214 protein-coding genes, 4 pseudogenes and 2 riboswitches (2 of these 220 only partly in view) are annotated in these 227598 nt (G+C 63.1%); of the genes and pseudogenes, 119 read left to right on the top strand and 99 right to left on the bottom strand.

The window, feature by feature from the left end; translation table 11 throughout:
- The 4 genes from ACZYHG_RS30450 to pcaQ all read right to left on the bottom strand — a co-directional run.
- Window positions 1-38, bottom strand: the start of a protein-coding gene (locus ACZYHG_RS30450) for an ABC transporter ATP-binding protein (RefSeq protein ID WP_464611734.1). It extends 691 nt beyond the left edge of the window; only the first 38 of its 729 coding nucleotides appear in the window; its start codon is at window positions 36-38; its stop codon lies off the left edge, out of view.
- Entirely contained in the window at window positions 35-778 is a 744-nt protein-coding gene (locus ACZYHG_RS30445) for an ABC transporter ATP-binding protein (RefSeq protein WP_464614824.1), read from the bottom strand. Before ACZYHG_RS30445 ends, ACZYHG_RS30450 begins: the two co-directional genes overlap by 4 nt.
- Window positions 779-799: 21 nt before the next feature.
- Window positions 800-2116 (bottom strand): ABC transporter substrate-binding protein, encoded by a 1317-nt coding sequence (locus tag ACZYHG_RS30440; protein ID WP_464611733.1) that lies wholly within the window; start codon window positions 2114-2116, stop codon window positions 800-802.
- Between the two features lie 142 nt (window positions 2117-2258).
- Window positions 2259-3176: a pca operon transcription factor PcaQ gene (gene pcaQ / locus ACZYHG_RS30435; RefSeq protein ID WP_464611732.1), complete on the bottom strand. Its 918-nt coding sequence runs from the start codon at window positions 3174-3176 to the stop codon at window positions 2259-2261.
- Between the two features lie 93 nt (window positions 3177-3269).
- On the opposite strand from pcaQ, the gene pcaD reads away from it, so the two are divergent.
- The 7 genes from pcaD to ACZYHG_RS30400 all read left to right on the top strand — a co-directional run bounded on the left by pcaD (window position 3270) and on the right by ACZYHG_RS30400 (window position 9425).
- Window positions 3270-4079, top strand: coding sequence for a 3-oxoadipate enol-lactonase (pcaD, locus tag ACZYHG_RS30430; protein WP_464611731.1), 810 nt, complete (start codon window positions 3270-3272; stop codon window positions 4077-4079).
- The gene (gene pcaC, locus ACZYHG_RS30425) at window positions 4072-4479 is read left to right on the top strand and encodes a 4-carboxymuconolactone decarboxylase (protein WP_027034028.1); all 408 of its coding nucleotides are present in this window, start codon (window positions 4072-4074) and stop codon (window positions 4477-4479) included. The genes pcaD and pcaC overlap by 8 nt, the downstream gene beginning before the upstream one ends.
- A complete protein-coding gene (pcaH, locus tag ACZYHG_RS30420; protein WP_464611730.1) occupies window positions 4469-5224 on the top strand; it encodes a protocatechuate 3,4-dioxygenase subunit beta in 756 nt (251 codons plus the stop codon). Before pcaC ends, pcaH begins: the two co-directional genes overlap by 11 nt.
- Window positions 5224-5838 carry a protocatechuate 3,4-dioxygenase subunit alpha gene (pcaG, locus tag ACZYHG_RS30415; RefSeq protein WP_464611729.1) on the top strand — a complete coding sequence of 205 codons (615 nt, stop codon included), beginning with the start codon at window positions 5224-5226 and terminating at the stop codon, window positions 5836-5838. Before pcaH ends, pcaG begins: the two co-directional genes overlap by 1 nt.
- A gap of 19 nt (window positions 5839-5857) precedes the next feature.
- Complete coding sequence (locus tag ACZYHG_RS30410; RefSeq protein WP_464611728.1) at window positions 5858-6910, top strand: 3-carboxy-cis,cis-muconate cycloisomerase; 1053 nt, start codon at window positions 5858-5860, stop codon at window positions 6908-6910.
- The gene (gene pobA, locus ACZYHG_RS30405; protein ID WP_464611727.1) at window positions 6910-8082 is read left to right on the top strand and encodes a 4-hydroxybenzoate 3-monooxygenase; all 1173 of its coding nucleotides are present in this window, start codon (window positions 6910-6912) and stop codon (window positions 8080-8082) included. The genes ACZYHG_RS30410 and pobA overlap by 1 nt, the downstream gene beginning before the upstream one ends.
- A 308-nt stretch (window positions 8083-8390) precedes the next feature.
- Window positions 8391-9425, top strand: coding sequence for a LacI family DNA-binding transcriptional regulator (locus ACZYHG_RS30400; RefSeq protein ID WP_464611726.1), 1035 nt, complete (start codon window positions 8391-8393; stop codon window positions 9423-9425).
- Here the strand turns inward: ACZYHG_RS30400 and ACZYHG_RS30395 are convergent.
- The 3 genes from ACZYHG_RS30395 to ACZYHG_RS30385 all read right to left on the bottom strand — a co-directional run bounded on the left by ACZYHG_RS30395 (window position 9413) and on the right by ACZYHG_RS30385 (window position 12677).
- Entirely contained in the window at window positions 9413-10363 is a 951-nt protein-coding gene (locus ACZYHG_RS30395) for an alpha/beta hydrolase (RefSeq protein ID WP_464611725.1), read from the bottom strand. The two genes, ACZYHG_RS30400 and ACZYHG_RS30395, sit on opposite strands and share 13 nt — an antisense overlap.
- 23 nt (window positions 10364-10386) lie before the next feature.
- On the bottom strand, window positions 10387-11535 hold the full coding sequence (locus ACZYHG_RS30390; RefSeq protein ID WP_464611724.1) for a Gfo/Idh/MocA family protein: 1149 nt from the start codon (window positions 11533-11535) through the stop codon (window positions 10387-10389).
- 380 nt (window positions 11536-11915) lie between these two features.
- Window positions 11916-12677, bottom strand: coding sequence for a DeoR/GlpR family DNA-binding transcription regulator (locus tag ACZYHG_RS30385; protein WP_127319228.1), 762 nt, complete (start codon window positions 12675-12677; stop codon window positions 11916-11918).
- 162 nt (window positions 12678-12839) lie between these two features.
- Between ACZYHG_RS30385 and ACZYHG_RS30380 the strand changes: the two genes are divergently transcribed.
- From ACZYHG_RS30380 to ACZYHG_RS30325, 12 genes are all read left to right on the top strand, one after another.
- Window positions 12840-13640, top strand: a complete 801-nt coding sequence (locus ACZYHG_RS30380) for an aldolase (protein ID WP_464611723.1) — start codon at window positions 12840-12842, stop codon at window positions 13638-13640.
- A gap of 3 nt (window positions 13641-13643) precedes the next feature.
- Window positions 13644-14594, top strand: a complete 951-nt coding sequence (locus ACZYHG_RS30375) for a PfkB family carbohydrate kinase (RefSeq protein ID WP_464611722.1) — start codon at window positions 13644-13646, stop codon at window positions 14592-14594.
- A 90-nt stretch (window positions 14595-14684) separates the two neighbouring features.
- Window positions 14685-15830, top strand: a complete 1146-nt coding sequence (locus tag ACZYHG_RS30370) for an ABC transporter ATP-binding protein (protein ID WP_464611721.1) — start codon at window positions 14685-14687, stop codon at window positions 15828-15830.
- A gap of 120 nt (window positions 15831-15950) precedes the next feature.
- Complete coding sequence (locus tag ACZYHG_RS30365) at window positions 15951-17198, top strand: ABC transporter substrate-binding protein (RefSeq protein WP_464611720.1); 1248 nt, start codon at window positions 15951-15953, stop codon at window positions 17196-17198.
- 133 nt (window positions 17199-17331) lie between these two features.
- Window positions 17332-18228 carry a carbohydrate ABC transporter permease gene (locus tag ACZYHG_RS30360; protein WP_464611719.1) on the top strand — a complete coding sequence of 299 codons (897 nt, stop codon included), beginning with the start codon at window positions 17332-17334 and terminating at the stop codon, window positions 18226-18228.
- Window positions 18229-18232: 4 nt separating this feature from the next.
- A complete protein-coding gene (locus tag ACZYHG_RS30355) occupies window positions 18233-19075 on the top strand; it encodes a carbohydrate ABC transporter permease (RefSeq protein WP_464611718.1) in 843 nt (280 codons plus the stop codon).
- Window positions 19076-19138: 63 nt separating this feature from the next.
- Window positions 19139-19960 (top strand): sugar phosphate isomerase/epimerase family protein, encoded by an 822-nt coding sequence (locus ACZYHG_RS30350; protein ID WP_464611717.1) that lies wholly within the window; start codon window positions 19139-19141, stop codon window positions 19958-19960.
- Window positions 19961-19971: 11 nt separating this feature from the next.
- Entirely contained in the window at window positions 19972-21048 is a 1077-nt protein-coding gene (locus ACZYHG_RS30345; protein WP_464611716.1) for a Gfo/Idh/MocA family protein, read from the top strand.
- Entirely contained in the window at window positions 21048-21866 is an 819-nt protein-coding gene (locus tag ACZYHG_RS30340; protein WP_464611715.1) for a sugar phosphate isomerase/epimerase family protein, read from the top strand. Before ACZYHG_RS30345 ends, ACZYHG_RS30340 begins: the two co-directional genes overlap by 1 nt.
- A complete protein-coding gene (locus ACZYHG_RS30335; protein ID WP_464611714.1) occupies window positions 21866-22699 on the top strand; it encodes an alpha/beta fold hydrolase in 834 nt (277 codons plus the stop codon). The genes ACZYHG_RS30340 and ACZYHG_RS30335 overlap by 1 nt, the downstream gene beginning before the upstream one ends.
- Window positions 22696-23418 (top strand): ribulose-phosphate 3-epimerase, encoded by a 723-nt coding sequence (locus ACZYHG_RS30330; protein WP_464611713.1) that lies wholly within the window; start codon window positions 22696-22698, stop codon window positions 23416-23418. Before ACZYHG_RS30335 ends, ACZYHG_RS30330 begins: the two co-directional genes overlap by 4 nt.
- Window positions 23415-24434: an ROK family protein gene (locus ACZYHG_RS30325; RefSeq protein WP_464611712.1), complete on the top strand. Its 1020-nt coding sequence runs from the start codon at window positions 23415-23417 to the stop codon at window positions 24432-24434. Before ACZYHG_RS30330 ends, ACZYHG_RS30325 begins: the two co-directional genes overlap by 4 nt.
- A 72-nt stretch (window positions 24435-24506) precedes the next feature.
- Here ACZYHG_RS30325 and ACZYHG_RS30320 read toward each other — a convergent pair whose 3' ends face one another.
- The gene (locus ACZYHG_RS30320; RefSeq protein WP_464611711.1) at window positions 24507-25835 is read right to left on the bottom strand and encodes a dicarboxylate/amino acid:cation symporter; all 1329 of its coding nucleotides are present in this window, start codon (window positions 25833-25835) and stop codon (window positions 24507-24509) included.
- Between the two features lie 344 nt (window positions 25836-26179).
- Here ACZYHG_RS30320 and ACZYHG_RS30315 point away from each other — a divergent pair, with 344 nt between their 5' ends.
- From ACZYHG_RS30315 to ACZYHG_RS30305, 3 genes are all read left to right on the top strand, one after another.
- Window positions 26180-28000: a sensor histidine kinase gene (locus ACZYHG_RS30315; protein ID WP_464611710.1), complete on the top strand. Its 1821-nt coding sequence runs from the start codon at window positions 26180-26182 to the stop codon at window positions 27998-28000.
- A complete protein-coding gene (locus ACZYHG_RS30310; RefSeq protein ID WP_464611709.1) occupies window positions 27997-29382 on the top strand; it encodes a sigma-54-dependent transcriptional regulator in 1386 nt (461 codons plus the stop codon). The genes ACZYHG_RS30315 and ACZYHG_RS30310 overlap by 4 nt, the downstream gene beginning before the upstream one ends.
- Before the next feature lie 67 nt (window positions 29383-29449).
- Window positions 29450-29878, top strand: coding sequence for a GNAT family N-acetyltransferase (locus ACZYHG_RS30305; protein ID WP_464611708.1), 429 nt, complete (start codon window positions 29450-29452; stop codon window positions 29876-29878).
- Here the strand turns inward: ACZYHG_RS30305 and ACZYHG_RS30300 are convergent.
- The 7 genes from ACZYHG_RS30300 to ACZYHG_RS30270 all read right to left on the bottom strand — a co-directional run bounded on the left by ACZYHG_RS30300 (window position 29875) and on the right by ACZYHG_RS30270 (window position 39707).
- Window positions 29875-30990, bottom strand: coding sequence for an anhydro-N-acetylmuramic acid kinase (locus tag ACZYHG_RS30300; protein ID WP_464614823.1), 1116 nt, complete (start codon window positions 30988-30990; stop codon window positions 29875-29877). The two genes, ACZYHG_RS30305 and ACZYHG_RS30300, sit on opposite strands and share 4 nt — an antisense overlap.
- A gap of 184 nt (window positions 30991-31174) precedes the next feature.
- Entirely contained in the window at window positions 31175-33181 is a 2007-nt protein-coding gene (fhuB, locus tag ACZYHG_RS30295) for a Fe(3+)-hydroxamate ABC transporter permease FhuB (protein WP_464611707.1), read from the bottom strand.
- The gene (locus tag ACZYHG_RS30290) at window positions 33174-34046 is read right to left on the bottom strand and encodes an iron-siderophore ABC transporter substrate-binding protein (RefSeq protein WP_464614822.1); all 873 of its coding nucleotides are present in this window, start codon (window positions 34044-34046) and stop codon (window positions 33174-33176) included. The genes fhuB and ACZYHG_RS30290 overlap by 8 nt, the downstream gene beginning before the upstream one ends.
- 25 nt (window positions 34047-34071) lie before the next feature.
- The gene (locus tag ACZYHG_RS30285; RefSeq protein WP_464611706.1) at window positions 34072-36282 is read right to left on the bottom strand and encodes a TonB-dependent siderophore receptor; all 2211 of its coding nucleotides are present in this window, start codon (window positions 36280-36282) and stop codon (window positions 34072-34074) included.
- 136 nt (window positions 36283-36418) lie between these two features.
- Window positions 36419-37303, bottom strand: a complete 885-nt coding sequence (locus ACZYHG_RS30280) for a helix-turn-helix domain-containing protein (RefSeq protein WP_464611705.1) — start codon at window positions 37301-37303, stop codon at window positions 36419-36421.
- 128 nt (window positions 37304-37431) lie between these two features.
- Entirely contained in the window at window positions 37432-38787 is a 1356-nt protein-coding gene (locus ACZYHG_RS30275) for a glutamine synthetase family protein (RefSeq protein ID WP_464611704.1), read from the bottom strand.
- A 221-nt stretch (window positions 38788-39008) separates the two neighbouring features.
- Window positions 39009-39707, bottom strand: coding sequence for a GntR family transcriptional regulator (locus tag ACZYHG_RS30270; protein WP_464611703.1), 699 nt, complete (start codon window positions 39705-39707; stop codon window positions 39009-39011).
- A gap of 382 nt (window positions 39708-40089) precedes the next feature.
- Here ACZYHG_RS30270 and ftsZ point away from each other — a divergent pair, with 382 nt between their 5' ends.
- The 18 genes from ftsZ (at window position 40090) to ACZYHG_RS30180 (ending at window position 61786) form a co-directional block, all read left to right on the top strand.
- Window positions 40090-41127, top strand: a complete 1038-nt coding sequence (gene ftsZ / locus ACZYHG_RS30265) for a cell division protein FtsZ (RefSeq protein WP_464611702.1) — start codon at window positions 40090-40092, stop codon at window positions 41125-41127.
- Window positions 41128-41268: 141 nt separating this feature from the next.
- Complete coding sequence (locus ACZYHG_RS30260; RefSeq protein ID WP_464611701.1) at window positions 41269-41571, top strand: SWIM zinc finger family protein; 303 nt, start codon at window positions 41269-41271, stop codon at window positions 41569-41571.
- The gene (locus ACZYHG_RS30255; RefSeq protein ID WP_464611700.1) at window positions 41564-42655 is read left to right on the top strand and encodes an SWIM zinc finger family protein; all 1092 of its coding nucleotides are present in this window, start codon (window positions 41564-41566) and stop codon (window positions 42653-42655) included. The genes ACZYHG_RS30260 and ACZYHG_RS30255 overlap by 8 nt, the downstream gene beginning before the upstream one ends.
- A complete protein-coding gene (locus ACZYHG_RS30250) occupies window positions 42652-44079 on the top strand; it encodes a DUF5691 domain-containing protein (protein WP_464611699.1) in 1428 nt (475 codons plus the stop codon). The genes ACZYHG_RS30255 and ACZYHG_RS30250 overlap by 4 nt, the downstream gene beginning before the upstream one ends.
- A 31-nt stretch (window positions 44080-44110) precedes the next feature.
- Complete coding sequence (locus ACZYHG_RS30245; RefSeq protein WP_464611698.1) at window positions 44111-45190, top strand: ATP-binding protein; 1080 nt, start codon at window positions 44111-44113, stop codon at window positions 45188-45190.
- A gap of 4 nt (window positions 45191-45194) precedes the next feature.
- Complete coding sequence (locus ACZYHG_RS30240) at window positions 45195-47438, top strand: DUF5682 family protein (protein ID WP_464611697.1); 2244 nt, start codon at window positions 45195-45197, stop codon at window positions 47436-47438.
- A complete protein-coding gene (locus ACZYHG_RS30235; protein ID WP_464611696.1) occupies window positions 47431-48666 on the top strand; it encodes a VWA domain-containing protein in 1236 nt (411 codons plus the stop codon). The genes ACZYHG_RS30240 and ACZYHG_RS30235 overlap by 8 nt, the downstream gene beginning before the upstream one ends.
- Before the next feature lie 246 nt (window positions 48667-48912).
- On the top strand, window positions 48913-49887 hold the full coding sequence (locus ACZYHG_RS30230) for a sugar-binding transcriptional regulator (protein ID WP_027034064.1): 975 nt from the start codon (window positions 48913-48915) through the stop codon (window positions 49885-49887).
- A gap of 45 nt (window positions 49888-49932) precedes the next feature.
- Window positions 49933-51378, top strand: a complete 1446-nt coding sequence (locus ACZYHG_RS30225) for an ABC transporter substrate-binding protein (protein ID WP_464611695.1) — start codon at window positions 49933-49935, stop codon at window positions 51376-51378.
- 159 nt (window positions 51379-51537) lie between these two features.
- Window positions 51538-52461, top strand: a complete 924-nt coding sequence (locus ACZYHG_RS30220) for a carbohydrate ABC transporter permease (RefSeq protein WP_023777019.1) — start codon at window positions 51538-51540, stop codon at window positions 52459-52461.
- A gap of 9 nt (window positions 52462-52470) precedes the next feature.
- Window positions 52471-53328: a carbohydrate ABC transporter permease gene (locus tag ACZYHG_RS30215; protein WP_027034066.1), complete on the top strand. Its 858-nt coding sequence runs from the start codon at window positions 52471-52473 to the stop codon at window positions 53326-53328.
- Window positions 53329-53330: 2 nt separating this feature from the next.
- Window positions 53331-54449: an ABC transporter ATP-binding protein gene (locus ACZYHG_RS30210; protein WP_464611694.1), complete on the top strand. Its 1119-nt coding sequence runs from the start codon at window positions 53331-53333 to the stop codon at window positions 54447-54449.
- The gene (locus tag ACZYHG_RS30205; RefSeq protein WP_464611693.1) at window positions 54446-55570 is read left to right on the top strand and encodes an ABC transporter ATP-binding protein; all 1125 of its coding nucleotides are present in this window, start codon (window positions 54446-54448) and stop codon (window positions 55568-55570) included. Before ACZYHG_RS30210 ends, ACZYHG_RS30205 begins: the two co-directional genes overlap by 4 nt.
- Window positions 55570-57123 carry an FGGY family carbohydrate kinase gene (locus ACZYHG_RS30200; protein ID WP_464611692.1) on the top strand — a complete coding sequence of 518 codons (1554 nt, stop codon included), beginning with the start codon at window positions 55570-55572 and terminating at the stop codon, window positions 57121-57123. Before ACZYHG_RS30205 ends, ACZYHG_RS30200 begins: the two co-directional genes overlap by 1 nt.
- Window positions 57124-57133: 10 nt before the next feature.
- Entirely contained in the window at window positions 57134-58174 is a 1041-nt protein-coding gene (locus ACZYHG_RS30195) for a 2-hydroxyacid dehydrogenase (protein WP_464611691.1), read from the top strand.
- 45 nt (window positions 58175-58219) lie between these two features.
- Window positions 58220-59737 carry a glycerol-3-phosphate dehydrogenase gene (locus ACZYHG_RS30190; protein ID WP_464611690.1) on the top strand — a complete coding sequence of 506 codons (1518 nt, stop codon included), beginning with the start codon at window positions 58220-58222 and terminating at the stop codon, window positions 59735-59737.
- On the top strand, window positions 59737-60795 hold the full coding sequence (locus ACZYHG_RS30185; RefSeq protein WP_464611689.1) for a class II aldolase/adducin family protein: 1059 nt from the start codon (window positions 59737-59739) through the stop codon (window positions 60793-60795). Before ACZYHG_RS30190 ends, ACZYHG_RS30185 begins: the two co-directional genes overlap by 1 nt.
- Before the next feature lie 49 nt (window positions 60796-60844).
- A complete protein-coding gene (locus ACZYHG_RS30180) occupies window positions 60845-61786 on the top strand; it encodes a sugar phosphate isomerase/epimerase family protein (protein WP_464611688.1) in 942 nt (313 codons plus the stop codon).
- Window positions 61787-61949: 163 nt separating this feature from the next.
- Here ACZYHG_RS30180 and fba read toward each other — a convergent pair whose 3' ends face one another.
- Window positions 61950-63014, bottom strand: a complete 1065-nt coding sequence (fba, locus tag ACZYHG_RS30175; protein ID WP_027034074.1) for a class II fructose-bisphosphate aldolase — start codon at window positions 63012-63014, stop codon at window positions 61950-61952.
- 274 nt (window positions 63015-63288) lie between these two features.
- Here fba and ACZYHG_RS30170 point away from each other — a divergent pair, with 274 nt between their 5' ends.
- From ACZYHG_RS30170 to derI, 3 genes are read left to right on the top strand one after another with little or no spacing between them, the layout of a single operon-like run.
- Window positions 63289-64053, top strand: a complete 765-nt coding sequence (locus ACZYHG_RS30170; RefSeq protein WP_464611687.1) for a DeoR/GlpR family DNA-binding transcription regulator — start codon at window positions 63289-63291, stop codon at window positions 64051-64053.
- A gap of 26 nt (window positions 64054-64079) precedes the next feature.
- Window positions 64080-64838, top strand: a complete 759-nt coding sequence (locus ACZYHG_RS30165) for a triose-phosphate isomerase (RefSeq protein WP_464611686.1) — start codon at window positions 64080-64082, stop codon at window positions 64836-64838.
- A gap of 27 nt (window positions 64839-64865) precedes the next feature.
- A complete protein-coding gene (gene derI / locus ACZYHG_RS30160) occupies window positions 64866-65306 on the top strand; it encodes a D-erythrulose-4-phosphate isomerase (RefSeq protein WP_464611685.1) in 441 nt (146 codons plus the stop codon).
- Here the strand turns inward: derI and dhaL are convergent.
- From dhaL to ACZYHG_RS30140, 4 genes are all read right to left on the bottom strand, one after another.
- Window positions 65303-65938, bottom strand: a complete 636-nt coding sequence (gene dhaL / locus ACZYHG_RS30155; RefSeq protein ID WP_464611684.1) for a dihydroxyacetone kinase subunit DhaL — start codon at window positions 65936-65938, stop codon at window positions 65303-65305. The genes derI and dhaL overlap by 4 nt on opposite strands.
- Before the next feature lie 15 nt (window positions 65939-65953).
- On the bottom strand, window positions 65954-66967 hold the full coding sequence (locus ACZYHG_RS30150) for a dihydroxyacetone kinase subunit DhaK (RefSeq protein WP_464611683.1): 1014 nt from the start codon (window positions 66965-66967) through the stop codon (window positions 65954-65956).
- Window positions 66968-67029: 62 nt separating this feature from the next.
- A complete protein-coding gene (locus tag ACZYHG_RS30145) occupies window positions 67030-67503 on the bottom strand; it encodes a 6,7-dimethyl-8-ribityllumazine synthase (RefSeq protein ID WP_464611682.1) in 474 nt (157 codons plus the stop codon).
- 77 nt (window positions 67504-67580) lie between these two features.
- Window positions 67581-67727: riboswitch (FMN riboswitch) on the bottom strand.
- Window positions 67728-67811: 84 nt separating this feature from the next.
- Window positions 67812-69005, bottom strand: coding sequence for an MFS transporter (locus tag ACZYHG_RS30140; protein ID WP_464611681.1), 1194 nt, complete (start codon window positions 69003-69005; stop codon window positions 67812-67814).
- 48 nt (window positions 69006-69053) lie between these two features.
- Here ACZYHG_RS30140 and ACZYHG_RS30135 point away from each other — a divergent pair, with 48 nt between their 5' ends.
- On the top strand, window positions 69054-69593 hold the full coding sequence (locus tag ACZYHG_RS30135; protein WP_464611680.1) for an Lrp/AsnC family transcriptional regulator: 540 nt from the start codon (window positions 69054-69056) through the stop codon (window positions 69591-69593).
- Between the two features lie 35 nt (window positions 69594-69628).
- On the opposite strand, the gene mtnA is transcribed toward ACZYHG_RS30135, so the two are convergent.
- Both mtnA and mtnK read right to left on the bottom strand, forming a co-directional pair.
- Complete coding sequence (mtnA, locus tag ACZYHG_RS30130; protein ID WP_464611679.1) at window positions 69629-70723, bottom strand: S-methyl-5-thioribose-1-phosphate isomerase; 1095 nt, start codon at window positions 70721-70723, stop codon at window positions 69629-69631.
- On the bottom strand, window positions 70720-71994 hold the full coding sequence (mtnK, locus tag ACZYHG_RS30125; RefSeq protein WP_464614821.1) for an S-methyl-5-thioribose kinase: 1275 nt from the start codon (window positions 71992-71994) through the stop codon (window positions 70720-70722). The genes mtnA and mtnK overlap by 4 nt, the downstream gene beginning before the upstream one ends.
- Before the next feature lie 136 nt (window positions 71995-72130).
- On the opposite strand from mtnK, the gene ACZYHG_RS30120 reads away from it, so the two are divergent.
- The 3 genes from ACZYHG_RS30120 (at window position 72131) to ACZYHG_RS30110 (ending at window position 75820) form a co-directional block, all read left to right on the top strand.
- Entirely contained in the window at window positions 72131-73642 is a 1512-nt protein-coding gene (locus ACZYHG_RS30120; protein WP_464611678.1) for a sugar ABC transporter ATP-binding protein, read from the top strand.
- A gap of 81 nt (window positions 73643-73723) precedes the next feature.
- Complete coding sequence (locus tag ACZYHG_RS30115) at window positions 73724-74719, top strand: ABC transporter permease (protein ID WP_464611677.1); 996 nt, start codon at window positions 73724-73726, stop codon at window positions 74717-74719.
- A 48-nt stretch (window positions 74720-74767) separates the two neighbouring features.
- Window positions 74768-75820 carry a substrate-binding domain-containing protein gene (locus tag ACZYHG_RS30110; protein WP_464611676.1) on the top strand — a complete coding sequence of 351 codons (1053 nt, stop codon included), beginning with the start codon at window positions 74768-74770 and terminating at the stop codon, window positions 75818-75820.
- A gap of 67 nt (window positions 75821-75887) precedes the next feature.
- Here the strand turns inward: ACZYHG_RS30110 and ACZYHG_RS30105 are convergent, their stop codons facing one another.
- Complete coding sequence (locus tag ACZYHG_RS30105) at window positions 75888-77942, bottom strand: bifunctional aldolase/short-chain dehydrogenase (RefSeq protein ID WP_464611675.1); 2055 nt, start codon at window positions 77940-77942, stop codon at window positions 75888-75890.
- Between the two features lie 86 nt (window positions 77943-78028).
- The gene (locus tag ACZYHG_RS30100; RefSeq protein ID WP_464611674.1) at window positions 78029-78994 is read right to left on the bottom strand and encodes a sugar-binding transcriptional regulator; all 966 of its coding nucleotides are present in this window, start codon (window positions 78992-78994) and stop codon (window positions 78029-78031) included.
- 196 nt (window positions 78995-79190) lie between these two features.
- On the opposite strand from ACZYHG_RS30100, the gene ACZYHG_RS30095 reads away from it, so the two are divergent.
- From ACZYHG_RS30095 to ACZYHG_RS30075, 5 genes are all read left to right on the top strand, one after another.
- Window positions 79191-80828, top strand: coding sequence for an acyl-CoA synthetase (locus tag ACZYHG_RS30095; protein WP_464611673.1), 1638 nt, complete (start codon window positions 79191-79193; stop codon window positions 80826-80828).
- 156 nt (window positions 80829-80984) lie between these two features.
- A complete protein-coding gene (locus ACZYHG_RS30090; protein WP_464611672.1) occupies window positions 80985-81590 on the top strand; it encodes a TetR/AcrR family transcriptional regulator in 606 nt (201 codons plus the stop codon).
- A gap of 48 nt (window positions 81591-81638) precedes the next feature.
- On the top strand, window positions 81639-82781 hold the full coding sequence (locus ACZYHG_RS30085; RefSeq protein WP_464611671.1) for an efflux RND transporter periplasmic adaptor subunit: 1143 nt from the start codon (window positions 81639-81641) through the stop codon (window positions 82779-82781).
- A 243-nt stretch (window positions 82782-83024) separates the two neighbouring features.
- Complete coding sequence (locus ACZYHG_RS30080; protein ID WP_464611670.1) at window positions 83025-86165, top strand: efflux RND transporter permease subunit; 3141 nt, start codon at window positions 83025-83027, stop codon at window positions 86163-86165.
- Between the two features lie 155 nt (window positions 86166-86320).
- Window positions 86321-87676 (top strand): LLM class flavin-dependent oxidoreductase, encoded by a 1356-nt coding sequence (locus ACZYHG_RS30075; protein ID WP_464611669.1) that lies wholly within the window; start codon window positions 86321-86323, stop codon window positions 87674-87676.
- A gap of 72 nt (window positions 87677-87748) precedes the next feature.
- Here the strand turns inward: ACZYHG_RS30075 and ACZYHG_RS30070 are convergent, their stop codons facing one another.
- The 16 genes from ACZYHG_RS30070 to ACZYHG_RS29995 form a co-directional block, all read right to left on the bottom strand.
- Window positions 87749-89458 carry an APC family permease gene (locus ACZYHG_RS30070; RefSeq protein ID WP_464611668.1) on the bottom strand — a complete coding sequence of 570 codons (1710 nt, stop codon included), beginning with the start codon at window positions 89456-89458 and terminating at the stop codon, window positions 87749-87751.
- 251 nt (window positions 89459-89709) lie between these two features.
- The gene (locus tag ACZYHG_RS30065; protein WP_464611667.1) at window positions 89710-92079 is read right to left on the bottom strand and encodes a DUF1989 domain-containing protein; all 2370 of its coding nucleotides are present in this window, start codon (window positions 92077-92079) and stop codon (window positions 89710-89712) included.
- Window positions 92080-92345: 266 nt separating this feature from the next.
- Window positions 92346-92969 carry a sarcosine oxidase subunit gamma gene (locus ACZYHG_RS30060; protein ID WP_464611666.1) on the bottom strand — a complete coding sequence of 208 codons (624 nt, stop codon included), beginning with the start codon at window positions 92967-92969 and terminating at the stop codon, window positions 92346-92348.
- Window positions 92962-95940, bottom strand: a complete 2979-nt coding sequence (locus tag ACZYHG_RS30055) for a sarcosine oxidase subunit alpha (RefSeq protein ID WP_464611665.1) — start codon at window positions 95938-95940, stop codon at window positions 92962-92964. Before ACZYHG_RS30055 ends, ACZYHG_RS30060 begins: the two co-directional genes overlap by 8 nt.
- Window positions 95940-96215: a sarcosine oxidase subunit delta gene (locus tag ACZYHG_RS30050; RefSeq protein ID WP_027034099.1), complete on the bottom strand. Its 276-nt coding sequence runs from the start codon at window positions 96213-96215 to the stop codon at window positions 95940-95942. Before ACZYHG_RS30050 ends, ACZYHG_RS30055 begins: the two co-directional genes overlap by 1 nt.
- Window positions 96216-96225: 10 nt before the next feature.
- Window positions 96226-97479 carry a sarcosine oxidase subunit beta family protein gene (locus tag ACZYHG_RS30045; protein WP_464611664.1) on the bottom strand — a complete coding sequence of 418 codons (1254 nt, stop codon included), beginning with the start codon at window positions 97477-97479 and terminating at the stop codon, window positions 96226-96228.
- A gap of 35 nt (window positions 97480-97514) precedes the next feature.
- The gene (gene glnT, locus ACZYHG_RS30040) at window positions 97515-98822 is read right to left on the bottom strand and encodes a type III glutamate--ammonia ligase (RefSeq protein ID WP_027058314.1); all 1308 of its coding nucleotides are present in this window, start codon (window positions 98820-98822) and stop codon (window positions 97515-97517) included.
- Between the two features lie 34 nt (window positions 98823-98856).
- On the bottom strand, window positions 98857-100185 hold the full coding sequence (locus ACZYHG_RS30035; protein WP_027058313.1) for an FMN-binding glutamate synthase family protein: 1329 nt from the start codon (window positions 100183-100185) through the stop codon (window positions 98857-98859).
- 6 nt (window positions 100186-100191) lie between these two features.
- The gene (locus ACZYHG_RS30030; RefSeq protein WP_464611663.1) at window positions 100192-100923 is read right to left on the bottom strand and encodes a GltB/FmdC/FwdC-like GXGXG domain-containing protein; all 732 of its coding nucleotides are present in this window, start codon (window positions 100921-100923) and stop codon (window positions 100192-100194) included.
- Between the two features lie 4 nt (window positions 100924-100927).
- On the bottom strand, window positions 100928-101824 hold the full coding sequence (locus ACZYHG_RS30025; RefSeq protein ID WP_464611662.1) for a class II glutamine amidotransferase: 897 nt from the start codon (window positions 101822-101824) through the stop codon (window positions 100928-100930).
- A gap of 85 nt (window positions 101825-101909) precedes the next feature.
- Complete coding sequence (locus ACZYHG_RS30020) at window positions 101910-102239, bottom strand: hypothetical protein (protein ID WP_464611661.1); 330 nt, start codon at window positions 102237-102239, stop codon at window positions 101910-101912.
- Entirely contained in the window at window positions 102236-102925 is a 690-nt protein-coding gene (locus ACZYHG_RS30015) for a hypothetical protein (protein WP_464611660.1), read from the bottom strand. Before ACZYHG_RS30015 ends, ACZYHG_RS30020 begins: the two co-directional genes overlap by 4 nt.
- A 45-nt stretch (window positions 102926-102970) precedes the next feature.
- Entirely contained in the window at window positions 102971-104365 is a 1395-nt protein-coding gene (locus ACZYHG_RS30010) for an APC family permease (RefSeq protein ID WP_464611659.1), read from the bottom strand.
- 14 nt (window positions 104366-104379) lie between these two features.
- Window positions 104380-104541, bottom strand: a complete 162-nt coding sequence (locus ACZYHG_RS30005; protein ID WP_464611658.1) for a hypothetical protein — start codon at window positions 104539-104541, stop codon at window positions 104380-104382.
- A gap of 15 nt (window positions 104542-104556) precedes the next feature.
- Window positions 104557-104934: a hypothetical protein gene (locus ACZYHG_RS30000; protein ID WP_464611657.1), complete on the bottom strand. Its 378-nt coding sequence runs from the start codon at window positions 104932-104934 to the stop codon at window positions 104557-104559.
- A gap of 12 nt (window positions 104935-104946) precedes the next feature.
- On the bottom strand, window positions 104947-105234 hold the full coding sequence (locus tag ACZYHG_RS29995) for a hypothetical protein (protein ID WP_464611656.1): 288 nt from the start codon (window positions 105232-105234) through the stop codon (window positions 104947-104949).
- Window positions 105235-105521: 287 nt separating this feature from the next.
- Between ACZYHG_RS29995 and ACZYHG_RS29990 the strand changes: the two genes are divergently transcribed.
- The 4 genes from ACZYHG_RS29990 (at window position 105522) to ACZYHG_RS29975 (ending at window position 109385) form a co-directional block, all read left to right on the top strand.
- Window positions 105522-106655, top strand: coding sequence for an aminomethyltransferase family protein (locus tag ACZYHG_RS29990; RefSeq protein WP_464611655.1), 1134 nt, complete (start codon window positions 105522-105524; stop codon window positions 106653-106655).
- A 40-nt stretch (window positions 106656-106695) separates the two neighbouring features.
- Entirely contained in the window at window positions 106696-107292 is a 597-nt protein-coding gene (locus tag ACZYHG_RS29985; RefSeq protein ID WP_464611654.1) for a dimethylamine monooxygenase subunit DmmA family protein, read from the top strand.
- Complete coding sequence (locus ACZYHG_RS29980; RefSeq protein WP_464611653.1) at window positions 107289-108254, top strand: PDR/VanB family oxidoreductase; 966 nt, start codon at window positions 107289-107291, stop codon at window positions 108252-108254. The genes ACZYHG_RS29985 and ACZYHG_RS29980 overlap by 4 nt, the downstream gene beginning before the upstream one ends.
- A gap of 90 nt (window positions 108255-108344) precedes the next feature.
- Window positions 108345-109385, top strand: a complete 1041-nt coding sequence (locus ACZYHG_RS29975; protein WP_464611652.1) for a heme-dependent oxidative N-demethylase family protein — start codon at window positions 108345-108347, stop codon at window positions 109383-109385.
- A gap of 206 nt (window positions 109386-109591) precedes the next feature.
- On the opposite strand, the gene ACZYHG_RS29970 is transcribed toward ACZYHG_RS29975, so the two are convergent.
- Window positions 109592-110302, bottom strand: a complete 711-nt coding sequence (locus ACZYHG_RS29970; protein ID WP_464611651.1) for a helix-turn-helix domain-containing protein — start codon at window positions 110300-110302, stop codon at window positions 109592-109594.
- A 263-nt stretch (window positions 110303-110565) separates the two neighbouring features.
- Here ACZYHG_RS29970 and ACZYHG_RS29965 point away from each other — a divergent pair, with 263 nt between their 5' ends.
- Window positions 110566-111924 carry an NAD(P)-binding domain-containing protein gene (locus tag ACZYHG_RS29965; RefSeq protein ID WP_464611650.1) on the top strand — a complete coding sequence of 453 codons (1359 nt, stop codon included), beginning with the start codon at window positions 110566-110568 and terminating at the stop codon, window positions 111922-111924.
- Between the two features lie 108 nt (window positions 111925-112032).
- On the opposite strand, the gene ACZYHG_RS29960 is transcribed toward ACZYHG_RS29965, so the two are convergent.
- From ACZYHG_RS29960 to ACZYHG_RS29925, 8 genes are all read right to left on the bottom strand, one after another.
- Window positions 112033-112833: a hypothetical protein gene (locus tag ACZYHG_RS29960; protein ID WP_464611649.1), complete on the bottom strand. Its 801-nt coding sequence runs from the start codon at window positions 112831-112833 to the stop codon at window positions 112033-112035.
- A gap of 7 nt (window positions 112834-112840) precedes the next feature.
- The gene (locus ACZYHG_RS29955) at window positions 112841-114820 is read right to left on the bottom strand and encodes an ABC transporter permease (RefSeq protein WP_464611648.1); all 1980 of its coding nucleotides are present in this window, start codon (window positions 114818-114820) and stop codon (window positions 112841-112843) included.
- Window positions 114817-115890, bottom strand: a complete 1074-nt coding sequence (locus ACZYHG_RS29950) for a quaternary amine ABC transporter ATP-binding protein (RefSeq protein ID WP_464611647.1) — start codon at window positions 115888-115890, stop codon at window positions 114817-114819. Before ACZYHG_RS29950 ends, ACZYHG_RS29955 begins: the two co-directional genes overlap by 4 nt.
- Before the next feature lie 77 nt (window positions 115891-115967).
- Window positions 115968-116942 (bottom strand): ABC transporter substrate-binding protein, encoded by a 975-nt coding sequence (locus ACZYHG_RS29945; RefSeq protein ID WP_027034119.1) that lies wholly within the window; start codon window positions 116940-116942, stop codon window positions 115968-115970.
- A 421-nt stretch (window positions 116943-117363) separates the two neighbouring features.
- Window positions 117364-118128: an SDR family oxidoreductase gene (locus ACZYHG_RS29940; protein ID WP_464611646.1), complete on the bottom strand. Its 765-nt coding sequence runs from the start codon at window positions 118126-118128 to the stop codon at window positions 117364-117366.
- Between the two features lie 56 nt (window positions 118129-118184).
- Complete coding sequence (locus ACZYHG_RS29935; protein ID WP_464611645.1) at window positions 118185-118772, bottom strand: hypothetical protein; 588 nt, start codon at window positions 118770-118772, stop codon at window positions 118185-118187.
- A 97-nt stretch (window positions 118773-118869) separates the two neighbouring features.
- Window positions 118870-119667: a DUF427 domain-containing protein gene (locus ACZYHG_RS29930; RefSeq protein ID WP_464611644.1), complete on the bottom strand. Its 798-nt coding sequence runs from the start codon at window positions 119665-119667 to the stop codon at window positions 118870-118872.
- A 92-nt stretch (window positions 119668-119759) separates the two neighbouring features.
- The gene (locus ACZYHG_RS29925) at window positions 119760-121415 is read right to left on the bottom strand and encodes an ABC transporter substrate-binding protein (protein WP_464611643.1); all 1656 of its coding nucleotides are present in this window, start codon (window positions 121413-121415) and stop codon (window positions 119760-119762) included.
- Window positions 121416-121530: 115 nt separating this feature from the next.
- Here ACZYHG_RS29925 and ACZYHG_RS29920 point away from each other — a divergent pair, with 115 nt between their 5' ends.
- Window positions 121531-122433 carry a LysR family transcriptional regulator gene (locus tag ACZYHG_RS29920; protein WP_464611642.1) on the top strand — a complete coding sequence of 301 codons (903 nt, stop codon included), beginning with the start codon at window positions 121531-121533 and terminating at the stop codon, window positions 122431-122433.
- Window positions 122434-122453: 20 nt separating this feature from the next.
- On the opposite strand, the gene ACZYHG_RS29915 is transcribed toward ACZYHG_RS29920, so the two are convergent.
- The 5 genes from ACZYHG_RS29915 to ACZYHG_RS29895 form a co-directional block, all read right to left on the bottom strand.
- Window positions 122454-124511: an ABC transporter ATP-binding protein gene (locus tag ACZYHG_RS29915; protein ID WP_464611641.1), complete on the bottom strand. Its 2058-nt coding sequence runs from the start codon at window positions 124509-124511 to the stop codon at window positions 122454-122456.
- Entirely contained in the window at window positions 124504-125382 is an 879-nt protein-coding gene (locus tag ACZYHG_RS29910; protein WP_027034126.1) for an ABC transporter permease, read from the bottom strand. The genes ACZYHG_RS29915 and ACZYHG_RS29910 overlap by 8 nt, the downstream gene beginning before the upstream one ends.
- Window positions 125382-126332, bottom strand: a complete 951-nt coding sequence (locus tag ACZYHG_RS29905; protein WP_080680974.1) for an ABC transporter permease — start codon at window positions 126330-126332, stop codon at window positions 125382-125384. Before ACZYHG_RS29905 ends, ACZYHG_RS29910 begins: the two co-directional genes overlap by 1 nt.
- A gap of 132 nt (window positions 126333-126464) precedes the next feature.
- The gene (locus ACZYHG_RS29900; RefSeq protein ID WP_464611640.1) at window positions 126465-128126 is read right to left on the bottom strand and encodes an ABC transporter substrate-binding protein; all 1662 of its coding nucleotides are present in this window, start codon (window positions 128124-128126) and stop codon (window positions 126465-126467) included.
- A gap of 244 nt (window positions 128127-128370) precedes the next feature.
- Complete coding sequence (locus tag ACZYHG_RS29895; protein ID WP_464611639.1) at window positions 128371-128979, bottom strand: enolase C-terminal domain-like protein; 609 nt, start codon at window positions 128977-128979, stop codon at window positions 128371-128373.
- On the opposite strand from ACZYHG_RS29895, the gene ACZYHG_RS29890 reads away from it, so the two are divergent.
- Window positions 128978-130003, top strand: a complete 1026-nt coding sequence (locus tag ACZYHG_RS29890; protein WP_464611638.1) for an IS110 family RNA-guided transposase — start codon at window positions 128978-128980, stop codon at window positions 130001-130003. The genes ACZYHG_RS29895 and ACZYHG_RS29890 overlap by 2 nt on opposite strands.
- 217 nt (window positions 130004-130220) lie before the next feature.
- Here ACZYHG_RS29890 and ACZYHG_RS29885 read toward each other — a convergent pair whose 3' ends face one another.
- The 4 genes from ACZYHG_RS29885 to ACZYHG_RS29870 form a co-directional block, all read right to left on the bottom strand.
- The gene (locus ACZYHG_RS29885) at window positions 130221-130931 is read right to left on the bottom strand and encodes a mandelate racemase/muconate lactonizing enzyme family protein (protein WP_464611637.1); all 711 of its coding nucleotides are present in this window, start codon (window positions 130929-130931) and stop codon (window positions 130221-130223) included.
- A gap of 1 nt (window position 130932) precedes the next feature.
- On the bottom strand, window positions 130933-132039 hold the full coding sequence (locus ACZYHG_RS29880; RefSeq protein ID WP_464611636.1) for a mandelate racemase/muconate lactonizing enzyme family protein: 1107 nt from the start codon (window positions 132037-132039) through the stop codon (window positions 130933-130935).
- Window positions 132040-132095: 56 nt separating this feature from the next.
- The gene (locus tag ACZYHG_RS29875) at window positions 132096-132821 is read right to left on the bottom strand and encodes a GntR family transcriptional regulator (protein ID WP_464611635.1); all 726 of its coding nucleotides are present in this window, start codon (window positions 132819-132821) and stop codon (window positions 132096-132098) included.
- A gap of 118 nt (window positions 132822-132939) precedes the next feature.
- Window positions 132940-133728, bottom strand: a complete 789-nt coding sequence (locus ACZYHG_RS29870; protein ID WP_464611634.1) for a HalD/BesD family halogenase — start codon at window positions 133726-133728, stop codon at window positions 132940-132942.
- A 102-nt stretch (window positions 133729-133830) separates the two neighbouring features.
- Here ACZYHG_RS29870 and ACZYHG_RS29865 point away from each other — a divergent pair, with 102 nt between their 5' ends.
- Window positions 133831-134739 (top strand): LysR substrate-binding domain-containing protein, encoded by a 909-nt coding sequence (locus tag ACZYHG_RS29865; protein WP_464611633.1) that lies wholly within the window; start codon window positions 133831-133833, stop codon window positions 134737-134739.
- A 43-nt stretch (window positions 134740-134782) separates the two neighbouring features.
- On the opposite strand, the gene ACZYHG_RS29860 is transcribed toward ACZYHG_RS29865, so the two are convergent.
- From ACZYHG_RS29860 to ACZYHG_RS29850, 3 genes are read right to left on the bottom strand one after another with little or no spacing between them, the layout of a single operon-like run.
- On the bottom strand, window positions 134783-135937 hold the full coding sequence (locus tag ACZYHG_RS29860; RefSeq protein ID WP_464611632.1) for an efflux RND transporter periplasmic adaptor subunit: 1155 nt from the start codon (window positions 135935-135937) through the stop codon (window positions 134783-134785).
- A gap of 14 nt (window positions 135938-135951) precedes the next feature.
- Window positions 135952-139137, bottom strand: coding sequence for an efflux RND transporter permease subunit (locus ACZYHG_RS29855; protein ID WP_464611631.1), 3186 nt, complete (start codon window positions 139135-139137; stop codon window positions 135952-135954).
- Window positions 139122-139460, bottom strand: coding sequence for a hypothetical protein (locus ACZYHG_RS29850; RefSeq protein ID WP_464611630.1), 339 nt, complete (start codon window positions 139458-139460; stop codon window positions 139122-139124). The genes ACZYHG_RS29855 and ACZYHG_RS29850 overlap by 16 nt, the downstream gene beginning before the upstream one ends.
- A 146-nt stretch (window positions 139461-139606) precedes the next feature.
- Between ACZYHG_RS29850 and ACZYHG_RS29845 the strand changes: the two genes are divergently transcribed.
- Entirely contained in the window at window positions 139607-140197 is a 591-nt protein-coding gene (locus ACZYHG_RS29845; protein ID WP_464614820.1) for a TetR/AcrR family transcriptional regulator, read from the top strand.
- A gap of 325 nt (window positions 140198-140522) precedes the next feature.
- Here ACZYHG_RS29845 and ACZYHG_RS29840 read toward each other — a convergent pair whose 3' ends face one another.
- The 7 genes from ACZYHG_RS29840 to ACZYHG_RS29810 form a co-directional block, all read right to left on the bottom strand.
- Entirely contained in the window at window positions 140523-141545 is a 1023-nt protein-coding gene (locus ACZYHG_RS29840; protein WP_464611629.1) for a LacI family DNA-binding transcriptional regulator, read from the bottom strand.
- Window positions 141546-141692: 147 nt separating this feature from the next.
- A complete protein-coding gene (locus ACZYHG_RS29835; protein ID WP_464611628.1) occupies window positions 141693-142484 on the bottom strand; it encodes an ATP-binding cassette domain-containing protein in 792 nt (263 codons plus the stop codon).
- Window positions 142485-142487: 3 nt separating this feature from the next.
- On the bottom strand, window positions 142488-143474 hold the full coding sequence (locus ACZYHG_RS29830) for an ABC transporter permease (protein WP_464611627.1): 987 nt from the start codon (window positions 143472-143474) through the stop codon (window positions 142488-142490).
- 117 nt (window positions 143475-143591) lie between these two features.
- Window positions 143592-144527, bottom strand: coding sequence for a substrate-binding domain-containing protein (locus tag ACZYHG_RS29825; protein WP_464611626.1), 936 nt, complete (start codon window positions 144525-144527; stop codon window positions 143592-143594).
- Window positions 144528-144753: 226 nt separating this feature from the next.
- Complete coding sequence (locus ACZYHG_RS29820; RefSeq protein ID WP_464611625.1) at window positions 144754-145782, bottom strand: ABC transporter permease; 1029 nt, start codon at window positions 145780-145782, stop codon at window positions 144754-144756.
- Complete coding sequence (locus ACZYHG_RS29815; protein ID WP_464611624.1) at window positions 145779-147308, bottom strand: sugar ABC transporter ATP-binding protein; 1530 nt, start codon at window positions 147306-147308, stop codon at window positions 145779-145781. Before ACZYHG_RS29815 ends, ACZYHG_RS29820 begins: the two co-directional genes overlap by 4 nt.
- 118 nt (window positions 147309-147426) lie before the next feature.
- The gene (locus tag ACZYHG_RS29810) at window positions 147427-148578 is read right to left on the bottom strand and encodes a fumarylacetoacetate hydrolase family protein (protein ID WP_464611623.1); all 1152 of its coding nucleotides are present in this window, start codon (window positions 148576-148578) and stop codon (window positions 147427-147429) included.
- On the opposite strand from ACZYHG_RS29810, the gene ACZYHG_RS29805 reads away from it, so the two are divergent.
- From ACZYHG_RS29805 to ACZYHG_RS29775, 7 genes and pseudogenes are all read left to right on the top strand, one after another.
- Complete coding sequence (locus tag ACZYHG_RS29805; protein ID WP_464611622.1) at window positions 148577-148774, top strand: hypothetical protein; 198 nt, start codon at window positions 148577-148579, stop codon at window positions 148772-148774. The genes ACZYHG_RS29810 and ACZYHG_RS29805 overlap by 2 nt on opposite strands.
- Window positions 148775-148933: 159 nt before the next feature.
- Window positions 148934-149818, top strand: coding sequence for an ABC transporter permease (locus tag ACZYHG_RS29800; protein ID WP_464611621.1), 885 nt, complete (start codon window positions 148934-148936; stop codon window positions 149816-149818).
- On the top strand, window positions 149815-150636 hold the full coding sequence (locus tag ACZYHG_RS29795; protein WP_464611620.1) for an ABC transporter permease: 822 nt from the start codon (window positions 149815-149817) through the stop codon (window positions 150634-150636). Before ACZYHG_RS29800 ends, ACZYHG_RS29795 begins: the two co-directional genes overlap by 4 nt.
- A 26-nt stretch (window positions 150637-150662) precedes the next feature.
- Entirely contained in the window at window positions 150663-151730 is a 1068-nt protein-coding gene (locus ACZYHG_RS29790; RefSeq protein WP_464611619.1) for an ABC transporter substrate-binding protein, read from the top strand.
- Window positions 151731-151934: 204 nt separating this feature from the next.
- Window positions 151935-152543, top strand: coding sequence for a cupin domain-containing protein (locus ACZYHG_RS29785; RefSeq protein WP_464611618.1), 609 nt, complete (start codon window positions 151935-151937; stop codon window positions 152541-152543).
- Window positions 152533-153618, top strand: coding sequence for an ABC transporter ATP-binding protein (locus tag ACZYHG_RS29780; protein ID WP_464611617.1), 1086 nt, complete (start codon window positions 152533-152535; stop codon window positions 153616-153618). Before ACZYHG_RS29785 ends, ACZYHG_RS29780 begins: the two co-directional genes overlap by 11 nt.
- 39 nt (window positions 153619-153657) lie before the next feature.
- Window positions 153658-153852, top strand: a pseudogene (locus tag ACZYHG_RS29775) (aldehyde dehydrogenase family protein); the annotation flags it as partial.
- A gap of 13 nt (window positions 153853-153865) precedes the next feature.
- On the opposite strand, the gene ACZYHG_RS29770 reads toward ACZYHG_RS29775, so the two are convergent.
- Complete coding sequence (locus ACZYHG_RS29770; protein ID WP_464611616.1) at window positions 153866-154570, bottom strand: SOS response-associated peptidase; 705 nt, start codon at window positions 154568-154570, stop codon at window positions 153866-153868.
- Between the two features lie 167 nt (window positions 154571-154737).
- On the opposite strand from ACZYHG_RS29770, the gene ACZYHG_RS29765 reads away from it, so the two are divergent.
- A complete protein-coding gene (locus tag ACZYHG_RS29765) occupies window positions 154738-155091 on the top strand; it encodes a SnoaL-like domain-containing protein (protein ID WP_464611615.1) in 354 nt (117 codons plus the stop codon).
- Between the two features lie 205 nt (window positions 155092-155296).
- Entirely contained in the window at window positions 155297-155647 is a 351-nt protein-coding gene (locus ACZYHG_RS29760; protein ID WP_464611614.1) for an ArsC family reductase, read from the top strand.
- A 186-nt stretch (window positions 155648-155833) separates the two neighbouring features.
- Here ACZYHG_RS29760 and ACZYHG_RS29755 read toward each other — a convergent pair whose 3' ends face one another.
- From ACZYHG_RS29755 to ACZYHG_RS29745, 3 genes are all read right to left on the bottom strand, one after another.
- Window positions 155834-156187: a DUF488 domain-containing protein gene (locus ACZYHG_RS29755; RefSeq protein WP_464611613.1), complete on the bottom strand. Its 354-nt coding sequence runs from the start codon at window positions 156185-156187 to the stop codon at window positions 155834-155836.
- A 21-nt stretch (window positions 156188-156208) separates the two neighbouring features.
- A complete protein-coding gene (locus ACZYHG_RS29750; RefSeq protein WP_464611612.1) occupies window positions 156209-157465 on the bottom strand; it encodes an aminopeptidase in 1257 nt (418 codons plus the stop codon).
- 187 nt (window positions 157466-157652) lie between these two features.
- The gene (locus ACZYHG_RS29745; RefSeq protein ID WP_464611611.1) at window positions 157653-158567 is read right to left on the bottom strand and encodes a LysR substrate-binding domain-containing protein; all 915 of its coding nucleotides are present in this window, start codon (window positions 158565-158567) and stop codon (window positions 157653-157655) included.
- A gap of 95 nt (window positions 158568-158662) precedes the next feature.
- On the opposite strand from ACZYHG_RS29745, the gene ACZYHG_RS29740 reads away from it, so the two are divergent.
- The 3 genes and pseudogenes from ACZYHG_RS29740 to sbmA all read left to right on the top strand — a co-directional run bounded on the left by ACZYHG_RS29740 (window position 158663) and on the right by sbmA (window position 161538).
- Window positions 158663-158887 (top strand): hypothetical protein, encoded by a 225-nt coding sequence (locus tag ACZYHG_RS29740; RefSeq protein WP_464611610.1) that lies wholly within the window; start codon window positions 158663-158665, stop codon window positions 158885-158887.
- 117 nt (window positions 158888-159004) lie between these two features.
- Window positions 159005-160165, top strand: a complete 1161-nt coding sequence (locus ACZYHG_RS29735; protein ID WP_464611609.1) for a YbfB/YjiJ family MFS transporter — start codon at window positions 159005-159007, stop codon at window positions 160163-160165.
- A 114-nt stretch (window positions 160166-160279) separates the two neighbouring features.
- Window positions 160280-161538, top strand: a pseudogene (gene sbmA, locus ACZYHG_RS29730) (peptide antibiotic transporter SbmA).
- A 30-nt stretch (window positions 161539-161568) separates the two neighbouring features.
- Here sbmA and ACZYHG_RS29725 read toward each other — a convergent pair.
- Entirely contained in the window at window positions 161569-162576 is a 1008-nt protein-coding gene (locus ACZYHG_RS29725; protein WP_464611608.1) for a polysaccharide deacetylase family protein, read from the bottom strand.
- A gap of 216 nt (window positions 162577-162792) precedes the next feature.
- Between ACZYHG_RS29725 and ACZYHG_RS29720 the strand changes: the two genes are divergently transcribed.
- On the top strand, window positions 162793-163458 hold the full coding sequence (locus ACZYHG_RS29720) for a tetratricopeptide repeat protein (protein ID WP_464611607.1): 666 nt from the start codon (window positions 162793-162795) through the stop codon (window positions 163456-163458).
- On the top strand, window positions 163455-164894 hold the full coding sequence (der, locus tag ACZYHG_RS29715; protein ID WP_464611606.1) for a ribosome biogenesis GTPase Der: 1440 nt from the start codon (window positions 163455-163457) through the stop codon (window positions 164892-164894). The genes ACZYHG_RS29720 and der overlap by 4 nt, the downstream gene beginning before the upstream one ends.
- A gap of 18 nt (window positions 164895-164912) precedes the next feature.
- Here der and ACZYHG_RS29710 read toward each other — a convergent pair whose 3' ends face one another.
- Complete coding sequence (locus tag ACZYHG_RS29710; protein WP_464611605.1) at window positions 164913-165833, bottom strand: LysR substrate-binding domain-containing protein; 921 nt, start codon at window positions 165831-165833, stop codon at window positions 164913-164915.
- 118 nt (window positions 165834-165951) lie between these two features.
- On the opposite strand from ACZYHG_RS29710, the gene ACZYHG_RS29705 reads away from it, so the two are divergent.
- Window positions 165952-167259 carry an MFS transporter gene (locus ACZYHG_RS29705; protein ID WP_464611604.1) on the top strand — a complete coding sequence of 436 codons (1308 nt, stop codon included), beginning with the start codon at window positions 165952-165954 and terminating at the stop codon, window positions 167257-167259.
- A 6-nt stretch (window positions 167260-167265) separates the two neighbouring features.
- Here ACZYHG_RS29705 and ACZYHG_RS29700 read toward each other — a convergent pair whose 3' ends face one another.
- On the bottom strand, window positions 167266-168459 hold the full coding sequence (locus ACZYHG_RS29700) for an acyltransferase family protein (RefSeq protein ID WP_464611603.1): 1194 nt from the start codon (window positions 168457-168459) through the stop codon (window positions 167266-167268).
- Window positions 168460-168723: 264 nt separating this feature from the next.
- Here ACZYHG_RS29700 and ACZYHG_RS29695 point away from each other — a divergent pair, with 264 nt between their 5' ends.
- The 6 genes from ACZYHG_RS29695 to ACZYHG_RS29670 all read left to right on the top strand — a co-directional run bounded on the left by ACZYHG_RS29695 (window position 168724) and on the right by ACZYHG_RS29670 (window position 172864).
- Window positions 168724-169908, top strand: coding sequence for a cell wall hydrolase (locus ACZYHG_RS29695; protein ID WP_464611602.1), 1185 nt, complete (start codon window positions 168724-168726; stop codon window positions 169906-169908).
- A 256-nt stretch (window positions 169909-170164) separates the two neighbouring features.
- Window positions 170165-170572 (top strand): AtpZ/AtpI family protein, encoded by a 408-nt coding sequence (locus ACZYHG_RS29690; protein WP_464611601.1) that lies wholly within the window; start codon window positions 170165-170167, stop codon window positions 170570-170572.
- 56 nt (window positions 170573-170628) lie between these two features.
- Entirely contained in the window at window positions 170629-171387 is a 759-nt protein-coding gene (locus ACZYHG_RS29685; RefSeq protein WP_464611600.1) for a F0F1 ATP synthase subunit A, read from the top strand.
- Between the two features lie 84 nt (window positions 171388-171471).
- A complete protein-coding gene (locus tag ACZYHG_RS29680) occupies window positions 171472-171696 on the top strand; it encodes a F0F1 ATP synthase subunit C (RefSeq protein ID WP_013896722.1) in 225 nt (74 codons plus the stop codon).
- Between the two features lie 63 nt (window positions 171697-171759).
- Window positions 171760-172362 (top strand): F0F1 ATP synthase subunit B, encoded by a 603-nt coding sequence (locus ACZYHG_RS29675; RefSeq protein ID WP_464611599.1) that lies wholly within the window; start codon window positions 171760-171762, stop codon window positions 172360-172362.
- Between the two features lie 10 nt (window positions 172363-172372).
- Entirely contained in the window at window positions 172373-172864 is a 492-nt protein-coding gene (locus ACZYHG_RS29670) for a F0F1 ATP synthase subunit B (RefSeq protein WP_464611598.1), read from the top strand.
- A 139-nt stretch (window positions 172865-173003) separates the two neighbouring features.
- Here the strand turns inward: ACZYHG_RS29670 and ACZYHG_RS29665 are convergent, their stop codons facing one another.
- Together ACZYHG_RS29665 and ACZYHG_RS29660 are read right to left on the bottom strand one after the other, a co-directional pair.
- Window positions 173004-173699: a ribonuclease HII gene (locus ACZYHG_RS29665; protein WP_464611597.1), complete on the bottom strand. Its 696-nt coding sequence runs from the start codon at window positions 173697-173699 to the stop codon at window positions 173004-173006.
- A gap of 151 nt (window positions 173700-173850) precedes the next feature.
- A complete protein-coding gene (locus ACZYHG_RS29660; protein WP_464614819.1) occupies window positions 173851-175005 on the bottom strand; it encodes a PA0069 family radical SAM protein in 1155 nt (384 codons plus the stop codon).
- Between the two features lie 150 nt (window positions 175006-175155).
- On the opposite strand from ACZYHG_RS29660, the gene ACZYHG_RS29655 reads away from it, so the two are divergent.
- Both ACZYHG_RS29655 and ACZYHG_RS29650 read left to right on the top strand, forming a co-directional pair.
- On the top strand, window positions 175156-175683 hold the full coding sequence (locus tag ACZYHG_RS29655) for a glycosyltransferase (protein WP_464611596.1): 528 nt from the start codon (window positions 175156-175158) through the stop codon (window positions 175681-175683).
- A 145-nt stretch (window positions 175684-175828) separates the two neighbouring features.
- The gene (locus ACZYHG_RS29650) at window positions 175829-176803 is read left to right on the top strand and encodes a hypothetical protein (RefSeq protein ID WP_464611595.1); all 975 of its coding nucleotides are present in this window, start codon (window positions 175829-175831) and stop codon (window positions 176801-176803) included.
- Window positions 176804-176806: 3 nt separating this feature from the next.
- On the opposite strand, the gene moaB is transcribed toward ACZYHG_RS29650, so the two are convergent.
- From moaB to ACZYHG_RS29620, 6 genes are all read right to left on the bottom strand, one after another.
- Entirely contained in the window at window positions 176807-177352 is a 546-nt protein-coding gene (gene moaB / locus ACZYHG_RS29645; protein WP_464611594.1) for a molybdenum cofactor biosynthesis protein B, read from the bottom strand.
- Window position 177353: 1 nt separating this feature from the next.
- Window positions 177354-178241, bottom strand: a complete 888-nt coding sequence (locus ACZYHG_RS29640) for a 4-(cytidine 5'-diphospho)-2-C-methyl-D-erythritol kinase (protein WP_464611593.1) — start codon at window positions 178239-178241, stop codon at window positions 177354-177356.
- Between the two features lie 26 nt (window positions 178242-178267).
- Window positions 178268-178453, bottom strand: a complete 186-nt coding sequence (locus ACZYHG_RS29635; protein ID WP_013896713.1) for a membrane protein — start codon at window positions 178451-178453, stop codon at window positions 178268-178270.
- 83 nt (window positions 178454-178536) lie between these two features.
- The gene (locus ACZYHG_RS29630) at window positions 178537-179391 is read right to left on the bottom strand and encodes a S49 family peptidase (RefSeq protein WP_464611592.1); all 855 of its coding nucleotides are present in this window, start codon (window positions 179389-179391) and stop codon (window positions 178537-178539) included.
- 79 nt (window positions 179392-179470) lie between these two features.
- Complete coding sequence (locus ACZYHG_RS29625; RefSeq protein ID WP_464611591.1) at window positions 179471-180271, bottom strand: tRNA1(Val) (adenine(37)-N6)-methyltransferase; 801 nt, start codon at window positions 180269-180271, stop codon at window positions 179471-179473.
- Window positions 180264-180494: a putative signal transducing protein gene (locus ACZYHG_RS29620; RefSeq protein ID WP_464611590.1), complete on the bottom strand. Its 231-nt coding sequence runs from the start codon at window positions 180492-180494 to the stop codon at window positions 180264-180266. Before ACZYHG_RS29620 ends, ACZYHG_RS29625 begins: the two co-directional genes overlap by 8 nt.
- Window positions 180495-180702: 208 nt before the next feature.
- Between ACZYHG_RS29620 and ACZYHG_RS29615 the strand changes: the two genes are divergently transcribed.
- The 5 genes from ACZYHG_RS29615 (at window position 180703) to ACZYHG_RS29595 (ending at window position 185677) form a co-directional block, all read left to right on the top strand.
- Window positions 180703-181719 (top strand): polyprenyl synthetase family protein, encoded by a 1017-nt coding sequence (locus ACZYHG_RS29615; RefSeq protein WP_464611589.1) that lies wholly within the window; start codon window positions 180703-180705, stop codon window positions 181717-181719.
- A gap of 111 nt (window positions 181720-181830) precedes the next feature.
- Complete coding sequence (locus tag ACZYHG_RS29610; RefSeq protein ID WP_464611588.1) at window positions 181831-182499, top strand: GntR family transcriptional regulator; 669 nt, start codon at window positions 181831-181833, stop codon at window positions 182497-182499.
- 191 nt (window positions 182500-182690) lie between these two features.
- Window positions 182691-183284 (top strand): biotin transporter BioY, encoded by a 594-nt coding sequence (locus ACZYHG_RS29605; protein WP_464611587.1) that lies wholly within the window; start codon window positions 182691-182693, stop codon window positions 183282-183284.
- A complete protein-coding gene (locus ACZYHG_RS29600) occupies window positions 183281-183718 on the top strand; it encodes a DUF1284 domain-containing protein (protein WP_464611586.1) in 438 nt (145 codons plus the stop codon). The genes ACZYHG_RS29605 and ACZYHG_RS29600 overlap by 4 nt, the downstream gene beginning before the upstream one ends.
- 183 nt (window positions 183719-183901) lie before the next feature.
- The gene (locus ACZYHG_RS29595) at window positions 183902-185677 is read left to right on the top strand and encodes a tetratricopeptide repeat protein (RefSeq protein ID WP_464611585.1); all 1776 of its coding nucleotides are present in this window, start codon (window positions 183902-183904) and stop codon (window positions 185675-185677) included.
- Between the two features lie 69 nt (window positions 185678-185746).
- Here ACZYHG_RS29595 and ACZYHG_RS29590 read toward each other — a convergent pair whose 3' ends face one another.
- Window positions 185747-186208, bottom strand: coding sequence for an N-acetyltransferase family protein (locus tag ACZYHG_RS29590; protein ID WP_464611584.1), 462 nt, complete (start codon window positions 186206-186208; stop codon window positions 185747-185749).
- A gap of 295 nt (window positions 186209-186503) precedes the next feature.
- Here ACZYHG_RS29590 and ACZYHG_RS29585 point away from each other — a divergent pair, with 295 nt between their 5' ends.
- Window positions 186504-187424 (top strand): glycine--tRNA ligase subunit alpha, encoded by a 921-nt coding sequence (locus ACZYHG_RS29585; protein ID WP_171878178.1) that lies wholly within the window; start codon window positions 186504-186506, stop codon window positions 187422-187424.
- A gap of 65 nt (window positions 187425-187489) precedes the next feature.
- Here the strand turns inward: ACZYHG_RS29585 and ACZYHG_RS29580 are convergent, their stop codons facing one another.
- Window positions 187490-187666 carry a hypothetical protein gene (locus tag ACZYHG_RS29580; protein WP_464611583.1) on the bottom strand — a complete coding sequence of 59 codons (177 nt, stop codon included), beginning with the start codon at window positions 187664-187666 and terminating at the stop codon, window positions 187490-187492.
- Window positions 187667-187855: 189 nt separating this feature from the next.
- Between ACZYHG_RS29580 and ACZYHG_RS29575 the strand changes: the two genes are divergently transcribed.
- From ACZYHG_RS29575 to ACZYHG_RS29565, 3 genes are all read left to right on the top strand, one after another.
- The gene (locus ACZYHG_RS29575) at window positions 187856-188086 is read left to right on the top strand and encodes a hypothetical protein (RefSeq protein ID WP_464614868.1); all 231 of its coding nucleotides are present in this window, start codon (window positions 187856-187858) and stop codon (window positions 188084-188086) included.
- Window positions 188086-190464 (top strand): glycine--tRNA ligase subunit beta, encoded by a 2379-nt coding sequence (gene glyS, locus ACZYHG_RS29570; RefSeq protein ID WP_464611582.1) that lies wholly within the window; start codon window positions 188086-188088, stop codon window positions 190462-190464. Before ACZYHG_RS29575 ends, glyS begins: the two co-directional genes overlap by 1 nt.
- 110 nt (window positions 190465-190574) lie before the next feature.
- Window positions 190575-190838, top strand: coding sequence for an ATPase (locus tag ACZYHG_RS29565; protein WP_464611581.1), 264 nt, complete (start codon window positions 190575-190577; stop codon window positions 190836-190838).
- An 83-nt stretch (window positions 190839-190921) separates the two neighbouring features.
- Here the strand turns inward: ACZYHG_RS29565 and ACZYHG_RS29560 are convergent, their stop codons facing one another.
- Together ACZYHG_RS29560 and ACZYHG_RS29555 are read right to left on the bottom strand one after the other, a co-directional pair.
- Window positions 190922-191311 (bottom strand): hypothetical protein, encoded by a 390-nt coding sequence (locus tag ACZYHG_RS29560; RefSeq protein ID WP_464611580.1) that lies wholly within the window; start codon window positions 191309-191311, stop codon window positions 190922-190924.
- Window positions 191312-191471: 160 nt separating this feature from the next.
- Complete coding sequence (locus ACZYHG_RS29555; protein ID WP_464611579.1) at window positions 191472-191918, bottom strand: hypothetical protein; 447 nt, start codon at window positions 191916-191918, stop codon at window positions 191472-191474.
- A 171-nt stretch (window positions 191919-192089) separates the two neighbouring features.
- Between ACZYHG_RS29555 and ACZYHG_RS29550 the strand changes: the two genes are divergently transcribed.
- From ACZYHG_RS29550 to ACZYHG_RS29540, 3 genes are all read left to right on the top strand, one after another.
- A complete protein-coding gene (locus ACZYHG_RS29550) occupies window positions 192090-193064 on the top strand; it encodes an L-threonylcarbamoyladenylate synthase (protein ID WP_464611578.1) in 975 nt (324 codons plus the stop codon).
- A gap of 9 nt (window positions 193065-193073) precedes the next feature.
- Window positions 193074-194504 (top strand): FAD-binding oxidoreductase, encoded by a 1431-nt coding sequence (locus ACZYHG_RS29545; RefSeq protein WP_464611577.1) that lies wholly within the window; start codon window positions 193074-193076, stop codon window positions 194502-194504.
- Window positions 194505-194689: 185 nt separating this feature from the next.
- Complete coding sequence (locus ACZYHG_RS29540) at window positions 194690-195256, top strand: DUF6101 family protein (protein WP_027034193.1); 567 nt, start codon at window positions 194690-194692, stop codon at window positions 195254-195256.
- Window positions 195257-195354: 98 nt separating this feature from the next.
- Here ACZYHG_RS29540 and ubiA read toward each other — a convergent pair whose 3' ends face one another.
- Together ubiA and ACZYHG_RS29530 are read right to left on the bottom strand one after the other, a co-directional pair.
- Entirely contained in the window at window positions 195355-196338 is a 984-nt protein-coding gene (gene ubiA, locus ACZYHG_RS29535; RefSeq protein WP_464614818.1) for a 4-hydroxybenzoate octaprenyltransferase, read from the bottom strand.
- Between the two features lie 68 nt (window positions 196339-196406).
- Window positions 196407-197318: a LysR substrate-binding domain-containing protein gene (locus ACZYHG_RS29530; protein WP_464611576.1), complete on the bottom strand. Its 912-nt coding sequence runs from the start codon at window positions 197316-197318 to the stop codon at window positions 196407-196409.
- Between the two features lie 89 nt (window positions 197319-197407).
- On the opposite strand from ACZYHG_RS29530, the gene ACZYHG_RS29525 reads away from it, so the two are divergent.
- Both ACZYHG_RS29525 and purD read left to right on the top strand, forming a co-directional pair.
- Window positions 197408-198229 carry a phytanoyl-CoA dioxygenase family protein gene (locus ACZYHG_RS29525; RefSeq protein ID WP_464611575.1) on the top strand — a complete coding sequence of 274 codons (822 nt, stop codon included), beginning with the start codon at window positions 197408-197410 and terminating at the stop codon, window positions 198227-198229.
- 159 nt (window positions 198230-198388) lie between these two features.
- Window positions 198389-199666 carry a phosphoribosylamine--glycine ligase gene (gene purD / locus ACZYHG_RS29520; protein WP_464611574.1) on the top strand — a complete coding sequence of 426 codons (1278 nt, stop codon included), beginning with the start codon at window positions 198389-198391 and terminating at the stop codon, window positions 199664-199666.
- Window positions 199667-199681: 15 nt separating this feature from the next.
- Here purD and ACZYHG_RS29515 read toward each other — a convergent pair whose 3' ends face one another.
- Window positions 199682-200848 carry a glycoside hydrolase family 25 protein gene (locus ACZYHG_RS29515; RefSeq protein WP_464611573.1) on the bottom strand — a complete coding sequence of 389 codons (1167 nt, stop codon included), beginning with the start codon at window positions 200846-200848 and terminating at the stop codon, window positions 199682-199684.
- 82 nt (window positions 200849-200930) lie between these two features.
- Entirely contained in the window at window positions 200931-201167 is a 237-nt protein-coding gene (locus ACZYHG_RS29510; RefSeq protein ID WP_464611572.1) for a hypothetical protein, read from the bottom strand.
- Window positions 201168-201377: 210 nt separating this feature from the next.
- Between ACZYHG_RS29510 and ACZYHG_RS29505 the strand changes: the two genes are divergently transcribed.
- Both ACZYHG_RS29505 and ACZYHG_RS29500 read left to right on the top strand, forming a co-directional pair.
- Complete coding sequence (locus ACZYHG_RS29505) at window positions 201378-203144, top strand: acyl-CoA dehydrogenase (protein WP_464611571.1); 1767 nt, start codon at window positions 201378-201380, stop codon at window positions 203142-203144.
- Window positions 203145-203162: 18 nt separating this feature from the next.
- Window positions 203163-203915, top strand: coding sequence for a crotonase/enoyl-CoA hydratase family protein (locus ACZYHG_RS29500; RefSeq protein WP_464611570.1), 753 nt, complete (start codon window positions 203163-203165; stop codon window positions 203913-203915).
- Window positions 203916-203921: 6 nt separating this feature from the next.
- On the opposite strand, the gene pdxH is transcribed toward ACZYHG_RS29500, so the two are convergent.
- Window positions 203922-204539: a pyridoxamine 5'-phosphate oxidase gene (gene pdxH / locus ACZYHG_RS29495; protein ID WP_464611569.1), complete on the bottom strand. Its 618-nt coding sequence runs from the start codon at window positions 204537-204539 to the stop codon at window positions 203922-203924.
- 40 nt (window positions 204540-204579) lie between these two features.
- Here pdxH and ACZYHG_RS29490 point away from each other — a divergent pair, with 40 nt between their 5' ends.
- The 4 genes and pseudogenes from ACZYHG_RS29490 (at window position 204580) to ACZYHG_RS29475 (ending at window position 207635) form a co-directional block, all read left to right on the top strand.
- Window positions 204580-205041, top strand: coding sequence for an RT0821/Lpp0805 family surface protein (locus ACZYHG_RS29490; protein ID WP_464611568.1), 462 nt, complete (start codon window positions 204580-204582; stop codon window positions 205039-205041).
- Window positions 205042-205141: 100 nt separating this feature from the next.
- Window positions 205142-206074 (top strand): DnaJ C-terminal domain-containing protein, encoded by a 933-nt coding sequence (locus tag ACZYHG_RS29485; RefSeq protein WP_464611567.1) that lies wholly within the window; start codon window positions 205142-205144, stop codon window positions 206072-206074.
- A gap of 101 nt (window positions 206075-206175) precedes the next feature.
- Window positions 206176-206996: pseudogene (fabI, locus tag ACZYHG_RS29480) on the top strand (enoyl-ACP reductase FabI).
- A gap of 51 nt (window positions 206997-207047) precedes the next feature.
- Window positions 207048-207635: a histidine phosphatase family protein gene (locus tag ACZYHG_RS29475; protein WP_464611566.1), complete on the top strand. Its 588-nt coding sequence runs from the start codon at window positions 207048-207050 to the stop codon at window positions 207633-207635.
- Between the two features lie 91 nt (window positions 207636-207726).
- Here ACZYHG_RS29475 and ACZYHG_RS29470 read toward each other — a convergent pair whose 3' ends face one another.
- Complete coding sequence (locus tag ACZYHG_RS29470; RefSeq protein ID WP_464611565.1) at window positions 207727-207987, bottom strand: DUF1344 domain-containing protein; 261 nt, start codon at window positions 207985-207987, stop codon at window positions 207727-207729.
- Between the two features lie 184 nt (window positions 207988-208171).
- Between ACZYHG_RS29470 and aroC the strand changes: the two genes are divergently transcribed.
- The 3 genes from aroC to ACZYHG_RS29455 all read left to right on the top strand — a co-directional run bounded on the left by aroC (window position 208172) and on the right by ACZYHG_RS29455 (window position 211066).
- Window positions 208172-209278 (top strand): chorismate synthase, encoded by a 1107-nt coding sequence (aroC, locus tag ACZYHG_RS29465; RefSeq protein ID WP_464611564.1) that lies wholly within the window; start codon window positions 208172-208174, stop codon window positions 209276-209278.
- 109 nt (window positions 209279-209387) lie between these two features.
- Window positions 209388-210488, top strand: coding sequence for a 3,4-dihydroxy-2-butanone-4-phosphate synthase (ribB, locus tag ACZYHG_RS29460; RefSeq protein ID WP_464611563.1), 1101 nt, complete (start codon window positions 209388-209390; stop codon window positions 210486-210488).
- A 35-nt stretch (window positions 210489-210523) separates the two neighbouring features.
- Window positions 210524-211066 carry a GNAT family N-acetyltransferase gene (locus ACZYHG_RS29455; protein WP_464611562.1) on the top strand — a complete coding sequence of 181 codons (543 nt, stop codon included), beginning with the start codon at window positions 210524-210526 and terminating at the stop codon, window positions 211064-211066.
- Window positions 211067-211101: 35 nt separating this feature from the next.
- Here the strand turns inward: ACZYHG_RS29455 and ACZYHG_RS29450 are convergent, their stop codons facing one another.
- On the bottom strand, window positions 211102-212325 hold the full coding sequence (locus tag ACZYHG_RS29450) for an MFS transporter (RefSeq protein ID WP_464611561.1): 1224 nt from the start codon (window positions 212323-212325) through the stop codon (window positions 211102-211104).
- Window positions 212326-212443: 118 nt separating this feature from the next.
- Here ACZYHG_RS29450 and ACZYHG_RS29445 point away from each other — a divergent pair, with 118 nt between their 5' ends.
- Window positions 212444-213052, top strand: coding sequence for a TetR/AcrR family transcriptional regulator (locus tag ACZYHG_RS29445; protein WP_464611560.1), 609 nt, complete (start codon window positions 212444-212446; stop codon window positions 213050-213052).
- A gap of 102 nt (window positions 213053-213154) precedes the next feature.
- Window positions 213155-214138 carry a hypothetical protein gene (locus ACZYHG_RS29440; protein ID WP_027034212.1) on the top strand — a complete coding sequence of 328 codons (984 nt, stop codon included), beginning with the start codon at window positions 213155-213157 and terminating at the stop codon, window positions 214136-214138.
- Between the two features lie 164 nt (window positions 214139-214302).
- On the opposite strand, the pseudogene bluB reads toward ACZYHG_RS29440, so the two are convergent.
- Window positions 214303-214812 (bottom strand): annotated as a pseudogene (bluB, locus tag ACZYHG_RS29435) (5,6-dimethylbenzimidazole synthase); the annotation flags it as partial.
- 173 nt (window positions 214813-214985) lie between these two features.
- Window positions 214986-215167, bottom strand: a riboswitch (cobalamin riboswitch).
- A 177-nt stretch (window positions 215168-215344) separates the two neighbouring features.
- Here bluB and ACZYHG_RS29430 point away from each other — a divergent pair.
- The 6 genes from ACZYHG_RS29430 to ACZYHG_RS29405 all read left to right on the top strand — a co-directional run bounded on the left by ACZYHG_RS29430 (window position 215345) and on the right by ACZYHG_RS29405 (window position 220392).
- Window positions 215345-216271: a histone deacetylase family protein gene (locus tag ACZYHG_RS29430; protein WP_464611559.1), complete on the top strand. Its 927-nt coding sequence runs from the start codon at window positions 215345-215347 to the stop codon at window positions 216269-216271.
- Window positions 216272-216274: 3 nt separating this feature from the next.
- Complete coding sequence (locus tag ACZYHG_RS29425) at window positions 216275-216526, top strand: exodeoxyribonuclease VII small subunit (protein ID WP_027034215.1); 252 nt, start codon at window positions 216275-216277, stop codon at window positions 216524-216526.
- 99 nt (window positions 216527-216625) lie between these two features.
- The gene (locus tag ACZYHG_RS29420; protein ID WP_464611558.1) at window positions 216626-216892 is read left to right on the top strand and encodes a DUF2277 domain-containing protein; all 267 of its coding nucleotides are present in this window, start codon (window positions 216626-216628) and stop codon (window positions 216890-216892) included.
- 39 nt (window positions 216893-216931) lie between these two features.
- A complete protein-coding gene (locus ACZYHG_RS29415; protein WP_464611557.1) occupies window positions 216932-217852 on the top strand; it encodes a pirin family protein in 921 nt (306 codons plus the stop codon).
- A gap of 184 nt (window positions 217853-218036) precedes the next feature.
- Window positions 218037-219950, top strand: a complete 1914-nt coding sequence (gene dxs, locus ACZYHG_RS29410; RefSeq protein ID WP_464611556.1) for a 1-deoxy-D-xylulose-5-phosphate synthase — start codon at window positions 218037-218039, stop codon at window positions 219948-219950.
- 148 nt (window positions 219951-220098) lie between these two features.
- Entirely contained in the window at window positions 220099-220392 is a 294-nt protein-coding gene (locus ACZYHG_RS29405; RefSeq protein ID WP_464611555.1) for a hypothetical protein, read from the top strand.
- 97 nt (window positions 220393-220489) lie between these two features.
- Here the strand turns inward: ACZYHG_RS29405 and ACZYHG_RS29400 are convergent, their stop codons facing one another.
- A complete protein-coding gene (locus ACZYHG_RS29400; RefSeq protein WP_464611554.1) occupies window positions 220490-220891 on the bottom strand; it encodes a GFA family protein in 402 nt (133 codons plus the stop codon).
- A 159-nt stretch (window positions 220892-221050) separates the two neighbouring features.
- Here ACZYHG_RS29400 and ACZYHG_RS29395 point away from each other — a divergent pair, with 159 nt between their 5' ends.
- The 4 genes from ACZYHG_RS29395 (at window position 221051) to ACZYHG_RS29380 (ending at window position 225895) form a co-directional block, all read left to right on the top strand.
- On the top strand, window positions 221051-221815 hold the full coding sequence (locus tag ACZYHG_RS29395) for a TlyA family RNA methyltransferase (protein ID WP_464611553.1): 765 nt from the start codon (window positions 221051-221053) through the stop codon (window positions 221813-221815).
- Window positions 221812-223050 (top strand): class I SAM-dependent RNA methyltransferase, encoded by a 1239-nt coding sequence (locus tag ACZYHG_RS29390; RefSeq protein ID WP_464611552.1) that lies wholly within the window; start codon window positions 221812-221814, stop codon window positions 223048-223050. Before ACZYHG_RS29395 ends, ACZYHG_RS29390 begins: the two co-directional genes overlap by 4 nt.
- Before the next feature lie 133 nt (window positions 223051-223183).
- Window positions 223184-225478: a caspase family protein gene (locus ACZYHG_RS29385; RefSeq protein WP_464611551.1), complete on the top strand. Its 2295-nt coding sequence runs from the start codon at window positions 223184-223186 to the stop codon at window positions 225476-225478.
- A gap of 144 nt (window positions 225479-225622) precedes the next feature.
- On the top strand, window positions 225623-225895 hold the full coding sequence (locus ACZYHG_RS29380; RefSeq protein ID WP_464611550.1) for a PsiF family protein: 273 nt from the start codon (window positions 225623-225625) through the stop codon (window positions 225893-225895).
- A 198-nt stretch (window positions 225896-226093) separates the two neighbouring features.
- On the opposite strand, the gene ACZYHG_RS29375 is transcribed toward ACZYHG_RS29380, so the two are convergent.
- From ACZYHG_RS29375 to ACZYHG_RS29365, 3 genes are all read right to left on the bottom strand, one after another.
- A complete protein-coding gene (locus ACZYHG_RS29375; protein WP_464611549.1) occupies window positions 226094-226777 on the bottom strand; it encodes a transglutaminase-like cysteine peptidase in 684 nt (227 codons plus the stop codon).
- Between the two features lie 196 nt (window positions 226778-226973).
- Window positions 226974-227363, bottom strand: a complete 390-nt coding sequence (locus ACZYHG_RS29370) for a type II toxin-antitoxin system VapC family toxin (RefSeq protein WP_464614817.1) — start codon at window positions 227361-227363, stop codon at window positions 226974-226976.
- Window positions 227350-227598 carry the 3' portion of an AbrB/MazE/SpoVT family DNA-binding domain-containing protein gene (locus tag ACZYHG_RS29365; protein WP_464611548.1) on the bottom strand. The gene runs 27 nt beyond the window's last position, so 249 of the gene's 276 nt are visible here — the last part of the coding sequence; its start codon lies off the right edge, out of view; it ends in the stop codon at window positions 227350-227352. Before ACZYHG_RS29365 ends, ACZYHG_RS29370 begins: the two co-directional genes overlap by 14 nt.

Here is a 227598-nt window from a genome sequence, read left to right as displayed (position 1 = left end):
TGCCGGACAACCAGGTTCTCGACCGACAGCAGGCTCATTTCGGGCCTCCGCCGAGATAGGCGCGCACGACCTCGGGATCAGCCATGACCGCCTGCGGCTCGCCGTCGGCGATGATTTTTCCCGCATCCATGCAGATCAGCCGCTCGGCCACCTGCAGCAGGATGTGGACGATGTGCTCGATCCAGACGATGCCGATCTTGCGCCGGCGCAATTCCTTGATCGTATCGACAAGTTCGCTGGCTTCGCCGTCGGTCAGGCCGCCGCCGATCTCGTCCAGCAAAAGCAGTGTCGGCCTGGCTGCAAGCGCGCGTGCCAGTTCCAGCCGCTTGCGGTCGAGCAGGCCGAGCGTCTCGGCGCGGCGGTTGGCAACGCCGAGCATGCCGCACAGTTTCAGCGAACCGAGCGCTTCTTCATAGGCCTCGTCGCGCCCCAGTCCGGCACCATGCGAGGCGGCGACGAAGACATTCTCGAAGGTGGTCATGCCGCTGAACGGTTTTGGCACCTGGTGGGTGCGCACCAGGCCGAGCCGGCAACGCTGCGTCGCTGGTAGCGCCGTCACGTCGCCGCCTTTGAAGCGGACCGTGCCCGAGCTTGGCGGGAATGCGCCAGCGAGCACGCTGAGCAGCGTCGTCTTGCCGGCGCCGTTCGGGCCGACAATGCCGACCGCCTCGTCGGCTGCCATGGTGAAGTCGACGGCATCCAGCACCACAAGCGCGCCGAAGCGCTTGTGGATGCCGGCAGCAGTGAGAACAGCCTGTTGTTGCGGATGGGTCACCAGGCGATCCTCGTCAGCGGTCCATCAGCCGTTGTAAGGCAGAAGCTTGGCTTCGACAGGCACTTTCGGGTCCGTGGCGTTCTCGGTGACGACATAGTCCAGCGGAAATTTGCTGCCTTCCTTGGCGGCCACCCACTGCGTGCCGATGATCGGGCCGGGCGACACATTGGCCACCGGGCCGCTGGTGAAATCGACCTTGCCGATCATGGTCTCGGTCTTCAGCGTGCTCAGCGCCTTGGCCACCGCTGCCTTGTCCTTGGCGTCGGTGCTGGCCTTCAGGGCTTCAAAGCCGGCGTCGAGCAGCGACATTGAGGCGCCGAGCTGCTGTGTCCACTGCTTGCCGCTCGCGGTTTCATAGCCATCGGCCAGTTCGGTACCCGAAACACCGGTCAGCGGCGACTTGTAGGGGAAGGCCTTGTGCCAGTAGGCGGCGCTCGAAATCTTGTTGCCGAGATCGCCAAGCGCCTCGATATCGGACGGGAACAGACCGGTCTTTGCGACCTGGCAGATCTTGATCTGCTTGATCAGGCCCTGCTGTGCCGCCTGGCGCCAGAACGCCGCGAAATCGGGCGGGATCGGGAACGAGTTGAAGATCTCGACGCCTTCCTGCTTGAACAGCGCGATCTGCGAGGAATAGTCTGTGGTGCCGGTCTCATAGGCGCCCGGATCGACAATGGTGAACCCCTGCTTGGCCAGCAGCGGTGCCAGATTGGCGCGGATGGCGTTGCCATCGGCGTCGTTTGGATACATGACGCCGACCTTCTTGTTGGTCTCGATCAGGTTCCATTGCGCGATGTAGGTCTTGAAGAACTCGCCAACGCCGAAGCCGAAATGATAGGTCCATTTGAACGGCGAGGGCGCGCCCGGCTTGGCGCCACGGCCGAAATACCAGGCTTCCCAGGGCATGACCGTCGACAGGCACGGCACTCCGGCGGCCTCGCAGGCATCGGCCACGGGATTGATCACCTCCGGCGTCGAAACCGCCAGCATCAGGTCGATGGCCTGGTTGTTGATCAGGTCCTTGGCGAGCTGGCCCGCGCGCGACGGATCCGATTGCGTGTCCTGGTCGAGGATTTCCACGCTGTATTTCTTGCCGCCGATCTCAAGACCGCCGGCCAGCGCCTTGCGCGCCAGATCGAGCACATAGCCGTCGGTCTGGCCAAAACCGGCCAGCGGTCCGGTGCGCGGACTGACGAAGCCGACCTTGAGTGTGTCGCCGGCTTGCGCGAAGGCCTTGCGGCCGCCAAGCGTGAGCGCCGCGCCGCCGGCAATCGAGGTGGCGATGAACTGGCGCCGCGAAATGCCGCGAATACCGGATGTGCTGCCGATAGAATAGGTCATACGTTCCTCCCTCTGTGGCTCCTCCAGAGGCACAGTGCACCAGCGTTTTGGTTCGGTAAAATGATATTTTGCGGTGTTTCATTAACCCCAGGGTTAGGCGATTTTCGGCGAAGACAGAGCCCGGACCAAATGGTGCAGCGCCTCAGACACCCGGCCGTGCCGCCTCGCGAATGGTCTGCAACAGGATGGTAAAGGCCGGCGAGGGAGCGGTGTCGGTTCGCATCGTCAGACCAACCGGTCCCTTGGTTTCCTCGGTGTCGACCGGCAAGGCGACGAAGCTGCCGTTGGCGATTTCGTTGGCGACCACGCCGGCCGAAATGATCCACACCGCATTGCTCTGCCGCAGGAAAGCGCGGCCAAAGGAATCCGAGACGGTTTCGATCTCGGTGGCCGGCGCGGTCATGCCATTGGTGATGAACAGGCGATCGACAAACGGGCGGATGACGGATTCCCGGGTCGGCATCAGCGCCGGGAATTCGTCGAGCCTCGCGAAGATGTCCGTCCCCGGCTCGAGCAGCGGATGTCCGGCCCGCACCACGAACAGCACCTGTTCGGAGTAGAGGTGCTCGAAGAAGAAGCCGGTCATGTTTTCAGGTGCCGCCAGCCGACCGACGACGAGATCGAGCGCGCCGGTGCGCAATTGCTCGAGCAGCACGGCGTTCTCGCCGGTGACGATCTTGATCGCCGCCCCGGTATTTTCCCTGAGAAACAGGCTCATGGCCTGCGGCATGACCTTCGCCGACACTGTCGGCAGCGCGCCGATGCGGATCGGGTGGCGATTGATGGCGCCGTCCTGGCGAACGGAATCGACGCCGCGCTTCAACGCCGTAATCGCCGAGCCGGCATGGCTGAGGAAGATCTCGCCAAGCCTTGTGACCCGGATGCCGCGCCCGTCGCGTTCGACAACCGCGACACCCAGCGCCTCCTCCAGTTCACGCAGGGTCTTGGTCACCGCCGGCGCGCTGACATGCAGGAAGTCGGCGGCGCGCGCCACGCTGCCCTGCCGCGCGACTTCCAGGAATGCCTGCAGATGACGGAACCGGATGCGGCTCTCGGACATGGTTTTGATAACCCCTGAGTTAATGAAACGGCGCAAAATATCATTTTACCGAACCAAATGCCTTGTGCAATGTGGAGATGGAGGATCGAAATCGTGCCATTCGTCACCATCGGCGGCATCACGCTGCATCATCGCCACGTCAAGGCGACCGGCAATGCGCGCGCGATGATATTCATCAATTCGCTGGGCACTGACTTCCGGATCTGGGACGAGATTGTCTCGGCGCTTGATGGCGAGATGCCCTTGCTGGTCTACGACAAGCGCGGCCACGGGCTGTCCGACATCGGCGACATTAGGTCGATCGACGATCATGTCGACGATCTCTCGGCGCTCATCGATCATTTCGGGTTGGAGAAGGTCGTGCTCTGCGGCCTGTCGGTCGGCGGCATGATCGCGCAAGGGTTCTATGCCAGGCACCCCGGGATTGTCGAGGCCATGATCCTGTGCGACACGGCCCACAAGATCGGCACGACAGAGAGCTGGAATGCGCGCATTGCGACGGTCAAAAGCAAGGGCATCCCAGCCATTGCCGATGGCGTGCTCAAAGTGTGGTTCACTCCCGTCTTCCACACGACGCGGGTGGCCGAGCTGGACGGCTACTGGAACATGATGACCCGGCAAGCTGTCGCCGGTTATATCGGCACTTGCGCGGCGGTTCGCGACGCGGATTTCACTGAGGCCGCCCGCCGCATTGCAGTGCCGACGCTTTGCCTCGCCGGCGACCAGGACGGCTCGACCCCGCCCGATCTGGTTCGCTCGCTGGCGGCTCTGATCCCCGGTGCGCGTTTCGAGATCATCCGCGACGCCGGACACATTCCTTGCGTCGAACAACCCAAGGCGCTGGTCGCCCTGATCCGCGACTTTATCGCATCGCTTGCCCCTGGAGCAGAAACCCATGGATGAAGTCCCCGGCAACGCAGCCAGATATCGCACCGGCCTCGCGGTGCGACGCTCCGTGCTTGGCGATCGCCATGTCGACCGGGCGGAGGTCACAGCCACCGATTTCGATCAGCCCTTCCAGGAGCTGATCACCGAGGCCGCCTGGGGAACCGTGTGGGCGCGGCCGGGCTTCAGCAAGCGCGAACGCTCGATCGTCACGCTGGCGCTGCTGGCGGCACTCGGTCATGATGAGGAGGTCGCCCTGCATGTGCGCGCCACCGCCAACACCGGCGCAACGCGCGACGATATCTGCGAAGCGTTCCTGCATGTCGCCATCTATGCCGGCGTGCCGGCCGCCAACCGTGCCTTCAGAATAGCCAAGGACGTGTTTTCAGAAATGGACGGAGCCGACAATGCCAGCTGAGTCCGGCTCGAACCGGAAGCCCGAAACCGGCGCCTTCTTCCAGCGCGACCGGACATGGCATCCGCCCGCACTGACGCCGGGCTACAAGAGTTCGGTGCTGCGCTCGCCGCAGAAGGCGCTTTTGTCCTTCGACAACACGCTGTCGGAAATAGCAGGACCGGTCTTCGGTCACGCCATGCTGGGTGAGCTCGACGCCGACCTCATCCACAATTTCGCCAGGCCGGGCGAGAGCGCCATCGGCGAGCGCATCATCGTCCATGGACGGGTGCTCGATGAGCGCGGCGTTGGGGTTCCCGGCGTGCTGCTCGAATTCTGGCAGGCCAATGCTGGCGGCCGCTACCGCCACAAGAAGGACGGCTATCTCGCCCCGCTCGACCCGAATTTTGGCGGCTGCGGCCGCACCATATCAGGCGAGGACGGCGGCTACGCCTTTCGCACCGTGAAGCCCGGTCCCTATCCCTGGCCGAACGGGCCGAATGACTGGCGCCCGGCGCACATCCATTTCTCGATCTTCGGCCATGGCTTCGCCCAACGCCTGATCACGCAGATGTATTTCGAGGGTGATCCGCTGATCTGGAAATGCCCAATCGTGCGCGGCATCGCCGACAAGGCGGCCATCGAGGCGCTGACGGCCATCCTCGACATGCAAGCGACTATCCCGATGAATGCGCTAGCCTACAAGTTCGACGTCGTGCTGCGTGGGCGCCGTTCGTCGCTGTTCGAAAACCGGCTGGAGGGCAATTGATGGCCCAGTCGCTCGACCGGCTGAAGGAGAGCCCTTCGCAGACCGCGGGACCTTATGTCCATATCGGGCTGACGCCGAATTTCTGCGGCATCGGCGGCGTCTATGCGGCCGACCTCGGCGCTACCATGGTCAACGACAAGACCAAGGGCGAGCGAATCGGTCTCAAGATCCGGGTGCTCGACGGCACCGGCACGCCGCTCAAGGATGCGTTGATCGAGATCTGGCAGGCGGATGCGGACGGGCTCTACAATTCGCCGGCCGAATTGCGCGGCGCCGCCGATCCGAACTTTGTCGGCTGGGGCCGTTGCCCGACCGATATGGACACCGGCCTGTGCACGTTCGAGACGATCAAGCCGGGTCGTGTGCCTCTCGCCGATGGCCGCCCGATGGCGCCGCACATCACGCTCTGGATCGTCGCGCGCGGCATCAATCTCGGCCTGCACACGCGGCTCTATTTTTCCGACGAGGAAAAGGCCAATTCCGAGGATCCGATCCTGGCGCGCATCGAGCACCGCGTCCGCGTGCCGACGCTGATCGCCGAGCGCCAGGGCGACACCTACATCTTCGACGTCCATCTCCAGGGGGAGAAGGAAACGGTCTTCTTCGACAGTTGATGGTCAGGAAGAGCAGGACATGACCGTATCGCCCTTCGACCATCCATTGCTTTCCGCTCTCATTGGCGATGAGGAAGCATCGAGGCACTTTTCCGTTGAGGCGGAAATCGAGGCAATGCTCGAATTTGAGAGCGTGCTGGCGGAGGCGGAGGCCCAGAACGGGGTCATCAGCAAGGATGCCGCGGCAGCGATCGTGACGTCTCTGGCCTCGTTCCGGCCGGACACCGCCTTGCTCAGGGCAGGCGTCGCCAAGGACGGGGTCCTGGTTCCGGAACTGGTGCGCCAGATCAGGGTTGCCGTCGGCGAACCGCATGGCGATAAGGTGCATTTCGGCGCGACCAGCCAGGATGTCATCGACACCGGCCTGATGCTTCGGCTGAAATCAGTAGTCGAGCATCTCAGCCTGCTCCTGACCGAGACCGTTTTGCGCCTCGCTTCACTGGAGGAGCGCTTCGGGGGCAGGGCGCTGACCGGCATGACCCGCATGCAGCCAGCGATCCCTATTCAAGTGGCGGATCGCGTGAACGCCTGGCTCGCACCACTGCAGCGGCATCAGGAAGGACTGTCGGAACAGTCGAGACGCCAGCTTATAGTGCAATTTGGCGGTGCTGCTGGCACGCTGGACAAGCTTGGCGACAACGGACCAGCGGTGCGTGCGGCGCTTGCCGAAAAACTTGGCCTTGCCGACTCGCCGCAATGGCAGAGCCAGCGCGATGCACTCGCCGAGTTCGCCGGCTGGCTGTCACTGGTGACGGGCAGCCTCGGCAAGTTCGGCCAGGACATTGCGCTGATGGCGCAGGGTGGAACCGAAATCGCCCTTTCCGGCGGCGGTGGTTCGTCGGCTATGCCGCACAAGCAGAACCCGGTGAAGGCCGAGGCGCTGGTGGCGCTCGCCCGTTTCAACGCCACGCAGCTTTCCGGCATGCATCAGGCGCTGGTGCATGAGCAGGAGCGCTCGGGCGCTGCCTGGACACTGGAATGGTTACTGCTGCCGCAGATGGCCGTCGCCACCGCCGCGTCGCTGCGCCTCGCCGCCGAACTGGCCGGACAGATTGAAAGCCTGGGCCACTGATGCGCACCCAAATCGCCATTATCGGGTCCGGACCCTCCGGCCTGCTGCTTGGGCAGCTTCTGGCCGGCATCGGTGTCGAGACCGTCATTCTGGAACGCTCGAGCCGCGACCATGTGCTCGGCCGCGTGCGGGCAGGGGTGCTCGAACAGGGCACGGTCGAATTGCTGGAAGAAGCCGGCGCCGCCGCGAGACTACATGCCGAAGGCCTACCGCATTCCGGCATTTCGCTGGCTTTCGACGGCCGCTTGCACCGCATCGATCTCGCGGCGCTCACAGGCGGCAAGCATGTCACCGTCTACGGCCAGACCGAGGTGACGCATGATTTGATGGACAAGCGCAAGGCGGCAGGGCTCGTCACCGTCTACGAGGCCGCCAATGTCGCACTGCACGATTTCGACGGCGCCGCACCCTTCGTCACCTACGACAAGGAAGGCATTAGTCATCGCATCGACTGCGACTTCATTGCCGGCTGTGACGGCTATCATGGTGTCAGCCGCAAATCGGTGCCGCAGCGTGCGCTGAAAACCTTCGAGCGTCAGTATCCGTTCGGCTGGCTCGGCGTGCTGGCCGAAGTGCCGCCGGCCGATCACGAACTGGTCTATGCCAATCACGAGAGGGGCTTTGCGCTGTGCTCGATGCGCTCGACGCACCGCAGCCGCTACTATGTGCAGTGCCCTCAGGACGATCGTGTCGAGGCGTGGTCCGACGACCGCTTCTGGGACGAGTTGCGCCGCCGCTTGCCCGACCAGACGGCAGCAAGCGTCACCACCGGACCATCCTTCGAGAAGTCGATCGCGCCATTGCGCTCCTTCGTTGCCGAACCGATGCGCTTCGGCCGGCTGTTCCTGGTCGGCGATGCCGCCCACATCGTGCCGCCGACCGGCGCCAAGGGCCTCAACCTCGCCGCCAGTGATGTTCGCTATCTCTTTGCCGGTTTGCGCGATTTCTATGCCGAGAAATCAAGTGCCGGCATTGATGCCTATTCAGGCAAGGCACTGGCGCGGGTCTGGAAGGCGGTGCGCTTTTCCTGGTGGATGACGACCATGCTACATCGCTTCCCCGACACTGGCGATTTTGGCCAGCGCATCCAGGAAGCCGAACTCGACTATCTTATGCAGTCGCGGGCCGCATCGACAGCTCTTGCAGAGAACTATGTCGGCCTGCCTTATTGACCGGCGGCAAGCAATCCGGCTGCTACCGTCCCAGCAGATTGCGCTCGACGGTTCTCAGATGCGCCAGCATGGCTTGGCTGGCGCTTTCGGGGTCGCGGCGTAGCAGCGCGTCGAATCCGTTTTGCCGTCCGCGTCCGGTTTCATGGCGTCAATAAATAATTTGACGCGCGCAACTCTTTTGCGTTGTACTGGAAACGCTGAAATTTGACTGAACAAATTCGGTCAAGCAATGCTGCCTCTCGGCAACGGTCGTAAGACTGATTCTGGCTGGAAGGCTGGCAGCGAGGGCAAAGGGGCCTGAAATATCGATGGCGGAGAAAACCCACCGCACGATGGATGATTTCGCCAGGGCGTCCGGCGTGTCACGTCCGACCCTTTCGAAGTATTTCGACGATCCGGCCAGCGTGAAGCCGGCGACGCGGGGGCGCATCGAGGCGGCACTGCGATCCTCGGACTATCAGCCCAACGTTTTCGCGCGCAATCTCAACCGCAAGCGCACCCGCAATGTCGGCATCGTCGTGCCGGCGCTCACCGATCCGTTCTATGCCGAAATGGTCAGCCGTATCGAACTGCGCTGCCGCGACGAGGGATTCTGGCCGATCGTCATCTCCTCGCACGGTTCGCCGAAGCTGGAGGCGGAATTGGTCAGGACGCTGATGTCGCTGAAAGTCGCCGGCGCCATCGTCGCTCCGCTGGGATCGGTCTCCGAACCCGGCGTCTTCGAGCGTATGAGCGAAGAGATTCCGATCGTCTATTTCGACACCTACATCGAAGGCGACACGCCTTTCGTCGGCAACGACAACCACCAGAGCACATCGACCATCGTCGACTATCTCTGCCGGTCGGGCGAGCCGCCGGTCTATGTCGACATTCCGCACGTCAACCACAATTCGGGCGAACGCCTGCAGAGCTATATCGAGACGATGCGAGCCGCCGGCCTGGAACCTGTCGTTCTCGAAGCGGCGGGCGGCTACAACTGGGATTTCGAGCGCATCGGCCATGAATGGATGGAGAGGACGCTGGAAAAAGGCGGCCTTCCGGCGCGCACATTGCTGTGCGCCAATGACCGTCTCGCTTTCGGCGTCATGGCGGCGGCTTTTTCACGCGGGCTGAAGATCGGCCGCCGAGCCGATTGCGACTTCCGTGTCGCCGCCCATGACGATCATCCGCTGAGCCGCTACACCTGTCCGGCGCTGACCACCATGGCGCAGGATTTCGCCGCCATGGCCGGCCGCAGCGTCGAGATGTTGCTGGCCTTGCTGGACGAGGCCGACCCACCCGGCCAAGGTCTGGCGCGCAACGTCAAGCTCGGCGCGACGCTGGTGATGCGTCAGTCGGCCTGAGCGGGCGTCTGCTGTTTGAGCCAGGCCGCCGCTTCGCTCACCGCTTGCCGCGCAGCCGGGATCTGGCGGCCCATCGAGACGAAGCCGTGGATCTGACCTGGCCAGTGCCGCAGGATCAGCGGCACCCCTTCGGCCCGCAGGCGCTCGGCATAGGCCGTGCCTTCGTCGGCAAGGATGTCATGGCCGGCGATCACGACAAACGCAGGTGCGGCGCCGGCGAGGCTTGACGCAAGCAGCGGCGAGACACGCCAGTCCATGATGTCGTCCGGCGTCCGCAGATAATGGTCGCGGAACCAGGCCATGGTGGCGGCGGTCAGCCCGAAGCCGTCGCCAAAGCGCCGATAGCTGGCCGCCATCTGGCGGGCATCGGTATTGGGATAGATCAGGATCTGGGCGGCAAGCTGGGGTGCCAGCCCGTCACGGGAAAGCAACGCCAGGACGGCCGCAAGGTTACCGCCAGCGCTGTCGCCGGCAACGCTGATGCCGGCCGGGGCGATGCACAGTTCGGCGGCGTTTTCCGCCATGAAGCGGAGCGTTGCTGTACAATCGTCGAGCCCTGCCGGAAACTTGTGCTCGGGCGCCAGCCGATAATCGGGGCAGACGACGACCGCATTGCCGAGATTGGCCAGCCAGCGGCAGATCTCGTCGTGCGAGTCGAGATTGCCGATGACCCAGCCGCCGCCATGCAGATAGAGCACGGCGCGCGCTCCGCTTCGCGGCGCGCCGATGCCGCGATGGATGCGGAGCGTGACCGGGCCGTTCGGTCCGTCGATTTGCCGCTGCGCGGTTGCTGCCACCGGCTCGTGCTCGCCCTGCTGCGTTGGCAACGAAGCAACGTAGGCGGCCCGCGCCGCCGCCACGGAGCCGTTTTCGAACGGCTCACCGCCGGCCGCACGGCCGATTTCGAGGACGCGCAGCGCATCCGGATCGAGCGTCATTACCACCTCCGCCGTCACTGCGCCTAGGCGAGCAGACTGCTTGCCTCGTCTTCGGTAAGCAGTGCCGGCTGGACGACATCGCCGGCAATGGCGATCGAGCTCTTTGTTTCGCCCGAGCGCAGGATCGCTTCCATGATCTCCAGCACATGCAGCGCCAGATTGCCGGACGCGCGAGGTGCTGCACCAGTCTTCAGCGAGCGCACCAGATCGGCGACGCCGAGCATGCGGTAGTTGGCGCGGTTGGGCGCGGCATAGGGCCAGTTGCGGGCACCATAGAGCTCGCCTTCGCTGGCAAAATCCTTCCAGTCCGCGCCGCGCTCCGACAGCGAGACGGTGCCGCCGAACGTGTCGGGGTCGGGCAGGCGCAGCGAGCCTTCCGTGCCGTGCAATTCGATCGGGTGGTTGGAATGCTTGAAGACGTCCCACGAGGCACCGAAGGTGACGGTGGCGCCGGAGCGGAATTCGAGCAGCGACAGCACGTTGGTCGGCGTGCCGACCTTGAATTTGGTATTCTTGAAGGGCCCCTCGGCAGTGATCAAGCGCTCCTCTTGGCCCCGCGTCGCCATCGCCATGACGCGCGCGACCGGACCAAGCAGGTTGACCAGCATGGTCAGATAATAGGGACCCATGTCGAACACCGGGCCGCCGCCCGGCTGGTAGTAGAATTGCGGGTTCGGGTGCCAGTGCTCCATGCCGCGCCCCATCATGAAGGCGGTGCCGGTGACCGGGCGGCCGATGGCGCCATCGTCCATCAGGCGGCGCGCCCGGCGGCCGGCAGCACCGAGGAACGTATCAGGCGCCGAGCCGAGCAGCCGGCCGCGCTTTGCCGCCTCGGCTACCAGGCGACGCCCGTCGCTGGCCGATGTGGCCAGCGGCTTCTCCGTGAAGACGTGTTTTCCCGCCGAAAGCGCAGAAAACGAAATGTCGAAATGCGCTGCTGGAATGGTGAGGTTGAGCACGAGATCGATCTCGGGGTCGGCGAGCAGCGCATCCACGCCGAGCGCCCGGATGCCATATTCCTTTGCCCGCAGCGCCGACATCTCGGACGAAATATCGGCGCAGGCGCGCAGCTCAATTCCACCGAAAAGCGCGGCATTGCGCAGGTAGGTCATTGAGATGTTGCCGCATCCGATGACGCCGATTCCGAGCTTCGCCTTTGATTTTCCCTGCATTTCTGGCCGTACCTCCCAACTTCGTCATGCTCCGCCGGATCCGCTGCGCCGGCAACGGATCACCCTCGAAAGCGCTATACAACATTTTAAATATTGACGCGCGTAAAATTTTTATAGAACATGCGAAAATGCTGGCGTGACTTCGGGAGGCTGCCAGCCCTAGAGCCGGATGATTTCAGGTCGTTTCAACCTGAAATCTGAATCCGCCTCTAAATCAAATAGTTAGAGCACGATGTCGTCCGAAGATCGCTTCGCACTCTTCGGCGTCATGCTCTGGGAGGAGAAGATGGCAGACATGAAAAACCGGCCAACAGCCGGTCCTAAGCTCATGGGTCATGCGCGCATTGGATATTTCCGTCGCGGGCAGGGACCGAGACCGGTCAGGCATAGATGACCTTGGCCCCGGTCCTATCAAGCTGGCTGCGTATCGGGTCGGACAGGCCATCGTCGGTGATCACAACATCGACACTCGACAGCGAAAATGCCTTGGAGGTTCCGCTGACACCCCATTTGCTCGAATCCGCAAGCAGTACAACGCGCCGGGCCATGCGCACGAGGTTTCGCTTCGTCCGCGCCATGTCTTCGTTCACGTCGACCACATCCAGTGACGAGTCAATCGCATGCGCTCCAACAAAGACCTGATGCGCCACCAAGCCGCCGAGAGCCGTGTCGGCATCGGTGATCAGCGTGCTCACCGTGTCTGGATAGACCCGGCCACCGATCATGTGAACGTCGAGCCCAGGCCGATGCATCAGATGCTGTACGATATTCATCGCCGTGGCCGCGACCACGACATTGCTGAGCGGCGGTAACAGCATGGCAACCTGCATCAATGTCGACCCGCCGTCGAAGATGACCGATTGGTTGTCCTCGAACAGTTCTACCGCGGCCCGGGCGATGCGTTTCTTTGCATCGAGGTTGGTTTGCATCCGCCGGGCGAACGCGGCTGTGGTCGAATCCGTGGTCCGGGTCACCGCCCCTCCACGGGTCTTGGTCAGCAGTCCCTTGCGGTCGAGTATCTCGAGGTCGGAGCGCACCGTGACTTCCGACACGCCAAAATCGTCTGACAGGTCCTTGATGCGAACCTGTCCGCTGCGTTGCACTTCACCCAGGATCGATTGGCGTCTCTGCTCTGACAACATTGCCCTGTCCTTGCCTCCATCCGCCAAGCGATCGACCTGGCCTCGGTTCACTTTACCAAAAATATGCGAATTCGAAAGATTTCGAAAGATTGCATTTATTCTTTCTTTCGAAAACACTGGGTCCAGGATTTTGAAGTCAATCAATTGGAGAGTTTTGGACTCATGAGCCTCGGAACCAAGGTGCGCCTGGCGCGCCTCTTCTCACATCCATCGGGAAATCTTTTTGGCGGCGCGGTCGACCACTTTGTCGGCTATGGCGACGTACGCAAAGGAGGCCTTGCCGACCTGCCGGGCGCGCTGGCACGCGTCATGGTGGGCAAACCCGACTACGTCAGCATCCAGCCTGGCACCGCGCGCCATCTGTGGCCGCAATACGCGGGCAAGGCTGCCCTGGTGATCCAGGCCGGCTGCTTCACCCCGGACGATCGCATCAGTGAACTGATTGCAACGCCCGAGGATGCGGTGCGTGCTGGCGCCGATGCGTTGGCCGTGGCCATTCCGGTGCGCGGCGCGACCGAGGGCAAATACATACGCTGGCTGACCGATTCGGTGAATGCCGCGGCCCGTTACGGCATGCCGGTGGTGGCGCATATCTACCCTCGCGATTTTACCGACGGGGCAAAAATCGTCTTCACCCCCGATGAGATCGCCTATGCGGCACGCATCGGCTACGAGTCCGGCGTCGACGTGATCAAGATCGGTTATACGGGCGATTTCGAGTCGTTCCGGGAGACCGTTCGGACCTGCCCGGTGCCGGTTGTGATCGCCGGTGGTCCGAAGACCGACACGCTGCTCGGCGCCCTTCAGCAGACGGCGGACGCCATCCGTGCCGGCGCGCGCGGTGCGGTGGTGGGCCGCAATCTCTGGGGGCATGGCGATCCGGAAAAGGCGGCGATTGCCTTTCGGGGCGTCATCCATGACGGCCTGTCGGCGCAAGACGCCTTGGCGAAGGCGGGTGCCTGAACGATGCCCGCCGTCCCTTCAATCCTCGGCTTCGGAGCTATTGCGATCGACGACATCGTCTATGTCGATCAGCCGTTGTCGGCGGGCAAGGGGAAGGTTCTGCAAAGTGCCCGAGCTTTCGGGGGAAATGTCGCGACGGCGCTTGCCGCCGTCGCGCGGCTCGGCGGAACCGCCGGGTTCGTCGGATGGCTGGGAAGTGCCGCCGACGACGCCGTGTTGTGCGATCTCGTTGCGAGCGGCGTTGAAACCGCGTTCGCGCCGCGCCACCCGGACGCGCGCCCGGTGCGCTCGCGGATCACCGTCGGTTCGGATGGGGAGCGGTTCATCGCGTATGACGACGAAGCGATGCTGGGCACCGCGCCGGACTTTCCGGACGAGGTTCTCAGCCGCGCGACCGTTCTGATCGTCGATAGTTACGGGATCGGGTCGCTGGATGTCGTGGCTCGGGCTCGCGATCTCGGCCTTGCGATCCTCGGCGATATCGAATGGAGCGGCGGCCCAGCCACGGAGCGGCTGATCGCGCTCTGCGACCATCTCATTCTTCCACTCGGCTTTGCGCGGACTGCCACGGGTTGCCGATCGCCCGCCGAAATACTCGATGCATTGTGGTTGCCGTCGCGGTCCGCCGTGGTTCTGACGGATGGCGGCAGGGGCGTGTTCTATCGCGGACGCGACGAGAGAGGGCTCTGGCACCTGCCTCCGCACCGGGTTGTCGTCGTCGACTCGACCGGCGCCGGGGACTGCTTTCATGGCGCCTATGCCCATGCATTGACGCGCGGTGCCGACACCGCGGGCCGGGTGGCATTCGCGGCCGCGGCGGCGGCCATTTCGATAACGGGGCGGGGCGGGCGCGAGGCGCTTCCGACCGATGACCAGGTCACGGAACTCCTGGCATCGACGAATGCGCCGTCGGCAGTCGAACTGAAACATGCGCAACTCGATACCGGAACATAGCCTGAGACTATCCGAGGAAACATTTTCGCAAGTGAAAATCAGCCAATAAAAACAACAAAATCAGTGGCTTGAACTTGTGGAGGGAGGAATATGGCAGAAGTCGTTCTTGAGAATATCTGCAAGACATACGGAAACAATTTTCACGCAATCGACCAATTGAACCTGTCGGTCGAGGACGGCGAGTTTTTGATTCTCGTCGGGCCGTCCGGCTGTGGCAAATCCACCGCGTTGCGGATGATCGCGGGATTGGAGGACATCACCAGCGGCAGCCTTCGGATCGGCGGTGTCGACGTCGTCGACATGCCGCCCAAGGACCGCGACATCGCGATGGTCTTCCAGAGCTACGCGCTGTACCCGCATATGACGGTGTTCGAAAACATCGCCTTTTCGATGCGGCTGGCAGGCAAGCCGAAGGCCGAGCGCAAGAAACGCGTCGACGAGATCGCCAAGACCCTTCAACTGACGTCTTTGCTGGACAGCAAACCCGCCAACCTTTCCGGCGGACAGCGTCAAAGGGTTGCAATGGGCCGCGCCATGGTGCGCGAGCCGGCAGCCTTTCTGATGGACGAACCCCTTTCCAATCTGGACGCGAAACTGCGCGTGCAAATGCGCGCCGAAATCACCCGCCTGCAAAAGCAGCTCGGCGTGACGACCATATACGTGACCCACGATCAGACCGAAGCGATGACGATGGGGGACAGGGTCGCCGTGCTGAAGGGCGGCGTGCTGCAGCAGGTCGACACGCCCAAGAGGCTCTACGAATCGCCGGTGAACGCCTTTGTTGCCGGCTTTATCGGTTCTCCCTCGATGAACCTTTTCGAGGCGACAATGACGGGCGGCGAACTGATGTCCGGCGCCTTTGCCATCCGGCTGCAGGATGCAGCCTTCGTGCGCAGGCCGGGTTTGAAGTCGTATGCAGGGCGCAAGGTCGTGTTCGGGATCCGACCGGAGGACCTCTATGACAGCAGCCTCGAATCCGGCCGCAAGTATCAGACGATACCGGCAAAGGTGACCTCGATCGAAGAACTCGGATCGGAACATATCGTCCATCTGAACATCGATGGGGTTCGGGTGGACTCTGGCGACCCCGACGCGGTGCAGGATTTCGGCCTGACGTCGAATGCGGTGGCGAGATTCGAACCGGAGAGCACAGTTCGCTCCGGTTCGGAAATCCGGTTGGCCCTGGATGATACCAAGCTCCATTTCTTCGATCCAGAGACACATCTGGCGATCTGAAGATCTGTGGCAGAGCCTACAGGCGAGGGTGAGGCGCCTGCGAAGTACTCGTAAGAAGACTTCTGAATGAAGCAGACGATCGGCTGCATTGTGCGGTCGATCCCAGAGAAGGAGGAGAAAATGATGTTTCGGATAAAACCCGCGATGCTGAAAATAGCCGCGGCAGCCTGGTTGCTCGGCGCAACCGCCGCCATGGCGGACACGACGCTGGAATTCACCCAATGGTGGGAGCCTGAACTGCCCGCAGGCTCTTTGCGGAAAATCATGGACGATTTCGAGGCCGCGAATCCCGGCATCAAGGTGACGCTGGTCAGCGGCCCCTACGCGACCACGCGAGACCAGATCTCGGTTGGTGCTGCAACTGGAACGCTCAGCGACGTCGTCGGTCTCGACGGTGCCTGGGTGAACAATCTGAACGCGCAGGGTGCGCTCGCCGACATGAACCCGATGATGGATGCGAGCAAGTTCGACAAAGCCCAAGTCGCGGATATCATCAAGGTGGACGGCAAGGCGGTGATGTTTCCCGTGGCTTCGTTCGTTTATCCGGTCTTCGTGAATTTGGACCTCGCCGCCCAGGCCGGCGTGACCAAGCTGCCGTCGACCCGTGCTGAGTTTCTCGAAGCCGCCAAGAAGATGACGCACGCCGACAAGAACCAGTATGGCTGGGTGCTGCCCCTGTCGCTGCAAACGCCGTCCGGCGTCCAGAACGATATGATGTCGTGGGTCTGGGCATCGGGTCAGTCGATGATGGCTAACGGCAAGCCCGCTCTCGAGGGCAAGCCCGTGGTGGACATGCTCACCTTCGTCAAATCGCTCAACGACGCCGGCACCATCTCGCCTGGCATCGCCACCAAGACCGAACAGGAAAAGGTCGAGGAATTCGTCAACGACCGCGTCGGGATGATGATCGACTCGCTCGCGCATGTGAACCTCATCCGCAAACGCAATCCCAAGCTGAACTTCGACCTCATCCCGGTCCCGGTCGTGGAGGGCTATACGGGCAAGCGTGGCCTTCCCTATGCCTCCTGGGGCATCGGCATCTCCGCTGCCTCGAAACATCAGGAAGAGGCCTGGAAACTCGTCCAATATCTGATGAGCGAAAAGGTGAACGCCAAGCTCGTGTCGCTGGCAAACGCCTTCCCGGGCAACGTCAACGCCAAGCCCGATTTCGTGACCTCGGACAAGGCTTTCGCCAAGGCTTTTGAAATCTTCAAGACCGGTTATCTCGCCAATGAGTTCACGGGCTTGCCGGCGGCTGAAGACCTGATGACCCAGTTCGACGTGCAAGCCCAGAAGATGCTCGCCGGCGAGCAGTCTCCGGAAGAAGCCGCCGCCGCCGCTCAGAAGGGCTGGATGGCGAAATTCTGATCGGCCTGTTCCCGTTTCTTCGACCGGGTGGCCTGACTTCGGGCAGGCCACCCGGCAACAACGGATCGGCAATTTGAGATGGACCCGTTTTTGAAGCTTACCTTCTCTTGAAGGCGTATCCCAAGGTTGGCACATGACCCGGCAAAAGCGCTCCCACCACAAGCTGAAACGAGCGGTCGCACCCTATCTCTATCTGTCGCCATCGCTGCTCATAATCGGGCTTCTGATGCTGCTTCCGATGGTAACGGTGATTGCCTACTCGTTCCAGAACAGCGCGGTGCTGCGTCGTGACCCATCCTTTGCCGGACTGAAACACTACCAGGCAATCTTCGACGATCCCGTGTTCTGGGCTTCACTGTGGCACACGCTCTACTTCACATGCATGAGTGTCATTTTCCACATGACCATCGGCATGGCCTTCGCGCTCATGCTGAACAGCGACCGCATCAATCCGACGCTGCGCAATATTCTGCGCGTGCTCTACATACTGCCCTGGCTGTTCACCGCGGTGATCATCGCCGTGATCTGGCGCCTGCTGCTCGAGCCGAACGGCGTCGTGAACAGCATTCTCCTGCAATTGGGCATCATCGGTTCCAAGGTCGAATGGTTTTCCTCGCCTCAGACCGCACTGCACGCCGTCACCTTCGCCAATATCTGGGCGGGCTATCCGCTCTTCATGGTCAGCCTGCTCGCGGGTTTGCAGGGAATTCCTAAGGATTTCTACGAGGCCGCCGATATCGACGGGGCGAAGGCCTACCAGAAGCTGATTTTCATCACCATCCCGCAGCTGATGCCGATCATCATCAGCATCTCGCTGCTCGACTTCATCTGGACCATGCAGGTCTTCCCGTTGATCTGGATAACGACGGGCGGTGGCCCGATCTACTCGACGGAGGTCCTCAGCACCTACACGTACAAGCTGGCGTTTTCGAGCTACAACCTGTCGCAGGCTTCGGCGAGTGCCGTGGTGATCTTGTTCATCTCTCTCGGCCTGACGCTGTTCTACATCCGCTATCAAAAGGCTCGGTAGTACCATGAGGAAAAGGCATACGCCGAAAGACAGGCTGATCACCGTCGCGCTCCATGTCGCGCTTGCAGCGGGGCTTTTTTTCGCGGCATTCCCGATCTACTGGATGCTGAGCAGTTCGTTCAAATCGAATACCGAAATCTTTGCCCTGCCACCAACCATCCTGCCAAAGGCCTTCACGCTGGAAGCGTATGCAGCCATCCTTGGCGATCCGGTAAAGCTGCGCTTCTTCTTCAACAGCTATTTCGTGGCGGGAGCGGTGACCGTGCTGACGGTGCTGATCGCCTTGTTGGCGGCCTATGGGTTCAGCCGCTTCAACTTTCGCGGCAAGGGCAGCCTGAACACACTCATCATCAGCACGCAGACGATCCCACCGATCACGCTTTTGATCCCCTTCTTCGGGCTTGTCGTCTCATACGGTATCTTCGATACCTACATCGCGCTGATCCTGACTTATCTGGTATTTACGCTGCCGTATGCGATCCTGCTGATGACGGGATATCTGAACACTTTGCCCCGCGATCTCGATGAAGCCGTGGCTGTCGATGGTGGCACCAGTTGGACAGCGCTTTGGCGGGTGGTCGTCCCGATTTCACTGCCTGGTATCGTGGCGACGTCGGTCTACACCTTCCTGTTGTGCTGGAACGAATTTCTCTTTGCACTGACGCTGACCAAGTCAACGTCTATGCGTACCGTCCCGATCGGCATCCAGCTGTTGATGGGGCAGCACGCCTTCGAATGGAACCAGATGATGGCGATGAGCGTGCTCGGCTCGCTACCGCTCTTGTTCATCTACCTCGTTGCCCAGAGGTACTTCCTCGCCGGCATGACCGCGGGCTCGGTCAAATAGGATGTGCATCCCACGGCGACGCAGAGTGGCATCAAGCAATAAGCGGTATCAAGGATTGAAAGGATGAACGTGAAAGACCTCAAAGTCGGCTGCCAGACCTTCACTTGGGAAATGCTCGGCGACCGTTTTACCGGCGGCCCCGACGATCTATTGAAGGCGATCGCCGATGGCGGCTACTCCGGCATCGAGATCACCGACACCATGATCGGCCGCTACGCCGACCGGCCGTCGGAATTCGCCGCCGCGCTGAGATCGTCCGGCCTGACGCTCGTTTCCTTCGCCTTCGGCTCGGACAGCGGTTTTACGCTCAAGGAGGAGATCGGCGCTGACCTCGAGGCGGCGCAGCGCTGGATCGACTTCGTCTCCGCCTTTCCCGGCGCGCTGGTCTCGATGGGTTCGGCAACCGTGGTGTCCGACGGGCCGCGCGATAACAAGTTCGCCATCGCCGCGGAGGTCTACAACAAGGCCGGCGAACTCGGGCGCGATGCTGGTGTCCAGGTAGCGGTGCATCCAAGTTCGCACCACAACACGTTGCTGTTTGACCGTGCCGACTATGACAAGATCTTTGCCTTGCTCGATCCCGAACTGGTTGGTTGGGTTCCGGATACCGGCCACATTCTGCGCGGCCACAAGGACATGTCCGACACGCTGCGCACCTATCGCGACCGCATCCGCTACATCCATTTGAAGGACGTCGATGCCAACGGCACCTGGGCGATGCTGGGCAAGGGCGTCTGCGACACGCCAGCGGTTATCGAGATCGCGAACACAGCACCGCGCTTCAACGGCTGGCTGGTACTTGAAGAGGAATCCGACACGGCCGCCGCCGACCCCGCCGGCGCGGTCAAGACCAACCGACAGACAATGCGCAGCTACGGCGCCTGAAGAACGAGACGATGATCAAGAAACAAGACAGACGCCTGAGAGTCGGTGTGCTCGGTTGCGGCCCCATCGCGCAGTTCGCGCATCTGCAATCCTGCACGAAGGCCGCCAATGCCGATCTCTACGCCATCTGCGACGCGGCGCCCGATCTGCTCGCCCGCATGGGCGCCACCTATGAGCCGCAGAAGATGTATGCCGACTATGACGCGATGCTCGCCGATCCGGAACTGGAAGCGGTGATCGTCGCCACCTCGGACGCCTATCACGTGCCGATGTCGATCAAGGCGCTCGACGCCGGCAAGCATGTTCTCTGCGAAAAGCCGATCGGCACTTCGGTCGAGGAAGGCGAGGCACTCGCCGCGGCGGCCAAGCGCTCCGGCAAGGTGCTGCAGGTCGGCCACATGAAGCGCTTCGACCCTGCGCTGGAGGCGGCCCGCGACTTCGTCCGCGACGAGATGGGCGAGGTGCTGGCGCTGAAGGCCTGGTATTGCGATTCCACTCACCGTTACACCAACACCGACGCCATCCAGCCGCTGCCGGTCACCAGCAAGCTGGCGAGGAAGCCGGCGGGTAATCCCAAGGCTGATCTGCGGCAATATTTCATGCTGGCGCACGGCTCGCATCTCGTCGACACGGCGCGCTTCCTCTGCGGTGACATCAGGGCGGTCCGTGCCCGTCTCAATGAACGCTTCGGCGCCTATTGCTGGTTCGTCGAGACCGAGTTCGCCAGTGGCGCGCTCGGCCATCTCGATCTTACGGTGGCCGTGCGTATGGACTGGCACGAAGGGTTCCAGCTCTATGGCGAGAACGGTTCGGTGATAGCAAAAACCTTCAACCCCTGGTACTTCCGCGCCAGTGAAGTCGATATCTTCCATGAGAAGGACGCGACCTCGCGCAAGCCGCTCGGCGCCGACGGCCATTTCTTCCGCCGCCAGTTGGAAGGCCTTGCCGACACAGTGCTCAACGGCACGCCGATGCGCGGCGCCAATGTCGAGGACGGCATCGCCTCGATCCGCGCCATGGTGGCGATTGCCCGTTCGGTCGTATCAGGCGAACGGGTGGAGCTCGCCTCGGTTTCGGGTGCGGTCTGATGCGTCTGGGCATCTTCGCCAAGACTTTTTCGGGCACCGAACCGCCCGCCGTGCTGACGGCCGTGCGGCAAGCGGGCTATGAGACGACGCAGTTCAACCTCGCTTGCGCCGGCCTGCCGTCGATGCCGGATGCCGTGCCGGAGAATGCCGTTGTAGCGATCCGCGCTGCCGCGCAATCATCAGGCGTTTCACTCGCCGCGCTATCGGGCACCTACAACATGGCGCATCCCGACAAGGCGGTGCGCGACGATGGCCTTCGCCGTCTCGCCGTCGTCATCGAGACGGCAGCAGCCCTCGGCATCCCGCTGGTCACCCTCTGCACCGGCTCGCGCAATGCCGCCGATCAATGGGCGTTTCATCCCGACAATGCCACACCAGCCGCTTGGTCCGACATGGCCGTTGAGATGGCGAAGGCGTTGGCACTGGCGGAAGACGCCGGCGTCGATCTCGGTATCGAGCCCGAGCAGGCCAACATCGTCACCTCGGCCACGGACGCGACGCGCCTGATCGCCGACATGGGCTCGAAGCACCTCAAGATCGTGCTCGATCCGGCAAACCTGTTCGAGCACGCGACGCCGGATGAGGCGCGCGCCATCGTCGCCGCCGCGATCGATGAAGCAGCCGGAAACATCGCCATGGCGCACGCCAAGGACCGGTACGGCGACGGCCGCTTTGCTACAGCAGGGCAAGGCATCGTCGACTTCCCGGATTTCGTCGCACGGCTCGAGGCCGTGGGTTTCGACGGGGCGCTGGTCACGCACGGGCTGTCGGCCGATGAGGCGCCTGATGTTGCAGCCTTCCTGCGAGGGCTGCTCTGATGAGTGCGTCGCCAACGATCCTGCTGCGCGAGGATGCCGCCCTTCATGTCTTCGACACGGGGCAGGGCGGGCTTCCCGTTGTCTTCCAGCATGGCCTTGGCGGTGATGCAGCCCAGGTGGCGCAGAATTTTCCCGACAACCCGTCACGCCGCCGGCTGACCGTCGAATGCCGCGTGCAAGGTGGCTCCGGTGCCGGCAGCAGGCGTCCGTTTTCGATCGCGATGTTCGCCGATGACGTGCTGGCTGCCGCCGATGCGGCTGGGCTCGACCGCTTCGTCGCGGGCGGCATCTCGATGGGGGCGGCGATTGCGCTGCACCTGGCTGCTCGCCACCCGGACCGTGTGCTTGGCTTGGTGCTGGTGCGTCCTGCCTGGGCCTTCGACGCGGCACCGCAAAACATGCGCCCTTACATCGAAGTGGCGGAGCTCATCCGCGATCATCCGCTGGATGACGCGCGGGACGCCTTTGCGGCCTCCGCCACTGCGGCCCGCTTTCGCAGCGAAGCACCAGACAATCTTGCGTCCTTGCTCGGTTTCTTCGCCCGCGAAAACGCGGTTGTCTTTGCCGAGGTGATGCAGGCGATCGCCAATGACGGGCCTGGCGTGGCGCGGGCGGACGCCACTGGTCTCGCAATACCCACGCTGGTCATCGGCAGCGGCATCGATCTCGTCCATCCCCTGGCGACCGCGCGCGAGCTTGCTGGGACCATCCCCAATGCAGCCTTCGCCGAGGTGATGCCGAAAGCCGCCGACAAGGATCGGCATTTCGCCGAAATCCGCGCCGCCATCGGCGGCTTTCTCGACAGACATTTCAACAATCAGGACCAATCATGACTTCAAAGCCCCTGTCAGGCCCCGCCGCCATCGCCGCACTGCCGCGCGATCGGTTGATCGCCGAATTCTCGCTCTGGTCGGCCAATCTCGCCAATTTCGAGAGCGACCTGAAACGGATCGAACCTCATGTCGATCTGCATCACATCGATGTCGCGGACGGCCATTTCGCGCCGTCCTTCCTGTTCTTCCCCGATCTCGTCGCCCGCATCGCCGGGCTGACGGCCAAACCCATCCACGTTCACCTGATGGTCGATGACGCAATCGTCGAGGCTCAGACGCGCCAGTTCATCGAGGCCGGCGCCGACATGATCAGCGTCCATGCCGAAAACGGTGAAGCCGGATTGCGCGCCGTGCGGCTGGCCCGCGAACTCGGCGCCGAAGCTGGCGTCGTGCTGAGGCTGGAGACGCCGGTCGAGGCGGTGACGCCTTTCGTCTCCGAGGTCGCCTTCGTCACGCTTCTGGGCACCGCGATCGGCGTCAAGGGCCAGAGCCTGTCGGAAAAAGCCTGTGACCGGCTGGGTGCCGCCCGCGCCATCCTTCGAGAGGCCGGCCGCGAGGCTGCCGTCGTGCTTGCCGCCGACGGCGGCATCCGCCACGAGACCGTGCCGTTGCTGCGTGCTGCCGGGGCCGAGACTGTGGTCTTGGGTTCGCTCGCATTCGGCGACAAGGACCTGGCCGGCCGCATCGGCTGGCTGCATGGGCTGAAGGTCGCGGCATGACCACAGAAGCGGCCCTCGCGATCGATCTTGGTGGCACCGAGCTTCGTGCCGCCTTGGTCGACCGTGACGGCAAGATACTGGCCTTCGCCGCGGTGCCGACGCAAGCACAGGCCGGACCCGACGTGGTGATCGGCCAGATCGAGGCGCTGGCCGCGACCGTTCATGCCGAGGCGCCGGGCCTCGCCATTGTCGGCGTCGGCGTCGGCGCGCCGGGACCGCTCGATCCGCTGGCCGGCATTGCCGTCGGGCCGCCGACGCTTGCCGGCTGGCAGGATGTGCCGCTGGCCGACATCCTCGAGCGTCGGCTCGGCCTGCCGGTGCGGCTGGAGAACGACGCCAACGCGGCAGCACTCGGCGAATGGCGCTTCGGCGCCGGCCATGGCGCCCGCTCGCTGGTCTTCGTCACGGTCTCCACCGGCATTGGCGGCGGTGTCGTTGCCGACGGGCGCATCTTGCATGGCCGCCGCGGGCTGGCCGCCGAGATCGGCCATATGACCATCACCAATGAAGGCGAGCGCTGCGTCTGCGGCGTCGTCGGCTGTTTCGAGGCCATTGCCTCGGGCACGGCACTTGGCCGCCGCGCCAACGCCGCGACGTCAGCCTTCGATGGCTCGACGCTGCGTCGTCTCTCGGCCAATGCCGAGGTCACCGGTCGCCACGTGGTCGAGGCGGCGCGGTTGCAGGACGATCTCGCCATGGCCCTGCTCGAGGAGGAAGCGCGCTGGCTGGGCGTCGGCTTCACCAATTTGCTGCATCTCTACTCGCCCGATGTGCTGGTCGTCGGTGGCGGCATCGCCAATGGCCTCGACCTGATGCATCCGGTCATCGAGGCGACCATCCGGCAACGCGCCATGCGCGCCTATCGCGACGTGCCTGTCGTCCAGGCGCAGCTTGGCCGCCACGCCGGGCTGGTCGGCGCCGCCAGCCTTGTGCTGTTCGACGATGGCAGCCTGGCGGCCCGCATGCCGGTCGGTCCAAGCACGTTCCCGGAAGCGCGGAGGGATTTCAATGGCTGACACGTCAAGGTAAAAAAGTGGCCGGAGGCATCGCTGCTTCCGGCCGTTTGCATGGTGATGTGGCTGGGCGGATTACTCGGCGGGAACGATGTCCGCCGGTAGGCTGTCGTCAGCTGTTCCAGCCAATGCTCTCGCCAGCTTTGCCTCGTCGAGCTCGCCTTCCCAGCGGGCGACAACAAGCGTGGCGACGGCGTTGCCGATGAAGTTTGTCAGCGCCCGGCATTCCGACATGAAGCGGTCGACACCGAGGATCAGTGCCATGCCTGCGACCGGCACCGATGGCACGACCGAAAGCGTCGCGGCGAGCGTGATGAAGCCGGCCCCGGTGATGCCCGCGGCACCCTTGGAGGAAAGCATCGCCACCAGCAGCAGCAGGATCTGGTCGCCGATCGACAGATGAATGTTCGTCGCCTGCGCGATGAACAGCGCCGCAAGAGTCATGTAGATGTTGGTGCCGTCGAGGTTGAAGGAATAGCCGGTCGGGATGACAAGGCCGACCACCGAGCGCTTGGCACCGGCCTTCTCCATCTTCTCCATCAGCGAGGGCAGGGCGGCTTCCGAAGAGGAGGTGCCCAGCACCAAAAGCAGCTCTTCCTTGATGTAGCGGATCAGGGACAGGATGGAGAAGCCGTTGTAGCGGCAGACGGCACCCAGCACGACGAACACGAACAGAAACGAGGTCGCGTAGAAGGTGCCGACCAGCATGGCGAGGTTGATGACCGAGCCGATGCCGTATTTGCCGATGGTGAAGGCCATGGCGCCGAAAGCGCCGATGGGGGCTGCCTTCATCAGCACGCTGACCAGCTTGAACATCGGCGCCATCAGCGCCTGCAGGAAGTTGAGCACCGGTGCGCCCTTGTCGCCGACCAGCGCCAGTGCGATGCCGAACAGCACCGAGAAGAACAGCACCTGCAATATGTCGCCATCGGCGAAGGCGCCGACAATCGTGCCGGGGATGATGTTCATCAGGAAGCCGGTGACCGACTGGTCATGCGCCTTGGCGGCGTAGGTGTTGACGGTCGAGGCGTCGAGCGTTGTCGGGTCGATGTTGAAGCCGGCGCCGGGCTGCACGACATTGGCGACGATAAGGCCGATGATCAGCGCCAGCGTCGAGAAAGTTAGGAAGTAGAGCATCGCCTTGCCGGCCACGCGGCCGACCTTTTGCAGGTCGCTCATGCCAGCGATCCCGGTCGCGACTGTCAGGAAGATGACCGGGGCGATGATCATCTTGACCAGCTTGATGAAGGCGTCGCCGAGCGGCTTCATGCTCTCGCCGATCGACGGATAGTAGTGGCCGAGCAGGATGCCGACGGTGATTGCCACCAGCACCTGCACATAGAGTTGGGCGTAGAGGGGTTTGCGTTGCGCGGCGGGCGCGCCGGATTGGTCTGCGATCTGCATCGAACTCTCCCTGGCCGGATGGACGGAACCCGCCCTGCGTGACTTCTCCCATCGCGGCGTTCCGGTTGCCCGCCGCTAGCAAGGAGTTTTGCAAGCGCTGTGCCAGATCGGAGAAAGGCCGGAATCCACACATTTCGGCCCTTTTGCGAGGTCCGGGGCTAAATGCGTGTGCGGATTTCCGCACGCGAAACGTTTGCCTGGGCGGAATTTCGCATTAGAGTGGCGGCGAGGCCGCTAAAGCAATTCCAGGAAAAGTGTGAGCGGTTTTCCGTCCGGAATTGCGCCAGAGAAAAGGGAGAGGGCAGACGACGCAAGCTGGCACCGATAGCGGGTCCGGTCGCGACTTGCTGCGCGAGGCGGTTGGCCGGCTGCGCGATGGCCGCTGGGTTGTCGTCCTCATCGCGCTTGCGATCCTGGCTGGCGCCATCGTCATTGCCGGGCGTATCGCCTCCGGCCAGGCGGCCGACGATCTGCGCGACACGGCGCTTGCCGCCCTGCCGCTGGCGGCGGGAACCCTGACCGGCGAAATCGAAAAGCAGCGCCTGGTTCCATTGGTGCTGGCCCGCGACGATGCCGTGCGCGGGGCGCTGCGCCGGGCCGGAACGATGCAGGAAGCGGCCCTTAACGACAAGCTCAAGGCGATTGCGGGCGACGCCTCGGCGTCCGCCATCTATGTCATCGATACGGCGGGCATCGCGATATCAGCCAGCAATGCCGGTGAGCCGACGAGCTTTGTCGGCATCGACTATAATTTTCGTCACTATTTCAACGAGGCGATGGCGAAGGGCTCTGCCAGCCAGTATGGCCTCGGCACGATCAGCGGCCGGCCGGGACTCTATCTTTCGAGCCGTGTCGACGACAACGGCAAGCCGCTGGGCGTCGCGGTGTTGAAGGTCGAACTCGACGGCGTCGAAGCCAATTGGCGCTCCAGCGGGTTCCTCGTTTTCGTCACCGACGAACGCGGCGTCGTGCTGGCCACCAGCCAGCCTGAATGGCGGTTTCACGCGCTCGCACCGCTCTCCGCCGAAGACGCCGCCGCAGCCCATGAGCAGCTGCAACTGACCGACGCTGCCTTCGAACCCTTGCCGATACGACGCGGTGCTGGCGACGGCCTGGCGACGATCGACAGCTCGGGAAAACCGCGCCAGTTCGTCGAGGTGGTGCAGGACCTGCCAGGTGCCGTCCCTGGCTGGCGTCTTTGGCTGCTAACGCCTGCGGATGCCACTCTTTCGTCCGCCGCCAACACGGCACGGCTGACGACGCTGCTCGGGCTGCTGTTGACCGGCTTGCTTGCCTACGTGCTCACCCGTCGCCGCCGTACACGCCGGCTGCGGCAGGAAGCGCTGGCGCGTATGAACGTTGAACTCGAAAGCCGGGTATCGACGCGAACGGCGGAGCTGACACGCTCCAACACAGCTCTTGCCGGCGAAATCGCCGAGCGTGAAAGCGCCGAGGCCAAGGTGCGCCGATTGCGCGACGATCTCGCCCAGGCCAACCGGCTGTCCATCCTCGGCCAGATCGCTGCCGGCGTGGCGCATGAGATCAACCAGCCGGTCGCCGCGATCCGCAGCTATGCCGAGAATGCCGGCCGTTTTCTCGACAGCGGCAGGACCGAACCGGCGAGTGGCAATCTGACCTCGATCGTCTCGATGACCGAGCGCATCGGCGCCATCACCAACACCTTGCGCACCTTTGCCCGCCGCCCTGGCGTCGCCGCTTCGCCACTGCCGGTGCGCGAGGCGATCGACGGCGCGCTGTCGTTGCTCTCCGGCCGCATCCGCGATTCCGGCGTCACCATCGTCAAGCCGCGCGGCAGCGCCTCGCCGATGGTGATGGCGAGCCGCATCCGGCTGGAGCAGATCCTCGTCAACCTGTTGCAGAACGCACTGGATGCCATGAAGGACCAGCCCGATCCCCGCATCGAGATTGGACTCGCTGAGCGCGATGATCGGGTGCTGATTTCGGTGCGCGACAATGGTCCCGGCCTTGGACCGGAGGCGGCCGGCAACCTGTTCATGCCGTTCCAGACCACCAAGGAGAAGGGGCTCGGCCTCGGGCTGGTGATCTCGCAGGAGATCGCCCAGGAATTGGGCGGCACCTTGCAGCTCGATCCCGACAGTGCCGAAGGCGCGTCCTTCACCATCGATTTGAGGCGAATTGAATGACGCAGGGATCAGGGCTGGTGGCGCTCGTCGATGACGATGCCGACCTTTTGCACGCCACCACGCAATTGCTCGAACTTGCCGGCTTTACGGTGGTCGCGCGCAATGCCGCCGAGGCAGCCCTTGCCGTCGTCGACAGGAATTTCGATGGCGTCGTCGTCAGCGACATCCGCATGCCGGGCATGAACGGGCTGCAGCTCTTCGACCGCATCAAGGCAATCGACCCCGACATACCGGTGATCCTGGTCACTGGGCACGGCGATGTCGATCTCGCGGTCGCAGCGCTCAAGGACGGCGTCTACGATTTCATCCCGAAACCCTATGCCGGCGATCGCCTTGTCGAGGCACTGAAGCGGGCGAGCGAGAAGCGGCGGCTGGTGATGGAGAACCGGCGACTGCGCGAAGCCGCCGCACTGGCCGCCGACGGCCTGCCGCTGATCGGCGAGGCGCCTGCCATCCACCGGCTGCGCGAAACCTTGCGCCAGATCGCCGACATGGATGTCGACGTGCTCGTGGAAGGCGAGACGGGAACCGGCAAGGAAGTGGTGGCGGACCTTTTGCACAGGTGGGGCCGGCGCCGGGCCAAACCCTTCGTGGCGTTGAACTGCGGCGCCTTGCCGGAGACCGTCATCGAAAGCGAACTGTTCGGCCATGAGGCCGGCGCGTTCACCGGCGCGCAACGGCGACGCATCGGCCGCATCGAGCATTCCAGCGGCGGCACTCTGTTCCTCGACGAGATCGAATCCATGCCGCCGGCCCTCCAGGTCAAGCTGCTGCGGGTGCTGGAGACACGCAGCCTTACCCCGCTTGGCTCCAATGACGTCAGGCACATCGATCTGAGGGTCGTCGCGGCGACCAAGGTCGATCTCGGCCGGCCGGACCAGCGCGGCGATTTTCGCGAGGACCTCTATTTTCGCCTCAACGTGGTGACGCTGCACATACCGCCCTTGCGCGAGCGGCGCGGCGATATCCCGATGCTGTTCGGCCATTTCCTCGGCAAGGCCGCCGAGCGGTTCGGGCGTCCGGTCGCCAAGGTGAACACCGCGGTGAGCGACCACCTCCAGGCGCATGCCTGGCCGGGCAATGTACGCGAGCTCGCGCATTTCGCCGATCGCGTCGCGCTCGGTCTTGGCCCGGACGACGAGACGAAGGCGGTCTCACCGCAATCGCCGGAGCCTGCAGGCTCGCTGCCGGAGCGCGTGGGCCACTACGAGGCGCAACTCATCCGCGACGCGCTGCGCGACCATGGCGGCGATGTGCGCGGCGCCATCGACGCCCTCGGCGTGCCGCGCAAGACGTTTTACGACAAGCTCAAGCGCTACGGCATTGCCGCATCCGAATTCCGCAACAGCGGCGATCCGAACCTTATTCGAGAGCAGACATAGAAATTGCGCGAGAGCCCTACGGTTCGTATCGCCTCATCCCATCCAGCTGAGCTTTCCGGAAAGAGCCATGAACACGACCCTCGAAACAACGGCAAATCCCTTGCCGGAAGACCTCGCCTTTCTCAGCGAACAGCTGACGGCCTTCAACGACGGCGATGTCGGCGCGTCCGAAAGAAAGGCGCTGGCGGTGTTCGTGCGCGATGAGGAAGGCGCGGTCGTTGCCGGCATCTCGGGCTATACCGCCTGGGGCTGGCTCTACGTGCAATGGCTGTGGGTCGATGAGCGGTTGCGCGGCCAGCATATGGCCGGCAAGATGCTGAACGCAGCCGAGCAGGAAGCCGTGGCGCGCGGCTGCCAAAACGCCTGGATCGACACCTTCAATCCAAACGCTGCCAAGGTCTATCAGCGCCAAGGCTATCAGCCCTTCGGCGCGCTGGCCGATTTCCCGGTCGGCCGCAGCCGCATTTTCCTGCAGAAGAAACTGTCGCTGGTCTAACCGGCGAGCTTTCCGCCACGCATCGGCTGCGGCGCGCCGGTGGTGCTTGGAAAACTGATCGGCAGGCCGCGCAGCACGCGCACAGCAAGGAAGGCAAAACACTCGGCCTCGACAGCGTCGCCGCTCCAGCCGAGGCTTTCGGACTGCACCACCTCGACGCCGGCGCGGCTGGCGAGCATTGCCATCATTGTCGGGTTATGTCGGCCGCCGCCGCTGACCACCAGCTTTTTCGGCCGGTGTGGCAAGAGGTCGAGTGCCTTGCCGACCGCTGAGGCGGTGAAGGCGGTGAGCAAGGCCGCACCGTCCTCGGTGTTGAGGCCGTCAGCCATGGCGGCGCCGAAGTCGAACCGGTCCAGCGATTTGGGGTAGGGCTTGCTGAGATAGGGGTGTTGCAGCAGCTTGGCGAGCCGGGCCTCGTCGACCGTTCCCGCGCGGCCAAGCGCGCCGTCGCGATCCATTTCGCCGAGCCCCTTCGACTTGATGAAATCGTTGAGGGGCGCGTTGGCGGGGCCGGTGTCGAAGGCGACGACATTGTCGGCACCGTCCCACCAGGTGACGTTGGCGACGCCGCCGAGATTGAGCACAGCCACTTCGCCGCTGGCGCCGGCGCTGCGCATCAGCGCGGTGTGATAAACCGCGGCCAAAGGCGCGCCCTGTCCGCCGGCGCGAACGTCGGCGGAGCGGAAGTCGTAGGCGACCTTGGTGCCCAATAGGGCGTGCATCAGCTCGCCGTCACCCAACTGGCGGGTCTGGCCAATCCGCCCAGGTTGCGGCGCGCGATGCAGCACTGTCTGGCCGTGGAAGCCGACCACGCCGATGTCGGCCATCGTCATGCCGTAGCCTTCGACCAGTTCCCTGACCGCTGCCGACTGCGCGCGCGTCAGCGCTTCCTCGGCCTCAGCGAAGATTGCCGGTTCCGGCCCGACAAAGTTCCAGTCCCGGGCCTGCTTCAACGTCTCTTCCAGCAGGGAGCGGATCGACGGGGGATAAGGCATCAGCCGGTAGGTGCCGAAATCCTCGATCCGCTCGCCATCGGTCTTGATCAGCGCGACGTCGATATTGCCGTCAAGCACGGTGCCGGTCATCAGCCCGACGGCCCAGATTGGTTCCATCATTGAACTCCATCCATCAGATCGCCCGGCCGCTGGAGCGGGGTGATTCCGTTGTTACATGAGGTGTCGGACGGATTTGGCCGGTGGGCAAGGTCTGCCGCTGTTTGATACGGAACTCGATCCACAGTCTCGCGGCGGCTTTCGGCTCGCAAGCTTGTCTCGGAGGCACGCTGCAACAGGTTTGTCAGCCCTGGCGCGGCACGCCCTTGGCCAGCAGGTAGACGAGATACGGCCCGCCGAGCAGCGAGGCGAACAGGCCGGCGGGCAGTTCGTAGGGAAAGGCCGCCATGCGCGACAGCCAGTCCGAGACGATCATCAGCAAGGCGCCCAGAAGCATCGCGCCTGCCAGATGAACGCGTGCGCGGGAGAACCCGGCGAGTCGGGCAAGATGCGGCGCGATCAGGCCGACGAAGCTCAAGGGCCCGACGACCATGGCGGACAGCGCGGTCAGCAGCGCTGCGACAACAATCAGCACCAGCCGCCCGCCGGCGACCGGTATGCCCAGGCCACGCGCGCTGTCGGACCCAAGCGGCAGGATGTCGAGCCAGCGGGCCGCAAGAAACAGCGGCAACGTCAGCGGCAACAGGCAGGCTAGCGCAACCGATGCCTCCAGAGCGGTTGCCTGGCCGGTCGAACCGCTCAGCCAGCGCACCAGGACATAGGACTGCGCATTGCCCATCGCGATCGTCGCGCTGATCACGGCACTGCACAGCGCGCTCATCGCGATGCCGGCAAGAAGCAGGCGCTCGGCACCGAATTTCGCTCGCGCGGCGATGGCCAGCATGGCGATCAATGCCGCCAGCGAGCCCAGGGCCGAGCCGGCCAGCTGCCAGCCGAGGCCGGCCGTGGCGCTGACCATCAGCACGGCGGTCAGGCCGGCGCCAGCGCCAGTGCCGACGCCAAGCACTTCGGGACTTGCCAGCGGATTGCCGGTGACCCGCTGGATGACAATGCCGGCAGCCGCCAGCATGGCGCCGGCGGCAGCCGCCACGCCGATGCGTGGCGCGCGCCAGGCGGCGAGATCGGTCAGCAAATCACCGCTGGCGAATGACCAGCCTGTGGGGCCGCGGCCGACGATCAGCGCCACCGCGACGGCGACAAGGGTGAGCACTGCCAAGAGCAGGACGATGAGCCATGGTCGATCGGCCTTGCGCGGTGCATCCCCGTTCGAGCCGAGATGCGGCCACTCGAACATGCGCAGCCGTGGCAATAGCCACAGCAGCAGCGGGCCACCGAGAAGCGCTGTGCCCGCACCGGTCGGAATGCGCTCACCGCCAGGGCCGGCGGCGAGTTGCACCAACCCATCCGTCAGCCACAGCAGCACGGCGCCGACCAGCGGCGCGGCGATCAGTTTTTGGCGTAAGGTGCGTGCGCCCGAAAGCGCGGCCAGCGCTGGCGCGGCAAGGCCGATAAAACCAATGACGCCGACCTCCGCCGCGACGCTCGTCGCCATCCACACCGCCAGCGCGATGATGAGAACGCGGCTGGGATGACGGGCAACGCCAAGGCCACGCGCCGAGGCATCGTCAAGGCCGAGAATGGTCAGCGGCCGCAGCAACATCAGCGCGGCAACGGCGCCGGCCGCCAGCCTGACCGCCAGCGCGACGGCCGGCCCCCAATCCTGCTGGACCAGCGATCCGCCACCCCAGATGAACAGCGAGAACAGATACTCGCCATTGGCGAGGATCATCGCCGCACTAATCGAGCTGGCGGTCAGCGCCACCATCATGCCGGCGAGCACGACGGAGACCGGTTCGAGCCCACGCCGCCAGGTCAGGGCCAGCACCAGAAGCACCGCGGCAGTGCCGCCGGCAAAGGCGACCAGGCCTTGCGACCGCTCCATCAGCAGCGGCGCGTAGAGCGAGGCTGTCGTCATCGCCAGTTGCGCGCCGGCCGAAATGCCGAGCGTTGACGGCTCGGCCAGCTTGTTGCGCAACACATGCTGCAACAGCAGGCCGGAGAGACCGAGCACGGCGCCCGCCAGAACGGCCACCGCGGCGCGCGGCAGCGTGCTGTAGAACAGGATGACATGGTCGAGATCGACGCCGTCGCCCGGCGGCGCCGCCGGCCACTGCATTCCCGCGCGCCACACGAACAGAAGCGCCGCCACCGCCGCCAGCAAGCTCCATAGGGTGATCGGCGACAGACCGGTGCCCATCGCAGCGCGATGATCGGTTGCGCGCTCAGCCATGGGCGGCAAGCGCTGCCGCCGCCAGGCGTGCAAAACGGCGTGCCGATGGCAGGCAGCCGAAATGGTTGATTGCTTCGAGCACCGCGACGCGATTCTGGCGCACGGCGGGCAGCGCGTTCCACAAGGCATTGGACGGGAGCGAGCGGCCGACATCCGCCGGCAGTGGCGGGACGATCAGGATCGACGCCTCGGGCACGCGTGCTAGCGCCTCCAGTCCGACTGGTGCTGCCGCGCTGTAGCTTGTCTCGTCGGTCCAGGCATTGGCCAGGCCAAGACGTGTGAGCACATCGCCGAACATGGCGTCCCGACCGAAGGCGCGAAAATGCCTGCTGTCGCCAAGGCTGATGACGAAGACCGGTCGTCCGGACGATGGTGGCAAGGTGGCGCGAAGTCTGGCGATTTCATCAGACGTATCGTCGACGTAACGCTCTGCTTCCGCCTGTCGGCCAAGCTTCTCGCCCAGGGCCAGCGTGGCTGCCTCGGCCAGTGCGTAGGGCGGCACACCGGCCTGGTAGACCGTTTGCGCGAACACCGGCGCGATGCGTTCGAGCATCGGGCGCTGATATTCGTAGAAATTGGAGATGACGATCAGGTCCGGCGCGATGATGCGCAGCAGCTCGTAGTTGGGCGCGCCGCGCAGTCCGAGATCGGTCATGGCTTGGGGAACGGCCGGCTCGAACGCGATCTTGCGGAACTGGATCAGCTCGGTCGCCGCCACCGGTTCGATGCCGAGCGCCAGCAACGCCTCCAGCATGCCCCAGTCGATCGCGGCAATGCGCATCGCCGCGGCCCGGGCGGCAATCGGCGGCAGAAAGGAAGCTGCCGCCAGCGCAAGCATCTGCCGCCTGTTGGGCAGATGGATCATCACTGGCTTGTCTGGCAAGCTGTGGCTACCAAGTCGTGTGCACCTTCAGCTTGAACGAGCGGCCTTCGCCGTAGGAGCAGGTCAGCGTCGTCTGGCAACTGGCGACATAGGTCTTGTTGAACAGATTGGTGACGTTAAGATCGACGCCCCAATTCTCCTTCTCGTAGCCGAGCTTCAGGTCGGCCAAGGTCACGGCCGGCACCTTCGCCGTGTTCGCATTGTCGGCCCATGACGAGCCGAGGTAGCGCAGTCCGCCGCCGATCGAGATGCCGTCATACCAGTCGCCGCGGAACGTGTAGTCGACCGATGCGGACGCCATGACTTCCGGCGCGATGAAGGGCGTCTTGCCGATGAGCGCCGGGTTGGCATCCCTGGTGATTTCGAGATTGTAGGCCGTGAATGCGCCTGTGACCCGGAAGTCGTCAGTAATGTTTACCTTGCCCTCGAGTTCGACGCCGCGCGAACGCACCTCGCCGGTCTGGGTCTGGAGAAAAGGATTGGCGAGGGTTGCGACTGCCACGTTCTGGCGGGTGAGATCGAAGACCGAGAGTGTGAACAGGCCATCGATGAAAGTCGGTACGTATTTGATGCCCGCTTCATATTGCTGGCCTGTTTCCGGAACGAACAGGTTGCCATTAGCGTCGGTGCCGATCAGCGGATTGAAGAAGGTGGCGACGCTGACATAGGGGATGAAACCGTTGGCGAACTCATAGGCGAGGCCGGCGCGGCCGGAGAAATCGCCGACGGTTTGGCTCTGCGTGCTGGAGCTTGCCGAGTAGAAGGTTGGGCGGTTGTCCGCTCCGAGCCAGCCACGGTCATAGCGGCCGTTCAGCGTCATCAGCCAGCCATCGCCGAAGCGCAACTGGTCCTGCGCATAGAAACCGAGCTGCTGTTGGGTCAGGTTCTGGCTGAGATAGCTGACGCGAGGCGTCAGCGTCGAGCCGTAGACCGGGTTGAAAGCATCGATGGGATTGGAATTTAGGGGATCGTAGAGGCCCGACGACTGCACCTGGTCGATGTTGTAATATTTGTAGTCGAGACCGGCCAGCAGCGTGTGTTCGACGGAACCGGTCTCGACCTTGCCCTCCAGCTGCAGATCCGACAGGAACGACTTGACGTCAGTGTCGTGGCCGAAGTTGATACGATTGAGCGCAGTGGGGCTGGCGTCGGGATGATCGGCATCTCTCGCCCAACCATTGGGGTAGACGTTGACCTCATCGATATCGGCAGCACTAAATCGTGTGTTGGAGCGGACCGTCCAGTCATTGTCGAACGTATGCTCGAACTCGTACCCGATCGAACCTTGTTCGCGCTTGTAGAGGTCGATGCTCGGTTCGGTGAAGTTTGCATCCGGGTCGATGCGGCCATAGTTCACGCCGTCGACAACATGGTCCGTCACTGTACCATCATAGGGTAGGAAGCTGCCGCCATTGTGGTTCTCGTCGATATGGCTGTAATTGGCCAGGATGGTCAGCGTGGTTGCTTCATCCGGCTTCCAGGTGATGCTGGGTGAGATGAAGCCGCGCCAGCCATTCTGCAGGTCGCTGTAGGTGTCGCCGCCGGCGACCTTGCCATTGATGCGGTAGCTGACCGTGTCATTGTTGGCGACGTCACCAATGTCGAAGCCGAGATAGACATTGCCGGCATCGTTGACGCCGGTCTCGATGTAGCGCTTGCGTTCGAATTCCGGCAGCTTGCTGACATAGTTGACCATGCCACCAGGATTGCTGCCGCCATAGAGCACCGAGGCCGGGCCCTTCAGCACCTCGATGCGCTCGAGCCCGAAACTGTCGACATAGAAGCCACCGAAGCCATAGCTGAACAGCTGCAGGCCATCCATGTACGTGCCGGTGGCGGTCGCCTGGAAACCACGGATGAACAGCCAGTTGGTGTCGCTGTCGGGACCGAACGGCTGGGCGAAGACGCCGGCGGTGTAACGCAAGGCCTCGTCCGCCTTCTGCGCGCCCTGATCATCGATCTCCTGCCGGCCGACAACCGAGACCGATTGCGGGATCCCCTTGATGTCAGTCGCCGTCTTGGAGCCGATCCTGGTCTTCTTGGCGACGACACCTTCGACCGGTCCGGTGGCACTGTCTCCGGCCTCACCCTCGACTACGACGGGTTCAAGCTGGGTGCTGGTTTGCGCCGTCTGCGCGAACGCGGCCATTGGCGGGATCATCGCGGCCGCGGCGAGGCTGGCCGCCAGAAGCGCCTTCATCCGGTAAAGTCTGCTCATCAGGTAGGTCCCCGCCTGTGGTCGTTGAGATACTTGATCATTTATCTCAACTTATCTGCGGGTCATTGGATGGATTTGGGCGGCTTGTCCGTTCTTGTCCAAACGGGTGACATCGCGGCTTCATGTTGCGGAAATGTCACGGGCTTCCGGCGCTCTTCATCCAAGCGCCGGGCGTCACGCCGACCACCGCCTTGAACACCCGCGTCAGATGCGCCTGGTCGAAGAAGCCGGTCGCTTCGGCGATGTCGCCCAGCGAGGCGGCCTGACGCACCATCATCGTCTTCGCCCTGTCGATCCGCGCCTGCATCTGCCAGCGGTGCGGCGGCACGCCTGTTGCCGCCTTGAAGGCATGGCTCATCGCGGTTTCGGAGAGGCCGGTCAGCGCGGCGAGTTCGGCAAGCCGGATCCGGTCCAGGCAATGCGCTTCTATGTAGTCGGTAACGAGGCGCAGCTTGCGGCGCGACAGCGGCGATCGACGCCTGGCGGCACCTGGCTGATCGATCTGGAAAAGGCTGGCGAACAAGGCGTTGAGCAGGCCCTCGCCATAGAGATCATGCAGCGGCTCGTCGCTGCCGCATTCGGCTGCGATCAGGCCAGCCAGCATGGCGACCCGGTCGTCGCGAAACTGGAGGCGCGACATCTGCAAGGCTTCGCGATCGAGGCTGCGGCAGAAGCGGCGCGTCAGCGTCGCGACATCGAAATGCAGGTCGAGATGCCGGATCCGGCGCAGTCTCTCGACCTGGCCACGGATCGGCACCCCGGCCGGAATGTAGGCCATCGAAAGAGCCCTGTCGTGGCGGGATACTTCGCCCTTGGCGCCTTCAACGAAGAAGGCGCCGTCGCCATCCACATCAAGCGCGACGAACAGCCGGGGATCGGGAGAGACGTAGTAGCCTTCGGCCCTGTCACCACATGAGACATCCCAGAGGTCGGCAACCACGCCGTCCCACTGGTGCCATTTCAGGTGGCCGATGACCGAAAAGCCCTCGATCCGACTTTCCATGCGCGCAACGAAGGTCAAGTCTTGTCTGTCTCCGGGTATAATACATGACAAAAGTTATCATGTTTATGCTCGGTTCGGGATCGCACCGCAAGTCCCTGGTTTACAGCTGGAAAGCCGTCCGCGCCGACGTCAATGGTCCGGAAACCCTAAACGCTTTCGAGATAGGTCTCGATCTCGAAGTCGCTGACATTGAGGGCGAACGTATTCAGTTCCTGGCGTTTGCAGGCAACGAAGGAGTCGCGCAGGATCGCCGGGAAGATCTCCGCCACATGCGTCCCGCTTTCAAAGGTGGCGATCGCCGACGCCCAGTCCGGCGGCAGCTTGGCCGGCACGACGCCTTGGCCATCGTTCCCGATCGGATCGCCGGGCGACATCTGCCTTTCGATGCCGATCAGCGCCGCGCCCAGTATGGCGGCCAGTACCAGATAGGGATTGGCGTCCGCTCCCGACACGCGATGCTCGATGCGGCGTGCGCCGGTCGGGCCGCCGGGAATGCGGATCGCGACCATGCGGTTCTCGTAGCCCCAGGCAACCGCGGTCGGTGCGTAGGACCGCGGGCGAAGCCTGCGATACGAGTTGAAGTGCGGTGCGAACACCAGCGTGCTCTCGGCCATCGCGGCAAGCAGGCCGCCGACCGCGTGCCGCATGATTTCAGAGCCCTGATCGGTGCCGTCGTCGAACACGTTGCGGCCTTGGGCATCGACCAGGCTGAAATGGACATGGAAGCCGTTGCCGGCCCGGTCTCCATAGGGTTTTGCCATGAAGCAGGCGGCAAAGCCGTGCTTGCGGGCAATGCCCTTGACCGTGCGCTTGAAGAGCACGGCATCGTCGGCCGCCCGCAAGGCATCGGCGACATGGTTCAGATTGATCTCGAACTGGCCGACGCCATTTTCGGCGATCGCCGTATCGACGGGAATGCCTTGCGCCCGGCAGGCCTCGTAGACGTCATGGATGAAGGATTCGAAATCGTCGATCTCGTCGATCGACAGCGCCGCATCGGAATCGAGACGCCGTCCGGTGACCGGCGAGACAGGCCCGACCGGCCGCTGCGACTGTGGATCGACCAGATAGAATTCGAGTTCGGTCGCCGCGACCGGGGTCAGGCCGAGCGCCTTGTAGCGGTCGAGGATGCGGGCCAGCGCCCGCCGGGGATCGCCGAGATAGGGCGCACCATTTTCGTCGGCAAGCCAGAGCGGGACGAGCGCCGTCGGATGCGCCGTCCATTCCACCGGCAGAATGCCGCGTCCGGTCCATTGGCAAAGCCCGTCGGCATCGCCGGTCGAGAAGACCAGTGTGTTGCCTTCGATATCCTCGCCCCAGATGTCGAGCCCGATCAGCGAATAAGGCATGCGCAGCTTGCCTTCCAGCGCCTTGCGGGCCTGCTCGACGGGAATGCGTTTTCCCCGCATGACGCCGTTGAGGTCGCACACCGCCGCCCTCAGGCTCTGGATGTCGTTTCTGCTTTCAAGCCAGCTCAGGACGTCCGCAATTGCATCGCTCAATTTTAAAACCTCTGGTTTTCGAAGGTGCCTCAGCCTGATCGGCTGCACTGTTCCTGGTAAAAAATGCTTGTGAGTTTTCGGGAAGCCTATCCGGCCGCAGCCAGATATTTTTCCTTATTTTTTCAAGTCACTAACCGGGATATCGGGAGGCATTTCAAAACCAATTGCGCGATCTGCGATCGCAACATAGAGGCAAGAGGATGGAAAGCCAAGGGGCATTTCTAAGGCCTTGCTTCCGGAAATCTGGCCTGCCGCAGGATATGGGCGGCGCCTTCGTCGATGTCGCGCACGATGGCTGCGCGGGCCCGCGCCCCGTCCTGGGCCTCGATCGCCGCGACGACTTCCTCGTGATAGTCGATGTCGAGGATGGAGGAGAGGTCGTCCTCGAAGCCCATGGCGAGATTCCTGAGGAAGGGACCAACCTGCATCCAGACCGTCTCGATCAGGAAGATCATCTGCTCGTTGCCGCAATGGCGATAGATCGAGAATTTGAAGGCGTAATTCTTTCTGAGGTAGTCGTCGATATCGCCCTTGCGCGCCGCCAGGGTCAATTCAGTGCTGTGGCGCCGGATCGCCCGCAGATTGTTGCCGTTGACGAGCTTTGTCGCGAGCTCCGTCGCCGAGCCTTCGAGGATCGTGCGCACCGCGGTCAATTGCGAAAACCGGTCGGCCGAAATGACAGGCACCTCAACGCTGCCGTTCGGCATCGGGCTCAGCGCCCGCAGCGCCTGCAGCCGCATGAAGGCGCTGCGTACCGGCATGTCGCTGGTGCCGAGTTCCTTGGCGAGCTTGCGCGAGGTCAGCTTCTGGCCGGGCGTGAACTGGCCGGACATCAGGGCCCGCACAAGCTCCAGATAGACCTTCTCATGCAGGGGAACGGTGTCGACGGCGGTCAACCCGAATTGTGTTCTGTCGGCCATTGGCGGTGCGCTGCTTCGTTCTGAAATCTGGCCTGACGACCACGGACAATCGCGATCGGGCCGAGCATGGCGGGAGGCCGAAGCCTGCGATCTGTAGGGCCATGATAGACGCTTCAATCCTTGTACGGCAAGACTTGGCCCGTTGCCCGGATTGCTAGGTTTTCGGCCTGGCTTGCGGGCGCGCGGCATGTCCGTTGCGGTCTGCAATATCGCCATCACAAATCTTGACCTTGCGCGCACTTGCACGTCCGGCCGCTCTCTGGCTTTTTGGGTCACCCATCCGAACGGACTGATTCGCGTCATGCCGCTCGATTGCAATGCCTTCTAGGCAATCTGCTTGTGGGTCGTGAAGCGCGCGCAAATTGGCGAAGGAGAAGCAGGCATGGCCGAGTTCAAGAAGCCGGAAATCTCCGAGATGAGACCCAAGATCACCGTTATCGGCGTCGGCGGTGGTGGCGGCAACGCCATCAACAACATGATCGTGGAACAGCTTCAGGGAACCGAATTCATTGCCGCCAACACCGACGCGCAGGCGCTGACCATGTCGAAGGCGACACGGCTGATCCAGCTTGGCGCACACGTCACGGAAGGATTGGGCGCCGGCTCGCTGCCGGAGATCGGCCGTGCCGCGGCCGAGGAATCGCTCGACGAGATCATGGATCATCTGGCCGGCACGCATATGTGCTTCGTCACCGCCGGCATGGGCGGCGGCACCGGCACCGGCGCCGCCCCGATCATTGCGCAAGCGGCGCGCAAGGCCGGCATCCTGACGGTCGGCGTCGTCACCAAGCCCTTCACCTTCGAGGGTCGGCGCCGCATGCAGATGGCCGAAGAGGGCATCGAACGGCTGCGCGAAAGCGCCGATACGGTGATCGTCATCCCGAACCAGAACCTGTTCCGGATCGCCGATGCAAAGACCACCTTCGCCGACGCCTTCGTCATTGCCGACCGGGTGCTTTACTCCGGCGTCAGCTGCATCACCGATCTCATCGTCAAGGAAGGCCTGATCAATCTCGATTTCGCCGACGTCAAATCGATCATGCGCGGCATGGGCCGCGCCATGATGGGAACCGGCGAGGCGTCGGGCGATGGGCGAGCGATGAAGGCGGCGGAGGCCGCGATCGCCAACCCGTTGCTGGACGAAATGTCGATGAAGGGCGCCAAGGGCGTGCTGGTCTCGATATCGGGCGGCAGGGACATGACCCTGTTCGAGGTCGACGAGGCCGCTACCCGCATCCGCGAGGAGGTCTATGAGGATGCCGACATCATCGTCGGCGCGATCTTCGACAAGAGCATGGAAGGCCGCTTCAGGGTCTCGGTGGTGGCGACCGGTCTCGACCGCGCGCTTGGCGCGGAGGATGCCGGTGTCGGCGCGGCGCATGACCGCGCCGGCCAGTCGCCATTGCGGACGCTCCAGTAGCCTTAGACTGGCCGGCGCAACGATCGCGGTCCGCTGTATCGATCTCTGTGCCGCTGCTGCTACAAGAAACCGTCATATCAGGCCCTCTATACTGGCACCCTGTATCGTTCGAGCGACGAGAGGCGCGGCTTGGAATTTGACTTGAAGACCATCGAAGCGCTCGCGCCCGACCAGGCGTCATTGAGCGCGGCGTCCAGGTTGACCAAGCAATCGAACTGGCCCCGGCTCGAAAAGAGCGAACAGCTGGGGCTCATCTGGGGAGAATGCCAGGGCTCCGGCTCCAACCCCTATCGCGTGGTCGTCGACACCGGCGACCACGGCTACAAATGCACCTGCCCGTCACGAAAATTCCCCTGCAAGCACACTTTGGCGCTGATGTGGATCGCAGCCACCACGCCAGCCAGTTTTGTTGCAGCCGAACTCGACGCCGGAATGGGTGAATGACTGGCTCGGCCGTCGTCGGAAGACGACGTCGCAGCCGGCTGCACCGTTGCCCGGCGCGGGCGGCAAGAGCATTGGCGAGGCCTTGCGCGACGACGAAAGCGCTGCTGTCGAGGACGCAGCCGCGATCGAACGCCGCGAGGCTGCGCAGCGCAAGCGCGCCCAGGATACGCGTTCCGCGGTTTCGGCGGCACTGGACGAGCTCGACCAATGGATATCGGATCAGCTGCGGCTCGGCCTTGCCGGTTTTGTCGACAACAGCAGCGATCGTTGCCGCCGCATTGCGGCGCGGCTGGTCGACATGAAGGCGACAGCGCTTGCCGGCCGCATCGACGAGATTCCATCCTGGCTGATGGGGTTGCGCAGCGAAGAGCGCCCGGACGCCGCGATCCGAGAACTTGGCAAGCTCGTGCTGCTGGCCAAGGCCTGGCGATCGACACCTGATGACGCTGAGCTGAAGCGGCTGGTATCGACTTCGGAAAGCCGCGAGCAGGTTCTGGCCAATTCCGACGCGATCCAGGTCGACAGCGTCTGGGAGGTGCTCGGCGAAAAGATCGAGACGCGCCGCGACGGTCTTGTCAGCCATTCGACCTGGCTGCTCGATCTGAACAGCGCCAGTCCGCGATTCGCCCTGCTGCTCGACTATTTCCCGGCCTCCGCCGGACGCCGGTCCAACGCGTTCACGCCAGGCGATCGCTTCGATGCGCGGCTGGTCTTTTATCCGGCACGCCAGCCATTGCGGGCGCTGGTGGTGGAGCGCAAGGGAGATGTCTCGTCAGGGCAATGGCCGGCATTCGGCTTTGATGCGGCCGATCCGCTCGCGTCCCATGTCGCTCACCAGGACACGGCCCCGTGGCTCACCGACTGTCCTATCATGCTGCCGCCCGGCGCGATCCTGCTGGACGATCGTGGCGATGCTTGGTGGCAGTCAGCTGACAATCCGCATGGCATCGCCTTGCCGATCGCCGATACCGTCAGCCCAACGCTGCTTGGGCTGGACCTCGCGGCGACGGCAGCCCTATGGAGCGGTAGCAGGCTTCACCTGTTGGCGGCGCAGAGCGCGTTCGGGAGGCTTGATCTGTCGTGAACGAGATCGAGCAGACTTGTCTCGCGACCATGCGCGATAGCTGGATCACCGGCGGAACCAGCTATGACCTCGCTCCGGCCGCGTGGAAAGAGATCGCTGGCGGTGCCAACCCCGACGAGCGTGAGCGTCGGCTGCTGGCGATCGCCGCGCAAGCCCTTGAGATCGCCTTGCGACCGGCCGCGCCGAAAACGCTGAAGCGTCGCCCGCCGCTGCCCGAACTCGCCTTGCCCATGCTGCCGGATCGGCTGCGGCCGCTTTTGCGAGCGGCGCTGAAACAGGCAGCCGACGCAAGGGGCAAGTCGCGTGTGGTGGCCCTTGTCGCCAGCCGCGGCTTCGTGCTGCATCCGATGGACTGGATGCCGGCCGCGTCGGATCAGACCAGCCCGGATGTCTATGCACCCTGGATCGACTGGCAGGCGGGCGTGAATGGCGAAAAACACGCAGACCGGGAGCAGCTGACCGCGGAGAACTGGGATGATTTCTATCCCGCCGCTCGCCGCAGTGCGCTCTCCGATATGCGCCGCACCGCACCGGCTGTGGCCCGGCACCTGATCGAGACCAAGGGATCAAGCGAGCCGGCGGAGGTCAGGCTTACGCTCATCGCACTCATGCATTTCGGCCTGGGGGCCGATGACGTGCCCTTCCTGAAAAGCCTGTCCGCCGATCGCTCGGGCAAGGTGCGCGAACTGGCCGGCCGGCTGCTGGCGCGGTTGGGGCAGCACGGCCAGCCAGGCGACAGCGGGCCGGAAAATCCGATAGCGGAACTCGCCGCCTTCATCACGGAAGGCAAATCTGGCTTCATCCGCCGCCGCACCACCTACGCGCCGGCGAAGCTGAAATCGCCGGCGCAGGAACGACGCCGCTCCGAATTGTTCGAGACCTGCAACCTGGTTGATCTTGCCGCGCGTTTCGGCGTTGCCGAAGCAGACTTCATCGGCGCGTGGCAGTTCGGCGCCGACAACAGTGTCGACATCCTTGTCGCCCGCATGGTCGCCGCGTCCGGCAGTGACGCGGCGGTCACGCACATGGCCGACACACTTGTGGCTGAGGGCGGCAGGCCAGCGCTTTTCGTCCTGCATCTGATGCCGCGTCTGGACAGTCGCAGGCAACGTGTCCTGATCAGGCTGATCCTGAAGGACACGCAGTATCTTGGTGCGCTCAGCCTGGCCGAGAGCCTCGAAGCAGGATGGCTGGACTGGGCCGACCTGACGAACGGCAAGACGCTGCCGGCGCTGCGCGCCGCCATCGCCGGAAACGATGATGCCGTGAAGCGCGGCGCCGACCAGCTTCTGGAAACGCTGGGCTTTCTCGTCACCGCGGCGGCGGCGGAAAAATTGATTGGCGATGTCGTCGCGGCCGGCATGGCGCCGGCAGCACCGTCGCTTGGTCTTCTTCGCCTCAACGCATCCCTGGCCGGGCCTTGAACCAAAACATGATCAATCCGGAGAACAGCAAATGAATGCAGCCATCCGTCTTCCGGTCGAGCAGGCCTACGCCGCCGAGTTGCAGGCGCTCGCGCGCAATGACGACCGGCAAAAGCCCGCCGGCTGGAGCCTGTCGCCAAAGGCGGTGCTGACCTATCTGCTCGGCGGAAAGGCTGACAACGGCACGCTGATAACGCCCAAATATGTCGGACGCCGCCGGCTGATGGAGACCGCCGTGGCGACGCTCGCCACCGACCGCGCACTGTTGCTGCTCGGTGTTCCCGGCACCGCCAAATCCTGGGTGTCGGAGCATCTCGCCGCCGCCATCATGGGCAACTCGACGCTGATCGTGCAGTGCACGGCCGGCACCGACGAGAACCAGATCCGCTACGGCTGGAATTACGCGCAGCTTCTGGCCAAAGGCCCCAGCCAGGAAGCGCTGGTGCCGACGCCGCTCTACCGCGCCATGCAGGACGGCAAGCTCTGTCGCCTGGAGGAACTGACGCGCATGGGCTCGGACGTGCAGGACACGCTGATCACCGTGCTGTCCGAAAAGATGATGCCGATTCCCGAACTCAACACCTCGGTCTACGCGCAGCGCGGCTTCAACATCATTGCCACCGCCAACAACCGCGACAAGGGCGTCAACGAATTGTCCTCGGCGCTGAAGCGCCGCTTCAATGTCGTCGTGCTGCCTTTGCCCGAAGACATGGCGGAAGAAGTGGCGATCGTCTCCAAGCGCGTCGGCGAGATGGCCGGCGGTCTCGACCTGCCGGTGCCGAAGAATGTCGGCGAGGAGATCGCCCGCGTGCTGACCATTTTCCGCGAGTTGCGCTCCGGCGCGACATCAGATGGCAAGGTCACTTTGAAGACGCCCTCCGGGTCACTGTCCACGGCCGAAGCGATCGCCACCATGGTCGGCGGCCTCAGCCAGGCGGCCTGGTTCGACGGCGGCAAGCTCGGCGCCGAAGGCCTCGCCGCCAGCCTCGTTGGCGCGATCGTGAGAGATCCGGTGCAGGACAAGTTGGTGCTGGAGGAATATCTGGAGACCGTGCTCAAGAAGCGGCCGGACTATGCCGGCTACTACGCCGCTTTGAACGCAGCGATCTGACGCCATGGCATCAGGCGACGTTTCCTATTTCGGCATACGCCATCACGGGCCCGGCTCCGCCGCCAGCCTGGTGCAGGCGTTGCAGGAGTTGAAACCGGTCGCCGTACTGATCGAAGGGCCGGCCGATGCATCGGCGCTGCTGCCATTGCTCGCCCGCCCCGAAATGCAGCCGCCGGTGGCGCTGCTGTGCTATCCGGAAGACGATCCGGCTTCGACGAGTTTCTGGCCTTTCGCCGAGTTCTCGCCGGAGTATCAGGCGACGCTGTGGGCCGTCGCCAACAACGCGACAGTGCGCTTCATCGACCTGCCATCTTCGGCCCGGGTCGCACCGGCTGAGGCTGCGGAAAAGACCGACGGGACGGAAGTCACCGCCGAGGCTGAGTTGGCGCCACATCTTCGTGACCCGATCGGCACGTTGGCTCAGGCTGCCGGCTACGAGGATGGCGAGAGCTGGTGGGCCGACATCATTGAGCAGAACCCCGAGCCCGGTCCGATCTTCGCGGCCATAGCCGATGCGATGACGACGCTGCGCGAGGGCGAAGGCCCGCTTGCCGAATTCGAGGCAAAGCGCGAAGCGCATATGCGGCTGGAGATCGCCGCCGCACGCAAGGAATTCGACGGGCCGATCGCTATCGTCTGCGGCGCCTTCCATGTGCCGGCACTGCAGGCGCCGCGCCCGCTCAGGGATGACCAGGCCATCCTGAAGGGGCTTGCCCGACGCAAGAGCACGATGACCTGGGCGCCGTGGACCGGGCCGCGCCTGGCGCTCGGCTTCGGCTATGGCGCCGGCGTCGTCGCGCCCGGCTGGTGCAAGCATCTGTGGCGCACCCGTGGCCGGCACGATGCGGCAACCTTGTGGCTCGCCATGATCGCGGCGGTGCTACGGGCGAAGGGGCACATGGTCTCGACCGCCTCGCTGATCGAAGCCGAACGGCTGGCCCGGACGCTTGCTGTGATCCGCGAGCGGCCAAAGCCCGGCTTCGAGGAATTGCGCGACGCAGCGATCGCCGCCTTGTTCAACGGCGAAGCTATATTGTGGGCACTCGTCGAAGCCGAACTGCTGCTCGGCGCCGATGTCGGTGAAATTCCACCCGATACCCCGCTGGCGCCGCTGATCGGGGATCTGCAGCGCAACCAGAAGGCGGCGCGGTTGAAGCCGGAGGCGCTGGAGCGCGAATTGTCGGTCGACCTGCGCAGCGAAAGCGGACTGTTCCGCTCGACCTTGCTGCATCGGCTGAACGTGCTTGGCGTGCATTGGGGCAGGCTGACCGACAGCGGGCGCAGCCGCGGCACGTTTCGCGAGCGCTGGACGCTGGCGTGGGAGCCGGAATATGCCGTTCGCCTGGTCGAGAACCTGGTCCACGGGCCAACCATCGAAAAGGCCGCCAATGGCCGGCTGATCCAGATGATCGGCACCGCGACCTCTCTCGATGCGCTGGCGGCACTGGTCCAGGGCGCGATCACGGCCAATTTGTCGGAGGCCTCGACCGCCGGGCTGGCGATGCTGGAGGAACGCGCGGCGCGCAGCAGCGAATGCCTGGAAATCCTGGCATCGGTGCCGCCACTCGCCGAAATCATCCGCTATGGCGAAGCCCGCAAGACCGAAACGACGCGTCTTTCCGGCCTGCTGGAGCGGCTGATCGTCGAAGGCGGCATCGCGCTCCCTTACGCGGCGCGCGATCTCGACGCCCAGGCTTCGACGGCGCTGGTCGGGGCGATGCGCAAGGCCGATGAGGCGATCAAGCTGGTCGAGCCTGAACAGGACGTTCTGGATGCCTGGCGTAATGGACTGGCGGCCGTGCTCGACGGATCGCGACCGACCGCATTGGTGGCAGGCTGTGCCGCCCATCTGCTTTACGAGGCCGGCCATTTTTCCGCCGACGCCGCGGCAGGCCTGATCGAACGGCGCCTGTCGCCGGGCACCCCGGTCGCCGAGGCCGCTGGCTTCTTCGAGGGTTTCTTCAGCACCGCCGGTCAGCGGCTGATCTATGACGAAGGCTTGCGCGGCGCGGTCGATGCCTGGCTCAAATCGCTGGACGAAGACGCTTTCATTGCCCATTTGCCGCTGCTGCGCCGGGTTTTTTCGCATCTGGACTCGATGGAGCGGCGGCGGCTGATCGAAGCCGTCCTCGGCCGCGCCAGGCGCCTGCCAGTCGGGCTGACGCCGACGCCCGGCGGTGACGAGGCCTGGCGTCGGCATCTGGAACGGCTTCGGCCTTTGCTGATGAGCGAGAACGGCAATGGATGACGAGGTCGACATCAACGAGACCGAGCAGGCTGGCGATGGGCAGGAGCGCCGCTGGCGCCTGGCGATCGGCGCCGATGACGAAACCTCGTCAGCGCTGTCCGACACCGACAAGCGGCTGTCGGCGGCACTTGATGCACTCTACGGCGACGGAACCGGCGATGCCGCCGCCGATCCGCGCAAGCGGCGCGGCGGCCTTGGTCGCTCGGCGCCGAAGGTGGCGCAGTGGATGGGTGATATCAGATCGTTCTTTCCCGCGCAGGTCGTCCAGATCGTCCAGAAGGATGCCTTCGAGCGGCTGAACCTGAAGCAGATGCTGATGGAGCCGGAATTCCTCAAGGCAATCGAGGCCGACGTCAATCTCGTCGCCGACCTGATCTCGCTGCGCTCGGTCATGCCGGCCAAGACCAAGGATATCGCTCGTACGATCATCGCCGACATCGTTGCCAAGCTGATGCAGCGGCTGGAGCAGAAGACCGCGGAGGCGATCCGCGGCGCGCTGGACCGGTCGCAGCGCACCAACCGTCCCCGGCAGCGTGACATTGACTGGCCGCGGACCATTTCGGCCAACCTTCGCCATTACCAGCCCGAGCACAAAACCATCGTCCCGGAAAAACTGGTCGGCTTCATGCGCAAGCAGCGCAGGCTTGTCGATCTGGACGAAGTGGTGCTGTGCGTCGACCAGTCGGGCTCGATGGCAAGCTCGGTGATCTACGCTTCGATCTTCGCCGCCGTAATGGCCTCCTTGCCGGTGGTGCGCACCAAGCTTGTCTGCTTCGACACGGCGATCGTCGACCTGACCGAGGAGCTCAGCGATCCGGTCGAGGTCCTGTTCGGCGTGCAGCTTGGCGGCGGCACCGACATCAACCAGGCCGTCGCCTATTGCGCCGATCGCATCGAGCGGCCGACCAAGTCGCATATGGTGCTGATCACCGACCTTTATGAAGGCGGCAACGGCCAGGAATTGCTGCAGCGGCTGGCGGCACTCGTTCGCTCCGGCGTCAATGTCGTGGTGCTGCTGGCGCTGACCGATCAGGGCAGGCCGGGCTATGACCCGAAGATGGCAGGATCTGTGGCAGCACTCGGCATCCCGGTCTTCGCCTGCACGCCGGATCTGTTTCCCGACATGATGGCGGCGGCCTTGCGACGGGAAGATCTCGGTGCGTGGGCGGCAGGCGCCGATATCAAGCTTGTTCGCGCCGAGGACGAAAGTCCGGCGGCCGGCGCGTAAGGCGCGCTCACCCTCACGCGTCTGGCGTGATCAAAAAGCGGCAATCCAAAAAGCAAGGCTGAAACCCGGCGATGCTGACATGCACGCGGGAAGGGCCCCTCGCATCACCATTCACTGAACGTCGCCAGACGGTCGGTCGAAGTCCGTTCGGCCGTCATGTCGTGATTTGCGCCAAACGGTCGCTTGACTCTGATCAAGCCTTGTGAAAAATTTTGCAGTAACTGATAAAAATATCAAAGGGTGGAAATGGTAGGGTTCGGCAACGGCCTCCTGCGCGACGATGAAACCAGCATGGCAACACGTGCCGCGTGGCTTCACTATGCCGGTGGCCTTACCCAGTCCGAGGTCGCCAAGCGGCTGGGACTGACCAGCCTCAAGGCGCACCGCCTCATCACCAAGGCCAACCAGGAAGGGCTGGTGAAGGTTTATATCGACGGCGAAGTGTCGGAATGCGTCGAGCTTGAAGACGAACTGTCCCGCCGCTACGGCCTCGACTATTGCGAGGTGGTCCCGGACTTCGATTCCGAGGATTTGCCGCTCAAGGCGCTCGGCATTGCCGGCGCGCAGTTCTTGAAACGCGAGATCGAACGCGGCGAAGAGGCGCTGATCGGTGTCGGCCATGGCCGCACGCTCGCCGCTTGCGTCGAATATCTGCCGCGCACCTCGACAGACAAGATCCGCTTCGTCTCGCTGCTTGGCGGCCTGACGCGGAAGTTCTCGGCCAACCCGCACGATGTCATTCACCGCCTAGCCGAACGCACCGGCGCCGAAGCCTATGTCATGCCGGTGCCGATGTTCGCCAACACGGCGGAGGACCGAACCGTGCTGCTCGGCCAGAAGGGCATCCGCGAGGTCTTCGATCTCGCACGTTCCGCCGACCTGTTGTTTGCCGGCATCGGCACCGCCGAACGTGAAGCGTCGCTGGTTGCCACCGGCATGATCGAAAAGGGCGAGATGGAGGAGATCCGCCGCAATGGCGGCGTCGGCGAATTGCTCGGCCATTTCTTCGACGAAGCCGGCAAGGCGGTGGCGACGACCGTTTCCAACCGGGCGATGGCGCTGACGCGCGAGGACATTGCCAGCCGCCGGATCGTCGCCGTCGCCGGCGGCAAGATCAAGGTTCGTGCCATCAAGGCCGTGCTGGAAGGGCGCTATCTCAAGGGCCTGATAACCGATGAGCGGACGGCGCGGTCGCTCGTGGAAGAGACGCCGGTCGGGTAGCCGGCAACAGTTCAGTTGAAACTACCCTGTGGAGGAGAAGACGAAATGCATGAGAAAGAGAAAGACCTCATTGACGCCTTCCTGCGCGGACAAGTCGACCGTCGCGGGCTGATCAAGGGCCTGGGTGCGATGGGCCTTGCCGCCGGCACCGCCGGCACGCTGCTCAATCTGGGGCAGACCCGCGCGCTGGCCGCGGATTTCGACTGGCAGGCGCACAAGGGCAAGACCATCAAGCTCCTGCTCAACAAGCATCCCTATGCCGATGCGATGATTGCCGACCTCGAGAACTTCAAGAAACTGACCGGCATGGAAGTCGTCTACGACGTGTTCCCTGAAGACGTCTATTTCGACAAGGTGACGGCAGCGCTTTCGGCAAGCTCGCCCGAATACGATGCCTTCATGACCGGCGCCTACATGACCTGGACCTATGGCCCCGCCGGCTGGATCACCGACCTCAACGAATGGATCAAGGATCCGGCCAAGACCAACCCGAACTATGCCTGGGACGACATCCTGCCGGGTGTGAAGTCGTCCTGCGCCTGGAACGGCAAGCCGGGCGGCGCGCTGGGCTCCGAAGATGCCAAGCAGTGGTGCATTCCGTGGGCTTTCGAGCAGAACAACATCACCTACAACAAGGGCATGTTCGACAAGGCCGGCGTCGGCGTTCCCGGCAATATGGACGAGATGATCGCCACCGCTGCCAAGCTGCAGAAGGACATTGGCGGTGGCGTCTACGGCATCGGCGTTCGCGGCTCGCGTTCCTGGGCGACGATCCATCCGGGCTTCCTGTCGGCCTACTCGAACTTCAACGAGAAGGACTTGACGGTTTCCGCCGACGGCAAGCTGGCGGCGGCGATGAACACTGCGGGCTCGAAGGCGTTCCATGCCAAATGGGTGCAGATGATCCAGGAGAGCGGCCCGAAGGACTGGTCGACCTACACCTGGTACCAGGTCGGCACCGATCTGGGCGCCGGCGCCTCGGCGATGATCTTCGACGCCGATTGCCTCGGCTACTTCATGAATGGCGGCGACAATAAGATGGCCGGCAAGCTCGCCTATGCCGCCTTCACCGCCAACCCTGAGGCCAAGGCCTCGACGCCCAACATCTGGATCTGGTCGCTGGCGATGTCCAACTTCTCGAAGGACAAGGATGCGACCTGGTATTTCCTGCAATGGGCCTCGGGACCGGAGCATGGTTTGTTCGGCGCCACGAAGATGGATTTCGTCGATCCGGTCCGCAAGTCGGTCTGGAAGGACGAGATGTTCCGCGAAAAGCTGAACAAGAGCTATCCGGGCTATGTCGAAATGTTCGACGCCTCGGCGGCCGGTGCCTCGATCAAGTTCACGGCGCAGCCGCTGTTCTTTGACCTCACCACAGAATGGGCGGCGACGCTGCAGAAGATGGTGGCCAAGGAAGTGCCGGTCGACGAGGGTCTCGACAAGCTGGCCGAAAGCATCAACGGCCAGCTCAAGGAAGCCGGCCTCGGTTAAGTCGCAACGAGGGCCGGCCTGCTTGGCGGACCGGCCCTCATCACACCTTTTGACGTTTGCGATGCGGTGCCGGAAGGTGGCCGCTATTTCGCCCGACCGGTCGCCTTGCTCCCTTGGGCGGCCGGCAGGGCGAAGCGACAGCAACAACGGAGCAGCTCGATGACTGCGGTAGTATCGCAAAGGCCCAAGCCATCCGGCTTCAGGATCAGCAAGCGGGTGCTGCCCTATGTGCTCAGCCTGCCGGCCTTGCTGGTCTGCATCGGCATTCTGATCCCGTTCCTGACCTCGGTGGTCTATTCCTTCCAGCGCTACCGGCTGAGCCAGCCCTGGGCGCGGCAGTTCAACTGGGGCGACAACTACATCTCCTTCTTCACCGATCCGAAGTTCTGGAACACGCTGAAGGTGTCGCTGCTCTATGCCGGCACCACCGTCGTGCTGGAACTGCTTCTCGGCCTCGCCATCGCCTTGCTGCTGCAGAAGCGCTCGACGCTGAACAACTTCATCTCGATCATGCTGTTGATGCCGCTGATGACCGCCCCGGCGCTGGCAGCACTGATGTGGAAGCTGATGACCAATCCCGGCTTCGGTGTGCTGAGCTATCTCGCCAGCCTGATCGGGCTGCAGGATTTCCGCTGGGCCTCGTCACCGTCGACGGCGCTGTTCACGGTGGTTTTGGTAGACATCTGGGTCTACACGCCCTTCATCATGATCCTGCTGCTCGCCGGCCTGCGCAGCCTGCCGACGCAACCTTTCGAGGCCGCCGCCCTCGATGGCGTGCCGAGAAGCTTCGTGTTCTTCCGCATCACTTTGCCGATGTTGACGCCCTACATCCTGACGGCAACGCTGTTTCGCCTGCTCGATTCCATCCAGCAGTTCGACATCATCTACGCCATGACCCAGGGCGGGCCGGGCGATACGCTGACCGTCTTCCAGGTCGAGGCTTACCTCAACTTCTTCCAGTCCACCAATGTCGGCCGCTCGGCGGCGCTGATGATCATCCTGTGGGCGATCACCTATTTCCTCTCCAACATCTTCATCAAGAACTGGCTGCGGCTGCGCGAACGCGCCCGTGGCCAGGCATAGGAGGCCGGGATGGAACACACATCCTTGCTCGAACGCATCCTGCGTGGCGTGGCGCTGACGCTGGTCGTGATCTTCTTCATGTTCCCGATCGTCTGGATCTTCATGATGTCGTTCCAGACCAACGAGACCATCCTGCGCATTCCGCCGCAGCTGATCTTCGAGCCGACGCTCGCCAACTACACGGCGCTGATCACCGGCAAGCTGATCACCGCCGCCGGCACGCTCGACATCGCCTTCATGCGGAACCTCTGGAATTCGGTGTTCCTGTCGACCACCTCGGTCGCGGTCTCGCTGCTGCTCGGGGTTCCAGCCGCCTACGCCTTCGCACGGCACAAGTTCCGCGGCTCGGAGGACATCGCCTTCACGCTGCTGTCGTTCAAGTTCGCGCCGGCGCTCTTGGTGTTGTTGCCGCTCACCCTCTATTTCCAGAAGCTCGGGCTGGCCAACACCTATATCGGGCTGATCTGGGTCTACCAGCTGATCTGCCTGCCGCTGATCCTGTGGATCGTGCGCGGCTATTTCGAGGATATTCCGGCCGACATCGAATATGCCTACCGCATCGGCGGCCATTCCTGGTTCGCCACCTTCCGCAAGATCGCTCTGCCGCTCGCTGGCCCGGGCATCGCCGCCGCCGGCCTGCTCGCCTTCATCTTCGCCTGGAACAATTTCGTCTTCGCGCTGGTGCTGGCCTCGGCCGACAAGCAGCCGGTGACGGTCGGCGCGCTCGCCTTCATCACCTCCTCGGGCATCCAGTACGGCCAGATTTCGGCGGCCATCGTGCTCTCGATCACGCCGACGCTGGCGCTCGCCCTTTATGCGCAGCGCTATCTCGTCGAAGGCCTGTCGCTCGGCGCGGTGAAAGGATAGACATGGCCAGCCTCGAACTCAGAAACATCGTCAAGCGCTACAAGAGCCAGACCGTCCTCGACAATCTGTCGTTGACCGTGGCCGACGGCGAAACCCTTGTGCTGTTCGGACCCTCTGGCGCCGGCAAGACGGTGCTGCTACGGCTCGTTGCCGGCGTTATCGATCCTGATGAAGGAAAGATATTCATTGGCGGCGACGACATGACCGATGTCGATGCGGAGTTCCGCGGCATCGGCATGGCGTTCCAGAATTTCGCGCTGTTTCCGCATATGACCGCCTTCGACAACATCGCCACGCCGCTGGAGGCCAAGCGGTCCTCGCAGGGCGCGATCAAGGCCGGCGTCGAGAGCGTGGCCAAGCTGTTGAAGATCGCCCATGTGCTTTCCCACAAGCCGCGCGCGCTCTCCAACGGCCAGAAGCAGCGCACCGCACTGGCCCGCGCGCTGGTCGGCTCGCCGCCGCTTCTGCTGCTCGACGATCCCTTGCGCAATGTCGACGCCAAGCTGCGCTTCGAGATGCGGCTCGAACTGCCGCGCCTGCTCGCCGATCGCGGCGCCACCGTCGTCTACGTCACCCAGGACTACAAGGAAGCCATGGCGCTCGGCGACCGCATCGCTGTCATGTCGCAAGGCGTCATCAGGCAGCTCGGCACGCCCGAGCAGATCTACCGCGAGCCGGCCAACATCGAGATCGCGCGGCTGTTCGGCGACCCCACCATCAACCTGCTCGACGTCAAGCCTGCGCGCGATGCCAGGGGCATCTGTGTCGGCCTGTCCAATGTCCAGGTCCATCTGGCCGGCGCCTACGACACGGCGGTCGGCCGCGACTGTGTGATCGGCCTGCGGCCGGAAGCGTTGAGCTTCGTCGAGGAAACCACGCCCGGCGCCATTCCGGTGACGGTCGAGGCGGAGACGCCGCTCAACGAAAAGATCGTCACGCTGGTGCGCACCGTGCGCGGCCGCGAGATCCTGGTTTCGCGCCCGGCCGGAACGCCGGGGCGCAGCGAGGGCAAGGCCCATATTGCCGTCGACGGCAAGAGCGCCTTGCTGTTCGATCACGCCAGCGGCGAGCGCATCGGTTCAAAGAACGTCGTTGCTTTGCGCAATGGAGAAGCGGCATGAGCCAGAGCGCACTGACCATTTCCGGCGTCGATAAATTCTACGGTCCGATCGACAGGGGCGTGCACGCCGTCAAGAACCTGACCATGGAAATCGCCAAGGGTGAGATCGTGGCGCTGCTCGGTTCGTCGGGCTGCGGCAAGACCTCGACGCTGCGCATGATCGCCGGTTTTGAAGAGGTCTCGCGCGGCACGATTTCGGTTGCTGGTCGCCAGGTGCACACCCTGCCGCCGGTCAAGCGCAATGTGGCGATGGCCTTCGAAGGTTATTCGCTCTACCCGCCGCTGACCGTACGCGAGAACATGGCCTTTGCGCTCAAGGCGGCGAGGCTGCCGAAGAGCGAGGTCGACGCCAAGGTTGCCAGCATCGCCAAGCTGCTCGAGATCGAGGACATATTGGAGCGCTATCCCAGCTCCATCTCCGGCGGCCAGCAGCAGCGCGCCAGCCTCGGCCGCGCGCTGATCCGCGAGGCCGACCTGCATCTCCTGGACGAGCCGATGGGGCAGCTCGAACCACAGCTGCGCGCTGTGCTGCGCGGCCGCATCAAGCACTTCATCAAGGAGCGCGGGCTGACCGCGATCCTGGTCACCCACGACCAGACCGAGGCCAATGCGCTGGCCGATCGTATCGCCGTGATGGAAGGCGGCGTGCTGCAGCAGTTCGATACGCCGGACCGGATCAAGGAGCGCCCGGCGAACCTGTTCACCGGGACCTTTGTCGGCGAACCGCCGATGAACGTCTTCGAGGCCTATGTCGCAACCGCCGGCGGCCGCATCAATCTCAGGCTGCCCGACGGCCTGTCGCTCGACTATGACAAGGATGCCTTCAGCGCTCCGGTCCGCGACCAACTGCTCAGCCGCGAACGGGTCGTCATCGGCATCAGGCCTTACGCGGTCCGACGCTCGAAGGAGGGGGTTCCCGCCAGGGTTTCGGCCAATCAGTGGCTCGGCGACCAGACCCATATCGCCGCCGACTTCGCCGGCGGTTCTCTGGTCCTGGTCGAGCACGACCGCACGCGTCTCGATCTGGGCGCACCGATCAATGTCAGCATCGATCCGAAGAACCTGCACGTCTTCGACCAGGCGAGCGGCGAGGCGATCTCGCACGGCATGGAGCTTGCGTGATGCGTGACGTCCTGATCGGCATCGATGCCGGCACCTCCGTCATCAAGTCCATCGCCTTCGACACGGCGGGCAAGCAGATCGCTGCCGCCGCGCTGCCGAACCACTATGAAACGCTGCCGGGCGGCGGCGCCGAACAGGATTTGGCGCGGACGTGGAGCGATGCCGCCACAACCCTGCGCCAACTGGCCGACAAGGTGCCCAATCTCGCCAACCGGACGGTGGCGATCGCAGTGACCGGGCAAGGCGACGGCACCTGGCTGATCGACGGCAAGGGCGAGCCGGTGGCCAAGGGCTGGCTCTGGCTCGACGCGCGGGCCGCCGCCGTCGTCGAAGAAATCCGTGCACGGCCCGAGGACCGGCTTCGCTTCGAGAAGACCGGCAGCGGTCTCGCCGCCTGCCAACAAGGTTCGCAATTCGTCTTCATGAAACGCACCATGCCGGAAATGCTTGGCAAGGCGGCGACCGCGTTCCACTGCAAGGACTGGCTCTATTTCAGGCTGACCGGCGAACGTGCCACCGATCCGTCCGAGGGCACCTTCACCTTCGGCGATTTCCACACCCGCGACTATAGCGACGAGGTGCTCGACGTGCTCGGCGTCGCCGATCTCAGACATTTGCTGCCGCCGATCGTCGACGGCACCAGGCACAGCACTGCGCTGTCGCAGGCCGCGGCCGATGCCACCGGCATGCTGGCCGGAACCCCGGTCGTGCTTGGTTATGTCGACGTCGTTTGCACCGCGCTTGGCGCCGGCCTGCTCGACCGCGAGCGCAAGCCCGGCTGCTCGATCATCGGCTCCACTGGCATGCATATGCGGTTGGCCGAGACCCCTGACGATGTGCAGCTCAACGAAGCGGCGACGGGCTACACAATGGCGATGCCGGCGCCCGGCGTGTTCGCGCAGATGCAGTCGAACATGGCGGCGACGCTCAACATCGACTGGGTGCTTGGGCTCGCCTCCGGCATTCTCGCCTCGCAAGGCATTTCGCGCAGCAATGGTGAGATGATTGCGCTGGTCGACACCTGGATCGCGGCCGCGCAGCCGGCCTCGCTGCTCTATCAGCCCTACGTGTCGGAGGCAGGTGAGCGGGGGCCGTTCGTCGATGCCAATGCGCGGGCAGGGTTCGTCGGCATTTCCTCGCGGCACGGCTATGCTGACCTCGTCCGCGCCGTCTTCGAGGGCTTGGCCTTCGCAGCGCGGGATTGCTACGCCGCCATGGGGCCGCTGCCGCGCGAAGTCCGCCTGACCGGCGGCGCCGCCAGAAGCCCGGCGCTGCGCAAGATCCTGGGTGCCGCGGTGGGTGCAGACATTCGCACCAGCGCGCGCGAGGAAGCGGGCGCGGCAGGAGCGGCCATGATCGCCGCGGTCTGCGTCGGTCTGTACCCGTCCATGGATGCGTGCGTCGGCGAATGGGTGACGCCGCTGCTTGGCGAAGCCGAGCCGCACGACCGCAGCCTCGCCGCGATCTACGACAAGATGACCCCGTCCTACATGTTGGCGCACCAGGCGTTGCGGCCGGTCTGGCGCGCGATGGCTTCAGTGCAGGCAAATTGAGAAGTCGAGTATGCCCAGGAAAATAGCGATCATTGGCGACAACTTCATGCTGCCGGAGGTGTTTCGCGCCAAAATCGAGAAGGTCGCGAGCGGCGACCTCGACATCAGGACGTTACAGACGGCCTGGCCCGACGAACCGATGGAGTTCGGCAATCCGGCGCTCGGCCTCGACAAGGTCAAGGAGTATTTCGGCCACCCCGACGAGGTGGTCGACTTCATCGGCGATGCCGAGATCCTCGTCACCCAGCTGGCTCCCCTGTCGGAGGGCATGATGCGGCGCCTGCCTGATCTCAAGCTGGTCGCGGTTTCGCGCGGCGGCCCGATCAACATCGACATGGCTGCTGCCAGGGCGCACGGCATAACTGTGGTCAATGTGCCTGGCCGCAACGCGACGGCCGTGGCCGAGTTCACCCTCGGCGCCATCCTGGCCGAGACGCGTCTGATCCGGGTCGGCCACGAGGCCTTGCGCAAGGGCGAGTGGCGCGGCGATCTTTACCGCGCCGACCGCACCGGCCGCGAGCTCAACGAAATGACCGTCGGTGTCATCGGCTACGGCAATATCGGCACCAAGGTCGTGCGCCTGCTGCGCGCCTTCGGTTGCCATGTCCTCGTTTGCGACCCTTATGTTCAATTGAGTGCCGACGACCGCAATGCCGGCGTCGAACTCGTCGCACTGGACGATCTGCTGTCGCGCTCCGATGTCGTCACGCTGCATCCCCGGGTGACCGAGGAGACGCGCGGCATGATCGGCACGGACACTATTGCGCGGATGAAGCCGGGCGTGATTCTCATCAACACCGCGCGCGGGCCTCTGGTCGACTATGACGCGCTCTACGAGGCGCTGGTGTCAGGCCAGATCGCCAGCGCCATGCTGGAGACCTTCGCCGTCGAGCCGGTGCCTGCCAACTGGCCCTTGCTGCAGCTTCCCAACGTGACGCTGACGCCGCATATCGCCGGCGCCTCGGTGCGAACCGTCACCTATGCCGCCGAACAGGCCGCCGAAGAGGTACGCCGCTATCTCGCCAGCCTGCCTCCGGTCAATCCGTGCTGAGGCAGCCGCCATGACGCATCATATAGGCATCGAGGCCACGGCGACATGAACGGCGGTCCTGAAATCGTAGACCTCTTCGTCATCGGCGGCGGCGTCAATGGCGCCGGCATCGCGCGCGATGCCGCCGGCCGTGGTCTTTCGGTCATCCTGTGCGAAAAGGACGATCTCGCCGAAGGCACCAGCTCGCGCTCGGGCAAACTCGTCCACGGCGGCCTGCGCTATCTCGAATATTACGAATTCCGTCTGGTGCGCGAGGCGCTGATCGAGCGCGAGGTGCTGCTGGAATCGGCGCCGCACATCATCTGGCCGATGCGCTTCGTGCTGCCGCACAGCCCGGACGACCGGCCGGCATGGCTGGTGCGGCTCGGCCTGTTCCTCTACGACCATCTCGGCGGTCGCAAGCGGCTGCCGGCGACCCGCACGCTCAACCTGCGCACCGCGCCAGAGGGTGCGCCGATCAAGGACGCTTTCCGGCGTGGCTTCGAATATTCCGACTGCTGGGTCGACGATGCCCGCCTCGTCGTCATCAACGCACTCGATGCCGCCGAGCGCGGCGCCAGGGTTTTCACCCGCACCGCCTGCACCGCCGCCCGCCGCGAGAACGGCCTGTGGGTTGTCGAGATGCAGGATGGCAGGACGGGCATCAGGACGGTGGTTCGGGCACGTGCACTGATCAATGCCGCCGGCCCCTGGGTCAACGACATCGTCAACCGCGTTGCCGGCCAGAACTCCAGGCGCAATGTGCGCCTGGTCAAGGGCAGCCATATCGTCGTGCCGAAATTCTGGGAGGGAAGGCAGGCCTACCTCATCCAGAACAGCGACAAGCGCGTCATCTTCATCAACCCTTATCAGAACGATCTCGCGCTGATCGGCACCACCGACATTCCGTATGACGGGCGGCCCGAGGATGTGGCGGCGGAGGAGAGCGAGATCGATTACCTGATCAAGGTGGTCAACCGCTATTTCAAGCGCGGCCTTGCACGCAGCGATGTCATCTATTCGTTCTCCGGCGTCCGGCCGCTCTATGACGACAATGCCGACAACCCCAGTGCGGTGACCCGCGACTATATTTTCGAGCTCGACGCACCGGACGCGCAGGCGCCCCTGCTCTCCGTCTTCGGCGGCAAGATCACCACCTTCCGTAAATTGGCCGAGCATGCGCTGGACAGGATCGCTCCGTTTTTCCCCGGCATGGGCAAGCCCTGGACAGCCAAGGCGCATCTGCCCGGCGGCGACATCGCCAACGCCGATTTCGAACAGTTTCTCGGCGACCTCGGACGCGAATATCCGTGGATGCCGGCGTCGCTGCTCAAGCATTATGGCCGGCTATACGGCACCAGGACGCGTCTTCTGGTCGGTACTGCCGGATCGCTCGTCGGGTTGGGGCGTTGCTTCGGCAAGGATTTCTTCGAGCGCGAAGCCAACTATCTCTTCGACCGGGAATGGGCGGTGACATCAGCCGATATCCTGGAGCGGCGCACCAAGCATGGCCTGCATCTGTCCGCCGAGGAGAGGGCGGCCTTCGAGCATTGGTGCGCGAACCGGCTGGCGAGGGCGGGCTGATGGTCCATAAAGGCGACAACCACTCCAGCGAATTCTGCATGCTGCGTTCCTTGTCGGCCAGCGTCGGCGCCGACCCGCTGCTAGTGCAGGGGGCAGGCGGCAACACTTCCATCAAGCAGGCCGGCGTGCTGTGGATCAAAGCCTCGGGCACCTGGCTGAAGAATGCGCGCGACGATGAGATCATGGTGCCGGTCGCGCTGGCGCCGTTGCTTGATGCCGTGGCGCATCGCAGCCCTGCGGCCGAGACGGCCGGGCAGTTCACGTTGGCGGACCTCAACCCTCGCCAGCTGCGGCCCTCCATCGAGACGACGGTGCATGCGTTGCTGCCCCAGAAGATCGTCGTCCACGTCCATTGTGTCGAGACGATCTCGATTGCCGTGCAGGCCAACGCCGAAGCTCTGCTGGAGGAACGCCTGCGCGGCCTCGACTGGGCTTTCGTGCCGTATCGCCGGCCTGGCCTGCCGCTGGCGCAGGCGATCGCCGAGCGGCTGAGACCTGCGACCAACGTGCTGGTGCTCGGCAATCACGGGCTGGTGGTTGCAGCCGACACGGTTGCCGAAGCAGCCTTGCTGCTGCAACGGGTGACCGGACTGCTTGCGCGGTCGCCGCGACCGGCCCCGCTGCCCGATCTCGACGCGCTGCTGAGGCTCGCCACCGGCAGCGACTACCGGTTGCCGGCCTCGGCGGCCGCGCATGTTGTCGCAACCGATCTTGCCAGTTGCCGCATTGCCGCTTCCGGCAGCCTCTATCCGGATCATGTCATCTTCCTCGGCGTCGGCTCGGTGATCGCCGGCCCCGCCGAGAACGCGGCGGCGGTTGTCGCCCGCACCGCGGCCGCGCCGACATCCATCCTCTTTCCCGGCAAGGGTGTGCTGATGCGCCGGGATGCCAATGCCGGCGCCGAAGCGATGGCGCGCTGCCTGGCCGATGTTGCCGCGCGCGTCGATGGCGCGGCGCGCGTCAACTATCTCAGCCCAACGGAGAATGCCGAGCTGCTGAACTGGGATGCTGAAAAATACCGCCAGCAACTCAACCGCGAGGGGGCGACGCTGCAATGACGGCATTCTTTGCCACTAGCCTGCGCCAGTATTGAGAGGGATCGCCGCCTTGGCCTTCACGCTCTCTCTCAACACCAATCCGCTGGTCAATCGCTTCGCCGATCCGGATGACTTGATCGACACGATCGCTTACGAAATCGGCATCCGGGACGTGCAGCTCACGCATGAATTCGTCAATCCGGGCTGGCCGGCGGCGACGATCGTCAAATTCGTCCGCCTGTTCCGCAGCGCACTCGACCGTACCGGTGTGCGCGTCACCTCGGGCATGACCGGCCCTTACGGTCGGCTCAATCATTTCGGCCATCCCGATGCCGACGTGCGCCGCTACTATGTCGACTGGTTCAAGACCTTTGCCGACATTTCGGCCGAGCTTGGCGCCAGCGGCATGGGCACGCAATTCGCCATCTTCACCCATCGCGACTTTGACGACCCCGAGCGTCGCGCGCGGCTGTTCGACATCGCGCTGGACTGCTGGCGCGAGGTTGCCGAGCATGCCAGGGCGGCAGGCCTGACCTATCTGTTCTGGGAGCCGATGTCGGTCGGCCGCGAGTTCGGTCATACCATCGAGAGCTGCCGGGGGCTGCAGGATGCGATCGACGCGGCCGGGATGGACATTCCGTTGGAAATGATGGTCGACATCGACCATGGGGACGTCACCTCCAGCAACCCGGCCGACATCGATCCCTATGCGTGGGCGGAAGCCTTTCCCAGGAAATCGCCGATCATCCACATCAAGCAATCGTCGATGAACAAGGGTGGCCACTGGCCGTTCACCGCGGCTTACAACCGGGACGGCCGCATCACGCCTGAAAGACTGTTGGAGACGGTGCGGCGCGGCGGCGGCACCGACAACGAGATCTGCCTCGAACTGTCGTTCCGTGAGCGCGAGCCGGTCGACCATCAGGTCGTCGCCATGATCCGCGAGTCCGTCGACTATTGGGCGCCGTTCATCGACGCCGGCAGGTCCGGTCTTCTGCCAAAGGCCGAATAGAAATCGGGCAGGAGCCGATGCGGCTCCTGCCCGATAAAAGCAGATTTGAAATCGGCTGAACCTAGAGCAATTCCAGGAAAAGTGTGAAGCGGTTTTCCGTCCGGAATTGCGTCAAAACAAAGAAATAGAGTGGTTCGCCGGTTCCATGAAACGGTGAACCGCGCTATCCGAATTTCGGATCGAGGCTGCCCGACTTGTAGCGCTTGGCCATCTCCGAGACCGGCAGCGGCTTGATCTTCGGCGCGTTGCCGGCGGTGCCGAACTGCTCGAAGCGCTCCTTGCAGAGCTTGCGCATGGCCGCCATTGCCGGCGTCAGATATTTGCGCGGATCGAACTCGCTCGGGTTTTCCGTCAGCACCTTGCGAATAGCACCGGTCAGCGCCATGCGGTTGTCGGTGTCGATGTTGATCTTGCGCACGCCGTGCTTGATGCCGCGCTGGATCTCTTCCACCGGCACGCCCCAGGTCGGCTTCATCTGGCCGCCATATTTGTTGATGATCTCCTGCAGATCCTCCGGCACCGAAGATGAGCCATGCATCACCAGATGCATGTTGGGCAAACGGCGATGGATCTCCTCGATGACGTTCATGGCCAGCACCGCACCGTCCGGCTTGCGCGAGAATTTGTAGGCACCGTGGCTGGTGCCCATGGCAACCGCCAGCGCGTCGACATGCGTGTCCTTGACGAACTGCACCGCTTGTTCCGGATCGGTCAGCAACTGGTCGTGACTGATCGCGCCTTCGACGCCATGGCCGTCTTCCTGCTCGCCACCGCCGCTCTCCAGCGATCCCAGAACGCCGATTTCGCCTTCGACCGAGACGCCACCCCAATGCGCCATGTCGACGACGCGCTTGGTGATGCCCGAATTGTAGGTGTAGTCGGCCGGCGACTTGCCGTCTTCCTTGAGCGAGCCATCCATCATCACCGAGGTGAAGCCGTACTGGATCGCGGTGACGCAGGTGGCTTCGTTGTTGCCATGGTCGAGATGCATGCAGACCGGGATGTCGGGGTGGATTTCGACCAGCGCATCGATCAGCTTGGCCAGCACCACGTCATTGGCATAGGCGCGCGCACCGCGGCTTGCCTGCAGGATGACAGGCGACTTGGTCTCTTCCGCCGCCTCCATGATGGCGAGGCCCTGTTCCATGTTGTTCATGTTGAAGGCCGGCACGCCATAGCCGTATTCGGCGGCGTGATCGAGCAATTGTCTCAATGTGATGCGAGCCAACGAATAGTCTCCCGTATCTGGTTTCAAACCTGTGGTTGCGGACTGTCCGCGCATCGTCCAGCCCACCGATGCTTCTGGCCGGATTTCGGCGCAACCGCAACCGTCACAGCCCGTCCCGGCAGCAATTCTTGTTACAGCGCATTGACGAGAGCAAGTTGAATATCCCAACAAATCATCCCATTATCACAAAATTTCTGATACTTTTGCGACGACAGCTGCTATTATGTCTCCGCTTGATCAAGGAACCACGCTGCGGCGTTGGCGGTCGGCTGCAATGAAGAGCGACATCAGACGGCAAGGCATCATGGACTTTCTGATGGACGCCGGTCAGGCCAGCGTCGACGATCTCGCTTTGCGCTTTGGTATCTCGAAAATGACCGTGCACCGCGACCTCGACGAACTCGAGGAAAGTGGTTTCCTGCGCAAGGTGCGAGGCGGCGCCTCGATCCAGCCGAGCAGTCTGTTCGAAAGCGATTTCCGCTACCGGCAGAAGCAGGCGACCGAGGAAAAGCAGCGCCTCGCGGCAGCTGCCGTGGCCATGATCGAGCCTGGCCAGACGGTGATCATCGACGACGGCTCGACGGCGGGCGGCATCGCGCGCCATCTCGCCGATTTGCGGCCGCTAACGGTGATCTCCAACAATCTGGCCGTCATCCAGGAGCTGGCCGGCGCCGGAGGCATCAACCTGATCGCGCTTGGCGGGCAATACAGCAAGAAATTCCACGGCTTCTTCGGCCTGCTCGCCGAGGACATGCTCAAATCGCTGCGCGCCGACGTCGCCTTCCTGTCCTCATCCGCCATCCATGGCGCCTCCGCCTTCCATCAGGACCAGGAGGTCGTGCAGGCCAAGCGGCTGATGATGGCGGCGGCAACCCGTAAATATCTGCTGGTCGATCACGGCAAGTTCGGCCGCACGGCGCTGCATTTTCTCACCGACCTCAAGGCGTTCGACACGGTCTTCACCGGACGTGAGCTCGAGCCGGGGTTGTCCGAGGCGCTGGATGCCGCCGGTGTCTCGATGGCCCTGGTCGGCAGCTGAGTCCGGCAACTGAGCAAGGAGTATGCGTGGTGTATTGGGTTGGTACAAGCTGGAAGATGAACAAGACGCTCGCCGAGGCGCTGGCTTTCGCAGAGCGCCTAGCCGGCTTCAATCCCGGTTTCGATGACCGCATCCAGCCTTTCGTCATCCCGCCTTTCACAGCGGTGCGCGAGGTCAAGCGGGCGCTGTCATCGACGCGCATCAAGGTCGGCGCCCAGAACATGCATTGGGCCGATGCCGGCGCCTGGACCGGCGAGATCTCACCACTGATGCTGAGCGATTGCGGGCTTGACCTGGTCGAACTCGGACACAGCGAACGTCGCGAACATTTCGGCGAGACCGACGACACCGTCGGCCTGAAGACGGCGGCGGCTGTGAAGCACGGCTTGATCCCGTTGATCTGCGTCGGTGAGACGCTGGCGGAGCGGGAAGGCGGTAAGGCTGATGCCGTGCTGAGCGCTCAGGTCGAGGGCGCGCTGCAATTCCTCGAAGGCGAGGCAAAGAGCGCAAAAATCCTGTTCGCCTACGAGCCTGTCTGGGCGATCGGCGACAAGGGTATTCCGGCCAGCTCCGACTATGCAGACAAACAGCAGGCACTGATCAAGCGGGTGGCCGGCGGCCTGCTGCCGTCCGTGCCGCCGGTGCTCTATGGCGGCAGCGTCAATCCCGGCAACGCCGCCGAGCTGATCGGCCAGCCCAATATTGACGGCCTCTTCATCGGCCGCTCCGCCTGGCAGGCGGATGGCTACATCGACATTCTCGGCCGCGCTTCGGCGGCGATCTGAAATCATCCAAACACGAAAGGGAAAACCATGAAAATAGCCATAGGAGCCGACAGCGCCGGCAAGCCGCTGCTCGATGTCATCGCTGCCCATCTGGCCACCAAATCCGACCTGACTGTGAGCGATCTCAGCCAGGCAGGCTACTATGCCGACCTCTCGCAAAAACTCGCCCAGACGATCGTCGACGGCGAGAATGATCGCGGCATCCTGTTCTGCGGCACCGGCATCGGTGTCTCGATCTCGGCCAACAAAGTGCCGGGCATCCGCGCGGCACTCACCCACGACACCTATTCGGCCGAGCGCGCGGCGAAATCCAACAACGCCCAGATCATCACCATGGGTGCCCGCGTGATCGGCCCGGAACTGGCCAAGGCGATCGTCGATACATGGCTCGCTTCCGAGTTCGACGAGAAAGGCCCTTCGGCCGGCAATGTCCAGGCGATCGACAGGCTCGACGCGGCGAAGGCCTAAGACAGGCTCTTCTTCATCGCCGTGATGACCGTCACGGCCGAGGCGGCGCCCGGATCCATGTGCCCGAGCGATCGCTCGCCGAGCCGCGAGGAGCGGCCCTTGGCGGCGATCATGTCTTTGGTCGCTTTCGCACCGCGCTCGGCGGCGGCAAGGGCTGCCTGAAGGCTCTCGGCAAGGGTCTTGCCGGCGATAGTGGCTGCGGCGGCCGCTTCGGCCGCCGGCTGCCAGGCATCGACCATCGTCTTTTCGCCAGGTTCCGCCTTGCCGCGATCCTTGATGCCTTGCGCCATGGCCTGGAACAAAGCGATGAAGTCCGCGTCCACCAGCGTCGCCTTGCCCTTGACGGCGGCGGCGCCGCGCATGAAGGCCGTTGCATAGAGCGGGCCTGACGAGGCGCCAACGGCATTGAGGAACGATTTCGCCGCGATGTTGAGCAGCGCCGTCGGATCGGTAGTCGCCAGATCGAGCGGCGCCAGCGCATCCCGCACGGCATTGAAGCCGAGCTCCATCGCAATGCCGTGGTCGGCGTCGCCAATGACACCGTCGAGCTGGCAGAGCCGGTCCCTGTCGGCCTCGATCGCCACCGCGATCGCATCGAACATTCGTTTCAGGCCAGCGGCATTGATGGTCACAGGATCGCTCTTTCGTCAGCCGACGCGGAACATGGCACAGTCGCAAGGGTGGTCCAGCATCGTCTGCAACTCCTCGTCGAGATGCATCAGCGTCACCGAGGCGCCGGCCATTTCGAGCGACGTGCAGTAATTGCCGACCCAGGTCGCGTGAATGGAAACGCCGATGTCGTCGAGCTTCTGCTTGACCCGCCGGTTCATGATGTAGAGTTCCATCAGCGGCGTCGAGCCGAGCGAGTTGACCAGCACCGCGACCTTGTCGCCGCGCGACGGCGCCATCTCGGCGAAAATCTTGTCCAGCATCTCGTCGGTGATCTCGTCGGCGGTTCCGAGCTTGCCGCGCGCGATGCCGGGTTCGCCATGGATGCCCATGCCGATCTCCATCTCGTCGGCGCCGATCTCGAAATTCGGCCGCCTTGTCTGCGGCAGCGAGCAGGGCGACAGCGCCACGCCCATGGTGAAGGTGTGGTCATTGGCCTTGCGCGCGATGCGCTCGACCTCGTCCAGGGAGAGCATGAGGTCGCAGGCTGCACCGGCCGCCTTGAAGATGAAGAAATTGCCGGCGACGCCGCGGCGCTTCTGGCGCTGGTTGCGCGGTGCCGAGGCGACGTCGTCTGTGGTCAGCACGGTGCGCACCTCTATGTCGTCCATCGCGGCCATCTCGGCCGCCATGTCGAAATTCATCACGTCGCCGGCATAGTTGCCGTACATGAACAGGACGCCGGCGCCGCCGCTCACCGCTTTGGCGCATTCCAGGATCGGATCTGGCGGTGGCGAGGCAAAGACATTGCCGATGGCCGCCGCGTCCGCCAGCCCCTTGCCGACAAAGCCGAGAAAGGTCGGCTCATGGCCCGAACCACCGCCGATGACCAGCCCGACCTTGCCGGGCCGCGGCCCGTCACGGGCGATGATCGAGCGCGGGCTGCCGTCCGCGCTCCTGAGATGGCGAGGATGCGCGGCCAGGATCCCTTCGAGCATCTCGTCGACGGCGCGGTTGCCATCATTAATGATCTTCTTGGTCTGCACCGGCATCCTCCCGACTTTTCGCAAATACTACCGGGTGTTATCGCGATTTCCACCCGGCCGGGAACATTTCATGCCGCGATCTTTTCCCGTGCGGCGAGAATTTCCACGCAGGCCTTGGCCGCTTCCTTGCCCTTGACGGTGAAGTGCTCGAAGAAGAAGCGGTGGTGCTCGGCGCTGTCGTGGTAATTCAGTGGCGTGAGTACCGCCGAAAGCACCGGCACGCCAGTCGACAGCTGCACATTCATCATGCCGTCGATGACGGCACTGGCGACGAACTCATGCCGGTAGATGCCGCCATTGACGACGAAGGCCGTGCCGAGGATCGCCGCGTAGCGGCCGGTCTGGGCCAGGGTCTTGGCATGCAGCGGGATTTCGTAGGCGCCGGGCATGTCGAAAACATCGACGGCGAAGCGCTCACCGCCGATGTCGGCCAGTTCCGCCTCGAAGGCGTGCACGCATTGATCGACGATATCGGCATGCCAGCGCGCGCGGATAACGGCGATGCGAACAGTTTCATAGTCTTTGTGGGAATGCTGATTCATGGGTCCATCCTTCCGTTTCGAACCAGAATCAGGACGCACGATACGGAAACCGGCCCGCCAGGGCGGTCCGTTTGCCGTTTCGTTCTCTTTCATCCGGACTATACCGTCGGCTCCGGAATCACACCGGATCTGCTGACCTTTCCGATTGTGTCGGAAAGCGCTCGCGGGCTTGGGTCGGGACCCTTACCGCCGGTGGGGACTTTCACCCCGCCCTGAGAACATTAACGGGCTTTGTATGGAAGGGCAGGGGTGCCGCTGTCAACCGGGCGGCAGGCCGGTGGCCAGTCACGTTCTGTCGACTGGAGCAATCACGTGAAAGAACCACCTTGTTGCGTGCGCCATGCCGCTGCCGATGCGGCCACCAGCATGAGCAGCGCCGCAACCGTCGCACAGACGGCAAAACCGAAGTTCGAATAAAGCGGGCCGAAGCCGGTGGTGCCGATAAAGACTGCCAGATAGGTGACCGCACTGTTCAGGCCCATGATCGTGCCGCGTCGCGAGGGATCGAGTGCGGACAGGCAAGTGACCAGGACGTTCAGTCCGAAATGGTTGGTAAGTCCCCAGATCGCGACCATGGCCAGCGTCAGGCCGAAATTGTCGCTGGTCGCGGCAATAGCGATGTAGACGGCAGCCACAAGCAGATAGGCGAATGGCATGACGCGTCGCGCACCAAGCCGATCGATGGCGCCGTCTAGAAATGCTGCCATGCCGAAACCGATGCCATAGGCGAGTGCGGCAAGCCCATTGGCGCTGACCGGCTCACCCAGCCCGACATGAAGATGGTCTCCGAGATAGCCATAGACGCCGTAGAAGGCGGTCATGAAGGCGGCGCAGGCGACCAGAAGTGGCAGAATGCCAGGAATGTTGAGCGCCTCGAGCGGGGCGGGCGCCGGGCCGGCCCTCCTGACGTCGCTGAGCGACGTCATTGTCAGCCCAACCCAAGCAAGGGCCGCAAGAACCGCGACCAACGCGAAGACGGCGCGCCAATGCACGAGATCGGCAAGCACGGCTGACAACGAAACGCCGGCCACCATGCTCAAGGTCCATCCGGTCAGCACGACGCCGATCGTCCCGCTTTCACGGCCAGGCGGCGCGATCGCGGCGGCGCTGGCATAGATCGCCGGCATGGCGACGCCAGCGGCGATGCCGGCGACCAGTTGAGCCGCGACCAGCATAACCACCGTCGGCGCCAGCGCACTCGCAACAAGTGCTAGCGCCAGCAACAGCAATGCCCCCTGTAGCATCCGGCGGGCGCCGAGCCGGTCGATGTAGCGGGCCAGGAACAGGGCACTTGCCGAGGTGCCGAGGCCGAATGCGGCCGCCGCGATCATGACGACCGGCACGCTTGTTCCAAATGAGGAGGCGACGGCCGGGGCGATCGGCCCCAGGACCAGCGAATTCGAGCCGATCACGGCGATACAGCCGGTCAGCAGATAGGCGAGGGCCGGGATCGGCTGTCTGGCGCCGGCTGTCAGGACTGTGGCTTGATCGCTATTCGACATATAGCCATAATGGCCGTATTAAATTCTGTCGCAATCGGGATTATCGCTATGGATGAAGAAACAGATGGTATTCCGCTGAACAGGCCGGCGCCCCGTGACGTCGATGCAATTGACCGAAAGATATTAGGCGTTCTCGTCGACGACGCCACGATCAGCTACGCCGAACTGGGTGATCGGGTTGGCCTTTCACCGCCAGCCGCCCATGAACGGGTCAAGCGGCTTCGGCGCAGCGGCGCCATTCGCGGCACCGCTGTCATCATCGACCCCAAGGCGGTGAAGAAGCCGCTGCTTGCTTTCGTGCATATCGACACCAGGGGCTGGGGCAAGACGCCGGAGCTGATGGCGGTTTCGCAATATCCGGAAGTCGAGGAGATCCACACGGTCGCCGGAGATACCTGCATGTTGCTGAAGGTCCGCACCGAAGATACGAGAGCGCTCGAAGGCCTGCTCGCTCGCCTCTACGAAACGCCTGGCGTTACCTCGACGCGCAGCTACGTGGTGTTGTCGACTTATCTTGAGCGACCGGTGCAGCCCGGCGTCACCAAGAAATGGCCAACGCCCAAGCACATGGCCGAGCCGCTGTACTAGATTCCGCGCGGTAGCTGGTCAGCCGGGTGCTAACGCTATGCCCGTTCGGGGAACATCGCCTTCAGGCCTTCGCGCGAGGCCTTGGCGATGCCGCGTTCGGTGATAAGGCCAGTCACCAGCCGCGCCGGGGTCACATCGAAGGCCGGGTTCGCCGCAGGCGTCGCTTCGGGCGAGATGCGCACCTGCGCGATCTCGCCGCTGGCGGTCTTGCCCCACACCAGCGACACCTCGTCAGCCGAGCGTTGCTCGATCGGGATCTCTTTCAGCCCGTCATGCACCGTCCAGTCGATGGTCGGCGACGGCAGCGCGACATAGAACGGCACGTCATTGTCGGCGGCGGCGAGCGCCTTGAGATAGGTGCCGATCTTGTTGCAGACATCGCCATCGGCTGTGGTGCGGTCGGTGCCGACGATCACCATGTCGATTTCGCCGCGCTGCATCAGGTGGCCGCCGGCATTGTCGACGATCAGCGTGTGCGGCACGCCGTGCCCGGCCATCTCCCAGGCCGTCAACTGGGCGCCCTGGTTGCGCGGCCGCGTTTCATCCACATAGACGTGGACGGGAATGCCCGCTTCGGTTGCCAGATAGATCGGTGCGGTGGCGGTGCCGTAGTCGACTGTCGCTAGCCAGCCGGCATTGCAGTGGGTCAGGATATTGACCGGCTCGCCCGGCTGTTTGCGCGCGGCGATCGCCTTGATGATGGCAAGGCCGTTTTCGCCGATGGCGCGGTTCAGCCCGACATCCTCGTCGGCGATCTCACTGGCACGCCGATAGGCGGCTGCGGCGCGCTCCTGCGGTGCGAGCGGCTTGAGGAAGCGCCGCATTTCGTCAAGCGCCCAGCGCAAATTGATCGCCGTCGGACGCGTCTCGTGCAGCGTCTCCCAGACCGCATCGAGCGCTGCGTCGGACGGATCGTCCGCCATCTGCATGGCGACGCCATAGGCCGCGGTGACGCCGATCAGCGGCGCGCCGCGCACCCACATGTCGCGGATGGCCGTGGCGATGCCGCCGACGGTGCCGATTGTCTCGATGCGGAAATCATGCGGCAGCCAGCGCTGGTCGATGATCTCGACCGAACGTCCGTCGTCGCTCAGCCAGATGGTGCGATAGTGGCGGTCGCCGACGTTCAAATGCTGTTCTCCTGTTCGATCAGCGTGGCCAGGGTGTTGACCTCGTCGATGCTGTGTATCTGTCGCCGGTTGACGGCGATGTGACGGCCGAATTTCAGCGCCTTGGCCTCGCAAGAGGCGCGCAGATCCTCGTCGGCAATGGTCTCGAAATCGGCATTGTGGGCGAGGCCGAGGATGCGCCGGTGCACCTCGATGCCGGCAAAGCCGAGCAGATCGGTCCAGATCTGATGCAGCACATGATCGAGCGCCTGCTCGGCACCCAGCCTGTCGCCCTGATCCTCGAACAGGCTTTTTTGATAGAGCATCCCTGTCCGCTCAGTGCGCCACATCAGCGAGAACTCGGCGCGAAACACCGACCATGTCTCGTTCGTCACCTCGAGCAGATAGGCGCGCATGGTGTCGCGCTTGCCGTTCTCCTCGTGGCCACGCTGCGAGAAGAAGGACATCCAGAAATTGGCGAGCAGCATGCCGACATCGAAGGCCATCGGACCGTAGAAGGCGAACTCCGGATCGATCATCCGGGTCTCCGTGTCTGTGACCATGATCGAGCCGGAATGCAAATCGCCATGCAGCAGCGTTTCGGCATTGGCGGCGAAGATGTGCTTCAGCCGTTGGGCCTCGACCTTGAGATCGCGATCGGCGCGCAGTTCGGCAACCAGGACGTCGAGCTGCGGCGACGTATGCCGGTTCAGCTTGGCGTCGAAATAGGGGTCGGAAAACACCAGATCCTCGGTGATGCCGCAGAGGTCGACATTGTCGGCGAACAGCGCCAGATCGGCCTTTCGGTCCTTGGTCGGCATGGAGAGATCGGAGCCGCGAAACAGCGTTCGAGCCATGAACAGGCCGATATCCCTGGCAATGTTGGGCAACTGGCGCCCGTCGATCAGGGCGCGCCTGAGAATGATGTGTGGCGGCGCCAGATACTCCATGATTATCAGCGCCTGGCCTTCATCGAAATAATAGATCGCCGGCACGGAGCCTGGTGCACGCGCCTCTTGCCTGGTCAGCGCGTGATATTCGAAGAAGGAGCGTTTTAGGGGCAATGGCCAGCTGTCGCCGACCAGTCGGACATAGGGCAGGGCCTGCTTGACCACGGCCGCACCGCTGGCGCCCTCGACGATGAACACCAGATTGAGATTGCCATCGCCGACCTCACGGACCTTCCAGGCGCTGGTGTCCTTGCCGATCCTGGCGCACAGCGCCTCGTTGGCGCCGAGGCGCGTTGCAAGCGTCTCCACCGACAGTGCTTCAAACGGCAATTTCTGAGTCATCATCATCCTCTCGCATATGCACTCCGAACATAACGGAGGCATGGCGGCGTGGCCAAGCTAGGAAGCGATCTGGCAATTGTCAATCGTGTTGACAATTGCCGACATTGACCATAGCGTCACGGTCAGGGAGGAATGCATGGTCGGCAATGCCGTGTTCCGCGTACAGGGACTGAGGAAATCCTTTGGCCGCAACGAGGTGCTTGGCGGCGTCTCGCTGGACCTCCATGCCGGCGAAGTGACCGTGCTGATGGGCGCCAACGGCGCCGGCAAATCCACCCTCGTCAAGATCATCAGCGGCGTCTACGAACGCGGCGGCGGCACCATGACGCTGGCCGGCCAGGATTTCGCGCCGAACACACCGGCGGAAGCGATCCGCGCGGGCGTCGTCACCGTGCACCAGAACATCAATGACGGGGTCGTCGCCGACCTCGACGTCGCCACCAATCTGACCTTGGACAGGTTGAGCGGCAAGGGCGCACCGACCCTGTTCAATCCAGTCCGCGTGCGCCGTGAGGCCAAGGCGGTTGCCGACCGCATGGTGCTGACCATCGATCTGAAGGCCCGCGTCAGCGATCTGTCGCTCGCCGATCGCCAGATGGTAGCGATCGCGCGCGCGCTGGCGCACCAGCCGCAAGTGCTGATCCTCGACGAGCCGACCTCCTCGCTCTCCAGCGCCGAGGCCGACCGGTTGTTTGCGCTGGTTGACAGGCTGCGCGAGCAGGGCGTGGCGATCCTCTATATCTCGCATCGCATGTCGGATATCAGGCGGCTTGCCGACCGCATCGTCTCGATGCGCGACGGCGTCATTTCGGGCGTCTTCGACACCAAGCCGCTCGACTATGAAGGTGCGGTCAACGCCATGCTCGGCCGCAAGATCCATCTTGACCAGATCGTTGCCAGGGACTCCGTCAAGGCGGTCCTGACCGTGGAAGGCCTGCGCATCGCGCACGGTGCCAAGCCGATCTCGCTGACACTCGGCGATGGCGAGGTTGTTGCCATCACCGGTCTCGTCGGCGTCGGCAAGACAGCACTTGCCGAGACGCTGTTTGGCGTCCGCAAGCCGCTCGCCGGCTCCATGACGATGAACGGCAAGCCCTATATGCCGCGCTCGGCCGGCGATGCGATCGCGGCGGGCGTGTTCCTCGTCGCCAAGGACCGCGCCACCAGCGGCATCGTCGGCGACTTCAACATCGAGCGCAATGTCAGCTTGCCGTTCCTCAAGCGGATGTCGAATCTGAGCGTGCTCAAGCGCCGCCTCGAACGCGCCACCGCGCGCCGGCAGATCGAGGAGCTCAGCATCGTCTGCCGCTCCGAGAAGGACGAAATGTCGGCATTGTCCGGTGGCAACCAGCAGAAAGTGATGGTCGCCCGCTGGATGGCGCAGGATGCCGCGCTGTTCATCCTCGACGAGCCGTTTCAGGGCGTCGACATCTCGGCCAGGCGCGACATCGCCGCCAAGCTCAGGGCAAGCGCCCATGGCCGCGCGACGCTCCTGTTCGTCACCGAACTCGACGAGGCGCTGGAGACGGCCGACCGCATCCTGGTCATGTCGGAGCACACAATCGTCGGTGAACACCGCAATGCCGATGTCGATCTCGACCGCCTGCTGGCCGAGGTTGCCGGTGGGCCGTTGCATAGCGCGGCCTGAGCGTGGCGGCGGGTAGAATTGGAATGGAGTGAGCATGGGTTCGAGTTGGGTAAAGTGGGCAGCGGCGCCGGGGTGCGCTGAATGACGCTGCGCGACCACGCCATCCGCTATGGCTTCATCGTCCTGTTGTTCGGGCTGGTCGCCTATTTCGCGATTGCCGCGGACGGTTTCGTCTCGCCGCAAAGTGCCATCTTCATCTTCCAGTCGGTCGCCATCACCGGCGTGCTGGCGCTCGGCGTCACCGCCACGCTGGTCGTCGGCGGCTTTGACCTGTCGATCGGCTCGGTCGCCACATCGGCCATGATGGCGGCTTCCTATGTCATGGTGGTGCTGGAACAGAACGCGGTCGTCGCGGTCGTTGCCTGTCTGCTCATCGGCGCCATTGTCGGCCTTATCAATGGCTGGCTGATCGTTTACATGCGCGTGCCAGATCTGCTGGCGACGCTGGGCATGATGTTCCTGCTCGTCGGCCTGCAGCGCATCCCGACCGAAGGCCGTTCGATCGCCACCGGCATGACCATGCCCGACGGCTCGGTCGCCAACGGCAAATTCTCCGATGCCTTCCTGGCGCTCGGCCGCCACCGCTTCGACTTCTTCATCCCGAACCTCATCCCGGTGTCGGTGGTCGTGCTGCTCGTTCTGGCCGTGCTGATCTGGTTCTTCCTCGAATACACCCGCTTCGGCCGCATGATGTACGCCGTCGGCTCCAACGAGCGCGCCGCCGAACTCGCCGGTGCGCCGGTCAAGGCATACAAGATCTGGGCCTACGTCATTTCAGGCGTCTTTGCCTCGATCGGCGGCATTTTGCTCGCCGCACGGCTTGGGCGCGGCGACATCGCTTCGGGCAACAATCTACTGCTCGATGCTGTTGCCGCAGCACTCATCGGCTACGCGGTGCTGGGCGCCGCCAAGCCGAACGCCTTTGGCACCGCCATAGGCGCGCTGTTCGTCGGCATCTTGCTGCAAGGCCTGACGATGATGAACGCACCTTACTACACGCAGGATTTCGTCAAGGGCGTGGTTCTGGTCGTCGCCCTTGTCTTCACCTTTGCCCTTTCGGGCAGGGGCAAGAGATAGTTTCGACCGGACAGGATTTTCGAGTTCAACAAGAGTGGAGGAAACAAAGTGACGATTACAAGAAGACTTCTGGGGAAGGTCGCGCTCGGATTGGCCGGCGCAACCATGCTGATGCAGTTCCCGGCGTTGGCTGCCGACAAACCGGCCCCGTTCGACAAGCCCGGCGTCAAGATCGCGCTGGTACGCTATCTCTCGACCGGCGACTTCTTCCAGGCCTATCTCTCAGGCGTCGAGGCGCAATCCAAGGCACTCGGCATCGACCTGCGCGTGCTCGATAGCCGTCAGGACGCCGCCCTTCAGTCCGACATGGTCGATCAGGCCATCGCGCTTGGCGTGCAAGGCATCATCATCCAGCACGGCCTGACGGAATCGATGAAGGACGCCGCTCAGCGCGCGGTCGATGCCGGCATCAAGGTGGTGGCCTTCGACGTCAATGTCGAAAACCCCAAGATCCCGCAGATCGAACAGTCGGACAAAGACCTTGCGCGTCTGGCGCTCGAGCAGGCGGTCAAGGACAATGGCGAGACCTGGAATGCCGGCTATGTCTACGTCGCCGGCATCGCGCCGCTCGACCGCCGCAACGAGACCTGGATCGACGTGAAGAAGAAGTATGCCGGCATCAAGGAGGTCGCGATGTTCGGCACGCTCGACAATCCGATCGCCAACTCGGTCGCCAACCAGGCGCGTTCGGTGTTGACTGCCCACCCCGACATCAACGTTATGTTCGCCCCCTATGACGAATTCGCCAAGGGCGTGAAGATCGCCGTCGACGAGGCCAGCCTGAACAAGAAGATCAAGATCTACTCGGCCGACATCTCGACATCCGACATCGCCGCGATGCGTGAGCCCGACAGCGCCTGGGCTGCCACCGCTGCAACCAACCCGGCCGTCGTCGGCCAGGTCTCGGTGCGCGCGCTGGCGCAACTGCTGGCTGGTGAAGACCCCGGCCACAACGTCATCGTGCCGCCGACGCTGATCACGCAGAAAGAGCTGATCGACAAGGACATCAAGAACATGGAAGACCTGTCGGCCAAGCTGCCGCAGTTCGCCCATGCCGATGTCGCCATGCCGGCCTGGATGCCGAACCCCAACGCGAAGTAAAGTTCGTTACGACACAAACGAAAAGGGCGGCCCACGAGCCGCCCTTTTTGTTGTCAGCTGGAAATGCTTACCGCAGCGCGGCTGCGATGTTGCCGCCGTCGACCGTCGTCACGTCGGCGGTCGTCCGTTCGGCCAGCGCGTGATGCAGGAAGGCCTGCGCCACGTCCTGCGCCGTTACTTCCTGACCGAGCAGATTGCCGGACATGTATTCCTTCTCCGACACGCCGCGCGCGCCGGAGCGGCTGGCGATCATGGCATCGGTCAAAATACCCGAGCGGATGCGGTCGGCGTTGACGGCGTTCGAGCGGATGCCGTGGGCGCCATAGTCGAGCGCGTATTGCCTGGACAGGAACAGGGTTGCCGCCTTCGGCACGCCATAGGCGCCGAATTTCGGGCCCGGATTGACCGCCTGCTTGGAGGTGTTGAACAGCAGCACGCCGCCGGTGCCCTGTTCGAGCATGATGCGCACGGCGTTCTGCGCCACCGACTGGTGGGCGAAGAAATTGAGCTCGAAACTCCTGCGCAGCAGCGCATCGTCGAGTTCGCCGATCCGGCCTTCCCAGGCCGCGCCGGCATTGGAGACGAGAATGTCGACGCCGCCGAACACGGCCACAGCTTTGTCAAAGGCGGCGCGCACTTGTGCCGGGTCGGTGATGTCGGCGCCGACGCCGATCGAATTGTTGCCGGCTTTCTTGGCGGCCTCGGCAGCCTTCTCGGCGTCGAGATCGACAACGACCGCATGCGCGCCATTGTCGGCGAAAAGCTTGGCGGTCGCAGCACCGATCGCGCCGGCGCCGCCGGTGATGAGCACCACCTGGCCGGTCAGCGGCTTCGGCTTGTTGGAGGCGAGCTTGGCCTGTTCCAGCGACCAGTATTCGAGCGGGAACAAATCGGCCTTGGACAGCGGATGGAAATGGCCGACCGCCTCGGCGCCCCGCACCGCCTCGATCCACATCTCGCCAACGTCGGAAGCGATCCTGGCATCCTTGAGCGTACGGCCGTGGCCAAACATGCCGAGGCCTGGCACCAGCGTCAGCCGCGGCATCGGGTCGAGCATGGTGCGCTTGACATCATCGAGTGCGTCATTGGTTTCGAAATAGGCGCGATAATCCCCGACAAAGGCGTCGACATGGCTCTTGATCACGGCCTTGTACTCGCCGACCTTATCAGCATCGGGTGCCGGCACCGCCATCGGTCCGGTCTTGATGCGGATCGACAGGTCAGGCGTCGAAACACCGCGTCCGGCGTAGTCGGCAATTTTGGACGAGTTGATGAAATCGACGATTGCATCCGAGGTGCGGAAATCGCTGATCATGCGATCGAAGCGGCCCTCGCCGCGTGCCACCGCAACGGCACCGCGCAGCATTGGCGCGATGGACGCCGGTGTCGCGAGCCTTGCCGGCAGCGCGGCCTTCGCCGCCTGAGGCTTGGCGTTCTTGGCGACGTACTCCTCGGCGACGTTCACATAGTGGATCATCCGGTCGTAGGCCTGTTTGGCGTCGTCGCCGAAGGTGAAGATGCCGTGCTTGTCAAGGATCAGGCCCTCGACTGTCGGGTCGGCATCAAACACGTCGGCCGCCGCCTTGGCGAGGTCGAAGCCCGGCATGATGTAGGGCACGTAGCCCATCTTGCTCCCGAACACCGCCTTTACCAGCGGCTTCGAGTCTTCCTGGTCGACGATGGCCAGAATGGCGGTCGAATGGGTGTGGTCGACGAATTTGTGCGGCAGGAAGGCGTGCAGCAGCGTTTCCACCGAAGGGTTGGGCGAGGACGGGTCGATCAGGTTCGCCCGCTGCAGCGCCACCATGTCCTCGTCAGCGAGCTTGTCCAGCGCACGCGCCTTGAGCAGGGCGCCCATCTTGACCGCCGGCAGGCCCTGCGGCTCGATGACAGCCATGTCCCAGCCGCTGCCCTTGACGCACAGCACGTCCCATTCGTCACCGACGAGGTCGGTCGCCTTGATCTTGCAGGAGGTGTTGCCGCCGCCATGCAGAACCAGCTGCGGCACGCCACCCAGCAGCCGCGTCGTGTAAACGCGCAGCGCGAGGTCGCGGCCGACGCCCTTCTTCGCATAATCGGCAACGAGTTTCTCGGCCGCGTCGTCGTTCCACAAATTCTTCATGTTCGCTTCGTCCAGTTGCTGTCTTGGGTGGTGAAACAGGAATGCCGCGACGCCTTGATGACAATGCGCCGGCGAAGGGTTGCTTTTCAGGATGCTTTTTGTGGCGCCGCCCCGGCATGATCGAGCAGCCGTTGCGCCATGTGCGCGCCGACCACCAGATGCGTGCAAAGTCCCCCAGTGAGTGCGGCGAGCAGCGGTTCGAACTTGCTGTCCTCCTGCACCACCATCAGGCGCCTGGCGATGGCGCGCAGCGAGGCAAGTTCGGCGGAGATCACCCGCCTGTTGTAGCCGCAGTCGAGCACCTTGCCTTCGGCATCGATGATCTGACCGGCAATGACGCCGGCAGCACCTCGGCTGCGCAGCTCCGCCATTTCTCCTGATGTCAGCGCGCCGCATTTGACCAGATGGCTGTCGGCGTCGACCGCTCCAACCGAATAGAGCGCCAGATCGCAGTCCTTGATTCCCGACAGCTGCTCGCGGATCACTGGTTCGGCGCGCAGCGCGCGTGCCAGCTCTTCCGTAGATAGCACCAGCGGCGCGTAGAAATTGAGGCCCTTGGCGTTGAGCCGGCGCGCGATTTCCATCGTGCACTGGTCGGGCCGGTAGGAATAAGGCGCGCCGAGATTGCCGCAGAGCTGCACCACCGTGACATCCTGCAGGTCGGCATAGGACATGATGTCGGCGATGGTGTAGACGGTGCGGCCCCAGGCGACACCGATGCGATCGCCCTTCTTGACCAGTTCGAGAAAGACGCTCGCCGCCAGCACGGCAATGTCGGTCGAAGGGTCCGGGATATGGCCGTTCTCGGGCGCGATCCAGACCGCGTCGAGGCCCAGCGCGTCCTCGAGCTTGCGCGCCATCACGTCGTCGGTGAACAACTGGGTCGAGGTTGAGATGTTGACGATGCCGGTCTCGCGCGCCTTGCGCAGATACATGGCCACCGAGGCGCGGGAAATGTTAAGCTGGCTAGCCACCTGGTCCTGCCGCAGGCCGTGCGCATAATAGAGCCAGGCGGCCTTGTGGATGATTTGTTCTGCCGGTCGGATCGCCATGCCGTCTCCTCGGCTGACATTATTCACGGCTCTCGACAAAAGTCAAATTGAGCGGGACAGTGCAAACATCTTTCACTTGTTGATCGGGATCAAGGCGAAGCCGGCTGTGGTATCGACAGGCTTCCCATAGAAGAATGGTGACGTGGCCAGGAGCCTGTGATTAGAAGTCTCCGACCAGGAAGCAAGGGGAGGCGGGATGGGCAATCCATACGAACAGGATCTCGACAGGAACGCGGCCAATTACCAGCCGCTGACGCCGCTCACCTATCTGGAGCGTGCGGCAAGGACCTATCCCAGCCATATCGCCATTATCCACGGCAACCAGCGTATCTCCTATCGCGATTTCTGGCGCCGCTCGTTGAAGCTTGCCTCGGCACTACAAAAGCGCGGCATCGCCAAGGGCGACACGGTCACCGTCATGCTGTCCAACACCCCGCCAATGCTGGAAGCGCATTTCGGCGTGCCGATGACCAAGGCCGTGCTGCACTCGCTCAACACCCGCCTCGACGCCGCGGTCATTGCCTTCCAGCTCGATCATGCCGAGACCAAGGTGCTGATCGTCGACCGCGAATTCTCCGGCGTCGTCCAGCAAGCTCTGGAACTGGCCAAGGTCAAGCCGTTAGTCATCGATTATGACGATCCCGACTATGCGGCCGACGCGCCCTATCGGAAGGGCGAGCGCATCGGCGCAGTCGACTACGAGGATTTTGTCGCCAGTGGTGATGCGGATTTCGCCTGGTCGATGCCAGACGACGAATGGGACGCCATTTCGCTCAACTACACCTCCGGCACCACGGGCAATCCGAAGGGCGTCGTCTACCATCATCGCGGTGCTGCCCTGATGGCCTACACCAACACAATCCATGCCGGCATGGCCAAGCATGCCGTCTATCTCTGGACGCTGCCGATGTTCCACTGCAACGGCTGGTGCTTCCCCTGGACGCTCGCCGTCCAGGCCGGCACCCATGTCTGCCTGCGCTGGGTGCGGCCAAAGCCGATCTACGATGCAATCGCCGATCACGGCGTCACCCATCTCTGTGGCGCGCCGGTCGTCATGTCGGTGCTGATCAACGCGAAGGACGAAGACAAGCGCACGTTCGCGCAGACCGTGACCTTCAACACCGCGGCCGCGCCGCCGCCCGAAGCCGTGCTGTCGGGCATGGCCGATGCCGGCTTTGCCGTCACCCATCTCTATGGCCTGACCGAGACTTATGGCCCGGCCGTGGTCAACGAATGGCACGGCGAATGGGACGGTCTCGAAAAAGGCGAACGCAGCGCCAAGAAGGCGAGGCAAGGCGTGCGCTACGCCGCGCTCGAAGGGCTTACCGTGATGGACCCCGAGACAATGATCGAAACGCCTGCCGACGGCGAAACCATCGGCGAGGTCATGTTTCGCGGCAACATCGTCATGAAAGGCTATTTGAAGAACCGCAAGGCGAGCGACGAAGCCTTCGCTGGCGGCTGGTTCCATTCCGGCGATCTCGGCGTCATGCATCCCGACGGCTACATCCAGCTCAAGGACCGCTCCAAGGACATCATCATCTCGGGTGGCGAGAACATTTCCTCGATCGAGGTCGAGGATGCGCTCTACAAGCACCCATCCGTTTCCTCTTGTGGCGTGGTGGCGCGCCACGACGACAAATGGGGCGAGGTGCCCGTAGCCTATGTTGAGCTGAAGCCCGGCAAGACCGCGACCGAGGCCGAAATCATCGAACACTGCCGCGCGCTGCTGGCCCGCTTCAAAGTACCGAAGGCGGTGATTTTCGAGGAAATACCGAAGACGTCGACGGGCAAGATCCAGAAGTTCCGGCTGCGGGAAATGGCGAACTCATAGGGCCGGCCGCCAATCGTGGGCGTCTGTCGCACTCGTCGATCACTGTCAGCATCTGTCACCAATTATACGCGTACGTCGATTTCGCGTTGACATCCCGCTCTCTTCAATTTACGACTGACGAAAATTGAAATTCGTCACTTGTCAAACGAAAGAGCCATGTCCGAAGCCGCCAACATAGTCGCCGAGGCCGCCAGGCAAGAGAATGTGACGCGCATTCTCGATTGCGCAGAGCGCCTGTTCCGGCACTATGGCTACGGCAAGACCAATGTCGCCGACATCGCCCGCGAACTCGGCATGTCGCCGGCCAACATCTACCGTTTCTTCGCCTCCAAGGTCGAAATCCACCAGGCCGTCTGCGGCCGGATGCTCGGCGCCAGCTACAAGATGGCCTACGAGATCATGCACCTGCCGATCAGCGCTGAGGAGCGGCTGCGGCGCTACATTCACGCCCAGTACAAGATGACGCTGGAGACCATGCTCGACGAGCAAAAGGTCCATGAGATGGTCATCGTCGCGCTCGAGCGCGACTGGGCCGTCATCGACGCTCACGTCAACAGCATCCACGACCTGTTCGCCGAGGTCATCCGCGAGGGTGTCGAGACCGGCGAGTTCCGGCAGCAGGATCCCGAAGCCGCCTCGCGCTGCTTCGGCGCCGCCACCGTGATCCTCTGTCACCCGCAGATGGTGGCACAGTGCCTGGCCAAGACCAACCGGGCAATGCCCGACGAACTTATCGACTACGCCATCAGAGCCTTGAAATAGCCGCCGCTCGCCGGTGTTGCCAGTCCGCCTCCAGTCGGGAGTACCACGATGTCTTTGTCCAATTCCATCATCAGCCGGCTGCCGGTCGCGGGCTTGATCGTCGGAGCGCTTGCTCTGGCCGGCTGCAGCCAGGAGAAAGCCGAAGTCAAGGACATCATCCGCCCGGTCAAGGTCGTCGAGATCGCCCAGGCGCATGACACCCGCACGCTCTCCTATTCGGGATCGGTGCGCGCCCGCACCGAAAGTGCTCTCGCTTTCCGGGTCAACGGCAAGATCACCGAGCGCCTCGTCGACATCGGTCAGCATGTCGTGCCGGGCGATGTGCTCGCCAGCATCGATCCCACCGACTATGACCTCTCGGTCAAGAGTGCCCAGGCCACGCTCGATGCGGCCGAACGGCAGGTCGAGACAACAGAGCTTGCCCGCAAGCGCGCCGAGCAGCTTTTCGCCAAGAACTTTTCACCGAAATCGCAGCTCGAACAGGCGACGCTGACCTATGACCAGGCGGTCGCCACCCGCGACTCCGCCCGCTCGTCGCTCGACCAGGCCAAGAACCAGGTCGGCTATACCGACCTCAAGGCCGACAGGGACGGCATCGTCACGGGTGTCAACGCCGATGTCGGCCAGGTGGTTGGCTCCGGCTCGCCGGTGGTCACTGTCGCGGTCGACGGCGAAAAGGAAGTGCTGATCGCGGTGCCTGAAATGGAGATCGCCGAATTCAAGCCGGGCAAATCAGTCAAGGCCGGTTTCTGGTCCGACAACACGCTGGCGCTCGACGGCAAGGTCCGCGAGGTCGCCGGCAGCGCCGATACGCAGTCGCGTACCTTCGCCGTTCGTGTCAGCCTGCCCAACGATCCGCGCGTGCTGCTCGGCATGACCGCCAATATCGAGGCCTCGGCCGCCAACGAAAAGCAACTCGTATCGATCCCGCTGAGCGCATTGGCGAAGCAAGACAGCCAGCCGATCGTCTGGACCGTCGATCGTGGCGCCGACACCGTTCATGCCCGCCCGGTCAAGGTCGCCGAGTTCGCCGCCGATGGCGTGCGCGTCGCCGAAGGGTTGAAGCCAGGCGATATCGTTGTCGCCGCCGGCACGCAGTTCATGACCGAGAATCTGAAGGTGAAGCTCGCCGGCGGAGTGGCGCAGCAGTCCGCCTCCGCCGAGGGCGAAGACGCCAGCCGGTTGCGCTGACGACAGACAGGACGGCCGCGCGTTCCCGCGGCCGCAGGTTTCCGGGCGGCGTGCGCCCGAAGGTCGAGACGTCAAGGCCGATGTCCCCCCGCATCGATCCGCGCGTCCGACCGCGATGAGTGTCTCTCTGCTCGAAGAGTCACGCCGCCCGGAAGCCAGATCGAACGCAGATGATTTCGTTTCGCGCGCCGCGCTTCTTCGAAGCACCAGGCGCCGGCAACCAAGCAAAGTGGACCAGCACCGATGACGACCTCCACTGAAGAAAAGCGGCCCTTCAACCTGTCGCGCTGGGCCATCGGCCATCCCTCCATCGCGCGCTTCCTGTTCGGGCTGATCATCATCGCCGGTGCGCTCGGCCTGATGCGCATGGGCCAGAAAGAAGACCCCGACTTCACCTTCCGGGTCATGGTCGTGCAGGCGATCTGGCCGGGCTCCTCGATCCAGGAGATGGAAGACCAGGTCGTCAACAAGATCGAGCGCAAGCTGCAGGAGACGCCGCATCTCGATTTCGTGCGCTCCTTCACCCGGGCCGGCAGCGCCATCATCACCGTGCAGATCAAGGGCGACACCAACGCCGCCGAGGTGAACGACGCCTTCTACCAGGTGCGCAAGAAGGTCGGTGATATCCAGGGTGACCTGCCGCGGGGCCTGCTTGGCCCATACTTCAACGACGAGTTCGGCGACACCTTCATCACGCTGCATTCGATCAGCGGCGACGGGTTTTCCTATCCCGAGCTGAAGAAGTTCGCCATCCAGGCGCGCGACATGCTGTTGACGACGCCAGGCGTCGAGAAGGCGGTCATCATCGGCGACCAGCCGGAGAAGCTCTATATCGATGTCTCGTCGAAGGCGCTTGCCGAACGCGGCCTGACGCTGACCGACCTGCAGAACGCGATCAAGGGCCAGAACAATGTCGACCCGGCCGGATCCGTCGACACCGGCGTCAATTCGGTGCGCATCTCGGTCGAGGGCGACGTCACCAAGGCCGCCGATATCAGGGAATTGCGCCTGCGCGCCGGCGGCCAGGTAACGCGGCTCGGCGACATCGCCACCGTGACCTCGGGGCTCGAAGATCCCTTCCAGCGCAAATACCGCTTCAATGGACATGAAAGCGTCCAGCTCGGTGTCGTCATGGCCAAGGGTTTCAAGGTCACCGATGTCGGCAAGGACGTCGAGGCGACCTACAAGCGCTTCGAGGAGGCGCTGCCCTATGGCGTGTCGGTCGACCAGATTTCCGATCAGCCGGGCGTCGTCACGGATGCGGTGGCCGAATTCATGCATGCGCTGGGCGAAGCGTTGTTGATCGTGCTTGTCGTCTCGTTCCTGTCGATCGGCTGGCGCTCCGGGCTGGTCATTGCCATCGCCATTCCGCTGGTTCTGGCAGCCACCTTCGCCATCATGTACGAGCTTGGCATCGACCTGCAGCGCATCTCGCTGGGCGCCCTGATCATCGCGCTTGGCCTGCTCGTCGACGACGCCATGATTGTCGTCGAAATGATGGAGCGCAAGCTGGAGGAGGGGCTGGTCAAGATCGAGGCCGCGAGCTTCGCCTATTCCTCGACCGCTTTCCCGATGCTGACCGGCACGCTGATCACCACCGCCGGCTTCATCCCGGTCGGTTTCGCTGCCTCGACTGCGGGCGAATATGTGCGCACCCTGTTCTATGTCGTCGGCATCGCTTTGATCGTGTCGTGGTTCGTGGCGGTCTATTTCACGCCATGGCTTGGCTACATGATCCTCAAGCAGCGCAAGCATGCCGGCACCCATCACGATGCCTTCGACACGCGCTTCTACCGCCGGCTGCGCGCCACGGTCGGCTGGGCCGTGCACCATCGCATCATCGTACTGGTGATGACGCTGGTGACCTTCGGCACCAGCCTGTGGGCGTTCCAGTTCATCCCGCAGAACTTCTTCCCGCAATCGTCGCGGCCGGAAATCCTCGTCGACCTCTGGCTGCCGGAAGGCACCAGCATCAAGGAGGTCGAGGTGCAGGCCAAGGCGCTCGAAGCCAAGATGATGGACGACAAGGACAAGCGCTTCATCGCCACCTATATCGGCGAGGGCGCGCCGCGCTTCTTCCTGCCGCTCGACCAGCAGCTCGCCAACCCGAACTTCGCCCAGATGCTGGTGATGGCCAATGACGAGCCGGCGCGTGAACGGCTGATCGTCAAGCTGCGCACCGTTCTGGCCGAGGATTTCCCCTCGATCCGCGGTAAGGTCGACCGCCTGTTCCTCGGCCCGCCGACCGGCTGGCCGGTGCAGATGCGCGTCATGGGTCCGGATCGACAGGAGGTGCGCCGTATCGCCGACCAGGTGAAGGCGAAGTTCCGTGAGGATCCGCTGCTGGGCGCTGTCCATGACGACTGGCTCGAACCGGTGCCGGCGATGAAGCTGGTCATCGACCAGGATCGCGCCCGTGCGCTCGGCGTCACCTCGCAGCGCATCCGCCAGATGCTGCAGGCGACCATGTCCGGCGCGCCGCTCGACGACTTCCGCGACGGCGAAGAAACGGTGTCCATCGTTGCCCGTGAGCCGGATGCGAGCCGCAGCCTGCTGTCCTCGGTCGACTCGGTCTATATCCCGACCGATTTCGGCGGCTTCGTGCCGTTGTCGCAGGTGGCCAAGGTGGTGCCGGTGCTGGAGCAAGGCATCGAATGGCGCCGCAACCGCTTGCCGACCATCAGCGTACGGGCAACCCTGCCCGACGGCGTGCAGTCCAACGACGTCGTCACCAAGATGTACAAGGACATGCAGGGCCTGCGTGATGGCCTGGCGCCCGGCTATAAGATCGAGATCCAGGGCGGTGCCGAGGATTCGGCCGAAAGCCAGGCGTCGATCGCCGCCAAGGCGCCGATCATGTTGGCCATCATCGTCGTGCTGCTGATGATCCAGCTGCAGAACTTCGGCAAGGCGATGCTGGTGCTGGCGACCGGTCCGCTCGGCATCATCGGTGCCGCCGCGGCTCTGCTGATCAGCGGCGCCCCGTTCGGCTTTGTCGCCATCCTCGGCGTCATCGCGCTGCTCGGCATCATCATGCGCAACTCGATCATCCTGGTCGACCAGATCGACCAGGACATTGCCAGAGGCATGGAACGCTCGGAGGCCATCATCGGCTCGGCTGTACGCCGTTTCCGGCCGATCGTGCTGACAGCGATGACGGCGGTGCTGGCGCTGATCCCGATCTCGCGCGCCGTGTTCTGGGGCCCGCTCGCCTATGCCATGATGGGCGGCATCATGGTCGCCACCGTGCTGACCATCCTGGTGCTGCCGGCAGGCTACGCCCTGTTCTTTGGCCGCGAGCCGAAGAAGGTGGGCACTAGCGAGCAGGCGCCCGAAACAGAGCTGCCCGCCGAGCGGCCACAACTGGCCCTGGCTGCGGAATAGAGCGGTTTATCGGCGTGACGGTTGGTCCGTCACGCCGATGAAAATGCTCCCCAGTGCCGATTTTGCAAAACAGGATTCCTTCCCAGGACCGCAAAGCGGTCGCATCCTGCACCTCAGCGGAGCGGCAACGCTCGTCCTCATCAGGGTGTCTTCCCATGGCAGAAAAACGGCAATTGCGGCTCGGCGCCTTCATGCGCCCGGTCAGCCTGCACACCGGCGCCTGGCGCTATCCAGGCGCCTATCCCGACGCCAACTTCAACTTCGCGCATCTGAAGCGTTTTGCGCAGACGCTGGAGGCGGCGAAGTTCGACGCCTTCTTCATGGCCGATCATCTGGCCGTGCTCAACATGCCGATCGAGGCGCTGCGGCGCAGCCACACGGTGACCTCGTTCGAACCATTCACGCTGCTGTCGGCGCTGGCCGCCGTCACCGATCACATCGGGCTGATCGCCACCGCGTCGACCACCTTCGATGCGCCCTATCACATCGCCCGCCGCTTCGCGTCGCTCGACCATATCAGCGGCGGCCGCGCCGGCTGGAACATCGTCACCACGTCCAACCCCGATGCCGCGCTGAACTTCGGTCTCGACGAACATGTCGAGCATGATGAGCGCTATCACCGGGCGCGGGAATTCTACGATGTCGTGACCGGCCTGTGGGACAGTTTTGCCGACGATGCCTTCATCCGCGATGCCGAAAGCGGGCTCTATTTCGATCCCGCTAAATTGCATGTGCTGGACCACAAGGGCGAGCATCTCTCGGTGCGCGGGCCGCTCAACATCGCGCGCCCCGTGCAAGGCTGGCCGGTCATTGTCCAGGCCGGCGCATCAGAGGCAGGGCGGCAACTGGCGGCCGAGACGGCCGAGGTGATTTTCGCCGCTCATGGAGATCTTGTCGCCGGCCAACGCTTCTTTGCTGACGTTAAAAGCAGGGCACAAAAACTCGGCCGCTCGCGCGACGACATCAAGATCCTGCCTGGTGCCTTCGTCATCGTCGGCGACAGTGTCGAGGAAGCGCGGGCCAAGCGGGCGAAGCTCGACAGCCTGGTCTATTACGAGAGCGGCATTGCCTCGCTATCGATCGCTCTTGGACACGATGCGTCGGCCTTTGATCCCGACGCGGCCTTGCCGGAAATACCGGAAAGCAATGCCTCGAAGAGCAGCCGCGAGCGTGTCATCGAGCTGGCCCGGAATGAAAACCTGACCGTGCGCCAGCTTGCCCAAAGGCTGGGCGGCTATTCCGGCCTCGCCTTTGTCGGCACGCCGCAAACCATTGCCGACGAGATGGAGAAATGGCTGGTCACGGAAGGGTCGGACGGCTTCAACATCATGTTTCCCTATCTGCCCGCCGGACTGGATGACTTCGCCGAGAAGGTCGTGCCCGAGTTGCAGCGGCGAGGGCTTTTCCGGCGCGAGTATGAGGGCACGACCTTGCGTGAGAACCTCGGTTTGAAACGGCCGCCGAACCGGTTCTTCGAAGGCGCGGAAGAGGCCGTCCGCAAGACCGGCTGACGCTTCAATTCGGTGAGAACGTAAAATGGAACGGGCGCGCCCAAGCGCGCCCGTTCCATTCAAGTGGCCACGTCAGATGACGAAGAACCAGTTGGCGAGCAGCATCACCACCACACCGGCGACCAGCGTAAGATAGGGCAGCATCCCTGCTTTCTTGACCGCGAGGTCAGCACCCGTCATGCCGAGATCGGCCAGCATGTGATCGGGGAATTTGCCCTTGTCCTGGACGTAATGCCGGTAGCAGAACACCGGGATGATCAAGGCCGCGGTGATCAGTCCGGCCCACAGCGCCATCGGGTTCCAGACCTTGGCGCCGGCGCCCATGAAGACCGCGTTGACATACGCGAAGATCGCCCCGATCCCCAACAGCCAGCTCGGTGCTTTCCAGGGCCGCGCGATATGGCCGTTGTCGATGCGGTGGATCCAGCCGGCATTGAGGTTGAGGAAGTTGAAGATGATGTAGCCGCAGTTCGACACGGCGAGGATGAAGAAGAAGCTCGTCGCGTCGGCCGAGGCGATGGCCAGCACGACCAGGTTGAAGCAGAGGTCGGTCCACATGGCCCGCGTCGGCGCGCCATGTTCGTTGACGTGGCTGAGATAGCGCGGCAGCCAGCCGTCGACCGAGCCCTGGTAGAGCGTGCGCGAGGAGCCGGCCATCGCCGTCATGATACACAGCACCAGGGCCAGGATCATCAGCATCACCAGCAGGCTGTGGATCAGTGCCCCGCCGCCGACCATGCCGGCCAGCGCGTCGGCGACGCCCGAACCGTCGACGATCGGTGTCGCCAGCATGCCGTTCAGGCCGAGCACACCCTGGAAGGTGAAGGGCACCAGGATGAACAGCAGCATGCAGAGCAGGCCGGAATAGAAGATGGCCTTGAAGGTGTCGGTTCCCGGGTTCTTGAACTCGGATGTGTAGCAGACCGCCGTCTCGAAGCCGTAGGTCGACCAGGCGGCAATGAACATGCCGCCGAGCACCAGCGTCCAGCCGGCGATGTTCCAGGTGCCGGGGTCCGGGGCATAGGCGGTGGCCAGCGGCACCAGCGGCGAGAAGTTGGCCCAGTTGATCTGGCCGGTGAAGATCGGCACGACGCCGACGATCAGCATCGGGATGATGACCAGCAGGCCGATATATTTCTGCACATTGGCTGTGCCGAGGATGCCGCGATGCTGGATCGAGAAAATGATCAGCATCAGCACCGCGCCGATGAAGAAGGTCGCGTTGAACGTGAAGGAAACCGGACCCAATGTGTGGCTGTAAAGCGTCCAGTTGCGGATCGCCGGCGTTGCGGCCGCAGTCACCGCCGTGATGGCGTCCGCGGGCGCCGTTCCGGCATGCGCCGCGATATAGGCAACGACCTCCGCCGAAGTCGCTGTGAACAGCGGCACCGGCGCCAGCGCGTTGAGGATATAGGCGGCGGCGATCGAGCAGCCGAGCGACAGCACCGGCGACCAGGCGAACCAGTTGCACCACACCGAGAGCGGCGCGATGAACTTGGAGTAGCGCAGCCAGGCGGTGGCGCCGTAGATCGAGGCCCCCCCGGACTTGTTCGGGAACAGGCCGGCAATCTCGGCATAGGTGAAGGATTGCAGGAAACCCATGACCATGGACACCGTCCAGATCAGGAAGGCCAGTGTCCCAGTCGTGCCGGCGATGCCGCCGATCGAGAACAGGACCAGCGCCGGAACGCCGCTTGCCACCCAGAAGGCGCCGCGCCAGTCGATATGCCTGAGCAGCTTGCTTTCGGCAGGCTGCTCCAGGGCCGTGCTTATGGTGCTCATGTCAGTGACTTCCCCTTTTGTAAGTGTTCCCCGCCGGCGATGCCTCGGCTTTGCGAAGCTTGCTCCCCGGCCAATGATCACAACCGCTGTGTTTCCACTCAGTCGTATTTTTTTCTTAAGAGTGAAGATTGATCCGGCGCGCTTTCACGTCAAGCGTTTTGTGAAACCGTGCACATCACGCTTGCGCGCGCGGCCACCGATGCGCCCCGCGGGATGACCGGCAGGCCGGTTCAGATGCACGAAGGCAGTGCTCACGAGCGCGGCTTGGTCTTCTGCGGATCGTAGTGGGCGAAGGCAACGACACGCGCCGGCAGCCGCTTGGCATGGCCGTCGAGCTTGCCGATCTCGACTACCGTGCCGATGGCCGAATGGGTGACGTCGAGCCTGGCCAGCGCGATGTTCTTGTTCAGCATCGGCGAACGCATGCCCGAAGTGACGACGCCGATCTGCGCACGGCCGACATGGACGCAGTCGCCATGGCCGACGGCGACATTGCTGTCGATATCGAGGCCGACAAGCTTGTTCTGCGGGTTCTCCTTGCGCCGGATCAGCGCCTCGCGGCCGATGAAATCGTCGGTCTTGGTCTTCAAGGGCACGGTGAAGCCGATGCCGGCCTCGAACGGATCGGTCTGGTCGGAGAATTCGTAACCGGCAAAGATCAAACCGGCCTCGATGCGCACCATGTCGAGCGCCTGCAGCCCCATCGGCTTCAGTCCGTGCGACTGGCCAGCTTCCCAGATGGCGTCGAACACTTTTTCGGCGTCGCGCGGATGACACCAGATCTCGTAGCCGAGTTCGCCGGTATAGCCGGTGCGCGAGACCACGACCGGAATGCCATTGCCGCCGCCGATGCGGGCGACTGCAAAGCGGAACCATTCGAGTTCGTCGATCGAGGGCTGCAGCGGCGAGGTCCAGATCACCTCTCTGAGGATGTCGCGGCTCTTCGGCCCCTGTACGGCGACATTGTGCATCTGGTCGGTGGACGAGCGCACCAGCACGTTCAGGCCGAGTTTCTTGGCCGTCTCGCGCAGCCACTCGCCGGACAGGTCATCGCCGCCGACCCAGCGGAAATTGTCCTTGCCGAGCCGCAGCAGCGTGCCGTCGTCAATCATGCCGCCATGCTTGTAGCACATGGCGGAATAGACGACCTGGCCGACAGCGAGTTTCTTGACATCGCGGGTCAGCGTGTATTGCAGCAGTGCTTCCGAATCCGGCCCGGTGACCTCGAACTTGCGCAGCGGCGACAGGTCCATGATCACGGCGTCCTGCCGGCAGGCCCAGTATTCTGCGATCGGCCCGTCCTTGGCGAAGGAATTGGCCAGCCAGTAGCCCCGGTACTCGACGAAGTTGCGGGTGTGCTTGGCAAAGCTCGAATGAAAGGATGTCTCGCGGGTCATTTTCGGTTCCGAATCGGGCGTCATGCGTCTGGCGATCGCTCGCGAGAATTTGTGCTGGCCGGAATAGGTCCGCACATGGATGTCGGTCGGGTTCCAGCCATTGGCCGGAGTGGTGTCGTCAGGGCAGGCAGAGGATACGCAGACGATATCGGTCAGCGCTCTGAGCAGCACATAATCGCCGGCGCGCGACCATGGCTCGTCGGACACCATGACACCATGCGCGTCGATCGCCGTGTTGAAGAAGAAGTTGATCGCCATCCAGCCAGCGCGAGCATTGACGCCCTTGTCGGCCAGAGCGCCATTGAAATTCTCCGAGCAGTTGGTGTGGCCGGGATAGCCGATGTCGTCATAATATTTGGCAGCACAAGCGAGCGCGAAGGCGTCATGCCGGCCGCATGTGTCCTGGATCACCTCGACCAGTGGTTCCATGTCCTGGTCGTAGTATTTCGAATGCAGGCCGGGCATCGGATAGCTGGCACCCATCAGCGTGCGCGTTGTCGTTACGTCGAGCGGGTGGTCGAGGCCCTTGTCCAGCTTACGCGCCGAAAAGCACTGGAAGTCGGTGCACTGGCGGCCATCGACATCGATAATCTGCAGATAGTCGCCAGCCTTGACGAAGTAGGATTCAGCGGTTGCCGAATGGACACGCAGGTCGAGCACTGGGTCGGCGAGCGGATCGGCCAACTGGGATTTTATCTTCAGGCGGATAGTGGCGCGCCGGACGATGATGGTGAGCGGCGTCGCCGTGTCATGGCCATCGACCAGCATCGGTCCGCCGGGCGCGGCGATCAGCATTGCTCCATTGCGTGTGACGGTAAAACCCTGCTCGGTGCCAGCGGGTGTCGCGCCGCTGAACACGCGCACAGCCTTGGCCTGATCGAGCTGCACCTGCCGGCGCTCGATGCCGTGCCGCAACGCGCTGATACTGTCGTCGCCCTCGGCAAGCAGTGCCTTGATGCCGGCGGCGTTGCTGTTCGCCGTCTCGCCGAAGATGCCGGGGTCGGTGGCGCCTGCGGTGTCCCAGGCCAACAGCTCACAGGCCTGGCCACCCTCGACATTGCGCACCGTGATCGTATCGCCGGCCTCGACCTCGATTAGCACCGCGCCGTTCCCCTGGATGGTATATCGCTCCATGCCCGGCGGAAGCGCAATCTGGCCGGGCCTCAGGATGAGGCTCGGCCGGGGCGGTCCGGAGGCGACGGCGGGGTAGGGCGACTGGCTCATCTCAGCCTTGCGGTTCGAGAAACAAGTTTGCCTGTGTGTAAAATTATTTTAGCAGCAAGAATAGCAGTGCGGTTGAGTTTGGCAAGCTTGAGCGCCCATATTCCCTTCTCCCCTTGTGGGAGAAGGTGGATCGGCGCGTAGCGCCGAGACGGTTGAGGGGTGGGTGACGGAGTGCCGTCATTGCCAAGCTGGAGCACCCCTCATCCGACCTCGCTTCGCGAGGCCACCTTCTCCCACAAGGGGAGAAGGAAGGGCGCGCACAATCGCTACGCCAATTCCTCGGAATAGCTGATAGCAACTCCATACTCCGCCGCCGAATCCAGCATCGTGTGCCACAGACTTTCAGCAAACGTCGCAAAGACCAGAACGTTGAACACGGCTTGCCCGCCTCGGTCGCCACCCCGCCACAGCGTGACGCTGGTGTGATCCATCGACGTTACCGCCGCAGCACCAACCGGGAACGCATCGGGGTGCAAATCGATCGACGACAGTTTCGCCAGCATCGTCCGCACCTTGGCGCCGGAGATGCTGATCAGGGCCCGCGCATGCGATTGGTCGGACAGCGAAGCAGATTGCGCGAACACTTGGCCGAGCGCCCCAATCCCATGCTGGCCGCCCTTCGACAGCACGAAAAACTGATCGGGTCCCGACCAGATTAGCGTGGCGTCCGTGGTCGGCACCGCATTCGGCGTTTCCGGCGCCGCAATGCCGAAGCGTGCCTTTGCGGCCTGGACCATGTCAGCCGCGTTGCCCCGCCGCGCCATGACCTGCACCAAGTCGAAATTGCGGATTTCGGTTAGCGACACGCCGGCATCGCCCTTCGCACCATGCGCCCCCGACACGAGTACCCGATCGAGCGGACTGCGAACGTCCCAGGAAAACTCAGCCACGCTGGCGCCCTCCATCCGGATCGTAGAAGACGGGATTGCAGAGTTCGACATCATAGCCCTCGCCGCGCAGCGGATCATGCGCATGGACGATCTCGCCGATGCGTTCGCGGCCGCGTTCGACAAGCGCGAGGCCAATCCACTGGTCTAGTGTCGGCGAGAAGCAGACCGAGGTGACATAGCCCTGGTCATTGCCCGGGCTAGGCGTTTGGCCTTTCGGAATGATGTGCGCACCGGAGCGCAGGCGCCGCGCCTTGTCGGTTGGCTTGATGCCGACCACGACCTGCCGGTTCGGCGCGACCAACGCCTCGCGGCCGGCCATGACACGGCCGATGTAGTCTTTCTTGGTCGACATCATCTTGCCGAGGCCGAGATCGGCGGCCGTTGTGGTGCCGCTCAGTTCCGGTCCGGCGATGTGGCCCTTTTCGACGCGCATCACACCGAGCGCTTCGGTGCCGTAAGGCGTCACGCCGAACTGTTTGCCGGCCAGCATCAGATTGCGCGCCATCGCCTCGCCGTAACGGGCCGGCACCGATATCTCGAACGCCATCTCGCCGGAGAAGGAGATGCGGAACAGCCGCGCCTTGATGCCGCCGCGCAACGCGACTTCGCGCGCGCCCATGAAGGGGAAACCTTCATTGGACAGGTCCTCGGCAGGGTCGACAATTTCCCGGAGCAGATCGCGTGTCTTTGGCCCGGCGATCGAGAACTGCGCCCACTGGTCGGAGACAGAGGTCAGCTGCACATCGAGTTCCGGAAACAGCACCTGCCGGCAGAATTCGAGATGCTGCATCACCAGTCCGGCCTTGGCCGTGGTGGTGGTCAGGAAATAATGGTCCTCGGCCAGCCGCGACGTTGTGCCGTCATCATAGACGATGCCGTCCTCGCGCAGCATCAGCCCGTAGCGGGCCTTGCCGACGGCGAGGTTGGAGAAGGTGTTGATGTAGACGCGGTCGAGGAAGGCACCGGCATCCGGGCCGTGCACGTCGATCTTGCCGAGCGTCGAGACATCGCAGAAGCCGACGCCGCTCCGTACCGCCTTGACCTCGCGGGTGACGGATTCGAGCCAGTCTTTCTCGCCGGCTCGCGGATACCATTGCGCGCGCTTCCACAGGCCGGTGTCGACGAAGACAGCACCCTGTTCGGCGGCCCAGTGATGCGACGGCGTCAGCCGCGTCGCATGGAAAGTCTCGTCGCGATGATGGCCGGCGAAGGCGCCGATGGCGACCGGCACGTAAGGCGGTCGGTAGATCGTCGTGCCGGTCTCGGGAATGGACCGGCCGCTGACAGCAGCCATGATCGCGAGGCCGGCGACGTTGGACGTCTTGCCCTGGTCGGTCGCCATGCCGAGCGTGGTGTAGCGCTTCAGATGCTCGACTGATTCAAAACCTTCGCGCTGCGCCAGTTCGATGTCGGAGGCGGTGACGTCGTGCTGCTGGTCGACAAAGGCCTTGCCCTTGCCGGCGACGTGCCAGAGCGGCGCCAGCGAGAAAATCTCGTCGTCGGCGACGGGCGTCGATCCGGCGTTGCCGGTGCGTCCTGTGTCACGCGCGGCCGTCGCCCCCGCTTCAAAACCTTCGCGCAGGCAGGCGCCTAGCCCGAAGGCGCCGTTGGCCGCACCGGCCGCGACCATGCCGGGAGGCGCGCCGTCAGGCACGAAGGCGGCGATATCGTCGCGCCATTTCGGCCGGCCGCGATGATAGGATGTGAGCCCGACCGTCGGATTCCAGCCGCCGGAAACGGCGAGCCCGTCGGCTTCGACCTCGGCACGTGCGCCGCCGGTCAGCGACACCGAAATCTTGCGAACGCCGTCCTTGCCACCGTCGACGCCGCTGACCGAACCATGCAGCACGGTAAAGCCGTTCTTGGAGGCGAGCGACCGGTGAGCGGGTGAGACATCCGGCCGTGCGTCGACCACCGCTGCGATCTGCAGTCCGGCGCCTAGTGCCGTCTCGACCGTGCGCCAGCCATCCTCATTGTTGGTGAACAATGCGACGCGTTTTGCCGGCGTCGCGGCGTAGCGGTTGACATAGGTCCGCATGGCGGAAGCCATCATCACGCCGGGCGTGTCGTTGCCGGCAAAGACGATGGGCCGCTCGATCGCGCCGGCGGCGACAATGCTGCGCTTCGCCACGATCCGCCACAGGCGCTGGCGCACATGGTGCTCGGGCGGCAAGGGCAGGTGGTCGCTGACCCGTTCCAGCGCGCCATAGGTGCCGCCGTCATAAACACCGAATAGCGTTGTGCGGGTCATGATGCGTACATCGGGCATCGAACTGAGCTCGGCCAGTGTCCGCGATAGCCATTCGGCGGCGGGCAGGCCATCGATCGTGCCGCCATCCAACAGTCGGCCGCCGGCGGCAAAATCCTCTTCGCACAGAATGACGCGGGCGCCGCTGCGGCCGGCAGCGAGTGCTGCTGCCAGGCCTGCCGGACCGGAGCCGGCAATCAGCACGTCGCAATGCGCCCAGGCCTTGTCGTAGTGGTCGGGATCGGCAACCCCTGAAGCGCGGCCAAGGCCGGCGGCGCGGCGGATCGCGGGCTCGTAGATCGCTTCCCAGAATTTCGCCGGCCACATGAAGGTCTTGTAGTAGAAGCCGGCGACGAAGATCGGCGCAAACAACTGGTTGACCGACATGACGTCGAAGCGCAGCGACGGCCAGCGGTTCTGGCTGGCGGCCTCGAGCCCTTCATAGAGCTCGGCGGTCGTCGCCTTAGTGTTCGGCTCGCGCCGGGCGCCTGTGCGCAACTCGACCAGCGCGTTGGGCTCCTCCGAACCGGCGGTGAGAATGCCGCGCGGACGATGGTATTTGAACGAACGTCCGACCAGCTTGACGCCATTGGCGACGAGCGCCGACGCCAGCGTATCGCCCTGGAAGCCGGAAAAGCTTTTGCCGTCGAAGCGGAAATTCAGCGACGTCGAGCGGTCGATGAGACCGCCGGATGTGAGCCGGTTTGTCTGATTGCCGGCCATCACGCGCCAACCTTGGCCGCACCGGCGCCGGCTGCCGGCTCGACCGCCGAAATCTCATGCGTCAGCGTGTTGCGGGTGACCTTCAGCCACGCCCGGCAGCCGCCGCCGTGGTACCAGTTCTCGCTCATCACGCCGGCGACATTGTCGCGCAGGTAGACGTAGTCGAAGACCTCGTCTTCCGAAGCGCCGGCAACCGGCCGCACCGGCTTGGCGTCACCGAGATAGGTGAACTCGCCGAGTTCGCGTTCGCCGCAGAAGGGACAGGTGATGCGCATACTCGGGCCTTCAGTGCAGGTTCGGTTGGGCGCCCTGGCCCTTTTCGTCGATCATGGCGCCAGTCCGGAATCGGTCGAGGCGGAACCGCGCGGCTTCGGCATGCGATTCATCACGGGCCAGCAGATGGGCAAAGACAAAGCCCGATCCCGGTGTCGCCTTGAAGCCGCCATAGCACCAGCCGGCGTTGAGATAGAGCCCGTCGACCGGCGTCTTGTCGATAATCGGCGAACCGTCCATCGACATGTCCATGATGCCGCCCCACTGGCGCAAAAGACGTACGCGGCCGATCATCGGCATCAGCGCCATGCCGCCCTCGCAGACATCCTCCATCACGGGCATGTTGCCGCGCTGGGCGTAGGAATTGTAGCCGTCTATGTCGCCGCCGAAGACCAGCCCGCCCTTGTCGGACTGACTGACATAGAAATGGCCGGCGCCGAAGGTCATGACGCCGGGGATGAGCGGCTTGATCGCTTCCGACACGAAGGCCTGCAGCACATGGCTTTCGATCGGCAGGCGCAGGCCCGCCATATCAGCGACCCGTGACGAGGAGCCGGCGACGGCCATGCCGACCTTGCCGGCGCCGATCCTGCCGCGCGAGGTCTCGACACCGGTCACCTTGCCATTGGTGTCCCTGACAAAGCCGGTGACTTCGCAATTCTGGATGATGTCGACGCCGAGTTCGCTCGCGGCATGGGCATAGCCCCAGACGACGGCATCGTGGCGCGCCGTGCCGCCGCGCCGCTGCAACAGCCCGCCCTGCACGGGGAAACGGGCATTGTCATAGTTCAGGAACGGGATCATCTTCTTGACTGCGGCGAGGTCAAGCAGCTCGGCGTCGATGCCGTTGATGCGCATCGTGTTGCCGCGCCGCGCATAGGCGTCGCGCTGCGCATCGGAATGGTAGAGGTTGATGACGCCGCGCTGGCTGACCATCGAATTGTAGTTGAGGTCCTGCTCCATCCGCTCCCACAGCTTCATCGACAATTCGTAGAAGCCGGTATTGCCGGGCAGGCCGTAATTGGAGCGGATGATCGTGGTGTTGCGGCCGGCATTGCCGGAGCCGATCCAGCCCTTTTCCAGCACCGCGACATTTCTGATGCCGTATTCGCTGGCGAGGAACCAGGCGGTGGCCAGGCCATGGCCGCCGCCGCCGATGATCACCACGTCGTAGTGAGTCTTGGGGCTGGCGTCACGCCAGGTGCGCTGCCAGTTCTTGTGGCCGGAAAGGGCGGCACGTGCGAGCGAGAAGATCGAGTATTTCATACGTTCATTCCGAGGTCGCTCGCATGGTTGGACAGTTAGATGTCCAACGTGTGGTCGCGCTCCCATTGCGTGAAGTGCGAAGCATAGGAATTCCATTCCTGGTGCTTCAGCTTTAGATAAGCCGACGAGAATTCCTCACCCAGCGCCGCCTTGAGCGATTTGTCCTTGTCGAACTCGCGCAAAGCGTCGAGCAGGTTGAGCGGCAGCTTTGGCGCACCCTTCACCGTGTGGCCGTGCTGGTACATGTCGATGTCGTAGCGCTTGCCGGGATCGGCCTTGGAGCGGATGCCGTCGAGACCGGCGGCGATGATCACCGCCTGCAGCAAGTAGGGGTTGGCGGCGCCATCGGGCAGGCGCAGCTCGAAGCGGCCGGGGCCGGGCACGCGCACCATGTGGGTGCGGTTGTTGCCGGTCCAGGTCACGGTGTTCGGCGCCCAGGTCGCGCCCGAAATGGTGCGCGGCGCATTGATGCGCTTGTAGGAATTGACCGTCGGGTTGGTGATCGCGGCGAGAGCCGAGGCATGCTTCATGATGCCGCCGAGGAAATTCCTGCCCTTGGCCGACAGGCCAAGCTCCATCGCATTGTCGGCGAAGACATTCGTTTTCCCGGCTTTGTCCCACACCGAGATATGGGCGTGGCAGCCATTGCCGGTCAGACCCTGGAAAGGCTTGGGCATGAAGGTGGCGCGCAGGCCGTGCTTTTCGGCGATCGACTTGACCATGAACTTGAAGAATGAGTGCTTGTCGGCGGTCGCCAATGCATCGTCGAAGGCCCAGTTCATCTCGAACTGGCCGTTGGCGTCCTCATGGTCGTTCTGGTAGGCGCCCCAGCCGAGCGCCAGCATGTGGTCACAGATCTCGGCGATCACATCGTAGCGGCGCATCACCGCTTGCTGGTCGTAACAGGGTTTTGATGCCGTATCGTATTCGTCGGAGATCGTCTTGCCGTCCGGCGAGATCAGGAAGAACTCGGCCTCGACGCCGGTCTTGACGTGCATGCCGTCGCTGGCGGCTTCAGCGATCAGCCGCTTCAGCGTGTTGCGCGGCGCCTGGTCGACCTCCTTGTCGTCCATGATGCAGTTGGCGGCGACCCAAGCGACCTCAGGCTTCCACGGCAGCTGGATGACCGAATCCGGATCCGGCACCGCCAGCATGTCGGGATGCGCTGGCGTCAGGTCCAGCCATGTGGCGAACCCGGCAAAGCCGGCACCGTCCTTTTGCATGTCGGCGATCGCCTGCGCCGGCACCAGCTTGGCACGCTGGCCACTGAACAGGTCAGTGTAGGAAATCATGAAATACTTGACGCCGTTCTTTTTGGCGAAAGTGGCGAGATCGTTCCCCATTATAGTTCCTCGCTTATGGTATTTTGGATGCTGTCTAGAAGCCGTTCTTCCCCGGTATCCAGTTGGTGCCGGCCAGCGGGACGCCGGCCATGGCGGCTGCCTCGATCGTCAATGCGACGAGGTCCTCGGGCTCGAGATTATGCAGGCTGTTCTTGCCGCAGGCACGCGCGATCGTCTGCGCCTCCAGCGTCATCACCTTGAGGTAGTTGGCCAGCCGGCGGCCGGCGGCGACCGGGTCGACGCGCTTCATCAGCTCCGGGTCCTGCGTGGTGATGCCGGCGGGGTCGCGGCCCTCATGCCAGTCGTCGTAGGCGCCGGCCGTGGTGCCTAGCTCATTGTACTCCGCCTCCCAGCGGGGATCATTGTCGCCGAGAGCGACCAGCGCTGCGGTGCCGATCGATACCGCATCGACGCCAAGCGCCATCGCCTTGGCGACGTCGGCGCCGTTGCGGATGCCGCCGGAGATGATCAGCTGCACCTTGCGGTGCATGCCGAGATCCTGCAGCGCCTGCACCGCCGGCCTTATACAGGCGAGTGTTGGCTGGCCGACGTTCTCGATAAACACTTCCTGCGTCGCCGCCGTGCCGCCTTGCATGCCGTCGACGACGACGACATCGGCGCCGGCCTTCACGGCAAGGGCTGTGTCATAGTAGGGGCGGGCGCCGCCGACCTTGACGTAGATCGGCTTCTCCCAATCGGTGATTTCGCGCAGCTCAAGGATCTTGATCTCGAGATCGTCCGGGCCGGTCCAGTCGGGATGGCGTGAGGCCGAGCGCTGGTCGATACCTTTTGGCAGCGTGCGCATTTCGGCGACGCGGTCGGAAATCTTCTGGCCAAGCAGCATGCCGCCGCCGCCGGGCTTGGCACCCTGGCCGACTACCACTTCGATCGCATCGGCCCGGCGCAGATCGCGCAAATTCATGCCATAGCGCGAAGGCAGATACTGATAGACCAGTTGCTTGGAGTGGCCGCGCTCTTCCTCGGTCATGCCGCCATCGCCTGTGGTGGTCGAGGTGCCCGACAGCGTTGCGCCGCGCCCGAGTGCTTCCTTGGCCGGGCCGGACAGCGAGCCGAAACTCATGCCGGCAATGGTGATCGGGATCTTCAGTTCGATCGGCTTTTTGGCATGGCGCGAGCCCAGCACCACTGATGTGTCGCAGCGCTCGCGGTAGCCTTCGAGCGGATAGCGCGAGATCGAGGCCCCGAGGAACAGCAGGTCGTCGAAATGCGGCAGCTTGCGCTTGGCGCCGGCGCCCCTGATATCATAGATGCCGGTCGCCGCGGCGCGGCGGATTTCGGAAAGTGTATAGTCGTCAAAGGTCGCGGATTTGCGCGGCGTCGTCGGCGGGTTGCGATAGGTCATGCTGCCTCAATACGCGTCGGCGTTGTCGATATTGAAATTGTAAAGCGTGCGCGCCGAGCCGTAGCGCTTGAACTCCGACGGCTTGACGCCTGTCACGCCGGCACGGTCGAGCAGGCCTTGCAGCAACTCCAGATGCTCGGGCCGCATTTCCTTGGCGATACAGTCGGCCCCTAAGCTGTCGACCTTGCCGCGCACGAAGAGCCGCGCTTCGTAGATGGAATCGCCCAGCGCATCGCCGGCATCGCCCAGCACCACCAGATTGCCGGACTGCGCCATGAAGGCCGACATGTGGCCGATATTGCCATGCACGACGATGTCTAGGCCCTTCATCGAAATGCCGCAGCGCGACGAGGCATTGCCCTCGATGACCAGCAGTCCGCCCTTGCCGGTGGCGCCGGCATACTGGCTGGCGTCACCTTTGACGATGATAGAGCCCGACATCATGTTCTCGCCGACGCCGGGTCCTGCCGAGCCATGCACGGTAATCGTGCTGCCCGAATTCATGCCGCCGCAGTAATAGCCGACGCTGCCACGTACATCGATGGAAACAGGCTGGTCGACGCCGACGGCAACCGAATGGCTGCCCTTCGGGTGTAGCACTTCCCACGCCGTTTCATTCGAACCGGGCGTCAGATTGTGCAGCGCCTGGTTGAGCTCGCGCAGGGACGACACATCGAGGTCGAACACCCGGGAGGCTTGGTCACTCGCCGCCGCCTTTGAAAGTTTGGTTGCCGGCATGAACTCAATGCTCCCAGAAATAGACAGTTGCGGGCTCCGGTTCCCAGACCCTCGCATTGTCTATGCCGGGCAGCTTGGTCAGCGCGCGATACTCCGAGCCGAAGGCGACATACTGGTCGGTCTCGGCCATCACGGCGGGCTTGCAGGCGATCGGGTCGCGCACCACGCCAAAGCCGTTCTTGGTGCCGACGACGAAGGTGAAGAAACCGTCGAGGTCGGAGAGCGTGCCTTCCAGCGCCTCGCCGAGGTTCTTGCCATGCGCCATCTGTGAGGAGAGATAGGCGGCCGCCACCTCGGTGTCGTTCTCGGTCTCGAATTTCATGCCCTCGCGGATCAGTTCGCGGCGGACATTGTTGTGGTTCGACAGCGAACCATTGTGTACCAGGCACTGGTCGGCGCCGGTCGAGAAGGGATGCGCGCCCATCGTGGTGACAGCCGATTCCGTCGCCATGCGGGTGTGGCCGATGCCATGCGTGCCGGTCATCTTGCGAACGTCGAAGCGATCGACGACAGCCTCGGGCAGGCCGACCTCCTTGTAGATCTCGACGACGTCGCCGGTACCCATGACGCGTATATCGGGGCGCAGTGTCTGGATGGCCTCGCGCGCTTCGTCGATCTTGGCGGGCGTTGTCCTGACGACGGCATGGGTCGATTTCACCGCAATGCTCACCGGCACGCCGATCGCCTTGGCAAGCTCGGTGTCGAGGCCAGGGAAATCGCGCGCGGGCTTGGCCGACTGGATGGTGATCTTGGCCTCATTCTTGGAAGGCGCGCCATAGATGGCGATGCCGGCGCTGTCCGGGCCACGATCGCTGAGCGAGACCAGCATCTCCGACAGCATCGCGCCGAGCTTCGGCTCCAGCGACTTGTCCTTCAAAAACAGTCCGACAATTCCACACATGTCAGCCTCCCAACGTTTGTAGCTAAGAGATGATGTACCGAATGCGTTGCCAAAATTCAATCACATGAAAAAAATTTTCCTGTAGTTACGTATGCGGCGTGATGCCGCCATGCGAATTATTGCTGCCCTGCGCGGCATTGTGAACCCATCGGGCATGGCGGATACGAGCGAGCTTGTAGGCGTCCAGAATGGATAGCGCATAGATCAGGAAGCCGCCGGCATGGCGGCCGATGAAGCTGGCGTCGGGCGGCGCGATCCTGGCGGTGACCCAGGCCAGGATCACCATGAAGAACAGAAACTGCAGCCCGCGCACCGGCACGCCCAGAATGACATGGCCGCTTGCTGGCAAAACGATTGCCGCACCGAGCACGAGATAAGGGCTCACCGGCGTCGGAGAGGTGTCTGAGCTGGTCATGCGGCTTGCCGTTCGCTTTGGTTGATGGCGTCGCGCAGCGCTGAAAGGGATACGAGCAGCCGCTGTATCAGCGCCGGATCGATCCGCGCGTCACCGAACGCGGCTTGCCGGAAAACACCGTAGCGCGCGCGCTCGGCCTCGGCCAGCAGCCAGACGATGCGCACGCCGTTGGGCGTGATCAGCAATTCCTTGGCGCGTCCTTCGGAAAAGAGTTCGAGATGGTCGGCGATGAGGCCTTGCGGAAAGCGCGCGCCCCTGAGGTCTGTCCGCAGAACCGCCTCGGCGGGGAATCCCGGCGCCTTTGGCAGCGTGTGCTGGAGATTGTCAAAATTAGAGAAGGTCGTCGGCGAGCCTGGCCGCATCATCATGTCGAAAGTGGCTGGCACGGCGACATTGTCGGTGATCGAAACGCTGAGCCAGCGTGCCGGCAGTTTTCGCGTCGCCAGCGTATCGACAATGGTGCGCAACTGGACGCGTTGACCGTTCCACGAACCTTCCCAGGTGATGACACCGGCAGTGCCGTCCGAAACATCAGCAGCGTCGGCGATAACAGTGCGGATGCCAGCCTCGTCGGCGGCGAGCGCCACCAATGCCCTGTTGCGGCTGCGGCGCGCCAGCCACACAAGGTGGAGGGCGAGAGCCAGGACAATCGCCCCGGCGAACAGTGCTGATGTCACTTCGGACATTTTGTCATGCTTGGCCCATCCGGCACCCGGGCGGGCCGTCTCCCATCAATAGCCCTGCGGCTTCGGCCACGGCATGGTGAACTGGTCGCCGCGGCGCACATAGCGGTAGCGGTGGAAATGGAACCACAGCGAAATCAGGAAGTAGAAGGCAACCATGGCGATCAGCTGCGAGCCGTAGCCGAGGAAGATCGCAAAGAAGGTCACCACGCACAGGCAGAACAGCACGATCGCCGGCAGCGGATGGAAGGGGTGCGTATAGCCGCGGCGGATCGTGCCGAGCGGCCACTTCTTGCGGAACATCATGATGTTGATGCTCATGAACGTATATTGCAGCACGCCAGACAGGATCGAGAAGGTGATCGCCTGGTTGAGGTCGGCGATGAAGGCGAAGGCCAGTGCGATCGGCAGCAGGAACAGGATCGAGCGGTAGGGCGTGCGGTATTTCGGATGCACCGCCGAGAACCAGCTCGGCAGATAGCGGTCGCGGCCGAGCGAAAACCAGGCACGGGCCGCATCGTTAATGCAGCCATTCGCCGATGCCAGCGCCGCCAGCAGCGTGGCGATGAACAGAAGGTTTTCCAGCAACGGGCTGCCCGTCAGCTTGCCGGCGTCCCACAGCGGATAATAGGTGATGCCGAGATATTCCCAGGGCATCAGCGAGGCGCAGACATACCAGGTCATGGCGGCGGCGATCAGAAGCGTAATCATGCCGGCCATGGTGCCATAGGGCAGGGAGCGCGCGGGCGAGCGCACTTCCTCGGCCGCCTGCGTGGTGCCTTCTATGCCGAGATAATACCAGATGCCGAACTGGAAGGCGGCGATGACGCCGATCCAACCATAGGGCAGCGCGTTGCCGGGCGTCACCAGTTCGTTGAGCTTCAGCACCGCGCCTTGCGTCCACGGGCTGACCGAGAAGAACAGGATGACGATCGAGATATAGGCGATTGCCGTGATGACGAAATTGACATTGAGCGTCATCAGAACGCCGCGATAGTTGAGCCAAGCCAGCACCACGATGGTGGCGGCGATGAAGGAATTGTGGGTGAGCCCTTCGATGCCGGCTTTGGCGACGATCGTGTCGCCGAGCAGGATGGCGTCCGAGACCTCCAGCATCGTGTAGGCAAACACCAGGAACAGCGCGACGTTGAAGGCCATTAGCGGCCCGACAATGTGCTTGGCCTGTGCGTACTGGCCGCCGGCGGCGGCGACCGTCGATGTCACCTCGGAATCAATCATGGCGACCGAGGTGTAGAGCAACCCGACCACCCAGCAGACGATGAGTGCTGCCAGAGCGCCGCCCTTGTCGGCGGAAAAATTCCAGCCGGTGAATTCACCGACCAGAACGATGCCGACGCCGAGCGCCCAGACATGGGCCGGGCCGAGCACCCGCAGGAGTGAGACCCTGTCGCCGTGAATTGCCGGTTCAAGTGCGGTCGTCATTGTTCAATCCCCACTCAGATCCGGTGTTTTTCGGAAACGGCTTCAAGTTCGCCTTCACGCGACGAGGTCAGGACGTCCTCGGAATAGGTCGTATCGACCTTGAACCAGTCGTAGAGCATCCACAGCGCGAGCAAGACCGAGATGCCCCAGCATGCGTAAGAGAGTGCCACCCACATGAGCTTGTCCCCGAATTACTTGTCGTCGAATTTTTCGTTGATGACGTCGCGATATTCGCGGTCGGAAGCGCGGAACAGGAAGACGAAGTAGCCGATCAGCACCGCCGCCATGATGATCAGCGTCGGCCAGTCGATGACATAGTGGAAGCGGTTCTGGATTACGTCATGCGCGGTCTCGGGCGTGTAGCCGAGTTTCTCCCAGATCGCGGCCATGGTCGGGTTCTGGCCAAGCGCTTCCCAGGTCTTGGCGTCGAGCGCGTCGATGGATTTGGCGGCTCCGGCGAGCCCCAGCTTGAGCGGCAGCCACAGCGCCACGAAGATGGCGACCACGACGACGACGATATCGAAGATTTGCCCGGCTTTGCTCTGCTCCGGCGGAATGTAACGGGACATGCGGTGTACCCCTCAGGACTTGCGGTTGCGGGATGCGTCGGCATTCTTGATATCGAGACCGTAGATGAAGTCCTTGTCTTCCTTGTAGTGTTTGACCATCGCCAGGATCGCTGCCGTGTTGAAGATCAGCACGGCCGCGGCGGCGATTGCGACCACGAGCTTGATCCCGCTGTCTGGGATGTATGGCCACGTCATGAAGAGGACGAAGAGGATCGTCGCCCACAGGCAGATGATCAGAAGCGCGGATCCGCGCAAGTCGGAACGGTACAGCGCTTCGATGCGCTGCTGCAGGTCTGACATCGGTTTTTCCCCTTTTTTCCGACGTTCGGTTCCGAATCCACCGCGCGCCGCCCTCTTTCAAGAGAGTGAAATTTTTTTCATAAACTCAGGCCGATTTCCGCAATTGTCAAGGCCAATTTACGTTGAGTTAACCGTTTGGTCGGGGGTGGCCGATTTTGCCTGAGAATGAAATTATTTGCTTTCAGGGGATTGCGGCTCTCCCGCGTTTGCGATCAATATTCAACCCAAAGCTCCAGCCTCTGCGCCAAGGAGCAGGGAACAGCAGATTTTGAACGGAGGACGAGCGGATGACGGCATCCTGGAGATTTTCGACCCTGGCGGATCGCCACCGCGCGCTGGGTTCGAAGCTCGAAGACTGGAGCGGCATGGGGACCGCCTGGACCTACGACAAGAACGCTGACGAGGAATACACAGCCATCCGCACCAAGGCGGGGCTGATGGATGTGTCGGGGCTGAAGAAGGTCCACATCACCGGCCCGCACGCTTCGCATCTTATCGACCTCGCCACGACGCGCGACGTCGAAAAGATCTACCCCGGCAAATCGGCCTATGCCTGCATGCTGAACGAGGCGGGAAAATTCACCGACGACTGCATCCTCTACCGCACCGGGCCCAACGCCTGGATGGTCGTGCACGGTTCGGGCACCGGCCATGAGGAGTTGCAGCGCGCTTCCGTCGGGCGTGACGTCTCGCTGCGCTTCGACGACAATCTGCACGATCTGTCGTTGCAGGGGCCGACCGCGGTCGACTATCTCGCCAAGCATGTGCCGGGCATCCGCGACCTTAATTACTTCCATCACATGCAGACGCAGCTGTTCGGCTTGCCCGTGATGATCTCGCGCACCGGCTATACCGGAGAGCGCGGTTACGAGATCTTCTGCCGTGGCCAGGATGCCGGCACGATCTGGGACAGGATCCTTGACGAGGGCAAGAGTGCCGGCATCATTCCGTGCCGCTTCACCACGCTGGATATGTTGCGGGTCGAAAGTTATTTGTTGTTCTACCCCTACGACAATTCCCAAAAATATCCGTTCGAGAATGAAGGCCCTGGCGATACGCTGTGGGAACTCGGCCTCGACTTCACTGTCAGCCCCGGCAAGACCGGTTTCCGTGGTGCCGAAGAGCACTATCGGCTGAAGGGCAAGGAGCGCTTCAAGATTTTTGGCGTGCTGCTCGACGGCAAGGAGCCGGCCGACGAAGGTGCGCCGGTCTATCGCGACGGCAAGAAGGTCGGCGTGGTGACCTGCGCCATGTATTCGCCGCTGGTCAAGAAATCGATGGGCATCGCCCGCCTCGACGTCGACTGCGCGGTCAAGGACACCAAGCTCGAAATCCGTAACAAGAGCGGATCGATCAAGGCGACGGCGCAGCCGCTTCCCTTCGACGATCCGAAGAAAACCAAACGCACCGCCAAGGGCTGAGGCATTATCGACAGCGAGGGATTTAGGGCAAACAGAGAGAATGGCAGCCAAGACCATCATCAGCCGGCCCATTTACGGAACCCTGTCTTCGCAGCCCGGCAAGCACCATCTTTTCGTGGCGGATGCCGAAGGCGCGCTGGCGATCGTTGATATGGCAAGGACGGCCCCGCCCGGCTTCTTCGACGGGGCCGAGATTGTCTTCATCCCAGGTCCCGACGGCAAGCATGTCGGCGCCCTCGAAGCGCTGAAACCGGCGCAGTTTCACCAGGCGCCATCCTTTGCCAGCTTGCTGCCCCGGCTGAAGCAGACGCTGACCAACGCCCATATGGGCCTGCGCCTCTATCTCGCCGGCACCGAAGGCCTGATCGGCCAGGCCATGCAAGTCGCACTCGAAGCCGGTATCGACCATACCTCCATGCAGACCGAGCATCGCGGTTCGCTGGCGCGGCGAATGCAATGCGTGCATTGCAAGGGCATCACCGAAAACGTCACGACGCAGCCGGCGACCTGCGCGCATTGCGGCCTCCTGCTCCTGGTGCGCGATCACTATTCCAGGCGCCTCGCCGCTTTTCAGGGCGTGTGCATCAATGCCGAGGATCGCAGTGAGGTTCCTCCAATGGAGGAGGCTTTCCCATGAGCACCGGCACCACCAAGCTCGATGTCGTGGTCAGCGATGTCGTTCCGGTCAACGAGCTGGTCACCCGCTTCCATTTCCGCCGTCGCGATGGCGAGCTTCTGCCGACTTTTTCCGGTGGCGCCCACGTCGTGGTCGAGATGCGCGATGGCGACCGCACCCGCCTCAATCCCTATTCGCTGATGGGTTCGCCGCTCGATACCAGCGAATACACGATCTCCGTGCGGCGCGACGATGTCGGCCGCGGCGGCTCGCTGTTCATGCATCGCTCCGTCAAGCCTGGCCTGGAGATGGTGATCAGCTATCCCGTCAACCTGTTCTCGCTCGACCTGCGCGCCAAGAAACACCTGATGCTGGCCGGTGGCATCGGCATCACGCCCTTCATGGCGCAGACCGCGCAACTGGCGGGGGAGGGCGGCAATTTCGAACTGCACTACACCTGCCGCACCGCTTCGCTGGGCACCTATGCCGATGTGCTGCGGGAGCGCTACAACAGGCGTATCAGGCTCTACCATGACGACCTCGACGAGCGCATCGATCTCGATCGGCTGCTGTCGACACAGCCGCTCGGCACGCATCTCTATGTCTGCGGTCCGGCCGGCATGATCAACTGGGTGCGCGACCGCGCAGGCGCCTTGGGTTGGCCATCGGAGGCCGTGCATTTCGAGCATTTCGCGGCACCCCAGCCCGGCCTGCCTTTCGACGTGACGCTGGCCGTCACCGGCAAGACGATCTGCGTCGACGAGCAGCAGAGCCTGCTTGAGGCGATCGAGGCGGCCGGTGTCGATCCGCCCTATCTCTGCCGCGGCGGGGTCTGCGGCCAGTGCGAAACCAACGTCATCTCTTACGATGGCAAATTCATCCACAACGACCATTGGCTGAGCGAGGAAGACCATCGCTCCGGCTGCAAGATCATGCCGTGCGTGTCGCGCTTCGAGGGCCGGTCGCTGGTGCTGGAGCGGTAGAGCATTTTGCAGCCAAGTGGATACACTTGGCGTCGCAGAGATGCGGCTAAACAAAGAGATAGAGCGGGCATCCCGCTCTAGGAGAAAATCATGGGCATCACCTTTCGCAAGGAAACGTTCCGCGACGATTTCACCTTCAAGAACAGCCCGGAGCATATCAGGCGGTTCCCGTTCCCGTTCCACGAAGACGCCTACATGTATGCGGTCAACATCGAGCCGCATGTCGTCGGGCCGAAAGGCAGCGTGCTGGAAAACCTGATCGACGTCGACGAGCACTATGTCGCCGAGATGCAGGATCGCGCGCTGGTGCTGGCCGAGGATCCGCTGCGCTGCCAGTCGCTGCCACACATGACCTTGGCCGGCTGGGACCTGCTCGAGCTTTTGATGGAGCAGCAGGCGCTTGGCTATCCCGAGCATTTCACGCTGACCCGTGACGGCGACCGCTGGCGCTGGATCAACAGGCCGCTCGGCATCGACGACACCTTCACCTTCGGCGACACCTCGACCCTGCCTTACGGGCCGATGGAATACATCACCCGTCAGAGCCAGGGCGACTTCTGTATTCTCGACCAGCGTGACGGCAATCTTTGGATGGATGCCGGCATGGTCACTACGCAGGCCGACTGGTCGCTCGATTTCGACATCGGCATGAACTTCTTCGAATGGCACGCGCCGGTGCCGCTGGCGCATGAGAAGGGGATTTTTACCCGGGCGCTGAAATTCCTCACCAACATCCAGCAGGGCAAGCCGGCGCGGCGCCTCAACTGGACGATGACCATCAATCCGCGCCTCGACACCAGCCCCGAAAATTATCACAAATGGGGCCCGGACCGCACCACGGTGACGCCGGAGAATGTCGGCGACAAGGTGCATCTGCGTGTCGAATTGCAGAGCTTCTGGCGGCTGCCGCGCTCCAACGGCATCGTCTTCCCGATCCGCTGCTATCTGATCAAGATGGATGAACTGGTGACGCAGCCGAAATGGGCCCGGCGCCTGCACCGCGTGATCCGGGATTTGCCGGAAGAGCTTGCCACCTACAAGGGGCTGACGCGCTTTCGTCCGACATTGGTGGAGTGGCTGGCGAAGCTGGATGACGGCAGTGCAACATCACCGGGGTTTGGGCCGGATTGAAGCTGCCCGAGAAGCAGCCGATCTCCCCCTCGTGGGGGAGATGCCCGGCAGGGCAGAGGGGGGCGTGAAGGAACGCCGACCTTGCCCATCCTCGACCTAAAGTCCGCAACCAATCTAAGGTCGGTAGCTACGATCGATTGATAAGTCGGCGGGACAGCGCCCCCCTCTGTCCTCCCGGACATCTCCCCCACGAGGGGGGAGATTGGCTAACCAGCACTGTTCTGCGGATAGCAAATAATCGACAGATACCGCATCGGCAGTTTCGTCAGTTGCTCCGGGCCATGCGGTGCGTCGGCATCGAAAAACAGGCTGTCGCCCGGCTTCATCGGGTAGAGATTGCTGCCGTGCCGGTAAACGACCTCGCCCTCCAGCATGTAGAGGAACTCCATGCCCTCATGCTGGAAGGTTGGGAACACATCGGAATCCTCGGTCAGCGTGATCAGATAGGGTTCGACGACGACGCCGCTGGTATTGGAGCCGATATGGCCGAGCAGATTGTACTGATGGCCGGCGCGCGTACCGCGACGCTCGACATCCAGCCCCTGGCCGGCCTTGACGAAGACGGCACTGCGTTCCTCTTCGAACCGGCGGAAGAAGGCGGTGACGGGAACGCCGAGCGCCCGTGACAGTGCCTGCAAGGTGGTCAGCGACGGCGAGGTGATGCCGTTCTCGATCTTCGACAGCATGCCCAGCGAAATGTCGGTGGCGACGGCGAGATCAGCGACGGTGATGCCGAGCTTCTTGCGGAACGCCCGCACCTCGCGGCCGATCGCCACCTCCAGCACTTTCTCGCGGGTGTCGCGGATGGCGTGCGGGTTCTGCGTCAGCGGCGCCCGGATGGTCTTGCCGTCCACCGAGACCTTTGGCGACGGCTTTGGCTTGGCGCCGGCTTTGGGATTGGAACTGTCTTTCGCCATCTCGCCCCCCGGATTTCGCGGATTTATTTCACTCAAGGTGAACATATTCCGTGGCGATACAGCAGCGCGGCGGTGTCGGCAAGCCGTCTTAAGTCCCAACTGGCGATCCCATGAATTCCGCCGGCGAAGGTTTTTCGCCAGGAATCCTGTCCGCGCAAACGCCGTTCCCACAGATGTCTGTTGACAGCACCAAAGCGCCAATTAGTGTCACTGTCAGTGAAATTTGTTTCGCTGGGGAAATCAAAAATGAGGAGGCCCTGGAAATGAAAACGCGTGTTGCCGTCATCGGCGCCGGACCGTCCGGCCTGGCACAACTCAGGGCCTTCAAGTCGGCTGCCGACAAGGGCGCCGACATTCCCGAGATCGTCTGCTTCGAAAAGCAGTCCGACTGGGGCGGCCTGTGGAACTACACGTGGCGCACCGGTCTCGACGAACACGGCGATCCCGTGCACGGCTCGATGTACCGTTACCTCTGGTCGAATGGGCCGAAGGAATGCCTGGAATTCGCCGACTACACGTTCGAAGAGCATTTCGGCCGGCCGATCGGCTCCTATCCGCCGCGCGCCGTGCTGTGGGATTACATCAAGGGCCGCGTCGAGAAATCAGGCCTGCGCAAATGGGTGCGCTTCAACAGCCCGGTGCGAATGGTCACCTTTTCGGACGAGACGAAGAAGTTCACCGTCACCGCGCATGACCGCACCAACGACGTCACCTATTCGGAGGAGTTCGACAATGTCGTCGTCGCCTCCGGACATTTCTCGGTGCCCAACGTTCCCTATTTCGAAGGCTTTTCCACCTTCAACGGCCGCATCCTGCACAGCCATGATTTCCGTGACGCGATGGAGTTCAAGGGCAAGGATATCCTGATCATCGGCCGCTCCTACTCGGCCGAGGACATCGGCTCGCAATGCTACAAATACGGCGCCAAATCGATCACCTCCAGCTACCGTTCGAAGCCGATGGGTCTCAAATGGCCGGACAATTGGAAAGAGGTGCCGCTGCTGCAGAAGGTCGTCGGCAAAACGGCCCACTTCAAGGACGGTACCACCAAGGACGTCGACGCCATCATCCTGTGCACCGGCTATCTGCATTCGTTCCCGTTCCTCACCGACGATCTCAAGCTCAAGACCGCCAACCGCATGTGGCCGGACAGCCTCTATGAAGGCGTGGTCTGGGAGAAGAACCCGAAGCTGTCCTATATCGGCATGCAGGACCAGTTCTACACCTTCAACATGTTCGACGCGCAGGCCTGGTTCGCGCGTGACGTCATCATGGGCCGCATCAAGCTGCCGTCGGCCGAAGCGATGGCCGCGCATGGCGCCAAGTGGCGCGCACGCGAAGAGACGCTGGAAGACGCCGAGCAGATGATCTGGTTTCAGGGCGACTACACCAAGGAGCTGATGGACCAGACCGACTATCCCGGCTTCGACGTCGAGGCGGTCAACCAGACCTTCATGGAATGGGAGCATCACAAGGGCGAAGACATTATGAGTTTTCGCGATCACGCCTACCGCTCGCTGATGACCGGCACCATGGCACCGCTGCACCACACACCTTGGCTGCAGGCGCTGGATGATTCCATGGAAAGCTATCTCGAAGTGAAGGGTGTGGCGGCGGAGTAGGCCATGATCCCGAACCGGAGGTCAGCGAAGCAAAAAGTGGAACCGGTTTTCTCGGACAAACGGTTTCGTTTGTCCCGAGATCATGACCCAGCTAGAGACTGCTGCGCATCAATCCAGCGGATAGTCCGGAGCCGCATCTGTCTCGGTCACCTCTGAGGAGAGAACGTCGCAGTCGTTGGCCCAGTCCGGGCCATCACCGCGCATTGCCATCATGTCGGCCATCAGCAGGAACTGCATGGTTCTGAGCGCCCAGTCGGCCGGCTCTTGCGGCCAGGCGAAGACGCCGGCGGCATCTGCGCCGAACTTCACATCGTGGCAGACGAAGCCGACCTCGACCCTCCAGGACCGTAGCGCCACACCTGGCGGCGGGTAGGGCGGGTCGGGAAGTTCGAAGTAATTGGCGACCATGAGCTTCGTCGGCTCCGCCGGCTCGATATTCTCTGCTTTGAAGGCGGCAATGGCGTCGTCGCGAAAATGGTCGAGCAGGCCGTCGCGCGATAATTTGTAGGTCGAGCGGAAAAAGCCGCCGGCCCAGACGGATTTGTCGCTATCGTTGGAGATGAGCAGCGAGGCGCGGAAGCGGCGCAACCTTGGTGCCAGAACCTGCCAGTTGCATTCGGCTGAAGTCGCCGGCGTCGCGATAAAGTCGTCGAGAAGATCGCTGCCGCGCACATTGGCGTTCAGCACCGAACAGTCTTCGCCATGGATGTGCCAGAGCTGGCGCAGCTCGGCAGCAGCAATGCCGGGCTTGCGCAGTTCCTCCACCGAGGCGCGGACCCGCGCAATGGCGTAGGAGGTTGCCGCATCCAGCGTCTCAAATCCGCGAACCATATGCTCGCCATCCGGTTCGCCGGTCCTGGCCATGTCGAAGACGAGAACGGTGAAAGGCGGTTCGCCTGGCTCGGCCATTCGGCTTCTATCCCAGTCTTGCCCGCGCCTTCGCCGTCCAGGCATTGAACAGCCGGTCGGCGACGATACCGATGAAGGCGATGGCCAGGCCGGCGACGATGCCGCGGCCGGAATCGGCCTTGGACAGCGCGATGAACACTTCTTGGCCGAGATCACGCGTGCCGACCATGGCGCAGATAATGATCATCGCCAGCGCCATCAGGATCGTCTGGTTGACGCCCAGCATGATCTCCGGCAGCGCCAGCGGCAATTGCACGCGAAAGAAGGTCTGGCGCGGCGTGCAGCCAGAAACCTTGGCCGCTTCGATCAGCGCCGGCGGCACCTGTCGGATACCGTGATTTGTGTAGCGGATTGCCGGCACCACTGCGAAAGCGACCGTGGCGATCATGGCGGTGACGTCGCCGACGCGGAACAGCATCACCACGGGGATGATGAAGCAGAAGGATGGCAGCACCTGCAGCGTGTCGATGATGGGCGTGACGATCTTCTCGAAGCGGTCGCTGCGCGCGGCCGCGAGCCCGATCGGGATGCCGATCAGACAGGCAATGAAGGCCGAGATGCCGCAGAGATAGACCGTCGCCATGGTTTTTTCCCAAAGGCCGGTGACGGCGCAAAAAGCGGTCAGTGCGGCGACTAGAGCAGCCAGGCGCAGGCCGGAAAGCTGATAGCCGGCAAGGCCGAGCAAGAACACCGCGCCCAGCCATGGAAAGCCTTCGCAGAAGGCGCGCACCGGGTTCAGCACGTTGAGGATCAGCGCCACGCGGAACGCTTCGATGATGTCGAAGAAGTTGATCGTCACCCAGTTCACCGCCGCCTTCCACAGCGGCGCGGTGGTGAAGGTGATCGCCTTCGGTACCGCGGCGAAGGCCGGCACGAACAGGCCAAGCAGCGTGGTGACGGCAAGGATGGCGATGGCCAGCATCAGATTGGGGTAACGCCGCCACAAGCTCGGACTCGCCTCTTGATGAACACTGCCCTTTGCCTGTTTGTGCGCGATGGCCTGGCTCAGCCGGTCGAGCGCGATGGCCAGCGCGACGATGGCGAGACCGGCTTCCATCGCCTCGCCGACCTTCAGCGCGCGCAGCGCCAGAAGCACGTCGTAGCCGAGGCCACCGGCGCCGATCATCGAGGCGATGATCACCATGTTGAGCGCCAGCATGATCACCTGGTTGACGCCGACCATCAGCGTCGGCCGCGCCGAGGGCAACAGCACCCGCCACAGTTTCTGCCGCGCCGTGCAGCCGGCCATCTCACTGAAATCGTCGATCTCGGACGGCACCCGCGACAGGCCAAGCATCGTTGCCCGCACCATCGGCGGCGTGGCAAAGATGGCGGTCGCGATCATCGCCGAAACCGGGCTGTTGCCGAACAGCAGCAGCATGGGGATGAGGTAGGCGAAGGTCGGGATCGTTTGCATCAAATCAAGGGTAGGGGAGACAACAAGCCTTTCGGCCCACGGCTTGCGCCAGGCCCAGATACCGGCGAACAGGCCGGTGACGATACAGAACGGCACGGCGATGGAGATCAGCCCCAGCGTCAGCATGGCGCTGGTCCACTGCCCGAACAGAGCGATGTAGAGGAAACAGCCGCCGACCAGCAGGCTGAGTTTGCGACCGCCCACGGCGTGGCCGGCGAGGAAGGCGGCCGCGCACACGCCGACCCAGGACAGGCGCGGCAAGACGACCGTGTCGGCGCCATGGCCGAATTTGAAATTCTTGGCCAAGAGATTGAGCGCGAAGTCGAGCGGCACGCCAAGCACCGCGGTGATCGAGCGGGTCAACCACGACAGGTTCGACTTGATCCAGCCCATTAGCGCGCTGACCCAGTCGGCGACGGGGACGACCGCATCTGCCGGATAGTTGACGGCCCAAGGCACAGAGTCCTGCAGCATGAACACCACGAGCACAGCGGCGATTGCAGCCGCCCAGACAACAAGCCAGCGCTGAAGCGGCGGCCTTGCCTCGCTGGCGCTTGCCGTCACCGTCATGCGCGGGCTCCGGAACGGTCGATGCCAGCCAGCAGATCGATCACCGCTTGCGGCGTCACCTCGCCGATCGGTTTGCCGCTGCCATTGACCACGGCGAACGGCTTGCCGGCGGAAACGATGCTGGCCGAGAAACTGGCGATCTTGGCGTCCGGCGCCACCGTGCCACCATGCTCGGTGCCGTCGCAGGGGCGCATCAGGCTGCGCGCGGAAATCACCTTGGCGCGGTCGACGTCGCGGGTGAATTCGGCGACATAGTCGGTCGCCGGATTGACCACCAGTTCCTCCGGCGTGCCGGTCTGGATGACCTCGCCGTCCTTCATGATGGCGATGCGGTCGGCCAGCCTTATGGCTTCGTCGAAATCATGGGTAATGAAGACGATGGTCTTGTGCAGCATGGTCTGCAGCCGCATCAGCTCGTCCTGCATCTCGCGACGGATCAGCGGGTCCAGTGCGGAGAACGGCTCGTCGAGGAACCAGATTTCCGGCTTGGTCGCGAGGCTGCGGGCGATGCCGACGCGCTGCTGCTGGCCGCCGGACAGCTCGCGCGGATAGAAATGCTCGCGGCCACGCAGGCCGACCAGTTCGATGACTTCGCGCGCCCGCGCCTCGCGCGTTGCCCGATCCTGCCCCTGGATGCTAAGCGGAAAAGCGATGTTGTCGAGCACGTTGAGATGCGGCAGCAAAGCAAAATTCTGGAACACCATGCCCATGCGGTGGCGCCGGAGCTCGATCAGTGCAGCGTCGGAAATCTTCAGCAGGTCCTTGCCTTCGAACTCGACCTTGCCATGCGTCGGTTCGACCAGCCGCGACATGCAGCGGACCAGTGTCGATTTGCCAGAGCCCGACAGGCCCATGATGATGAAAATCTCGCCCTGGCGGATTTCGAGGTCGACGGCCCGTACCGCGCCGACCAGTCCGGCGGCAGCGATATCCGCCATGCTGGTCTTGCCGTCACGTTCGCGGATGAAGTTGGCCGCGTTCGATCCAAACAGTTTCCAGACATTGCGGCAGGCAAGTTTTACCGGGCGGTCGTCCGTGCCCGGTTGCGTCGATCCCTGTTCAGTCGTCATCCAATCGTCCTTCTGGAATATCAAGATTTGAGGCCCGGCCGATCAACGGCCGGGTCCCATTTTTCCAGCAGGAACGATCACTGCGCCCAGGCTTTCCAGTCGGCCTCATGCGCGGCGATCCAGGCGGCGGCGACGTCTTCCGGTTTTTTGCCGTCAAGGTCGATCTCGCCGCTCATCTTGTTGAGCTCGTCGGTGTCGATCGTGTAGGCCTTGGCCACCTTGTAGGCGATCGGCCATTTGTCCTTCATGCCGTTCCAGGAGTATTTCCAGATCTCGCCATGCGGCTTGCCGCAATCATATTTGGCGTCGGGGTTCACGCCCCATTTCGGGTCGTTGTAGCATTCGGGCGTGTATTCGGGGAATTGCACCCACTCGCCCTTGTACTTGGCCGGCGCCCAATGCGGCGAATAGATCCACAGCATGATCGGCGCCTTGCGCTGATAGGCAGAGTCGAGCTCGGCAAACATCGCCGCGTCGGTGCCGGCGTGGATCACGGTGAACGGCAGTTTCAGCGCCGCGACGCGCTCGTCGTCAAAACCTTCCCAGGTCACCGGGCCGCCGAGATAGCGCCCCTTGGGCGCGGTCTCGGCCGTCGAGAACGACGCCGCGCATGTCGGGTCGAGCAGCGCATGCCAGTCCGGCAAGGTCGGGCATTTCGCCTTCATGTATTCGGGAAACCACCACTCTTCCTTGGCCTTCGGGCCGAGCTTGCCGAGCCGCTCCGTCTGGCCGGTGGCATCAGACGCCTTCATGGCTTCGCCGGCGGTCGTGTCCCAGAATTCCAGGCCGACATCGAGGTCGCCGTTGGTAAGGCCGGTGGTCAGGCTGGAGAGGTAATCGGCGGTCGGGTACTCGACGGTATAGCCGAGCTTTTCCAGGATGCCGCCGAGGATCTTGGCGTTGAGGTTGACGCTGGTCCAGTCGAACAGCGCGATCTTGATCGGGTCGTTGGATTCCGGCGCTGCGGCCCGTGCGGAAGGTGTCAACACGCTAAGTGTCGCGAGCGCGACGGCACTCATCAATAACTTCGAGATATAGCTGCGAAATAACATGCTTGTTCTCCTTCAAGCTGTGGCGGTTATTGTTCGTTCCCTTCTTGCGTCTTTTTATGATTTTGGTGGAAAGGTTGGTCGTTGCGCAAGGCCGTTGCCGCCGCGTCGCCGTTAAAGCCGGCGCAGACAGGATTGTACCGAATTTCTGATATGATGGATGCCGTCGGGAGGGCCAGCGTCATGGCTGCCGATGGATCGCTGAGGGAGCGATCGCCTGCGGATCAATTGCCAGTCTTGCGGCGCCCTGCAAGGTGCAAGCCATCAAGGTCCCATGATCTCGGCTGCTGGCCCGGCAAGTCCCATCTCGCCCGGGCCGTTTCATAGGATGAAATTATATATACCAAGGTTCATGTCGTGCAACGACTAACGCTTCGCGGATGCACAAATTCAGACTGCAGGCAAAGTTCTGCCTCATGCGGTCCTACCAGCAGACGTAGCCACCATCGACGATGAGGTCGAGGCCGGTGACGAAGCTCGATGCGCGGCTGGCCAGGAACACGGTCGGCCCGACCATCTCCTCCGGCGCCGCCATGCGTCCCATCGGTGTGTCGCGCTTGAAGATCTTTATCTCCTCCGCCACCTCGGGCCGTTTGTTCATCGGCGTCAGCGTGTAGCCCGGGCTGACCACATTGACGCGCAAGCCCCGGTCCGCCCACTCCATGGCAAGGCTCTTCGACATATGGATGACGGCGGCCTTCGAGGAATTGTAGTGCGCCTGCGTCAGTCCACGGTTGACGATGGTGCCCGACATCGAGGCGATGTTGATGATCGAGCCCTTGCGCCGCGAAAGCATCTTGCGTGCCTCGGCCTGGCACGACAGGAATACGCCGGCGACATTGACCTCGTGCACCTTCTGCCATGTCTCAAGCGACATCGTCTCGGCCGGCACCGAGCCGGCGATACCGGCATTGTTGACGGCGATGGTCAGCACGCCAAGCTCTGCCTCGACGCGATTGATTGCCGCCGCGAGATCGCTCTCGGATGTTACCGTGCCGGTCAGCACCAATGCCTTGCGCCCGAGTGCCGTGATCCGGTGTGCGGTTTCCTCCAACCCGCCCTTCGACGCATGGCCGAAACAGGCAACATCGGCACCCGCCTCGGCCAGTCCGATCGCGATTGCCTGGCCAATGCCACTGCCTGCGCCCGTGACCAGTGCGACATCACCGTCCAGTTTGAAAAGATCCATCAAGCCCTCCCCGTTTCGAGGAGGTTATTGCCTATGCGGTCTTTGGATCAACCTCTTTAGAACTCGCAGGCTTTAGGACGCTTGCTGGCGGACCAATCCTTGAGTGGCACCGGCTTGAACTTGCCCCTGATCGGCTTGGCATGCTCAAGGTCCTTGGAGACGGTGCCCTTGCCGGTGAGATAGTTGATGTCGCAGCCACCGACCGTCGTCCTGACGCCATCAGACGTCTGCTGGTTCCAGTCCCAGCTGCGGCTGTAGCCGCCGACCAGCAATTGGCCCTTGCGGTAGACGATGGTCAGCGTGTCCTCCGTCGACTTGCTGGCGCCGCAGCCGAAGCAGGACGTGATCACCAGCGATCCCTTGCCCTTGCTTTCAAGGTCGGTAACCCGGTCTTCGGTCAGGCCTTTCCTGACGAAATCCGGCCGGCGCGCGGGATCGAGCTTCTCCTCGCCGGCTGCCAGGTAAATATAGAGATCGGCCGACCCACCAAGCTCCTGCATCACTATCGCCCGATCCATCTTGCCGTCCTGGTCGATATCGAGCTTGAGCTCGAACGCCGGTACACTTTCGGATAACGCCGGTGCAGGTACCGCGACGAGGGCGATGAGCCAGGGAAGGGCCACATGATGTAATGCTGTTTTCATGAGCAATCGTCCGCCACGGAAGCCCAGCGTAGCACTGGCCCGGGCGAACGAAAACGCGAAACTCTGGATGACTCGAACGGGGTCAGCCAGTGACCGCTCAGAAATAGCCGCTGGACGCGGCCGTGGCCTCTTTTGGAATTTCGACGCCGTCGACCAGGATCTTGTCGACCAGTTCGTGGTGAAAGCAGACCAGCCCCTTGATGCGCTCGGCCTCGTGCACCGGTTCGGGATAATACCAGACAAGGTTTTCGTGCCGCTTGGCCTTGGTCGTCACGTGATAATAGTTGGAGATGCCCTTGTAGGGGCAGCGCGAAATATAGCGGCTGGGCGAAAACATATCGAGCCGCGTGTCCGAGATCGGCAGATAATGGCGCACCGGATGGCCGGTTTCGAACAGGAAGACGCCGCGGCGTGAATCGGCGACCTGCTCGCCATCAAGGATGACCTGCACACGCCGCGACGAGGGCAAGCAGTCGACGCGCCGGAACGGGTCGCGGGCGTGGACGAAAATCTCTTCGTCCTCCTCATACCAATGCGTCATCTTGGGCCAGTAGAAGGAAATATAGTCCGACAGGTCAGGCGATCCCTTGACCTGATCGGCATAGCGCCAGGCGGCATCCTCGACCAGCGTGATGCCGGTGTTCAACGAATAATGCGTGGCGACGCCCTTGAACGGGCTCTCGGTCGTCGTCGTGCTCGGCAGCAGGAACTCCTCGCGCACGTCGCTCATCGGGAAATAGTAGACCGGCAGATGGTCGCTTTCGTAGAGCACCAGCGCCTTGGTCGTATCGGCGACGATCATCGACCCCACCTTTACACGCAGCCGCTTCTGCATCGGCATGGTGAAAGCGATGTAGCCCGGCTCGAAGTCGTACTGCACGATATTGTCGAGCAAGGGGAAGTGCGGTCCGCGACCGCGCAAATGAGGCTTGCGAATGGTAGTCTCCCGTCTGCTTGTTTTAGTGGCCGTGCGGTTGGACACGGGGCTCACCCTATGGATACGCGATCGAGCAGCAGCCCTGCGGCAATCGGCGGCAGGCCGCTGACATTCTTGCGCACCGGCACCAGCAGATCCGGGAAGTAGCTGAAAATGACAGGTGTCTCGTCGAGCAACAGTTTCTGGATGTCCGAGGCAGCCGCGCGCTGTGTGCCGATGTCGAGTGCCTTGAGGTAGCTGGTGACCATGCCGTCATAGGCCGGGCTCTTGAAATGCGCCGCGTTCCATGGTCCGTCGCTGACCAGCGGGCTCTTGAGAAAGACGTTCGGCACGCTGCGATGCGCGTAGTCGGTGATCCCCAACGGACTGTCCAGCCAGTCCGACTGTCCGAACACGGCCTTGCCGTAATATTTGTCCTGGTCCTCGATGTTGAGCGCGATGCGGGCACCGATTTCCTTGGCGGAATTCTGGAACAGCTGCGCGTAACCGGGAATGTCGGAATAGCGCAGCGTCGTCAGCGTGATGTCGAAGCCGCTGCCGAGGCCCGCCGCTTCAAGCAGTTGCTTGGCCTTGGCGATGTCCTGGACGCGCTGTGGCACCGACTTGTCGGTTGAAGGGAAGGCCGGCGCGAACGGGCTGTCATTGCCGGTCGCCGCCATGCCGCGGCACAGGCCATCGACCAACTTGGAGCGATCGATGCTGAGCGCCAGCGCCTGGCGCACGCGCTTGTCGGTGAAGGGACCGGTGTCGCAGCGCATATGCAGCTGGCGGTGCGCAGTCGAGGCGACACGCAGCACTGTGATGTCTGGGCTGTTCAGCACCACCTGGCTGACATCGAGCGGAACGGCGTCGAGGATGTCGACCTCGCCGGCTTGCAGCGCCAGGATGCGCGGCTGCACGTCGCCATAGAATTTGAACTCGAGCCGGTCGGGCAGCGCCTTCTCGCCCCAATAGTCGGGGTTGCGCACGAAGGTCGCGCCGACCTTCGGCGTGTAGCTCTCCAGCCGGAACGGGCCGGTGCCTTCAAAGGTCTTCTCGTAGTCGCCCTTGTAGCTCGCCGGCAGGATGACGGCGTTGTAATTGTCGATCGACACCGAATAGGGAAAGCTGCCGTTCGGCGCATCGAGATGGAAGGCGACTGTGTGGTCGTCCACCTTCTGCGTGCCGCCCTTCGACAGCAGGCCCTTGAACACGGAAAGCGCGTTCGAGGCGCCATTGGGGTCGGCCAGCCGGTCGAAGGTCGCGACCACGTCGTCGGCCTTGAAGTCCTCGCCATTGTGGAATTTCACGCCCTTGCGCAGCTTGAAGGTCCATACGCTGCCGTCCTCGTTCGGCGACCAGCTTTCCGCCAGCACCGGCTTCAAGGTGAGGTCAGGCTGGGTGATGCAGAGGAACTCGGCGGTCTGGAAAACCAGCTGGTAGCTGCCGCTGTCATAGTAGGTGACGGGATTGATGGCACCGCCCGGCGTCGCCACGCCTGCGCGCACCGTGCCGCCTGGCTTGCCTTCGGCGCGAGCCTTCTGCGTGCCGAAACCGGCCGCCGTAACAAGGCTGCCCAGAAACGGCAGGGAAAGGCCGAGCACGCTGCCATGGCGCAGGAAATCGCGGCGGTCGAGCCGGCCGGCCAGCAACTCGTCGACAGCGGAATTTTCGATTGCCGTGAGGTTTTTGCGAGCAGTGTCAATCGTCATGAAATGCCTTGGCATGGCTGCATTCCTCGCTTGCCCTGGGGAGATTGGCCATTTAGGTCATTGTTGACGGCGACCGGAAAGCGATATTTTTAGATAGGGGTCATCGAAATTTTCGATGCGAGGTGTGAGCATGGATACCGAAAACCTGCGCAGTTTCCTCGAGGTCGCCGAACATGGCAGCTTCACTGTTGCGGCGAGCCGGCTCAATCTCGCCCAGTCCACGGTCAGTGCGCGGATCAGGGGGCTGGAGGAGCAGTTGGGGCGCCGGCTTTTCGTGCGCGACCGCGACGGCGTGACACTGACGCCGGCTGGGCGGCAGTTCCTGCCGCACGCCTCCTCCATCACCCGCACCTGGGAGCAATCAAGACAGGATATCGCGGTTCCCGATGGCTACGAGACACTGCTGCGGCTGACCGCTCCCGCCTATCTCTGGGATCTGATCACCTCGCCTTGGGTCGAGTGGATGCGCACTGAGCGGCCGAATGTGGCGCTAAGGCTCGAAGGCAGTTTTCCGGATCTGGCGATCGACCAGCTGGCGGAAGGCCTGCTCGACATCTGCATTCTCTATCTGCCGCGCCCGCATCCCGGCATCGTCTACGAGACACTGGCCGTCGATCAGGTGGTGCTGGTCCAGCATGCGGCGCAGACGAAGCCGTGGACTGACAACTACATCCTGATGGACTGGGGGCTGGAATTCCGCATCGAGCATGACCGCGCCTTTGCCGGCATGGTCAAGCCGGCCATTTCAGCGGGGTTGGTCTTCATCGGCCTGCAGCATGTGCTGTCGCAGCAAGCTTCGGCCTACCTCCCGCTCAGCGCCGTTAGCGGCCATATCGAGCGCGGTGAGATGCGACGCATCGACAATGCGCCAGTGTTCCAGCGGCCGATCTATCTTGCCTATCCGTCCAACCCGGTTTCGTCTGATGTGCTGGACGTCGCGCTGACCGGCCTGCGCACCTTGGCAGGGGACTGGGCGAAAGGCCAGGGATTCTCGGAAGGTGACCGTTCGCTCAGCATGGCCGGCCTGAGGTAGCCGGCCAGCGATGCCTCGCGCTATGCCGGTTCGATCACGCCGGCCTTCTGCAGCCTCGCCAGCTCCGCATAGGGGATATGGCATCGGATGGAATGGCCGGGCTGTGCCTCGGCCAGCGGCGGCTCCTGCTGCTCGCAGATCGGGCCGATCTTGCGCGGGCAGCGTGTGTGGAAGACGCAGCCTGATGGCGGGTTGGTGGCGCTGGGGATTTCGCCGTCGAGCCGAATGCGCACCGTCTCGGTCTGGTGGAGTTTTGGCACGGCCGACAGCAGCGCTTCGGTATAAGGATGATGCGGCCCGGAGAAGACTTCCTCCGATGGCCCGATCTCCATGATGCGGCCGAGATAGAGCACGGCGATCTTGTCGGAGAGGTAACGCACCACGCCAAGGTCGTGCGAGATGAAGATGTAGCTGACGTCTTCCTTGGATTGCAGGTCGGCGAGCAGGTTGAGGATCGCCGCCTGAACGGAGACGTCGAGCGCCGATGTCGGCTCGTCGCAGACCACGATGCGCGGATCCCCGGCGAAGGCCCGTGCAATGGCAACGCGCTGCTTCAGCCCGCCTGAGAGCTGCCGTGGCTTGACGGCCAGGTGCCGATCGGTGAGGCGCACCGAGCGGACGAGATCGTCGAGGCGCGTCTCCTGCGCCTTGCCGGAGAGGCCGGCCAGCCGCTTCAAGGCGCGGCTGAGTATATGGCGGATCGAATGCGAGCGGTTGAGGGCCGAGTCCGGATTCTGGAAGACGATCTGCAGCGCCTTGACCTGGTCGTCGCCACGGTTCTCCAGCTTCGGCGCCAGCGCCTTGCCCTCAAGCTCGATGGTGCCGCCGTCATCGGGCGGGACAAGGCCGAGCAGCAGCCTGGCGAAGGTGGTCTTGCCCGAGCCGGATTCGCCGACCAGCCCCAGCGTCTCGCCGGGGCTGAGATCGAGCGAGACGTCCTTGACGGCGCGCAAGGGATGGCCGTGGCTGGCATAGGTCTTGTTCAGCCCGGCGACCCGCAGCACCGGTGCGGTTGTCGGCTTGGGCGCTGTCGCAACATCGCTCGGTGTGGCGCGCGGCAGAGCTTGCGCCTTATCGTGATGGAAGCAGCGCGACAGACGTTTGCCGCGCTCGTCGCTCAGATCATAGAGCGGCGGCAATTCGGTGCGGCAGCGGTCGTCTGCGAGCGCACACCGGTCGGCGAAGGCACAGCCCTTGATGTCAGCGCCAATGCCCGGCAGGAAGCCGGGGATGGTGTCGAGCCGGCCCTGGTCCTTGCGCTGGCCGCCGCGCGGCAGGCAGCGCAGCAGGGCAACCGTGTAGGGATGTCGCGGATCGTTGAACACGACATCCGTCGGCCCTTCTTCCACCAGCATGCCGGCATAGAGCACACCGACCCGGTCGCACATGTTGGAGACGACGGCGAGGTTGTGGCTGATGAACAGGATCGAGGCCGACAGTTCCTGCCGCAGCTGCGCGATGAGATCGAGCACCTCTGCCTCGACCGTCGCATCGAGGCCGGTGGTCGGCTCGTCGAGGATCAGCATCGAGGGATCGTTGGCCAGCGCCATGGCGATCGCCACGCGCTGCTGCATGCCTCCGGAGAGCTGGTGCGGATAGCGCTGCATGACGCTTGGCGGATCGGAGATGCGCACCCGGTTCAGCATGGCGATGGCGCGATCGGTGGCTGCCTGGCCGGTAATGCCGCCAAGCTCGAAGATCTCTGTCAACTGGCGGCCGATACGGATCGACGGGTTCAGCGCCTTGCCGGGATCCTGATAGACCATCGAGACGCTTTCGGCTCGAGCGCGCCGAAGCGCCTCGGCGTCGAGTTTCATCACATCCTGGCCGTCGAGCGAAATGGCGCCCCCCGATATCGAACCGTTCCTTGGCAGATAGCGCACGACGGTGAGCGCCACGGTGGATTTGCCGCAGCCGGATTCGCCGACCAGCCCGTAGGCCTCGCCTTGCCGGATGTTGAGGCTGAGATTGCGCAGCACGGCGCGGTTGCGGCCAGCGACGCGATAGGCGACCGACAGGTCGTGCAGTTCGAGGGCGTTTTCGGCCTTTGCGGACTTAGTCGGGGCGGAGTTAGTCATTGAGCGCTCCATGAACGCCGTCAGCCGCCAGATTGACACCGATCACCAGCGAGGCGATGGCAAGCGCATCAAACAGCACAGTCCACCAGAAGCCGCCGCCGATCATGCCGTAATTGCTGGAGATCGACAGTCCCCAGTCGGGTGAGGGCGGCTGGATACCAAAACCCATGAAGGACAGCGTGGCGACCGCGAAGATGGCATAGCCCAACCGCACGGTGGTCTCGACCAGGATCGGCGGGATGACGTTGGGAAGGATCTCGACGAACATTGTATGCACAGCACTTTCGTGCCTGAGCTGGGCTGCCGCGACATAGTCGAGTTCGCGCTCGGCCAAGACCGCCGAGCGCACGGTGCGGGCGATGATCGGCGCGAAGCTCAGGCCGATGACGACGATGACGGTGGTCTTGGAGGTGCCGAGCGCGACGATGGCGAGCAGCGCGACGATGACCACGGGGATGGCCATGAAAGCTTCGAGGATGCGGCTGACGACATCGTCGACAATGCCGCGGAAATAGCCGGTGAGCAGACCAAGCGCTGTGCCGGCGACCGTCGCCAGCAGTGTCGCCAACGGCGCGACGGTGAGGATATCGCGCGAGCCGACGATGACGCGCGAGAAGACGTCGCGTCCGATCTGGTCGGTGCCGAACCAATGTTCGCGCGAGGGTGGTGCCAGCGCGTTGATGATGTCGTCGGCAAGCGGATCGTAGGGCGCGAAATGCTCGCCGAAAAGCGCGCAGGCAACCCAGAACAGCACGATGGCAAAACCGACAAGAAACGTTTTGGAGCGCAGCAGCGAGAAAAAGACTTCCGCCATGGGGCTGCGCCGGCGCGTGTCGTCTTGTGGCGGAGAGGTGGTCTGGACGGCGCTCATTAATCTGACCCCAGCCGGATGCGTGGATTGAGCACGGAATAGAGGAAATCGGCGATCAATGTCGCCACGGCATAGACGATGCCGATGGTGAGAATGCCTGATTCCAGCATCGGAAAATCCTTGCCGCGCGCGGCGGTGAAGATCAGCGAGCCGATGCCCTGGTAGCGAAACAGCGTCTCGATCACCACCAGGCCGCCGATGAGGTAGCCGGTCTGGGTGGCAATGACGGTGATGGTCGGCAGCAACGCATTGCGCAGCACATGGCGCCAGATCACCGTGCGCCAGGGCAGGCCCTTGAGCACCGCGGTCCGCGTATAGTCGGAATCGAGTGCCTCGATCATGCCGGAGCGCGCCATGCGCGCGATATAGCCGAACAGCACCAGGAACAGGGGCAGCGAGGGTAGGATCAGGTAATAGAGCTGGGTGAAGAAGCCGGCATCTTTTGGCCATGCGGCCGAGATCGGCAGCCAGCGCAGCCAGACGCCGAAGATCAGGATCAGGATGATGCCGGTGACGAACTCCGGCAGCACCGTCACCGACAGGCCGCCAAGGCTGATGATGCGGTCGAGCGGCCGGTTGAGGTTGAGCGCGGCGATGACGCCGCCGAGGATACCGATCGGCACCACCAGCACGAAGGCGACCGCCGCCAGCTTCATCGAATTGCCCAAAGCACCGATGACAAAGGGTGCCACCGGTGAGCGGAAAATGTAGGACGTGCCCATGTCGCCCTGGACGAAGTTCCAGATCCAGGTCGCATACTGGGTCAGCAGCGGACGATCGACGCCGAGCGTGTGGTTGAGCGCGTCGACTGCGCGCTGATCGGCAAACGGCCCCAGGATCGCGCGTCCCACATTGCCGGGCAGCACCTGGCCGCCCAGAAACACCATGATGCTGAGCAGGAACAGCGTAACCAGCGACAGCGACACACGCCGTGCAAAGAAGGAGAGAATGGCTGAGACTCCTTGTGGAGCCAGCCCCCATGCGGGAGCTGGCTGTTAGAGGATTGGCTTTCCCTTTCGAGCATGATCCCGAAAAGTGGGGACCGGTTTTCGGAAAAGATCATGCTCCAACAATGAGTTCGTTTAGGCCTTCGATGCTTTTTCGAGGAACAGCTGCGACATGGCAGTCGGTTGCACGCCGGCCACCCCCTTCGCCGTTGCCGTCAGATAGTCGTAGAAATAGCCGAAGATAACAGGCGTTTCCTCGAGCAGCAGCTTCTGGATCTTGCCGGCGTCGGCCTTCTGAGACTCGAGGTCGAGCGCGCCGATATAGCTGGCGGCCAGCGTGTCGTAGTCCTTGTTCTTGAAGTGCGCCGCGTTCCAGGTGCCGTCGCTCTTCAGAGGGGCAGCGAGATAGACATTCGGCACGCCGCGATGGCCGTAATCGGTGATGCCCATCACCGAATCCAGCCAGTTCGATTTGCCGAACACCGCGTCGCCGTAATAGCCGCCCTGATCGAGGATGTTGAGCTCGAGCTCGACACCGATCTCCTTGACCCAGTTCTGGATCAGCTGCGCGTATTCGGGAATTTCGAGGTAGCGCTCGGTGGTCAGCGTCACCTTGAAGCCCTGAGCAACGCCGGCTGCTTCCATCAACTGCTTGGCCTGTGCGATGTCCTGCTTGCGCTGCGGTATGCTCGTGTCGGTCGAGGGGTAGACCGCGGCGAACGGGCTGTCATTGCCGAGGGCCGAGCGTCCCTTCATCAGGCCGGCGGCGAGCTTGTCGCGATCGAGGCAGAGCGCGATGGCGCGGCGCACGCGCGCATCCTTCAACGGGCCGTCGTCGCAGCGCATGTGAAGCTGCTGATGGGCTGACGACTTCAGGCTGATGATGTCGACGCTCGGATCGTTGAGCAGTGCGACGCCCGACAGCACCGGCATCTGGTTGATGATGTCGACCTGGCCACCCTGCAGCGCCAGGATCATCGGCTGCACGTCGGTGAAGAAGGTGAATTCGGTGCGATCCGGCAGCGCCTTGGGGCCCCAGTAATCGTCGTTACGGACGAAGGAGGCGCCGACCTTTGCCGTGTACTTCTCGATCTTGAACGGCCCCGTGCCGTCGAAGCTCTTTTCGTAGTCGCCCTTGTAGCTCGCCGGGATGATGACGGCGTTGTAGTTGTCGGACGACAGCATGTAGGGGAAGTTGCCGTTCGGCGCGTCGAGGTGGAACTCGACCGTGTAATCGTCGACCTTCTTCGAGGCGCCCTTCTGCAGGATGCCGGTGAACACCGACAGCGCGTTGGACGAGTTTGCCGGATCGGCAAGGCGGTCAATGCTGGCGACGACGTCGTCTGCCTTCATCTCGCCGCCCGAGTGGAATTTCACGCCCTTGCGCAGCTTGAAGGTCCAGACCGTGCCGGTGTCGTTCGGCTTCCAGCTCTCGGCCAGCGCCGGCTGCAGCACGAGGTCGGGGCCGTCGACGCAGAGAAACTCGGCAACCTGCTGCATGACCAGAAGGCCGCCGGCGTCCGCGATGGTGACCGGGTCGATGGCGGCTGCCGGCACGCTGCTGGCGACGCGGATGGTGGCGCCGGCGGCGCCTGCGGCGCGGGCGAGCGACGGCATGCCACCGAAGCCGGCGGCCGTGGTGATGCCGCCCAGAAGCGGCAGCGACAGGCCAAGCAGGCTGCCGTGGCGAATGAAGTCGCGGCGGCTGACACGGCCGTCGACGAGACCGTCGATGAGGTGATTTTCGAGCGGCGAGCGATTGCGCCGGATCAGATCGAGAATGCGGTAGTTCTTCATGGGTCTAAGCCCTTTCCCCAGTTGTTGTGGTTGGCGAGTTCATTCCAGTTGACGAGTTCCGCGGAGTTCTCCGGTTCCAGGCGCTCATCATCAGTGTCGGTCGATGGACTGTAGCATGCGGTTTCGACTGGTCCATCCGCTCGTTGGGATGGAAAAGTCAGATTTTCTTGATGAATTGTCTGTCGACCAAGCGACCCAAGGGCGCCCTTTTCTCGATAAATCCTGCTTGCTTTTCGACATCCTCCTAATTCAGCGGCAAACGGCGATATGTCCCGGGCTTCGCCGGGTCGTGATACTTGTTGCATGGTCCGTTCTCGACGAAATCGCGATGGCAGGCGTCGAGGTTTTTCCGCGACAACGCAACGCCGAGACCGGGACCTTCCGGCACGCGCACGACATTGTTCCTGGGCGAAAACGGCCCTTCCTCGGTTATATCCATGGGCTGCATGCGAAACAGCGACTGGTTCGGCTCCCGGATCCAGCCAAGTGCCGCGCACAGATGCAGATAGGCCGAACTGCCGATGCCGCTGTCGCCGCTGTAGCACCAGAAATCGACGCCGGCGTGTTCGCAGGCGCCAACGAAACGCAGCATGCGGCCGATGCCGCCATGCGCCGTCGGATTGCCGACGAAGGCGTCGGGAACCTTGAGGTCCATGGCGCGGGCAATGTCGATGTTGTGGGTCGAGAACGGGATCGAGCAATGCTGCCGCAACTGGCGCATCTCCTCGATCGTCGCCACCGGATCCTCCCAGTTGCGCACGCCGAGATCCTCCAGTGATGGGATGGACGCCCCCCTGACGGCATCGATGTGCCAGAGTGGTGGCGTTGAGAACCACCGAAGGGAGACGTCCATGACACAAGTTAGCACCATTGGCCTGGATCTGGCCAAGAACATCTTCCAAGCCCATGGCGCAGATGCCGCCGGCACCGTTGTGTTCCGCAGGAAGCTGCGGCGCGAACAGGTGCTGGCCTTCTTCGCTGCGCAGCCGCCATGCCTTGTGGCGATGGAGGCATGCCCAGGCGCTCATTATTGGGGTCGTGAGATCGGCACGCTCGGCCATACCGTCAGGCTGATCGCACCGGCTTACGTGAAGCCTTTCGTCAAGCGTCAGAAGAACGATGCCGCCGATGCCGAAGCGATCTGCGAGGCCGCGCAACGGCCGACGATGCGCTTCGTGGCGGTGAAGAGCCAGGAGAAGCAGGCCTCGGCTGTGATCTTCCGAACCCGCGACGTGCTCGTCGGCCAGCGCACTCAGCTCATCAACGCGATCCGCGGGCATATGTCCGAGTTCGGCCTGATTGCGCCGCAAGGCCCCTCGCATGTCGAGCGGCTCATCACGCAGGTTGAGGATCCTACCTCGGGCGTGCCGGAGGCCGCTCGCTGTTGCCTTGCCATGCTTGTCGAAGCGCTACGCCGCTTGCAGGATCAGGTTAGGTCGCTGGACGCGGAGATTGCGAAGCGGGCCAAAGCTGACGAAACGGCCCATCGGCTAATGAGCGTGCCTAGCATTGGGCCGCTGATCGCAACCGCGCTTGAGGCAATGGCTCCACCAGCAGAGACGTTCCGCTCTGGGCGCGATTTCGCAGCCTGGATCGGGCTGACGCCGATCCAGCGTTCGACCGGCGGCAAGGAGCGCCTCGGACGAACGTCGCGGATGGGAGAGCGAACGCTGCGACGCCTGCTCATCATCGCATCCAGCGCGGTAGTGCGCTGGGCCAAGCGCAAAGGCGTGCCATCCGGCTCGTGGCTCCATCGAATGCTGGCGCGCAAGCCGCCAATGCTGGTGATCGTGGCACTGGCCAACAAGACCGCGCGCATCGCATGGGCATTGATGACGAAAGGTGGAACCTACCGAGCTCCGACCGCCGCCGCATGAGTGCAGTGCAGTGAGCGAACGCGAGGCTGCCAGGAGGACGTGAGAAGGTCGAAGGACAGGTATGGCGCAACGTCGGCGAGGCGGGATCAGGAGAACCAGACGCATGGGGAGCGCTTCGAGCGCGTTCCAGTGATGTGGACCTGATCCTCGAACTCCCATACGGGCCCGCGGCCATGACGAAGCCGCAAAGAGAGGCCGAACACATGGCAGCACCCGATCACGCGCAGCAGCCTGAACCGAAGATTCTTCTTGCATCCGGCGGGGCGTCCACACATGGCCGTGCCAATTGCCTGGCGGTCGCCAGCGAATAGGCCTGGTTGGAATCGATGCGGATCATCGCCTCGTCCCCCAGCTTTTCGCGGATCAGCTCGACCATTTTCAGCGAGACCTTCGGGTCTTCGGTCGAGAATTTGCCTTCGAAGAAGGTCGTTCCATGCGTCTCATGCAGTTCGACGCAATAGTCGGCGACTTCTTCCGGCGTCGTCTCGCCCTTAACCTTTGGCCCATCGCCGCGCAGCGAGAAATAGTCGGTGAAGGGGATGTCCTTGCGCACCGCGCCGCCGAGCAGCTGGTAGAGCGGCTGGCTCCACGCCTTGCCGCGCAGATCCCAGAACGCCATCTCGATGGCGCCGAAGGCCATGATGCGGGTGCGGTCGTTGATCGACTGCACGCCGGTCCAGTAGGGCAGGCAGACATGCTCGGCGCCGGCGATGTCGAAGGCATCGCGGCCGACCAGGCGCTCGGCCAAGACACCATTGACGATCGCTGCCGCCGCCGGTGTCGGCGCCTCGCCGAGACCAACCAGCCCATCCTCGGTCTCGACCTCGACAATCGTCTGCGAAAACCCGTCCAACTCGCCGAACACCCAGCCATAGGGCGCTTCGAGGCGAAGATTGATCGGCGTGGCCTTGATGCTGCGGATTTTCATCTCAGCCGCCGATCTCGAAGAACGGCTTGCCGAGCAGGCTCGGGTCCACGTCGATGCCAAGGCCGGGTCCGTCTGGAATGCCCATATGGCTGCCGGTGACCGGCGGAGCGTTGAAGGCGGTGCGCACCGTCACCCATTCATGGAAGGCAATCGCATGCAACCGCCGCTCTTGCGGCGTTGACAGCGACAGATGAGCCATCGCTGCTGTGTCGATCTCGGCACCGCCTGTATCCTCGACAGTGATCATGAAGCCAAGATCGACGGCCACGTCGCGGATCTGCCGGGTCCTGGTCACGCCGCCCAGCCGCGAGATTTTCAGCGTCAAGCCGTCGGCCGCGCCCAAGCGGTGAATCTCCAGCATCTCTTCCAGCGACGTCACGGATTCGTCGAGCACCATCGGCTTGTCGAGCATGCGACGCACCGACATGTTCTCCTCGATGGTCGTGCAGGGCTGCTCGAACGTGTAGTCGATGCCGCGCGTGGCATCGGCGAACTGCCGTGCCTGGTAGGATGTCCAGCCGGCATTGGCGTCGCAGAAAATCACCGTACCTTTCGGCACGGCCGAGGCGACTGCCGTCACCCGCTCGATGTCGTCGTGTACATTGCCGCCCACCTTGACTTGCACACGGCGGCAGCCCTCGGCGATGATCCTTTTTGCCAGTGCCGCCATCTGGTCGAGCGTGCCGTGGGTGACGACCCGGTAGGTCTCCGCCATATCGCTTTCGCGGCCGCCGAGCATGGTCACCAAGGGTACGTCGGCGGCGCGTGCGGCCAGGTCCCAACAGGCCATGTCGAGTGCGGACTTGATGTAGGGATGGCCCTTGAACACCGTGTCCATCAGCCGACCGATGCTGGCCAGCCCGCGCGGATCCTGGCCGATGAGATGCGGTGCGATTTCCGGCACGCCCGCGCGCGTTCCCGCCGGAAACGCCGCCGAATAGAAATTGCCGAGCGGCGCCATCTCACCCCAGCCGGTGACGCCGCTATCGGAGGTGATGGCGACGATCACCGCGTCGAAGCAGTCGGCGGCCCGCCCCTTGGACATGCGGTAGGGCCCGTCCACAAAGGGCTGCACGACATGGTATGCCTTGATGGATTTGATCTGCACTGCTGTCTGTCCGTTGTCCGTGATGTCGGGAATGGATCGCCTGCGCGGCGATGCCCTCAGCCATTGTTGTTCCGGCCGGCACGATCGACCCTGGCGCCCTTCGATTCCCGCTGCTCCAGCCCTCGCGCATAGGCAAGCAACTCCTCGAAATCGATGTCGATATGTTCGCGGGCATAGCGCTGGGCGGCACCCATGTCCTTGCCCTTCATCAGCCGCACATAGGTCTCGTGCATGTCCTCGACCGGCACCGGCTCGTTGCGGGCATGCAGATGCAGCGCGAAATACATCTGGAGCCGGCTGGTCAGCCGCTGCCAGGTCTCGAGCAGCACCGAATTGTCGGCCCATTCGTAGATCAGGCCGTGCAGTTGCAGAGCCGTTTCAATCTGGCGCGTGGTGTCGAGATCGCGCGTCGCCTGTTTCACCGCTTCATGGCGCCGGTCGAGTTCATCGAAGAAACGCTGGTCGCGCTGTGGCCAGGTGCGTTCGATGGCGAACTCGTCCAGCACCTTGTTGAGCGAATAGGCATCGTCGATATCCTTGGCTGTGACATCGATGACGAAGGTGCCGGCATAGGGAATGCTGGTCAGGATGCCTTCCTGCACCAGCTCGCGCATCGCCTCGCGCAATGGCGCGCGGCTGACCCGCATCTGTTCGGAAATCCTGAGCTCGTTGAGCTTCTGGCCGGGTTCGAGCTGGCCGGTCAGGATCGCGCGCCGCAGCAACGCCACGATTTCGGCGCGGCGCGTCGTGTCGGCAATCGGGCTGAAATCCGTCTTCACCATCCGGCCCCACTCCAGCGAGAACAGAAGGCAAGACAATCAGATTGTCGACAATCTAACAAGATGTCAGTTTCGGATTCTTTTCACCCGGCAGTCAGATCCGGACGCTGCTTGGCGAGGCTCAGGCCGCCCGGCCGTAGAAGCCGAGCCGTTCCTCGGCGCTGAACGTCACCCCGGGCTTTTCATAGTAGGAGAACACCGCGATCATGCGTTCGCGCTCGCCTTCCACCGTGGTGACGCGGTGCGCGGTGTTCTTGCCGCGGAAGACATTCAGCGTGCCCGGCTTCATGCGCAGGATCTTTGCGTCGGGATCACGCCCTTCGAGCAGCCGCGCGACACCCTCATAGTTCGGGTTGTCATCCGACCTGAGATCGGTGCGGTATTCGAGGTCGCCGCCGCGTTGCGACTGCTGCAGCAGCAGCGTCGTCGTGAACTCCGAGCGGTCGAAATGCCAGTTCAACGCTTCGCCGGCGCGATAGGCCATGACATTGGTGCGGGCCAGCGGATCCTGCATGACATGCAGTTTTGCCTTGCCCATCGTCGCTGCGAGGAAACGCACGAGCGGTTCGTATTCGTAGATGGCAAGCACGGTGCTTTCAGGAATCTGGTCGGCACAGACCGTGTGGCTGATGGTTTCGACCTTGCGCAGGGCGGGGTGGTCAGGCGCCAGTTCGGGAATGCTGGGCTTGAAGTAGATGTTGTGCATGCGTTTGTGGACGTGTGACCGCGCGTCCATGACCGGCTTGATTTCCCGCACCGCTTTTTCAGCGATGCCCGGCCGCAGAAAGCCTTCGAGATTGAACATGCCGTCGGCTTCGAGCGCGGCGATCGATTGTTCGACGAGATGCTGCCATTCGGCACTGCCTTCGCGGTCCAGCGGATAACGGTCGAGATCGAGAATGTCTTTCATGTCGCGTGCTCCATGGGGGTGGGCACACAAGACGGCAAAAAATTCTTTCTCTCAACGCGGAAAATTATTAGGATTGGCCAAGAAAAACTTACGGAGCTTTGCATGGAACGGCTGCCGCCGCTGAATGCGATCAAGGCCTTCGAGGTCGCGGCCCGGGCCGGCAGCTTCACCCTGGCCGCGAGCGAGCTTGGCGTGTCCTCGGCGGCGGTCAGCCAGCAGGTCCGCAATCTCGAGACCTGGTTCGGCAAGCAGCTGTTCGTGCGCACGGGCAACCGCATCACGCTGACCGACGCCGGCCACGCCATCTATCCGCAGACCGCGCGCGCCTTGGGCGACATCGCCGCCATTGGCCAGCGCATGCTGGAAGGCGGCTTGCGGACACGGCTTGTCGTCAGCGTGCCGTTCTCGCTGGCCGAACTGTGGCTGGCGCCGAAACTGGCTGTGCTACTCGAAACCTTTCCCCAGATGGCGATCGACGTGCGGGTCGAGGATGATCCAGTCGACCTGATGCGGCAGAACATCGATCTGCGCATCTCCTATGGCGATTATCACTATCCGGCCCTGCGGATGATCCGCCTTGTCCATGACGATGTCTTGCCGGTGTGTGCGCCCGAGTTCTGGCACCGGCACGGCAAGGGCGACGCAAGCCTGACGGATCTGCATGAAAGCCAATTTATCCACACCAATTGGGGGCCGAACTACGCTTCGCATCCCACCTGGGCGGACTGGTTCGCGGCCTGCGGCGGCAGCCGCTCGCCCGATCCGTCGCACGGGCGCCGTGTCGGCCTGTCCAGCCTGGCGATCGCCTCGGCGAGGCTTGGCCTGGGCATCGCCCTTGGCCAGCGGGTAATGGCGCAAGCCGACCTGGAGGCGGGGCGGCTCATCGCGCTTTCCCCTGTTTCAGTGCGCCTTGGCCATCCCTATTGCGCCTTCATGCCGCCAGCCAAGGCCGACCGCGCCGATGTGGCCGCTCTCGCTGGCCTGCTCATGAAAACGGCGCCCGCGACCTGAGAAAAGGTCGGGGCGCCGCGCGGAAACCGGGCCTGCGGGGGATTCAGGTAGCCGGTTTCTGTGGCATTGGCGAGATCGGCATTCCAGGTCCGATCTTCTGCAGATTGCCTGTTATCACCTGGTCACCTTCGGCGACGCCGGTCAGGATGGCCACCATGTCGCCGCTGGTCGGGCCGAGCGAGACCAGACGCTGGTCGACCGTGTTGCCCTTGCCGACGACATAGAGATATTTGCCGAGCTGGCTCGAACCAAGCGCCGTCTGCGGCACCATCAGCGCATCGGGCTGCTGCCTGATATGCAGCCGCACGCGGACATACTGGCCTGGCATCAGCGTGAACTTGGCGTTGCCGATCGTGGCGCGTGCGGTGATGGTTCCGGTCGAATGGTCGACGATGTTGTCGATGAAGGTGAGCTCGCCCTTCTGGCTGGTCTCGGTCTCACCTGGAAGCAGAACCTCGACCTCGATCGGGCCGGCCGCGCGGGCCTGCTCGATCTCGACCAGGTCCGTCTCGCTCGGATTGAAGGTGACATAGATCGGGTCGAGTTGCACCAGCGTGTTGAGCACCGTGCCGGCGACACTGACCAGCGTTCCGACCGAGGCCTGGTTGCGGCCCAGGCGCCCGGTGAAGGGTGCATGGATTTCGGCGTAGCTCAGATTGAGCTCCGCCGTGCGCACGGCCGCCTGGTTGAGCGCCAGCGAGGCCTGCGCCTCGCGCAAGGTGCTGGTGCGCTGGTCGAAGCTGTCCTTGTCCAGGTAACCGCTCTTGGCCAGCTCGGTGCCGCGCCCGAGATTGGAACGCGCATAATCGAGTGTTGCGGTATCGCGCTGGACCTGGGCTCTCGCCTGGTCGAGCGCTGCCTGGAAGTCGTCAGGCGAGATCTTGTAGAGGAGGTCGCCCTGGTGGATATCGGCGCCGTCTTGCGCCGTCTGTTCCTGCAGGTAGCCAGGCACACGCGCTTGCAGCGTGACGCTGCGGATCGGCTCGATGCGGGCGGCATAGTCGAGATAGATCGGGATCGTCTTCTTGACGACGTTCGCCACCGGCACCGGCATGACGAATGCCGCCGGAGCCGGCGTCGCCGCTCCGGCCGTGCCGCTGCTCAGCCTGAGGTTGCCCATGTCGAGCAGGTGGACGCTGGCCACCGAGATCGCGCCGAGCGCGACAGCGGTTCCCAAAGCGATTTTCCATTTACGCATGATAGTCTCCAATCTTATTCGGCCGCTTCCGCCAGGGGAGGGAAGGCGGGTTCGGCAGTTGGTTTAGTGTGTTGGGAGGCGGGTTCGCCGCTTTCGCGGCGCTCCCGCAGCTGTTCGATGACCGCGTAGAAGACCGGCACGAACACCAGCGACAGGATGGTCGCGGCGACCATGCCGCCAAACACGGTGGTGCCGATCGACTGCCGGCTTGCAGCACCAGCGCCTGTCGCAAACATCAGCGGCAGCACGCCGAGGATGAAGGCGAAGGCCGTCATCAGGATCGGCCGGAGTCTCAGCCGCGCGGCTTCCATCGCCGCCTCGACGATGCTCAAGCCTTCCTCGCGCCGCCGCCTTGCGAACTCGACGATCAGGATGGCGTTCTTCGCCGCCAGGCCGATCAGCATGACGAAGCCGATCTGCGAATAGACGTCGATCTGCATGCCGCGCACCCAGAGCGCCACGAAGGCACCGAACAGGGCCAGTGGCACCGCCAGCAGCACCATGAACGGCATCGCCCAGCTCTCATACTGCATCGCCAGGATCAGAAAAACGAAGACGATGGCGAGACCGAAGACGACCGACGCGATCGATCCCGCCTTGAGCTCCTGGAAGGTGATGCCGGTCCATTCGAAGCCGAAATCCCTGGGCAGTGCAGTGGCAGCAGCCCGTTCCATCGCGGCCACTGCCTGGCCCGACGAGAAGCCGGGAGCAGCGCCGCCATTGATCGTGGCCGAGGCATTGTTGTTGTAGTGCGGCACGGTTTCCGGGCCGACGAACGGCACCAGTTTGCCCAGCGTCGAGAGCGGCACCATGCCGCCGGACGCATTGCGCACATAGAGCCGTGATATGTCGGCTGCACCCGCACGTGCATCCTTGTCGGCCTGGATGGTCACCCGGAAGGTGCGGCCAAACAGGTTGAAGTCGTTCACGTAGAGCGAGCCGAGATAGATCTGCAGCGTGTTGAAGACGTCGGGCAGGTTGAGGCCGAGCAGTTTGGCCTTGCTGCGGTCGAGGTCGTAGTTGAACTGCGGTGTCGAGGTCGAGAACGGCGAAAACAGCTGCTGCGGGTTGATTTCCGGCTGTTTGCGCGCCTCGGCGATCACGGCTTGCGTCGCGTCGTTGAGAGCCGTGCTGCCGCGACCGGTGAGATCCTCAACGACGAATTCGAAGCCGCCCGTGGTGCCGATGCCGGGGATCGAAGGCGGATCGAAGCTCAGCGCGAAGGCTTCCGGCATCTGCAACAGCTTGCCGCGTACATCGGCGACGAGCTTGGATGCGTTCTGGTCGGGGCCACGTTCTTCCCAGGGCTTCAGGATGGCGAACTCGACCGCCGAGTTCGACTGTGCGGCACTGGTCAGAAAGTTCAGGCCGCTGATCGAACCGACAATGTCGACGCCGGGTGTCGCCTGCAATATGTCGCGCGCCTTCTGCGCCACCGCATCGGTGCGTTCCAGCGATGCGCCGTCAGGCAGCTGGATGACGACGAAGAAGTAGCCCTGGTCTTCGACCGGAAGGAAGGTCGAGGGCAGCTTCTGCCAGACGAAGTAGGTGGCGACCAGTCCGGCCGCGAACAGGCCAAGCATGATCCAGCGCAGGCGGATGAGGAAACGCACGCCATGGGCGTAGAGATGCGACAGCTTGTCGAAGCCGGTGTTGAACCAGCGGAACGGGGCAAACTGCGTCTCGCCGCGATGGCGCAGGAAGGCGGCGCTCAGCGCCGGGCTGAGCGTCAGCGAGTTGAAGGCGGATATGCCGACGGAGATCGCCACTGTCAGCGCGAACTGATTGTAGAGCTTGCCGGAGACGCCGGGAATGAAGGCGACGGGCACGAAGACGGCCATCAGCACGGCTGTGGTGGCGATGATCGGTCCGGTGACTTCGGCCATCGCGGCCCTGGTCGCCGCCAGCGGTTTCAGCCCGGCCTCGAGCTGTCGTTCGACATTTTCGACCACCACGATGGCGTCGTCGACGACGAGGCCGATGGCCAGCACCATGCCGAGCAGCGAGAGCATGTTGAGCGAGAAGCCGAGCATCTCCATGACGACCATTGTCGCCACCAGCGACACCGGAATGGCGATGGTGGGAATGATCGTCGTGCGCCAGCTCTGCAGGAAGACGAACACCACGGCGACGACGAGCACCAGGGCCTCGCCGAGCGTGATCAGCACGTCATGCATTGACGCCGAGACGAAGCGGGTGGTGTCGTAGTGCATCGCGTAGGAGACGCCCTTCGGAAAACGGGCGGATAGCTCTTGCATCTTGTCCTTGACGCGCTGCTGAAGGTCGAGCGCGTTGGAGCCGGGCATCTGGTAGACGGCGAGCACCACGGTAGGGTCCTTGCCGAAGAAGGCCGACGACGAATACTGCAAAGCCCCGAGCTCGATGCGGGCGACGTCGCGCAGCCGCACCAGCGAACCGGTGTCGGTGTTGGCGCGCACGACGATGTCGCCAAACTCCTTCGGGTCGCTCAGGCGGCCGACGGCGTTGACCTGCATCTCGAAGGCGGTGCCGGCGGGCGCCGGCGACTGGCCGATCTTGCCGGCCGCGACCTGGACGTTCTGTTCCGAGATGGCGTTCTGCACGTCGACGGCGGTAATGCCGAGATTGGCGAGCTTGTCCGGGTCGAGCCAGACGCGCATCGAATAGCGCCGCTCGCCGAAGATCTGGACGTCGCCGACGCCGGGCAGGCGCTTCAGCGGATCGACGACCTGCAGATAGGCAAGGTTCGACAGCGCCACCGGGTCGACCGATTTGTCGGGCGAGGTCAGGTTGACGATGAGGACGAAGTTCGGGTTCTGCTTCTTGATCGTCACGCCACCCTGATTGACGATAGCGGGCAGCGACGAGGCCGCCTGCGAGACGCGGTTCTGGACGTCGACGGCGGCGGTGCTGAGCGAATAGCCGACATCGAAGGTGATGGTGATGGTCGAGGAGCCGTCATTGGAGCTCGTCGACGACATGTAGGTCATGCCTTCGACGCCGTTGATCTGTTGCTCCAGCGGCGTCGTCACCGTATCGGCCACGACTTGCGCGCTGGCGCCCGGATAATGGGCGCTGACGACCACCTGCGGCGGTGTGATGTCTGGAAACTGCGAGACCGGCAGCAGGAAATAACAAATCGTCCCGGCGAGCACCATGATGATGGCGATCGCCGAGGCGAAGATCGGACGGTGGATGAAAAAGTTTACCACGACACGCATGCCTCTCCGGCTGCTCTTGCCCGCCCGAAGGCGCTGGCAACCCTCGACAACTGGCCGTGCCCGTCACGTGAACGCAGCAACGGCACTTCGCGACGCTGCTCATCGGCAAGCGAGCGAAGCATTTTCTCGAAGGCGCGGGGGTCGACCCCATCTGCCTTCATGACCAGCCGGATCATCGGATCCCGGACGGCTTCATCTATGGTAAGATCGCGGCGCTGTGGCATTGGCCGGCTCCTTGTCTGTCGATTCGCAGCCCATGCTCGCGAACCGTTTTTCATCTCTTTCACCGGCCGGAGCCGCATGAACTGCAGTTTTTCGCTCATTCCGATCTGGCAGGACCAGTTCACGGCCTTGTTATTGACGGAAGGCGATATAGGTGTTACCAGTAAGTAACATCTGCATAGTTACAGACCGGTAACACCCTAGTCAAGAGGTGGCCGTGGTTTTTAGGAAACGAAAGGAGATCATGATGACAGACGGCGTCGTGGAGCGCTCACGTCCCCGGGATCGAATCCTGGAGACGGCGCGTGACATGTTCCACAAGCATGGCATCAAGGGCGTTGGCGTCGACGCCATCACCGAAGCTGCCGGCACGAACAAGATGACGCTCTATCGTCACTTCGAATCCAAGGACGAACTGATCGTCGAGTGCCTGCGCGCCAACGCGGCGAAGGCCGGCGCGATGTGGGAAGCGTTTGAGGTGGAATTTCCCGGCGACAAGCTCGCGCAACTGCATGCCTGGGTTCGCAAGGCTGCCGCCATGCTCGCTGCTGACGGCCGCGGCTGCGATATGGCCAATGCCGCCGCTGAGCTTACCGAGCCGGACCATCCGGCGAGGCTTGTGATCAAGGAACTCAAGGAAGCACAGCGCCACCGCCTTGTGACGCTGTGTCGGGATGCCGGCATCGGCCAGGCCGAACTGCTCGCCGATACGCTGTCATTGCTGTTCGAGGGTGCGCGCGTCAGCGTGCAGACGGTGGGCGCCGAAGGGCCAAGCACGCAATTCGTGCGCATGGCCGAGGGGTTGATCGTTTCCTTCCGGGGTACTGCCGCCGGTTGAAGAAACTCGCCGTCATCGATGGCGCGCCACCTAGCGCGGCATTGCGATGCCTGGCGCGCTTTTGCGTGGGCTATACCGCCATCTCTGCTAGCTGAATGAAAAAAGCCCGCTGCCGGGAGGAGGTGGCAGCGGGCTCGATTTCGAATGTGGCGCGGGAGGAGGTGCACCCCATTCAGCGTCGGCATCGCATCTGGGAGGAGTAGATGGCCGACAACCAGAACCTACGATTTGCCCAATGATTCGGCAACAATGAATTGTGCATACCAGCTGTGCAGATTTGCCGTATCAATTGTCATACAAATCCGGGAAGCCGGCTTTGCCAGCCTCACTGCACTGGCACGTTTTCCCTGAAGATCAGTCGCGGCTCGATGAATTTGCGCGTCAGGTAAGGCGCCGATGAGGCAATGGAGCCGAGCAGGCGGATGACCGACTGTTCGGCGATCAGCCTGGCGTTCTGATCGATGACGACGTCGACGAGATCATCGACGAGATAGCCGCGCGTCTCCCTTGTCAGGTCGTGGCAGATGAACACCGGCTTGCGGTTGGGTCTCGCTTCCCGGATGGCCTTTGCCACGCCGGAGCGTCCGGCCCCGACGCAATAGATGCCGAGCAGTTCCGGCTCGTTGCGCAGCGCCTTCATGGTCTCGGCATAGCTGGCATCCGGCTCGTCGTTGATCTCGACGGCGCTGGTCACGGTCAGGTTGGGAAACTCCTCGCCGAGCACGGAGCGGAAACCCATTTCGCGCTCCTCATGGCCGCGATAGGAGCGCGAACCAACGACCATCGCCAGATGGCCCGTGCGACCGCTGAGGAAGCGTCCCATCAAAAGGGCCGCCGTCCGCCCCGCCACCCGGTTATCGATGCCGACATAGGCCGAGCGGGGAGCGGCCGGAATGTCGGACACCAGGGTCACCAGGCGGATGCCGGCTTCGACGATGTCGCGCAGGATGTTGCGGGTTCGGGGATGATCGACGGCGATGACACCGACGCCATTGGCCTTGATCGAGAGGTTTTCGACGGCGCTCTGCAATGCGTTCGGCGAGATGCCGGCGAGGTTGTGGATCCGGCAGGAAGCGACCAGCGGCAAGCGCGATGCATAGTCCTCGATGTGCTTTGCCAGATCCTGCATGAAGGCGTTGCTGCCGATCGGCAGGAAGAATTCGAGGTTTGCGGGCTTCGATGGAAGCGTCACCTGATCGGCGACCGGCAGATAGCCGAGCTGCTTGGCGGCCTCCATGACGCGCTGCCGGTTCGCGGCGCTGGCACCCGGCCTGTTGTTGAGCACCCGGTCGACCGTCGCGGTCGAGAGCCCGCAATTCCTGGCGATGTCGGAGACAGTGGCCTTCATGCCGCAACCCTATGCGCCGATGCTATGGCGCGCCAGACAAGCGATGTGATGGGCGATGTGTCAGGTGATGTAATCTGAGGGGCGGGTGATCGATACCCGTCACCGCGATACGCATCCCGTTGCTGCGACAAGACGGTCCGCCCGTCCTCAGTGCGCCGGCTTGCCGTCGGCGACGGCGTCGCGGATCTCCTTGTCCGACATGCCTGTGATGATCCGTTCGACTTCCGTCACGGTTGTCTTCTTCGGGTCGATATCGTCGGCGACCACCTTGCCCCGGCGCATGACGACGATACGGTCGACCACCTGGAAGACGTGGTGGATGTTGTGCGCGATGAAGATGCAGGAATGGCCGGAATCGCGCGCGCTGCGCACGAAGCTCAGCACGCCTTGTGTTTCGGCAACGCCCAGATTGTTGGTCGGTTCGTCGAGAATAATGAGGTCGCTGTCGAAATGCATGGCGCGCGCGATCGCCACCGCCTGGCGCTCGCCGCCGGAGAGCGAGCCAATCGGCGTCGTCGGTGGAATGTTTTTCGAGATGCCGACCTGTTTGAGCAGGTCGCGCGCGACGGTGTTCATCGCTTCCTGGTCCATGCGGTTCAAGAACTGCGGCGGCTTGATCGGCTCGCGCCCCAGAAACAGGTTGCGGGCGATCGACAGCTGCGTGACCAGCGCCGAATCCTGATAGATGGTCTCGATGCCGTGGGCGATGGCGTCGCTGGTGCTGCGCAGGCTCACCTTGGTGCCGCGGATGAAGATGTCGCCGCTGGTCAGCGGCACGGCGCCCGACAAAACCTTGATCAGTGTCGACTTGCCGGCGCCGTTGTCGCCGAGCAGGCCGACGATCTCTCGTTCGTTGACATGGAAATTGGCATCCTCTAGCGCCTGCACGCGGCCATAGGATTTGCGGATGTTCTGCATGCGGATCAATGGCTCGGCCATGGTTCAAGTCCCCGCCTGATGCCGGCGTTCCAGCCATGAGTGGAGCGCCATCATGCCAAGGATGATGGCGCCGATGAAGATGTTATAGGCAAGGCCGGGCACGCCGATCAGCACGATGCCGTTGCGCATCACGCGCAGGATCAGGATGCCGAGCACGGTGCCGATGATGGTGCCGCGCCCGCCGGTCAGTGCCGTGCCGCCGATCACCACCATGGCAATGACTTCGAGCTCATAGCCGGTGCCGCTGTTGGGGTTGGCGGCGGATGTGCGCAGCGAGGAGATGACGCCGGCAAGCGAGGCCATCACCGACGACAGGACGAACAGGCCGATCTTGACGCGGTTGACATTGACACCGCGCGCGCGCGCCGCGTTGGGGTTGCCGCCCGCCGCCTGGATCCAATTGCCGGTCCGGCTTTGCGTCAAGACATAGCCGAGCGCGATCGCCGCGGCGATGAACCAGAACAGCGACATGTAGATGCGGAACGGCCCGATGAAGAAATCGCCGACCAGCGCTTCGGCCAGCCAGCTGCCTTCGGCGCTCCACGTGCGCTGCGGAAAACCGTCGGTGATGAAAAGCGCGCTGCCGCGCACCACCAGCAGCATGCCGAGCGTGACCAGGAAGGACGGAATCTTGAGCTGCGTGACGAACCAGCCATTGACCAGGCCAATGAGGGCGGCAACCAGCAGCGCGACGACAAAGCCCATCTCCAGGGAGGTGACGCCGGCATTGAACAGCGTCCACATCAGCACCGGTGAGAAACCGAACAGGGACCCGACGGACAGGTCGAATTCGCCTGAGGTCATCAGCAAGGTCATCGCCAGCGCGATCAGGCCGAGTTCGACCGTGAAGGCCAGCGTGTTGGAGATGTTCTGTGGGGACAGGAAGTCGTGGTTGAAGCCCCAGAAAACCCCGATCTCGACGACGAGCAGCACGAAGGGACCGAATTCAGGTCGCGCGATCAGGCGTTGGATAAGCGAATGATTTTCCACTGATGACCCGCGACATGATTGGAATGGCTGACACCTGCGCCAGATCCGGCGAGGTTCGGCGAATGGACAAGACAGCCGCGACCGTGGATAAGGTCGCGACTGTTTGGGTCCGGGATGTTACTTGCCGGACAGGATCTTGTCGTAGATCGCGGCGGTGTCTTTCTCATACAGCGCGCCGGTGATGACGTTGAAGCCCGGAGGAATGCCAGACGCGGCCATGTTGGCAAGCGACAGCGCGACATAGCTGGTCGCCTGCGGGTCCTGCCACTGGCCGGCATTGACATAGCCGTTCAGCACTTCCTGCGTGGTGTCGAGCGAGTTGCCCCAGCCGACAACCGGGATTTCACCCGGCTTGACGCCGACCTGGTCGAACACGCGCTTGATCGAGCCGGTGACAAGGTCGCCAAGGCCGATGATCGCGTTGATCTTCCCCTTGTGGGCGGTGAGGTAGTCGACCATGCGGTTGATCACCTCGGCCTGGTCGAGCGTCGCCTCGGTCACTTCATAGGTGATGCCGAGTGGTCCGAAGACGCTCTTGATGCCTTCCTCTTCCTGCACGCCATAGGTGGCGCCGGGGATCTCGACCGGCATCCAGACGAAGTCGCCCTTCTTCACCAGGCCCTTGTCGACCAGATACTGCGCCCAGTGCTTGCCGAAGGTGACGTTGTCGCCGCCGACATAGGCATTGAAATTCGCTTTTGGATCGGGCGTGTTGAAGTTGATGATCGGGATATTGGCCGCGCGGGCTTCCTTCACGATCTCGACAAGGCTGCCCGGATCGGGGCTGGTGGTGACGATGCCGTCGGCCTTGGCCGAGAGCGCGGCGCGAACCGCTTCCTGCTGGGAGGCGACATCGCCATTGTGGAACGAGGTGTTGACGGTGTTGCCGGTGTCCTTGGCCCATTGCTTGGCGCCGGCCAGGAAGTAGGTCCAGACCGGATCAGCCGGGCCGCCATGCGAAATCCAGTAGAACGTCTTGGCCTGCGCGGCTGCCGGAATGACCGTCAGCGCGATCAGCAGGCCGTAGAGCACAAGTCTCAGTCTTGTCAGCATTTGATTTCCTCCCGGTTGAAGATGATCCGTCCCTTGTTCCGGCTTCAGCCGGATTGCGTCTTTTGCCAGCGCCGCTCGGATGCCTCAGAGCATCCCCTTTTTCGACGTATGGCAAGCCTCCATCTGCAGATGTAGATGGCGCCTGACGCGGCGCCATCAGCGGACCCATCAGATTGCATCAGTTGGGGTGATTTTTTCCAGGCAGCCGGATGATCGGCGTCGAGGCTTAACCGAGCGGATCGCCGCGACCGGCACGCCAGTCGCGCCACAGCCGGATCAGCCGGTCGATCGCGAGGGCCAGCACGACCAGGGCACCGGTGGTGAAAGCGGTCCAGATGGGATCCACGCCAAACAACGTCATGGCGCTCCGTATTGCCTGCAGGACCAGCATGCCGATCGCGGCCCCGATGACGCTGCCGTTGCCGCCCGAAAGCGATGTGCCGCCAATGATGGCCGCCGCGATCGCCAGCAGTGCGAACGTGCCGCCGTCACCGGGGGCAATGGCGCCCTGGGAGCCGAGGTGGACCACGCCGGCAAGCCCGGCCATCGCACCCATCAGCACCAGCGTCAGCACCCTGACCTTGCCTGTTGGAATGCCGGCATAGGCGGCAGCTTGCGGATTGCTGCCCACGGCCTGGACCCGGTAGCCGAAGCGGGTGCGGTGAAGCACGACATGCAGCGCCAGCGCCAGCACGATAAAGACGATCCCTGTCACCGGCACCACAGTGAAGGCCTTGCCGGAAAGCGTGGTGAAGAAGCCGCTGCCCGCGCCTGTCGGGGCGATCGTTTGGCCCTTGCCTGCGACCAGCGACAGGCCCTGGATCATCCACCATGTGCCGAGGGTCACCAGCAGAGCCGGCAGGCGCAGCGCGATCACCAGGAGGCCATTGACCAGGCCGAGCCCGGCGCCGGCCGCGACACCTGCCAGGGCAGCGAGCCATGGGTCCATTCCGCCAACCATGAGCAGGGCTGCGAAGGTTGCCGCGAGATGAAACACGGCGCCGGCCGAAACGTCGATCTCGCGCGTGGCGAGCACGAACACCATGCCGATCGCCAGCAGGCCAGGCAGGGCGGCCTGGCTCAATATCGAGAGCAGACTGGCCGGATCGAGGAAGGACGGGCTCCGCCAGCCAAGCAGCGCGACCAACACGGCGAGCGTAACGGAAACACCGGTCTCGACCGGCAGGCGAATGCGGCGTCTGGGTTGATGATTCGCCGATCCGGCAAGCGGTGGCGCGGTATCGGTCCTCGTCATGCAGCGCTCTCCCGGTTGCTCTGATGGCGTTCGACCGCGGGTTTGCCCGAAATGATCAGCTTCAGAAGTCTGCCCAAATCCATGTCGTTGCCGGCGATTTCACCCGCCAGCCTGCCCTTATGGAAAGCCAGGATGCGATCGCAGAGCCCCGTCAGTTCGGAGAGCTCATTGGAATGCAGCAGCACGATGCAGCCGCTGGCCGCCATCTGGCGGATCAAAGCATAGATCTCCTGCTTGCTGCCGATATCGATGCCACGGGCTGGCTCGTCGAGCAACATCACTTGCGGGCCGATCTCCAGCCATTTGGCGATGATCACCTTTTGCTGGCCACCGGCCGAAAGCGCGCCCGCGGGCATCTCCGGCGTGCTCCTGATGCGCAGCGCCTCGATCTGGCGCGCGGCGCGGCCGAGCGCCGCCTTGGGCGAGTACCAGCGCGAGCCCCAGTTGCGTGCGCCGACGACGACGTTCGCCATGTTGAAGGCGATCGACTTGTCGGGCATCAGCCCGTTGCCGCGATCGCCCGAAATCATGCAGATGTTGCGCCGCGCCGCTTCCGTCTGCGTTCCCGGCAAGCCGTCCCCATCGGGAAACCGCACCTTGCCCTGGCGGGGTTTGCGCAACCCGAACAAAAGGGCAAGCAGGTCCGGTGCTCCGGAGCCGGCAAGCCCGAGAATCTCGCCGGCGCGGGCGGTGAAGCTGACGCCGGACAGGATGCCGCCGCTGAGCCCCTCAACAGCGATCTGCGGCCGCAGCGTGCCGGCAAGCGTCGGCAAGGCCCTGAGCGGCAGGGGGAAGAGGGACTGGCGCAACTGGCCGATCATTGCTTCCTCGGAGGTCGTCAGGTCCTGCCGAGCCTTCGACAGCACGTCGCGACCGTTGCGCATCACCGTCAACTGGTCGGCAATGGCAAGCGTGTCCTCCAGCCGGTTCGACGCGTAGAGTATGCTCATGCCCTTGGCCTTGAGCCCCCGTAGTACGGCGAACAGCCGCTCGCTCTGACGCGGGTCGAGCACCGAATTCGGATCGTCTAGGACGAGCAATCTCGGGTTCTCCAGAAGCGCTCGAGCGATCGCGACCAACTGCCGTTCATCCGGCCCGAGGTCGCGGAGCGGGGCACGGACATCGACATCAAGACCAAGCTGGCGAAGCAGGTCACGGCTGCGTGCTTCCATTTCGCGCCGCGAAATCAGCCCATTGTGGACCGGCTCGCGGTTGACGAACAGATTGGCCAGCACTGGGCGCTCGGGAAAAAGCCCCGGCTGTTGCAGGACCGCGCCGATGCCGAGCTTCCGAGCGGCATTGGGGCTGTCGATCGTCACCGTCTTGCCGTCAAATTCGATGACGCCACGATCTGGCTGGACAATGCCCGCCAGCACCTTCGTCAGCGTCGATTTGCCGGCGCCGCTTTCGCCAACCAGCGCGTGGATCGACCCGCGCTCGACCATAAGGCTCACGTCTTCGAGCACGACCGTGCCGCCAAAGCGTTTGGCGACGGTGCGCACGAACAGGATCGGCGAATCGGACATCGGAACGGCCCCCCGACCGCCCCGTGATCTTGGAGCGGATTGTGTCCGCCGTCACTGGGATTCCGCATAAAATTGTGTTGATGGCGGCCTTTCCCAGCGAAGGCCGCCTGGAGAACCGCTAGAGGAGACCAGCCTTGGCGAGGTCGCGCATTAAATGGCTGGCGCCATAGGTCCAGTGCGGGCAGTCGGGCGACAGCCGCACGCGGTTGACCAGCGCGCCGAATTTTTCCGACGAAATGGTGACGATGTCGCCGACCTTGTGCGTAAATCCCTTGCCCTTTTCGCCGCGATCCTTCGACGGCACGAACATGGTGCCGAGATAGAGCGCCAGCCCATCCGGATACTGGTGGTGCGGCCCCATGGCGGCGGCAACCAGCTCTTCGGGCGAACGGCTGATCTCGGCCATCGAGCTGGCGCCCTCCAGCGAGAATCCGTCCTCACCCTCGACCTTCAAGCGCACCACGGCCTGCTTCACGTCGTCAATCGAGAACGTGTCGTCGAACAGGCGGATGAAAGGGCCAAGCGAGGCCGAAGCATTGTTGTCCTTGGCCTTGCCGAGCAGCAGCGCCGAACGCCCTTCGACGTCGCGCAGATTGACGTCGTTGCCGATGGTGGCGCCGACGATCCTGCCGCTTGAGGCTGCGATCATGGCGATCTCCGGCTCCGGATTGTTCCAGGTCGACACCGGGTGCAGGCCGACATCGGCGCCGAAGCCGACCGAGGCCATCGGCTGGCACTTGGTGAAGATCTCGGCATCGGGACCGATGCCCACTTCCAGATATTGCGACCAGGCACCGCGCGCGATGAGCTTGGCTTTGATCTCCATGGCCTCAGGCGAACCTGGCTTGAGCTTCGACAGATCATGACCGATCAGCCCGGCAATGTCGGCGCGGATGGCGTCGGCCTTATCAGCCGAACCGCGCGCCTGTTCCTCGATCACCCGCTCCAGCAGGCTGACGACGAAGGTGACGCCCGACGCCTTGACCGCCTGCAGGTCGACCGGGGAGAGGAGGTACGGCTTTGCCGGATCGCGTGTGGCCTCAAGGCTGTTCGCGGCGATGTCATCGAGCGAGCCGATCGGCTTGCCCTTGGCCGAGCGCACGTGCCCTGCCGGATCGGCCATTTCGCAGATGTCACGCACGGTCGGCGCCGCGCTCGACGTGATTTCGAAGACCGTGCCGTCGCGGACCGTGACCACCAAAGGATGTGAGGCGCTTCTGGCACGGCCGACAAAAAGGCCCTCGGTGGGCAGATGCGTCGGGTTCGTCATGCGTGTGGTTCCTCTGATCATCGAAAGATACGGCCTGCCGGATCGGCGCGGCACTTTCACCGGATTCCGCTCAAAGGTCTATCCCATCGATGGCGATCCAATGTGGGGTGTTTTTTTGGCTGAGAAGTTCCGGCTTTCCGACGGTCGCTCGTCATCGGGTTCAACAAAAATCGAAGAGCTTCTTTCAGGAACATGAAACTTCCCCTGGATTTTCATGCGGCGCATCTGGCCATGTCTCGCTCTGGTTTTGGAGCATTGAGACTTTCACAACCATTCTCGCCGGCGGGATTCTGCTTGACAGTTTCATGAATATGAAAAAATCTTCGGTAATTTCAAAATCTCGATGGGCAGGTCGATGTCGACCCTAATTGCAACACAAGAACCAGAGGCCCGGTCTTCGTCCGGTTTCCGGTTCGCCATGCTGCTGCCGGGGGCCTTGGTTACATTCCTGCTGATCCTGTTTGCGCTGGGTCTCGTGCTGTTCCTCGCCTTCCGCGGCAATGACGGCTCGCTGCTTGGCGTCGGGCTGACTGTCGAAAACTTCGTCACCGTGGCCACCGATCCGCTCTACTGGACGGTGACGCTGCGCTCTCTGGTCATTGCCGGACTGGTGACGCTGGCAACCGTCGTTACCGCTTACCCCGTGGCGTACTATCTCGCCTTCCACGCTGGATCGCGGCGCGGCCTGCTGCTCTTCCTGGTGACGCTACCGTTCTGGACCAGCTATCTCCTGCGCGTCTTCGCCTGGAAGATCGTGCTCGCCTACAATGGCGTCTTGAACTCGGCATTGATCGAAAGTGGCATCTGGTCGGAGCCGACGCTGGCCTTCCTCAACACGCCGGCGGCGGTGGTCGTCACGCTCGCCCATGCCTACGCGCCTTTCGCCATCCTGCCGATCTATGTGGCGCTGGACACCATCCCGAAATCGCTGCTCGAGGCTGCCTCCGACCTGGGAGCGCGGCCGTTCACCGTCTTTCGTCGGGTCGTGCTGCCGAACTCCATGCCGGGCGTATTGGCAGCCGCGCTCGTCGTTTTCGTGCCGACCGTCGGCGACTATGTCACGCCGGCCATGGTTGGCGGCCCGGCCAGCACCATGATCGGCACGCTGATCCAGTCGCAGTTCGGCAAGGCCAATGACTGGCCGTTCGGCGCCGCACTTTCGGTCTGCGTCATGCTGGTCATCCTCGTCGTGGTGCTGGTCGCGCGCGGCGCCGACCGCAGATTTGGCAGCCGCACATGAAAGCTGAACGTACCAGCACGAAACGGGATGGCCGCTGGCTCGGCCTCTATGTGCTTGCCTATCTCGTCTTTCTCTATCTGCCTGTCCTGCTGATCCCGCTGTTTTCCTTCAACGATTCCATCCAGGCGGCGTTTCCGCTGCAGGGCTTCACGCTTGAATGGTATAAGACGCTCTATGGCAATCCGGCGCTGTCGGGCGCGCTCTTGAACAGCCTCGTCATCGCCGCCATTGCCGCATCCGGCGCCACGCTGTGCGGCATTACCGTGTCCTATATGGATCTCTACGGCCGCTCGCCATTGGCCGCCACGATCAGCGCCATCGCCCGGCTGCCGATCCTCATTCCCGGCGTCATCGTCGGCATATCGCTGCTGATCCTGGTCAACCTCGTAGCGCTTGGGCCATCGCGCATCGCCATCGTTCTCGGCCACATATTGGTGGCGCTGCCGACCACCGTGGTGATCATGCGCAGCCGTTTCGCCGCCATCCCCAGGACGGTTCGCGAGGCGGCGCTCGACCTCGGCGCCTCCGACTGGACGACATTCCGGCGCGTCATGCTGCCGCTCAGCCTGCCTGCCGTGCTGTCGGCCTTCATGCTCGCTTTTCTGATCTCCTTCGACGAGTTCATCGTAGTCTTCTTCCTTGCAGGCACCGAGCCGACACTGCCGCTCTACATCTGGAGCCAACTGCGCTTCCCCCGGTCGCTGCCGACCGTCATGGCGCTCGGTACGGTGATCCTGGCCGTGTCCTTCATCATTGCCGGTACAGCCGAAATCCTGCGCCACCGCGGGCTCGGCGCCGCGCGCCGCAATCCAGCCTGACCACAACAATGAAGAGGAGAACGAAAATGGAATTTCTGAAATCGATAACCGGGCACAAGGCCCGGGCCGGGCTCGCCGCATTGGCGCTCGCACTGTCTTCGACCGTGGCGCTGGCCGCCGAAAAGCTGCAATATTTCACCTGGTCGGGCTACGAACTGCCCGACTTCAACAAGAGCTTCCTCGCTGCACACCCCGATGGTGTCGAAGCCTCGATCTTCGGCGACGATGACGACGCCTTCACCAAGGTCAAGGCCGGCTTCCGCCCCGACATTGCGCACCCCTGCTATGACAAGGTGGCGCGCTGGAACAAGGAAGGCTTGCTGCAGCCGATCGAGACCAAGCGCATCAAGAACTGGGATTCGATCTTCCCTGTCTTCAAGAACCTCCCCGACCTGCAGGCCGGTGACGGCAAGGTCTGGATGGTGCCGTGGGACTGGGGCAACACCTCGATCCTCTACCGCACCGACCTCGTGAAGAACCCGGAAGCAAGCTGGAATCTGCTGTGGGACAAGCAATATGCCGGCCGCATGGCGACCATCGACGCCGTCCATGACACGCCGATCGTTGCCGCACTTCTGGCTGGCGTGAACCCCTTCGACATGACGCCCGAGCAGATGGACAAGGTCGCGGCAAAGCTGCGCGAGCAGCGTCCGTTGCTCTCAAACTACACCACCGACATGACCTCGGTCGAACAGGCGCTGGCCAGCGGCCAACTGGTCGCCGCCATGACCTGGAATGCGTCCGCCACCTCGCTGAAGAAGCAGGGCGTGCCGGTCGAATTCATGAAGCCCAGGGAAGGCATGCTGACCTGGGCCTGCGGCTTCGTCATGCTGAAGGACGCCAAGAATGTCGATCTCGCCTATGATTTCATGAACAGCCGGCTCGATGCCGATTCGGGCAAATTCCTGATCCAGTCCTACGGCTATGGCAGCTCACTGAGCACCGCTTTCGCCGGCGTTTCGAGGGAGGAACTGGAAAAGCTGCAACTGCCGTCGGACCCGGAAGTGATGCTGAAAAGCACGATCTTCACCGGGCCGATGAAACAGAACGACGACGTGGCCAAGATGTTCGAGAAGGTGAAGGCGGGAGGGTGAGACTGATCTTCCCTTCTCCCCTTGTGGGAGAAGGTGTCGCCGAAGGCGACGGATGAGGGGTGCTCCAGCTTGGCACCGACGGCGATCCGTCACCCACCCCTCATCCGTCTCGGCGCTGCGCGCCGATCCACCTTCTCCCACAAGGGGAGAAGGCAGAACCGCAAAGCGCCGCGCCAGTGAAGTGACTGCAACGAGGACGAATTGATGGACATCCTTGACGAAGCCACCGAAAAGCCAAAGGACGATGCCGACGTTCGCGTCGGCCGTCGCGTGCGTGCGCTGCGGCTCGAGCGCCGTCTGTCGCTGGCCGATCTTGCGGCAAAAGCCGGCGTGTCGATCGGTGCACTGAGCCAGATCGAGCGGGGCATGTCCTCGCTGCGCGTCAAGGTGATCTGGCCGCTGGCGGCCGCGCTCGACATCGAGCCGTCGGCGCTGATCACCGACGGCAACGATGCCGTCAACGACCTCTATTGCGTGCGCGCCGACAAAAGGCGGCAGATCCCGGTGAAGTCGGAAGGCATCGCCAAAGCGCTGTTGTCGCCGCCGGGCGCGACATTGACCGGGATGCTGGTGACGGTGGAGGCGGGTGGCGGCACGGCGGAAGCCTACGCCCATGCCGGCCACGAATTCGGCTACGTGCTGGCGGGCGAGGTCGAACTGGTGGTGGATTCGACAAAATACGGGCTGAAGGCCGGCGACAGCTTTGCCTTCAAGAGCACGCTTCTGCATGCTTTCCGCAATCCGGGCACCGAGCAATGCCAGATCCTGTGGGTCAACACCACGAAGCCGTCCGAGGTTCGCGATGGCGCCTGAACCACTCGTCCGACTGCAGGCGGTCTCGAAAGTTTTTCCCGGCGGCATTGTAGGGCTCGACGCTGTCGATCTCGACATTATCAGCGGCGAGTTCATCACGCTGCTCGGGCCGTCCGGCTGCGGCAAGACCACCAGCTTGCGCGTCATCGCCGGCTTCGAAAGGCCGTCGAGCGGCAAGGTGCTGCTCGACGGCCGCGACATCACGGCGCTCAGGCCCTTCGACCGGCCAGTCAATACCGTGTTCCAGGATTACGCGCTGTTCCCGCATATGAACGTCGCCGAAAATGTCGGCTTCGGCCTTTCCCTGCGCAAACTGTCGGGCGCCGAGCAGGCAAAGCGCGCCGGTGAAGCCCTCGACATGGTGGGCCTCGCCGACAAGCTTCGTGCCCGCGTCTCCGAACTGTCGGGCGGCCAGCGCCAGCGCGTCGCGCTCGCCCGCGCCATCGTCTGCGAGCCGCGCGTGCTCCTGCTCGACGAGCCGCTGTCGGCGCTCGACGCGCATCTGCGCGAACAAATGCAGGTCGAACTGAAGCGGCTGCAGTCGGGGCTTGGCACCACCTTCGTCATGGTCACCCACGACCAGACCGAGGCGCTGTCGATCTCCGACCGCATCGTCGTCATGAACAAGGGGCGCATCGAACAGATCGCGCCGCCGGCGACGCTTTATGACCGACCCGCAACGAAGTTTGTTGCGAGCTTCATCGGCACCATGAATCTCCTGCAGTCGCGCTTTGTCGGCCGTGATGGCGATCGCCTGCGTTTCACCGCAGGCATGCTGCCGTTAGAGGCGATTTCCGAACCCGGCCAGTCACCCGGCGAAGGCGAGGTGCGTACCATCGGTGTGCGCCCGGAGGATTTGCTGGCGGTCACCGAAGCCGCGCCGGGCACGGCGCCGGCGCGCGTCAACAGCATCGTCTTTCACGGCCGCACATTGCGTCTCCACGCCGAACTGGGGCAAGGCATGCCGGTGGTGATCGACGCACCGCGTCAGGCCGAGGGTTTTCAATTCAGCGTCGGCGACGTGGCGCATATCAGTCTACGCCGTGGCGCCAACTGCCCTATGCTCTCTGCATAGGCTGACTGTCCATTTCCCAGAAAACCGGAGTGTTCCCCTTTGAGCAATCATCTCAACTTCTTCATCGACGGCAAATGGGTGGCGCCCGTGGTGCCGGCGACGCTTGACGTGATCGACCCGTCAACCGAAGAGGCCTATACGAAAATTTCCGTAGGCTCGAAGGCCGATGTCGACAAGGCTGTCGCGGCCGCCAAGGCCGCCTTCCCGTCCTTCTCGCAGACCAGCAAGGCCGAGCTGACCCTGTAGCCTAGAACAGTGATCCTTGGGCCGGAGCCTGCTGCGGGAACTTGATCTGTGTGGCCGGTTTCTCAACGATCACCAACGCGTCGTCTGGCGCTGTTCGCTGGAAATGCCGTGCTTCCGCCCACGGTGCTGTCAGCCAAGCCTCGGTCTCCTCAGACGTGGTCAGGATCACGGGCATAGCCTTCTCATGGATAGGCGCTATGAGCGCGCTAGGCTTGGTTGTCATGAAGGCAAACAGCTCGAAGTCGCCAGCTCCGTCCTTGACCTTTCGCACACCCTGCCAACGGGTCCAGAAACCTGCGAAGAAGAACAGAGACCGACCTTCGTCGCGGGCAAACCAGTAATTTCGCTGGATGCCTGTTTCCGGGTCTTTGTCGCCAGGTGTAGGGCTGGGTTCGGCGAAACTGGTCACCGGCACGACGCATCTGTGCTCGACCCCGACAAACTGTTGCCAGTGCGAATATTGTGGATTGCGAACGTTGGTCGTGCCGTAATCGGCCTTACCTTTCATGCGCTCCGGTGGCGTCGGCAACCCCCAAAGCAGTTTCGCCAGTACACGCTTCCCATCTGCCGTGTTGCGAACGACCGGGCCGGGCTGGTTGGGATAGATGTCAACGGAAGGTTCAAGATTGCCACTGATATCGCGCAGTGTGCGCGTCCATTGGCGGACCGCTTCTTGCGTCGTGGTGATGTTGTAGAGGTTACACATGCAGTCAGCATTGCGGAATTGGCTTGTGTCCGCAACCAAATGTGCGGGTCACATAACGGCCCTATATCTATCGTCCTGACACACCTTGTCAGCTGTCGTGCGGGGGAAGGGTGGCGGGCCGGCAAGCGCTTCCCTACTTCGAGTGCGTCTCAACAGGAGGAACACACATGTCAATTGCGGAAATTGCCAAGGATTTCACCGAACTGCTCCAGCAGGGAGATCACGCCGGTGCTGGCGAGAAATACAATGCCGACGATATCGTCAGCTACGAAGCCATGGAAGGGCCAATGGCCGTGGCCCATGGCAAGGAGGCTCTCAAGCAAAAGGGCCAATGGTGGCAAGAGAACCACGAAGTCCACGGTGGCTCGGTCGAAGGCCCTTATGTCAACGGCGACCAGTTCGCCGTGCGCTTCAAGTTCGACGTTACGCCCAAGGCCACAGGTGAGCGTGTCACCATGGACGAGGTTGGCCTGTACACGGTCAAGGACGGCAAGATCACCGAAGAGCGCTTTTACTATTGAGGCCGGAAATTCCGCCGGTCGGGAGCCTGCCTTCCGCTCCGGGTTTGGAGAACAAGCATGGCGGCGGGGCAAGATGCCCGCCGCCATGTAGGAGGCTCAAAATCATCTTCACCTATTCTGCAAGCTGATCTGAGCGCTGGCAAAGCGGAGAGGGTGGTTTTAGGTTGTGGGACGGATTCGACGGTCAGCCTAAGGGAAGCACGCTTTGACGATCACCATCTATGGCATCACCACCTGCGACACGGTCAAGAAGGCGCGCGTCTGGCTGGAAAGCCATGACGTACCCTACCGGTTTCACGATTTTCGTGCGGAAGGGCTGGACGCGAAGCGGCTGGATGGCTGGGTCGGCAAGGTCGGCTGGGAAAAGCTGCTCAACAAGGGCAGCACGACGTTTCGCGAGCTGGCGGAGGCAGACAAGCAATCGCTCGACGAGAAGAAGGCCAAGAAGCTGATGCTGGCCAAGCCGACGATGGTCAAGCGGCCGGTGCTGGAGGTTGGTGGCTGCGTTCTGGTTGGCTTCAAGCCAGAGGCTTATGAGCAAGCGGTGGGTAAGTAGCGGCGCTGTATACCCTTCACTTCGTCATCCTATGGCGGAGCAAGGAGCGAAGCGACGCGGCGCAGACCATAGGATTCATGCCGTGAACTATGAGCGTTGCAACGGTGCAGATTCTGCTCCGCTGCATTCTGGACAGACCTCTCGGCATGGATCCTCGGGTCAAGCCCGAGGATGACGAAAGATAGGCTACTGTCCTCTCAAATACTTCGCCAGCGCCACGGCATTGTTATGCGCCTCATCATGCGCGCCGTAGAGCAGCGCCACCTTGCCCTTACCCAGCAAGCCGCGCAGCTGCGCCACGGCCTCGCCGTTCCCATCCAGTTCCGCTCCGTACCGCTCCTGAAACTCCGCCCAGCGCGCCGGCTCATGCCCAAACCACTTGCGCAACGCGTCGCTCGGCGCGATCTCCTTCAGCCACAACGCCAGCGCGGCATGCTCCTTGCTAACGCCGCGCGGCCAGATCCGGTCGACGAGAACCCGCTGCCCGTCATCGGGCGCGGGCGGCTCGTAAATCCGCTTCACCATCAGGTCGAAGGCCATGCGACCCTCCGTAAGCTGCCCTCAGGCCCACTCGCCCTTGCGCATCACCGGTACCTTGCGGCCGTCCTTGTGGACGCCGTCAATGTCGATCTTGTCCGAGCCGATCATCCAGTCGATATGGATAAAACTCTTGTTGCCGCCGCGTGCGGCGATCTCGTCCTGGCTGAGCGAGGCGCCGTTGACGAAGCATTTGGAATAGCACTGGCCGAGTGCGATGTGGCAGGCGGCGTTCTCGTCGAACAGCGTGTTGAAGAACAAAAGCCCGCTCGCCGAGATCGGCGAGGAATGCGGCACCAGCGCCACTTCGCCCAGCCGGCGCGATCCCTCATCGGTGTCGAGCACTTTCTTCAACACGTCCTCACCCTTAGATGCCTTGGCCTCGACGATGCGCCCGCCCTCGAAACGCACCGAAATCTGGTCGATCAGCGTGCCCTGGTAGGACAGCGGCTTGGTCGAGGAGACATGGCCCTCGACCCGCCTTGCATGCGGCGTGGTGAAGACTTCCTCGGTCGGGATGTTGGGATTGCAGGTGATGCCGTTCTTGGCGGTCGAGGCGCCGCCCATCCATTCATGGCCTTCCGCCAGCCCGACGGTCAGATCGGTGCCCGGGCCGGTAAAATGCAGCGCATGAAAATTGTGGCCGTTGAGCCATTCGGTGCGGCCCCGAAGTGCCGCATTGTGCGCCGTCCAGTTTGCGATGGGGTCTTCGACATCCACACGTGAGGCCGCGAAGATGGCATCGGCGAGCTTTACCACCGCGACATCGTCGGCATCGCCAGGGAAAACCTGCTTGGCCCAGGCCAGGTCCGGATAGGCGACGATGTTCCAGTTGATGTCGAAGCCGGTGATCTTTTCCAACGCCGGCTGATAGGCCATGGAATTGGCCTTGTTGGCGCGCGCCACCTTGGCTGGGTCCTGCGCCGACAACAGCGAGGGATCCTCGCCGCGCACGGCAAGCCTGGCCGCATTGTTGGAAAAAGCCTTCGCCATGCCTTCGTACAGCCAGCCGGCAGCGTGGTCGAAACCGGCGTCCGCCCCGAAGCGGTAGCGCGCTAGCGTCATCTCGTCATCGTTGAAGATCGGCGTCACCAGCCCGGCGCCGGCCTTGTAGGCGTGTTCGACGATCCGCCTGGTCAGCGGCAGGGCGGCGATCGACGAGGTCAGCACCAGATCCTGTCCAGGTTGCAATTGCAGCCCAACCTTGATGGCGACTTCCGCCAGCCTGTCGAGCTTCACCGGGTCGATCGTTGCGGAAACGCCGCGCGTATGTGTGGTCATGATCCTGCCTGCCATGATGTGGGGTCCGATACTTTACATAGACCGGCGCCACCGTCCTTTCCACCGCGATTGCGCTGGGCCAGTTCAGGCCATGATCCCGAAAAGTGGAAAACCGGTTTTCGGAAAAGATCATGGTCAACCAAAAGAGATAGAGCCCCATCCCGATTCAATCGGGATGGAACAGGCTCTAAGCCGCGCTTTCGAGCGATCCGAACTGCGCCATCGTTGCCACGATCTCTTCCTTGATCCAAGACTTGAAATCCCGGACCTTGCGGCTTTCCGCCTTGGCCGACGAGGTCACCAGCCAGTAGCCGAGCCCGCTCTGGGCGCGGATTCCGAATGGCGCCACCAGCCGCCCGTCGGCCAGCGCATCGGCCGTCAGCAATTGCCAGCCCAGCATCACGCCATGGCCGGCAATGGCCGATTCCAGACATAGCATCGGGTCGGTGAAGCGCGCGCCTTTCTGGAAGGTGACCGGTGGAACACCGGCGGCAGTGAACCAGCTCTCCCAATTGATCATCGCCCGCTCGTCGGTGATGGCGCAGGTCAGGGCGAGGTCCTCGACCGACTTTAGTTTCCTTGCGATATCAGGCGCGCAGACGGGAAAAACTTCCTGCGCCAGGAGCAATTCCGCTCGCCCTTCCGGCCATTTGCCGTCGCCAAGCCGGATGGCGATGTCGACGTCGGAGCGGTCGAGATTGGTGAGCCGCACCGTGGCGTCGATGCGAAGCAGCACATTGGGATGGCGGTCGAAGTGGCGCGACAGCCTGGGCAGCAGCCACTTCGAGGCGAAGGCCGGCGCCACTGAAACCACCAATGTGCATTGGGTTGCTTCGTCGGCCAGCGCCAAGGCTTGGGCAAGCTCGCGAAACCCCGTACCGAGGCGGGTCGCGAAGACGGCGCCGAATTCGGTCAGCACCAGACCGCTTGCCGTGCGCTCGAACAGAGCCTGGCCGAGCTGCTTTTCGGTGCGGCTTATCTGCTGGCTGACGGCACTGACGGAGACGTTGAGCTCACCGGCGGCCGCCGCGAGCGAGCCGAGGCGGGCGACGGTTTCCACGGCGCGAAGGCCGTTGAGATGGACGCGGTTTAGCATGGCCATTTGAGATTTTCTAAACCGTTCCGACTGAAATCTCAATTGAAAGACACACCGAAACGGCAGACTTTGTTGGTGGTACAAGCACCCGGGAGCCGGAAATGCTGAACATGTTGTCCTCGCTGAAGGTCCTGTTCACCGTGAACACGCCGCATCAGCCGCACTCCGAGAACGATACGCTGAGATGGCTCACCGATCCGCTGTCGCATCCTGTGCTGAACACCATGTCGGAGCGCGAATTGGGTGACGTGCCGTTCAGGCTGACGGCGCGGCGAACCGTGCATGAGACCAACCCCTTGCACGCCGGTTTCGGTGGACGCTGCTGAGCGGACGCCGCACCCTCCGCCTTAAGGAAAACTCGAGCATAGCGGGCATGCGGTGGGCCTACTGGCCCAACGAAAGATGGATTGTTTCAGCGATCCCCGCATTTATTGTGCGCTGCAATGACATCGACCACCTCAACAGCGCTGCGCTTCACCTTCGCCGGCATGATTGCGATGGCTGTCGCCATGGGCATCGGCCGCTTCGTCTACACGCCGATCCTGCCCGGCATGATGGAAGAACTGCATCTTTCGCCGGCCAATGCCGGCTGGATCGCCTCAGCCAATTATCTCGGCTACCTCATCGGCGCGTTTCTGGCGGCGGGTGGTTGGGCGCATGGCCGCGAGCGTCTGCTGATGCTAGCGGCTCTTGGCGCCAGCACCGTGCTTGCCGCCTTGATGGGGCTGACCGACACCATGGTCGCCTTTCTCGTCATCCGCTTTCTGGCCGGCCTGGCCAGCGCCTTCGTCATGGTCTTCATGGCCAGCATCGTCTTCAGCCATATCAGCGCTGCCGGTCGTGGCGACCTGCAGGCTTGGCATTTCGGTGGCGTGGGTCTCGGCATCGCGATCTCCGCGGCGATGATGGCGGTGCTGGTCAGCGAACATGCCGGCTGGGCGGCGGGCTGGTTGTGGTCAGCGGCAATTTCGGCTTGCGGTTTCGTCGTCGTGGCGCTGCTGGTCAATGAAGGCCCGCTCGCCAGCGGGGAGGTCGTCCGCGAGCCGGCCCTGCCGAAAGACCGGTCGCTGATGAAGATCATCGTCGCCTATGGCCTGTTTGGCTTCGGCTATGTGGTGACCGCGACGTTCCTGGTCGCCATCGTGCGGCAAGGTGGCGGAAGCCGCGTCTTCGAGGCCGTGGTATGGATGGTCGCCGGCCTTGCCGGCTTTCCCTCGGTCTGGCTCTGGCAGAAGATCGCCGCCAGGATCGGGCTTTACGCGGTCTATGCTTTGGGATGCCTCGTCGAAGTGGTCGGCGTCACGGCCAGTGTGGCCCTCGGCGGCGTCATCGGGCCATTGCTCGGCGGGCTCTTGCTCGGCGGCACCTTCATCGCCGTCACCGCGCTCGGTCTCCAGACCGCGAGGCTACTGGCGCCAATGGCGCCGCGGCGCATCTTTGCCTTGATGACGGCGTCATTCGGCCTTGGCCAGATCATCGGCCCGATCGTCGCCGGGCTTCTGGCGCAGGCGTCAGGCAATTTCTTCCTCGCTTCGATCGTCGCGGCGGCCATGCTGGTGGTCTCCGGAATCATCATATGGTCGGCCGCGCCAAAATCGCCATGATTCATGGTCTTGCTCGGCGCAGTGCATAGGGCAGGCATTTTCTTTCCCCCTAATGTGTGACTTTATGCCCGCCGAAGTCAGCTGATTTGCCCACCGAGCAAGGAATTCGCCACAGTGTTCGTATCCTTCTTCCCGCAGCCGAAGCTCTTTTTTCTTCGGCCGCCCTCTGGAGCCTTGCGGCAATCCTGTTCTGGTTTTTCGGGGGGGAGCAGCTGGGGGCCGTTTTCGGGATGCCACCGGCGGCGGCTGACGCGCCACCCATCATCGGCATCGCCATCCTCGTATCGAAGCCGTTCCTTTGGTTTTATCTCTACTTCGCGTTTTGCGTGCTCGTCTTCTACGCGTTCTGGAGCTGGTACTCACCGCATCCATGGCAGCGCTGGTCGATCCTGATGACGGCGGTCATCCTGTTCTTCATCTATTTCAATGTGCAGGTCAGCGTTGCCGTCAACGCGTGGTACGGCCCGTTCTTCGACTATGTGCAGGGCCTGATGTCAGGGACCGGAAAATCGACCAACGGCGAATTCTACACCGGGCTGGCCGATTTCTCGTGGCTGGCACTGGTCGGCATGAATGTGCAAGTGGTCAATGCCTTCATCGTCAGCCACTGGATCTTCCGCTGGCGCACGGCGATGAACAATTATTTCATCGAGAACTGGGGCAGGCTGCGCCATATCGAGGGCGCTTCGCAGCGTATCCAGGAAGATACGATGCGGTTCTCGCAGATCATGGAGGATCTCGGCTCCAGCTTCGTCCAGTCGATCATGACCCTGATCGCCTTCCTGCCGGTCATGATCCAGTTGCAGGCCCATATCAGCGAGCTGCCGATCATCGGCGCAGTCCCGCAGCCTCTGGTGATTGCAGCGCTTGCCTGGTGCCTGTTCGGAACCATCTCGGTCATGGTTGCCGGCTTGAAACTTCCGGGGCTGCAGTTCCGCAACCAGCGCGTCGAAGCCGCATACCGTAAGGAACTGGTCTATGGCGAGGATCATGCGGACAGGGCGCAGCCGGCGACCACCGCCGAACTGTTCGAAAATGTTCGTCACAACTATTTCAGGCTCTATTTTCACTACATCTACTTCAACGTTGTCCGGTACACCTACCTTCAGGCCGACAACATTTTTTCGCTGTTGATCCTGGGTCCGTCGCTGGTCGCCCACAAGATAACGTTCGGGGCCCTGAACCAGATCTCGAATGCCTTCGGCAAGGTGACGGGTTCGCTTCAGTTCCTGCTCACCTCCTGGTCGACCATCGTCGAGCTTCAGTCGGTCCACAAGCGCCTGCGCGCCTTCGAGGCGACCCTGCTGGGCGAACCGTTGCCCGATATCGACCAGCGCTATCTGGCAAGGCAGGGCGCCGAAGATCCGGCATAGTAAGGATTTGATGCGAACCGGGTTGGCGGTTCAGCCGCCAACCGAGGGCTGCTTCCGGCCTGCATCCTGCCGCGAAACATAATCGCGAAAACTGATGCATTCGACATCTGATTTGACGCAGACCTCGCTGGCAAAGCGCTCCAGTGCGTTCCAATAGGCGCCGTCATTCATCAGCGTGAAGTGGAAGCCCAGTTCCAGCGGAATGCGCTTGCCCTGATATTGTCTGTCGAAGGCTGCGCGGAAGGCGTCATAGGTCCGGTCGGTGAACTCGCTCGCCTTGCTTGGCCGCTCGAAGCCGCCGGAATGCCTGACATAGAGATTATAGTCCATGGCGATGACAGGCCTCGATTTCGGTCCCTCCGGAATCTGCGGCAGTGAAAAATGCATGATGCCGTTGCTGGCCGTCGGCCAGGCAGGGCCTTGCGAAACGCCGCTGGCGTCAAACTGGTAGCCGGCGGCGGGCAGCGCCTCGTAAAGCGCCTTGCTGGTCGACAGATACGGCGCGCGGAAACCGACAACCACATGCCGCGCGAAATCACGCCAGCCGGGTGGCTCTGGCGTAATGTTGTTGATCGCATAGGCGTTCTCGAGAATGTGTTGGAACGAACCGAACTCGGTCAGCCAGTCGGCCTTGCTCCAGTCCTTGCCGTCGAAATGGCCGCAGGCGTGGCTGCCCATGTCGTGGCCCTCATGCGCGGCAAGGCCGATCTGCTCGAGCCGCTCGGCCACTTCCTGCTTCGAGGCGGCAAAGCCGATGTTGGATTTGCCAGCTGTTTTGCCCGGCGCGGTGTATTCCCTGCGTGTCTCCGGCGACAGAAGGAAGACGCAGGACAGAAAATAGGTGAAATGCGCGCCGGTGCGCTGCGCCAGCGCCCGGCTGCGCTTCCACTGCGAAATGTCGCGCGCGCTATCGAACGAGATGATGACGACCTGTTTCGGCTTTGCCGGCATTGGCGGTGCGGGCGGGTCGGCCAGAGCCACGCCTGCGGTGGCGAGCGAGGCAAGCGAGAGCGCAACAACGCGAGACAAACAAGGCATCGGCAAACTTACTGGCTCCTGGCGGTCAACAAGCCGGCTATCCCCGAAATGTGGCGTGGGTGCGATTGGCCTTTTTGCCGGTTTGCTCGGGGCAAACATTCGTTTGCCCCCGGGGAATAGGCGATTTTCCGCTCGAACCCCTTCCATGCCGACAAAATTTCGCTAAAACGCGGGCTCATGAACAGCCCCGGCCCGGGGCAAAAGTGGTTTTGATTGATGTCCGACGACAGTTTTATCCGTGAAGTCAATGACGAGATGCGCCGCGAGCAGGCGCAGAAGCTGTGGGACCGTTTTGGCCCCGCCTTGATCGTCATTGCGATCCTGGTGGTGCTCGGCACCGCCGCTTTCGTCGGCTACCGCTATTGGGACGAGACGCGCGCCAACCGCTCCGGCGATGCCTTCTCGCAGGCCTTGAAGCTTGCCAATGACGGCAAGAACGATGATGCGCTGGCCGCGCTCGATCAGCTGGAGAAGGATGGCTACGGCGCCTATCCGTTGCTCGCCCGGATGCGTGCCGCCACCGTCAAGGCGAGCAAGGGTGACACCGCCGCCGCCGTCAAGGACTTCGACGATGTCGCCGCCGACACCGCCATTCCCCAGGGCATTCGCGACATGGCACGGCTGCGCGCTGCCCTTCTGCTCGTAGATCACGGCTCCTTCGCCGATGTGTCCAGCCGCGTCGAGGCGCTGACATCGGACACCAACACGCTGCGCCACACGGCGCGCGAGGCGCTCGGCCTTGCCGCCTGGAAGGAAGGCAAGACCCAGGACGCGCTGAAACTGTTCGACCAGATCGCCGCCGATGACGGCGCCCCGCGCAACACCCGCGAGCGGGCAACCCTGATGTTCGAACTGATCCGCGGGTCAGGCAGTGCATCGTGACGTTCAAAGTCGCCATCATAGGCAGACCTAACGTCGGCAAATCGACCCTTTTCAATCGGCTGGTGGGAAGGAAGCTGGCGCTTGTCGACGACACGCCGGGCGTCACCCGCGACCGTCGCGTCCATGCCGCCAAGCTCTACGACCTGCATTTCGATGTCATCGACACAGCCGGTTTCGAGGATGCCGGCGCCTCGACTTTGCCCGGTCGCATGCGCGCGCAGACCGAGATCGCCATCCACGAAGCCGACCTGATCTTCTTCACCATCGACGCCAAGTCCGGTCTGCTGCCTGACGACAGGACCTTCGCCGAGATCGTGCGCAAATCCGGCAAGCCGGTCGTGCTGGTCGCCAACAAGGCCGAAGCCAAGGGCGCGCAGGGCGGCATGCTGGAGGCCTGGGAACTCGGGTTGGGCGAACCGATCCCGGTTTCGGCCGAGCATGGCCAGGGCATGCCCGATCTGCGGGATGCGGTGATCGGCGCGCTCGGCGAGGCGCGCGCTTTCGGTGAGGAAGAAGAGGGCGAAGACGAGGAGATTGCCGCCACCGAGGTGCTGATCGGCGAGGACATTGCCGATCCTGACGCCGAGGATGTGCATAGCTATGACGACACCAAGCCGATGCGTATCGCCGTCGTCGGCCGCCCGAACGCCGGCAAGTCGACGCTGATCAACGCGCTGATCGGCGAGGAGCGGCTGCTGACCGGGCCGGAAGCCGGCATCACCCGCGATTCGATCTCGGTCGACTGGGATTGGCATGGCCGCCGCCTGAAGCTGTTCGACACGGCCGGCATGCGCCGCAAGGCCAGGATCCACGAGAAGCTCGAAGTGATGTCGGTGCAGGACGGCTTGCGCGCTATCCGCTTTGCCGAGATTGTCGTCATCGTGCTCGATGCCACCATTCCCTTCGAGAAGCAGGATCTGCAGATCGCCGACCTGATCATCCGCGAAGGCCGGGCGCCGGTGATCGCCTTCAACAAATGGGATCTGATCGATCATCCGCAGGAGCTTCTGGCGGAACTGCGCGAGAAGACCGAGCGGCTGCTGCCGCAGGTGCGCGGCATCCAGGCCGTGCCGGTCTCGGCCGAGACCGGGCGGGGCCTCGACAAGCTGATGGATGCGGTGCTCAAGACCCACAAGGTCTGGAACAGCCGTGTCTCGACCGGCAAGCTCAACCGCTGGCTTGAAGCCATATTGGCGCATCATCCGCCGCCCGCCGTCGCCGGCCGTCGGCTGAAGGTCAAATACGTCACCCAGGCCAAGACGCGGCCGCCGGGTTTTGTTGTCCAGTGCTCGCGGCCGGATGCGATGCCGCAATCCTACGTCCGCTATCTCTCCAACAGCCTGCGAGAGGCCTTCGATATTCCGGGCGTGCCGATCCGTATCGCGCTACGCACCTCGGACAACCCGTTCGCCGGCAGGGCCAAGAAGCGCGGCTGAGCCTCGGCCCTCTTCAGATCAGGCCACGGCACGCAAGCCGGCATCCGTCCGCGTATTGTTCGGCAGCGCCTGCCGCGCCGCTTCCAGCAATATGTCGGCGAGGCGGGCCGCCACCGGCTCGGGCTCGTCATCCCTCCGATGCAGGTACAGCGCCATTTTGGGCAGCGCCGGCAGGCCAGAGATCTCCGGCGTCATCGCGATGACGCTAGCCGGAAGGCCGATGTCGGTGCGGATGGTCAACCCAAGGCCGGCCGCGACGGCCGCCCAGATGCCGCCAAGGCTCGGGCTGGAAAAGGCCATGCGCCAGGGCAGGCCGGCGCGGTCGAGCGTTTCCGTCGCCACCGTGCGCAGCAGGCATGGCGCTTCGAGCGCCACCAGCGGCAGTGGCTCGCCGTCACGCAGGCTGGTCTCGATGCGTTTGGCCGGGCCGATCCAGCGCATCGGAACATCGGCGATGTGCTCGCTGTAAGGCAGCGTCTGGCCACAGTGCCAGGCGAGTGCGATGTCGAGGCTGCCTGACATCACCCTTTCGGCGAGGTCGTGGCTACGCCCGATCCTGGCCTCGATCTTGACCTTGGGGTGGGCGCGGGCAAAGCGGCCGAGCACGTCCGGCAGCACCGCTTCGCCGAAATCCTCCTGCATGCCGAGCCGCACCCAGCCTTCCAGCTCGACATCATGGATCGCCGCTGCCGCCTCGTCGTTCAGGTCGAGCAGCCGGCGCGCATAACCGAGCATCGTCTCGCCGGCCTCCGTCAAGGCGAGCCCGCGCCCCGACTTGCGGAAGATCGGCGTTGCCGCCTGTTCTTCCAGTTTCTTCAATTGCGCGCTGACCGCCGAGGTGGAGCGGCCAAGCCGGTCGGCGGCCTTGGCAAAGCTGCCCAGCTCCATGCCGGTGACGAAACTCCTGAGAACATCGAGGTCGAATGTCACGCGCCGCATGTGATCGTCCTATTTATCAGGATCATTTGTGTAGAACTTCCTGATTTTAAGGAAGGATTTATGACGATAAAGACAGCCCGTCAAGGCCTGTGCCAATGGCCACCACGGGAATGAAGTCATGTCCGCCATCGTCGACTGTACCGATCAACAGCCCACTCAAATTCTGAAAGACAGAGCTGCCGATCCTGCCGAGAGAGTCTTCAGTCCCGGCCATCGCTGGAAGGTGTTGGGCATCGGCGTCGCAGCGAACGCCAGTTTCTCGGCCACCTTTTCCGGCATACCGGCAACGGCAGTCGTGCTTCGTCAGGGCTACCATCTAAGCAATGCCGAACTTGGCCTGGCGCTCGGCCTTCTCGGCTTGGGCGTTGCGCTCAGCGAACTGCCCTGGGGCTTGCTCACCGACCGCTGGGGCGATCGCCGTGTGCTCCTGATCGGGCTTGGCGCGACGGCCGCCTGGCTTCTTGCCATGGCCATGCTCGTCGTGCCGACAAGGTCAGGCACTCCCGACGTCATGCTGCTTTCGGCAAGCCTGCTCGTCACCGGGCTCCTCGGCGGCAGTGTCAACGGCTCAAGCGGCCGCGCCATAATGGGCTGGTTCCGGGAAAACGAACGTGGCTTCGCCATGAGCATCAGGCAGACGGCGGTGCCGCTTGGCGGCGGCCTCGGCGCGCTTGTCCTGCCCTCGCTTGCGCTCGCTTTCGGCTTTTCCGCGGTGTTCGGGCTGCTGGCGGGCGCCTCCGCTCTTTCCGCCCTGTTTGCCTGGCGTTGGCTGCACGAACCACCGACAGCGGGTCACGTCGTTTCGCCTGATGTGGCCGGACCGGCGCCGCTGCGCAACATCGAGGTCTGGCGTATCGCAACCGCCATCGGCCTGCTCTGCTTTCCGCAGGTGGCGGTGCTCACTTTCGCATCGGTGTTCCTGCACGACTTCGCCGGGCTGGGAACGGCGGCGATCAGTGCGAGCCTCGCCGCGGTGCAGGTCGGCGCCATGGTCATGCGCGTCTGGAGCGGCCGCTACACCGACCGCCACGGCAACCGCCGCCAGTTTCTGCGCGCATGCAGCGCGCTCAGCGCGCTTGCCTTTGCCGTACTTTGGCTGCTGGTCCTGGCCAGCCCCGCCATGCAGGGCGGCCAGTCCTTCCTGATTGCCGTCCTTCCCTTGGTGCTGATTGCCGCGGGCATCTCGGTCTCCGCTTGGCATGGTGTCGCCTATACTGAGCTTGCCACGCTTGCCGGCGCCGGCCATGTCGGAACCGCGCTCAGTCTGGCCAACACCTTCGTTTTCGTCGGCTTCTTCCTGGTGCCGGTGGCCATCCCGGGGCTGCTGCACCTCTGGTCCTGGTCCGGCGTCTGGCTGTCGGCCGCCATCTGCGCGCTGATCTCGGGGCCGATCTTTCTGCGGCCGGTTGCGCCCCGATCAGCTTGAGACAAGTCAAACCAAGGCGGCCAGCGGCATATGCTGGGATGAAGGTGCGTGCCTGGACATCGGGAACCGCCTTTTGGCCCAGGCGATGGCGGGTTTTTCCGCCGTTCGATGGAGGATGACCGAAAGGCCAAGGCTCAATATCGCTGCCAAAGGTGTGGCTGCTATTGGACCGTAGTGCTTATCGATCTCGTAATTGTAGGCCAGGTTGAAAATGACAATTTGATGGATCATGTAGAATGCGAAACTGATCTCGCCGCAGAAAATCAACGGGCGGCAAGATAGAACACGCGTCGCCACACCGGATTGGTGCGCAAAGACATAGACTATGGCAGCGAATACCGGATACATCCCATATTCGCGGTACGCTACAGACGCCATGACCGATGCGTGATTGGCGAAGAATTGCGTGATCTCGTCATGCGCGCCGGCATAAAGCACTAGGCCGGCGATTGCCGCGATTTGAGCGGACGCCAACCAGCCGGCGGGGATGCGCCGAAGTCTGAACAATTGATAGACGGCTATCCCCGACAGGAATTCCACCATCCGCAGGGGCGGGAAAAGTTGAACGAACGATGCGTCCGTAACGTAGAAATCCAGCCACGGTCGTTCGGAAGAAGGCGGAAATACAGGACCGGGCAAAACCGCCGTGAACGCTAGCAGGCCGAGGACGGCAAGGGTCCAGCCGCAAATCACCAGCATGACCTGGTTTGGCCTCAGGATCAGAATGAACGGCAGGATAAGGTAGAAGAATAACTCGACCGATATCGACCATGAGACGCCATTGTAGGCGTAGGCCGTGCCGTAGGTCGGAATCCATGAGCTCTGGAGCGTCGTCGTTAGATATGCGGTGAGAAGGCTTGCCGGTTCATGAAGCGTCACCACGGCAAAAAAGGAACACAGCACGTGGACAGGCCAGAGCCTGAAAAATCTCTGGCAGACAAAGTGTCTTACATCGCGCCAGTCAAGGAAGCGCCCTGCGAAACTGTAGGACAAAACGAACCCCGACAGGACAAAGAAGAACGAGACGGCGCATCCCAGATCCATGTTCCGGATGTATTGCGACGCATCGATTCCAAACACCTTTAGATGATGGATGAATATCGATAGGGCCGCAAAAGCCCGCAAGGCCGTCAAATTATGAAGCTGGGGGCGTCCGGGTGGCCCTATCGAGTTCACGCCGTTTGCGGTTGTAGTGTCCACGACCGTTGCCTCGTCGCTCGGCTTGCGCGGCCGCTGTTTCGAACAGCTCCATTGTGACGCTTGGAATATGGATATCCGGTTAAGTCCGGTTCTAGGAACGCGGATTGGCGGGTATTGCGTCGCCATCCCGCCGCAAAACCATCCGACTTCGAAACCACGACCTTGAGCCGACTGAGAAAACCCGATCGATCCCGTTAACGTCCCATCAAGGTTAATGCATCATTTTGCTCTCCAGTGGGGTCAGTGGCGTTCCTGGAGAGTTCAGTGCATCGACGTGTGTTGAAGCGGCTTATTGCCGCCGCCGGTGAGAAGAAACGCAGCTTTGTGTCTCCGTCCATCATCGGCCTCGGCATCTGGATCGGCTTCCCGACCGTCGCCGCCTACCAGGATATGACCAGCCTCGTCTCCGGCCTTGAATCGCCGACCGCGCGCTGGAATTCTTATGTCGAGAGATCCGTCGCGGGCTCGACCCATGCCGCCGAGATGCCGTTCGTCGATTCCGACATCACCGGCTCGATCTCCGGATCGGGCATTCACCTGGCAGGCGTCGGCAACGTGTCGTTTCGCGGCAAGGGCGGCAAGGTCAGCGGCTCGCCCGACGAGGACCGCGTCATGCGCGCCGACAAGAAGGGCCGCATCGTCCAGATGTCTCCCGTCGCCCCGCCGAAGAACTTCAACGCCGGTTCGATCTTCCAGCGGACTTCCTCCTTGACGCGGCCGAGCATGGACGGCGACCTGAAGATGGCTTTTGCCAAGCCGCAGATCAAAGGCAAGGAAATCCAGATCGCCGCAGCGTTCCATGCGCGCGAGGACAAGAAGCCGGATCCCGGCGTGCCGGCCATGCTTGCCTCCCTGGTCAACAACGACCATCCCGATATTCTGGCGACGGCCTATGCGCAATCCGAGCCGGACTATGCCAAGGCCTCGCCTTTCGAAGTTCTGCTTCAGGACGAAGAGCCCAACAGCGGCCGCTTCATTCCGCCGATGGCCAAGGGTGACCATTGGTGGATCCAGAATCCGCTGCCCGAGAGTGTCTTCTCCAAGAAGGAGCAGGCATGCCTGGCCAACGGTATCTACTTCGAGGCGAGAAGCGAATCCGTGCGCGGCCAGGCTGCCGTCGCACAGGTCATCCTCAATCGCGTCCGCAATCCGGCCTATCCGAATTCGATCTGCGGCGTCGTCTATCAGAACGACAGCTGGTTCAACCGTTGCCAGTTCTCATTCGCTTGCGACGGCAGGAAGAAGCGCATCGACAGCCCCGTCGCCTACAAGACCGCGCAGGACATTGCCATGGCCGTCACCGCCGGCAAGATCTTCATCCCGGAGGTTGGATCATCGACGCATTATTACGCCCAATATGTCCATCCCGGCTGGGCGCGCACGATGCAGAAGATGACCAAGATCGGCCTGCATATCTTCTATCGCACCTATGGCGGCGGCTGGAGCTGAGGGCTCGTCAGCCGTTGGCCTTTTTGGCCCACCGCGAGCTTGATCAGGAAGCCATTGCACGGAGGATTCGGGCGCCGTATCCATGTCCGCATGACGGGCACGATGTCGCACCTCTCTAATCCATTGATTTTATTGCGTAAAATACATGGCAACGAACTTCCGCCCGTGGCTTGACGGGCGCAAACCCTCTAACTATGTTGCCGGCGACTTTAGAAGCGGACGGACGGTGACGGTCTGACCGGGCAGGGGGGTTGCGATGGCCGACAAGAATGGGCCAGACGGAACCGGAGAAACCGGCCGCGGCAAGCAGCATGAAGCCGACATCCGTGACGACGATCTTGAGCGACGTCGGCGTGAACTTGAAGCATCGCTTGCGACAAGGCTGCCGAACCGGCTCGAGGGAAGAGACGACGCGAAAGCGGGCAGTGCGGCCGGTTATGGCCAGGCGGTCAAGCTCTCCAGCGAATTTATCGCTGGCGTGGTGGTGGGTGCGGGCATCGGCTGGATCATCGACCGTCTGGCGGGGACATCGCCGTGGGGTCTGATCGTTTTCCTGCTGCTTGGTTTTGGCGCCGGTGTGCTCAATGTGATGCGTTCCGCAGGCGTTGTGGCAGAATTCGGACAGGGCAACAAATCGCGCTCTGACCGGAACGATAGTAAATAGCCGCTTAAAGGCGGCAATGATAATTTGGCCGTACGCGGCATTGACGGGGTTGAAACGTGGCAGCTGACAAGGTCGATCCGATCCACCAGTTCCATATCATCAAGCTGATTCCGATTAACATCGGCGGCTACGACCTGTCTTTCACCAACTCTGCGCTGTTCATGGTCGCGACCGTGGTCGTTGCCGCTGCATTCCTGTTCCTCACCACGTCGAGCCGCAGCTTGGTTCCCGGGCGTCTGCAGTCGGTCTCCGAAATGGCCTACGAATTCGTCGGCAACATGCTGCGCGATGCTGCCGGTACGCAGGGCATGAAGTTCTTCCCGTTCGTGTTCTCGCTTTTCATGTTCGTGCTGGTCGCCAATCTGCTCGGCCTGTTCCCCTATTTCTTCACCATCACCAGCCACATCATCGTCACTTTCGGCCTCGCTGCATTGGTGATCGGTACCGTGGTGGTCTACGGCTTCATGAAGCACGGTCTCGGCTTCCTGAAACTGTTCGTGCCGCATGGCGTGCCGGTATTCCTGCTGCCGCTGGTGGTGCTGATCGAGGTCATTTCCTTCGTGTCGCGCCCGGTCAGCCTCTCGGTTCGTCTATTTGCAAACATGCTTGCCGGCCACATCACGCTGAAGGTGTTTTCGGGCTTCGTGGTCAGCCTCTCCGCGCTCGGCGCGGTCGGCGTGGCGGGCTCGATCCTGCCGCTGGCCATGGCAGTGGCGCTCACCGCGCTCGAATTGCTGGTCGCATTCCTGCAGGCCTATGTCTTCGCGGTGTTGACCTGCATGTATCTCAACGACGCCCTGCATCCCGGGCACTGAGGGAAAAGTTTCCGGCCCAAGATTTTCCAACATTGGCCCCGGATAGAATCGCAACGGAATTTTAGATCCAAAGGAGTTGAACAAATGGACGCAGAAGCAGCAAAGTACATCGGCGCCGGTATCGCTTGCCTGGGCATGGGTGGCGCGGGCATTGGCCTGGGCAATATCTTCGGCAGCTACCTCTCGGGCGCGCTGCGCAACCCTTCGGCCGCTGATGGCCAGTTCGGCCGTCTGATCTTCGGCTTCGCCGTGACCGAAGCTCTGGGCATTTTCTCGCTTCTCATCGCGCTGCTGGCCCTGTTCGGCTGAGCATTTGAGAAGATTGGACAGGCCGGCCGCGCAGGCGGCGGGCCTGATTTCTGGGGATAGTCCATGTTCGTGACATCTGCCTTCGCGCAAGAGTCCGCGCCTGCCACCGATACCAGCCACGCTGCGACCGGGGGCGACACGCATTCCGCCACCGGCGTGCCTGCGGAGGCGCACGGCACGTTTCCGCCATTCGATCCTGCGACATACCCGTCTCAGCTTCTGTGGCTGGCGATCACTTTCGGGCTGTTCTACCTCTTCCTGAAGCGGGTCGTGATGCCCCGCGTCGGCGGCATCATCGATGTCCGCAACGACCGTATCAGCAAGGACCTCGACCAGGCGAGCAAGTTGAAGGGCGAGGCCGACGCTGCCGTTGCTGCTTACGAGCAGGAATTGGCGGAGGCCAAGAAGAACGCCAACTCGATCGGCCAGCAGGCCGCCGATGCGGCTAAGGCGGAGGCCGACACCGCGCGCAAAAAGATCGAGGCCGCACTCGACGAGAAGCTTGGCGAAGCCGAGGCACGCATTTCTTCCATCAAGGCCAACGCCATGAAGGAAGTCGGGGGCATAGCCGAGGGCGCCGCTTCCGAAATCGTCGAGGCATTGGTCGGCGGCGGCAAGGCCAGCAAGGCCGAGATCGCGGCTGCGGTCAAATCCGTGGCCGGGTGAGGAGCGCATCATGGACGCCACATCTCTCGCAACGCTCTGGGCAACGATAGCCCTCATTATCTTCCTGGGCGTTGCCGTCTATATCAAGGTGCCGGGCATCATCGCCAAGGCACTCGATGCCCGCGCCGCCAGGATCAGCAACGAGCTCGACGAAGCGCGCCGCCTGCGCGAGGAAGCCCAGCAACTGCTTGGCCAGTATCAGAAGAAGCGCAAGGAAGCCGAGCAGGAAGCAGCCGACATCGTCGCGGCTGCCAAGCGCGAGGCCGAAGTGCTCGCCGCCGACGCGCACAAGAAGACCGAAGACTATGTTGTCAGGCGCACCGCTCTTGCCGAACAGAAGATCGGCCAGGCCGAGCGTGATGCGATTGCCGAAGTGCGCGCCAGCGCCGTCGATATTGCCGTCGAGGCCGCCCGTGCGCTACTGGCTGCCAAGGTCGACGTCAAGGCCGGAGCTGATATCTTCAAGGCGTCGCTTGCGGACGTGAAGGCGAAGCTGAACTGAGCTTACAGCATCAAGTAGATGAAAAGCCGCCTGGGCAACCTGGCGGCTTTTTTGTTGGGGCGCTGAGGCCAGCGCTGTGGATCTCCCCGTGAGAGCCGTCACCGTTGTTTCGCGTATCTCCGAGAAATGACGTCGTCGCTCAGTCCAACCCGGCCAAGCCCTCTTCCTCAATCACCTCCGCCCCACCCAGCCGGAACGGCGCGAACGAAACCCGGTGCAGCCGCGCGACTGGTCCATGCGCCTCGATCGCCGTGCGATGCCGGACCGTCGCATAGCCCATATGGACCTCGAAGCCGTAGCGGCCGTGATGGTTGCCGCAGCCGCACATCATGCGATCGCGCATCACCTTGGCAACGATCGAGGCGGCGGCGATCGACTGTGAGCGCTGGTCGCCCTTGATCAGCGCGCGGCCGTCGCATGGCAGCCCTGGTGGCACATCGCGTCCGTCGGCGAGCGCGAGCTTCGGCCGGACCGACAACCCGACCACCGCACGGCGCATCGCCTCGAGGCTCGCCTTGAGGATGTTGCTGCCGTCAATGCCCTCGGCGCTGATCGAAGCCATGGAAACTGCCTGCGCCGAGCCAAGAATGCGCATGAACAGCGCTTCGCGCTGCAAATGGCTGAGCCGTTTGGAATCGTCGAGGCCTTCGGGAATGTTGGCGGGGTCGAGCACCACGGCGGCTGCGACCACCGGCCCGGCCAGAGGACCGCGGCCGGCCTCGTCCATGCCTGCGACCGGCCACAAGCCCTCGGCCATCGCCTTCGTCTCGAAGGAGAAATCGGGTTTCTCGACGATTTCGAAGAGAAGCGGAGAATCGGAACGCGCGCGAGCCATGTTGCGGCGAGGTTCGCATCGGCTCCGATTCTCCGCAAGTCCCTCCGGGTCGGGTGGGGCGCCGGACCGGGAGGGCACCGTCTGCAGGCCGGGGCAGGCCGGACGGGACTTCTTGCCATGGCAGGTCAAACCGCCACGGCGAATTGCATTTTCAGAGCAGCATCAACTGTTCCTGGTCTTTTCCAGCGGCTACGAACTGGTCGGTGCGCAGCGTGCGCCGCTCGGCATTGAGACCGAGCCGCTTGGCGGTGATCTCGAAGCGCCGGCCGATTTGCCAGGCGTAAGGACCGGCACCCTTCATGCGCTTGCCCCATTCCGAATCGTAGTCCTTGCCGTCGCGCATAGAACGGATCAGCGACATCACGTGACGGTAGCGATCGGGATAGTGGCGCAGCAGCCAGTCCTTGAAGATCGGGCTGACCTCCAGCGGCAGGCGCAGAACGACATAGCCCGCCTCGCGCGCGCCGGCAGCACGTGCCGAATCGAGGATCCGTTCCATCTCCTGGTCGGTGAGGCCTGGGATGATCGGCGCCACCATGACCGAAGCCGGAATGCCGGCATCCGAAAGCTGTCGGATCGCCTCCAGCCGCTTGGTCGGCGTCGACGCGCGGGGTTCCATGGTGCGCGCCAACATGCGGTCCATTGTCGTCACCGACAGCGCCACCTTGGCCAGCCCCCGTTCGGCCATGCGCGACAGGATGTCGATGTCGCGCGTCACCAAAGCGGATTTGGTGACGATGCCGACCGGATGGCCACGCGCTTCCAGCACTTCGAGGATCTCGCGCATGATCCGGTACTGCTTCTCGATCGGCTGGTAGGGATCGGTGTTGGTGCCGATGGCGATGGTGCGCGGCTGGTATCCGTCCTTCGACAGCTCCTTGTCGAGCAGCCGCGCCGCATCCGGTTTGGCGAACAGCTTGGATTCAAAATCCAGGCCCGGCGACAGGCCCATGAACGAATGTGTCGGCCGGGCAAAGCAATAGACGCAGCCATGCTCGCAACCGCGATAGGGGTTGATCGACCGGTCGAAGGAGATGTCTGGCGATTCATTGCGGGTGATAATGGTGCGCGGCTTTTCCACCTGCACCTCGGTCTTGAACGGCGGCAGCTCCTCCAGAGAATTCCACCCGTCATCGAAGACATGCCGGCTGACCGGCTCGAACCGTCCCGACGGATTGATCCCCGCCGACCGGCCGCGATTGCGATCCGGACGGACACGCACGCCACTCTGCTCGATCATCGCATTGGCCATCTCGGCGCGTCCTGCTCCGAAAGCTGCAATGTCTGCGCGCACGATCTGTTCCATCTTTGCCCGCTCCCAAGGACTTTCCATGTTCTGTCGAATCGTTCTGTTCATGAAATTATTCCTATTTTGCCGACAAGAACAAAGCAAGAACTTTTTATGTTGCGCTGCAAAAACTGGCGCTGTGCGCGGCTTTCCGCTATTCGGCTAAACATGCTCAGTGTTCTCATCGAAACACGCAATGACGAGGAGGCTCTCGCCCGCACGCTCGGTTCGCTGATTGGCGGCGCGGTCGAGGGCGTGGTGCGCGAGGTCGTCATCTGTGACACCGGCTCCACCGACCAGACGCACCGTGTCGCCGAGCATGCCGGCTGCCACTATGTGGCGAGCGGCGGCATCGCCGCCGGCATCAGGCAGGCCAAGGGAGACTGGCTGTTGCTGCTGGAGCCGGGCGCGCGGCTTGTGGAAGGCTGGATCGATGCGGTCGTCGCCCACACGGCCAAGCAAACAATGGCGGCGCAATTCTCTCGCACACGCGGCAGCCGCACGCCATTCCTGGCGAGGGTCTTTTCAGGAAACCGCGCTTTGGCCGATGGGCTGGTGATCAGCAAGCGCCAGGCTGCGTCCCTGTCGAAAAGTGCCGGCAGCGCCGAGGCTCTGGCGCGTGGCCTGGCGACAAAGAGGCTCGACGCCGAGATCTGGGTGGCGCCGCCGAAGCAGCAGCACCGCTCGCCAAAGTGATTTTTTGCGGCTGCTCTGTTCATTGTGCATTGCACAAAATCTGACGTGGGGTTAGCCTTCTTCCGAAGCGGGTGAATGGGTTTGGGTCAGGCGAGTTGTGAACACCGATGCGGCATCGGGTGTCACGCTCATAGACGAGGACCCGATGAACCTTTCAACCCCTGACAAATCCGGTGCTGCCAGCCTAGAGGCCATTGCGCGCAATGGCAGCCTGCTGCGGCGCATCGCCGTGCGCATTCCGACCTATCTCACGGATCTGCGCGAAAACCCGGCCTGGCTGCCGATGTTCATGCTGGCGCGCACCATGCCGGGGCGCCGGATGCACTGGCTGGGTGCAAAACGCGCCCGTCCCGCCGACAATGCGGGCGATACGATGTTTGCCGGTGTCGAGCGGGCAACGGTGGTCGATGCGCTGCGCGCCGACGGCCTGTGTTCAGGCCTGGTCCTGCCGCCGGAAATTCATCGCGAGATCGCGGATTTCGCGGGGCGTACGCCTTGCTTCGGCAATTTCGACCGCCGTTTGGAATTCATGCCGGGTGAACATGCGCAAGCCGAGAAACGCTTGGGCCGCTCGCTGCTCAGCGGCCACTATTTCGAGCGCATCCTCGACTGCCCGGCGGCACTCGCCATACAGCGCGATCCGCTGCTTCTCGACATTGCCGCGCACTATCTCGGCGCCCAGGCGAAACTGATCACGACGCGCGTCTGGTGGAGCTTTCCGACCGGCGAGGCCTCGGACGCCGACAAGAACCTTGCCTCGCTGGGCAAATATCATTTCGACCTCGACGACTGGCGCATGCTGAAATTCTTCTTCTACCTCAAGCCTGTCGACATCGACACCGGTCCCCATGTCTATGTCAGGGGCAGCCATAACAGGCGCGCCATAAAGCATCAGCTAACCCTGTTGGTCGGCCATTCCGCCCAGGAGGTGCTGGACGTCTATGGCGAGCAGAGCCCGGTGACGCTGACCGGCGAAGCCGGCCTCGGCTTCGTCGAGGACCCCTTCGGTTTCCACATGGGCACGGTGCCGGCGCGCACGCCGCGGCTGATGATGGAAGTCGGCTTCGGTGTTTCGCGCCCCTCGCGCCGGCGCTTCCATGGCGAGCCGGTCATCCGCTGATGGCTATTTGCCCCGCCGCAGATGCTCGTCCAGGCGCGGCATGATCTCGACGAAGTTGCAGGGCATGTGGCGGTAATCGAGCTGCGCCTTGATGATGCCGTCCCAGGCATCCTTGCAGGCACCGGGCGAACCCGGCAGCACGAAGACGAAGGTGGCGTTGACGACGCCGCCGGTCGCCCGGCTCTGGATCGTTGAGGTGCCGATCTTGTCGTAGGAAATGCGGTGGAAGACTTCCGAAAAGCCGTCCATGCGCTTTTCGAAGATCGGCTCCAGCGCCTCAGGGGTCACGTCACGGCCGGTAAAGCCAGTGCCGCCGGTGGTGATGACCACATCGATGTTTTTGTCCCGCGACCAGGCCAGCACCATGTCGCGGATTTTGTCGCGGTCATCGGTGACGATATCGCGGACGGCCAGGATGTGGCCGGCCTCGGTGATGCGGCCGGCCAGCGTCTGGCCGGATTTGTCGTCGGCGAGGCTGCGTGTGTCCGATACCGTCAGCACCGCGATGCGCACGGGGACGAAGGATCGGCTCTCGTCTATCTTGGCCATGTCACTCGGCCTCCGATGTCATGCTGCGCGTCGCCGCGACGAACCAGTCGGGCTGGCGGTTGCGAATCTCTGCGGCCGCGCGCTTGGCGACATTGCCGGTCTCGAACAGGCCGAAGCATGTCGCGCCCGATCCCGACATGCGCGAAAAGCCCGATCCAGCCTTATCAAGCCACGAAAGCGCCCTGCCTATGGCGGGCTGCATCGCAAGAGCTGCTGGCTCAAGATCGTTGCGGGTGACCTCCAGCCAGTTGCGCAGGCTGTGAAAATCGATGCGGCGCGGTAGCGGCGGCAGGGGTTCATTATCGCGCCGGGAAAGTGCCGCAAAGACATCCGCCGTCGAGACCGGCGTTCCCGGATTGACCAGCACCAGTCCCAGTGCCGAAAAGTCCGGTACCATCGACAGTTCGTCACCAATGCCGCGTGCAACCAGCGGCTTTGCCGCCAGGCACATCGGCACATCGGCGCCAAGCGAGAGGCCGACCCGCGCCAGCTCGGCGCCATTGATGTCCAGATCCCATGTTTCTACCAGCCCGCTCAGCACGGCCGCCGCATCGCTCGACCCACCGCCGATTCCGGAGGCAACCGGCAGGTTCTTTTCGAGCTTGATCGAGACTGGAGGGGCCTTTTCGGCCCCGACCACTGTTCGCAAGGCATCGCGCGCCTTCAGCACAAGATTGCTGGCATCCAGGGGAACCGCTGGCGCGTAGCGCCCGGACACTGCAAAAACGTCGCTGTCGGCAGGCGCGATCTCGACCCGGTCGCCAAAGCGCGTGAACACGGCCAGGCTTTCGATCAGGTGGTAGCCGTCATGGCGTCTGCCGGTGACATGCAACGCCAGATTGATCTTGGCAGGCGCAGGCCACGTACGCGAACCGGTCTCGGTGTCCACGGCGTCAGTCGTACTGGAGATGATGCTTAGTCCTTGGCCAGCCGGTATTCGCCGGTCTTCGGATCCTTGACCAGTGTTCCCATCGCGCCGTTGGCCGCCTGCTTTTCGGTGCGCCGTACCTTGGCCGTCACGCGCTCGGCTTCACGCACGAACGTGCGGTAGCCGAAATAGGCGGCGACGCCAACGACGGTGAAGAAAATGATCTGCGGCATGCCAAAACTCCTCCCACGCTGGGCCGGCAAAGGCGGCCGGTCGGGACGATTAAGCGCTCATGGTAGACGGTTTCGTCGGCTTTTCAAAGCCCGAAGCGCGACCACAATGCGCGCTCTTCCGCCGCATCGATGACACCGCCTACGGCCGCCGCGGCGATATCGGGTGCTGAAAAACGCGAGCCGAACAGGCCGAAGCGGCTGAGGAAACCGCGCGGCGCCGAGACCAACCTGAGCTGGGTCTTCGCTCCGAACCGGGTCTTCAGCACGGTCCGCATGTCGCCGAGCGCATCGACAAGGCCGAGCTCCAGGCCTCTCTTGCCGGTCCAGAACAGGCCGGTGAACAGGTCCGGATCGTCCTTCAGCTTCGTGCCGCGCCGCTCCTTGACCAGATCGATGAAGGTTTCGTGGACCTCAAGCTGCAACGCCTTCAGCCGCTCGACGTCTTCCTTCTTCTCGGGCTTGAACGGATCGAGCACCGCCTTGTTCTGGCCGGCAGTGTGGACACGGCGCTCGACACCGATCTTTTTCATCAGTTCCGGAAAACCGAACGAGGCCGAGACCACGCCGATCGAGCCGACGATGGAGGAGGGATCAGCGAAAATCTCGTCGCCGGCGACTGCGATCATATAGCCGCCCGAGGCCGCGACGTCCTCGACGAAGACCAGGACCTTCTTGTTCTTTTCAACCGCCAGGTCGCGGATGCGCTTGAAGATCAGTCGCGACTGCACCGGCGAGCCGCCGGGCGAATTGATCGAGACGGCGACCGCCGGCGCGTCGAAGGAAAAGGCCTTTTCGATGAGGCCGGCGGTGGAAGCAAGCGACAGGTTCTGCCGGAACTGGCCGCCCGACATGATGGTGCCATGCAGCCGGATGACCGGAATGGTGACGACGGTGGAGCGCCAGGATTTCGGCAGCAAGCGGTTGAAAAGGCGTTTCACGAGGGCGCGGTCTCCGGTCGGTGGGTTGCAGGCATGTAGGGATTTCCCAGCCAACAGCAATGCGGCCGGCCAGAATAGCTCAATCTCCAAACAGCGAGGCGAGGCCGTTGGTGATCATTTCGCTGCGCTCATCGGGGCTGTTGCCCGATTGCGCGTGAAGCATCAGCGGCGGTCGGATGGCAAGTTTTCCGCGCGCGCCGAGTGCCGCCCGCACAATAATGCGGATCGCCGCCGCGTCGGGGCGAGGGTGGACGGCGAGCATCTCGGCATCGCCGAACCGGCCTGACATCGCGTCGAGAATGGCGCTTAGCTGTTCGGGCCGTGCGATGACGGCCAGCCCGCCGCGCGGCCTGGTCACGGCCGCCGCGCTGCGGATCCAGCTCTCGAACAGCCCGTCCTCCATGACATGCGCTTCCTTTCGCAGGCGGTCCGGCGTGGCGCGGTCGCGGGCGGCATTGAAAGGCGGATTCATGATGACGAAGTCGAAATCATTGTCGGCGAGGCCGGCCGTAGCGCGCGCCTGGCCGGATAGTGTGACATCGGCGACGAGCACGCACGCGCGATTACTGAGATGGGCATTGCCGGGATGGGCAAGGGTAGCCGCCGCGAAGGCCGCCATTTCCGGTGCGCGTTCGACAAGCACTGCCTGGGCAGCCGAGCAGCGCGACAGCACAGCGAGGCCGGCAGCACCGGCGCCAGCGCCGAAATCGGCGAGGCGGCCACCAAACGAGGATGGCACGGATGCCGCCAGCATCATCGCATCCATGCCGGCGCGATGACCGCCATGCTTGGGTTGCACGAGCCAGAACCGGCCACGATGGAAGGCATCGACCGTATGGGCCGGCGTATCGGGAATAAGGGCGGCGCTCGTTTCAGCCATTACTCTGGCGGATTTCGTTCTCGATGCCGGCGTCTTTCAGAATGCGCCGCGCAGTATCGGCGTGGTCGGCGTCGACCATGACGCGCTTCTGCAGAAGACCGATCGACCCTTCCAGAATGCTCATATTCTGATCGGCGACAAAACAGGCGATGCCAGCGTCGCGCATCAGCGATTCGACAAAGGAGATGATCACGGCGTCGTTGGTGCGGACAAGTTCTATCATCGGACGAAACTTTCAGTTTGCGGCGCTGATGTAAACGGGCACGCCGATTTCCATGGCAGAACAGGGGTCTGTTTCGGCACCGGTTGACACGCTGTCACCGCCGCCGCGCCAATTCGCCACTTGCCGTGGCCATATCCGCCGCCCTAGAGTCCAGAGAAGGGACTAAGGGTGCCGTCGCACGAATTATACCAAGACGGGAGTGATTGTCGTGGGTGTCGTTCTCAACATCGAAAACGGGAAGCGGGAACCCGCCTCCATCAAGGATCTTATTGATCTGACGGCGGCCGACATGGGGCGCGTCAACGAACTCATCCTGTCCAAGGCCGGTTCCGACGTCCAGATGATCCCGGAAGTGGCCAACCACCTTATCTCGTCTGGCGGCAAGCGGCTGCGGCCGATGCTGACGCTCGCCGCCGCGCAGATGTTCGGCTATGCTGGCGAAGGCCACGTCAAGCTCGCCACCTCCGTCGAGTTCATGCACACGGCGACGCTTCTTCACGATGACGTGGTCGACGAGAGCGGTATGCGCCGCGGCAAGAAAACCGCCCGCATGATCTGGGGCAACCAGGCCAGCGTCCTTGTTGGCGACTTCCTGCTCGGCCAGGCCTTCCGCATGATGGTCGATGTCGGCTCGCTCGAAGCGCTCGACATCCTGTCGAGCGCCGCCTCGATCATCGCCGAAGGCGAGGTCATGCAGCTTGCCGCCGCGAAGAACCTCGAAACCACCGAGGACGAGCATTTCGCCGTCATCAAGGCCAAGACAGCGGCGCTGTTTTCAGCTGCCGCCGAGGTTGGCCCTGTCATCGCCCAGGCAACCCGCAATGATCGTGCCGCACTGCGCTCCTACGGCATGAATCTCGGCCTTGCCTTCCAGCTCATCGACGATGCGCTGGACTATGGCGGCACCAGCAAGGATCTGGGCAAGAATGTCGGCGACGATTTTCGCGAAGGCAAGGTGACCTTGCCGGTGATCCTTGCTTACCGGCGCGGCACCAAGGCCGAGCGCACTTTCTGGAAACGCGCCATCGAGGACAATGTCACTGACGACGCGGGTCTGGAAAAGGCGATTGGCCTGATGACCCGCCACGGCGCTATTGCCGACACGATCGGGCGCGCCCGCCATTTCGGCGAGATCGCCCGCGACGCGCTGGCGCCGTTGGAAGCGACGCCGCAGAAATCGGCGCTGATCGACGTCATCGATTTCTGCATCAGCCGGGTGAACTGAGAAGGCCGGCCTTTTCGCGGGCTTCCTCTGGCTTGCGCCGGAGGCAGCAAACTTGCGAATACCGGTCTCGCCGTCTCGACAAGTCGCCGCTCCGCAAATTATCTATAAAACATGGCAAAGGGCACGGACGACACCATCGCGGTGCGCATCAGCAAGGTACTGGCGGACCGCATCATCTCGGGCGCGATCGAGCCTGGGGCTAGGCTGCGCCAGGATCATGTCGCCGAGGAGTTCCACACCAGCCATGTTCCGGTGCGCGAGGCCTTCCGCCGCCTTGAGGCGCAAGGCCTGGCAGTCAGCGAGCCGCGCCGCGGCGTGCGGGTCGCGGCTTTTGATCTCGGCGAGGTCAAGGAAGTCGCTGAAATGCGGGCCGCCCTTGAAGTGCTGGCGCTGCGTCATGCCGCGCCACACCTGACTTCAGCCATTCTCCACCAGGCCGAAGAGGCGACAAAGGCCGGTGACAAATCCCGCGATGTCAGGTCATGGGAAGAAGCCAATCGCGCCTTTCACCGCTTGATCCTGGCGCCATGCGCGATGCCGCGCCTGCTTGCCACCATCGACGATCTGCACGCCGCCAGCGCCCGCTTCCTGTTCGCGGCATGGCGCTCGGAGTGGGAGACGCGCACGGACCAGGACCACCGGGCGATCCTGACCGCGCTGCGGCAGGGAAACACCGAATCGGCCGCCACGACGCTCGGCCGGCATGTCCAATGGATTGGCCGCAAGCCGGTCAAGACGGCCTCCGGCGCGACGCGCGAAGCCTTTGCGATCGTGGGCTGATGCCTGTCGCCCAAAAAGTGGCCCCGATTTTGGGAACATGACATGCATAAAATAATGATCTGAATCGCGTCGCGACGCAGGTCAGGCGGTCTTTGTCGTGGGGAGGCTTGCTATCCCAGCGAAAATGTGGATTCGATAATAGATCGAAAGCAGAAATTATCTATAATTTTAGATCGATCGAAGGATCCCCAATGACAGACATCGCGTTTACGTCCCGCAAGCCCTCCTTCAGCCCGCTCCGGCTCCAGGATCGTTCGCTCGCCTGGCAGGCCGGCGCCGTCGTGCTCGGCACGCTGTTCCTGGCGCTGGCGTCCTACATCGAAGTGCCGATGGTGCCGGTCCCTGTCACCATGCAGACCTTCGCCGTAACACTCATCGGCGCGCTCTATGGCTGGCGGCTTGGTGCGGTCACCATCGCCGCCTGGCTGGTCGAGGGCGCTGTCGGCTTTCCGGTTCTGTCCGGAGGCGCAGCCGGCGTAGTGCATTTCGTCGGGCCGACGGGTGGTTATCTCTTTTCTTTCCCGCTTGTCGGCGCGCTTGTCGGCTGGCTGGCCGAACGCGGCTGGAACGGCAACAGGGTGGTGCTTGCCTTCGTCGCGATGCTGCTCGGCAACCTTGCCTGCCTTGTTCTCGGCACAGCCTGGCTCGCGGCCATGATTGGAGCTGATCAGGCCATCACCTTCGGCTTCCTGCCGTTCATCGTCGGCGGTTTGCTCAAGTCGGCGCTTGGCGCCGCCACGCTGATGGCGCTTCGCGGAGGCAAGGCAAAGCCGGCCAATCCGTGACGATCAGGCTGCGCGCCCATCATCTCCTTTGCCTGCTCACCTATGTGGGCAAGGGATACAGCCCCGCCTTTACCGCCAATTATGACGCGATCGCGGAGCGCCTGAGCCGGGGCGAGGACATCCTCCTCGTTTCCGGTCCGGACGACATCTGCGCGCCGTTGCTCGACGAGCCGGAACCGCATTGTCTCAACGAAAGCGTCATCGAACGGGACCGGCTTGCCGCGCTCGATGTCGGAGATTTGCTGGCTCGATCAATCCAGGCCGGTGTCCGCCTCGATCTCGATGCGGCAATCCTGGCGCGGATGCGACAGGCGTTTTCTGCTGGTAGCGTGCGCAAGGCCTGCGACGGCTGCGAATGGAACGAGCTGTGCAGCACTATTGCGGCCGGCGGCTTTGCCGATACAAAGGTACAGCGATCCATCGTGCCGTGTTGACCTTGACGCCGGCTTTTCCGTGATCGAATGTCCCTTCCAGCCATGGTTTGTTAATCGGGTGACCCGATTGTGAATTTCAGGCGGATTGAAGCGCGACCCCAAAAAGGCCATGCTTTGCCCGGAAAGATCGAGTCTACGTCGATCCCGCTGATGCGGAGATGGCGCCTGGCTGAAAGGGATACGATGCAGCAAGGACGTGCGCGCTGGCTGACAAGGCTGGCAATTGTGACAGGCATGGCGCTCTCGGCTTTGCCGGCCTATGCCAACCAATCCACCGAACCGGTCAAGATATCGTCGTTCTCGGGCGCCTATCTGGCCGCCCATATCGCAGAAGCCGACAACGACCTCGACAGCGCCATCGCCTACTACAAGCAGGCTTTGGCCTTTAATCCGAGCGACACCGGCCTGCAGCAGAGCCTGATGCTGTCGCTGATCGCCCAAGGCCGCTTTGACGAATCCCTGGTCTATGCCGACAAGCTCAAGGAAGTGCCCGACGTCGAGCGTTTCTCGCGCCTGGCGCTCGCGGTCGATTCCTTCCACAAGAAGGATTTCACCAAGGCGCAATACTGGCTCAAGCTGTCGCTCGAATCAGACCTCGACCGGCTGATCTCCGGCGTCATGTCCGGCTGGGCGCAGCAAGGCGCGGGAGAGGCCACCGATGCGATGGCTTCCATCGACAAGCTGCAGGGGCCGGACTGGTTCGGCCTGTTCAAGTCCTTCCACCGCGCGCTGATCGCCGATGCGTCTGGTATGCCCGAAAAGGCGGAGGCGATCTACGCCGCTACGATGCAGGACACGACCGCCGGCGGCGCGGCGCCCGAAACCTGGATGCGCAACGCGCAGGCCTATGCCTCGTTCCTGGCCCGCAAGGGCGACAAGGCCAAGGCGATATCGGTGCTTGACCAGGCCGAGGCGTTTTCGCCGGGCAAGCTGGAAATCGTCGCCTTGCGCGACAGGATCGCCAAGGGCGACAAGATCGAGCCCTTCGTTTCCGGTCCGTCGGATGGTGCTTCCGAAATCCTGCTCGATCTCGCCACCGCGCTCAACCGCGGCGGCGGCGAGCCGTTTGTCCGTCTTTACCTGCAATACGCCCTGGCCTTGCGGCCTGACAGCGATGCGGCCCTCGTGCAGCTCGCTGCCGTTGCCGAACAGTTGAAGGACGGCGAGGGCGCCATCGCGCTCTATCGGCGGATTCCTGATTCTTCGCCGCTGAAGGAGCTTTCGGACCTGCAGCTCGGCCTCAACCTTGCCGATCTCGACCGCCATGATGAGGCGATCACCCATCTCAAGGCCTTCGTCGACGCCCATCCCAACGACATGCGCGCCTATCTGGCGCTCGGCGGGGTCTATTCCTCGAAGGATGATTTCCGCTCGGCCGCCAACCTCTACGACAAGGCTGTAGAGGTGCTGAAGACGCCGACCGCCGCCAACTGGAACATCTTCTATCAGCGCGGCATCGCCTATGAACGCCTGAAGGAATGGCCGAAGGCCGAGCCGAATTTCCGCCGGGCATTGGAACTGCAGCCAGACCAGCCGCAGGTGTTGAACTATCTCGGCTATTCCTGGGTCGACATGAACACGAACCTCAAGGAAGGCCTGGCGATGATCCAGAAGGCCGTCGATCTCAGGCCGAGCGACGGTTACATCGTCGATTCCCTGGGCTGGGCCTATTTCCGCCTCGGCAGGTTCGATGACTCGGTGCGCGAGATGGAGCGCGCCGTCTCGCTGAAGCCGGAAGATCCGGTTCTCAACGACCATCTCGGCGACGCCTACTGGCGCGTCGGCCGCAAGCTGGAAGCCACCTTCCAGTGGAACCAGGCCCGCGACCTGAAGCCCGATCCCGATGTGCTGGCCACCTTGCAGCAGAAGCTGATGAAGGGCCTGCCGCCGATCGAGTCCAACACGGCGCAGGAGACCCCCAAGGTCAAGCCGGAGCCGGTGCCTGCCCCGAAGGGGTAAAGCAATTTGTTTGAATGCGAACGGGGCTCTTTTCAGGGCCCCGTTTTCGTTGAAGCGGCGCGCAGTCCTTTAGAAAAGCTTCCGGTAGACGACAAACCCGGAGCGCTCGCCGACCTTGTCGTAGAGTTTCATCGCGGTTTGATTGGTTTCGTGCGTCAGCCAGTACACCCGGCCTGAGCCGGCGGCCCGGGCGCGGCCATAGACGCCTTCGATCAGCGCCCGGCCGATGCCTTTTCCACGCGAAGCTTCCGATGTGAAAAGGTCCTGCAGATAGCAGTTCGGCGCGATCGCCGTCGTGCTGCGGTGAAAGAGATAGTGCACGAGGCCGAGAAGCTGTCCGTCGCTTTCGGCCACCAGCGCATGAACCGGCTCATAGGCATCGAAGAAGCGCGACCACGTCATCGCGGTGATTTCGCTTGCCAGCGCCGTCTCGCCCGAGCGGCCATAAAACGCGTTATAGCCGTCCCACAGCGGCAGCCAACGGTCGAAATCCTGTCGCGTGACCGGGCGGACGATGACCGAGTTGGACATGGCTGGACCTGTTGTCGTTGATGTGAGGATCAAACAGACCGCAGGTGCCCATGCCGGGCAATGGGCCAGCCGGCCGCAAAGCGCTCAACATCGTACGGCACGCGCGGCCCGCATCCGGCGCGCCTTGCTTGACGCTTCGCCGCCGTGTCTCTAGGACGTGCCGGAAGAGCATGATCCCGAAAAACGGGTACCGGTTTTCTCGGACATACGGTTTCCGTTTGTCCAGAGATCATGCTCAAGGGACAAGCTAGCCTTTGCTGTCGAGGCCGCCGTGACGATTGAACTGCCTGCCCATATGCACCCCAGCCGCTCGTTCCAGGGGCTGATCCTGACTTTGCACAATTACTGGGCGGCCTATGGTTGCGTCATCCTCCAGCCTTACGACATGGAGGTCGGCGCTGGCACGTTTCATCCGGCAACGACGCTGCGCGCGCTCGGGCCGCGTCGTTGGAACGCTGCCTATGTCCAGCCCTCGCGCCGTCCCAAGGATGGCCGCTATGGCGAGAACCCGAACAGGCTGCAGCATTATTACCAGTATCAGGTGATCCTGAAGCCCAACCCGCCGAACCTGCAGGAACTCTATCTCGGCTCGCTCCAGGCGATCGGCGTCGATCCGCTGTTGCACGACATCCGCTTTGTCGAGGACGATTGGGAAAGCCCGACGCTGGGCGCCTGGGGACTTGGCTGGGAGTGCTGGTGCGACGGCATGGAAGTCTCGCAGTTCACCTATTTCCAGCAGGTTTGCGGCATCGAATGCGCGCCGGTGGCAGGCGAACTGACCTACGGGCTGGAGCGGCTGGCCATGTATGTGCAAGGCGTCGACAACATCTACGACCTCAACTTCAACGGCCGTGAAGGCGCCGAAAAGGTCACCTATGGCGACGTTTTTCTGCAGGCCGAGCAGGAATATTCGCGCCACAATTTCGAATACGCCAACACGGCGATGCTGCTTAGGCATTTCGAGGACGCCGAGGCTGAATGCAAGGCGCTGCTCGATGCCGGCGCGCCGGCATCGAACGACAATCTGCCTATGCACAAGATGGTCTTCCCGGCCTACGACCAGTGCATCAAGGCCAGCCATGTCTTCAACCTGCTAGACGCGCGTGGTGTGATCTCGGTCACCGAGCGGCAAAGCTACATCCTGAGGGTGCGCAATCTGGCGAAAGCCTGCGGCGAGGCGTTTTTGAAGACGCAGGCGGGTGGATTGGCGGCCTGAGCAATTCCAGGAAAAGTGCGAAGCGGTTTTCCTTTAGGAATCGCGTCAAAAAACAAAGTTCTGTTTCAGCCACCCTTCATCATTTCGAGGGAAGCGCTGATCGGCGACAGGATCTGGCCGCTTGGGCCGGCCATCGTCCGCAATGCCTGCCGCACACCCGGCATCGAGAAGGCACCGTGGACCTGCGCGGTGAAGCAGGCGCTGAGTGCGAGGATCTGCAGAAGTCTGGATGCCGTTTTCATGGTCGTTGAGCCAAGTGTTCCCTGCCTGAGCGTGGGTCGCTTCAGCGCTGAATTCGGTTCATGGAAATCTTTGATCCAAGGACGGGCCGGATCGCCTGGTCCCGACAGGGCGGCCAAAATTTCGGCAGGGGTGACAGCGGCCAGCCGAGTTGCTATGCCGCGCTCACCATTGCTGCGTGAGCCTCAACCATGCCTGACCTGCTTCTAGAACTTCGCTCCGAGGAAATTCCCGCGCGACCGCAGCGCCGGAGGCGCGAGGACGCGCAAACAGAAAAATGGCATGCGGGTGGAGGCACTCTGATGCCGGATTTGTTGCTTGAACTTCGTTCCGAGGAAATTCCCGCCCAGCCGCGCGACCGCAGCGCCGGAGGCGCGAGGACGCGCAAACAGAAAAATGGCATGCGGGCGGAGGCGCTCTGATGCCGGATTTGTTGCTTGAACTTCGTTCCGAGGAAATTCCCGCCCGCATGCAGCGCAAGGCGGCTGGTGATCTGAGAAAGATGCTGACCGACGGTCTGGTCGAGGCGGGTCTGACCTATGAGGCGGCGCGCGAGTACTGGACGCCGCGGCGTCTGACGCTCGACATCAGGGGCCTCACCGCACGCTCGAAGGATATCCGTGAAGAGATCAAGGGGCCGTCGACGACGGCGCCCGAACAGGCGGTTCAGGGTTTTCTGCGCAAGGCCGGGCTTTCCACAGTTGCCGAGGCGCATGTTCATTCCGACCCGAAGAAGGGCGACTTCTATGTCGCCCACATTTCGAAGCCGGGCAGGGCGGCCGAAGAAATCATCGCCGACTTGGTACCAGGCATCATTCGCAATTTCCCCTGGCCGAAGTCGATGCGCTGGGGGCCGGCCTCGGCTAAGCCCGGTTCGCTGCGCTGGGTGCGGCCGCTGCAATCGATCCTGTGCGCTTTCGGCCCGGAGACCGAAGAGCCGGTGGTGGTCGATTTCGAGATCGACGGCATCCGGTCCGGCAACATCACCTACGGCCACCGTTTCATGGCGCCTGGCGAAATCACCGTGCGTCGCTTCGACGATTATGTGAGCAAGCTGGAGGCGGCGAAGGTCGTGCTCGACGCCGACCGGCGCAAGGAGATCATCCTCGCCGACGCCCGCAACCTCGCCTTCGCCAACAGGCTCGATCTGGTCGAGGACGAAGGCTTGTTGGAGGAGGTGTCCGGGCTGGTCGAATGGCCTGTTGTGCTGATGGGCGAGTTCGAACAGGCGTTCCTCGCCATACCGGCCGAGGTGATCCGGCTGACCATCCGCGCCAACCAGAAGTGCTTTGTCACGCGCCCGCAAGGCGAGGGCGAGGCGCTGTCCAACCGCTTCATCCTCACCGCCAACATCGAGGCTACGGATGGCGGCAAGGAGATCGCCCACGGCAACGGCAAGGTGGTGCGCGCCCGTCTCTCTGACGCGTTGTATTTCTGGACCACCGACCAGGGCGACCTGCCTGACCTCGGCCAGCTCGAAGCATCGGCGGAAAAGTTCGGGCTCGACCTCAAGAAGCCGCTCGACCAGCGCATGGCCCGCCTCGACCATCTCGGCGTCACCTTCCACGCCAAGCTCGGCACGCAGGGTGAGCGGGTGGAGCGGATCGCCCGGCTTGCCGAGGAACTGGCACCGATCGTCGGCGCCGATCACGCGCTGGCGCGCCGCGCCGCGGTTCTCGCCAAGGCCGATCTCACCACCGAAGTGGTCGGCGAGTTCCCCGAATTGCAGGGCGCCATGGGCCGCAAATATGCGCTGCTGCAGGGCGAGCATTCATCCGTGGCCGCTGCCATCGAGGAACACTACAAGCCGCAAGGCCCATCCGATTATGTGCCGAGCGATTTGGTATCAGTCACTGTCGCGCTTGCCGACAAGCTCGATATGCTGGTTGGCTTCTGGGCGATCGATGAAAAGCCCACAGGGTCGAAGGACCCGTATGCGTTGAGAAGAGCAGCGCTGGGTGTGGTGAGGGTCATACTGGAAAACAAGCTCAAGCTCTCGCTGGCCTTGGCCATTACGGCCGCCGTATCATCAGCCCTGGCGGCATATGACCAAAAAGGTGAAGGGGCCGAGAGCCGCGGCGTGGTCGCGATGCTCGATTCCCGCATTGGCGACTACAAGGGCGCAAGCCAGCTGTTGTCGGAAGCGGGCTTTATTTCCAACTTGTTGAAAGGCGGATTGGCCAAGGCAAGTGCAGAAACCTTTGGTTCCGCCGATCAGGAGCGCGAGTTCTTCGATGGCCAGCGTCTGATGGAACTGGAGGCATCGCTATCGCCATTCATTGCCGACTTGCTGTCGTTCTTCCACGACCGACTGAAGGTCTATCTCCGCGACCAAGGCGCCCGCCACGATCTCATCGATGCGGTCATCACGCCGCAGTCCGACGACCTCTTGCAGATCGTCCGCCGCGTCGAGGCGCTTGGCTCCTTCCTAGACACGGAGGACGGCAAGAATCTGCTCGCCGGCACCAAGCGTGCGGCCAACATTTTGGCTGCCGAGGAGAAGAAGAAAACGGCGGTCGCCGAAACCGTTGAGCCGGCGCTGCTTCGCGAGGTTAGCGAGAAGTCGCTGTCAGCGGCGGTGAATCAGGCTGAGAAGCAAGCCGGCGAAGCGATTCAGAACGAAGACTTTTCCGGCGCCCTGCTGGCACTTAGCGCGTTGCGTGAACCGGTTGATTCATTCTTTGAGCATGTCCTCGTAAATGACGAAGACTTGTCCGTGCGTGCCAACCGTCTGGCGCTGCTGGCGCGCATCCGTGCGGCCATCGGTCAGGTCGCGGATTTCGCGAAAATCGCCGGCTGAGAACCCAAGAAAAATATCTTCGAGCCGGCCGTTCGAGCCGGCTTACAGTCATATGATGATGATCTCTCCGTGGCAAAAGGGACATGTTCCCCAACCCAACGGAGGCTTCCATGAATTCCGATCACGAAATCGAAGTGACTGAAGAAACCTCGGCTACTGTCGAGGCGCTTGAAACCGCTTCCGAAACCGATCACGACACCGCGGTCGAAGCCGCCGATCACTCTGAGGATGAGGACGGCGACGAAGAAGAAGGCGACGACGAAGACGGCGAAGAGTCTGACGAAGACGACGCCGACCATGCGGTGAAGGCCGAAGGCGACGAGGGCGAAGACGACGAGTCCGAAGAAGACGACGACAAGGAAGAAGCGGCCTGAGATTTCAATCCGGTTCTGTTGAGAGAAGAGGGGGCGGCGCATCAGCGCCGCCCTTTTTTCCATCTTCCCGGAAGCTGACTTTATCAGTCTTCCAGGATGCTGACGCGCACGCTGTTCTCGTAGACGTCGACCTGGATCAGCGGTTCGCCATTGACGATGGCGCGCTTGGTCGAGGCACTCATCGCACCCGGACGCTCCAGCATGCGCTGCAGATCGGCGCGCTGGTCGTTGCTCCCAAACCACTCATCGCCCTGGTCGTCTCTGTCGCGACGATGGAATTTGTGCCAGTTGGCGCGGTCTTGCCGCACAATCTGCGCGGCGCTGTCCAGCGCGTAACCATCGCTCGCCTGATGATCGCGCTCGGACATACGCGCGACATAGGACCCCAGCATGTCATCGGCTTGCGCTGCACTGGCGCCCAGCAGCGACACCAGCAGAAGCCCGGCCACGGTAACGGTCTTGGATATTCTCATGATCAACCCCCTTTTGAACGACGAATCTCATCTGCCAGAGCCGCCCCTTTGCCTGAATCGCTTGACCAAATTCAGGCGGCGGCTTCGAGCGGCTAGATATTTCAGCACGAACTCGCGCGGCAATGGTGCACAGGGCGCCGTCAGGCTGTCAACGATCTGGCTACTTGACCTTGCCGACCCCGGAGGCAGGGAGCGGCGCTGCTGCCGGTGCGGTGGGCTTCTTCTGCGCGTTCGGTGCCGGAGCGGCCGAGGCGGTTGCCTTGGCGGGCGTAGGAGCGGGGGTAGTGGCCGCTGCAGGCGCTTTGCCTTGCGCCGGTGTCGAGAAGGCGCCGCCGACGACGCCGCCACGAATGATCATCAGCTCCTGCGAGAAACCGTGCTGCGCTTCGGGCGCGTTCGGGATTGACGCCACCTTCTCATAGGTGACGTCGGGCTCGCCGAGCGCAACGACGGACACCACATCGCTCGCTTTGGCGGGGTCCGCGGACTTCACGGCAAGAACGGAGGGCGTCGAGGTCGGCGCGCCAGGAAACACCAACGACGAGGCCCGAGCTCCGCCGCTCAACGCCACCAGGGTGATCCCCAGCAAAATACGCACAGACACCATGACCACTCCCCTTTACCCAATCCCATGGTATCGGACCGGAATTGATGCCGGCTTTCGCTGAAACATAGCATTTTAGGAATTGATAAATCGCCAAGACCCTTTGTTCCCAACAGCCGGCTTGCCCAACAGCCGGCATCGTATTACGCAGCCGGCATCTGCGAGGTGACGAGATTGGCTGAGATACTTGCCGTCGGCGAGGCAATGGAGCGGGCGTTGGCTCTGCTCCGGGGCGGCGATGTTGTCGCCATCCCGACGGAGACCGTCTACGGGCTTGCCGGCGACGCCACCAACGGCATCGGCGTGGCGGGCATCTTCGAGGCCAAAGGGCGGCCGCGCTTCAATCCGCTGATCGCCCATGTCGCCGATATGGCGATGGCCGAACGCATCGCGGTGTTCGATCCGCTGTCGAGGAAACTGGCACAGGCCTTCTGGCCGGGTCCGCTGACGCTGGTGCTGCCGCAGCGCCCCGGCAACGGCATTCATCCGCTGGTCACGGCCGGGCTTGATACGATTGCCTTGCGCATGCCGAGGGGCTTTGGCGGGGATCTCATTGCAAAACTCGGCCGGCCGCTTGCCGCACCCAGCGCCAATTCATCCGGCAGGATCAGCGCGACCACGGCGCAAGCGGTGGCGGACGATCTTGGCGCGCGCATCAAGCTGGTCGTCGATGGCGGCGCAACGCCGGTCGGGGTGGAATCGACCATCGTCAAGGCCGAAGGGGAGCGGTTACGGCTGTTGCGGCCGGGCGGTGTTGCCGCCGAAGAGATCGAAGCGGTCATCGGCGTAAAACTGTTACGCGGCCATACAACTGGCATCGAGGCGCCGGGCATGCTTGCCTCGCACTATGCACCGGGGGCCGCTGTTCGGCTCAATGCTGGCGCGGTCGGCAAGGACGAAGCACTGCTTGCCTTTGGCGATCAACGGGCCGAAGGCTGGCGCCATGCCGCCGCCTTCCTCAACCTGTCCTTGTCAGGTGACCTGCGCGAAGCGGCGAGCAATCTTTTCGCCTATATGCAGGAACTCGATCGCAGTGGCGCTCGCACCATCGCGGTCGAGACGATTCCCTTTGACGGGCTTGGTGAAGCCATCAACGACCGGCTCTCTCGTGCCGCCGCCCCTCGTGACAACACACAGCCCGCACAATAGTTTTCCCCCATGACCGAAATTTCAGCGAAACTCGACCCCGCTCTCATCGCCCGCTTCGCGGAGATAGTCGGTGACAAATACGCGCTGCGCGACGAGCATGACATCGCGCCCTACCTCATCGAGCGACGTGGGCTCTGGCACGGCGCGACGTCGCTGGTGCTGCGGCCGGGCAGTGTCGACGAGGTCAGCCGGATCATGCGGCTGGCGACCGAGACGGGAACGCCGATCGTGCCGCAAAGCGGCAACACCGGGCTTGTCGGTGCCCAGGTGCCTGACCGATCCGGCCGCGAGATCATCCTGTCGCTGTCGCGGCTGAATCGCATCCGCGAGATCGATGTCCTGTCGAACACTGTAACGGCAGAGGCCGGCGTCATCCTGCAGACGCTGCAGGAGGCAGCTGACGCCGCCGACCGGCTGTTTCCGCTGTCGCTCGCTGCGCAAGGCTCCTGCCAGATCGGCGGCAACCTCTCCTCCAATGCCGGCGGCACCGGCGTGTTGGCCTATGGCAATGCGCGCGAACTCTGCCTCGGAGTCGAAGTGGTGCTGCCGACCGGCGAGATCTTTGACGATCTGCGCAAGCTGAAGAAGGACAACACCGGCTACGATCTGAAGAACCTGTTCGTCGGCGCCGAAGGCACGCTCGGCATCATCACCGCCGCCGTGCTCAAACTGTTCCCGAAGCCAAAGGGGCGCGAGATCGCGTTTGTCGGCCTGTCGTCGCCGCAGGCTGCCCTTTCCCTGTTCTCGCTGGCCATGGATCGCGCCGGAGCCGCGCTCACCGCTTTCGAACTGATCGGCAAGCGTCCATATGATTTCACGCTTGCGCATGCCCAAGGCGTAACGCGGCCGCTGCTGGAGGATTGGCCCTGGTATGTGCTGATGCAGATTTCATCGGGACGTTCGCCGGAAGATTCGCGGGCGCTGATCGAGGATGTGCTCTCGGCGGGCCTCGAGCAGGAATTCGTCGGCGATGCCGTCATCGCAGCGAGCATCGGGCAAGGCGATGCCTTCTGGAATTTCCGCGAGCTGCTGCCTGAAGCGCAGAAACCGGAAGGCGCCTCGATCAAGCACGACATCTCGGTGCCGATCGCATCGATACCACGCTTCATCGAAGAGGCCGCCAGCGCGGTGGCGTCGGTGAGTGCCGGTGCCCGCGTGGTCTGCTTCGGCCATATGGGTGACGGCAACCTCCACTATAACATCTCACGGCCCGTCGATGGCGACGACGAAGCGTTTCTCGCCCTCTACCATCCCATGAACAAGGCGGTGCACGACGTGGTGCGCAGCCTGCACGGTTCGATCTCGGCAGAGCATGGTATCGGCCAGTTGAAGCGCGACGAACTGATCGCCACCGCGCCGCCGATGGCCATTGATCTGATGCGCAGGGTGAAGGCTGCCTTCGACCCCGCCGGCATCATGAATCCCGGTAAGGTTATCTGATCCTTTCAACATCTTGTGGTTGGTGGCATTCCGATAACCATCCCTGAGATCAGCAAAATTTAACCGACTTTCTTAAGCGCGGCGGTAAGGAGCCGGCGCTACTGTCTCCTCACAAGCGAGGCTGGAAAAACCGGCCCGGAGAGAACCGCACACCGGCTCTCAGGAGACAGACAGGAAGGCACTCTATGAACACCGGACTGAAGCCAGTCTGGGCGGGACGCAACATGCGCCTCGACCCATTCCGCCTGCCGCAAGTGGTGAGCTACGCCACGCGCGACGACTATGGCGACGTGACCTTCACCATTGATCAGCGCGGCGCTGTCATCCGCCGCCTCCTCGAGATGAGCGGCGTGCCGGCGATCATCGCTCTGCCCGCCAATGCGTTCCGCGGCGTTGCCGCCCGCGCCATGGAGGATCCGGAGGGCAACGTCACGGTGACCCTGGAACTCCTGCACAACGATCCGATGCTGTCGGTGCCGCTGCTGGTGGCCGACGACCTCGAGGATGTCGCCGCCGACTGGCGCGCCTGGGCTGATGCCTACCGCCTGCCGATGCTGCTGATCGAATCGGACGGCGTCGCCCGCACGCTTGAGGAATCACTTGGCGCCGCCATCAAGACGCTGCCGCCGCAGGATCGCCGCAAGGGCCGCGTTTCAACCACGCGCCGCCCGCGCTTCCTCGCCCGTCGCAGGGCCGGCAACCTTGGTCTCAGGCTGGTCATCGACGGCCAAGAGATCATTTCAAGGGATTGAGAAGCGGTCCGCGATAGCGGGCGAAAAGCCAAATGCTTGGCTTTTCGCGCTTCGAAAGCCCTGAGCCCGCGAAGGGCCCAGGGCATGGAAAAAGGCCGCTACACCAGCGGCTTCAGCGCCACCCAGACAGCGCCGCCGATCAGGCCAAGGAAGATCAGCCAGCCGACCTGGTTGTTCGACCGGAACAGCCGCAGGCATTGGTCCGGATCGTTGATATCTAGAACCGTGATCTGCCGGGCCATATGGGCGCCGGCGGCGATCAATCCAGCGAGCGCCACCACTGGTGCCTGCGCCGACGCGAAGGCGATGGCGAAGCAGATCAGCGTGCCGCCATAAAGACCTGCCAGCCACGCCTTGGTGTTGTCGCCGAACAGCCGCGCCGTCGAGCGCACGCCGACAATGGCGTCGTCTTCCTTGTCCTGATGCGCATAGATCGTGTCGTAGCCGATTACCCACAGGATCGAGCCGATATAGAGCATGATGGCGGGGCCATCGAGATCGCCGAACTCGACGGCCCAGCCCATCAGCGCGCCCCAGGAAAAGGCAAGGCCGAGAAACAATTGCGGCCAGTTGGTTATCCGCTTCATGAACGGATAGACGGCAACGATCGCCAGCGAACAGACGCCGAGCAGAATGGCGAAGCTGTTGAACTGTATGAGCACGGCAAGGCCGACCAGGGCCTGCAGGACAAGGAACAGCCAGGCCCGCCGGCGCGTGGTTTGGCCTGACGGCAGCGGGCGCGAGCGGGTGCGTTCGACCTGGTTGTCGATGCCCTCGTCGACGATGTCATTATAGGTGCAGCCGGCGCCGCGCATGGCGATGGCGCCGACCAGGAACAGCACGAGATACCATGGCGCCGGCAGCAGCGAGAGCAGCGGGTCGCCGGGGCGCGGATAGGCGCTCGCGGCGAGCGCGGCCGACCACCAGCACGGCCACAAAAGCAACTGCCAGCCGATCGGCCTGTCCCATCGCGCAAGCTGCGCATAGGGCCAAACCCAGTGCGGCAGCACGCGGTAGACCCAATGGCCATTCGGCGCATCGGCAACTCGGCCCTGGGCGGCTTTCGACTGGATGGGTTCCATGCCCATGGAGTGGCAGCAGCGATGGAAACCGTCAAGCGGCAAGCGGCTGACGGACGACCGCCACTTCGTCAGGAGGTGAAGATGTCGCGCTTGGAAAACCAGTCTTTCGCCGTCTCGACAAATGCGAGTGCCGCGTTCGACACGCGCTGATGCGTGTCATAGGTGAGGATGATCTGCTGCATTGGCAATGGATCCGACAGCGGCTTGCAGATCAGGGGCAGGCCGTCGTAGCTGTGGTCGCCGTGCGGCCGGGTGTAGCTGACCGCGACGCCAAAACCATTCGCCACCATGCTGCGCTGGAGTTCGAACGAGCTTGTCGCCCTGTCGGCCACTGGCGAGAGGCCGCGGCCGCGAAACAGGTCGAGCATGTGCTGCCAGCTCTGCGGCTGGTCGGTCGTGATCAGCGGGTAGGCGGCCAGATCCGCGAGGCTCACCTCGGGGCGGTCCGCCAGTGCGTGGCCTGCCGGCAACAGCGCATGCGGCCGCAGTTCGTGCAGCAGGATGCGGGCGAAATGCGACGGCAGGCCAAGATCGTAGCTGAGGCCAAGATCGATGGCTGCGTCCACCAGGCGCCGTCCGAGCGTCTCGAATGTCTCGTCACGAACGATGACATCGACGCTTGGATGGCGCTCGGAGAAAGCGCGGATGAGACCCGGCGCGAAGTAGGGCGCCAGATCCTCGAAACAGCCGAGCACCAGCTCGCCGCCGATTGCCGAATTGCCGGAACCGAGACTCATCAGCTCATCGGTCTCGGCAAGAACCTGTTTTGCCTTCGCCACGACGACACGGCCGAAGGAGGTCAGCGAAACACCGCTTCCGCGCTGGCGCACGAACAGTTTTTGGCCGAAATCCTTTTCGATCGCGTCTATCGCCACCGAAATCGACGGCTGCGAGATATTTAGAGCTCTTGCGGCACCGGTGACGCTGCCGTGGCGGGCCACGGCGACCAGATAGCGTAACTGGGTGAGGGTGAGACTCATAGTTTGCGCCTATGTGTCAGATGAGAAGTTATTATTTTACTGAATGAATTGATGTTGCGATAGTCGGGTCATTCCAAGAGGAGAACGCCATGGCTTCCCAAACCGCTACCCGTGCAATCAGAACCGACATCATCGACGCGGATACGATCGCCGACTACCAACGTGACGGCGCGGTCTGCATCCGCGGCGCCTTCAAGGGCTGGGTCGACACGATCGCCGCCGGCATCGAGCGCAACATGCAGGACCGCAGCGCCACGGCATCGGACATCGCCAATGGCAAGGGCAGTTTCTTCGACGATTACTGCAACTGGGAACGCATCCCCGAATTCGTCAAGGTGGTGCGCGAATCGCCGGCCGCGCAAATCGCGGCGGCGGTGATGCAGTCACACACCGCGCAGTTCTTCCATGATCACGTGCTGGTCAAGGAACCCGGCACGCAGAAGCCGACCCCCTGGCATCAGGACATCCCCTATTATTTCGTCGATGGCCAGCAGACGGTGAGCTTCTGGATCCCCATCGACCCGGTGAAGGAGGCGACGCTGCGGCTCATTGCCGGCTCGCACAAATGGGACAAGATGATCCTGCCGGTGCGCTGGCTCGACGACAGCAATTTCTATGCCGGCGAGGGCGATTATCTGCCGGTGCCGGATCCCGACAAGGACCCGTCGATGAAGGTTCTCGAATGGGAGATGGAGCCGGGCGACGCCATCCTGTTCGACTTCCGCACCGCGCACGGCGCGCGCGGCAACCCCACCGCGGCACGGCGCCGGGCGCTGTCGCTGCGCTGGGTCGGCGACGATGCCCATTATGTCGAGCGGCCCGGCCGCACCTCGCCGCCCTATCATGGCCATGGCATGCAGCCGGGCCAGAAACTGCGCGAGGACTGGTTCCCGGTGGTGTTTCCCGCCTAGATCGAGTTGCCAGAAAATCGGCGGCGATGGCCTCCGCCGATTTTCGGCTGGGATAACGTTCCCGTGCGCAATTCTTATCAAAACACCTTGATGCCTTGACCCACCGTCCAGAGAGAGCAATAGCGGGTTCTCTGCAAGGGACAGCATCAAGAGGTGGCCATGAACGTTCTTCTTCTCGGCTCCGGCGGCCGTGAACATGCGCTGGCTTGGAAGATCGCCGCCTCGCCGCTGCTGACCAAACTCTACGCGGCCCCCGGCAATCCGGGTATCGGCACCGAGGCCGAGCTGGCGAAGCTTGACATCACCGATCACGCCGCCGTCGCCTCCTTCTGCCGCGAGAAGAAAATCGACCTTGTCGTGGTCGGCCCGGAGGGACCGCTGGTTGCCGGCATCGCGGATGATTTGCGTGCCGAAGACATCCGCGTCTTCGGGCCCTCCAAGGCTGCAGCGCGGCTGGAAGGGTCGAAGGGTTTCACCAAGGACCTTTGCGCCCGATACAACATTCCGACCGCTGCCTATGGCCGTTTCGGCGACCTGGCCTCCGCGAAGGCCTATGTCGAAAAGACCGGCGCGCCGATCGTCATCAAGGCCGATGGGCTCGCCGCCGGCAAGGGTGTCACCGTCGCCATGACGCTGGACGAGGCGCGGGCGGCGCTCGATGCCTGTTTCGAGGGCTCCTTCGGCGCTGCCGGTGCGGAAGTGGTGATCGAGGAATTCATGACCGGCGAGGAGGCAAGCTTCTTCTGCCTCTGCGACGGCACCACAGCGCTTCCCTTCGGCACGGCGCAGGACCACAAACGCGTCGGCGATGGCGATGTCGGCCCCAACACCGGCGGCATGGGCGCCTATTCGCCGGCCCCGGTGATGACGCCGGAAATGATCGAGCGCACCATGCGCGAAATCATCGAGCCGACCATGCGCGGCATGGCCGAGCTTGGCGCACCTTTCGCCGGCATTCTCTTCGCCGGACTGATGATCACGGAAAAGGGACCGAAGCTGATCGAATACAACACCCGTTTCGGCGATCCGGAATGCCAGGTGCTGATGATGCGGCTCAGGGATGATCTGCTGGTGCTGCTCAACGCCGCCGTGGACGGTCAGCTGGCGCACACGTCCATACGCTGGCGCGACGAGGCGGCGCTCACCGTGGTGATGGCGGCGAGGGGCTATCCCGGCACGCCGGAAAAGGGATCGGTCATCCGTGGCGTTGAACAGGCGGCGGGCGACAGCGTTCAGATTTTCCATGCCGGCACTGCCATCAATGGCGGCGCGCTGGTCGCCAATGGCGGCCGCGTCCTCAATGTCACCGCGACCGGCGCCACGGTCGGCGAGGCGCAAAGCCGAGCCTATGCAGCGGTCGACCGGATCGACTGGCCGGACGGATTCTGCCGCCGCGACATCGGCTGGCAGGCTGTGGCGCGCGAACAGGCGAGCTGAAATTACGGCTGCTACCTACTGCTGGCCGTGATCGCTTTCGGTCGAAGCCGTGCTGACCGGGTCGGCCGCGGCAAAGGCAGCGTCGAGCTGCTCGGGGGAACGCTGCTCGGTCCGCTTCCAGGCGACATATTGGACAATACCGAAGCTTGGTCGCCGCGGCACCGTCTTTACGACCGGCATGCGGAAGCCGCCGCTGAATTTTGACCAGCGCGAACCCAGCACCGCGACCATTTCCTCGACGGTCGGCGGCGTTGCCACATCGGCATAGATGATGGTGGCCCTGCCGGCCAAGGCTGCTTCCCGCGAGATCGGCACCGGCACGCTGGCGAGATAATCTGATGGTACGTCGATCAGCCCGCCAAAGGGCCATTGCTGGCGTAGTGTGGCGGCATCGCTCGGCGCGACATTGACGTCGATATCGTCGGGTGTGCCAGCCACCCTGTAGGGGCAGCGGAAGCGACCGCAATTGGCCTGCGCCGAAAACTGCCAGAGCGCGTAGCCCTGCCAGTTGCCCATTGGAAAATGCACGTCGATGTCGGACTTGTAGCGCGCGTACCAAAGCGGCAACCGCGACAGGAGCCGGTATTTGTAGCGGTTGTCGGCGATGTATTGGGCCGTCTTGCCGTTGGTGTAGAGTACCGGGAAGCGGCCGATGCGCCGATGCACCTGGCGCACGAACTCCTCGGCATCGTCGAGCGACATCCATTGCGAGGGATCGTTGCCCTCGATGTCGAGCGCCATGAGATCGTCCGGCGCGGGATCGGCAAAATCGAGGAAATTGTTGGCCTGCTCGACTGGATTGCCGGGCCGGGCGAGGTGATAGGCGCCCCATTTCATGCCGAGCGCCTTTGCCACGACCCGGCGCGTCTGAAACAGCTCGCGCGTCACCGCATGGCGCTTCCACAACGCCTTACAGAGCTTAACCTCGGTGTCGCTGCCGAAACAGAAATAGGGCGGCGGCATGCCGTCGGACGCCTTGTTGATAAAGGCGACGACGCGCTTGTCGGTGGCGATCTGAGCCCAGTCGATGGAATTGTATTCATACGCGTCGACGACCAGAGCACGGTCGGCGTTCTTCCACGGCTCGGAAAAATCCGAAGCCTTTGCCGAAGTCGACAGCGCAATAGTCGCCGCAAAAGCGAGAAGCGCTGTGCGGCGAGGGAGGCGCGTCGTCCTTTTCAAAACAGGGAATCCCCGTTGATCAAAGGCAAATGCTGAACCGCTATGGTTAAGGAAGTGCTTCTCTTGGGCGGTGTCTGTGATGTCAGCGCCGGGTGAATGGCTGGAATTCGAACGGGTCGGGGGCAGGCTCTTGCTGCAGCGTGCCTTCGGCGGCGCGCTTGCGGTGGTGGGCGAGGGAGCATTGCGGCGAGCACAATATGCCGCGATCCGACCAGTAGGCCGCACCGTGTTCCAACTGGCCGCCATGATGCCAGAACCCCGTTGCCCGGTAGGGCAAGCCGCATTCGATGCAGCGATAGGCGTCAGGTCTGGCGAGCATGGGTTTGGTTCCGGTCAGCTTGTTCTGGTCTGTCGCCGGTCGGCTCATGCGGCGTCGACCGAATTTAATACAGGCCGGCGCGATTGCAAAATCCGCGTGACAAAATTTGACGTTTACGTAAAAAGAAGATGGGAGATCGCCGAAAGGCGGATGGTTTTGTAGCTCCGCCAGCCATACGGTCGGTAGGCGGAAGCTGAGGAGGAACGCGGCATGTATCGGGCACCGGTCGAGGATATTGCATTCACACTCAAGCACGTGGCCGGCATGAAATCCGCCCTCGATGCCGGCACGTTTGGCGATCTCGGCGAGGATCTGGTCGACGCCGTCCTTGGCGAGGCCGGCCGTTTCGCCACCGAGGAGGTGGCGCCGCTCTACAAGATCGGCGACGAACACGGTGCGGTGCTGAAGGGCGCTGCCGTCACCACGCCGCCCGGCTGGAAGGAACTCTATCGCCGCTGGATCGATGGCGGCTGGAACGCGCTCTCCGGGCCCGAAGAATACGGCGGCCAGGCGCTGCCGACGATGCTGGGCGTCGCCGCCCTCGAAATGTGGAATTCGGCCGCCATGGCCTTCGGTATCGGCCCGACGCTGACCATGGGCGCGGTCGAAGCGCTCGACAAGCACGCCTCCGAAGACCTCAAGGCCAAGTATCTCGCAAAGCTCGTCTCCGGCGAATGGATGGGCACGATGAACCTGACCGAGCCGCAGGCCGGCTCCGATCTCGCTGCCTTGCGCGCCCGCGCCGAGCCGGCCGGCGACGGCACCTACCGCATTTTCGGTCAGAAGATCTTCATCACCTATGGCGAGCACGATTTTACCGACAACATCATCCATCTGGTGCTGGCGCGGCTGCCGGACGCGCCGGTCGGCACGCGGGGCATCTCGCTGTTCCTGGTGCCGAAATTCCTGGTCGGCGACGACGGCTCGCTCGGTGCCCGCAACGACGTCTTCTGTTCCGGGCTGGAGCACAAGCTCGGCATTCACGCCTCACCGACCTGCACCATGATCTATGGCGATGGTTTCCAGGGCGCCAAGTCCGGCGCCATCGGCTGGCTGATCGGCGAGGAGAACAAGGGTCTCGCCTGCATGTTCACGATGATGAACAATGCGCGGCTTTGCGTCGGCATGCAGGGGGTCGCGGTCGCGGAGGCCGCGACGCAGAAGGCGATCGCCTATGCCAATGACCGCCGCCAAGGCAAGGCGGCGGACTACGCTGGCGCCGGCATGGCGCCGATCGTCCATCACCCTGATGTGCAGCGCAATCTCCTGACCATGAAGGCGTTGACGCAGATCGCGCGGGCGATCAGCTATTCCTGTGCCCACGCCATCGACATGGCACGGGTTTCGGATGGTGAACAGGCTGTGCATTGGCGCGACCGGGCCAATCTGTTGACGCCGCTGGCCAAGGCGTTTTCGACCGATGTCGGCGTCGAAGTGGCTTCGCTTGGCGTCCAGGTGCATGGCGGTATGGGTTTTATCGAGGAAACAGGGGCGGCAGCCTTCTATCGCGATGCCCGCATCGCGCCGATCTATGAGGGCACCAACGGCATCCAGGCGATCGATCTGGTCACCCGCAAGCTGCCGCTCGGCGGCGAGCATGTGCATGGCTTCATCGACGAATTGGCCGCGGTCGCCAATGCCGTGCGCACCTCCAACCTGCAAGGTTTCGGCCGCACCGCCGATGCGCTCGACGCAGCCCTCGGCGACCTGACGCAAGCAACGCGTTTCCTGCAAAAACTTTCGGCCGACGGTCGGGTGGAGGAGGTGCTGGCGGGCGCGACGCCGTATCTCAGGCTGATCTCGCTTGCCGCCGGTGGCGCCTATCTGGCGCGCGGCGCTCTTGCCGACCAAGGCCGCATCGCCCTTTGCCGCTTCTTCGCCGAAAACCTGCTCGGCGACGCGAGTGCCTTGAAGGCGCGCGTTGTCGACGGCGCCGAGAGCCTCGCTGTCGCCGGCAAAACCCTGATTTCAGCCTGACGCCACAAGGAAAAGACCGTGACAGACCATATCCTCGTCGAGCGCCAGGGCGCCATCCAGATCATCCGCCTGAACCGTCCGGACAAGAAGAACGCCTTGACCCGCGCCATGTATGCCAAGATGTCGACGGCTCTTGCCGAAGGCGACGCCGATCCGGCGATCCGCGTCCATGTAGTTCTGGGCGTCCCCGGCGCCTTCTCCTCCGGCAACGACCTTGCCGACTTCATGGTTGTCGCCACGGGCGGCGATGGCGGCACGGAAGTTTGGGATTTTCTGATGGCGCTGGCCCGGGTCGAAAAGCCCATCGTCTCCGGCGTCGACGGCATCGCTGTTGGCATCGGCACCACGATCAACCTGCATTGCGACCTGACCTTCGCCACGCCGCGCACCGTGTTCAGGACGCCTTTCGTCGATCTCGGCCTTGTGCCCGAAGCGGGATCCAGCCTTCTGGCGCCGCGCATCTTGGGGCAGCAAGGTGCTTTCGCCCTGCTCGGCCTTGGCGAAGGCTTCTCCGCCGAGCGCGCGAAGGCCGCTGGGCTGATCTATGAGGTGGTCGAGGAGGGCGCTCTGGAGGCTTCGGTGCTGGCGGCCGCTGGCCAGATCGCGGCCAAGCCGCCGCAAGCGCTGAAGATCGCGCGCGATCTCATGCGTGGCTCGCGCGACGACCTCGTTGCCCGCATCGGCGAGGAAAGCAAACATTTTCGTGAGCGGCTGAAGTCGGACGAGGCGCGCGCGGCGCTCACCGCGTTCATGACCAGAAAGAAGTCCTGAGATCTTTCAGGGATAAAGCCGCGTCTTGTCCCAACCGCCTTTCGCATCGCGGGAAAAGACCACCCGATCATGCAGCCGGAACGGACGATCGTGCCAGAACTCGATCGTCTGCGGCACGATGCGGAAGCCCGACCAGTGCTTCGGTCGCGGAATCTCGCCGATCGCATGGCGTGCCGTGTATTCGGCCACCGCCTTCTCCAGCGCGAAGCGGCTTTCCAGCGGCCGCGACTGTTTCGAGGCCCAGGCGCCGATGCGGCTGCCGCGCGGGCGCGTCGCATAATAGGCATCCGCTTCCGCGTCGCTTACAATCTCCACCGGACCGCGAATGCGCACTTGCCGGCGCAGTGATTTCCAGTGGAAACACATCGCCGCCTTCATGCTGCCCAGAATTTCCTGACCCTTGGCGCTCTCGAAATTCGTGTAGAACACAAAGCCGGCTTCATCGAACCCCTTGAGCAGCACCATCCGCACATCCGGCATGCCTTCGGCATCGACGGTTGCCAGCGCCACGCCATTGGCGTCATTGATTTCGCTCTTGGTGGCGTCGTTCAGCCATGCGGCAAAGAGACGAAACGGCTCGCCCGCTTCGGTAAAGTCACTGGTTGTTAACTCGGTGTCACTCATAGTTTTTCTCAAATTGTCACGAAATCAGGGAGGTTGCCGATTGTCGCGTATCGCGCAAGCTTTTGACAGCAGGCAATGGGGCCTTATCGCTTCGGCCAGCGCGAAAGCCGCGATCATGTCCATTGCCCTGCCGCTTGTAGGTTGCGGCGCGGGTGGCTTCAGCCTGGAAAAGGCCGAAGTCGACCGCTCGATCCTGACAAGTAGCACGCAGGCTTCGGTAGCACCTTCCGATTCGGATCGCGACTCCGACCAGACGACGATCGGCAACGCAGTATCCTCCGCCGACATCGAACAGCTCAGTGGCCAGGCCGTGCCGTGGGCGAATGCCGGCACCGGCTCACGCGGCTCCATCACCGAACTGGCGGAGTTGAAGGACAGGGGCCAGACCTGCCGCCGCTTCAAGGCCTCGCGAGAGAGCTTTGACGGCGTCGCCATGTTCGAGGGCGAACTCTGCCTTGCCAATGCCGGCGGCTGGCGCATGCAGGGCTTCAAGGCGCTCTGATTTTCCGGTTTTGATATGACAGTCCACTACTGGAATTTCTTCCTATGCGAGCGCATATAGGAGGCAAGTATGGACTCAACTCATTTCCAGGGCAGGACGCATGCGCGACCCGTATGAGGTGCTGGGCGTTGCAAAGAACGCATCGGCCAAGGATATAAAATCGGCATACCGGAAACTTGCCAAGAAGCATCATCCCGACCAGAATCCGGATGATCCCAAGGCGAAGGACCGTTTTGCCGCGGCCAACCAGGCCTATGAGGTCGTCGGCGACGAGAAGAATCGTGCCGCCTTCGATCGCGGCGAGATCGACGCCGACGGCAAGCCGCGTTTCCAGGGTTTTGAGGGCGCTGCCGGTGGCGGCGATCCCTTCGGCGGGTTTCGCCGCCAGCAAGGCGCCGGCGGTTCGCGATTCGAATTTCGTTCCGGCCGCCCCAGTGGCGATCCGTTCGACGGCAACAGCGATATCTTCAGCCAGATTTTCGGCGACGCCTTTGCGGGCGCGCGCGGTGCAGGCGCTGGCGATCGTCGCCAGCCCGCGACGGCTGCCGATCTGAACGTCACGCTCGACGTCACCATCGAGGAGGCGGCGACCGCCGAAAAGGTGACGGCGATGTTCCCGGATGGCCGCAAGGTGGCCGTCAAACTGCCGGCCTTTGTCGAGGACGGCCAGACCATCCGGCTGAAGGGCCAGGGCGAACAGGGGCCGGGCCAGCCGGGCGATGCGCTGGTCAAGATCCATATCCGCCGGCATCCGCGCTACCGCATCGAGGGCCGCGACCTGCATGCCGACCTGCCGGTGGCGCTGGCGGATGCGGTGCTGGGCGCCAAGGTGCCGGTCGAGACTCCGACCGGCAAGCTTGCCGTCAACGTTCCGGCCTGGTCGAGTTCCGACAAGGTGCTGCGGCTGAAAGGCAGGGGTCTGCCGGAGAAAGCCGGCGGCCATGGCGATCTCTATGCCCATGTGCGCATCATGCTGCCGGAAGGCGGGGATTCAGCACTCGAGGCCCTGCTGCGTGCCAAAAAGGTTGATTGACGGCTCTTGTCCCCCGAACTGTCCGGTTTGAGCGCTTGAAGGGGCTTTGTGCCTGTGCGATAGGCACTTCACAAAGCAGAAACCTTGCGGAGAGCGCTGACATGGCGGGTGGACAGGGCCTAATGGCCGGCAAGCGCGGCCTTATTCTTGGCGTCGCGAACAACAGATCGATTGCCTACGGCATCGCCAAGTCGTGCGTCGATCATGGCGCCGAAATCGCGCTGACCTATCAGGGCGAGGCGTTCAAGAAGCGCGTCGAGCCGTTGGCGGCGGAACTGGGCGCCTTTGTCGCCGGCCATTGCGACGTCACCGATCCGGCGAGCCTTGACGAGGTTTTCGCCAATGTCGCCAAGCATTGGGGGGCAAGCTCGACTTCCTCGTCCATGCCATCGCTTTTTCCGACAAGGACGAGCTGACCGGCCGCTATGTCGAGACGACGCGTGACAACTTCCTGCGCACCATGGACATTTCGGTCTATTCCTTCACCACCATCGCCAAGCGTGCCGAGGCGCTGATGACCGATGGCGGTTCGCTTTTGACGCTCACCTATTACGGCGCCGAGAAGGTGATGCCGCACTACAACGTCATGGGTGTCGCCAAGGCGGCGCTCGAAGCCAGCGTGCGCTACCTCGCCGTCGATCTCGGCGGCAAGAAGATCCGCGTCAACGCCATCTCCGCCGGCCCGATCAAGACGCTGGCCGCCTCCGGAATCGGCGACTTCCGCTACATCCTGAAGTGGAACGAGTACAATTCGCCGCTGAAGCAGACTGTCACCCAGGAAGAGGTCGGTGATTCCGGCGTCTATTTCCTGTCCGACCTGTCGCGTGGCGTCACTGGCGAAGTGCATCATGTCGATTCCGGCTATCACGTTGTCGGCATGAAGGCGGTCGATGCGCCTGATATTTCGACGGTCAAGGAATAGTTTCCCCTAGCCATCCTTCGCCCAGGCCCAGGCCCGACCCCGGAAGACCTGATGTATACGCTGGTTTATATCGTGCGCCACGGCCAGACCGCGTGGAACGCCGAATTCCGGCTTCAGGGCCAGGCCGACACCGATCTCAATCTCCTTGGCCGCGAACAGGCGACGGGAAACGGACAGCGTCTCGCCGAGCTGGTCCACAACCCGGGGGATTTCGACTTTGTTGCCAGCCCGATGCGGCGGACGCGCGAGACGATGGAGCGCATCCGCGCCGCCATGAAACTCAATCCGCTTCGCTATCGAACCGATATCAGGCTCATTGAAGTCAATTTCGGTGACTGGCAGAGTTTCACCTTTGCCGAACTCGAAACGCAGTCACCCGGGGCAAGCCGGTCGCGCGCGCTCGACAAATGGAACTTTCAACCGCCCGGCGATGGCGCGGAAAGCTACCAGATGCTGCTCGAACGGGTAAAGCCCTGCTTCGATGAGATGCAGCGCAGGACAATCTGCGTAACCCATGGCGGGGTCATCCGCGCCTTGTTTCGCTTTGTGCTGGACATGGCCGAAGAGGAAGCCGCGAACCTCGATGTACCCCAGGATCGCGTGCTCAAGCTCGAAGGCAAGACCCTGGAGTGGCTTTAGGTCGCCCACGGCCGAAATCGGGTAGGACACGGCTGGGTCGGCTCGGCGGAATGTCGAACCGACAGCACGTATCTAATTTGGGTCGGAAGCTTTAGTTGGTGTCGCCGTCCGGCAACTGCATGTCGGTGATGACGTTTTCGCCATTGGTCACGTCATAGGCGATGACGATGTCCATGCCCGGCTTCAGCGCGTCGAGATCGGTCTCGGCGTTCAGCTTGTAGGATTTGCCGTCGTCCAGCGTCAGCGTCAGTGCGTCCTTGTCGACCTTCTTGATCAGACCTTCGGTCTGGCCGGCGAAAGCGGCGGTGGTAAGCAGAAGCGTGGCGGCAACAGCGCCAATCAGGGTACGCATATTCGTCCTCTTTGGTCATTGCGCCGGCACTGTGGCGGCGGATCCTCAACGGCGGATGGAAGAAAGCAGAAACCAGCCGAATGTGTCAAAACTTAAACGGCAGGGATGACAGTTTGACCACTGCAAAAAACGCCAATAGAAGGCAGGCTTCACCCGGCTCCGCTGCCGGGCAGGGCGCTTTTCCATGTCTCACAACACGTTCGGCCATCTTTTCCGCGTCACCACCTGGGGCGAAAGCCACGGCGCAGCACTCGGCTGCGTGGTCGATGGCTGCCCGCCCGGCATCCGCTTCACGCGTGACGAAATCCAGGCCGAACTCGACAAGCGCCGGCCGGGCCAGTCGCGCTTCGTCACCCAGCGCCGCGAGCCCGACGAGGTAAAGGTGCTGTCGGGCTTCGTGTTTGACGAGGACGGCGAAACGATGATCACCACCGGCACGCCGGTCTCGATGCTGATCGAAAATGTCGATCAGCGCTCGAAGGACTATGGCGAGATCGCCCGCCAGTACCGGCCGGGCCATGCCGACTACAGCTATGACGTCAAATACGGCATACGCGATTATCGCGGCGGCGGCCGCTCCTCGGCTCGCGAGACCGCCGCGCGGGTGGCAGCCGGTGCCCTGGCGCGCAAGGTGGTGCCGGGCATGGTGGTGCGCGGCGCGCTGGTGTCGATGGGCGAAAAACGAATAGATCGCGCCAACTGGAACTGGAATTTCATCGGCGATGCGGAAAATCCGTTCTTCACCCCCGATCCCGCTTCCGTGCCCGTCTTCACCAAATATCTCGACGGTATCCGCAAGGCAGGCTCATCTGTCGGTGCCGTCATCGAGATCGTCGCCGATGGCGTTCCGCCGGGCCTCGGCGCCCCGATCTATGCCAAGCTCGACCAGGACATTGCGTCGGGCCTGATGTCGATCAACGCTGTCAAGGGCGTCGAGATCGGCAATGGTTTCGAGGCAGCCCACATCACCGGCGAGCAGAATGCCGACGAGATGCGGATGGGCAATGACGGCAAGCCGGTGTTCCTGTCCAACAATGCCGGCGGCATCCTCGGCGGTATCTCTACTGGCCAGGCGATTATCGCCCGCTTCGCCGTCAAGCCGACCTCGTCGATCCTGACGCCGCGAAAATCGATCGACAAGGATGGCCACGACGTCGAGGTGATGACCAAGGGCCGCCACGACCCCTGTGTCGGCATCCGCGCCGTGCCGATCGGCGAGGCGATGGTTGCCTGCGCCATTGCCGATCATTACCTGCGGCATCGCGGACAGACGGGGAAGGGAGGGGAATAGGGTAGTAGGGCAGTATGCTACAACAGCCCCTGAGACTGCCAATTTTTTCCTTTTCCCTACTGCCTTACTGCCCTATTCCCCTACTGCCCTGCGAGCGAAGCGAGTTCCCATGCCTTACGACCAGAAGAAGATTGTCGAAGCCATCCGCGCTTTCGAACGCGGCGAGATCGTCGTCGTCATGGATGATGATGGGCGCGAGAACGAAGGCGATCTGATTGTGGCGGCTGTCCACTGCACGCCCGAGAAGATGGCTTTCATCGTGCGCAACACCTCCGGTATCGTATGCACACCGATGCCGCGCGAGGAAGCCAAGCGGCTCAACCTGCAGCCGATGGTCGCCGACAATGATTCCGCGCACACCACCGCCTTCACCGTCAGCGTCGATTTCAAGCATGGCACGACAACAGGCATCTCGGCCGACGACCGAACGTTGACTGTGCGCAACCTCGCCAACGGCAATGTCGGCGCCTCCGATTTTGTCCGCCCGGGCCACATCTTCCCGCTGATCGCGCGTGAAGGCGGCGTGCTCATGCGTTCGGGCCATACCGAAGCGGCGGTCGATCTCTGCAAGCTCGCTGGCCTGCCGCCGATCGGCGTCATTTCCGAACTGGTCAATGATGACGGCACCGTCAAGCGCGGCCCGCAGGTCGCGGCCTTTGCCGAGGAGCACGGTCTCAAGCAAGTGTCGGTCGCCGACCTCATCGCCTATCGCCAGCGCAAGGAAACGCTGGTCGAGCGCGTCGCCTGTTCCGAGATCGACACGCTCGGCGGCAAGGCGCAGGTCTTCACCTACACGCTGCCCTGGGACACGATGCATCACGTCGCCGTCGTCTTTGGCGATATCCGCGATGGCGAGGACGTGCCGGTACGGCTGCATTCCGAGGATGTGGTGACCGACGTCTTCGGCACCAGCCACCGTCTCGACGGCATCATGAAGGCAATGGGCGAGCGCAAGCGCGGCGTCATCGTCTATCTCAGAGAAGGCTCGGTCGGCGTCGCGCACCAGGAGCGCAAGCGCCCGCTGAGCGGCGACCGCGAGGATCATGACGAGGCCCGCCGACGCGAGAATGAATGGCGCGAAATCGGGCTCGGCGCGCAGATCCTGAAAGATCTCGGCATTTCCTCGATCAACCTGATCGCCTCGCGCGAGCGCCATTATGTCGGCCTCGAGGGCTTTGGCATCCACATCGCCAAAACCGAGATTCTCTGAAGGGTCAATTGATCCCTTTCCCGGGAGATGACGGCATGGACGCGTCATTGCCTTTGAGCCAGCAAAGGGGACGGCTTTTGCTGCGCCGGCCAGCGGAGGCTGATCTGGATTTCCTGGTCGATCTCTTTTCGCGCTGGGAAGTTGTCGCCCATCGCCCCGATCCTGTTGCGGACACGCCTCAGCAGAGTGCTGCCAGGCTCGGCCGTGACATCGGCCATTGGGACAAGCATGGCTTTGGTCGCTGGGCGGTCGAGGCCGATGGAAAGCTCGTCGGCTTCGGTGGGGTCACCGTATCAGCGGACTTCGACGGCCTGAACCTGTCCTACCATCTTCATCCGGAGAGCTGGGGCCATGGCTATGCCACGGAACTGGTGACGCAGGCGCTGAATGCCGCATTTGGCCCTCTGCATGCCGGCCGGGTTATTGGCCTCGTCCGCGCAGCCAATCCTGCATCGCGGCGGGTGCTGGAGAAATGCGGCTTCGCCTTGGAGCAAGAGGTGATGTTGCACGGCGCGCCAACGATGCTTTTTGCGCTGGCACGACCGCGCTGGATCCGTATTTCACGTCCCGCCGCATAGAGCGGAGTGCACGGCCCCGACAGGGACCGAGCACACTATTCCGCGGGGACAGCAGCGGCTTCGCATCCCTCCAGCTCGCATTTATGGGTGGCAAGGCTGCGCTGGCCAAGCAGCACGGTGATCAGGGCAATTGTGCCTGATGCGACCGAAACCCAGAACCCGTTCTGGGACCCGAACGCATCCACCACCGCGCCGGCGACAAACGCGCCCAGCGCCATGCCGATGCCGATGCCTGTGGTCACCCAGGTGATGCCCTCGGTCAGCATTGCTTCCGGCACATGCCGTTCGATCAGGCCGAAAGCGGTGATGAAGGTCGGCGAGATCGCCACGCCGCTAAGGAACACGGTCAGTGCGAGCAGCGGCACCGAGCCGGCGGCGAGCGGCAGCAATGTGCTGAGCGCCAGAACGGCGACTGCCATGGCGAGTTGCCGCTGTAGCGGCGCCTTCAGGTTGAGCGCGCCGACCACGATGCCGAGCATGAACGATCCCAGCGCATAGACGCCGATGACGAAGCTGGCGGCACCGGGTTGGCCGAGCTCCTTGGTGAGCGCCACCGTGCTGACTTCCGTCGTCGCGAAGGTCGCGCCAACGAAGATTATGGCGAAGGTGATGATCTGCACGGGCCGCAGACGGATTGCCGAGCCGCTGGAGCCATGACCAGCCGGCCGCACTTGGGGTTCACTCGAACGCTGCAGGATGAACGCGGCCCAGCCAATGGCAAGAAACAGCGTGCTTGCCAGGACACCGGCTTCCGGAAACAGCGCAGCGCTAAGCCCTACCGAAAGCGAGGCGCCGACAATATAGACCAGTTCGTCCGCGACCGACTCGAAGGCGAATGCAGTGTTCATTTGCGGACGTCCGCGAAAGAGCTCTGTCCAGCGCGCGCGAACCATGGCTGGCATGCTGGGCATGGCGGCTGCCGCCAGCGCAGACACGAACAGCGTCCATACCGGCCAGTCCTGATTGGCCGCAACAATCAGCACCGCAAAGGCGATGAATGTAAGGAGGGTGGCGGGAACCGCAACCCGCGTCTGGCCAAGGCGGTCCACCAGCCTCGACGTTTGCGGCGAAACGAATGCGTTGCCCAGAGCGAACGTCGCCGCGACTGCACCCGCCAGCCAGTATTCGCCGCGCGTCTGCGACAGCATGGCAACGATGCCGATCGGCACCATGGCGATCGGCAGGCGGGCGATGAAGCCTGCTACCGCGAAGCCCTTGGCCCCTGGGGCACGAAAGATTTCAGCATAGGGGTTTTGCATTGTAATTCCTCGACAAAAGGCGATCCGACAATTACATACGACGCGTATGAGGATTAGATAGACTATACGCTACGTATGTCAATTGGCATACGGAGCGTATGTGAGTAGGGCCAGACGCATGCACAGACCCCGCAAGGAGATGATCGCCGAGACGCGCGCCAAGCTGATCGCCGCGGCCCGCCAGGCCTTTGGCACCATTGGCTACGCCGAAGCGGCGATGGATGATTTCACAGCATCGGCCGGGCTGACACGCGGCGCGCTCTACCATCATTTTGGTGACAAGAAGGGGCTGCTGGAGGCGGTTATCGCCGAGATCGACGCCGAGATGGCGGCTCGGGTGAACGAGGTTGCGTCGAGAGCGCCGACCCGCTGGCAACGTTTCGTCGACGAATGCACGACCTATATCGAGATGGCGCTGGAGCCGGAAATCCAGCGCATCATGTTCCGCGACGGCCCGGCCGTGCTGGGCGATCCGGCACAATGGTCGAATGCCAATGCCTGTGTCGGTTCAATGGCCGATCATCTGGCCGCGCTGCAGGGGGAAGGGGTGGTTGTCCCCGGGCTCGATCCCGAGACCGCCGCACGGCTGATCAACGGCGCGAGCAGCCAGGCATCGCAACGGATCGCCAATTCGAACGACCCCGAAGCGACGTCGAAGATGGTGGTGGCGGCGTTCAAGCAGCTGCTTGAAGGGCTGTTGAAGAAAAACAGTGGCCGCACCGACTGACAGCAAACACAGATTCCAGACCGATCCCCGGCATTTGCCGATGTTGACAATCGCCGGTCTGGGTTCATCCTCTACCTCCATCTCTGAGGGGAGATTCGGCGCATGTGGGATTTCGAGATCGGCCGGTCGGTGTCCATCATGATGCGGACCTGGCCGTTCATTGTCTTTCGCATGATCGTCTATTTCGGCATCACGCTGGCCTACATCATGGCGACCGGCACCGGCGCCTCGGTCGGCTATGGCGTCGGCCATATCTCCACAGATCCAGATGGCCCATTGTCCTTTGCCCTATGGGGCGGCGTGGTCGGTTTCGGCATCGTCTCGATCGCCGTCTACTGGATCCGCGAATACATCCTCTACGTCGTCAAGGCTGGCCATATCGCCGTCATGGTGCATCTGATTGATGGCCGGGATGTTCCCGACGGCCAGAACCAGATCGCCTATGCCAAGCAAGTTGTCACAGAGCGTTTCGCCGAGGCCAACATCCTTTTTGTCGTCGACCAGCTGGTCAAGGGCGCCATCCGTGCCATCACCGGCCTGCTTGGCGGTATCGCCGCTTTCCTGCCGATTCCGGGCCTGAGCGGCTTGGTCTCTTTCATCAACACCGTGATCCGCCTGTCGCTGACCTATGTCGACGAGATCATCCTCGGCTACAACATCCGCATCAACTCATCCTCGCCGTTTGAGACGGCGCGCCAAGGCGTCGTGCTATATGCCCAGAACGGCAAGGTCATGGTCAAGAACGCCGTCTGGCTGGCGGTCATCATGTGGGGCGTGTCGTTCGTCATCTTCCTGCTGATGCTGGCCCCGGCCGCGGCCATTCTTTTCATGATGCCCGGGCAGCTTGCCGGCTGGGCCTTCGTGCTCGCCATCGTTTTTGCCTGGGCCTTCAAGGCTGCCTTCATTGAACCCTTCGCCATCGCCTGCCTGATGCAGGTCTATTTCAAGACCATCGAGGGCCAGGTGCCAGATCCAGCCTGGGACGCCCGGCTGGCCGAGGCGTCGTCGAAGTTCAGGGAACTCAAGGACAAGGCGCTCGCCTCCTTCGGCGGCTCGCGCTGGGGCACTGCGGGCGCGACCCGCTGATCGGCGGGGAGCGCCGGCGCAACAGCAACGGTGTTGAGATGCGCCACCGCTGACTTGAGTGGTGCCTCGCCTTGCCCGCAAAAAATCTCGCTCATGATCAGTTCGGGTAGCGGCAAGCGCCGGCCCCAGCCATGTGTTTCAAGGTCTGGTTTGGGCGCGAACTCGGAGACACGGCCAACGCAGAGATAGGCGATCGGCGTCACGTGCTCGGGAATGGACAGCAGGCTTTTCAACGCTTGCGGCTCGATGATGCTGACCCAGCCGACGCCAACGCCTTCGGCGCGCGCGGCCAGCCAGAAATTCTGCACCGCGCAGACCGTGCTGTAGAGATCCATCTCCGGATTGTGCCAGCGTCCGAGCGGCGAACCCTTCGAGCGCTCGCGGTCGCAGGTGATGCAGATGTTGAGCGCGCTCTCGCAGATGCCTTCCAGCTTGAGCTTGCGGTAAAGCGCCTGTCGCTCTGCCTCGATTTCAGGCAGTTCCTGTTCGCGCGCGGCCAGAAACAGGTCACGCACCTTCTCCCGTCTGGCGGCGTCGCGGATGACGATGAAATTCCATGGCTGCATGAAGCCGACCGATGGCGCGTGATGGGCTGCGAGCAAAAGCCGCGCCAGCACCTCATCGTCGATCGCGGTTGGCAGGAAATGGCTGCGCACATCGCGCCGTGTGAACATCGCACGATAGACCGCGTCGCGCGCTGTCTGGTCGAATCCGTCGCCCATAGGAGCGGTCATGTGTTCCGGCATCGCGTGTCCCCTTGCGATTGCAATAGTTTGACATCGTCAGAGCGCACTTTGTGCGTCCAAGTGGACGCACGTTGCTCTGATGCCACCCGCCTGACCATGCGGATGACGATGCCTGCCAGGCCGGTCTTCTGGCTCGGGATCAACCCGCGTCCGGTGCCTTCCCGTCATCGACAGTGGCATTTACCGGCGCGGTCCCCCTCACAGCGTTGGGCACGCCACGGAATTCAACCGTGTTCCCGATTCTCCCGCCAGAGCATTTGCAGCCAAGTGAAATCACTTGGCGTCGCAGAATGCGGCTAAACAAACAGACCGGCGGGCACCAGGCAGTGACGGCGACCTTACGCCGAAGCGCCCGCGGCGCCAATCCCCGCAGCGACGCCAATGGACGCAGGCGTGATTTTCCCCAGCCATCAAGCCGCAACGCATGGCCATCGCAGCGCCGGGGCACTAGATAGGGAGCATGACAACCCGTCTCTACACGCACCCTATCTTCCTCGAACACCTCACGCCGCCCGGCCATCCCGAGCGGCCGGACCGCTTGCGCGCCATCGAGCGCGTCCTCGACGACGAAACCTTTGCCGCACTCGACCGCGTCAAGGCGCCGGAGGGCGATGAGGCCACCATCCTCTATGCCCATCCCGCCGATTTCGTGGCCCGCGTCCGCGCCGCCATTCCTGACGAGGGCATCGCCCGCATCGACGCCGACACCACCGCCAGCCCGAAGAGCTGGCAAGCGGTGATCACCGCGATCGGCGCCGCCAACGCGGCCGTCGACGACGTCTTTGCCGGCCGCGCCGACAATGTCTTCGTCGCCGCCCGGCCACCCGGCCACCATGCCGAGAAGAACACGGCGATGGGCTTCTGCTTTTTCAACACGGCGGCGATCGCTGCCCGCTATGCGCAGAAGAAGCATGGCGTCGAGCGCGTTGCCGTCGTCGACTGGGATGTGCATCACGGCAACGGCACGCAGGATATCTTTTGGGACGATCCCTCGGTGCTCTATTGCTCGACGCATCAGATGCCGCTTTATCCCGGCACCGGCGCGAAGAGCGAGACCGGAGCCGGCAACATCGTCAACGCGCCCTTGGCGCCGCAGACCGGCAGCGAGGTGTTTCGCGATGCCTTCCTGTCGCGCGTGTTGCCAGCACTCGACAATTTCGCGCCCGATCTGATCATCATTTCGGCCGGCTTCGATGCGCACCATCGCGATCCGCTAGCCGAGATCAATCTGACAGAGGATGATTTCGACTGGGCGACCGGTCAGCTGATGCAGCGAGCGGCCCGCCACAGCGGCAACCGGCTCGTCAGCCTGCTCGAGGGCGGCTACGATCTGCAAGGATTGGCATTTTCAGTCGCCGCTCATGTCGGGCGACTGATGAAAGGATGAATGATGGCTGCTGAGACCAACGAAGACGTCAAGGCGATGAGCTTCGAGCAGGCACTCGACGCGCTGGAGAAGATCGTCGATGATCTGGAGCGTGGCGACGTGCCGCTCGACCAGTCGATCAAGATCTATGAGCGCGGCGAGGCCCTGAAGGCGCATTGCGACCGGCTGCTGAAGGCCGCCGAGGACAAGGTCGAGAAGATCAGGCTGTCGCGCGATGGCAAGCCGGTCGGGACGGAGCCCCTCGACGCGGACTGAGGCACGGTGTTGTCTTACCGAGTTTTGGACATGATCATGATTGAGGATAGAGTTCATCCCGACTGAAACGGCTCCGGGACAAGAGGAGATACGGAAGCGATGTGCAGAAACATCAAGACCCTGTTCAATTTTGATCCGCCGGCAACCAATGACGAAGTCCGCGACGCGGCCCTTCAGTTCGTCCGCAAGCTGAGCGGAGCGACCAGGCCGTCGAAGCAGAACCAGCACGCGTTCGATCATGCCGTCGAAGCCATTGCGGCGTCGGCGCGCGAGCTGCTCGATTCGCTCGAAACCCACCAGCTTCCGCGCAATCGCGAGGAGGTGGCGGCCAAGCTGCGGGCAAAGGCGGCGATCCGCTTTGCCTGATGCGTGCAGGCGGGCATTGTCCGCTGACAAGGAGGTCTCGTGAGTTTCTTCCCCGGGAAAGACCCTGAAGCGGGCGATGCTTTCGCCAGCGACCAGATCGAGCTGATGGTCATCCCGAACGCCAAGGACATTGGCGGCTTTGAGGTGCGCCGCGCCTTGCCGACCGCCAAGAGGCGGCTGGTCGGCCCGTTCATCTTCTTCGACCGCATGGGGCCGGCGATCCTGCGGTCCGGCCAGGCGATGGATGTCCGTCCGCATCCGCATATCGGCCTGTCGACGGTGACTTATCTGTTCGACGGCAAGATCAGGCATCGCGATTCGCTCGGCACCGAAATGGTGATCCAGCCCGGCGACGTGAATTTGATGACCGCCGGCCGTGGTATCGTCCATTCCGAGCGGACGCCCGAGGAACTGCGCGGCGCGCCGATGTCGATCTCCGGCCTGCAGACATGGCTGGCCTTGCCGGACGGCAAGGAGGAAGTCGCCCCGGTGTTCGAGAACACGGCTGCCTTGCTGCTCCCCGAGATCGACGCTGAAGGCATCAGCGGCCGCGTCGTCATCGGCGATTTCCAGGGACTGCGCTCGCCGGTGCGGGCCGATACCGAGACGCTCTACGCCGACCTCAGACTGGCGCCGGGCGCCAGCGTGAAAATTCCGGCTGATGCCGAAGAGCGCGCCATCTACACGCTGGAAGGCGAGGTCGCGATTTCGGGCGACGTCTTTCCGGCCGAACGGCTGCTGGTGTTCCGGCCCGGCGACGAGATCGTCATATCGTCGCAAACCGGTGCGCATTTCATGCTGTTCGGCGGCGCCTCGCTCGGCTCGAAGCGTTACATCTGGTGGAATTTCGTATCCTCATCCAAGGAGCGCATCGAACAGGCCAAGCAAGAATGGAAGACCGGCCGCTTCGATATCGTTCCTGGAGATGAGGAAGAGTTTATTCCGCTGCCGGAAAACTAATGAATATCGCCCAAAAGCGGCCCGGTTTCGGGACCACGTTATGCACGAAAACAAGGACTTGAAAGCGCGGCCATAAGCTGTTTCGACGCGCTGTCATTTTGGGAGCAGGCCCGCGTCACCGACACGCATTTACTTTCGCCGGTCGGCGGCCTATCCCGCCGATGAACAGAAAGCCAAAGCACCCGTGAACGCAACGCCGCATACGCCGCTTCTCGACAAGGTCCGCATCCCGGCGGATTTGCGCGCGCTTGCCGAGAGTGAGCTGCCGCAACTGGCGTTCGAACTGCGCGCCGAACTGGTCGACGCCGTGTCCCGCACCGGCGGCCATCTGGGTGCTGGCCTCGGCGTGGTCGAACTTACGGTGGCGCTGCATTATGTTTTCAACACCCCGGATGACCGGCTGATCTGGGATGTCGGCCACCAGGCCTATCCACACAAGATCCTGACCGGCCGCCGCGACCGCATCCGCACACTGCGCCAGGAAGGCGGCCTGTCCGGCTTCACCCGCCGCGCCGAGAGCGAATACGATCCGTTCGGCGCCGCCCACTCCTCGACCTCGATCTCGGCCGGCCTCGGCATGGCTGCTGCCCGCGACCTCGCAGGCGGCCGCAACAATGTCATCGCCGTCATCGGCGACGGCGCCATGTCGGCCGGCATGGCCTATGAGGCGATGAACAATGCCGGTGCGCTCGATGCGCGCCTCATAGTCATCCTCAATGACAACGACATGTCGATCGCCCCGCCGACCGGCGCCATGAGCGCCTATCTGGCGCGTCTCGCCTCGGGCAAGGCCTATGCCGGCCTGCGCGATTTCGGCAAGAAACTGACATCCTATCTCGGCAAGCGCGCCGATCGTGCGATCACAAGGGCGGTCGAGCATGCGCGCGGCTACGTCACCGGCGGCACTTTGTTCGAGGAGCTCGGTTTCTATCACATCGGTCCGATCGATGGTCACAATCTGGAACATTTGATCCCGGTCCTGAAAAACGTCCGCGACAATGGCGAAGGTCCGGTGCTGATCCATGTCGTTACCCAGAAGGGCAAGGGTTATGCGCCGGCGGAAGCAGCCGCCGACAAATATCACGGCGTCAACAAGTTCGACGTCATCACCGGCGCGCAGGCCAAGGCGCCGGCCAATGCGCCGGCCTACACCAAGGTGTTCGCCGAAAGCCTGATCCAGGAAGCCCGCGAGGACGACCGCATCGTCGCCGTCACCGCCGCCATGCCGGGCGGCACCGGCCTCGACCTGTTCGGCGAAGTGTTCCCGGCTAGAACCTTCGATGTCGGCATCGCCGAGCAGCATGCTGTCACCTTTGCCGCTGGACTGGCGACCGAAGGCTACAAGCCGTTCGCGGCGATCTATTCGACCTTCCTGCAGCGTGCCTACGACCAGGTCGTCCATGACGTTGCGATCCAGAAACTGCCGGTGCGTTTCCCGATCGACCGCGCCGGCTTCGTCGGCGCTGACGGCGCCACCCATTGCGGCGCCTTTGACACCACTTTCCTCGCAAGCCTGCCGGGCTTTGTCGTGATGGCGGCAGCCGACGAGGCTGAACTGCGCCACATGGTGCGCACTGCCGCGAGCTATGATCACGGCCCGATCGCCTTCCGCTATCCGCGCGGCAATGGCGTCGGCGTCGACATGCCGGAGCGCGGGTCGGTTCTCGATATCGGCAAAGGCCGCATCGTCAGGGAAGGCAGCAAGGTAGCACTTCTGTCCTTCGGCACGCGCTTGCAGGATTGCCTTGTTGCCGCCGAGGAACTCGGCGCGGCCGGGCTTTCCACCACCGTTGCCGATGCCCGCTTCGCCAAGCCGCTCGACGAGGACCTGATCCGGCGGCTGGCCCGCTCGCACGAGGTTCTGGTGACGGTGGAGGAGGGCGCCATTGGCGGCTTCGCCAGCCACGTGCTGCAGTTCCTTGCTCATGAAGGATTGCTGGAAAGTGGCCTGAAGGTGCGTCCGCTGGTCCTGCCCGACGTCTTCAGCGACCACGCCAAGCCGGAAAAGATGTACGCCGATGCCGGCCTCGACGCCGCCGGCATCGTGCGCACCGTATTCGTTGCACTCGGGCATACAGTCCGCGCCCAGCGCGCCTGAATCAAAATCTCAACGGCTTGAATCAGTTTGCCGGCTTGATTTCGTAACGCATTGTTTACGCTGTCGTTTGGCGCTTTGCTTACCGTGTCTCTTGGCCGTTTTTCAACGGCGTCCTGCTAGATCGTGACCAGGCAGGGAGACAACAACAATGAGAACGCTTCTGTGTGGCGTGGCACTTTCAGCCGCCCTTGCAGCACCCGCGGCTGCCGAGACGCGCTATGATCGCAATCTTGAAAAGGCGGCGCAGGGCATCGTCGCCAGCAAGATGGGCGATATCCGTGGTGGCTTTTCCTACAAGCAGGTGCCGCAGCTTGTGGTTCTGCCAGATGTTGCTCCGGTGTCTGCCGTTGCGGCCGAGCATCCGGCTGTGCAAGCCTCGGGGGATAGGGACGACGGTTTGTCTCCAGCCGTCGAGCGTCAGGTGTCCCGCACCATTTTCTAGAGCAATTCCAGGAAAAGTGTGAAACGGTTTTCCGTCCGGAATTGCCTTAAACAATGAGTTAGAGCGCTTCGCCGTTTCCGTGAAACGGTGGATCTCTCTAGAACCACATATCGCGCACGCAGCGGCCATCGCGCGGCAGGTCGTCGAATGTGTCGAGGCCATCGAAATGGTCGATTGGCAGATCGGCAACGGCTTGTGGCGGCGCCAGGCGCACATTGACGGCGATGCGTGTTCGGCCGGAGGCACCGGCGCGCAAGCCGCGCCAGGCCAGCACGCAGGCACAGGTCGGACAGAAAAGGATCTCGAGCGAAGGCTCGTCTTTTCCGGTACGGGTGTAGCTGCTCACCGGTCCAACGACGCGGATACGCTCATCGACAAAGTCGTAAGCCCAGAGCGTCCCGTAGCGACGGCACAGCGTGCAGTTGCAAGCCGTGATTGGCCCGGGATCGCCCTCCAGGGTCCAGTGCGTCGCACCACAGTGGCAGGCTCCCGTCAGCATCCGGCCTCCTTCGGGTCCGAGTGTGGATGGCGCTCTTCCTCGCCATTGTGCCGGCCCACAACGGTGATCGCAAGCTATCGGGGTGCTGGCTCGGCGCAGATGTTCCGCGGTCCCGCCCATTATCCTTGCCTTCGCCGCCGGCTTTCGCCATGAAGGCCGATGAACTCGCCTCTGCCAGCCAGCACACGCCAGCGGCTCGACGACCTGCTCGTCCAGCGCGGCCTGTTTGCCAGCCGCTCGCGTGCCCGCGACGCGGTCGAGCGCGGCACGGTGACGGTTGATGGCGTCCTTGCCCGCAAGCCCGGTCAGAACGTTTCGCCGCAATGCCTCGTTGCCATCGACGACCCGGCGCAAGGTTATGTATCGCGCGCGGCGTTGAAGCTGATCGGCGGCCTCGACCATTTCGGCATCGATCCCGCCGGTCGCGAGGCGCTCGACATCGGCGCTTCGACGGGCGGTTTCACCCAGGTGCTGCTGGAACGCGGCGCCGCCCATGTCACCGCCATCGATGTCGGTCATGGCCAGATGCACCCCGATATCGGCGGTGACCCCCACGTGACCGTCATCGAGGGGCTGAACGCCCGCGATCTCACGCTCGCCGATCTGGCCGGCCGCATTCCGGATTTCATTGTTTCCGACGTCAGCTTCATCTCGCTGAAACTGGCGCTGCCGCCGGCACTTACCATTGCGAAGCCCGGTGCCGGCGCGATCTTTCTGGTCAAGCCGCAATTCGAGGCCGGCCGCGAGGCGATCGGCAAGGGCGGCCTGTTGAAAGACCCCTTCGCCGCCGCCGGTGTCGCCGGCCTGCTGCAGGATTGGCTCGACGATGTTCCCGGCTGGCGCTCGCTCGGCCTGCATCTGTCGCCGATCGAAGGCGGCGACGGCAATCGTGAATTCCTGCTCGGTGGGATCAAGGATCGATGAGCACGCGCTTCACCATCAAAAAGCTTGGCGCCCAGGGCGACGGCATTGCCGAGACCGAAAGCGGCGATTTGTTCATCCCCTTCACGCTGCCGGGGGAGACTGTCACGGCTGCTCGTGAACGCGACCGCGCCACGCTGATGGCGGTGCTGGAGGCCTCGCCGCTGCGCATCGAACCCGCCTGTCGCCATTTCACCGAATGCGGCGGCTGTGCTCTCCAGCATTTCGAGGCCGAAGCCTATCGCCAGTGGAAACGCGACAAGGTGGTGCACGCCCTGAAGAGCATCGATTGCGAGATTGGCGCATTGGTCGCCTGTGCGCCGCATACGCGCCGTCGTGTCGTACTCGCCGCCCGGCGCGCCGATACGGGCATGCTGCTCGGCTTCAACCGCCATCTGTCGCCGGAAATCATCTCCATATCCGAATGCCCGATCTCGCTGCCCGAGATTGTCGCAGCACTTGACCGGTTGAGAGCGCTCGCCGATTTGATATGCGCCACCACGAAATCGTTCCGAATGGCGGTCACGGTGACTGGATCGGGACTCGATGTCGCGGTGCACGACTCCGGCAAGCTTGGCGAACACCAGCGGCGCATCGCCTCCAATTTTGTCCTTGCGCAGGGCTTTGCCAGGCTGTCCATCGATGACGAGATCGTCATCGAGCCGAGGAAGCCCGTGGTCATGTTCGGCGGCGTCGCGGTCGCCTTGCCACCGGGCGCCTTCATGCAGGCGACCGAGGCAGCCGAACAGGCAATGGCCGAGATCGTCGGCGGACATCTCAAGCGCGCCAAGAAGGTCGCCGACCTTTTCGCCGGCTGCGGCAGCTTTACCTTTCGGCTTGCCGCGAAGTCGGAAGTCCATGCCGTGGAAGGCGATGCGGCGGCACTTTCCGCGCTCGACCGGGGCTCACGCTTCGCGACCGGTTTGAAGCGGGTGACCGGCGAACGCCGCGACCTGTTTCGCCGTCCGCTGACCTTCAAGGAGCTGAATGTCTTTGATGGCGTCGTCTTCGACCCGCCCCGCGCGGGCGCCGAGGACCAGTCGAAGCAGATTGCCCGCTCGGATGTTCCTTTCGTTGCCGCCGTATCCTGCAACCCGGTGACGCTGGCTCGCGACCTGCGCATCCTCATCGACGGTGGTTACACCGTGAAAAGCGTGACGCCGGTCGACCAGTTCCTGTGGTCGCCCCATGTCGAGGCGGTCGCTCTGCTGGAAAAACCCAGGAGAAGGCGCGGCTGAGCCAGCCAACGATCACGTTTCGTTGAGACCGGGCACGCCGGCCGCTCTCGACCGAAAGGCGCCGCAAAGCCGCCTTTTTGCACCGGCCTAGTCCGGGCTCTTGGGCGGAAGCATCGGCACTCTCACCTGACGGATGATCGTAATGCGGACGGTCTCGAAATTCCTCGCTTTCTTCCTCGCTGTCTCCATTTTTGCGTTCGGCTCGACGGCCGGGGCGCTGGCGCAAGGCGAAAAACGCCTTGCCTTCGTCATCGGCAACGCTGCCTACCCTGCGGGCGCACTGGCGACGCCGGCTAATGATGCCGGCCTGATTGCGCAGACATTGCAGGCGGCGGGGTTCGACGTGGTCGGCGCGCGCGATGTCGACCAGGAATCGCTGCGCGGCGCCTACCGCGATTTCCTCGCCAAGGTGACGGCAGCCGGTCCCGACGCGGTGGTGTTTGTCTATTTGGCAGGCCAGGGCCTGCAGTTCGAGGGCGAGAACTATTTCGTGCCGGTCGATGCCCAGATCGCCAATGCCGCCGACGTGCCGATGGCCGCCGTGCGGGTTTCCGATCTCACCAAGCCACTCGCGGCCTTGCCGAACAAGGTCAACATCGTCGTGCTCGACGCGGCGCGACCAAATTCCTTCGCGAAGTCGAACCAGCCGCTTGCCGGCGGCCTCGCACTCGTCGACCCCGACCCGAACATGCTGGTCGCCTTCAATGCCGCCCCGGGCACAGTCGCACCTGAAGGCAAAGGCTCGTATGGCGCCTATGCGCAGGCGCTTGCCGAGATGATCAGGGATGGTGGCCTGCAGCTTGGCGATGTGTTCGACCGCACGCGGCTGCGGGTCAACGAAGTGACGGATGGCGCGGAGGTTCCTTGGAACGCCTCCAAGATCACCGATCCCTTCGTCTTCTTCGACCGCGGCCCGGATGCCCCGGCGCCGCAGGTTTCAGCCGCCGAGGTGCGGACAAACCGGACCAAGGAAATCCGCGACTTCGATGCGCATGACGCCTACATCGCGGCCCTCGATCGCGACACGATGCGCGGCTACGAAGACTTCATCGTCGCCTATCCCCACGACCCGATGGCCAGGCGCGTGCGCGCCATCCTGGCGGCGCGGCGCGAGGCGATCACCTGGCGCCAGACCTGGCTCAGGGACACGCCCGAGGCCTATTGGTCTTATCTCGATCGTTATCCGCATGGCCCCCATGCCTGGGATGCTCGCCGCAGGCTCGAGCATTTCGACGCCGCCCTCGAGCCGCCGCAGGGTTTTGCCGTCTATGCCTACGACGTGCCGCCGCCGCCGCCGGAAGAAATCGTCTATGTCGACCGGCCTGTGCTCTATTTCGACGACCCCGAATTCGGCTTCGATCCGCCGCCACCGGTGGCGGTGATCTTCCTGCAGCCGCGGTCGCGCGACTTCATCGAACTGCCGCCACCGCCACCGCCGATCGGCGTCTTCCTGCTGCCGACGCCGGTGTTCGTGCCCGTGCCGGTTTGGGTGAACCCGCCGCATGACATCTTCCCGCCCCCGAACAATGTGATCTTCAACAACATCCACAACACCACGATCATCAACAACACGACGATCAACGAGAACCAGGGTGGCCTCACCACCGGCCAGAAGCTGACCGCGGGTGCGGTGGGCATCGGTGCGGCCGCATTTGCGACCAAGGTGGCGTGGCCGGCTTTCCTGCAGAAGAAGGAAGCCACGCTCGCCAAGGTCAATCCGGGCGGCTTGCCATCGAAACTGGTCAAAACGGGACAGCAGAACGGCGGCACGCCGCTGTCGAAAACGCTGCCGGCGGACAAACTGGCCGGCCACGCTCTGCCTGGTGCCGACGGCAAGACGCTGCCCCTGGTCAACGGCAAGCCGGTCCTCAACGGCCAGAATATGGCCAACGACAAATCAGGCAAGCTGTTGCGCAAGCAGGGTGTTGCGGATGCCGCGACGACCTCCAACGGCGCGGCTCCGGTAACCAATGGACAGGACAAGGGCACGAAGTTGCGCAAGCTCCCGGCCGGCGCCACGGCACCTTCCGGCAATGGGCAGAATAGCCAGCTGAAACTGAAGACCAACAATCCCGCAGTGCTCAATGGCCAGGTCGGAGCCAACGGCAAAATGAAAAAGCTCCATGGTCAGGGCGCAGGTGGCTCGGACATGACGAATGGGGCAGCCAACGGACAGGGCAAAGGACCCAAGTTCCACAAGCCACCGGCCGATGGCGGGCCAGCGGGCGGCAAGGTCTCGAACAGCAATCCGCACCGCCAGTTGAAGCTGCAAGACAAGCCGAAGGTGCAGGTGCTTTCAAAGCCGCAGAAGCCGCAGTTCCAGGCGCAGACGCACATACAGCGGCAGCCTCAGCCACAGCAAAACCAACGGCAGGTCGGCAAGAAGCCGTCTTGCGGGCATCCCAACGAGCCTGCCTGCAGGAAATAGCGCGTGTCGGGCTGCGAACGCGGCCTGGCACGGCGATACACGGCCAGATCACAACTGCGTGGTTGGGTGCGGCCAAGATTGCTCGGTCGCTTGGCTCGCTTTTACCAGTCAATGTTGGGCGGGGCGCTCAAGGGAGACATCACAATGAAGATTGCAAGCGTTCTGACGTCTATCGTCGTAGCCGGGTTTGTTATGACGGGAGCTGCCGCGGCAGCGACGACGGCAGCCACCACGACCGCGCCGGCCACGACCACCACTGTCGCCCCCGCGAAGAAGCCAAAGACGACTGCCATGACGCCGGAGAAAACCGCGATTTCGAAGCAATGTTCAGCGCTTGCCGACGCCCAGAAGCTGCACGGCAAGGCGCGCGAAAAATTCCGCGCCGAGTGCAAGAAGAACGGCGGCAAAGCCACCTGATCATCGGCTCCACGGCCAAGATGCTGCTGCCAGCCTAACCCTCGGGGCTGGCGGCAATTCCGGGAAAAGCGTGAGCCGGGTTTCTATCAGCTTCGACTTAGGGCCGGATTGAGCGCGGAAGAGGCAGCCACGGCATCTGCCATGCCGACAGCCACCGAACGCCCGCGGCGCCTGGAGCGCCACGGGTCGCCCAAGCCCTCAGTCTACGAGCTTGGCAACTTTCGAGAGGGTCTTCGGCGTACCACCACGCTGGTTGATCGACACCCAGACATTCGGATTCTGCTGCGACTGGCGTTTCAGGAAGTAATAGCCGGTCGCGTTCCAGGGCCTGATTTCGTTGACCAGATTGTCGAGGACGAGATCGCCCTTGTCGGTTTTCACCGTCAGGATGGTGTGGCCCTCATTGTCGAGGTCGCGCACGACTGTCATCAAAAGCGCCTGCCGGGGGAACCCAGCCTCCCGAAGAAGCTTGCGCTTGTAGAGCGCGTAGATCTTGCAGTCGCCCTTGCCGTCAACCGGGTAATCCCAGTGGTCTTCCATCGTGCCCCAATGCTCAAAGTTGCTGACCGGCTTGATGGAATTGTTGGCCGTCTGATTTATGCGCTTGAGGATGCGTAGGTTCTGCGCGGTCAGTTTGACACTCGCGGCTGGTAGAACGGGCCCCTTGCACTCTTTTGGCCGGCGATGGCAGAAATCGAGCCAGCCGTAGGGCACGCTGGTGCTTCCACCCACGGCGGCGGAGCGCGCTCCATCCCTGGACGATTGCGCCGATTGCGACTTGAACCATGTCGACTGCGCTGCCGCCGGACTTGCTGGCAGCGATGTCGCACCAATCAACGAAACAAAGCCAACCAGGAAAGACGAAGTCAGGGAGTGCCGCATTGTCAAAACCACCACCACAACGAGGAACTGGTGCTGCGTCCGCGCGCAAAGGCAGCCCAGGCAGTTAAAGACTTAATGATTTCCTAACGTCGATTGTGTTCACTTCAAGGTATGGCGGAGATTCAAGCCGAAAAACAAGGATCAGCCGACGCACCAGGCCAAGTTCGAGCGTCAGAGCGTCCAGACCGCTTCCTCGTCAGGCTTCCTGTACGCTGTCATATCCCGCCGCCCTCGCGGCCTTGAGGAAACTACGGTCAAAGGTTGCCAGGCCGGCGCAATGCGCTGATTTCCTCAGATGCAGCGCATCTGCGAAATCCATTCCTGCCTCCGACAGATCCAGCGCAGGAGAGACAATCGCGGCATCTTCCAGCTCCACCGTTGGTAACCCGCCGAACATCCGCAGTGTGCTGGCGATCACGGCCTGGCTATGACCGTAGGCACTGCGCAGCACCCACTCTGCCTCCAGGATTACCGTGACAGAGACAAAGACAGGCTGACCATCGATAAGCTGCCGTGCTCGCGGGGACTGATCGGGATGGTCGTTCGTCAAATACCTGACGACAACATTGGTATCAATTGCGAGCATCGCGTTGCCGTGCTTCAGCAAGGACTGCGGCGTCCATTTCCTCCAGCGTCTTCGGGGTGCCGCTGCGCGGCAGGACGCCAAAGACATCTTCCGGTCGCGTCGGGGCAAATGCCGGCGCCAATTTCAAAAGGACTCCATCGGGAGTGTCTTCGACCTCCAAGCGCGTGCCCGCGCCCCAGTCCCTCTGTTTCCGGATCGCGCTCGGCAGGATTACCTGTCCCTTGGTGGAGACGGT

The organism is Mesorhizobium subarcticum (assembly GCF_055456085.1).
The sequence above is the reverse complement of the archived record's forward strand: the minus strand, read 5'-3'. Positions and strand labels throughout refer to the sequence as shown.

Coding starts and splice junctions, on each gene's coding strand:
- ACZYHG_RS29420 (WP_464611558.1), top strand. CDS start 216,626: ATGTGCAGAAACATCAAGACCCTGTTCAATTTTGATCCGCCGGCAACC.
- ACZYHG_RS30065 (WP_464611667.1), bottom strand. CDS start 92,079: ATGAGCCAGTCGCCCTACCCCGCCGTCGCCTCCGGACCGCCCCGGCCG.
- moaB (WP_464611594.1), bottom strand. CDS start 177,352: ATGGCCAAGATAGACGAGAGCCGATCCTTCGTCCCCGTGCGCATCGCG.
- ACZYHG_RS29395 (WP_464611553.1), top strand. CDS start 221,051: ATGAACTCGCCTCTGCCAGCCAGCACACGCCAGCGGCTCGACGACCTG.
- pdxH (WP_464611569.1), bottom strand. CDS start 204,539: ATGAGTGACACCGAGTTAACAACCAGTGACTTTACCGAAGCGGGCGAG.
- ACZYHG_RS29970 (WP_464611651.1), bottom strand. CDS start 110,302: ATGGCGAAAGACAGTTCCAATCCCAAAGCCGGCGCCAAGCCAAAGCCG.
- ACZYHG_RS30210 (WP_464611694.1), top strand. CDS start 53,331: ATGGCCAGCCTCGAACTCAGAAACATCGTCAAGCGCTACAAGAGCCAG.
- ACZYHG_RS30240 (WP_464611697.1), top strand. CDS start 45,195: ATGGCATCAGGCGACGTTTCCTATTTCGGCATACGCCATCACGGGCCC.
- ACZYHG_RS29820 (WP_464611625.1), bottom strand. CDS start 145,782: ATGACGAGGACCGATACCGCGCCACCGCTTGCCGGATCGGCGAATCAT.
- ACZYHG_RS29445 (WP_464611560.1), top strand. CDS start 212,444: ATGCACAGACCCCGCAAGGAGATGATCGCCGAGACGCGCGCCAAGCTG.
- ACZYHG_RS29540 (WP_027034193.1), top strand. CDS start 194,690: ATGAACACCGGACTGAAGCCAGTCTGGGCGGGACGCAACATGCGCCTC.
- ACZYHG_RS29375 (WP_464611549.1), bottom strand. CDS start 226,777: ATGCGGCACTCCCTGACTTCGTCTTTCCTGGTTGGCTTTGTTTCGTTG.
- ACZYHG_RS30035 (WP_027058313.1), bottom strand. CDS start 100,185: ATGACCTATCGCAACCCGCCGACGACGCCGCGCAAATCCGCGACCTTT.
- ACZYHG_RS30050 (WP_027034099.1), bottom strand. CDS start 96,215: ATGCGCATCACCTGTCCCTTCTGCGGCGAACGCGAACTCGGCGAGTTC.
- ACZYHG_RS29605 (WP_464611587.1), top strand. CDS start 182,691: ATGACAGACATCGCGTTTACGTCCCGCAAGCCCTCCTTCAGCCCGCTC.
- ACZYHG_RS29995 (WP_464611656.1), bottom strand. CDS start 105,234: ATGTCAGACCTGCAGCAGCGCATCGAAGCGCTGTACCGTTCCGACTTG.
- ACZYHG_RS30335 (WP_464611714.1), top strand. CDS start 21,866: ATGAGTGCGTCGCCAACGATCCTGCTGCGCGAGGATGCCGCCCTTCAT.
- glyS (WP_464611582.1), top strand. CDS start 188,086: ATGCCGGATTTGTTGCTTGAACTTCGTTCCGAGGAAATTCCCGCCCGC.
- ACZYHG_RS30090 (WP_464611672.1), top strand. CDS start 80,985: ATGTCCGAAGCCGCCAACATAGTCGCCGAGGCCGCCAGGCAAGAGAAT.
- ACZYHG_RS29425 (WP_027034215.1), top strand. CDS start 216,275: ATGGCTGCTGAGACCAACGAAGACGTCAAGGCGATGAGCTTCGAGCAG.
- ACZYHG_RS29545 (WP_464611577.1), top strand. CDS start 193,074: ATGACCGAAATTTCAGCGAAACTCGACCCCGCTCTCATCGCCCGCTTC.
- ACZYHG_RS29860 (WP_464611632.1), bottom strand. CDS start 135,937: ATGCGTAAATGGAAAATCGCTTTGGGAACCGCTGTCGCGCTCGGCGCG.
- ACZYHG_RS29430 (WP_464611559.1), top strand. CDS start 215,345: ATGACAACCCGTCTCTACACGCACCCTATCTTCCTCGAACACCTCACG.
- ACZYHG_RS29865 (WP_464611633.1), top strand. CDS start 133,831: ATGGAACGGCTGCCGCCGCTGAATGCGATCAAGGCCTTCGAGGTCGCG.
- ACZYHG_RS29910 (WP_027034126.1), bottom strand. CDS start 125,382: ATGAGCGCCGTCCAGACCACCTCTCCGCCACAAGACGACACGCGCCGG.
- ACZYHG_RS29555 (WP_464611579.1), bottom strand. CDS start 191,918: ATGGTGTCTGTGCGTATTTTGCTGGGGATCACCCTGGTGGCGTTGAGC.
- ACZYHG_RS29960 (WP_464611649.1), bottom strand. CDS start 112,833: ATGGCCGAGCCAGGCGAACCGCCTTTCACCGTTCTCGTCTTCGACATG.
- ftsZ (WP_464611702.1), top strand. CDS start 40,090: ATGGCCGAGTTCAAGAAGCCGGAAATCTCCGAGATGAGACCCAAGATC.
- ACZYHG_RS30370 (WP_464611721.1), top strand. CDS start 14,685: ATGGCAGAAGTCGTTCTTGAGAATATCTGCAAGACATACGGAAACAAT.
- ACZYHG_RS29765 (WP_464611615.1), top strand. CDS start 154,738: ATGTCAATTGCGGAAATTGCCAAGGATTTCACCGAACTGCTCCAGCAG.
- ACZYHG_RS30340 (WP_464611715.1), top strand. CDS start 21,048: ATGCGTCTGGGCATCTTCGCCAAGACTTTTTCGGGCACCGAACCGCCC.
- ACZYHG_RS30185 (WP_464611689.1), top strand. CDS start 59,737: ATGGTCCATAAAGGCGACAACCACTCCAGCGAATTCTGCATGCTGCGT.
- ACZYHG_RS30245 (WP_464611698.1), top strand. CDS start 44,111: ATGAATGCAGCCATCCGTCTTCCGGTCGAGCAGGCCTACGCCGCCGAG.
- ACZYHG_RS29565 (WP_464611581.1), top strand. CDS start 190,575: ATGAATTCCGATCACGAAATCGAAGTGACTGAAGAAACCTCGGCTACT.
- ribB (WP_464611563.1), top strand. CDS start 209,388: ATGCCTTACGACCAGAAGAAGATTGTCGAAGCCATCCGCGCTTTCGAA.
- pcaH (WP_464611730.1), top strand. CDS start 4,469: ATGCCAGCTGAGTCCGGCTCGAACCGGAAGCCCGAAACCGGCGCCTTC.
- ACZYHG_RS30015 (WP_464611660.1), bottom strand. CDS start 102,925: ATGTCCGAAGTGACATCAGCACTGTTCGCCGGGGCGATTGTCCTGGCT.
- ACZYHG_RS29710 (WP_464611605.1), bottom strand. CDS start 165,833: ATGCGGCGCGTGACATTCGACCTCGATGTTCTCAGGAGTTTCGTCACC.
- ACZYHG_RS29400 (WP_464611554.1), bottom strand. CDS start 220,891: ATGCTGACGGGAGCCTGCCACTGTGGTGCGACGCACTGGACCCTGGAG.
- ACZYHG_RS30365 (WP_464611720.1), top strand. CDS start 15,951: ATGATGTTTCGGATAAAACCCGCGATGCTGAAAATAGCCGCGGCAGCC.
- ACZYHG_RS30140 (WP_464611681.1), bottom strand. CDS start 69,005: ATGTCGAATAGCGATCAAGCCACAGTCCTGACAGCCGGCGCCAGACAG.
- ACZYHG_RS29405 (WP_464611555.1), top strand. CDS start 220,099: ATGAGAACGCTTCTGTGTGGCGTGGCACTTTCAGCCGCCCTTGCAGCA.
- ACZYHG_RS30150 (WP_464611683.1), bottom strand. CDS start 66,967: ATGCCGGTGCAGACCAAGAAGATCATTAATGATGGCAACCGCGCCGTC.
- ACZYHG_RS29530 (WP_464611576.1), bottom strand. CDS start 197,318: ATGAGTCTCACCCTCACCCAGTTACGCTATCTGGTCGCCGTGGCCCGC.
- ACZYHG_RS30030 (WP_464611663.1), bottom strand. CDS start 100,923: ATGCCGGCAACCAAACTTTCAAAGGCGGCGGCGAGTGACCAAGCCTCC.
- ACZYHG_RS29670 (WP_464611598.1), top strand. CDS start 172,373: ATGGACGCCACATCTCTCGCAACGCTCTGGGCAACGATAGCCCTCATT.
- ACZYHG_RS30410 (WP_464611728.1), top strand. CDS start 5,858: ATGACCGTATCGCCCTTCGACCATCCATTGCTTTCCGCTCTCATTGGC.
- ACZYHG_RS30330 (WP_464611713.1), top strand. CDS start 22,696: ATGACTTCAAAGCCCCTGTCAGGCCCCGCCGCCATCGCCGCACTGCCG.
- ACZYHG_RS30095 (WP_464611673.1), top strand. CDS start 79,191: ATGGGCAATCCATACGAACAGGATCTCGACAGGAACGCGGCCAATTAC.
- ACZYHG_RS29525 (WP_464611575.1), top strand. CDS start 197,408: ATGGCTTCCCAAACCGCTACCCGTGCAATCAGAACCGACATCATCGAC.
- ACZYHG_RS29625 (WP_464611591.1), bottom strand. CDS start 180,271: ATGGCTGAAACGAGCGCCGCCCTTATTCCCGATACGCCGGCCCATACG.
- ACZYHG_RS29475 (WP_464611566.1), top strand. CDS start 207,048: ATGTATACGCTGGTTTATATCGTGCGCCACGGCCAGACCGCGTGGAAC.
- ACZYHG_RS30070 (WP_464611668.1), bottom strand. CDS start 89,458: ATGAGCACCATAAGCACGGCCCTGGAGCAGCCTGCCGAAAGCAAGCTG.
- ACZYHG_RS29780 (WP_464611617.1), top strand. CDS start 152,533: ATGGCGCCTGAACCACTCGTCCGACTGCAGGCGGTCTCGAAAGTTTTT.
- ACZYHG_RS29755 (WP_464611613.1), bottom strand. CDS start 156,187: ATGGCCTTCGACCTGATGGTGAAGCGGATTTACGAGCCGCCCGCGCCC.
- ACZYHG_RS30310 (WP_464611709.1), top strand. CDS start 27,997: ATGACGCAGGGATCAGGGCTGGTGGCGCTCGTCGATGACGATGCCGAC.
- ACZYHG_RS29965 (WP_464611650.1), top strand. CDS start 110,566: ATGAAAACGCGTGTTGCCGTCATCGGCGCCGGACCGTCCGGCCTGGCA.
- ACZYHG_RS29745 (WP_464611611.1), bottom strand. CDS start 158,567: ATGGCCATGCTAAACCGCGTCCATCTCAACGGCCTTCGCGCCGTGGAA.
- ACZYHG_RS30385 (WP_127319228.1), bottom strand. CDS start 12,677: ATGTTGTCAGAGCAGAGACGCCAATCGATCCTGGGTGAAGTGCAACGC.
- ACZYHG_RS29680 (WP_013896722.1), top strand. CDS start 171,472: ATGGACGCAGAAGCAGCAAAGTACATCGGCGCCGGTATCGCTTGCCTG.
- ACZYHG_RS29845 (WP_464614820.1), top strand. CDS start 139,607: ATGACAGACGGCGTCGTGGAGCGCTCACGTCCCCGGGATCGAATCCTG.
- ACZYHG_RS30190 (WP_464611690.1), top strand. CDS start 58,220: ATGAACGGCGGTCCTGAAATCGTAGACCTCTTCGTCATCGGCGGCGGC.
- ACZYHG_RS29925 (WP_464611643.1), bottom strand. CDS start 121,415: ATGCCAAGGCATTTCATGACGATTGACACTGCTCGCAAAAACCTCACG.
- ACZYHG_RS29560 (WP_464611580.1), bottom strand. CDS start 191,311: ATGAGAATATCCAAGACCGTTACCGTGGCCGGGCTTCTGCTGGTGTCG.
- ACZYHG_RS30305 (WP_464611708.1), top strand. CDS start 29,450: ATGAACACGACCCTCGAAACAACGGCAAATCCCTTGCCGGAAGACCTC.
- ACZYHG_RS29440 (WP_027034212.1), top strand. CDS start 213,155: ATGTGGGATTTCGAGATCGGCCGGTCGGTGTCCATCATGATGCGGACC.
- ACZYHG_RS29735 (WP_464611609.1), top strand. CDS start 159,005: ATGACATCGACCACCTCAACAGCGCTGCGCTTCACCTTCGCCGGCATG.
- ACZYHG_RS30010 (WP_464611659.1), bottom strand. CDS start 104,365: ATGACGACCGCACTTGAACCGGCAATTCACGGCGACAGGGTCTCACTC.
- ACZYHG_RS29610 (WP_464611588.1), top strand. CDS start 181,831: ATGGCAAAGGGCACGGACGACACCATCGCGGTGCGCATCAGCAAGGTA.
- ACZYHG_RS30170 (WP_464611687.1), top strand. CDS start 63,289: ATGAAGAGCGACATCAGACGGCAAGGCATCATGGACTTTCTGATGGAC.
- pcaG (WP_464611729.1), top strand. CDS start 5,224: ATGGCCCAGTCGCTCGACCGGCTGAAGGAGAGCCCTTCGCAGACCGCG.
- ACZYHG_RS30325 (WP_464611712.1), top strand. CDS start 23,415: ATGACCACAGAAGCGGCCCTCGCGATCGATCTTGGTGGCACCGAGCTT.
- ACZYHG_RS29870 (WP_464611634.1), bottom strand. CDS start 133,728: ATGAAAGACATTCTCGATCTCGACCGTTATCCGCTGGACCGCGAAGGC.
- ACZYHG_RS30395 (WP_464611725.1), bottom strand. CDS start 10,363: ATGACGCTCGATCCGGATGCGCTGCGCGTCCTCGAAATCGGCCGTGCG.
- ACZYHG_RS30350 (WP_464611717.1), top strand. CDS start 19,139: ATGAACGTGAAAGACCTCAAAGTCGGCTGCCAGACCTTCACTTGGGAA.
- ACZYHG_RS30440 (WP_464611733.1), bottom strand. CDS start 2,116: ATGACCTATTCTATCGGCAGCACATCCGGTATTCGCGGCATTTCGCGG.
- ACZYHG_RS30105 (WP_464611675.1), bottom strand. CDS start 77,942: ATGAAGAATTTGTGGAACGACGACGCGGCCGAGAAACTCGTTGCCGAT.
- ACZYHG_RS30225 (WP_464611695.1), top strand. CDS start 49,933: ATGCATGAGAAAGAGAAAGACCTCATTGACGCCTTCCTGCGCGGACAA.
- ACZYHG_RS29800 (WP_464611621.1), top strand. CDS start 148,934: ATGTCGACCCTAATTGCAACACAAGAACCAGAGGCCCGGTCTTCGTCC.
- ACZYHG_RS30055 (WP_464611665.1), bottom strand. CDS start 95,940: ATGGCCGGCAATCAGACAAACCGGCTCACATCCGGCGGTCTCATCGAC.
- ACZYHG_RS29470 (WP_464611565.1), bottom strand. CDS start 207,987: ATGCGTACCCTGATTGGCGCTGTTGCCGCCACGCTTCTGCTTACCACC.
- ACZYHG_RS29390 (WP_464611552.1), top strand. CDS start 221,812: ATGAGCACGCGCTTCACCATCAAAAAGCTTGGCGCCCAGGGCGACGGC.
- ACZYHG_RS29835 (WP_464611628.1), bottom strand. CDS start 142,484: ATGGCCGAGCCATTGATCCGCATGCAGAACATCCGCAAATCCTATGGC.
- ACZYHG_RS29950 (WP_464611647.1), bottom strand. CDS start 115,890: ATGACGACTGAACAGGGATCGACGCAACCGGGCACGGACGACCGCCCG.
- ACZYHG_RS29385 (WP_464611551.1), top strand. CDS start 223,184: ATGATCGTAATGCGGACGGTCTCGAAATTCCTCGCTTTCTTCCTCGCT.
- ACZYHG_RS30300 (WP_464614823.1), bottom strand. CDS start 30,990: ATGGAACCAATCTGGGCCGTCGGGCTGATGACCGGCACCGTGCTTGAC.
- ACZYHG_RS30375 (WP_464611722.1), top strand. CDS start 13,644: ATGCCCGCCGTCCCTTCAATCCTCGGCTTCGGAGCTATTGCGATCGAC.
- ACZYHG_RS30005 (WP_464611658.1), bottom strand. CDS start 104,541: ATGTGGGTGGCACTCTCTTACGCATGCTGGGGCATCTCGGTCTTGCTC.
- ACZYHG_RS29785 (WP_464611618.1), top strand. CDS start 151,935: ATGGACATCCTTGACGAAGCCACCGAAAAGCCAAAGGACGATGCCGAC.
- ACZYHG_RS30135 (WP_464611680.1), top strand. CDS start 69,054: ATGGATGAAGAAACAGATGGTATTCCGCTGAACAGGCCGGCGCCCCGT.
- ACZYHG_RS29795 (WP_464611620.1), top strand. CDS start 149,815: ATGAAAGCTGAACGTACCAGCACGAAACGGGATGGCCGCTGGCTCGGC.
- ACZYHG_RS30290 (WP_464614822.1), bottom strand. CDS start 34,046: ATGATCCATCTGCCCAACAGGCGGCAGATGCTTGCGCTGGCGGCAGCT.
- glnT (WP_027058314.1), bottom strand. CDS start 98,822: ATGGGGAACGATCTCGCCACTTTCGCCAAAAAGAACGGCGTCAAGTAT.
- ubiA (WP_464614818.1), bottom strand. CDS start 196,338: ATGGAACCCATCCAGTCGAAAGCCGCCCAGGGCCGAGTTGCCGATGCG.
- ACZYHG_RS30020 (WP_464611661.1), bottom strand. CDS start 102,239: ATGACCAGCTCAGACACCTCTCCGACGCCGGTGAGCCCTTATCTCGTG.
- ACZYHG_RS29810 (WP_464611623.1), bottom strand. CDS start 148,578: ATGACGAACCCGACGCATCTGCCCACCGAGGGCCTTTTTGTCGGCCGT.
- ACZYHG_RS29720 (WP_464611607.1), top strand. CDS start 162,793: ATGTCCGACGACAGTTTTATCCGTGAAGTCAATGACGAGATGCGCCGC.
- ACZYHG_RS29975 (WP_464611652.1), top strand. CDS start 108,345: ATGGGCATCACCTTTCGCAAGGAAACGTTCCGCGACGATTTCACCTTC.
- ACZYHG_RS29770 (WP_464611616.1), bottom strand. CDS start 154,570: ATGTGTAACCTCTACAACATCACCACGACGCAAGAAGCGGTCCGCCAA.
- ACZYHG_RS29740 (WP_464611610.1), top strand. CDS start 158,663: ATGCTGAACATGTTGTCCTCGCTGAAGGTCCTGTTCACCGTGAACACG.
- ACZYHG_RS29505 (WP_464611571.1), top strand. CDS start 201,378: ATGTATCGGGCACCGGTCGAGGATATTGCATTCACACTCAAGCACGTG.
- ACZYHG_RS29450 (WP_464611561.1), bottom strand. CDS start 212,325: ATGCAAAACCCCTATGCTGAAATCTTTCGTGCCCCAGGGGCCAAGGGC.
- ACZYHG_RS29890 (WP_464611638.1), top strand. CDS start 128,978: ATGACACAAGTTAGCACCATTGGCCTGGATCTGGCCAAGAACATCTTC.
- ACZYHG_RS29875 (WP_464611635.1), bottom strand. CDS start 132,821: ATGGTGAAGACGGATTTCAGCCCGATTGCCGACACGACGCGCCGCGCC.
- ACZYHG_RS29985 (WP_464611654.1), top strand. CDS start 106,696: ATGGCAGCCAAGACCATCATCAGCCGGCCCATTTACGGAACCCTGTCT.
- ACZYHG_RS30025 (WP_464611662.1), bottom strand. CDS start 101,824: ATGTGTGGAATTGTCGGACTGTTTTTGAAGGACAAGTCGCTGGAGCCG.
- ACZYHG_RS29705 (WP_464611604.1), top strand. CDS start 165,952: ATGTCCGCCATCGTCGACTGTACCGATCAACAGCCCACTCAAATTCTG.
- pobA (WP_464611727.1), top strand. CDS start 6,910: ATGCGCACCCAAATCGCCATTATCGGGTCCGGACCCTCCGGCCTGCTG.
- ACZYHG_RS29650 (WP_464611595.1), top strand. CDS start 175,829: ATGAACCTTTCAACCCCTGACAAATCCGGTGCTGCCAGCCTAGAGGCC.
- ACZYHG_RS30080 (WP_464611670.1), top strand. CDS start 83,025: ATGACGACCTCCACTGAAGAAAAGCGGCCCTTCAACCTGTCGCGCTGG.
- ACZYHG_RS29655 (WP_464611596.1), top strand. CDS start 175,156: ATGCTCAGTGTTCTCATCGAAACACGCAATGACGAGGAGGCTCTCGCC.
- ACZYHG_RS29675 (WP_464611599.1), top strand. CDS start 171,760: ATGTTCGTGACATCTGCCTTCGCGCAAGAGTCCGCGCCTGCCACCGAT.
- ACZYHG_RS30045 (WP_464611664.1), bottom strand. CDS start 97,479: ATGAAATACTCGATCTTCTCGCTCGCACGTGCCGCCCTTTCCGGCCAC.
- ACZYHG_RS29935 (WP_464611645.1), bottom strand. CDS start 118,772: ATGAAAACAGCATTACATCATGTGGCCCTTCCCTGGCTCATCGCCCTC.
- derI (WP_464611685.1), top strand. CDS start 64,866: ATGAAAATAGCCATAGGAGCCGACAGCGCCGGCAAGCCGCTGCTCGAT.
- ACZYHG_RS29660 (WP_464614819.1), bottom strand. CDS start 175,005: ATGGAACAGATCGTGCGCGCAGACATTGCAGCTTTCGGAGCAGGACGC.
- ACZYHG_RS29580 (WP_464611583.1), bottom strand. CDS start 187,666: ATGAAAACGGCATCCAGACTTCTGCAGATCCTCGCACTCAGCGCCTGC.
- ACZYHG_RS30230 (WP_027034064.1), top strand. CDS start 48,913: ATGGTAGGGTTCGGCAACGGCCTCCTGCGCGACGATGAAACCAGCATG.
- ACZYHG_RS30360 (WP_464611719.1), top strand. CDS start 17,332: ATGACCCGGCAAAAGCGCTCCCACCACAAGCTGAAACGAGCGGTCGCA.
- ACZYHG_RS29485 (WP_464611567.1), top strand. CDS start 205,142: ATGCGCGACCCGTATGAGGTGCTGGGCGTTGCAAAGAACGCATCGGCC.
- ACZYHG_RS29895 (WP_464611639.1), bottom strand. CDS start 128,979: ATGGACGTCTCCCTTCGGTGGTTCTCAACGCCACCACTCTGGCACATC.
- ACZYHG_RS29510 (WP_464611572.1), bottom strand. CDS start 201,167: ATGCTCGCCAGACCTGACGCCTATCGCTGCATCGAATGCGGCTTGCCC.
- ACZYHG_RS29380 (WP_464611550.1), top strand. CDS start 225,623: ATGAAGATTGCAAGCGTTCTGACGTCTATCGTCGTAGCCGGGTTTGTT.
- ACZYHG_RS29635 (WP_013896713.1), bottom strand. CDS start 178,453: ATGCCGCAGATCATTTTCTTCACCGTCGTTGGCGTCGCCGCCTATTTC.
- ACZYHG_RS29955 (WP_464611648.1), bottom strand. CDS start 114,820: ATGACGGTGACGGCAAGCGCCAGCGAGGCAAGGCCGCCGCTTCAGCGC.
- ACZYHG_RS29370 (WP_464614817.1), bottom strand. CDS start 227,363: ATGCTCGCAATTGATACCAATGTTGTCGTCAGGTATTTGACGAACGAC.
- ACZYHG_RS30100 (WP_464611674.1), bottom strand. CDS start 78,994: ATGGCGATCCGACCGGCAGAACAAATCATCCACAAGGCCGCCTGGCTC.
- ACZYHG_RS30380 (WP_464611723.1), top strand. CDS start 12,840: ATGAGCCTCGGAACCAAGGTGCGCCTGGCGCGCCTCTTCTCACATCCA.
- ACZYHG_RS29585 (WP_171878178.1), top strand. CDS start 186,504: ATGCACCCCAGCCGCTCGTTCCAGGGGCTGATCCTGACTTTGCACAAT.
- ACZYHG_RS30075 (WP_464611669.1), top strand. CDS start 86,321: ATGGCAGAAAAACGGCAATTGCGGCTCGGCGCCTTCATGCGCCCGGTC.
- ACZYHG_RS29575 (WP_464614868.1), top strand. CDS start 187,856: ATGCCTGACCTGCTTCTAGAACTTCGCTCCGAGGAAATTCCCGCGCGA.
- pcaQ (WP_464611732.1), bottom strand. CDS start 3,176: ATGTCCGAGAGCCGCATCCGGTTCCGTCATCTGCAGGCATTCCTGGAA.
- ACZYHG_RS30085 (WP_464611671.1), top strand. CDS start 81,639: ATGTCTTTGTCCAATTCCATCATCAGCCGGCTGCCGGTCGCGGGCTTG.
- ACZYHG_RS30120 (WP_464611678.1), top strand. CDS start 72,131: ATGGTCGGCAATGCCGTGTTCCGCGTACAGGGACTGAGGAAATCCTTT.
- ACZYHG_RS29990 (WP_464611655.1), top strand. CDS start 105,522: ATGACGGCATCCTGGAGATTTTCGACCCTGGCGGATCGCCACCGCGCG.
- ACZYHG_RS29455 (WP_464611562.1), top strand. CDS start 210,524: ATGGACGCGTCATTGCCTTTGAGCCAGCAAAGGGGACGGCTTTTGCTG.
- ACZYHG_RS30200 (WP_464611692.1), top strand. CDS start 55,570: ATGCGTGACGTCCTGATCGGCATCGATGCCGGCACCTCCGTCATCAAG.
- ACZYHG_RS29690 (WP_464611601.1), top strand. CDS start 170,165: ATGGCCGACAAGAATGGGCCAGACGGAACCGGAGAAACCGGCCGCGGC.
- ACZYHG_RS30220 (WP_023777019.1), top strand. CDS start 51,538: ATGACTGCGGTAGTATCGCAAAGGCCCAAGCCATCCGGCTTCAGGATC.
- ACZYHG_RS29945 (WP_027034119.1), bottom strand. CDS start 116,942: ATGTTATTTCGCAGCTATATCTCGAAGTTATTGATGAGTGCCGTCGCG.
- ACZYHG_RS29725 (WP_464611608.1), bottom strand. CDS start 162,576: ATGCCTTGTTTGTCTCGCGTTGTTGCGCTCTCGCTTGCCTCGCTCGCC.
- ACZYHG_RS30205 (WP_464611693.1), top strand. CDS start 54,446: ATGAGCCAGAGCGCACTGACCATTTCCGGCGTCGATAAATTCTACGGT.
- ACZYHG_RS30115 (WP_464611677.1), top strand. CDS start 73,724: ATGACGCTGCGCGACCACGCCATCCGCTATGGCTTCATCGTCCTGTTG.
- pcaC (WP_027034028.1), top strand. CDS start 4,072: ATGGATGAAGTCCCCGGCAACGCAGCCAGATATCGCACCGGCCTCGCG.
- ACZYHG_RS29850 (WP_464611630.1), bottom strand. CDS start 139,460: ATGAGCGAAAAACTGCAGTTCATGCGGCTCCGGCCGGTGAAAGAGATG.
- ACZYHG_RS29790 (WP_464611619.1), top strand. CDS start 150,663: ATGGAATTTCTGAAATCGATAACCGGGCACAAGGCCCGGGCCGGGCTC.
- ACZYHG_RS30320 (WP_464611711.1), bottom strand. CDS start 25,835: ATGCAGATCGCAGACCAATCCGGCGCGCCCGCCGCGCAACGCAAACCC.
- ACZYHG_RS29980 (WP_464611653.1), top strand. CDS start 107,289: ATGAGCACCGGCACCACCAAGCTCGATGTCGTGGTCAGCGATGTCGTT.
- mtnK (WP_464614821.1), bottom strand. CDS start 71,994: ATGACTCAGAAATTGCCGTTTGAAGCACTGTCGGTGGAGACGCTTGCA.
- ACZYHG_RS29750 (WP_464611612.1), bottom strand. CDS start 157,465: ATGACCACACATACGCGCGGCGTTTCCGCAACGATCGACCCGGTGAAG.
- aroC (WP_464611564.1), top strand. CDS start 208,172: ATGTCTCACAACACGTTCGGCCATCTTTTCCGCGTCACCACCTGGGGC.
- ACZYHG_RS30345 (WP_464611716.1), top strand. CDS start 19,972: ATGATCAAGAAACAAGACAGACGCCTGAGAGTCGGTGTGCTCGGTTGC.
- ACZYHG_RS29590 (WP_464611584.1), bottom strand. CDS start 186,208: ATGTCCAACTCGGTCATCGTCCGCCCGGTCACGCGACAGGATTTCGAC.
- ACZYHG_RS29825 (WP_464611626.1), bottom strand. CDS start 144,527: ATGCTGACAAGACTGAGACTTGTGCTCTACGGCCTGCTGATCGCGCTG.
- ACZYHG_RS29665 (WP_464611597.1), bottom strand. CDS start 173,699: ATGGCTCGCGCGCGTTCCGATTCTCCGCTTCTCTTCGAAATCGTCGAG.
- ACZYHG_RS29815 (WP_464611624.1), bottom strand. CDS start 147,308: ATGTCCGATTCGCCGATCCTGTTCGTGCGCACCGTCGCCAAACGCTTT.
- ACZYHG_RS30235 (WP_464611696.1), top strand. CDS start 47,431: ATGGATGACGAGGTCGACATCAACGAGACCGAGCAGGCTGGCGATGGG.
- ACZYHG_RS29940 (WP_464611646.1), bottom strand. CDS start 118,128: ATGGATCTTTTCAAACTGGACGGTGATGTCGCACTGGTCACGGGCGCA.
- ACZYHG_RS30195 (WP_464611691.1), top strand. CDS start 57,134: ATGCCCAGGAAAATAGCGATCATTGGCGACAACTTCATGCTGCCGGAG.
- ACZYHG_RS30285 (WP_464611706.1), bottom strand. CDS start 36,282: ATGAGCAGACTTTACCGGATGAAGGCGCTTCTGGCGGCCAGCCTCGCC.
- ACZYHG_RS29855 (WP_464611631.1), bottom strand. CDS start 139,137: ATGCGTGTCGTGGTAAACTTTTTCATCCACCGTCCGATCTTCGCCTCG.
- ACZYHG_RS29885 (WP_464611637.1), bottom strand. CDS start 130,931: ATGAAAATCCGCAGCATCAAGGCCACGCCGATCAATCTTCGCCTCGAA.
- ACZYHG_RS29595 (WP_464611585.1), top strand. CDS start 183,902: ATGCAGCAAGGACGTGCGCGCTGGCTGACAAGGCTGGCAATTGTGACA.
- ACZYHG_RS29805 (WP_464611622.1), top strand. CDS start 148,577: ATGCGTGTGGTTCCTCTGATCATCGAAAGATACGGCCTGCCGGATCGG.
- ACZYHG_RS30145 (WP_464611682.1), bottom strand. CDS start 67,503: ATGAATCAGCATTCCCACAAAGACTATGAAACTGTTCGCATCGCCGTT.
- purD (WP_464611574.1), top strand. CDS start 198,389: ATGAACGTTCTTCTTCTCGGCTCCGGCGGCCGTGAACATGCGCTGGCT.
- ACZYHG_RS30000 (WP_464611657.1), bottom strand. CDS start 104,934: ATGTCCCGTTACATTCCGCCGGAGCAGAGCAAAGCCGGGCAAATCTTC.
- ACZYHG_RS29900 (WP_464611640.1), bottom strand. CDS start 128,126: ATGAAGAACTACCGCATTCTCGATCTGATCCGGCGCAATCGCTCGCCG.
- ACZYHG_RS30390 (WP_464611724.1), bottom strand. CDS start 11,535: ATGCAGGGAAAATCAAAGGCGAAGCTCGGAATCGGCGTCATCGGATGC.
- ACZYHG_RS29840 (WP_464611629.1), bottom strand. CDS start 141,545: ATGAAGGCCACTGTCTCCGACATCGCCAGGAATTGCGGGCTCTCGACC.
- ACZYHG_RS29620 (WP_464611590.1), bottom strand. CDS start 180,494: ATGATAGAACTTGTCCGCACCAACGACGCCGTGATCATCTCCTTTGTC.
- ACZYHG_RS30270 (WP_464611703.1), bottom strand. CDS start 39,707: ATGGCCGACAGAACACAATTCGGGTTGACCGCCGTCGACACCGTTCCC.
- ACZYHG_RS30355 (WP_464611718.1), top strand. CDS start 18,233: ATGAGGAAAAGGCATACGCCGAAAGACAGGCTGATCACCGTCGCGCTC.
- ACZYHG_RS30215 (WP_027034066.1), top strand. CDS start 52,471: ATGGAACACACATCCTTGCTCGAACGCATCCTGCGTGGCGTGGCGCTG.
- fhuB (WP_464611707.1), bottom strand. CDS start 33,181: ATGGCTGAGCGCGCAACCGATCATCGCGCTGCGATGGGCACCGGTCTG.
- ACZYHG_RS29915 (WP_464611641.1), bottom strand. CDS start 124,511: ATGACTAACTCCGCCCCGACTAAGTCCGCAAAGGCCGAAAACGCCCTC.
- ACZYHG_RS30400 (WP_464611726.1), top strand. CDS start 8,391: ATGGCGGAGAAAACCCACCGCACGATGGATGATTTCGCCAGGGCGTCC.
- ACZYHG_RS29920 (WP_464611642.1), top strand. CDS start 121,531: ATGGATACCGAAAACCTGCGCAGTTTCCTCGAGGTCGCCGAACATGGC.